The sequence below is a fragment of the Corynebacterium sp. CNJ-954 genome, from assembly GCF_001942345.1.
GTDB lineage: Bacteria > Actinomycetota > Actinomycetes > Mycobacteriales > Mycobacteriaceae > Corynebacterium.
This window is the reverse complement of the sequence record NZ_MKKI01000043.1, coordinates 1-230,686: the sequence shown is the minus strand read 5'-3', so window position 1 is coordinate 230,686 and position 230,686 is coordinate 1. Positions and strand designations below refer to the sequence as shown.

The window sequence follows — 230,686 nt, the reverse complement described above, 5'->3', positions numbered from 1 at the left end:
AAGATGTCCTTGGAGAACCGCCCAGCCCGGTTCTCCGCCTCACGCATCGCCTCGTCGTAGCGACGCAGACGGTCCTCGTACTCCGCCCACGTCGCCGGCACCGACAGCGCCAGGCCCTCAACACGGCCACGCGCAAGCGCCGTCACAGCCCGATCACCCGAAGCGAGCCGGAAGAAACGGTTCTTCACATCGATCTCCTGCATGATCTTTTGTGACGGACGGCCGGGAAGATCCTTTGACCACTTCTCCCACCCGCCGATGTAGAGCTCATGCCAATCCTTCGCGATCCGGTGCCGCTCCACATCCTGGTCGGTGAAGTCATTCTCCCGACCGATAATCTCACCCTTTGCCGACATGTTCAGCCGGTAGGTGAGAAACCCCTCGATGTTCGGGTCCGCGAACAGCGCGTACCCGTCGTCACGCTTTCCGATCAGCAGGTCAAGCGACAGCACCCGGAACAGCGCCTCACGAAACACGGGGATGACCTCGTTAGCGGCCTCCCTCTCTCGACGCTCTGTTTCAGTCCCGCCGTGAGCCGGGTCAGCGTCCGTCCGCGTCGTGTACGGCCCAAGGAACCGAGCCGTGCGGGTCAACGTCTCCACCGTCTCCGTGACAGGAAGGATAGACATGACGTGGTTGTACGTCAGTTGCTCAGATTCGTCTGCATCGATTACCCGGCGCGCCGCATTCAGGTTCTCTCGGATCGACGACCGGACCTGAGCGCGGGCCACGTTGTCGGTCTCTACGTCGCGCAACGCCTTTCGCCGCTGAGTGTCCGTCATCCCCCGCAGCTCCTCACCGGTGGGCAGGGGCAGGGCCGCGAACTCGTCCAGTTCCCCTTCTAGCGCCTCGTAGTACGCTACGGCATCCTTGTAGCCTTGGTGCAGCAGCGTGTTCAGCTCAACGCCCCAGGTGTCGGCCAGCAGTGCGAGACGCGCTTCGTATCCCGTGGGCGGAACGTAGCGTTCCCTGCGCGGTGCGCTGGTGGGTGCGTCTTTGAGGAGTCGGGGTTGGAGGGGAGTATTCCAATCAATGTTGTTCATAGTTGAAACCTTTCTTAGTTCTTCCAGTTCAAGGGATATTCGGTGTCGAACTCAGCGTCCGGAAACAGGTGGCTACGGCCCGTGCCGTTGTCGCGGTCCTTCCACGAGTCCGGGTAAGCGTCATCCTCGTAGTTCCAGTCAGGGCCGTTCTCAGCGAGGGGGAGACGCGCGCGGGGCATCTGCGACGGCGGCGGCGTGTTCATCTCAGTCATGCGGGCACCTGCCGAAACATCGCCGCCGTGGGTACCGGCACCAGTGCGGCTGAGATGTCCTCCAGTCTGATCAAGTATCCGCGCCCACCGCCACCGAAGCGGTAGGCGGGCAGGGTGCCGTCCTGAATGCGGCGCACGACAGTCTTCTCTGAGACACCGAGAGCACCGGCCGTCTCATCCACGGTGAGGGTCATGCGGTACTCCGGGGAATGGTCAAGGGGGAGATACTTAGTAGGTGCGTTCAAATTGGTTGTCCTGTCTGTAGGGGTCTGGGGTGTGTTCAGTTGGTGGCCATGCGTCGATCTAGCTCGTCTCGGTCTATGCGGACGACTCCGCCAATCTTGTAGCGGGTCAGCTCTCCGGTGTCGATCCAGCGGATGACGGTGCGCGGCGACACGTCTAGAAGCTCCGCTGTGCTCTTGATTGAGATGTAGTTTTTGGGGTCTGACATGCTGTTCCTCCTTCCGGGGGTAGCTAGTGGGGGTAGTTCCTTGGCGTACCTCGTTGTATCCGTCAGCCTGCTTTGATAACGTCCTACGGGGTAGGGGAAATTGCATGATCATGAAGTGCGAAGACAGGCGACAGGGCGAAGTGTATCATAGATCGTTCGCGATTGTCAATTCGTTACATGCCATTCCGTGACTTTGGGGCACAACTGGGCCCCATTATTGGCCCTGACCAGTGAGAACATTCCCCAAAAAAAGTTTCCAGAATGTCTGCCCCCGCGCGTGTCTCGCTGGTCCGCGCGAGACCTCATACCGCTGCTCGGGTACAAGGGAACCTCTGACTGGACTCGATTCCAGACCGCAATCGAGAAAGCTAAGGTGTCCGCTACAGCACAGAACATGCAGCTAGACACCCTTTTCTGCGATACCGCAGATAAGTCCACGGGCGGTCGACCAAAGACTGATGTCCTCCTCACCCGCTTCGCCGCGTACCTCGTGGCGATGAACGGCGACCCCGTGCGTCTAGTCCGCCAACCGGTCCAACACCGCCGCCGCAGACTCCCCATACCCCGACGCGGCACGCTGGTACTCCATCAACTGAGTAACGTTCTCGTGCCCCATGAGTAGGCGTGCCGACTCTAGATCAACACCGTTCGTCACCAGCTGTGTACCAAAGAACCGCCGACAGTCGTGCGGGGTCACATCCTTCCGTCCCGCCGCCAGCTTCCCCAACTTAAAACGCTCACGGAACGTCGTATCCAGCATCTGGCTCCCGGTACGCGTAGTGATCACCAGAGCGTCCGCACCGTCCCCCATGAACGTCTCAGCGTGCTCCCGCAACCGTTGAGCAACCTTCGCCGGTACCGTCACATCACGGTTCCCTGCCGCAGACTTCGGCGTGTCGAACGGAACCATACGAGACTTACGAGTTACCGGGTCCTGCACCCGCTGAGCAGTACGACGCACACGCACCGTCACCGCACCGTCACCATCCAGCCCCACAAGGTCCTTACGCCGCAGCTCCAACAGCTCACCCAACCGCAGACCACACCACAACAGCAAGGCAACCCCGGCGCGCACGTTCGCCGGACTGTTCTCAATCATCACCCCGGCCTCTTCGACACTAATCACCGGCTTATCCCGATTCGCGGACCTCGGAATCTTCCCCGCGCCCTTGATCTGCACGGGATTCAACGGCACCAGGTCAGTCTCGTCCATACCCCACTGAAACGCCGTGTGCAGTCTGCGGTACGCAAAAGCGTTACTGTTTCCCGTCTCCGGCCACCGCTCCTGTACCTCCGCCCACCACGCCTTTATCGTGTCTCTGTCCACGTCCACAACACGCACCGACGCTAGCGACGTGCTGTACACCCGATACTCAAGCTTATTGCGAGTACTGGACACGCTGGACGCCTTCAACGTGCTCTCGGTCAGCCACCGCTCACACAGTTCCCTCACCGTCGTAGCGTCACGCTCAGACCGCCGGAACGTCGCCTGTAACCGCTGCTTCGGCGGCACCCACTCCGACTGTGTACCAGCGGCCACATGCGACTCCCACAGACGCTGTTCCGCTAGTAGCCACTGCTCTGCAGCTTCCCTCGTCTCAAACCCCGTGCCCGGGGTATAGCGCGCCTTAAACTCCCCAGACCCCGGAAGGGTGTAACGCGGGTAATACCGCCGCTTCTTCGTCTTCGGATGCGGGCGCTCCTGAACTTCCCCAAACTTACGGTTGCCGCGCTTAGCCATGTCCAGAAGCTCCGTCCGTATCCCAACCGTGTTGGGACTCTGTTGGGACACTGTTGGGAATAGTCGGGCCATATTTGGGAAACAGTGTCCTACCGTGGCTTCCCCTGTCCGTCCCGCATGGTGTACGCTAGCCACGTGACCTGCTGAAACGAAAGGAAAGCGCCGGTCATCTTGACCGACGCTTTCCAGTGTAGTGCCCCCGGCAGGATTCGAACCCGCGACCGACCGGGTAGAAACCGGTTGCTCTCATCCACTGAGCTACGGAGGCTTGCGGTAGTCATCGTAATGCACACCGGCGCTGGGACGTGGAATCGGGGTACAGGGGCTCCAGCTAGTAACGTTCAGGGCATGTCCGACGCGGCCGTAGCCACCGAATCAGCCACCGACTCTCCAGACAAGAAGTCCCAGTCCTCCGCCCGAGCAACCGGGAGGATCGGTTCCCCGGTCGCCCTGTACGTCATCGCGGCAGTGATGGCCGGCCTCGTCGCCGCCGTCATCAGCGACGCTTTCCTCGGGCAGTCGCTCGCCGCCCTCGGCATCCCGGATCCCGGACCAGTCACGTCCTGGGGTGTCCCGCTGGTCCGGGGGACGGGAACGGTGCTGGCCTGCCTCGGCGTCGGCTCATTCCTGATGAGCGCTTTCGGCGCGCAACCACGGAAGGACGGCTACCTGGACCTCGACGGTTTCCGGGCGTCCCGCACCGGCACGTGGGCGATGGCGGGGTGGGCCGTGTGCGCACTGCTGCTGGTGCCGCTCTACCTCTCCGACGCCTCGAGTCAGCCGCTGCAGGACACGTTGCAGCCCGACATGTGGGGCGTCGCGATCGCCCAGGTGTCGACGGCGAAGGCGATGCTGTGGATCGCAGTGATCGCTGCCGCAGCCGCCGTCCTGTCTCTGCTGACACGACGGTGGATCTGGCAGCCCGTCTTCTTCGTCATCGCGGTCGCGTCCCTGATCCCGGTCGCGCTGGAGGGGCACTCCGCCTCCGGCGGAAACCATGACTACGGGGTGAACTCACTGCTGTGGCACATCATCCTGGCGGCGGTGTGGATCGGTGGGCTCATGGCCCTGGTCGCCCACGCCGCCCGTCGTGGCCCGTTCCTGGCGGAGATCACCCACCGGTACAGTGTGGTTGCGCTGTTCTCCATCGTGGGGATCACATTGTCCGGGCTGATCAACGCGGGAATCAGGCTGTCCTTCTCCGAGTGGTTCACCACCGACTACGGTCGTGTGATCGTCGCCAAGGCAGTGCTGACCCTCATCCTCGCGGTGATCGGTTTCGCCCACCGGCGAAGGACGATCCCGCAGCTCGACGCGTCCGGTACCGGTACTGCGACAGCATGGTGGCGTCGCCCGTTCGTCCGTCTGGCGCTGGTGGAGATCTTCGTGATGGCGGCGACGGTGGGTGTGGCCCTGTCGTTGACCCGTATTCCGCCGCCGGCGGAGGTGGTCGCGGACATCACCCCGGCCGAGCTGATCATGGGGTTTGACGTCTCCGAGCCATTCAGCCTGGCTGCGGTGCTGACCAACTGGCGGTTCGACCTGGTCTTCGGCACGATCGCGGTGCTGCTCCAGGGGGTGTACATGTGGGCGTGGATCACCCTGCGCCGGCGCGGGGTGGAGTGGAAGACCAGCCGTCTGGTGTGGTGGACACTGGGGAACCTGGTGCTGATTTTCGTCACGTGCTCCGGGCTCGGCATGTACTCCATGGCGATGTTCGCCCCGCACATGCTGCAGCACATGGCGCTGACCATGCTCATCCCGGTGTTCTGGGTGTTGGGCGGGCCGATGACGCTGCTGCTGCGCGCCCTGCGCCCGGCCGGGCGGGACGGCCTGCAGGGACCTCGCGAGTGGCTGGTGGTCTTCATCAACAACCCGGTGTCCCGGTTCCTCACCAACCCGATCGTCGCGTCCTTCCAGTTCGTCGTCGGGTTCTACGCGCTGTACCTGTCGGACCTGTACAGCGACCTCGCGTCCGAGCACGCCGGGCACCTGTTCATGATGGTCCACTTCCTGATCTCCGGTTACCTCTTCTACTGGGTGGTCATCGGCGTGGACGCCGCACCGCGCCAGCTCAGCCCGTTCATGAAGCTGCTGATGACACTGGCGTCGATGGCGTTCCATGCCTGGTTCGGCATCGCGATGATGCAGATGGCGCAGCCGCTGGCGGAGTCGTACTACCTGTCGCTGCAGCTGCCGTTCGACGTCGACCTGATGGAGCAGCAGCACACCGGTGGTGCGATCGCCTGGGGGCTCAGCGAGCTGCCACTGCTGGTGGTCAGTACCGCCCACGCCGTCCAGTGGCTGCGGCAGGACAGGAAGGAGGCCGCCCGCTACGACCGCAAGGCCGAACGTGACAACGAGGCTGACCTGGACGCCTACAACGCCATGCTCGCTGGACTCGGGAAGGGACGGGACGACGCCGCCGAGGCCTACTATCGCACCGAGTACCGCGGGGACGAGGTGCAGGGGTACGTGCACTCCGAGAAGACCAAGCGGGACGCCCGTCGCAGGAACCCCGGTACCGACGACCAGTGAGGATAGAACCGCCCACGCTCCCGCTGTGGACAGTTTTCGTCGAGTTTCCGCGGTGTTGTCCACAGCGACGGTACGGTCGTTGACCTGAGTATGGCGTGGTGGGGAGGATGGACTGCGCCGGGGGAACGAGGTGGGGGACCGCTCCATCGACCGCCGGAAGGTGCCCCTCGACGGATCGGCAGGGGCGCCGTGAATCCCGGGGGACCGGGGGAGGAGTGTGCCGGTAATGGCGACACAACAGATGTCCGTGACAATGACGGGGTTCGCCGCGACCCATCCCTCACGACACCCGACGATCGCGAAGCTCGTGACGTTCCGGATGGCGTCGACCCCGAGTTGGAACGACAACGGGGAGTGGAAGGACTCCGGCACGCTGTTCATCGACGTCCAGTGCTGGGGACGGTTGGGGGACCATGTGATGCACAGCGTGGTCAAGGGTGCGCCGCTGGTCATCGTCGGCAGGATGAACTCCTACACCTACACTCCGGAGAATCCACGGATGACCAGGGATGGCAAGGAGATGCTCGAGACCGTCTGGCGGTTGACCGCCACCAACGTCGGTCTGGATCTGAGCCACTCGACGTCGACCTGGTCCCTGCGCGACAGGGTGAAGGAGTCGCAGGACGCGTCGGCACCGGCACCCGTGGGCGAGGGTGCGGAGGCGTCGTCCTTCGGCGGGTACAGCGCCGTCGCGGTCTCCGCCGGTGACGGCGAGGGGGACGAGGACACTCCGGCTGACAACCCGGACCCTGAACTCGCGACCGCGGGGGACACGACGCCGTTCTGACACGGAGACACCGTCCCGGTCGGGTGGAACACGGGTGCGGGCAAGGGGGTCGAACGCAGCTTCGGGTAACCACGGCACTGTGAGGTAGGCTCGTCAACCGTATACGACAGGGCTGGATGCATCAGGTGCACGCAGCCGCGCCAACCGGAGGGAACACATTGGCCGAGTTCATCTACACGATGAGGAACGTACGCAAGGCTCACGGTGAGAAGGTTGTCCTGGACAACGTCACCATGAGCTTCTACCCGGGTGCGAAGATCGGTGTCGTCGGGCCGAACGGTGCCGGCAAGTCCTCGCTCCTGAAGATCATGGCAGGCATCGATCAGCCGTCCAACGGCGATGCTTTCCTTGATCCGTGGGCGACAGTCGGCATTCTGCTGCAGGAGCCTCCGCTGAACGAGGAGAAGACCGTCCGCGGCAACGTGGAAGAGGGGCTCGGGGAGATCTTCCAGGTCAAGACCCGTTACGAGGCCATCGCCGAGGAGATGGCCACCAATTACACCGATGAACTCATGGAGGAGATGACCGAGCTCCAGGAGAAGATCGACGCCGCTGACGCCTGGGAGCTCGACTCCAAGATCGAGCAGGCGATGGACGCCCTGCGCTGCCCGCCGCCAGAGGAGATGGTGACCCACCTCTCCGGTGGTGAGCGCCGACGCGTGGCCATGGCGAAACTGCTGCTCAGCGAGCCGGATCTGCTGCTGCTCGACGAGCCGACCAACCACCTGGACGCCGAGAGCGTCCTGTGGCTGGAGAACCACCTCGCCAACTACAAGGGTGCCGTCCTCGCCGTCACCCACGACCGTTACTTCCTCGACCACGTCGCCGAGTGGATCTGTGAAGTCGACCGCGGCAAGCTCCACGGATACGAAGGAAACTACTCCAAGTACCTGGAGACCAAGGCGGAGCGCCTCGAGGTCGCCGGCAAGAAGGACCAGAAGCTGCAGAAGCGGCTCAAGGAGGAGCTCGCCTGGGTCCGTTCCGGCGCCAAGGCACGTCAGGCCAAGAACAAGGCACGCCTGCAGCGTTACGAGGAGATGGCCGCGGAAGCCGAGCAGTACAAGAAGCTCGACTTCGAGGAGATCCAGATCCCCACGCCGCCGCGCCTGGGCAACCAGGTCGTGGACGTCAAGAACCTCACCAAGGGCTTCGACGGACGCACCCTGATCAAGGACCTGTCCTTCACCCTGCCGCGTAACGGCATCGTCGGTGTGATCGGCCCCAACGGTGTGGGTAAGTCCACGCTGTTCAAGACCATCGTCGGCCTCGAGGAGCCGGACGACGGCGAGGTTGTCGTCGGTAAGACGGTGCAGCTCAGCTACGTGGACCAGAACCGTGAGAACATCGACCCGGAGAAGACGGTCTGGCAGATCGTCTCGGACGGGCTGGACTACATCATCGTCGGGCAGAACGAGATGCCCTCGCGTGCGTACCTCTCCGCCTTCGGATTCAAGGGCGGCGACCAGCAGAAGCCCGCGAAGGTCCTCTCCGGTGGCGAGCGCAACCGCCTGAACCTCGCGCTGACCCTGAAGCTCGGCGGCAACCTGATCCTCCTGGACGAGCCGACCAACGACCTGGACGTCGAGACCCTCAGCTCGCTGGAGAACGCCCTGCAGAAGTTCCCGGGGTGCGCCGTGGTCATCTCGCACGACCGCTGGTTCCTGGACCGTACCTGTACTCACATCCTCGCCTGGGAGGGCAACGTGGCTGAAGGGCAGTGGTTCTGGTTCGAGGGCAACTTCGAGGACTACGAGAAGAACAAGGTCGAGCGGCTCGGCGCGGACGCGGCACGTCCTACCCGGGTAACACATCGCCGGCTTTCCCGATAGAATCCTCTACGAGACAAAACAGGACTACTGCGGCGTAGCGTCCAGGCAGGGCCTCAGCGTCACACGCTGGGGTCCTTGGCCTGTGTAAGGAGAAACTTCGATGCCTTTTGTTGACCACGAGGCCACCGGTACCCGCTACCACAGCACACGGGTGAACCTCCGCTGGTCGGACTTCGACCAGTTCCAGCACGTCAACAATGCGGCGTACCTGGAGTTCTCCCAGGACGCACGGATCGACTTCGTCCGGGACGTGGTCACCGAGATCGACATGTCGGTTCCGGCGTTCGTGGTGCGGTGGGCGTCGGTCGACTACCAGAAGTCGGTGTCGTCCAGCGAGGTCGCGGTGGTCGTGGAGTCGTTCATCTTCCAGGTGGGGGTGAAGTCCTTCAAGATGCGGCAGTACATCAGGAATGGCCAGCACCGCCTGGTTGCTGTCGTGGACACGGTCAACGTCGGTGTCGATCCGATCTCGGGGAAGACCCGGGACTGGTCCGAGAGTGACCTCGAGGTCATCAACAAGTTCCTCATCCCTCTCGACGACGAGGAGGCCGCGGTCGACGGAACCTCCGGGGGCAGCACCGTCGTGGGTGGACGTAAGCGCTGACGGTTTACGGTCCGGGTACCCTGTGCTGCCCCGGGGGCGGCGGATACCCTGGGAGCCATGATGCTCAACCTGCCGGGGTCCGGCCCCGCCGACGAACTGTCACTGACGCTGACGCGTCCCGCGGAGGCCCAGGCCTCCGCCTTACGCCGGACGGCTGCGGTGGCGACCCGTGTACTGCGTATGGACACCGGCGCCATGGCTCGCGTCGTGCGGGTCGGGGACGACATGGCGGACATCATCTTCTCGACTCCGTTGGGGTGCATCGTGGCCGAACGCATTCACGCGGTGCCGTCGGTCGATGATGCGGTGGTCCTGGCGGAACCGCTGCCGCGACTCCTCGCCAGTGCGGCAGATGCGCCGGGGACGGGGACGGTGAGTCTCGGGGGAGTGGTGTCACTGTTGTGGACGGGGACGGCTCCGCCAGCGGGTGGCTACACACTGGTCGACACCGTCCCCGCCGGGGACGTGCGGACGTTGTTCACCGACATGCAGCGGGAGGCCGATGAGCACTCGGGACCTGCCGGGCTGCCTCCGTCACTGCTGGATCAGCCGCTGCTGCGGTTGACCGGTCCTGCCGGGGCAGGCACCGTCGAGATCACCGGGCGGGTGGTCGCCGCACTCGGCGCACTCGGGCTCGTGGTGGAACCCAAGCGGGAGGATCTGCGTGTCCACGATCTGATCCGGGTCAGCACCACCGGATCGTGGATCAGGATCGACGCGTTGTTCGGCACCGCCTACGTGCCCCGTCCCGGCGGCCTGGCGCGTATCCCCTCACCGAACTAGAACTTGTTGACCAGCATGTCCGCCACCCGGATCATGTGGTCCCACATCGCCTGACGGGGAGCCTCAGGGAGGTCGTCCTCGCTGACGGTCTTCAGGGCGTTGCCCATCAGCACGAGCCACCGGTCGCGGGCGGCAGGGTCAATGGGGAAGTGCATGTGGCGCATCCGCAGGCGTGGGTGCCCGCGTTGCTCACTGAAGGTCTGCGGGCCGCCCCAGTACTGCACCAGGAACCAGCGGAGACGGTCCTCGGCCCCGGCGAGGTCCTCGGCCGGGTACATCGGGCCGAGGATGTCGTCGTCGGGGATCTGGCGGTAGAACTCGTGGACGATGCGGCGGAAGATGTCCTCGCCGCCGACAGCGTCGTAGAAGCTCTGCGGTTGAGTCATCAGCGGGCGTCGAACTTCCTGGCCGTCGCAGCGCGGTCGGCACGCGACAGTCCCTCGGACAGCACGCGGCGCAGACCGGCGGGGGTCGACTCGTCCGCGGCGGTGGCCCGCAGGTCGTCGGCGACGTCCTCGTAGCCGGCCCAGGAGGGGAACAGGCCGTCCAGGGTGCGCAGTGCCATCTCGCTGGAGAGCTCCTCCCACATGTCCACCGCGCGCTGCACGTACTCCGGTCCGAACGGGGACAGCAGGTCGTCCTGGCCCACGTGGGTCAGACCGGCGATCATGTAGCGCAGCTCCAGGTTGCCGAGTTCCTTGCCCTTCAAGGTGATGGTGTTCCAGGCGGAACGCTTGACCTCGATGTCCGGACGGGCGGTGCGTGCCTTGACCGCGTTCATGCGGCCCGAGGACGACCGGTCGGCCTGCTCCTCGGCGGTGATCAGGCGTCCGCCTCCTCGTCCGAGAGCACGTCGACCGCGCCGACCAACGCAGTGAGCAGTCGCCAGCGCAGGTCCTGGTCCACGGTGAACCCGGGCAGGAGGTCCTCGGCGGAGGTGTCGCCGATGCCCAGCAGCCCGCGTACCCAGGCGGTGGAACCCGCATCCTGGGCGGCGTTGGCGTAGGCGCGGACGAACGCCAGCCGTGCCTGGCCGTCGGTACGCTCGGCACCTGCACGCAGACCGTCGAGCAGCAGGGCACGTCCCTCGGGACGCCAGGACGGAGCCGAGTAGTTTTCGACCGCACCGACGGCCTGGGCGAGGATCTGCTCGAGCACACCGAGCTGTGTCTCGGCCCAGGCACCGCGGACGACGAGGGACACGAAGTCACGGGCCCGCATCTGCGCATTGCGTGTCATCTGCCACGCCGCCGACCAGATCAGCGACCGGGCCATTGGGTCGGTGATGCCGGCGATATTGTTCACGGCGGTGGCGAGGGAGTCGTCGTCGAGGGCGATGAATCCGTAGGCGAGGTCGTCGTCGTTGACGAGGACGAGGTCGGCCTCCTTCTCCCCGACGAGTTCGGGGACCTCGGTGGACGGGCCCTCGACGTCGGTCTCGACACGACGGCGCAGGACGACCGAGCCGTCCTCACTGTCGTACAGGCCGACGGCGAGACGGTGTGTGCGCGTCTCGCCGGCACCGGGCGCGGCGCCGGACTGGGCCACCGCGAAGGAGGTGTAGGCACCGTCCTTCACCTGTGTCTCGGCGCTGAGAGTGTTGATACCGGTGGTCTTGAGCCACTGGTCGGCCCAGTCGGACAGGTCGCGTCCGGACGCCTTCTCCAGTGCACCGAGCAGGTCGTCGAAGGTCGCGTTGCCCCAGGCGTGGTTGACGAAGTGCGCGCGGATGCCGGCGAAGAACGGTTCCAGGCCGACGTAGGCGGCGAGCTGCTTGAGCAGTGAGGCCCCCTTGGCGTAGGTGATGCCGTCGAAGTTGGCGTCGACCTCCACCAGGTCATTGGCCCCGGAGAACACCGGGTGGGTGCTGGGCAGCTGGTCCTGTGCGTAGGCCCAGGACTTCTCCTTGTTGGCGAAGGTGACCCATGCGGTGTCGTACTCGGTGGCGTGGGTCTGGGCCATGGCGGAGGACCAGGTGGCGAAGGACTCGTTGAGCCAGAGATCGTCCCACCAACGCATGGTCACCAGGTCACCGAACCACATGTGGGCAAGCTCGTGCAGGATGGTGTCCGCGCGGCGCTCGTACTCGTAGTGACTGGCGGCGGAGCGGAAGACGTACTCGTCACGGATCGTCACACAGCCGGCATTCTCCATCGCGCCCATGTTGTACTCGGGGCAGAAGATCTGGTCGTACTTGTGGAAGGGGTAGGCGACCCCGAAGTTCTTGGCGTAGTAGTCGAAACCGGACTTCGTGACGTCGAAGAGCACGTCGGCGTCGAGGTACTCGGCCAGGGACTGTCGGACGTACAGACCCAGGGGAACCGTGATCTCGCCCTCCGGCACCAGGCGGGTGTCAGAGACCCCCTCGACCTCGGCGGTACGGGTCAGCGAACCGGTCCACGAGTCGGTGACGTGGTGCCACGGACCGACGCAGAATGCGATGAGGTAGGTGGAGAGCTGGTAGTCGACGACAGCGCGGTGGGTCGTCTCCCCGGTCTTCTCACCGCCGGTCGTCGTGGTGGAGACGGTGTTGTTGGTGACCACGGTCCACGTGGTGGGGGTGTGGACGGCGACGTCGTAGGTCGCCTTGATGTCCGGTTGGTCGAAGCAGGCGAAGACCCGCTTGGCGTCGGCGGCCTCGAACTGGGTGTACATGTACACCTCGTTGTCGGCCGGATCCTGGAATCGGTGCAGCCCCTCGCCGGTGGTGGAGTAGAGGGACTCCGCCACGATGGTCAGCTCATGGCGTCCCGGGGTCAGGTCGTCGAGCTGCAGGCCACGGGACTCGTCGTAGCGGCCTTCGCCGTCACCGGGCAGGGCCAGCGGCAGGATGTCCTCGCCATCCAGTTCGACCGTGGAGATCTCCTCGGCACGCAGGTCGATGAACGTGGACCCCGCCTTCGTGGCGGTGAAGGTCACGGTGGTCACTGACGAGAACGTCTTGTGGTCCAGGTTGCCGCCCTCGGTGAGGTCGAGGTCGATGGCGTAGTGGACGTCCGTGATCAGGTCCGACCGTGTGGCAGCCTCGGATCGGGTCAGGTTGGTTGAACTCATAGGTGACCACGATAGTCGGCATGGACCGCCCTGTCCGGATATGGGTCGGTCAGGAGCGGCTCACGCGTGGCTCAGGTGCGCGTACCCTCGGGTGTCGAGTCACTGAATACCGATGAACCGTACACCAGAAGGAGCATCACCATGAGCACCACTCCGGTCACCCTCTACTTCGACGCGACGTGCCCGTTCGCCTGGGTCACGAGCCGCTGGATCAAGGAGGTTGAGGCTGTCAGGGACATCGACGTGACCTTCGCGCCGATGAGCCTGGCGGTGCTGAACGAGGGCAAGGACATTCCCGACGAGTACGCCACGAAGATGGAGGCGGCCTGGGGGCCAGCGCTCGTCGCAGCAGCGGTCTACACCAAGGAACCGGAGAAGGTCGACGCACTCTACACCGCGCTGGGCACCCGGATCCACGACCATGGAGAGGGTGGACGTGAGGGGGAGGGCGCCTACGACGACCTCATTGCGGAGGTTCTGGAGGAGGTCGGGCTCTCCTCCGACTACGCCGCTGCAGCGCATTCGCGTGGCGACGATCCGGAGGCGTGGGAGCCGACGCTGCGTAGCTACCAGTCGACGGCGATTGCCAAGGTCGGAGACGACGTGGGGACCCCGGTGGTGGAGTTGGACGGCAGGGCCTTCTTCGGCCCGGTGCTGACCCGCGTCCCGCGCGGCGAGGAGGCCGGAAAGATCTTCGACGCCGCCGTCACGCTGGGCAGCTACGAGCACTTCTTCGAGCTCAAGAAGAGCCGGACCGAGGACCCTAGCGCCGAATAACGTTCTGACCTGCACCACTGTCGAGATTCAGGGAAGACATGGTCGCGTGCCTCATGCCACTTGCCCGCATTTTGCCCGCACCAGCTCCATCGTCTCTCCAGCGGCCTTCCGCAGCTTCTCGTCAGCGCGCGGCCACAGCTGGGTGTAGGTGTTCAGAGTCGTTGACGGCTTAGCGTGCCTCAGGGCCTCCTGAACCTCGGGCACCGTCGCCCCACCGGCGATAAGGGCGGAGGCATAGAAGTGCCGTAAATCGTGCATTGTCACCGGTCGCAGACCATGCGCCTTACAGACCACACGCATGTACTTCCCCATGTCCCCACGGTCATGCCACGAACGCTCGGCAACATCCCCGCGATAGGGGAACACCGCGCCTTTCCGATTAGCCTGCGGGTACTCTTTCAGCTGCAGGACGATCGTGTCCACCACGAACTGCGGAACGGGGATCACGCGCCGGGACTTCTCAGACTTGGGAACCGGAACCCACTTCCGGCCACCGGGCTTCACCTGCCCGTTGACCGTGATCGTCTGCCGCATCGTATCGACGTCACACACTCGCAGGCGGCTCACCAGCGACCGCCGGAGGTATGACCCGCGACGACCGCCAGCACGCGGGCGATTTCGGGTGGGCAGGTAATTCCTTCGTCCGCGGGATGCGCCGGATCATCCCGTCATTGTGCGCTCGATTCAGCGAGCGGCTTGTCGTTCTTCAACGGTCGCCCATCGACCAAGACGTTTCGCCAGGCGGTAATATTCGATGCGTTGATGTCCCCCGACGGGATTTAGCCCCAGATCTCCGAGGCTGTCTATCAGCGTCTTGCGATTCACTTTCGTGTTGTCTTTTGTTGCTTCCGCAAGCCATTTCTACGCAATGTCGATGAGTGGTGTCGCCATATCGTTCGGGTCGACCACGGTGCCGCGAACGACGGACAACTACTGGTCCCGCTCGTAATCCTCGGCCGCCTTCTTCGTGGGAAATTCCTTACCCTGCTCGGTACCTGCATCATCGGAATATCGAGCAATCCACCGGATCTTTTCGCCTTTGGACGGATCACCTTTGGGTGGTCGTCATTGTGCGATTGCTACATTGCTCCTGTCTGCTGCTTCAATGTGGATACTCCGGCCCTCACCGCCATACCCCTCGGTGGGGGCGGCTTCTTGCGAGCTAAGAAGCTGCGCCAATCGCGTTCGCGAGCGCCGTGGCATTCCCGGAGTCCTGGATAGGTCCGGAAGTAATGAGAGTCTGTCCGCCCTCGCCGGTGACGGTAATGTACAGCTCGCCAGTGTTCTTCTTTGCCGCAGCGCCGATCAGCGCACCGGCTGGGCCCGCGAGGACCGCGCCGCCGAGGACCCGGCCTACGCCGACCTTCGACTGTCCCGCTGCACCGGAGTCGATACTGGCCGAGGCTCCCGCCGCAGGGATCGCATAGCCGCCGTAGTAAACGGTGCCGTCGAGCAGCAGCATGCCGCCGAACGAAATGGCTATCGGGTGCTTCTTGCGCTGCAGGGCTGTGATCTCGGCGAGTCGCTTCGGCTTGGGGCGGGGAACGACGAAGGGCCGTGACAGTCCCGCAGCACTGGCCATCTGCGCTGTCTTGTTGAGATCGTCTGCCAGCGCGACCGCCTTCTTCTTCCCGACCGCGAGAGTCCAAAGATCGAGACCGGGAACTCCTGGAGTCGAACCGTGATTGACGAGATAGAGATAGACGACGCCGGAGACCTGCTCCGCCCGCTCGATCCACTCGGCGGGCAACGTCATCTCCTGGCCCTCGTTGTCGTAGCCCGTCCCGTTGGTGGCCCCGGTGGAGTAATGCAGGGTCATACCCTGGGGATCGACGGTGTACTTCGCCGCCATCGCCTTGTAGACGCGCGGCTCGGGAGCTGCAGCCGCGTTCTTCTTGTTCTTCTTCCCAAACATTATGCTTCTCTCCTATTGAGTGTCAGTGTGTGCCGGGTGTCGACGACGTCGCGGGTGACGCCGAGGGCCCACGCCAGCGCGCCGGGGTGGGGCCCGTAGTCCTGTTCGGCCTCGCGGTAGTCGGGCTCGCTGATGACCAGCTGCGCCGCCCACAGGTCCGCTCGTCGTTCCAGGCGCGGGTCATCCGAGTGCTCGTCCCCGTAGTTTGCATGCCCGAGCTCCTGCGCCAGGGCCGATCGTTTGGTGAAGGGGCGAGGTCGTCTCGTAGGAGGATGTCCCGGTCGTCGTGCATGTAGATCGCACTAAGGTCGTCGCGGAAGTGGTTGGTCTCATAGACCGTCACACCCATCTCCGCGGCCTTGGCTTCCAGCTTCCTCATTGATTAGGGATCTTCGAGCTCCTCGATTCGTCGGCTACGTCGTTGCGCGGCACCCTGCATTTGATTGGATTTGGGAGTCCTCATCTAGATCATGCCGTTCGCTATGGACACTGGGGGTGGTTTACTCATACTTCTGCTGCTCACCGGAAATACTATCGGGGGTATCGGTATGGGAAGGGACTGCGCCGAGGGTGGGGCGGGCCTGAAAACGCCGGGCTCTTGACGAACAGCGATGGTGGAGTCGGTTGTGCTCCGCCGTGTTCCTGCTGCGAGCAGTAAGAAGAGAACACTCTCTCAGCTGAAGACCAGTTAGGCCGGTGCCTCAGTGACGGTTCTATGTTTGACCTGGTGTTTCCGCTCGCCCGATCCTCTTATACCCCCGGGGGTGAGCGGGATTCAACAATGTCCGCCCAGTAGTGTTTCCCCGGGATAGTATCCCTTGTATCGGCAGGTCAGGTGATGCACTGGTGTCATCTGGTGCCGAACCTCTCTCCTCTTCCTGATCACCACACACGTACAAGGGGTATGTAAACCATGGGTTCACTTGAAGGAATCACCGGCATCGCAGACGTTCTCGGCGACCTGCTCAACATCGTCGTCGGACTGCTGAAGGGCAACCTGGCCGTGCTCAGCACCGAAGGGTCGCTGGAAGGCATCTTCGACGGCAGTAGCGAATGGGACCTGACCGGCTCCATCAACAACATCACCGGATCACTGTCTGACGGCGGAGCCGGGGAGTAGGGCATCAATGGGGACCATCATTGACCTGCTCCCGCTGCTGGGTGAGCTGAAGGAGATCCTCACGGGTGTCCTGGGTGGTGACTTCGATGTGCTGAGTACCGAAGGGTCTCTCGCAGGCGACGGCTCCGCCGCCGAGGCAGGTGGCAGCATCGTCGGCTCGGTCATCGGTTCACTCGGTGGGGAAGACCTGGTCGACTTGATTCCTGGGACCATTCCAGAGGCTCTCGGCTCGGTCGCTAACGCAGGGTAGCTGGAACCACCTGCACGACCGGAGGCAGAGGCGGGCCCACGTTATTTACACGTGGGCCCGCTTTCCTGTGCGAGGACGGAGAACACCGTCGTACGATTTCAGCCCCAAATCTTCACCTCCGGGCACTGCGGGCACGGCTGGTCGGATAAACTCGAGCGCATGCGTATCTACCTCGGTGCTGACCATGCCGGATTCGAGATGAAGAATGTCATCGCGGACCACCTCAAGGAGAAGGGGCACACCGTCGTCGACTGTGGCGCCCACACCTTCGATCCTGAGGACGACTACCCCGCCTTCTGTATCGAAGCCGCCCGCAAGACCGTCGACGACAAAGGGTCCCTCGGCATCGTGCTCGGGGGCTCGGGGAACGGCGAGCAGATCGCCGCGAACAAGGTCGTCGGTGCCCGCTGTGCCCTCGCCTGGTCCGTGGAGACCGCCAAGCTTGCCCGAGAGCACAACAACGCCCAGTTGATCGGCATCGGCGGCCGGATGCACTCCGAGTCGGAGATCCTCGACATCGTCGACGCGTTCATTGCGGAACCGTGGTCGGGTGTCGACCGTCACCAGCGCCGGATCGAGATTCTCGACACCTACGAGCAGACCGGCCAGACCCCGGAGATCCCCGAGGCGCAGTAGAAGCCCGTCTCCTCTCAGGAAGTGGGGGTCATTCTTCCTGAGGACGACGGTTCCGGGTGGCGTTCCAGTCCCTCACTTCCTCGGCGACCCAGAGGGTCAGGCCGTGGTGTTTGGTGGCAGGTTTAGGGGCCCGGTTCCGGCCCGCGTAGCTGGTGAACGTTCCTCGGGACGTTCCGGCGTAGTCGGCACATTCTGCGGCGGTCCACAGTTCGCGGCCACTGTCCGCGTCGATGATCGTGGGCTTCATGGAAACTTACGGTACTTTTCTCTCCCTCTGCAGGTGTGGTTCCCGCTTTGATGTGCCCGACAGTCTGACAAAGATGCAGTTGGGCCGATTCTTTCTGCCAGCCAGGAGACGAACGGGGGTAGTCAACAGGTAAGACTATAGATATTCTTACATTGTGTTGTCCTGTCCGTACGGGTGATGAAGCTCTCTGTGCAGCCGATCCGCTATCGGCATAGTGTCGGAGGGGTACTTAACCGATAATTCCTCTCACTCAGGAGCAGTCCACATGGCGCGTAATTATGCGGAACAACTTGTCGCGGCCCTGGAGAAGCAGGGCGTGCGACGGATCTTCGGTCTCGTCGGCGACAGCCTGAATCCTGTGGTCAATGCGGTGAAACGCAGCAGTATCGAGTGGTTCCATGTCCGCAACGAGGAAGCTGCGGCCTTCGCGGCCGGTGCGGAATCACAGGTCACCGGCAACCTCGCTGTCTGTGCCGGTTCCTGCGGCCCAGGAAACACACACCTCGTCCAAGGGCTCTACGACTCCCACCGCAACGGTGCGAAGGTGCTGGCGATCGCCAGCCACATCCCGTCCCAGTTCATCGGCTCCCACTACTTCCAGGAGACGCACCCTGAATCCCTGTTCGCCGAGTGCTCGGGCTACTGCGAGATGGTGAACTCGGCGACCCAGGGCGCGACGATCCTGCACCACGCCATCCAGTCGACGATGGCTGGTAACGGCGTGTCCGTCCTGGTCATCCCGGGTGACATCGCAGGGGACGAGGCAGTGGAGTCGCCGCAGCTCAACTCCGCCATTGCCGCGGAGCGTCCGGCCATGCACCCCGCGCAGAGCGAGCTCGATGCACTGGCTGACGCGATCAACGAGTCCAGGAAGGTCACCATCTTCGGTGGCGCAGGGTGCAAGGACGCCCGCGACGAGGTCTTCGCGCTGGCGGAGAAGATCAAGGCACCGGTCGGGCACGCCTACGGCGGCAAGGAGTTCCTGCACTACGACAACCCGTACGACGTCGGCATGTCGGGTCTGCTCGGTTACGGTGCATGCTCCGAAGCATTCGACGAAGCTGACCTGTTGATCCTGCTCGGCACGGACTTCCCGTACACCGAGTTCCTTCCGCGCGACACCGAGACCGCCCAGGTCGACATCAAGGGCGGCAATATCGGACGACGCACCACGGTTCGCTATCCGGTCACCGGCGATGTGGCAGCCACGATCACGGACCTGTTGCCTCTGATCGAGGAGAAGACCGATGCTTCGTTCCTCGAGTCGATGCTGAAGGTGCAGGAGAAGAACCTACGGCACGTCATCGACGCCTACACGAAGAACATCGAGCACCACACGCCGATCCACCCCGAGTACGTGTCCTACGTGCTCGACGATCTGGCGGACGACGACGCCGTGTTCACCGCCGACACTGGCATGTGCAATGTGTGGCACGCGCGCTACATCACTCCGACGGCGGACCGCACCCTGCTGGCGTCCTTCCGTCACGGCACCATGGCCAATGCGTTGCCGCAGGCGATCGGCGCGGCCGAAGCGGTCGAGGGACGTCGTCAGGTCATCGCCATGTGCGGTGACGGCGGACTCGGCATGCTGATGGGTGAGCTTCTCACCATGAAGCTGCACGAGGTGCCGGTGAAGGCAGTCGTCTACAACAACTCCACCCTGGGCATGGTCAAGCTCGAGATGCTCGTCGCCGGAATGCCCGACTTCGGCACCGACCACGCGAAGGTCAACTACGCCGACATCGCCGAAGCCTGCGGAATCAAGGCGTTCCGCATCGAGGACCCGAAGGACGTCGAGTCGACCCTCAAGGAGGCGCTCGCCTACGACGGTCCAGCAGTGATTGACGTCGTGACGGACCCGAACGCCCTGTCCATCCCGCCGGAGATCTCGCTGGAGCAGGTGGCCGGATTCGCCCGTGCCGCCACCCGTACCGTCCTGGAAGGCGGCGTGGGCAAGATGTTCACCATGGCGAAGTCGAATCTGCGCAACGTGCCCCGTCCTTCCGGGTTCAAGGGACTGTAACCCCTCCCGGTAGGTCGCTCAGTGGGGGCGTACCGGATCCGGTCCGCGACCGTCGTCGTTCCGCCGAAACCGGTACGCTCGCACGATTCACCACGAAAGGGCCCGCGCCGGAACACCGGTTCACGCAGGAAAGCCCCGACCATCATGGTCGGGGCTTTCCGGTGGAGGGAGTGACGGGAATCGAACCCGCGTCTTCAGCTTGGAAGGCTGAGGTATTAGCCACTATACGACACTCCCGTTGCTGCGAGGACGACGATACACCACGATTCGGAAGCATGAAAACCGGCAGGCAGTGCCACTCGTCGACGGGGCCGGGGCGGACACTGCACCGAAGAGACACGGTCCGTCATGCCGATCCTGCGGCACCACGGGTGGTTACGGGGCCCCGCTGTTGCCGTGGTTTTACGGCACCCCGTAACATCGTCGCCAGCAGAACTTCTGGAGACATCAGTTCTGCTGCCGGGATATGGCGCAGTTTGGTAGCGCACTCGCTTTGGGAGCGAGGGGTCGTGGGTTCAAATCCCGCTATCCCGACGGGTATCGACCGGATGTCGGTCAGACAGGGTGCTCGGCCAGGCGGCAGCCCCGGGGACGAGAGCGATTAAGTCCCCGGAGAGCCGACCCCCGTGTCTACCGTCGTCGGCAGCACGATAAAATCGACAGCGACCATTACCGGTGGCAGCCTCCGGCCGTCCTCGCCCGCCCTGTGTTTCACCGTCCGGTGGACCCGCAGTAGGTGGGGTAGTGAGACCCGGAGGTGACGCGGACGGACGATCCCGTGGCTCCACCGGCCGCAAGTACACAGACCAAGAACACACAGGAGTGTGCATCCGTGAAGAGCTCCGTTGAACAGCTGAGCGCCACCCGCGCCAAGCTCACCGTCGAGGTTCCCTTCGAGGAACTGAAGCCTGAGTTCGACAATGCCTACAAGTCCCTCGCCCAGCAGGTCAGCCTGCCCGGCTTCCGCAAGGGCAAGGTTCCGGCGAAGATCCTCGAGGCCCGTCTGGGTCGCGGATCGATCCTCAATGAAGTTCTCAACGAGATGCTGCCGAGCCGCTACAGCCAGGCTGTCGAGGAGAACGACGTCAAGGCTCTCGGCCAGCCTGAGATCGACATCGCCGAGCTCGAGGACAACGACCACGTCACCTTCACCGCAGAGGTGGACGTCCGCCCCGAGATCGAGGTGCCGGACTTCTCCGACCTCTCCGTCGAGGTGGACGCACTCGAGGCGGACGAGGAGTCCGTCGAGTCCGAGCTGACCAACCTGCGTGCCCGTTTCGGCACCCTGAAGCCGGTCGAGCGCGCTGTCCAGGACGGCGACTTCGTCTCCATCGACCTCACCGCCACCGTCGACGGCGAGACCGTCGACGAGGCGTCCTCCGAGGGACTGTCCTACGAGGTCGGTACCGCCTCCCTCGTCGAGGGGCTGGACGAGGCGCTCACCGGTCTGTCCGAGGGCGAGTCCAAGGAGTTCACCACCACGTTGGTCGCCGGCGAGCACGCCGACAGCGAGGCCCAGGCAACCGTGACCGTCAAGTCGGTCAAGGAGCGTGAACTGCCCGAGCTGGACGACGACTTCGCTCAGCTGGCCTCCGAGTTCGACACCCTCGATGAGCTGAAGGACTCCCTGAAGTCGCAGGTCGAGGAGCAGCTCAAGGGTCAGCAGGCCGCGGACATCCGTGACAAGGTTCTGGCCGCCGCCCTCGAGAAGACTGAGGTCGCCCTGCCGGAGTCCGTCGTCAAGGAGCAGGTCGACGGTCAGATCCAGCAGCTCGTCAGCCAGTTCGGTGGCGACGAGGCCGTGTTCGAGCAGATGCTCGCCGCCCAGGACATCACCCGCGAGAAGTTCGAGGAGGACGCCCGCGAGGGTGCCGAGGACTCCGTGCGCACCCAGCTGTTCCTGGATGCACTGGCTGACATCGAGAAGCCGGAGGTCTCCCAGCAGGAGCTCACCGACCACATCCTGTTCACCGCACAGCGCTACGGCATGGATCCGAACCAGTTCGTGATGCAGCTCCAGCAGTCCGGCCAGATCGCGAACCTGTTCGCCGACGTCCGCCGCGGCAAGGCTCTGGCCATCAACATCTGCAAGGTCACCGTGACCGACGACAAGGGCACCTCCATCGACCCGAAGGACTTCTTCGGCGAGGAAGCTGACCTCACCGAGGGTGACGCTGATGCGGCCGGCGAGTCCGCTGAGGCCTCTGACGAGGAGAAGGCAGACAACTAGGTCTGGCCCGACCAGTCTGGTCGTCACCGCCGCGGCCCCGGGAGCTTTCCGGGGGTTGCGGCGGTGTTTTTCGTTCGCACCGGTCCGGAGCCCACCGGAGAGTCGGCGGGACCGGTGACGGAGAGGGATAGGGATAGGTCCAGACCGGCCACCGTGCGCTGACAGCGAACATGGCCCCGGGGAGGGGCGTGGGCGCACGGGGTTGACTAGTCTGGTGCACAGTCCAACACGTGAACTTGAGCGAGGAGCATAAGTGAGCACTAACGACATGTCTGCCGGTCAGGCACTGCGCCAGGCGCAGATGGCCTCTACCGCGGGGATGAACCTCAACGACTCGGTGTTCGAGCGTCTGTTGCGCGAGCGCATCATCTTCCTGGGCACCCAGGTCGACGATGAGATCGCCAACAAGCTCTGCGCACAGATCCTGCTGCTCAGTGCGGAGGATCCCGAGAGGGACATTTCGCTGTACATCAATTCGCCGGGTGGGTCGGTGACCGCCGGCATGGCGATTTTCGACACGATGCAGTTCGCGCCCTGCGACGTCGCCACGTACGGCATGGGGCTGGCTGCCTCGATGGGGCAGTTCCTGCTGTCGGCGGGCGCAAAGGGCAAGCGGTTCGCCCTGCCGCACGCCCGCATTATGATGCACCAGCCGTCTGCGGGTGTCGGTGGTACCGCCGCCGACATCGCCATTCAGGCGGAGCAGTTCGCACAGACCAAGCGTGAGATGGCGGAGTTGATCGCCGAGCACACCGGTCAGTCGCTGGAGCAGATCCAGAAGGACTCCGACCGCGACCGCTGGTTCACCGCCCAGCAGGCGCTCGAGTACGGGTTCGTCGACCGCGTGATCAGCTCGGCGAAGGAGCAGTAAGTAGAGATGGAAAGCAACAACATGAACGGTTTCACCCACGCCAGCGAACTCACCGGCCAGGTGTCGGGCGCCCAGATGCCGACCTCGCGGTACATCCTGCCGTCGTTCGTCGAGCATTCCTCCTGGGGTGCCAAGGAATCCAACCCGTACAACAAGCTCTTCGAGGAGCGCATCATCTTCCTAGGCACCCAGGTTGACGACGCCTCCGCGAATGACATCATGGCCCAGCTGCTGGTGCTCGAGGGGCTCGACCCCGACCGGGACATCACGATGTACATCAACTCCCCAGGTGGTTCTTTCACCGCCCTGATGGCCATTTACGACACCATGCAGTACGTCCGTCCGGACATCGTCACCGTCTGCCTGGGCCAGGCCGCTTCCGCGGCGGCTGTGCTGCTGGCTGCCGGTACGAAGGGTAAGCGGGCAGCTCTGCCGAATTCCCGCGTGCTGATCCACCAGCCCGCCACACAAGGTACGCAGGGGCAGGTCTCGGACCTCCAGATCCAGGCTGACGAGATCGAGCGTATGCGTCGCCTGATGGAGACGACGCTGGCACGCCACACCGGCCAGACCGAGGAGCAGGTCCGGAAGGACACGGACCGTGACAAGTTCCTGACGGCCGAGGGTGCCAAGGAGTACGGGATCATCGACCAGGTCTTCGAGTACCGCAAGCTCTCCTCCCAGTAAGGGAGGCAGGTCCTCGACGACCGTCGGGCCGCATGGGAGAACGGATGTCATCCGCTCGCCCGTGCGGCTTTGTCGTGTCCGGCGGGGTAAAGACAGTGCTGTTGTCAATACGTGTTCTTGATAACCCTTAACTACCCCCCTGGGTGACCCCCGACATCGGGCTCGGTGCGGTGAAAGTGCAGTACACCGACATGTCGGCCACGAAAAGTAGTTCGCTGTGTGAACGACTTTGCGCATAGCGCACGGGCTATTACGGTGAGATCCACATCACGTTCCCGCAATCCCGCAGAAGGGGTCACCATCATGGTTCCCATCAGTAACGTCACCACCGACGGAAGCTTCGCTCCGCTGCATTTCCCGGAGTACCGGACGACCGTGCTCCGTAACCCGAACAACGACCTGCTGATGCTCCCCGAGCGACTCGGAGAGACCACCGGCCCCGTCTTCGGTGAAGGCGCGATCGGTGACGAAGACAACGACATGACCAAAGCCAACGGCGGCGAAGCCATCGGCCAGCGCATCTTCGTGCACGGCCGCGTACTCGGTGCCGACGGTAAGCCGGTCCCGGACACCCTCATCGAGGCATGGCAGGCCAACTCTGCCGGACGCTACCGGCACAAGAACGACTCCTGGCCCGCACCGCTGGACCCCCACTTCAACGGTGTGGCACGGACGTTGACCGACAAGAACGGCGTCTACAGCTTCTACACGGTCATGCCCGGTGCCTACCCGTGGGGGAACCACACCAACGCCTGGCGTCCGGCACACATCCACTTCTCACTGTTCGGCCGTCAGTTCGCCGAGCGCCTGGTCACCCAGATGTACTTCCCCGGTGACCCGATGTTCTTCCAGGACCCGATCTACAACTCGATACCCGAGGGCTCCCGTGAGCGCATGATCTCCGTCTTCGACTACGACGAGACCCGCGAGAACTTCGCCCTGGGCTACAAGTTCGACATCGTGCTGCGCGGACGCGACGCCACCCACTTCGAGTGACACCCGCCCCACAATCCCCGACAGGAGAAGACAGATGATCGACAGCGACCCCACAGGCCCGTTCCGCTACCCGGTGTCCGACATCAAGGACCAGGATGAAGCACCCCAGGGCATCATGCCGTCCCAGACCGTCGGCCCCTACGTCCATATCGGGTTGACGACCCCCGGCGCCGAGAACCTCATCGACGAGGACGCGATGTCCTTCGCCGCCGGTGACGTCATCGAGGTCACCTTCTCGGTCACCGACGGCGCCGGGCACCGTGTCAAGGACGCCATGATCGAGCTCTGGCAGGCCGACGGTGACGGGATCTACCCCTCACCTCTCGACGAGCGCTCGGACGAGGGCTCGTTGAAAGGCTGGAACCCGTTGCTCGGCGCCGGCATCGGTCGAGGGATGGTCGACGACGACGGGGAGGTCACCTTCCGTACCCGCCGTCCCGGCGCAACCCCGGCCACCGCCGACGGTGCGACCGACCATGCGACCGACCATGCGACCCAGGAGGCACCCCACCTGAAGGTCGGTGTCTTCGCCCGCGGCATCCTCGAACGGCTCTACACCCGTGCCTACTTCCCGGGCGCCGAGTTGGGGGAGAACCTGGACGAGGATCCTGTCCTCGCCGTGGTCCCTGAGGATCGCCGTGCCCGGCTCGTGCTCACCGAGGAAAGCACGAACGCCTACCGCATGGACATCGTCCTGCAGCATGACGACGCATCCGCCGAAACCCCGTTCTTCCAGGTCTGATCCGGTGAACGAATCAGAACGGTGCCCCGTGGACGGGCTGGCACGCACCTTCTACAGCGACATCGCCTCGGGCGACACCACCGCGATGGCCGCGGTGTCGGACGCAGCCTTCATCGCCCGGATGGTCGACGTCGAAGCCGCTCTCGCACTGGCAGTGGGGGACGCCGGCCTCGTCGACACTGGGACGGCGTCGGCCACCGCGCGACTCATCTCGGCAACAGCCGTCGACGGGACAGAGCTGGCGGCGCTGTGCGAGGCGTCCGTCGCCGGAGGAAACCCCGCGATTCCGCTCGCCCGACGGCTCAAGGCGGCGGCGACGGATGCCGGGATCGGCGTATCCGCGGTACACCGCGGTGCCACGAGCCAGGACATCATCGACAGCGCCCTGGTGCTGTGTCTCCGTGACGCCGGCGACGCGATCATCGCCACGACGGATCAGTTGACCCGGGATCTCGCCGATCTGGCACGGACCCACCGGACGACCCCGGTCATCGGACGCACGCTCGGTCAGCAGGCGGTACCGACGACATTCGGCGTCATCGCCGCAGGATGGCTGCGGCAGGTTGCTGCCGCGGCCGCCCGTCTCCGCGACGATCTTGACGCACTTCCGGTGCAGTACGGTGGCGCCGCCGGGAACCTGGCGGCCACCGCACCGTCGGGTCTGTCGGTGCATGCGGCACTGGCCCGGCGTCTGGGACTGGCGGATTCCCCGGTGGTGTGGCACACCGACCGGCTCCCGCTGATCCACGTCGCTACCGCACTGGCGGCGTTGGCGGGCTCCGTCCGCAAGGTCGCCGGAGACGTGATCGTGTTCTCCGCCACCGAGGTGGGGGAGTTGCGGGAGTCGACCCCGGGCGGATCCTCGGCGATGCCGCACAAGGCCAACCCGGCTGCGGCCATTGCCGCCGACGGCTACGCCCGACGGACCCCGGCGCTTGCCGCCACGATGCTGGACTGCATGGACCAGCGGATGCAGCGGGCGACCGGTGCCTGGCACGCCGAATGGCAGACGGTACGCGACCTCGCGGCCGCCACGGCCGGAGCAGTGAACCGTACGCGGGCCAGCATCGACGGCATCACCGTCGACACCGACGCGATGCACCGCAACCTCGCGCTGACGGGCGGGGCGGTCCTCGCCGAAGCTCTGGGCAGATACGTACCCCGTGGGGACATCGACCGGGCCGTCGCCGACGACACCCTCGGCGAACTGATCGAACGGGCCCACCGTGACCACGGTTTCAGCACCGACCCCGCCGACCACACCGGACACGCGGCCGACATCGTCGACGCCGTGCTGGACGACCTGAAAGGAACCCCTCATGAGTGATTCTGACGCCTACTCCGCCGGACGTGACGCCGCGCACGAGCGCGGAATGCGCAACCGGCGCGCCGTCCTCGGCGACGAGCACGTCGACCGGTCCATCGCGAAGAAGACCCCGGTCACCGAGAAGTTCCAGGACTTCATCACCCGCACCGCATGGGGGGACGTCTGGGAACGTCCGGGCCTCGACCACACCCAGCGGCGTCTGCTGACCATCGCGATCCTCACCGGCGTGGGCAACGACGGCGAACTCGACATGCACATCCGCGCCGCCCTGCGTGCCGGCATCGACGCGGACACCATCGGCGAGGTGCTGTTGCACACGGCCGTCTACGCCGGCGTCCCGAACTCGAACCACGGCTTCTCGTTGCTGAACGCCGCCGTCCGGGACCTGTCATGACCGGCCACACCCCGGTCGCCATCATCGGCGCCGGCCCTGCCGGACTCACCCTGTCACACCTGCTGCACCAGCACGGCGTGGAGTCGGTCGTGATCGAATCGCGGTCACGTCACGAGGTCGAGACCACCGTGCGCGCCGGGATCCTGGAACAGGGCACACTGGACCTCATGCGCCGCACGGGCGTGGGCGACCGCATGGAGCGCGAAGCCGACATCGACGAGGGAATCGAGATCTCGGTGCAGGGGGAGCGGACCCGCATCCCGTTGACTGACCTCACCGGGCACACCGTGGCGGTGTACCCGCAGCACGAGTACCTCATCGACCTGATCGCCCGGCGCCTGGCCGACGGTGGTGACCTCCTGTTCGACACCACCGTTGACGCGGTGACCGGTACGGAGGACGCTCCGGTCATCGACTACACGGATTCGTCGGGGCGGTCCGAGCGGCTGCGTGCCGACTACGTCGTCGCAGCGGACGGCTCGCGTTCGCCTCACCGCGGCACGGTCGATCCCACGGGCGCGGGACGTCACCGTCACGAGTACCCGTACGCCTGGTTCGGTGTGCTGGTCAATGCGCCGAAAACCCAGAAAGAACTGATCTACGCCACCCACCCCGAGGGCTTCGCGCTGATCTCCACCCGGTCGGACTCCGTGCAGCGCTACTACCTGCAGTGCGATCCGTCAGACACGGTGGACGACTGGTCGGACGACCGGATCTGGGAGGCACTGCACACCCGGGCCGACTCACCGGATCTGCGCATCTCCGAGGGAGAGATCTTCGACAAGGCGGTGCTGCGGTTCCGTTCCGCGGTGACCGAGCCCATGCAGCGGGGCAGGCTCTTCCTGGCCGGCGACGCCGCCCACACCGTCCCGCCGACGGGGGCGAAGGGCATGAACCTCGCGATCGCCGATGTCGCGGTGCTCGCTCCGGCCCTCGTGCGGGCGTTGCGGGGACGTCCGGAGCTGCTCGCCGACTACTCCGACATCGTCCTGCCTCGCATCTGGCGGGCCCAGCACTTCTCCTGGTGGATGTCATCCATGCTGCACCAGGCACCCGACGCGACGACGTTCGAGTCCCGGCGTCGTCTCGCAGAACTGTCCTCCGTCCTGTCGTCTGAGGCAGGACGCCGCTACCTGGCCGAGCAGTACGTCGGCCGTGATCTCCCGGAATTCGAGGTCTGAGCCATGCCCACCACGGCCACTAAATCGACCGCCTACGTCACCGTCCTGTGCTGGTGTGCGGTCCTGCTCGACGGGTTTGACCTGGTCGTGCTCGGCACGACGATCCCGTCGATGCTGGACGACCCGGCCTGGGACCTCACCGGTGCCCAGGCCACCCAGATCACCACCATCGGGTTGGTCGGCATGACCATCGGTGCCCTGGTGATCGGGTTCCTCACAGACAAGCTGGGGCGCCGACGGGTGCTGATCAGCGCAGTGTTCCTGTTCTCGGTGTTCACCCTGTTCCTGGCGTTCACGACGAACGTCACATGGTTCTCCCTGTGGCGTTTCCTTGCCGGTGCCGGGCTGGGTGGCGCCTTGCCGACCGCGATCTCGCTGGTCACCGAGTTCCGGTCCGGGCGCAAGGCGGGATCGGCGTCCACGACCCTGATGACCGGCTACCACGTCGGTGCGGTGCTCACCGCCCTGCTGGGCATGTTCCTCATCGACGCCGCCGGCTGGCACGCCATGTTCATCGCCGGAGCGATCCCGGGTCTCATCCTGGCTCCGGTCCTGTTCTTCATGCTGCCGGAATCCCCGGCCTTCCTGAGGATCAAGGGACGCGTCGAAGACGCGGAAGCCATCGAACAGGCCTACGGTCTGCAGGTCGACACCGAGATGGACACCCTGCAGGCGCAGGAGGAGGGAGAGAATGCCGAGGGAATCCGTGCCCTGCTGCAACCCACCTTCCGGGTCAACACCCTCGCGATCTGGGGCACGTCCTTCATGGGCCTGCTGCTCGTGTACGGACTGAACACCTGGCTACCGCAGATCATGCGTGAGGCGGACTACGACCTGGGTAATTCCCTGGCCTTCCTGATGGTCCTGAACGTCGGTGCCGTGGTCGGCCTGGTCATCGCCGGACGCGTGGCGGACATCCGTTCACCTCGGTCGACGGCCCTGATCTGGTTCCTGTTCTCAGCGGTCTTCCTCGCGTTGTTGGCGATCAGGCTGCCGTTGGTGGGCCTGTACATCATCGTCTTCCTCACCGGCGTCTTCGTCTTCAGTTCGCAGATCCTGATCTACGCGTTCACCGGCGAGAACCACCCCTCGTCCACCCGGGCGACCGCCATGGGATTCTCCGCCGGCATCGGGCGACTCGGTGCGATCTCCGGGCCTCTGCTCGGCGGTATTCTGGTCACGGCCGAGGCCGCCTACCCGTGGGGCTTCTTCGCGTTCGCGATCGTCGGCCTGCTGGGCTTCGCCATCTTCTCGTTCTCCCGGACGTTGCGTCCGTCGACGATTGCTGCAGTAGAAGGAAAGGACGTCCGGTCATGAGTACCTCACCAACCACGCCGACCACACCGAACTCACCCACCACGCCGCAGAAGACCCCGAAGCGGGCCGCACTGTCCAGCTGGGTCGGCTCCGCCCTGGAGTACTACGACTTCGCCGTCTACGGCACCGCCGCGGCGCTGGTCATCAACGTCCTGTTCTTCCCCGAGGGAACCTCGCCCGGCGTGGCGGTGCTCGCCTCCATGGCGACGGTCGGTATCGCCTACGTCGTCCGGCCCCTCGGCGCCTTGATCATGGGACCGTTGGCCGACCGCTTCGGACGCAAATTCGTCCTGATGCTGTCACTGTTCATGATCGGTGCGTCGACATTCGCCGTCGGTTGTCTGCCGACGTATGACCAGGTCGGGTTGCTGGCCCCGCTGCTGCTCGCCGTGTGCCGTATCGTCCAGGGCATCTCGGCCTCCGGCGAACAGGGCAGCGCGATCGCGGTGTCGCTGGAACACGCCGAAGAACAGCACCGTTCCTGGACCACGGCCTGGACACTGCACGGCACCCAGTTCGGAACACTGCTGGCCACCGCCGTCTTCATTCCTTTCACCGCCTTCCTGTCGGACGATGCCCTGATGAGCTGGGGATGGCGCGTGCCGTTCTGGCTCTCCGCCTTCGTCGTGCTCATCGCCTGGGTAATCCGCCGTCGACTGGAGGAGCCGCCGGCCTTCCAGGAGACCGCCGCCGAGGTCGAGGAGGCCAAGGAGGACGAGAAGGAGGTCGAACAGGGACAGGCCCGGCAGGACACCGCCGACATCGACCCGAAGACCGTGGAACGGGTGGCTGCCCGAGCCGCTGCCGCGCGACACAATCCACTCCAGCTGGTGCTGAAGTACCACCGCACCGCCGTGATCCGGGTCGCCTTCGCCGCCCTGATCAACACGGTCAACATCGTCTTCACCGTCTGGTCGCTGTCCTTCGCCACGTCCATCGTCGGTCTGGACCGCTCCACGATGCTGTGGGTCACCGTGACCGGCAACATCTGTGCCCTGGTGTCCATTCCGCTGTCCGGGTCGGCGGCCGACCGCTTCGGGCGGAAGAAGGTGTTCATCACCGGTGCCCTCGGTGCCGCGGTGGTGATGTACCCCTACCTGATGGCGGTCAATGCCGGGAACTGGCCGTTGATCTTCATCCTCGGTGCGGTCATGTTCGGCCTGTTCTACTCCATGTCCAACGCCACGTGGCCGGCCCTGTACGCGGAGATGTTCCCGACCTCGGTCCGGGTCACCGGCGTCGCCCTGGGAACGCAGATCGGCTTCGCACTGTCCGGCGGTTTCGCCCCGGTGCTGGCCTCCCTGGTCGCAGGATCGGACGGGGACAACTACCTCGGTGTCGCACTCTTCTCCTCGGTCGTCGCCGTCCTAGTCTCCGTCGCCGTCGCCACCACCCGGGAAACCGCCTTCATGACACTCGACGAGATCGACGCGGGTGACACATTCGTGCAGAAAGTGAAGCAGGAGCAATGAGAACTTCCGTAGCCACCGTGTGCCTGTCCGGCACACTCGCCGAGAAACTCCGTGCCGCGTCCGACGCAGGGTACGACGGTGTCGAGATCTTCGAGCAGGACCTGGTCGTCTCCCCGCACTCTCCGGAGCAGATCCGGGCCAGGGGAGAGCAGCTGGGACTGAGCTTCGATCTCTACCAGCCGTTCCGTGACCTGGACGGGGTGGACGAGGACCAGTTCCTCGACAACCTGCGGCGCCTGGAGTCGAAGTTCAGGATCATGCAGCGACTGAACATCGACATGATCCTGATCTGCTCGAACGTCGGTACCGCCACTGTCGACGATGACGAGGTGTGTGCCTCCCAGCTACGCCGGGCGGGTGAACTTGCCGCCGGCTACGGTATCCGGCTGGCCTATGAGGCGCTGGCCTGGGGAAAGTTCGTCAACACCTACCGGCGTGCGTACCGCATCGTCGAGTTGGCCGATCACCCCAATGTGGGTACGTGCCTGGACAGCTTCCACATCCTGTCCCGGGGTGACGACCCCTCGGGCATCACCGACATCCCGGCCGAGAAGATCTTCTTCGTCCAGCTCGCCGACGCGCCCCGTCGTGACATGGACCTGCTGTCCTGGTCCCGGCACCACCGGGTCTTCCCCGGCGAGGGTGACTTCGACCTGGTGGGGTTCCTCCGTCTGCTCACCGTCGCCGGCTATGACGGGCCGGTGTCGCTCGAGATCTTCAACGACTCGTTCCGCCAGGCCGACGTGACCCGTACCGCCGTCGACGGGTTGCGTTCACTGCGGTGGCTGGAGGACCAGGTCTACCGGGTTCTGGACGCCGATTCCGGTCCCGGTTCTGCCCCCGGCTCGTACCCGGTGGGGCTCGCCGCCCTGCCGGAGGCGACGACCCCGAGTGCCTACAGCTTCGTCGAACTGCACACCGGCCGTCTCGGTGAGATCACCAAACTCCTGCACCAGCTGGGATTCGTCCTGGGGGGATACCACCGCACCAAGGAGGACTTCCAGGTGTGGGTGCAGGGCGACGCACGCATCGTGGTCCGGGACCTGGGGCCGACCGGCAGCGACACCGTCATCGACAGCTTCGGCGTCGACGTCGAGGGTGCGGGACAGTCGGCGGCACGGGCGGAGAAACTCTCCGCACAGCCGATCGTGAGGCAGCGCCAGGACGATGAAGCCGAACTCCACGGTGTCTACACCCCCGACGGCACCGGCATCTTCTTCTGCGAGGCCACGGAGGACGGTGTCCCGGTGTGGGCGGAGGAGTTCGGCCTGATCGGGGAGGACGTCCGGACCATCGAGGCGGTCACCGACGCCCACTCCCGGATCACCGGGGTGGACCATGTGGGACTGGCACAGCGGTGGCACCGGCACGACGAGGCCGCCCTGTACTTCACCTCCGTGCTGGGCCTGCAGGCCCATGCCCCTGACGCGGTACCGAGCCCGGCCGGCTACGTGCACTCACGGGTGATGTCGGCGCCGCACGGGAGCTTCTCCCTCACCCTCAACGTCGCACCCGAGGGCAGTGAACAGGGCGACTTCCTCGCCGCGTCGTACCCCGAGCACGTGACACTGGAGGTCACGGGCATCATCGGGCTGGCCCGACGGGCCCGCCGCCGTGGCCTGGAGATGTTGCCGGTCCCGGAGAACTACTACGACGACCTCGTCTCCCGCTTCGACCTCGACGACGACACCGTCACCGAACTCCGCGAGTGCAATGTGCTCTACGACCGCGATGAACACGGGGAGTACCTGCGTTTCTACACCGGCACCCTGGGCACGATGTTCTTCGAACTCGTCGAACGTCGCGGCGGCTACGCCGGGCACGGCGTCGACAACACACCGGTGCGACTCGCAGCCCAGTACCGCGTCCTGCGCGACGCCACCCGCGGCATCCCCAGCTGACAAGCCACAGAGAGAAGGTATCGACCATGACCGCCACACCCGCCCGTAGTTTCCTGCTCGGACTGATCGGCACGGACCTGTCGCTGTCCCGCACCCCGCCGATGCACGAGGCAGAGGGACTGGCACAGGGGCACCCCACCGTGTACCGCCGTCTCGACGTCCTCACCGACCGACTGAAGGAGCGGTCCCTTGACGAGCTGTTGTCCAGCGCCCTGGACCTGGGGTTCGACGGGCTGAACATCACCCATCCCTTCAAGCGCGAGGTCCTGGGCCTGCTCGACGAGGTCGACCCGGTGGCCACTCGGCTGGGCTCAGTCAACACCGTGGCGATCCGTGACGGTCGCACGTTCGGCTACAACACGGACGTGACCGGCTACGCCCGTGGCCTGGCGGAGCAACTTCCCGACGTCTCCAAGCGCTCCGTGGTGCAGGTCGGTGCCGGAGGAGTGGGCAACGCGATCGCCTTCGCCCTGGCGGAGGCCGGTGTCGAGGAGCTCCAGATCCGTGACGTCGACGCCGCACGTGCCGCGGAGCTCGCCGGGAACCTCAACACCGCCACCGGCACATCGATCGCGACCGGCGGCGGCCCTGACGGAGTCGAGGACGCCATCGCCGCTGCGGACGGCGTGGTGAACGCGACTCCACTGGGGATGCTGAGCCATCCCGGGACGTCCTTCGACACGTCCTGCCTGACCCCGGACCACTGGGTCAGCGACGTGGTCTACATGCCGGTGTCCACTCAGTTGCTGCAGGAGGCGGAGGCTGCGGGATGCCGGACGCTCAACGGCACCCACATGGCGGTGTACCAGGCGGTGGACGCGTTCGAGCACTTCACCGGGCTTGCCGCGGACGCGGACCGGATGCGGGCGACGTTCTACTCATTGGGCTGACCACCCTCCGCGTTCAACGTCGCTGCAGTGCGCCGGACAATTCGGTGCGCCCCCGGATGCCGAGCTTGCGGTAGCAGCTGGTCAGGTGGTGCTCCACCGTCTTCGCCGACAGCGTCAGCTCCCGGGCGATGTCCCGGTTGGTCGAGCCGTCGGCGGCCATGACCGCGATCTGTTCCTCCTGGGTGGTGAGCGTGCCGGAGGTGGACCCCGACGCCGACGCGGTGGGGGACGATGCCGCACCCGAGATCCCCGCCGCGCGACGCTCCCGCCGGCACCGTTCGACCATCGCCGGTGCCCCCATCGACGCGAAGACCTCCTCGGCACGGCCGAAGATCTCGTCCGCACGTCGACGTCGACCGAGTCGACGGAGGACCTGACCGTATTCCAGCAGGACACGGGACTGGTAGGCCCGCATCGGGGTGTCGGTGATGATGTCCACGGCCTCGTCGAAACACCGCACGCCGGCATCGACGTCCCCGCGTCGCAGCAGGATGCTTCCGCGGGGGACGCGTAGCTTCGCGGCGACGGAGGCCAGTCCGCGCGCTCCCGCACGCTGTTCGGCTTCGGTGACGACGGCATCGGCCGCACGTATCTTCCCGGCGCGCACGAGACACTGTGCGTAGACGTCCTCCCACGGCCAGAACCCGGGCTGCTGGGTGTCTTTCTCGGTGCCGATCCTGGCGAGAGACTCACCCACGCGGAGCGCAGCCACCAGATCACTGCTGGTGGCGGTGGTGATCATGCGGCTCATGGCGGCGGGCAGCCGTTGAATGAGGAACGATTCCGGGTCGTCGGGCAGCCGGCTGGTGTACTGGCGTGACGCGGAGAAGTCACCTTGGAAGGCGGCGACCTGGGCACCGGTCCACAGCAGGAGGGGGTCGAGCAGCGTACTGCCGTGGGCGTCGCCGGTGGCCAGACCGCGTTCGACGGTACGGCGGGCGGTCTCGAAGTCGCCGAGGACGTAGTGGGTCCGGGCGAGCCAGGCATCCCGCCAGATCCGCAGGACGGGCGAGAGTGTCGGCAGTGGCGACGAGAGCATCTCGCGGGCGGAGAGAGGGTCGTCGTTGACGAGGGAGAGCCAGCCGTTGACGAGGCGGTGGGGGCCGTCCAGCTGGTCCGTCGGGGTGCCCGAGCCGTCGATGATGCTGGTGGCGACGCTGATGAGCAGGTCGTGGTCGGCGGAGGTGGCGTGTTCGAGCATGCTGTGGGGGTCCCAGTCCGCGAAGGCGAGGAGCGCCCGCTGACGTTCGACCCCGGGACCGGCGGCATCGTCGGATGCACTGTCGCCCAGCGCGGCATAGGCACGGCGGCGGTCCCCGGCATGCATCGCGAGGAAGGACACACTCGGCGCCGGTCCCAGGGAACCCTGTGACCAGAGCCGGGCGGCGGGCAGGTCACCTGACCGGGTCAGGGCCTCCACCGTCTCGGCGGTGGTGTTGTCGGTGCCGGCACCGTCCGGGAGGATGCACAGCAGGTCCGCCGCAGCCTGCCATTCACCCTGGTCGTGGTACCTGGTGGCGAGTGCGCGTATCTGCGGCACGACGTCGTCGCCCGTGCCCGGCCCGCCGGCCAGGGCGGCCTGCAGCCGGTGGTACAGGGCGCGCCCGGGGTCGGTGTGTGCGTGTCCGGCACGCTCGTGGAGGTCAGCGGATACCCGGGGCGGGGTCTGTTCCAGTACGGCCGCACGGTGGCGGGGGTCGCGGAACTCGACTGCCGGTCCGGCCACGGTGCGGAGCACCAGGGAGAACAGCTCGTCGTCGGCTGCGGTGGGCTCTCCGAGCAGGTTCTGCAGCAGGGGCAGCGGTACGGGATCTGCGGACGGCCCTCCACCGACCGCAGTGGCGCGGAGCAGGTCGACGAGCTGTCGTCGCGCCTGCGGTGGACCGGCACCGGCCGTGCCACCGTCCAGCGCATCCGACAGTGCTACCGACCAGCTGTCCGGCACCGCGGGCACCCGTCCGGCCCTGATATCGGCAGGGGCGCCGTCGAGCAGTTCGGTCAGCAGGTCGACACGCCCGCCGGTCATGGTGTGCAGAGCTGTCGCCAGGCGTGGCGAAGGGAGCACGCCGCTCGAGGACTCCACCGATGCGCCGACGTCCTCGGCGGACAGTGGTGGCAACACGACCTCGACGTCCCCGAGGCGGAATGGTGGCGTCGGTTCATGACCGGTGGCAGCCGTGGTGGCGACAACCACCGTGCGTGAGGCGTGGTCGCCGCCGTGGACATCCTCGTACAGGCGGCGCAGGGTCCCCGGGTCAGCCAGGTGGACGTCCTCGACGAGGACGAGAGTGTCGGTGGAGTCGTCGGGAAGCGACAGGACGCCGGGGCGATGCGGCCCGGGTAACAGTCGGGTACGGACCACATTCCACGTCGGCGACCCGGTGGCGACATCATGGAGCACTCCGGACGTTCCGCCACCGGAGAGGTCACGGACGACGATGACGAGTCCACTGCCTGGTGTGACGGTCTGTTGGTGGGCGAGGATCTCCCTGACCTGCGGATGGTGGAGGCGGGGCTGTCCTCCGCGGTGGAAGAGAGGCACGCCGGTAAGTCTACCGCCCGGGTACGGGTGTGGGGCCGGTGCAGCAGAGTCTCACACCAGGAACACCAGGCTGAGCGCTCCGCACAGCACGGTGGCAGACAGGACTGCCGGGACCATGACCTTCAGCAGACCGGACCGCGTCGGCACCGGCCACGCCACATCAGCCCTGCCGTCCCCGTCGGTCCGGCGGTCCCTGCCGGCGATCATCCGGTAGGCGAGTTCGATACGCGCCGGGCTGGCAGCCACGGCCCAGCCCGCCGCCACATTCTGCGCGGCCATCATCCAGAACGGTGAGACATCCAGGGCGTGGGCGGCGGCGATCTGCGTGGTACCGAACATGGCGTTGGCCCCGGTGCCTGACGCCGTGATGTAGCCGGACAGGGCCGCCAGGAGCGGAGACACGGCCAGGTAACCCATGCCCAGGCTCGTGAGTGCTCCGGCGAGTGCGTCCGCCAGACCACCGGCACCCATCACCGTGCCGAACACGACATACAGGGTGGTCGGTATGCCCACCTGGAGAAGCATGCTGCCAGCCTCGGTGGACAGCGTAACGCGGGTCCCCCTGTCCGGGGTGAACAACAGCACGCCCGTCGCTGCCCCGGCCAGAGCCCACAGCGCCGGGGACTCGAGCACCGCGGCGACGGGGGAGAGGTCAATGTGCGAGGCAGTCCACTGACCGGTGACCGTCCCCAGCACCAGGACCGCATAGGGCAGCAGTGAGGCGCCCGGGGCGGGGAGAAGACGGCCACGGCGGACGACGAGCAACCAGAACACGGCCACGACCGCTGCACCGGCTGCACCGGCGACGGGCGTCCCCAGCACCCAGTTCGCGGCGGAGATACTGGCCCAGAGCAGTAGCGCAGAGCCCGTCCCCGCAGCCACCCACCGCAGATGGTGCGTCATGCGCAGGTCTCCGGTATGTGTGTGCGTTGAGGAGTCGCGGCCGGCGATGACGGCGATGAATATCCCGGACACCACGAAGACCGGGAGCGACAACAGGGCTGAGGCCAACCCCATGTCCCGCAGCGACGACCCCGCGATGTCCGAGGCCAGCAGGGTGCCCGGGGCCATCGACCCCCACGGACTGACAGTGAGCCCCAGCAACACCATTGTTGCGGCGGGCATGGGGGTGAACCCGCAGGCCAGCATCAACGGCAACCCGATGAGGATGGTCACGCCGAAGCCGGTCACCGATTCGATGAAGGGGACCACGCCGTGGGTCATCAGCAGCGCAGCCGCGACCGACGTGCCGCCACTGGACAGCCACGTGGCGATGTTGTCCTGTGCCCCGGTGTGGTGCATCACCCGCGCCAACAGAGCGCCGGCACCGATGATGGCCGCCACCTTCAACAGTGTCTCCCAGGAGCCCCCGGCGGCACCGGCGAGGTCCCCGACGCTGCCGTCGAGCACGACGAGGCTCACCACCGACGCCGCGGCAATGCCCGCCACAGGAGGTGCCCAGGCGGGCAGTCGCGTGAAGAGGAGGATGATCGTCAGCGCGACAGGGGCGGCGGAGAGAGCGGCCTCGACCACCTAACGGCCCTCGGGCGATGCCGTTCCCTGGACCGTCCCCTGGACCGTCCCCTGGGCCATCTCCCGTCCGGCGACGTAGCCGAAGGTCAGTGCAGGGCCCAGGTTGATGCCTCCGGCAGGGTAGAACCCACCCATGACCGAGGCGCGGTCGTTCCCGGCGGTGTACAGGCCCATGACCGGAGACCCGTCCTCGCCGAGCACCCGGGCACGCCCGTCCGCGGCAATTCCCGCGAACGTGCCGAAGCTGCCGGGGCGGACCTTCACCGCGTAGAACGGACCATTCTCCACCGGCGCCAGCGACGGATTCGGCCCCACTTTCGGATCACCGCCGTACCTGTTGAACTCGGTCTCACCACGGTGGAAGTCCGGGTCTACGCCGCGTCGGGCGTTCTCGTTGAACTCTGCCACGGTGTCCTCCAGTCCGTCCGGGTCGATGCCGCACTTCTCCGCAAGCTCCCGCAACGTCCTGCCTTTGACCAGGTAGCCGTTGCGTACATACGGGAACAAGGGTACCGGGAACGGTTTGGCCATCCCCAGCGGGTAGTGACGGACGAACGTGGAGTCGGCGACCTGCCAGGACTGTACCGGTTCGCCGTCGGGCGCGGCGGAGAACATGGCGTCCACGTAGTCGTAGTAGCCGTTGGCTTCGTTGACGAACCTCCGGCCGGTGGACACCACACCGATGGAGCCGGGCTTGGCCCGGTCCATGATGTGGGGGAACGTGCCGACCTTCCCGTTGAGGTACGGGACCTCCGACACCGGACACCACGCCGCCGGGGACTTCAGGTCCGTACGGGACGCCGCACCGACGGCCCGTGCCATCCGTAGGCCGTCGCCGCTGGCCTCCGTCGGTGCCAGCGTCCAGTGCTCCTGGCCGGTAGGGGTCCGGGGGAACAGGTCACGCCGAAGCTCGACGTCAGCGGGGAAGCCGCCGGTGGCAAGCACGACACCCCGGGACGCGGTGAGCACCCGGGTACCGTCCGGGCCCTGGACTGTCACGCCGGTGACCCGTCCGGCAGAGTCGGGGACCAGTTCCCGGGCCGCGGTACCGGTCAGCAACTCGACACCGAGGTCATCGGCAGACGCGGCGAGACGTCCGACCAGCGCGGCACCGTTGACCATCTGCATATTGCGCCGGTGGACCATCATGTCCCACATGTGCACCAGCACGCGGCGGGCCGCATGGAACCATCCGCGCACGTCCCCGCGGGACGCGGAGAGGAACTTCTTCAGGTCGGGCCCCGCCATGATCCCCATCCCCAGGAACGACGTCTCGTAGAGCTGGTGGCGCAGTTTCGCCCGTACCTCCGGGCGGACCTTGCGACCGTTGAACGGTGCAGGCCCCACCGACCGGTGCCCCGTCCCCGCGCCGGGAAGGTCACCGTAGATGTCCTTGATCGCGGCACCCGGGGTGAACTGGAGTGCAGTCTGAGTGTGGAAGAAGTCGACCATCTCGGGCGCGGCGTCCAGAAAGGCGTCGATGTTGTCGTCCTGGTAGTGCTCACCGATCACGGCACGCAGGTAGGTACGGAAATCCTCGGTGTCCTCGACGACCCCGTCGCGCCGGGCGAAACTGGTGCCCGGTGTCCAGGCCCACCCTCCGGACCAGGTGGTCGCCCCGCCGAGAACATCGGCCTTCTCCACCACGGCCACGGACAGCCCGTGGTGGGCGGCGGTCACTGCGGCGGAGAGTCCACCGGCGCCGGAGCCGATCACGACCGTGTCGTAGGTGGTTGTCGGCGTTTCCGTCATGATGTCTGTCCTCCGGTCAGGGTGGTTGTGCTGTCGTACAGGTGGCGGATCCAGTCTGCGGCTCCGCGGCGGGTGATCTCACCGGTGTTCGGGACCTCCACACTGACCGGGAGGTCCTCGGGCAGTGGGCGGAGGTACCGCGTCAGGTCCTGGTCGCCGTCACCCGGCGCCAACCGCAGCGCCCGTGATTCCTCGACCAGACCGTCCACCGTGGAGGGCGCCTGCGCCGGACTGTCACACACCTGCACCATGTCCACGAGATCGCTGATCTGCGCCAACTCCTCCGGGGTCGCGCCGAACCGGACCAGATGCAGGGTGTCCGCCAGGACACGGGCACCGGTGTCCCGCGCGATCTGTGCCGCCACCGGCAGGGAACGCACACTGCGGTAGGAGATCGGTTCCAGCGCAGGGGTCACGCCGTATGGTGCGGCGTCCTGGACCAGGCGTCCGAGTGTGTCGGTCAGCCTGGCGAGATCCTCGTCTCCGGCGGCGACGGTGAACCGGGTGGCACCGAGTGCCTGGGACGCCTCGAGGGCCGGGAGCCATGTGTCGCGACCGGTGTCGGCGTCGATGCGCAGGAATTCGGTGTCGACCACCGACAGCCCGGTCTCGGCGAGCGCGGTCAGCGTGTCTGCCAGCAGTGGTGAGCCCGGTGACAGGTCGTAGGACGGTTCGTCGGCGGTGACGGCGAGGACGCGCAGACCGACGAAGTCGAAGCCGGCCTCGGCGGCCAGCCTGACCAGGCGGTCGGGTGGGACAGTCAACGCGGACAGTGGGGCGAGTCCGAGGGGCCTCATGCGGTCACCTCCGGTGCGGCGTCGGTTGCCGGGCGCACCGGCACACCGGTACGGGATGACTCGTAGACGGCGAGCAGTACCGCCAGTGACCGGGTGGCGTCGTGACCGGTCACCGCCGGTTCGCGTCCCTCCCGGACGGCGTCGACGAAGTCGGCGACCTGGGCGGTGTGGTGGGGGATCAGCGCGCCGTTGATGGTGCGGAGATCGGCATTGGCCTCCAGCCCGTCAGGGTAGTCGGCCGTGGTGGTCACCGCTCCGCCCTCCGCGCGCAGGACGGCCCGGCCGTCGGTGCCCTCGGGGTACTCCAGGATCGCCCGGGTGGTCCCGGAGGAGCCGGTGACCTGCACCCGGGCGCCGAGGGCGGTGTCGGCGGCGGTGGTCGCGGTGATCGTCGCCAGTGCCCCGGACGCGAAAGTGACCGTGGCGACCGCCGTGTCCTCGACCTCAATGTCGTGGGTGAACGTGGCGATCTTCCCCGAGACCTCGACCGGGTCGCCGAGCATCCAGACCAGCAGGTCGATGTAGTGGATGGCCTGGGTCATCAGTACGCCGCCTCCGTCGTTGTCCCAGGTGCCGCGCCACGGTGTCGCCGAATAGTACGTGGGGTCGCGGTGCAGCAGGACGGTGCACTGTCCCAGGATCGGCTCGCCGAGACGGCCCTGGACAAACTCGGCCTTCATCTCCTGTGCAGCAGGCCAGAAACGGCGCTGGAACAGGACGCCCAGGTGAACGCCGGCCGTGTGGCAGGCCGAGGTCATGCGTCGGGCGGAGTCGAGGTCGATCGCGACGGGTTTCTCACACAGGACATGGACACCGGCGGCTGCGGCGGCGAGGACGACCTCCTCGTGGGTGGGGTGCGGGGTGCACACCGAGATGATGTCGACACCGCTGGCGAGTACCTCGTCGACGGTGGTGACCGCCCGTGCGATGCCGTACTGTGTGGCGGTCCGGTGGGCGCGGTCGGGATCGATGTCGCAGACGACGGTGACCTCGGCGCCTGCCACGGCAGCGAATGCCTCGAGATGGTTACGGGAGATCGCGCCGCAACCGACGACGCCGACCTTCAGAACGGGGGTGGACATCTTCTTCTATTCTCCTTTGGTCGTGTGTGAGGTGGTACGTGACGCCTCCAGGTCCGCGGTCTCCGAGACCACGGAGGAATCCCGTGAGCCGGCCGCAGCGAACAACTCCAACTGGTCGGCACGGGTGAACTTCGGGGTGTCTTTCAGCCCCAACTGGTCGAGTGGGGTGAATGCGGTCTCGCGGGTGCCCATGATCACCAGCGAGGCGACCGCGACACAGACAGCGACATAGACGACGACGGCGTGCCAGCCGCCCCAGGATTCCAGGGCGGTTGCGATGGCGGGAGTGAACCCGACGATCACGAGGCCGATCTGGTTGCCCATCGCCATGCCTGTGTAGCGCACCGGGGCAGCGAACATCTCAGGGAAGAAGATCGTCCACACACCGTTCCAGCATGAGTAGAAGAAACCCTGGTTGAGGATGCAGAGTATGAAGATCAGGGTGAGGTTCGCGTCCGTGATCGCCTGGAAGTAGAGGTAGGTTGTGATGATGCTGCCGACGGCACCGACGATCAGGACGGGTTTGCGCCCGTAACGGTCGGACATCCAGGCAGCCAGGGGAATAATCGCGATGGATACTCCCAGGGCGATGGTGTTGACGGTAACCATCGTGGACCGTTCGATGCCGGAGTTCTGGGTGGCGTAGGTCAGCGCGTAGACATTGAAGGTCGTCTGGACGACGGAGTAGAGCGTGATCAGGACCACGCGGAGGACATCGATGCTCTGGCTCTTCAGCACGGCGAGAGCTGGGACGTGGTGGACGACCTCTTCCTCGTCTGTCTCGCTGAGTCGTTCCTCGGTCCGTGCCACCGCGTCGGGTTCTTCAAGGCGGGTTCTCACGAAGTAGGCGACCAGGAGCACGACGGCAGAGAGGAGGAAAGGAATCCGCCAACCCCAGCTCATCAGCTGGTCGTCGGGGAGCATGAGGAACGGAAGGAACACGACACCGGCGAGCACATTGCCGACCGAGCATCCGATCATCACCGAGCTGGTGAACAGTCCGCGTCTGCCTTCCGGCGAATGCTCCATGGTCATCGTCGATGCTCCGGCGGACTCGGCGCCGGCGGAGAACCCCTGGGCTATGCGGCAGGTGACGAGCAGGACCGTCGCCCAGATCCCGATGGAGTCGTAGGTGGGTAACAGTCCGATCGACACTGAGGCGCAGCCCATCACGACCAGGGTCACCAACAGTGCGGTTTTGCGGCTGATCCGGTCGCCGACGTGTCCCATCACCAGTCCGCCGATGGGACGGGCGATGTAGGCCACTCCAAAGGAGGCGAGGGACCCCATGGTGGCGACGACGGCATTGCCCTGTGGAAAGAAAAGCTGGTTGAACAACAGTGCCGATGCCGTCCCGTAGACGACGAAGTCGTAGTACTCGAGGGTGGAACCGAGCAGCGATGCTGCGGCGGCTTTCTTCGGCGCGTGGTGGACGTGCAGGAGGGCGGTGTCGTGCTCAGATGTGTCGGCGGTACCGACCACAGGGGATCGGTCCGGGGATGAGGTGCTAGGCGTCACAGTCACGGTCAACTCCAATCTGGATCATGTTTCCCGGAGCTGTGTCCGGGGTCACGTGAACTGGTTGCTGTGCAGCCTAGGGAGGGCGGAAGGGGGTTCCTGAGCCTTCCCGTTGAACGGGACAACGGGGGCACGGTTACGCCGACTTGTCTAGGAATATCGGGGGCACCTCGGGGGTGGACGCTTCGGTCAGTGCACGGGAAAGAGTTCTACCGGCAGAAATAAGTGTGGTGAGGACCTCATCGTGGTCGCACTGGTCGGTGCGGGCGACAAGGCCGAGGGAGCACTGCACCGAACCGTCGGTCAGGTCGAAACAGGGGACCGCGAACGACGTGTTCTCCGTGACCATGCCGCCGACGATGTGCCCGTAACCCTGCTGACGGATCTGGAGCAGATCTGCACGGACGCGCGACGGATCCATCGGCTCGCCGGTGACGCGGGCAGGCAGTGAGCCGTTCAGTACACGGTTGACGGCCTTCTCGCCACCGAAAGCGAGCATGGTCAACCCCGCCGAATTGTTGTGGATCGACAACCGGGAGGCGTGTCGACTCAGGATCCGGAGCGGGTACGTGGCATCGTAGTGTTCCAGGTAGAGCACACTGAGCGAATCGAAGTCCGGCACAGCCAGACATATGTGGTGGTTGAACCTGCGGTGGAGACCCTCGAGTACAGGTTTGGCCAGTTCACGGAGTTGTTCGAGGGGGCTGCACCGTACCGACGTCTCCCAGGAACGGACGCTGACAGTCAGATTCCCGTCGTCGAGGCGTTGCAGCATCCCCACCGAGGTCATCTCGGTGACGAGACGGTGGGTCGTCGACCGGGACAGCCCGGTGGACTCGGCGATCTGCGATGCCGTCAACCGGGGTGTGTCGGCGTCGAAACACTCCAGGATTCTCATCGCCCGTTGGAGGACGGACTCACCAGATCGCGAGTTTGCCACTGTTCCCTCACCTCAGTCCGTCGTCACGATGCCAGGAAACCGCAGATCAGTCCGTTGACGGTCTCCGGCTGCTCCAGGTTCGGCAGGTGCGCCGCCGGTGACAGGACCACGTAGGACGCCCCGTCGACACCGTCGGCGATCACCTTCACCGTCTCCGGTGCGGTGGACGGATCATGCTCACCGGCGATGACCAGTGTCGGAACGGTGATCTCGCCGAGACGGGAGGTGAAGTCCCACTGGGAGAGGGCGTCGCAGCAGGCGGCGTAGCCTTCGTCCGGGGTTGCGGCGATCATGTCGCGGAAGTGGTCCGTCGTCGCGGGGTTCTGCTCGCGGAAGCCGGGGGAGAACCACCGGGCGATGACTGCGTCGGCGAGGGCGGAGACACCCTCGGTCCGGGCGGTCCGGGCCCGGTCGACCCACCCCGAGGAGTCACCGAACTTCGCCGCGGTGCAGATGAACACCGCGCCCTCCACCCGGCCACTGGTGGCCGCGAGATATTGCGCGACCGCTCCGCCGAGGGAGAGTCCGACCACGGTGAACCGGTCGACCCCCAGACCGTCGAGGGTGTGCAGCACGTCCGCGGCGAGATCCGGCACGGTCGGGCTGGCGTCGTCGGCCGGTGTCATCGGTGACCGCCCGTGCCCGCGGTGGTCCAGTGCGATGACCCGCCGACTGTTGCTGAGGCCGTCGAGCTGGGGCAACCACATCTCGGTGGTCGAGCCGAGCGAGCCGAGCAACACCACGGTGTCGGCGTCGGTGGGACCGTAGGTGTCGGTGTGCAGGGTCAGGGGAGAGGTTCCAGGGTTCGCTGAGGTCATGAATCGGCTCCTTCGTGTGTGTGGCAGTGCGTACCGGGGGGACGCCCGTCAGGCTTACTCTGCTTCGAGGACGGCGGCCAACCCCTGTCCACCACCGATACACATGGTGGCCAGGCCGCGCAGGGACGCGGAACCGTCGCCACCGCGGCGGCGCAGTTCGTGGCAGAGAGTCACCAGCATCCGGGCGCCGGTGGCACCGACCGGATGCCCCAGCGAGATCCCGGAACCGTGCGGGTTCAGGCGGGGATCGTCGGCGGCCACGCCCCACTCCTGCAGCACCGACAGCGCCTGTGCAGCGAAGGCCTCGTTGAGTTCGATGACGTCGAGGTCGTCCAGGGACATTCCGAGCCGCCCGAGCACGCGGGCGGTGGCCGGCACCGGACCGATGCCCATGGTCTCCGGGGCGACACCGGCCACGGCCCAGCCGCTCAGCCGGGCGAACGGTTCCAGGCCGAGTTCCTCGGCACGGGCACGGGTGGTGACGACCATGGCGGCGGCGCCGTCGTTCTGGCCGGAGGCGTTGCCGGCGGTGACGGTGGCCTCGTCGTCCTGTCGGCCCATCACCGGGCGCAGTCCGGCGAGCTTGTCGGTGGTGGTGCCCGGGCGCGGGTGCTCGTCGCGGTCGACGACTGTCTCCGGGTCACGGCGCCGCTTACCCGGTACCGTCACCGGGACGATTTCGTCGGTGAACAGTCCCTCGTCGATGGCGGCGACGGCGCGGCGGTGAGATTCGGCGGCCAGTGCGTCCTGCGCCTCACGGGTGATGCCGTATTCGCGGCGCAGGTTCTCGGCGGTCTCGATCATGCCGCCTGGGATGGGGTGATTGCGTCCTCCGGCGGAGGCCCGTCCCTCGGCGAGGCGGTCGTGCAGCACAAGGTCGCCACCCTTGACACCCCAGCGGATCGAACCGTCGACGGAGTAGCCGGTGCGGCTCATGGACTCGGCGCCGCCGGCGATGATCAGGTCTGCCGCGCCGGTGGCAACGTGGGCGGCGGCGGTGACCACGGCCTGCAGACCGGAGCCGCAGCGTCGGTCGAGCTGCATGCCCGGCACGCTGTCGCCGAGTCCGGCGTCCAGGGCGACGACGCGTCCGAGGGCAGGGGCGGCACCGTCGGGGGAGGCCTGTCCGAGGATGATGTCGTCGATGGAGTCGGCGCTCAGTCCGGTGCGTTCGACGATGGCGCTGACGACAGCCGAGGCCAGGTCCTGGACGGGCACGTCGGTGAAGGCTCCGCCGTAGGCGCGACGGGGGTGCGCAGTGGTGAGCACAGTACGACGTCGGTCGGTGAGGGAGTGGTGGTGGACGGTGTGGTGTCGGTCATGGGGGTCCTAATCTGTCGTTGTCTGTGGGGGTCTGTCGGGGTTCAGAGCTGTTGTGCGGCGAGGTCGCCGCTGATTGCGCGTGCCGCCGCCAGGAGCTCGGGGATGATGTCGCGGTGCAGGTCGTCGATACCGTAGACCTCGGTGCGGGTCGAGACGTTGACTGCGGCGACCGTGCGCCCGTCCGGACCACGGACGGGGGCGGCGACCGACCGCAGGCCTATCTCAAGTTCCTGGTCGACCAGGGCCCACCCCTGGTCACGGACCGTCTGGAGTTCGGCACGGAGCTGGCCGGCAGCGGTGCAGGTGCGTGGGGTCAACGGTTCCAGAGCGACGCTGTCGAGATAGGAGTCGAGATCCACGGGGTTCAGGTCCGCGAGAAGCACCCGGCCCATCGACGTGGCGTAGGCGGGGAAACGGGTGCCGATGGTGATCGACACCGCCATGATCCGGCGGACCGGGACGCGGCTGACGTAGACCACGTCATGTCCTTCCAGGACCGACATGGAGCTTGATTCGTTGATGCGCCGCGAGAGTTCCTCCAGCCGTGGCTGGCCGATGTCCGGCAGCGACAACGACGAGAGGTAGCTGTGGCCGAGTTCCAGTACCCGGGAGGTCAACCAGAACTCGGTGCCGTCGGTGTTGGCGTAGTCCATGGAGACCAACGTGTGCAGGAACCGGCGTGCGGTGGCCCGGGCCAGCCCGGTCCGTTCGGCGACCTGCGCGAGCGTGAGGCGGGGGTGTTCGCCGTCGAAGCAACGGATCACCGCGAGGCCGCGCACGAAGGACTGGACCTGGCCCCCGGGGCCGTCCCCGGATGTTCTGTCGTCTGTCTGTGTCACCGGATTGCTCCTGTCATCCGTTCATGCAGCGAACATTTGTCCATTGCGCGAACACCAGTGTACAGTTTTCCATATGCTTGACAAAACATTCAGCACAGCAGACGAGGCGGTGGCGGACCTCTGCGACGGCGCGTCTGTCGCTGTCGGTGGATTCGGCCTGGTAGGCATCCCGTCCGTCCTCATCGACGCGGTCCGGAAGCGTGGCGTCCGGGACCTCACGATCATCTCCAACAACTGCGGAACCGACGGCTTCGGTCTGGGTACGCTCCTGGAGGATCATCGTGTGGCACGCACGATCGGGTCGTACATCGGGTCGAACCGGATCTACGCCCAGCAGTACCTCAGTGGTGAGCTTTCCGTGGAGTTCACCCCGCAGGGCACGCTCGCCGAGCGTATGCGTGCCGGCGGTGCGGGTATCCCGGCGTTCTACACCAAGGCCGGGGTCGGAACGGAACTGGCCACCGGGGGGCTACCGGTGCGCTACAACCCGGACGGGTCAGTCGCTGAATTCTCCGAGCCCAAGGAGACCCGCAGTTTCGACGGCGAGGACTACATCCTGGAGACGGCGATCAGGGCAGATGTCGGACTGGTCCACGCGCACAAGGCGGACCGCCAGGGCAATCTCGTGTTCCGTGAGACCGCGCAGAACTTCAACCCGGAGGCAGCCAAGTGTGCCCGGGTGGCGATCGCGCAGGTCGAGCATCTGGTCGATCACCTCGACCCGGACGAGGTCCACCTGCCCGGTATCTACGTCGACCGCGTGGTGCACATCGGCCCCCAGGAGACCGGCATCGAGAACCGTACGACCCGGCCCGACCAGACGAAGGAGTCCTGAAACCATGGCATGGAACCGTGAACAGATGGCAGCACGTGTGGCCGCCGAGCTGCAGGACGGCCAGTACGTCAACCTCGGCATCGGAATGCCCACGTTGGTCCCGGGTTTCCTCGACGAGGGCATCGACGTCATCCTGCATTCAGAGAACGGGGTCCTGGGCGTGGGGCCTTACCCGACCGAGGACGAGGTCGATCCCGAGCTGATCAACGCGGGGAAGGAGACCATCACCGTCAACGAGGGTGCGAGTTTCTTCAGTTCCTCGGAGTCTTTCGGGATGATCCGTTCCCGGTCGGTCGACGTCGCGGTGCTGGGCGCCATGGAGATCTCCCGCCACGGGGATCTCGCCAACTGGATGGTCCCCGGCAAGCTGGTGCGCGGTATGGGTGGGGCAATGGACCTGGTGCACGGTGCGCAGAAGATCATCGTGATGACCGACCACATCACGAAGAACGGTACCCCGAAGATCGTGGAGCAGTGCTCCCTGCCGCTGACCGGGGCGAAGTGCGTGGACCTGATCGTGTCGTCCCACGGTGTCTTCGAGGTTGACCCGGTGAAGGGTCTGACGTTGGTCGAGTGTGCCGACGGTGTCACCGTCGACGAGCTGCGGGAGATCACCGCCGCACCGTTCGAGGTTCGCTGACAGACACACTGGCGACCACACCTACTTCTGCGGACAGAACTCTTGTCCGGGAAACACGACCGGCCCTTTCCCACCGCCACCCCCGGACTCCGTAGAGTAGCCAGGCTCACCGTCCCCCCCGTCGTCCCGTTGAACGGGAATGGGCCAGCGTACCGGCACGTCCTTCCTAGGCTGCACACTGACCACCACGCATCACCATGAAGGGACAGTGACGTTGGCAGTGACGACAAAGTCAGCAGAAGCGAACGGGAAACAGCAGGGGGACAGGGACGTCGACCTGCTCATCGTCGGCTCGGGCGCAGGCGGGCTCAGCGCGGCGCTGACGGCGGCGGCCCGAGGACTCAGAGTCCTCGTCGTCGAGAAGAGTCAGTACGTGGGCGGAACCACCGCCTATTCGGCGGGCACATGCTGGGCTCCCGACAACGCTTTCCAACGCTCCGACAACAACGACGACGACCGCGCCCGTGCCGAGCGGTACCTGGACCGCCTGGTCGGTGACAAGTCCGATCCTGACCTCCGGAGTGCCTACCTGGACAGCGCGCCTCAGATGCTGAGAGAAATGGACGGACTCGGAGTCCGGTTTCTGCACTCACCGGCTGTCGTCGACTACCATTCGGAGCTTCCCGAAACGGGCCAGACAGGCCGTGCACTCGAGCCCGAACCTTTCGACGGGCGTGCCTTCGGCCGACGCGCATTCCGGGACATTCGCCCACCCGTACCGGAGTTCGCCCTGATGAGCGGGACACTGATGCTGCGGCGTCCTGAGGTCGCGACCCTGCTGGGGTTGTTCTCCAGGTCGGTCGTCCCCACCGCAAAGGCAGTGGGACTGGCGCTGAAACTCGGATTCCGGTGGGCTACTGACCGTGCCTCCGGGTACCGCCGTGGTACCCGCCTGGTGATGGGCAACGCGCTGATCGCATCGATGTACCGTGCCTTTCTCGACCGCGGCGGAGAGGTCTGGACGAATGCCCGGCCCGTGGAGTTGACCACGGATGAGGGAGCGGTCACCGGTGCTGTCGTGGCGAGCGGGGGCAGGACGCTCCGCGTCCGTGCGAGCGGAGGTGTCGTGCTTGCGGCAGGAGGTTTCTCACAGTCCGTAGAACTGCGCGAAAAGCTTCTCCCTCAGCCGACCCCGCAGTACAGTCGTGCCGCGGACAGCGTCACCGGCGACACATTCCCCCTGGCCGAGGCGGTCGGGGGCTCCCTCGGCTCCGACAATGGTGAGAATGCTCTCTGGTTCCCCAGTTCCGTCGCCACCCGGAAGGACGGCTCGCAAGCGGTGTTCCCCCATATCTGGGACCGCGCGAAGCCCGGAATCATCGCCGTCGACTCCACCGGTCGCCGGTTCGTCGACGAATCCTGTTCATACCACCGTTTTGTCCGGGCGATGTACGACCAGCCGGACCAACGGGCCGTCCCGGCGTGGCTGGTCGTCGATTCCCGGACCCTGTCCAGGTACGGACTCGGCGTGATCACCATGCCGCACCTCCCCGCATTCCTGTTACGCCGCCACATCAGGGAGGGGTACCTGCGCACCGGCGCGACCGTGGAAGAGCTCGCCCGCACCATCGGGGTTGATCCGGAGGGGCTCACGGAGACGGTACGTCGCTACAACGGCTTCGCCGAGACCGGCGTGGACGAGGACTTCGGCAAGGGGGAGAAGCTCTTCGGCAGGGTTGCCGGGGACCCGGATCACGAACCCAACCCGAATATCGGTCCGATCGAGAAAGCGCCGTTCCACGCCATCGCGGTACACCCCACGCCACTGGCGACGACCTACGGTATCCGGGTCGACACCTCCGCCCGGGTGGTGGACAACGACGGTGTGCCACTCACCGGTCTCTACGCCGCTGGCGTCGACGCGGCGGGTGCCATGGGGTCTGAGTACCCGGGTGCGGGTGTCCAGGTCGGTTCGGGTCTGACGTTCGGGTGGCTCGCGGGACGGCACGCAGCGGGCCGTGTACAGGACCGCATACAGAACCACCCCGTCCACCGTCGGTCGTCGAACCGAGAGTCCTGGGCAGGACCACGGCAGGCTCGCCACGTCCGGTGATGCGCAGGGGGCTAGAACACGATCGTGGTGTTCCCGGTCCGGATCACCTTGTCCTGGGCGTGCCAGAGCACGGCCCGGGACAGGACGGACCGCTCGACCTCTGCTCCCAGCCGCTTCAGGTCGGGAACGTGGTCCCTGTGACTGACGCGCACCACGTCCTGCTCGATGATGGGGCCCTCGTCCAGATTCTCGGTCACGTAGTGGGCCGTGGCACCGACGAGTTTCACTCCGCGCTCCTTCGCCTTGCGGTAGGGGGCGGCGCCGATGAAGGCGGGCAGGAAAGAGTGGTGGATGTTGATCACGGGCACGCCGACCTGCTCGAGGAAGTCACTGGAGATGATCTGCATGTAGCGGGCCAGGACGATGAAGTCCACGTTGCCCTTCAGCAGGCGCAGGATCTCCGCCTCGGATGCGGACTTGTCCGGCCCCGCCTGCGAGGGGACGTGGAAGAACGGTACCCCGAACGAGCGGACGTCCTCGACGGTCCCGGTGTGGTTGGAGATCACCATGGGGATCGTGACCGGCAGGTCACCGCGACGCTGGCGCCACAACAGGTCGAGGAGGCAGTGGTCGTCCTTGGACGCCAGTATCACCATCCGCTTGGGTTGGGAACGGTCGGACAGTGACCATGCCATGTCGTAGGGATCGAGGGTCTCCGCAAGGTCGGCCCTGATGTCGTCCATGACGGTGACGAGGTTCTGACGGTGAAAGACGATGCGCTGGAAGAACCCGCCGTCCTCAGGATCAGAGGAGTGCTGGTCAAGCGAGATGATGTTGCCCTTGTTCCGGGTTATCAGTGCGGCGATGACGGAGACCAGACCAGGCTGGTCAGGTCCGTGGACCACCAGACAGGCGTGGTCGGTCAGGGAGGTGATGGACGGGGGCAAGGGGTTCTTCCTGGTCGTTCGGTCGGGCTCGGTCGGACGTTCTTCAGCTGGTTGTTCGTCAGTGGCAGCTGCTCCGGAGGCAGTCTACCCCGACGGCCCCGCAGCACCTCCGCCACCCGATGTGCACCGGGCGGGACCACGGCGCATCCGCCGCGTCGGCTGGTTCGAGACACTGTGTCGGGACGCCGCGTCGCACGGCGCGAGGGTATGATGGGCCGGACGCGTTACCCACGAATTGCCGACACGTTTCACAGGAGAGTTCGTCTCACATGCCATCGATGCAGGAAAGCGCCGAACTGCTCAAGTGTTCGTTCTGCGGAAAGAGCCAGAAGCAGGTCCGCAAGCTGATCGCAGGCTCCGGTGTGTACATCTGCGATGAGTGCATCGAGCTCTGCAACGAGATCATCGAGGAGGAGCTCGCCGCTGGCGCGTCCCCGTCCGGTGACACCACCGACCTGCCACACCCCGCGGCGATCACCAGCTTCCTCGACGAGTACGTCATCGGGCAGGACGACGCCAAACGCACCCTGGCGGTCGCCGTCTACAACCACTACAAGCGCATCCGTGCCGAGACGGATGACGCCGGCGCCCGCCGGAACGACGATGCGGTCGAACTGACCAAATCCAACATCCTCATGCTCGGCCCCACCGGCTCCGGCAAGACCTATCTGGCGCAGTCCCTGGCCAGGATGCTGGACGTACCTTTCGCCATCGCCGACGCCACCAGTCTCACCGAGGCCGGCTACGTCGGTGAGGACGTCGAGAACATCCTGCTCAAGCTGTTGCAGGCCGCCGATTTCGACGTGGCGAAGGCACAGCAGGGCATCATCTACGTCGATGAGGTCGACAAGATCTCCCGCAAGTCGGAAAGCCCCTCGATCACCCGCGACGTCTCCGGTGAAGGTGTCCAGCAGGCGCTGCTGAAGATCCTCGAGGGCACCGTCGCCGCCGTCCCCCCGCAGGGCGGCCGCAAGCACCCGAACCAGGAGCTCATCCAGTTCGACACGAAGAACGTCCTGTTCATCGTCTCCGGCGCCTTCGCCGGGCTGGAGAAGGTCATCGCCGAACGGCGCGGGCGTAAGGGCGTCGGCTTCGGATCGGAGATCCGCGGGAAGTCGGACGAGGACCCGGATCCGTTCCGTTTCGTCGAGCCGGAGGACATGGTGAAGTTCGGTCTGATCCCCGAGCTCATCGGCCGTCTCCCCGTGATCACCCACGTCGGGCATCTCGACGAGGACGCCCTGGTGCGTATCCTCACCGAACCGAAGAACTCCCTGGTGCGCCAGTACCAGCGCCTCTTCGAGATGGACGGCGTCCAGCTGTCCTTCGAGGACGAGGCGCTGCGCGGTATCGCCAGGAAGGCTCTCGAACGGGAGACCGGTGCCCGTGGCCTGAGGTCGATCGTGGAGAACCTCCTGCTGCCCGTGATGTACGCCATCCCCGACGACAAGGACACCGGGGAGGTCATCATCACCGGTGCCAGTGTGGACGGAGAGGCGGAACCGCAGCTGCTCACGCACGAAGAGGTCGCCGAACGCGACCGCCGCAGTGCCTGACCCTGTGGCGCCCGCTCAGATCGTGCCAGGAGGGGGCGGTCAGTCGTCGTAGAGCGCGGCGATGTGGTCGTCGACGGATCCGTCGTCCTCGTCAGCGTCATCCCGGCCGCCCCGACTGTTCCGTTCCTGGATGTCGAGATCGTCGGCGTATGCGTCGTAGGACGGGAACGGTTCGGAGTCTGCGGGGTCCTGCAGTTCGGTGAAGTCGGGCAGATCCTCCGGGCGGTAGGTGACGACTTCCTCCACAGAACCACCGTCACCGGCGGTGTACAGCGATGCCGAGACGGACGACGGCGTGGTCGTGGTCGGTGCTGCGTGGGTGTAAGAACTGCCCTGTGTCGTGGGCATGGACGTCGTGAGGAACGCCAGCACGGTGTCACAGGCCAGCTTCTCGAGCCCGTCCACGGTCGCGGCATGGTCCATGTCGGTGCCGTAGAGCAACTGGAACATGGTGCCCTGTGAGGCGGGGAAACAGCACAGTGACGTGATGAGTACGTACACGTCCTCGGCCGAGATACCGGGCCGGAACGCGCCGTAGTCCTGACCCCGCATCAGCACCCGGTCGATCTGCAGGACGACCGGTGAGGACTCCAGTACATCGGAGCGTCCTTCCAGGTGGGTCCGAGACATCACGTTCTCGGCGATGATCAGCCGCACCGCGTCCGGGTTGGCCCGGTGTCGACGGTACGCCGTACGGACCAGCGAACGGACGGCCTCGGCGGGGACCAGGCGTTCGACGTCCAGATCCTCCGGACGAGGCCAGAGGCGCCGGAACGCGAAACGGATCGCCTCGTCGTACAACACGCGGGTGTCGCGCAGCAGAGGGTGGGACGGCGACACGCCAGCTCCCACCGCGATATCCCGGGTATCGGCCGACAGGCCGGAGCGCACCAGCTCAGGGATCGCAGTATCCAGGATCAGCTGGTACTCCTCCGGCGGGCAGTCGTAACGCCGGTGGCTGCCTGGCAGCTCGACGGGGTCGGTCATCACAAGGGCTCTCCTGGCCTGGTCTCTTGTTCCCTCCCTCAGGACGAATCCCGGGGGTAAAGGGGTCGGTACGAGTACACACCCGGTGGGGCTGCCCGAAGGCGCGGCAAGCCGATGTTCTCATCTGATGTTGCCATGGAGTACCCATGCTAAGCGCTACTAACGAACGAGTTGACCACAATGTTTGCACTCCCCACCAATGAGGGGGCACCGGAACAGGGGGAGGGGGCACGGAATGTGGAACACGTTTACATTGGGAGGGCACCGACCATATGCCGGACTATCACCGAAACCCAACCAGGAACGAGGTCGAGCACCATGTCGACAGCCACCACACCCGTCACAGTCACCGTCACCGGAGCCGCCGGTCAGATCGCCTATTCGCTGCTGTTCCGCGTCGCCGCCGGGGGTGCTTTCGGTGACCGACCGGTGGCACTGCGGCTGCTGGAGATTCCCGACGCACGCCGCGCGGCCGAGGGGGTGGCGATGGAGCTGTCGGATTCCGCGTTCCCTCTCGTTGAGAGCATCACCGTCACCGACGACCCGGAGGAGGGGTTCGCGGGAGCCGACGCCGTCTTCCTGGTCGGCGCGAAGCCGCGGGGCAAGGGTGAGGAGCGTTCCGACCTGCTCATCGGTAACGGGAAGATCTTCGGGCCACAGGGGCAGGCCATCGCACGGAACGCCTCGCCGGACGTGCGTGTGCTGGTCGTGGGGAACCCGGCCAACACCAATGCCGCGATCCTCGACGCCCACGCCGGGCTCTCGGCCGGCCAGGTCACCGCGATGACGCGGCTGGACCACAACCGCGCGCTCGCTCAGCTCGCCGAGAAGCTGGGGACCTCGACAACGCGTCTGACGAACATGACGGTGTGGGGTAACCACTCGTCGACCCAGTTCCCGGACATCGCCGAACTGCGGATGGACGGGGAACCCGTCGCGGAGTCCCTCGACCAGACCTGGGTGGACGAGGAGTTCATCCCGCGGGTCGCGCAGCGCGGCAGCGAGATCATCGACGTTCGTGGATCGTCCTCGGCAGCGTCCGCAGCATCCTCTGCCGTGGACCACATGCACGACTGGTTCCACGGGACCCCGCAGGGCGACTGGGTGTCCGTCGCCATGCGTTCCGACGGGTCCTACGGGATTCCTGAGGGACTGTTCGCCAGTTTCCCGTGCCGCTCCGTCAACGGGACGTGGGAGATCGTCCAGGGCCTGGAGCTTGGCGAGCGTCAGCAGGAGCGCATCCGTGCCACCGCTGACGAGCTGGCGTCCGAACTCAATACGGTGCGCGAGGCAGGGATGCTGTGACACAGTGGGTGGATGCCCCGACAAAATGACCTGAATCACAGTACAGGCGAGGCGAATCCCGGGAACGGTGAGTTCCGTCCCGGATTCGTTGACACGGTCACCGCCGCTGGCGCCCGCCTGCTGGGCGCCGTCACCGGAAGACTCCCCGGATCCGCCTGGCGGAAATGGGGCGGCCGCCGGAACCGGGACGGTGACGTACTGGACCCGGACGTGGCGGCGACCCTGCTGTCCCTCAAGGTCGTCAGCTCCCTCGACATCGTCGACGTCCCGCCGGTGCACTCCCGTCGGATCGTGGAGCGGGAGGCCTACCTGGCGGCGGGGAAGGTCCGGGTGGCGGAGGTGACCGACACCGACATCGCCGGTGTGCCGGTCAGGGTCTACCTCGACAAGCCGTCGGATACGGCGGTGGGGCAGCCCCGGCCGACGCTGCTCTACCTTCATGGCGGAGGGTGGGTGACTGGCTCTCTCGACAGTCACGACGCCGCGTGCCGCAGCCTGTGCGCGGAGGGCGGTGTCACCGTCGTATCTGTCGACTACCGCCTCGCTCCGGAGCATCCGTTCCCCGCGGCCCTGGAGGATGCCACGGCTGTTTTCACCGCGCTCCAGGACGGGGCGCGGGTCGCCGGGACGGTGGTGGACACCGACCGCCTCGTGATCTCCGGCGATTCCGCCGGCGGCAACCTCGCCGCGTCCTGCTGCCTGTGGTTGCGTGAGCACGGCCGGGCACAACCTGCGCTGCAGCAGTTGTTCGTCCCCGTCACGGACCTGTCATCCCGGACGGCAAGTTACGAGGAGTTCGGACGTGAGGGTCTCTACCTCACCGCGGCGCAGATGGACTGGTACGAACACCACTACCTCGGCCGCAGCAGTGACCTGACCGAGGCGGTGGATCCGACAGACCCCCTGGTGTCACCGTTGCTGGAGCCCGACCTCTCCGGACTGGCGCCCGCCTACGTCGCGGTGGCCGGTTTCGATCCGCTCCGGGACGAAGGAGAGGCCTACGCCAGGCGGCTCGAATCGGCGGGTACACCCGTGACTCTTCGACGACACCGCGGGCTGGTGCATCCCTTCATCAACTCGGTGGCGTTGTGGGCAGGGGCGCGACGGGCGATGCTCGACGCCACCGCACACATGAGGACTACCCTCGGGACGCATGGCTGAGAAGAACGGACAGCAGAACCAGAACGACCAGAAACACCCTGGCCCGTCGGTCAAGGACAAGGAGCTCTACGAACGTCTCCGCGGTGAGGGCGAGTCGAAGGAGAAATCCGCACGTATCGCCAATGCCGCAGCGAACACCTCGCGCTCCGAGATAGGCCGACGTGGCGGGGACTCGCCGAGCTACGACGAGTGGAGCAAAGACGAGCTCTACGAGCGGGCCCGGGAGCTCGACATCTCCGGCCGCTCGTCGATGACCAAGGACGAGTTGATCAAGGCACTGCGCGACGACTGAGTCGGCTGAGCTTATTGCTCCAGGTGGTCGAACTTGCTTTCCCAGGCGGCCGCCACCGGGTTGGCGTCGGCGATCATGTGGTTGAAGCGGTCGTTCGCGATCTCCACGACCTCCCCGAGCAGTTGCACGTGTTCCTGGGCCGGGGAGTTCTCCAACCGACGGATCCCCTCGCTGATGATCTGGGTGCGGGAATCCAGCCGGCCCAGGCAGGTGACGAACGGCATGCCGAAACGCTCGCGGTAACGCTCCGACAGCTCGACGAGCTGCTCCTGCTCCACATCGTCCATCGTGTCCAGGTTCTCCAGGGCGACAGAGCCGGCGAAACCGGAGATGCGCTTGGACGCCTCCGGGTCCAGAAGTAGTTCGGCCATGGACGGGTAGTCGCGGATGAGTGCCTTCTGATCACCGCGCTCGGCGGTGAGAACCGCCTCCTGGACGGCGTCCCGCAGATCCTGGACGGTGGTGAACGGTGCGGCGGCGTGGGCGTTCTCCAGCGGCCACAGTGTGTTGTTGAACAGCGGGGCGAAAGTCTCCACGAAGGTGCCACGGTCCATGGCGTTGACGTCCTCCAGGGTGATCGTGCGCCCGCCGGCGTCGCGCGTCACATCGGGGGAGGGGCGCCGTCCCACGTGGAAGAACAGCAGGTTCAGCAGGATCGCCGCAATCGAGCCGGTCGTGACACCGGAGGCGAAGAACACCTGGGCCCAGTCGGGGAACAGCAGCGCGATGTCCGGTTTGAAGGCCACCAGCATGCCCAGGCCGATGGAGATGGTCATCACCGCGGCATTACGGTTGTCGGCGAGGTCGACCTTGCCGAGCGTCTGGATGCCCACCAGGGCCACGTTGGCGAACAGCGCGAGGCTGGCAGCTCCGAGCACCGGCCCGGGGATCGCGCTGACCACGGCGCCGGCCTTGGGGATCAGGCCGATGACGATCATGATCACACCGGCGCCGGCGACGACCCAGCGTGAGCGCACGCGGGTCATCCGCACCAGCCCGACGTTCTGGGCGAAGCAGGTGTAGGGGAAGGAGTTCAGCACGCCGCCGAGCGTGGTGGACAGGCCGTCGGCACGCAGCGCGGCGGAGATGTGGTTCTTCTTGATGCGCTTGCCGACGATCTCGCCGGCGGCGAAGACGTCACCGGTGGTCTCGACCATGGTGATGAGCATGACGATGCACATCGAGATGATCCCGGTGAGCACGAACTCCGGCGCACCGAAGTAGAACGGGGTCGTGAAGCCGACCCAGTCGGACGATCCGACGTCGTTGAAGCCGGCGTCCCCGAGGATGACTGCCGCGCCCGTGCCGACCACCAGTCCGATGAGGATGGCCAGGGTGCCGAGGAATCCCTTGAAGAAACGCTGGGCAAGCAGGATGACGGCCAGCGTGACTCCCGCGTAGGCCATGTCGGATGCGTCGGGCGTGCCCTCGGCGAAGCTGGTGATGTCGTTGGCGGCCACCCCCAGCAGCGTGATGCCCATTGTGGTCAGCACGGTGCCGATGACCACCGGTGGGAAGAACCGGATGAACTTCGCGAAGTAGGGTGCGGCGAAGAACGTGAACAGGCCCGCGACGATGATCGAACCGTAGATGGCGGGGAGCGCTTCGACCCCGCCCTCCCCGCCGGTGGTCGCCAGGCCGATCGCGATGATCGGTGAAATCGCGGTGGTCGTCACACCCTGGATGATCGGCAGACGGACACCGACCTTCCAGAAACCGACGGACTGGATCAGCGTGGCGATGCCACAGGTGAACAGGTCGGCGTTGATGAGGTGGATCGTGGTCTCTGCGTCGAGGCCCAGACCGCTGGCGATCAGCAGCGGCACGACCACCGCACCGGCGTAGAACGCCAGGACATGCTGGGTCGACAGGACCGCCAACTTTCCTTTCGGCGGGACCTGGTCGACGGGGTGCTTGGGAGGCGCAGAGGGCGCGTCAGTTCTGGTGCTCATGTGGCGGCTTTCCGGAAACGTCGGTACAGCGCGGCAGGCCCGCGGCGGAGTTACCGGATCAGCATATGCGGTACAGCGGTCACAGCAGAACTGCCCCCGGTGGACGGGCCGCGGTGGGTGGCCCGTCGGTGCCCGTCGGTGCCCGTCGGTGCCCGTCGGTGCCCGTCGGTGCCCGTCGGTGAGGCACAGAGCAACCCCACAGGTCGGTCTCCCCGACCTGTGGGGTTGCTCTGTATCTCAGGGTAAAGACCCTGTGTCTACTGCTGGGCGACCCGCACCAGGTGGTCGTTGACGAATTCGCCGACCCCCCATTCGGCGAGCTCACGTCCGTAGCCGGAGCGTCCCACGCCACCGAACGGGAGTCCTGCGGCAGTCACGGAGGCCTCGTTGACGAAGGACATGCCGACCTCCAGGCGTGCCGCGGCGTCCTCGGCGACCTTCAGGTCAGTGCCCCACACGGACCCGGAGAGTCCGTAGTCGGAGTTGTTGGCGATCTCCACGGCCTCGTCGACGTCCTTGGCCTTGTAGACGATGGCCACCGGGCCGAAGACCTCGTTGCAGCCCACGTCGGCCGTGGGGTCCACATCGGTGAGCAGCGTCGGCTCCATGTAGGCGCCCGGACGGTCGATGCTGTCACCGCCGACACGCACGGTGGCGTCGCCGTTGGCCTTCGCGTCGGCGAGGCGCTGGACGATCTCGTCCCGGGCGTCGATGGAGGACAGCGGGCCGACGTCGGCGTTCTCGTCGTCCCACGCGCCGGCAGTGAGCGCGCTGATGCGCTTCTCGAGGCCCTCGACGACACGGTCGTAGAAGCTGTCCATCACAATCAACCGCTTGGGGGCGTTGCAGGCCTGGCCGGTGTTGTACATGCGGATGCCGACGTACTGGTCGAGGACGGAATCGAGGTTGTCGTCGTCGATGACGATGAACGGGTCATTGCCGCCCAGCTCAAGGAGCGACTTCTTGTAGTTCTCCCCGGCCGTCTTCGCGACCGCGGCACCCGCCCGCTCGGAACCGGTGAGGGACACGCCGGCGACGCGGGGATCGGCGACGAATGCGTCCATCTGGGAGCCGGAGGCGTAGATGTTCTGGAAGACGCCCTTCGGCAGACCCGCTTCCTCGAGGATGTCCTGGCACGCCTGGGAGGACAACGGGCAGATCGAGGCGTGCTTGAGTACCAGTGAATTCCCGAGCAGTAGGTTCGGTGCCGCCCAGCGGGCGACCTGGTAGTAGGGGAAGTTCCACGGCATGATGCCGAGCAACGGGCCGATCGGATCCTTGCGCACGTAGGTGTGCTGGGCGCCCTGGGCGGGCAGTTCCTTGTCGGCGAGCAGTTCATGGGCATGTTCGGCGTAGTAGCGGTAGATGTCGATGACGATGCCGAGCTCTGCCTTGGCCCACTTGTTCAGCTTGCCCATCTCGCGTCCAATGTAGGACGCGAGATCGTCCTTCCTCTCGTCGTAGATGTCGGCGGCACGGCGCAGGACGGCGGCGCGTTCGTCGATGGTGGTCGTACGCCAGGACCGGTAGGCGGCGGTGGAGCGCTCGAGGATGTCGTCTCGTTCAGAGTCCTCGATCCTCGTGAACGTGTCTTCGGTCTGGCCGGTGGACGGGTTGTTCACACTGAAATTGCTCATGACTCCCGTTGTACCCTTGGCGCACGTGACTGTCGACGCCCCTTGGGGTGGTCGTGAGACGGTGGAGCGTCGGTGGGTTGGCGACGATGGGCGGAATGCGAGTCTGTAGGTGTCGAGTCGCGCAACTCGGTGCCGTGATACTCACATTCCGCCCCGGGACGCGGCGACGCCCCCGTACTCCGTATGGATCTCAGCGAGGGCCGGGGTTAGTCCTCCCAGTAGATGGTGCCTTCCAGACCGAGGTCTTCAAGGGCGTAGTCGTACTCGAACTTTCCGCCGACGGCGTCGTTTCCGGCGCCCGTACCGGTTCCCGTGGTCACGAAGCTGACGTCGGCGTCCCGGTAGGCCTTGCCCTCTTCGACCTCGTCGAGTCGGAAGCCGAGGGCGTCGCCATCGGAAATGTCGCATTCTTCTGCACCGCCGCCGATGATGCTGTTCGCCATGCGGTCATCCTCGCCCAGGATCCCCATGTCAGGTTCGGAGGAAAGACCGGCGTAGTCGGTGTCGGAATCGTTCTCGGGATCGGGGGTGAAGTCCGGATTCTCCGCTGTGCCGAGCAAGGTCATCTCGTAGTTGACGCAGACGAAGTGGTCGACGTCGGTATCTTCATCCTGGAGCTCCACGGCATCGGCCGGAAGGTCCTTGAGTCCGGAGACTGTGACATCCCAGAACTGCAGGACGCCACCACGGTTCTGGGTGAGGACCTGTGCGGTGTCCCCGAAACTGAGCCTGGTGTCGGCAGGGGTGAGTTCGAAGCCGTCAGGTGCGCCGGCGAGGTCGATGTCGGTCTCAGCAGTTCCGTCGTCGGAATCGCCTGTGCCGCCGGTGTCGCCTGCTGACTGGGAGTCGGTGGAGCTGCTGTCCGAGTTTGAGTCGGAGTCGTCGGAGGAGCAGGCGGTGAGTGCGAGTGAAGGGACGGCAAGACCCGCGATGACGGCGAGCCTGAGCTTCTTGAAATCGGTCATGGCAAGACCATAAAACACCCTGAGTGCAGACGGACGGAAAATTACAGAACTTGCCGTCCGAACCTGAGGAACCTGCTGTCACCGTAAGATCGGGCACTGTGAACGCACCGAAGGAGAATTCCAGCGACAGTGTCTGGTTGGTTTCTGACCTGCATCTGGGGCACCGGAAAGTCTCGGAACTGCGCGGATTCGCAGACACGGACGAGCACGACCGGGTGATCCCCGACCGATGTTCGGCCTGGAGTCGGTGCTGGAGTGGACTCCGGCCTACCGCAAGGTGTTCGACGTCATCGAGCTGGAAATGCAGATCCGTGTCGGACGCTTCCTGGTGCTGCTGACGCACATCCCTGCACCGGACCGGGTTGAGGACCCGTACTTGACTCCGGCGCTGGCACGGTGGTCAGCCCGCGGTGGGACGACCACCCGCGACGGTTTCGACTGCACGGTGCACGGTCACACCCATTCCTCGATGCCGGTGCGGCCGAAGAACGTCAACGTCAGTCTCGAAGCGACTGACCTGAAGCCGGTGTCTCCGGAACAACTGCAGGAGCTGGTGACCCGCGCGGTGAAGTGGAAGCACTGAGGTCTCCGGGTGCCGTACGGTGCCCTCAAATCTTCGAATCCAGTGTCTCGGCTGCGTTCCAGCCCGTCGAAGAGGTGCCAGACGGCGAGCATGGAGTGGGTCTTGCCGCCACCGAAGTTGGTCTGCAGGTTGATCACCAGGGAGGCGGTGGTGTCCCCTGCGGTGCGGTGGGGCGGCTCTGTGCCTGGTCTTCCTTGCGTTCCTGGATGATGCGTACACCGTTGCGCCGGGCGCCGAGTTATCCGACGGCCTTCTTGTCCTTGATCGCGGTGGCGAGCCGTTGCATCGTGTCGATGGTGCGGTAGGTGTCGTCGGCGGCGGAGGCGGCGTTGTGGGCACAGAGGTTCCGGGTTTCGCGGAGTTCGGAGGCGAGAGCTTCTTCGAGGCGGTCGAGGTACCGGCGTAGAGGCCACCATCCGGTACGGAACCGGTTGGTGGTGCCTCCGGTGAGGAACCGCAGGCAGCACGGAGGGGTCGGTGGCGGAATACTCCTGGCGCACCGCCTCCGTCTGCTTCGCGTTGACGCGGACATGACCCAGGAAGAGCTCGGTCAGCGTGCGGGAATGAGCCGGAACCAGGTTCAGAACTTCGAACGCGGCCACGGCACAGGCAAGAACGGGCGGGTCCTCAATCCGACGATGGAGAAGATCTACCAGCTGGCTTACGCGCTGAACGTGCCGCCGGCCGTGCTACTGCCCGACGTCGGGCGGAAGGTCCAGCCGCGAAGCCGTTCGGCGGAGGATCCACCGACGTTGGAGGAGATTCAGAACGTCGACATCGTGTGGCCGCATGCCGTTGTCGTGGACGATGGTGTAGAGCACTGACACCGTCGAACACCTGCAGACACCGGCTGGCAATGTCCAGGGTGCTGTGTAGGCTCTATGACAACAACCCCGACGGTGCGGCTAACACCGACGAGGTTGCCCGAGCACCTTAGTGCCCGTGGTCCTCTACTGGTTGAACCAGCGGAGAATTTCGGTCACAAGTTCGGCGAAGCCGCTTGCCACACAGATCCAGGGTAGGACCGTGGCGGCGGCTTTCCTTTTCTTGTCACCGGGCTGATCATCCGGGTCTTCACCACAGGGTGGGGAAGTCACGGCAATCACCCCCTGTCTGACGTCGCAGGGTCCACGTTCACCGGCGTGAACCTCGCGCCCGAGCGCGCGAACCTCAGTACCGGTCCGAGGGGCCGGAGCAAGAGGTCTACGCAGAAGCGAGGAGGGCGACCGGAAGGTCGCACCGCCGTGAACCATAACGACGGGCTCGGACATGAAATCCGCGCCAACGGCTACCCCGCCGATCCGGTCTCAACCGTGTCCGAACTCTGCACTAGACTGTGCAACCGTGACTGATCAGACCAGCGCCAGCGCAGCCAGCAGCAATTCCGGGACCGGTAACCGGGCGGACCAGCTCCCGAAGCAGTGGACCCCCGCCGACGTCGAATCCGAGCTCTACCAGGGATGGGTTGACTCCGGATACTTCCGCGCGGACGCCACCAGTGACCGTCCGCCGTTCTCCATCGTCCTGCCGCCGCCGAACGTCACCGGCCAGCTGCACATGGGGCACGCCCTGGACCACACGCTGATGGACGCGATGGCACGACGTAAGCGCATGCAGGGCCATGAGGTGTTGTGGCTGCCCGGATCTGACCACGCGGGTATCGCCACCCAGACCAAGGTCGAGGGCCAGCTCAAGGAAACCGAGGGTAAGGACCGCTTCGACTACGGTCGTGACGAGTTCGTCGGCAAGGTCTGGGAGTGGAAAGAACAGTACGGCGGCGTCATCCAGTCGCAGATGCGCGCCATCGGCGACTCCGTCGACTGGGACCGTGAACGCTTCACCCTGGATGACGGCCTGTCCCGTGCGGTGCAGACCATCTTCAAAGAACTCTTCGACCGCGGTCTGATCTACCGCGCCAAGCGCATGGTCAACTGGTCGCCGGTGTTGCGCACGGCGATCTCGGACATCGAGGTCGTCTACTCCGACGACGAGGGTGAGCTGGTCACCCTGCGTTACGGTGACGCCTCCGGCCAGGGGCCGCACGTGGACGTCGCCACCACCCGTGTCGAGACGATGCTCGGCGATGTCGCCGTCGCCGTGCACCCGGAGGACGAGCGCTACAGGGACCTGGTCGGCTCGCGTCTGCCGCACCCCTTCATCGAGGGTCACAGCATGGTCGTCATCGCCGACGACTACGTCGACCCGGAGTTCGGTACCGGTGCAGTGAAGATCACCCCTGCACATGATCCGAATGACTTCGAGATGGGCCGCCGCCACGACCTCGACATGCCTGAGGTCATCGACGAGACCGGCCACATCGCGAACACCGGGACACGGTTCGACGGGATGGACCGGTTCGAGGCGCGCGAGGAGATCCGTCTGGCTCTGGAGGAGCAGAGCCGCGTGGTCAAGCGCATCAGCCCGTACGTCCACTCGGTCGGTCACTCGGAGCGCTCCAAGGAAGCCATCGAGCCGCGTCTCTCCGAGCAGTGGTGGGTCAAAGTCGAGGAACTGGCGAAGATGGCCGGCGACGCGGTTCGTGAGGGCGACACCGTCATTCACCCCTCCTCCCAGGAACCACGGTGGTTCGACTGGGTCGACGACATGCACGACTGGTGTATCTCCCGCCAGCTGTGGTGGGGTCACCGCATCCCTATCTGGTACGGACCCGACGGTGAGATCGTCTGCTGCGGCCCCGATGACGACGCCCCGGCCGGGGAGGGCTGGCACCGCGAGGAGGACGTGCTCGACACGTGGTTCAGTTCTGCGCTGTGGCCCTTCTCCACGATGGGGTGGCCGGAGCACACCGACGAGCTGGCGAAGTTCTACCCGACGTCCGTGCTCGTCACCGGCTACGACATCCTGTTCTTCTGGGTCGCCCGCATGATGATGTTCGCGACCTTCGCCGACACCGTCTCCGGTTCCACGCTGGGTGACGGTGAGTCCGGTACCGGCGCAGGCCAGCGCGGGGGACGTCCGCAGGTGCCTTTCACCGACGTCTTCCTCCACGGCCTGGTGCGCGACGAGCACGGTCGGAAGATGTCGAAGTCCCTGGGTAACGGCATCGACCCGATGGACTGGGTGCGCGACTACGGTGCGGACGCCCTGCGGTTCACCCTCGCCCGCGGTGCGAACCCCGGCACCGACCTGCCGATCGGTGAGGATTCCGCCCAGTCGTCCCGCAACTTCGCCACCAAGCTGTTCAACGCGACCAAGTTCGCGCTGATGAACGGTGCCCGCGTCCTGCCCGCTGCCGAGCAGGACGCATTCCCGGCCCGCGATCAGCTGACCGATCCTGACCGCTGGATCCTCGACAAGCTCGAGGAACTGCGCGTCCACGTCGACACCCACCTGGACCGCTACGAGTTTGCCGTCGCGAACGAGGCCCTGTACCGCTTCACCTGGGGTGAGTTCTGCGACTGGTACCTCGAGATCGCCAAGGTGCAGATCCCCCGCGACTGGGAGACAGCCACCGAAGAGGAGCGTACCCGCGGTGACAACACCCGGTTGGTGCTCGGGCGCGTCCTCGACACGGTCTTCCGTCTGCTGCATCCCTCGATGCCGTTTGTCACCGAGACGTTGTGGACGGTGCTCACCGACGGCGTGGACGGCTACGCTGACAGCCTCGTCGTCACCGACTGGCCGACCGCGGCCAACACCAACGGTGGCGCGGCCACCGACGTCGATGCGGTGCGTCGTCTCGACGACGTGGAGAAGCTCGTCACGGAGATCCGTCGCTTCCGGGCCGACCAGGGTGTCAAACCCTCGCAGAAGGTTCCGGGCCGCTTCGACGCCGCCACCGCCGACCTCGCCGGCCTCGAGGACGCTGTCCGGTCGATCGTGAAGCTCACCGCCCCGGAGGGGGATTTCACCCCGACAGCGTCGGTGGAGCTGCGCCTGTCGAACGCGACGATCACGGTGGAGGTGGACACCTCCGGCACCGTGGACGTCGCCGCCGAGCGCAAGCGTCTGGAGAAGGACCTCGCGGAGGCCAACAAGGAACTCGAGCGCGCGGACAAGAAGCTCGGCAACGACAACTTCCTGGCCAAGGCCCCGGAGAAGGTCGTCGCCGAGATCAAGGAGCGTCGCGGCATCGCCGTGGACGAGGTCGCACGCATCACGGCACGACTGGCCGACCTGACAGGGAAGTGATCCCCGACTGTGACTGACAAGAACGAGGACTTCGGCGAAGCGACGCTCAACGCCACCGGGTTGGATCTGCCGATCGATCTCACCGAGCCGGCGAACAGTGACGAGGACGCAGCGAAACTCGCCCGCCCGGTGACCGCCGACGACCTTGCCGCGCTGGCGGAGGTCGAGGCCGAACTCAACGAGCGGTGGCCAGAGACCAAGATCGACCCCACCCTGGACCGCATCCGCCAGCTCATGGACCTGCTCGGCAACCCGCAGCGGAACTACCAGGCCGTCCACGTCGCCGGAACCAACGGGAAGACGTCGGTCGTCCGCATGGTGGAGGCGCTTCTGCGCGCATTCCACCGGCGCACCGGGCGCACCACCAGCCCTCACCTGCAGCTGGCCACCGAACGTATCGCGATCGACGGTGTCCCACTGCACCCGGCGGATTACGTCCGTACCTGGCGCGAGATCGAACCCTTCGTGGACATGGTCGACACCCGGTCCGAGGCCGCCGGCGGGCCGCGGATGAGCAAGTTCGAGATCCTCGTGGCCATGGCCTACGCCGCGTTCGCCGACGCACCCGTCGATGTCGCTGTGGTCGAGGTCGGGATGGGAGGCCGGTGGGACGCCACCAACGTCATCGACGCCGATGTCGCTGTGGTCACTCCGGTCGGTCTTGACCACACCGATTACCTCGGCGACACTCTCGCCGAGATCGCCGGCGAGAAGGCCGGGATCATCAAGCAGCGCTGGGATGCCGACGACCTGCTCACTCCTCCAGACAACGTCGCGGTCATCGCCGAGCAGGAGCCTGAAGCTCTCGAGGTGCTCCTGCGCCAAGCGGTCGAGGCTGATGCGTCTGTGGCCCGGGCAGGCAGTGAGTTCGCCGTCGTGGAATCCACCGTCGCCGTCGGTGGCCAGACGCTCACGCTGAAAGGACTCGGCGGGGTCTACAGCGAAATCTTCCTGCCATTGTCAGGGGAGCACCAGGCGCGGAACGCAGCCACCGCTCTGGCTGCGGTGGAAGCCTTCTTCGGCGCCGGTGCCGGTCGGATGCTCGACGAAGAGACCGTCCGGCGCGGTTTTGCACAGGTGAGCTCACCTGGGCGTCTGGAACGGGTACGGGCCACCCCCAGCGTGTTCATCGACGCCTCCCACAACCCCCACGGTGCCCGCGCGCTGGCTCAGGCCGTCGACCGGGACTTCTCCTTCCGACGCCTGGTCGGCGTCGTCGGCGTACTCGGCGACAAGGACGCCCGTGGCATCCTCGCCGCGCTGGAACCCGTACTCGATGAAATCGTGGTTACCCAGAACACCTCGCCACGTGCCGTCGACGTCGAGGACCTCGCAGAGTACGCGCGGGACGCCTTCGGCGAGGAGCGTGTCCACGTCGCACCGAATCTGCCCGGTGCCGTCGAGCTTGCCGTGGAACTCGCTGAAGACGACGGTGGCTTCGGCGACAGCCAGGTCTCCGGGGCGGGCGTCCTGGTGACCGGTTCGGTCGTCACCGCCGGTGAGGCGAGGACCCTGTTCGGAAAGGACCCGGCATGACCACTGCAGCAACCGCGGCCCGGGTCGCCCCGAAACGGGTCGCCCTCTACCTCGGCTCCGCCCACGGGGACAGCCCCGCCTACCGGGACATGACCGTCGCCGTCGTCCGACACCTGGCGGCGAGCGGCCATTCACTGGTCTACGGCGGCGGTTCCGTCGGGTTGATGGGCATCGCCGCGAACACCGCTCTGGAGGAGGGAATGGACGTCCACGGCGTGATCACCCGGCACCTGTACGACGGGGAGACCGGACACACCGGTCTGACCAGCCTGGAGATCGTCGAGACCATGAACGAACGCAAGAACAGGATGGCCGAGACGGCGGACGCCATGGTCACCCTGCCCGGTGGTATCGGCACACTCGAGGAGTTCTTCGAGGTGTGGACCGCCCAGGTGCTCGGCATCCACCACAAGCCCGTGGCGTTGATGGATGTCGAGGGGTACTGGACCCCGCTCCTCGGCATGCTCGACCAGATGGTCTCCCGTGGTTTCTTCAACGCCGAGCACCGTGACGGGCTCATCCACCTCACCGAGGTCTCCGGGCTGAGTGCCGCGTTGGACTCCTGGACCCCGGCTGCGGCAAAGTGGTCGCAGAAGAAGGTTCACACGACCACCGGTGCGATGACCGGCGAAACGAGGATGCTGTGAGTGACAACACCACCCCTCTGGGGCCCGCGCACGAGATGCAGGTCGACCCGTTCAAGGGACTGAAGGGCATGATGGCCGGGATCATGCTCATGGAGGCGATCACCGTGCTGCTGGTGCTCGCGGTCGTCGGTGTCGTCGACGACGGGGCGCACGCCACCGTGTTCAACATGACCTACGTCGCCGTGCTCGGCGTGGCGATGGTGGTGGCGTCGTTCCTGCAGTTCCGTCCGTGGGCGGACAAGATGAACATCGCGTTGCAGGTCTTCGCGGTGCTCGGGGTGTTCGTGCACCCCACGATGCTCTTCGTTGCGATCCTGTTCATCCTCGCGTGGTGGTACACCTACCATCTCCGCGCGAACGTGAAGAGCCGGATGGACAGGGGGCTGCTGCCCGCCCAGCACTACTACGTCGAGGAAGACCGGGACTGACGGGGACTGGCCGGGGGACCGTCCCGGTCAGGATTCGCCAGCGTGCTCGAGTACGTACTCATCGGTCTCCGACGTGGGGGAGGAGACCGGGCCGTCATACCCGTTGCGCTCGATCCATGCGGCCACGAACTGGCAGGACGGCACGACCGTGAGGTCGTGGGACTTCGTGTCCGCCAGTGCTTCGCGTACCAGGATGCTGCCCAGGCCACGTCCGGCGAAGTCGTCTCCGACGATCGTGTGGTGGAAGATGCGCTCTGACCCGTGGTCGACGAAGTATGCTGCGCCAGCGCGGGTGTCGTCCGCGAGGTAGATCGCATAGGCGTTCCCCTTCGACGTCAACCGGACGGTGACGGAGTCGCCGTTCCTGTCGGTCAGTTCACCCATGATGTCTCTCCTTCTCCCGTGTGCACGCCGTGGCACCGTACTGTGGTCATGTCATTCCAGGGTCAAACCTATCAGGGAAATGCCGACGCTGCGGGTACGATTTTCTCCGATGAATACCTACCGCAGCGGGGAACGGGCCCTCGCCATGTGTCTCGTCGCCGTCGCCGGGTACGCCGACTCCATCGGATTCATGTTCTACGGTGGCGTCTTCCTGTCGTTCATGTCGGGGAACAGCACCCGTATGGCGGTGTCCATCGTGGAGGACGACAGAGAACTGATGTGGCTGGCGGGACGCTGCATCGTGTTGTTCATGGTCGGGGTGATGTGCGGTGCGCTGGTCCATCGCGTCGTGACCCGCCGGTGGGGGCGGTACCGCGCCAGGGAGGCCGTTCTCGTCGCCGTCTCGCTGGTCTTCCTCGCGTCGTCGGTGTCGCTGGCGTCAGGGGCCGAGGTGCTGGCGGTGATGCTGTTGTCCGTCGGCATCGGTGCGATGAACTCGGTCTTCGAGCGGGACGGAGAGGTCAGCATCGCGCTGACCTACGTGACCGGCACACTGGTGAAGGCGGGGCAACGATTCGTGGACTCCTTCTTCGGCGGACGGGCGTCGGCGTGGGTGTATCCACTGATCATGGCGCTGTGTCTGTCGCTCGGAGCGGTCGTCGGCGCCGTGGTCTTCTTCCATCTCGGTCTGCCGGCGGTGTACCCGTTGACGGGGTTCCTGGTGGTCGTGACGGTGACCAACCAGGTGGTGCGTGACCGGCGTCGGCACCGGGGGTTGCCTCTTTAACTTCTGTTCAACCGGGTTCTGTAGGCTGACACGCATGACTGAACGCACTCTCATCCTCATCAAGCCGGACGGTGTCTCCCGTGGCCTCGTCGGCGAGATCATCGCCCGCATCGAGCGTAAGGGCCTCACCCTCTCTGCCCTGGACCTGCGTGTCGCTGACCGCGAGACCGCCGAGAAGCACTACGCCGAGCACTCCGACAAGCCGTTCTTCGGTGACCTGGTCGACTTCGTCACCTCTGCACCGATGATCGCCGGCATCGTCGAAGGTGAGCGCGCGATCGACGCATGGCGTCAGCTCGCCGGCGGCACCGACCCGGTCTCGAAGGCCACCCCGGGTTCGATCCGTGGCGACTTCGCGACCTCGGTCGGCGAGAACGTCGTCCACGGCTCGGATTCGCCGGAGTCCGCCGAGCGCGAGATCGGCATCTGGTTCCCGAACCTCTGATCTCCGCACGAACTCCCCGCCACGGCCCCTCGACGGTCGGGGCGGGGAGTTTTGTCGTCGGCATCTGGGGGACGGTTCAGACCTCGGCTCAGATCGCGGCGCTGACCGAGCCACGCACCAACGCGTCGCGTCCTTCCCCGGTCAACGTGATCCACTCGACGACGGTGGTGGCGTCCTTTCTCTCGCGCAGGACGACGGCCAGGTGGCGCGCGGTCAGCGACCGTAGCGCTGCGTCCACCGTACGGTCCTGTATCAGCGGTGCGGCGAGGTCGGTGAGGACGTCGCGGCGTACCTGACGTCCCCCGGGGACGGCCTGCGCGGCATAGAGGGTGGAGGCGACGGCGTCGGCGTCGTCGGTCGGGGTCCAGTCAGGTTCAGTGGTGAAGACCCGCGACAGGGGGACGTAGTCGGTGGGGTGAGCACCCTCCAGCACGAAGGCACGCCAGAAACAGACCAGAACGATGACGCTGACCGAAGCGGCGTAGACCCACCCCGCGGTGGTGGAGTTGATCAACTGTCCGATCCACATCAGGCGTAGAGGCCCGGGACGGCGAACGACGCCAAGGTGCGCAGCTTCTTGTTCGGGCTGCGTGGCTCATCCACGGTGCCGCCGAGTTCGGAGGTGGTCCGGTCGTCGGCGCGCATCGGCGCGTACTCGTTCTTCCGCATCCCCTGTGCCCGTAGCGAGAACCCGAGGTGCACCGCGGCGATCAGCAGTACCGGGGTCGCGATGAACAGCGTCCACGGGCCGGCCGCCGGTGAGGAGGAGGCTCCCACGAAGGCGGAGACGAGGACAGCCACCAGGATGCGCCCGGGCAGTGCCGGGGTGACGGAAGCCTGGATCTGTTGGAGGACACGGAATTCCTGGGTCATATAAGACACCTCATATAAGACACATTAACCGGCGGAGGCGGCCGCCAACGGGCACGGGGCGTGGCGGGGCGAACACCACGGACCCGGTGTGCAACAATGAGGGGGGACACGTGCAGCACCCGCCTTCAGGAACCTGGACATCGTCGGTTCGCCGCGGTGTGCTCCGAATGTCCGAAAGTTTTTAAGGCACAACTTGTGCAGACAACATCGAATATATATGCCACGGCGAGAGTAACGCCGGGACACGGCGGACATTGAGTGGCTGCGACCTGATCGGATCGATCACAGCGCCCGTTGTCCTTCAGGGGAACTGCCACCGTGCCGACGACGGCGTCCGTGAGAGGGACGATCACATCCGTATCCTGCCCGTGGCACCGTTGAGGAGACAGTATGGCGAACACCAGCCAGGAACTTGCCGCGGCAGCGGCAGGAGTGAAGAGTGAAGAGCTGGGGGAGAAGGTCCGCGTCCATGCGCTCGCAAAGGCGTTGGGGATTCCCAGCGCACAGATGATCACCGTGCTGGGGGAGCATGGTGTGGAGAACAAGCGTGCCGCGTCGACTGTGACGAGGGCGGACGTGGAGCGTGTGCTCGGCGAGATCATCGCGGCCGGGAAGCCGGCGAAGAAGGCCCCGGCGAAGAAGCGAGCCCCGAGGAAGACGGCGGCGAAGAAGGCGGCCGGGACGTCGACGACGGGGCCTGCCGAGCCGGAGCCCGAGGCTGCGCCGGTGGCTGAGCCCCGGGCAGCCGGTGACGCCGAGACCGTCAGTCAACCCGAGGCCGCACAGCAGGCGGCCCCGACGCGTCGTCGTGGAGGCCGCTCCGGCAAGGTCACCCGCAAGGCAGCGGCCCCGGTTTCCCCTGTCGAGCCTGTCGAGCCCGAAGTGGAGCCGACACGGCAGCCCGCCCCTGCCACACCGGTGGCGGGGACCGTTGAGGCGGCTGAGTCGGCCGATACGCCCCAGGAGAAGAGTGCGGGGTCGGCGTCGCGTCGTCGTCGCCGTCGGCGCGTGAGCCGTCCGGCCACCCGGGAGACCCCGGCGGAGAACGTGGTGCAGGAGCCGGCACCGAAGAACCAGGCACCGAAGAACCAGGAGCTGGAGGTCCGGCAAGCGGAGCCGGAACCTGAGCAGAAGCCGGTGGCTGAGACGCCCCGTCCGGTGGTGCGACGCCGCATCGTCCGCCGTGTCGGATCCCGGAGTGCCGCGGCAGGTGCGGAGGAACTCCGCCGGGAACGTCAGCGGGAGGCGGCCGCCGAGTCGCGCTCAACAGGGGACGACCAGGGTGAGAGCCCTGCAGACGAGCACAACGAGACCAACGGTGACAGAACGGGATCCTCGCGGCGTCGTCGCGGGAGCCGCGGCCGGGGCCGTGGGCGTGGGGACCAGGGCGACCAGAATGACCAGAATGACGGTGACAACACCACCGTCACTGAGTCGGCACCGGTCCATGCAACGGAACACACGGCGAACGCGTCCCTCGAGCCTGACACGGCCACAGACGAGCAGACGCCCGTCGTCGATGAACCGGTGAAGCTCAAGGGGTCCACCCGGCTGGAGTCGAAGCGCCGGTGGCGTCAGGAGCAGGGAAACGAGAAGCACCGGGCGGTCACACGTGCCGAGTTCATCGCCCGACGCGAGAACATCTTCCGTTCCATGGTCGTCCGTGACGCACGGCGGCAGGACGGCGACGGGTGGACCACCCAGGTCGGGGTCGTCGAGGACGGTCTGCTCGTCGAGCATTTCGTCACCAGCGACGACCAGCAGTCCACGATCGGGAACATCTACCTCGGTCGCGTGCAGAATGTGCTGTCCAGCATGGAGGCCGCGTTCGTCGACATCGGGACAGGTCGTAATGCCGTCCTGTACGCCAGCGAAGTCGACTGGCGCTCCGAGCATGTGCGGGGTCGGTCCCGCCGGATTGAATCGGCGCTGAAACAGGGCGACCAGGTTCTGGTACAGGTCATCAAGGAGCCCCTGGGGCACAAGGGCGCACGGTTGACGAACCGCGTGAGCTTCGCGGGCCGCTACCTGGTTTACGTCCCGGGTGGCCGGACCCAGGGCATCTCCCGGAAGCTGCCGGAAGCTGAGCGTAAGCGGCTGAAGTCGATCCTGCAGCGTGTCGTCCCCGAGGACGGCGGCACGATCATCCGTACCGCCGCCGAGGGGGTCAGCGAGGAGAAGATCGCCGAGGATGTCGACCGACTCCACCGTCGCTGGCTCGACATCACCGAGAAGGAGAAGACTGAGCGCGCCAAGAAGGGCGCGACGCCGGTCACCATGTACGAGGAGCCGAACCTCCTGGTGAAGGTCGTCCGGGACATGTTCAACGAGGACTTCAACGAGCTGGTCGTCGACGGCCGCAGGTCCTGGCAGCGGGTCCGTGACTACGTGCACCGCATGGCACCCGACCTCGAGAGCCGAGTGGTCAAGTGGAATCCGGAGGAACACGGCGGGGACGACGCCTTCGCCGCCTACGAGCTCGACGCCCAGCTTGCCAATGCGCTGAGCCGGAAGATCTGGCTGCCCTCCGGTGGCTACCTGATCATCGACAAGACCGAGGCGATGACGGTCATCGACGTGAACACGGGAAGCTTCGTGGGGTCCGGCGGCAATCTCGAGGAGACGGTCACCAAGAACAACCTGGAGGCTGCCGAGGAGATCGTCCGGCAGATGCGGTTGCGCGACATCGGCGGAATGATCGTCGTCGATTTCGTGGACATGGTCCTCGAGGAAAACCGTGACCTGCTGCTGCGACGACTCACCGAGTTCCTTGCCGCTGACCGCACCCGTCACAAGGTCTCGGAGGTGACGAGCCTCGGGCTGGTGCAGATGACTCGGAAACGGCTCGGTGCCGGGCTGGTGGAGACCTATTCCACCGAGTGTGAAGCGTGCCAGGGGCGCGGCATCATCCTCCACGACGATCCGGTGCAGCACGACGAGGTCGACGACCACCAGGAGCGTCGCGACCACGGCGGACGTGAAGGGCTCAAACAGGCCCGGCACGAGCAGGAGATCCGTAAACGTTACGAGGACAGCGCGATCGAGGATGCCCCGGCACCGGCGCAGGAGGACGTGCAGTCCACTGCCACGGTGGCCGCGACGGTGCATGCCGCGGCACAGGAGCAGGCCGGACACCGTTCGGACGATGTCCATGACATCGTCGCCCATGCGCTGAGCCGTGCCGGTGAGGAAGATCCGGATGAACCGACGGGTGCTGACTACGTCGCGGACGACACCGACGATGCGACGGAGGCATTGCTGCGCGACATCGTCCAGCAGGAGCCTGCTGAGCCGACAGAGGTCGGCCCTGAGACCGGCTCCTCCGAGGCCGACGTCGAGACCACCAGGCGCAAGGACCGTCGTGGACGCCGTGTCGTCCGTCGTGTCACACCGGCAGCCGAGCGACAGGACGCAGAGGAGCAGGCGCAGGAGGTACCGCAGGAGGAACATGCTGCCGAGAACCCCGCCGTCGACTTTGAGTCGGCGAAGGCTGAGTTCGAGCGTTCGCCCCGTCGTCGGCGTCGGGTCCGCGGAAACTCCCGGTCAGACCGTGAGCCACGGCCCGAGGACTACGGCCTCGGTCACCAGGACTCACGGCGGCAGGACCTACCGCAGCAGGCAGAGCCGTCGGCCGACAGTTCCGCTCAGGCGGTGACGGCTCCGGTGCCGCAGGTGCGGTCTGACCGCCGCGGACGGCGGCGGGTCGTCCGCAGCGCACGGTGAATCACCGGCGTGTCGTTACCGCCCCGGGGAAGCTGTGGAGATTTTGTTTTCCCGGGGTAGGGCGGTAGCCTTGCATCGTCGCTGTTCGACCGTTGGTCGATCGTGTCCGTCGGTCTCTGTCTGAAACCGCGGTCGCGCCGCATGTCCGGCGCAGGGTCGTCTACGTCGAACGCAGTGAAATAAGCAATGAAGTCCAGTCAGATTGCCTTTTCAGGCCGCGCCCCGCACTTCGTCGGGGCAGACGGTGGAGGGGCGGCCTGAGCCGAGTAGAGAAACAAAGGGGTAGCCCTTCCATGTACGCGATCGTCAAGACCGGCGGAAAGCAGTACAAGGTTGCCGAAGGTGACCTCGTCAAGGTCGAGAAGATCGAGGGAGAGCCGGGTTCGTCCGTGGCTCTCACCCCGGTTCTCCTCGTCGATGGCGCTGACGTCACGTCCGGTGACAAGCTCGCCGACAAGACCGTTGCAGCCGAGATCGTCGACCAGACCAAGGGTAAGAAGATCAACGGCATGCACTACCGGAACAAGACCGGTTACAAGCGTCGTTACGGCCACCGCCAGCAGCTGACCGTCCTCAAGGTCACCGGCATCAAGTAAACCCAGCGACCGCTGCCACCTGTGCAGCGGTACGAGCTTTTCCGAGGAGGGAAAAGACCATGGCACACAAGAAGGGTGCTTCCAGCTCCAGCAACGGTCGCGATTCCGAGTCCAAGCGTCTCGGTGTCAAGCGTTTCGGTGGTCAGCAGGTCAAGGCCGGCGAGATCCTGATCCGTCAGCGCGGTACCTCGTTCCACCCCGGTGAGAACGTCGGACGCGGCGGCGACGACACCCTGTTCGCCCTCAAGGGCGGCGCCGTGCAGTTCAGCACCCGCCGTAACCGTCGACTGGTGAACATCGTCGAGAACGAGACCGTCGAGGCGTAGTACTCAGGCGCGCTCAGCGTTCTTTCGAGGCCGGCCCCGGGATGTCACGGACGTCCCGGGGCCTTCTCGTGCCCGGTCGACCACGCTGACCTGCAGCACTGCGGCCGGTGTCCGTCCCAGGTGATAGGATCGTCGGGATTCTTGAACCACCCCTTTTAACCGCCTGAACTGGAGGGCGTCCAATCATGTCACGCTTCGTGGACCGAGTCGTCCTGCACCTGCAGGCCGGCGACGGCGGCAACGGCTGTGCCTCGGTACGCCGTGAGAAATTCGTGCCGCTCGGCGGACCCGACGGCGGCAACGGCGGGCACGGCGGCGACGTCGTCCTGGAGGTCGACCCCCAGGTGCACACCCTGCTCGACTTCCACTTCCACCCGCACATCAAGGCCGAACGTGGTGCCGCCGGCGCCGGCGACCACCGCCACGGTGCGCGGGGCAAGGATCTGGTCGTCCAGGTTCCCGCCGGCACCGTCGTCCTGGACGATAAAGGCGAGGTCCTCGCCGACCTGACCACCAAGGGGCAGCGTTTTGTCGCGGCTGCGGGTGGCCATGGCGGACTGGGCAATGCGTCACTGATCTCCAAGGCGCGCAAGGCCCCGGGCTTCGCGTTGCTCGGTGAGCCCGGCGAGGCGACCGACATCACGCTCGAACTGAAGTCCATGGCGGACGTGGGGCTGGTCGGCTTCCCGTCGGCCGGTAAATCCTCCCTGGTCAGCGTGCTCAGCGCCGCGAAGCCGAAGATCGCGGACTATCCGTTCACCACGCTGCAGCCGAATCTCGGTGTGGTCAATGTCGCCCACGACGTATTCACCATCGCCGACGTCCCCGGGCTGATCCCTGGCGCCAGTCAGGGCAAGGGACTGGGCCTGGATTTCCTGCGTCACATCGAGCGCACCGCCGTGCTCGTCCACGTGGTGGACTGTGCCGCCCTGGAGTCTGACCGCAACCCTGTCGACGACATCCGGGCGTTGGAGAGCGAACTCAGTGATTACGAGTCCGAGCTCTCCGCCGACGCGGGGCTCGGGGACCTCAGTGACCGTCCGCGGGTGATCGTGCTGAACAAGATCGACGTCCCGGATGCCCGGGAAATGGCCGAACTGATGCGTCCCGAACTCGAGGAAGCGTTCGGGTGGCCGGTCTTCGAGATCTCCACCGCCAGCCATGAAGGCCTGGACGCCCTGCGGTACGCGCTGATGGAGATCGTCGGTGAGCACCGACGGCAGCATCCGGTGGAGGAGGTTGCGCCGCAGGTGGTCACGCCGAAGCACCTGCGTGGCAAAGGCCGTGGCAGGTTCGCCGACTTCGAGGTCTCCAAGGACCCGGAGTTCGACGGGGCGTTCATCGTCTCGGGTTCGAAGCTGGAACGGTGGATCATCCAGACGGACTTCGAGAATGACGAGGCCGTCGGCTACCTGGCCGACCGGCTTGCCAAAGCCGGTGTCGAGGAGGCGCTGTACAAGGCGGGGGCAGTGGCCGGTGACGAGGTCACCATCGGCGCGATCACCTTCGAATGGGAGCCGCAGACCGCCGCAGGTGTCGATCTGCTGCCGTCCGGCCGTGGCACCGACCGCCGCCTGGACCGCACCGGTCGCTCGACCTCTGAGGAGCGCAAGCGCGCCTCGCAGGCGCGGCGCGGTCTGATCGACGAGTACGACTTCGGCGACGGAGAAGAAGCCGACCGGGAGCGCTGGCAGGGCTGACCGGCCCCACATTCGGGGGAGTGGCACGGGGGTGGCCCACGAGGGACGATCCTGGGTACTTCTCCGCGTCGTGTCCGGTTGACGGGCCAGTAGGGCATCTCGTGGCGAGGACCGGTTCGGCTGGGACATAATGAAGGGCATGTCTGACACCACTGATGCCTCCGACATGTCCGATGAGCCGACGGTATTCGAGTACCCGGCGTCCCTGGAGTTCGGGACGGACGCTGTGCATCAGCCCGGCCCCGTCATTCCCGCCACCTCCAAGGAGTTCCCGGATCCCGAGGTCACTGAGGATTCTCCGGCGTACGGCCACCGCTCCGACGTGCGGCAGACCATCCGGAACGCCAAGCGCGTCGTGGTCAAGATCGGTTCGTCCAGCCTGACGGATGAGACGGGGCTGGTCAGCCCCGACCGGATCGATGTCATCGCCGACGCACTCGAAGCCAGGATGGACCGCGACACCGACGTGATCGTGGTGTCTTCCGGTGCTGTGGCTTGTGGCATGGGCCCGTTGGGGTTGGCGCAGAAACCGACGGACCTGGCCACCAAGCAGGCTGCCGCCGCGGCCGGGCAGGTGCTGCTGGCCCAGGAGTGGGCCCGCAGCTTCGCCCGCTACGGTCGCTCGATCGGCCAGGTGCTGTTGACGGCGTCGGACGCTGCCCGGCGTGACCGCGCGCGGAACGCCCAGCGCACCATCGACCGCCTGCGGCAGCTGCGCGCCGTGCCGATCGTCAACGAGAATGACACGGTGGCGACCTCCGAGATGCGTTTCGGCGACAACGACCGACTGGCCTCGCTGGTGTCCCACCTGACGTATGCGGATGCGCTCGTCCTGCTGTCGGACGTGGCAGGTCTCTACGACCGCAACCCGGCCGAGCCGGACGCCCGGTTCATCGCCGAGGTGAAGAGCAGCAAGGACCTGCGTGGTGTCGTCGCCGGCGACGGCGGGCGCCTGGGGACCGGAGGTATGGCGGCGAAGGTGTCCGCGGCCCGTCTGGCGTCCCGTGCGGGAATCCCGGTGCTGCTGACCTCCACGGAGAACATCGGTGCAGCTCTGGACCAGGCGATGGTCGGCACCTGTTTCTGGCCCCGGGAAGACCGCCTGTCCGCCTGGAAGTTCTGGGTCCTCTACGCCGCGGATTCGGCGGGCACCCTGCATCTGGACGCCGGGGCCGCTGCGGCGATGGAACGGCACAACTCGCTGCTCGCCGTCGGGCTCGTGCGGGTGGACGGGGCGTTCACCTCGGGTGAGGTGCTCGACATCGTCGGTCCGGACGGTGAGCTGATCGGCCGTGGTGAGGTCAACTATGACTCGGCCACGTTGGAGGGGATGGTGGGCAAGTCCACGACGGATCTCCCGGACTTCGCGCAGCGTCCGGTGATCCACGCCGACTACATGGCGACGTACTCCAACCGGCAGTCGCGGGTGTACGGCGCGACCAGCTGATATCGCCCAATCACCCAGATTGTTCAACAATCTGGGTGATTTTCGCGTCTGCCTCACGTACGCTGGGATGTCATGAACGACGTGAACACCGCCAAGAACTCGTCCGCCGCCCCCGCCACCTCGGGCGACACCGCCGGCCTGACCCCCGTCCGTGCTGCCGAGCGTGAGGAGGTCCTCGACAAGGCGCAGAAGGCCCGCGAGGTCTCACAGCGCCCCGCACTGACCACCACCCAGAAGAATGACCTGCTCACCGCTGCTGCGGACCGGCTCGTCGCCGAGACGGAGTCGATTCTCGAAGCCAATGAGCGCGACATCGCCGCCGGGCGTGAGCGGGGCATGTCCGAGTCGCTCATCGACCGGCTCAGCCTCGACGCCGCCCGCGTCGAAGGCATCGCCGGGGGCTTGCGTCAGGTCGCCGACCTTGCCGACCCGGTCGGTGACGTCGTCCGTGGCTCCCGTCGTCCCAACGGCCTGGAGATGCGCCAGGTCCGCGTCCCCCTGGGTGTGATGGGCATGGTGTACGAGGCCCGTCCGAACGTGACGGTGGACGCTTTCGGTCTCGCCGTGAAGTCCGGCAACGTCCCGCTGTTGCGTGGGTCGAAGTCGGCCCAGAACTCGAACACCCGGCTTGTGGAGATCCTGCAGGACGTCTGTGAAGAGCACGGCCTGCCCCGGGAAACCGTCCAGCTGCTTCCCTGCGAGACCCACGACTCGGTCCAGGACCTGATCACCGCCCGCGGTCTGGTCGACATCGTCATCCCGCGTGGCGGTGCCGGCCTGATCAACGCCGTGGTCACCGGCGCCACGGTGCCGGCCATCGAGACCGGCACCGGCAACTGCCACTTCTACGTCGACGGGTCCGCCGACGTCGACGAGGCGATTGAGCTGGTCATCAACGGTAAGACCCGGCGTTGCTCGGTGTGCAACGCCACCGAGGTCGTACTGCTCGACGCCGCCCTGTCCGACGAGGACAAGAAGCGCGTCCTGACCTCGTTGCAGGACGCCGGGGTCACCGTCCACGGTGAGGTGGACGAGCTGTCCGCTCTCGGTGTCGGCGACGTGGTCCAGGCCGAGCAGAAGGACTGGGAGGAGGAGTACGGCTCCTTCGACATCGCCGCTGCCGTGGTGGACGGTGTTGAGGCTGCGGTCGCCCACATCACCCGGTACTCCACCGGCCACACCGAGGCGATCAGTGCCACCGACTACAAGGCCACCAAGTTCTTCGAGCAGAATGTCGACGCCGCCGCGGTGATGATCAACACGTCCACCGCCTGGACAGACGGCGAGATGTACGGTTTCGGTGCCGAGATCGGCATCTCGACCCAGAAACTGCACGCCCGTGGCCCCATGGGGCTGCCGGAGCTGACGAGCACCAAGTGGATCGTCAACGGTGAGGGACAGGTCCGCCCCTGACTCTGCCTGACTCTGCCTGACTCTGCCGGGCATTGTCGCAGCCCGGGAGGGGACGGCGTTCTGGAAGTGTTACCACTTTCCGGGAAGCTGCTGCTGGAAAACACCAGGTCATTAGAAGTGTTACCACTGCTGAGTGGTAACACTTCGGACGGCGGTGGTCTACACCCCTGACATCGACCGCCGCCCTTATCGTTCTGAACGGGGGACCGCTCAGTAGAGTTGTATCCGTGAGGAAAATTCATGGAGTTGTCAGCTTCGCCGCGTCCGCCGTTGTCGCCGCGGCAGTCACGGTCGGCACGGCTGCCGCGGGAGTGGCCCGTGACGGGGAGACCGCAGAGAACTGTCCGTCCGTCGTAGCGCTCGCAGCCCGGGGCAGTGAAGAGAACGAGACCTACGGGCCTGCCGCGGCCAACGGGTACTCCAACGGCTACGAGGGGGAGACCCTCCACCGGTTCCTGAGCTACGCGTCCACCGTGCACCCGGGCCTCTTCGACCCGGACGAACGCACCGTGCTGGCCATCGACGCCGACCACTACCCGGCGCGTTTCCCTGTCGGAGAGGCTGGGGAAGACCCGGACCCGGCGACGGTGATCAACGGGGTGGGCCTATTCGTCGACTCCATGGCGAGAGGCCTGCCCGGAGGACTGGCCATGGTCGAGGACTATGAACAGTCCACCGGCTGCCGTCCGGACTACGTCGGTCTCGGGTACTCGCAGGGGGTCGCCGCCCTGACACCGGTGCAGCACACACTTGCCGCTGAGGGGCGGCTGCGCGGTGCGGTGCACTTCGGCAACCCCTTCCACCGTGCCCCGGGGCTCATCGGCGGGGGATCGATGAGCGGGGTCCCCGTCCACAGCTACTGCCTGGCCGACGACTTCGTCTGCGACACCGGCCCACGGTCCGTCGCCCTCGCCGTGCAGGACGATGAAGGTGCCGGGGCACACGAGACCTACTTCCGCAATGCGGTGGCTGATCCCTCGGACGCGAGCCCTGCGGAGCGTGCAGCGGCCGACGCCTTCGCCCGTCTTATCCGATGAACAGGATCAGTGGACCGTCGTAGAACAGGGCAGCCATGACGGCGGCGACGGCGACACCGGCGTGCAGCGGTATCTCGCGAATCCCGACCTTCTTCGGAGGCCACGGTGTGCCCTTCGCCGCTGACGCGGGTACCGCGCGGGACCGCCACAGGGCGACCGCGAACACGGCCACCGCCACGATCCAGGCCGCCCAGTGCACGTACCGCGCGCCGACGGTGGCCACCACGACGATCAGTGCAGCCAGGTGGAAGATCTGGGACGCGGCCAGCCAGCCGGGATCACCCTTCTTGCGGATCATGGTCTTGACGTAGAAGATCGTGCCGACCGTGTAGAGAAGCAACCACAGGAAGCTCACCCACACCGCGGTAGGCAGGGCCTCGACCACTTTCGGGGTGAACAGGTTCGACGTCCACGTGACCCCGCCGCTGACCGGATTACTCGCCCCCAGGCCGATCGTCGCGGCGACCGGGACGATGAACACGGACGCGGCCGTCGTCGCGACCCCGGATGCCAGTGACCGGGGCGTCCCCCGCCATGTCTCGTAGACCGCGATCGCGATCAGCGGCAGGAACACGAACGCCCACCACAACAGGTGCGGTTGCAGTATCAGCGCCAGTACCGCCGCCAGGCCGGCGACTGCGCCGTACAGCAGCGTCGGCGCGACAGCACGTCCGCGCATCGTGGCGTTGCGGGCGCGCATCAGGATCCCACCGGCGAAGAACGCCAGGTAGCCGACCACCCACGCCACGGTGACGGCGAAGAAGGTCAGCACCATGCCGGCGGTGCCGTGCACGCCGTCGCCCCGGTCCGCGGGAGAGACCGCGTCCCAGATCTTCAGGCACCAGAAGAGCCCGACGAGGGGCGGTATCGCGACCATCGGCCACGCGCCGTGCTGATTCGGTACCCACGGGTTCATTCTCATCGCCATAGTGCAAAGCGTATCGCGGGGAAACGTCGACTGTGGTTCCTTTCGGACGGTACTTACCCGTAGCATGGGCGGACGTGACCCAGAACCGCCGACCGGAACAGCGTGCCGCACGATTCCCGGACAAACCCCCGGAGCGTATCGGCGTGATGGGCGGCACCTTCGACCCGATCCACAACGGGCACCTCGTGGCGGGCAGTGAGGTCGCCGACCGGTTCGGGCTGGACGTGGTGATCTACGTACCGACCGGGCATCCCTGGCAGAAGAGGGACAAGGTCGTCACCGCGGCGGAGGACCGTTACCTGATGACGGTCATCGCCACGGCGGCGAACCCCCAGTTCCTGGTGTCACGCGTCGACATCGACCGTCCGGGGGACACCTACACCGTCGACACCCTCAAGGACATCCAGCGTCGGTATCCGGACGCGGAACTGTACTTCATCACCGGTGCGGATGCGCTGGAACGTATCGTCACCTGGCGGCACTGGGAGGACGTGTTCAACCTCGCGCACTGTGTCGGCGTCACCCGCCCCGGCTACGATCTCGCCGACGCCGGTGAGGCACTGCGCAGCCAGGTCGACTCGGACCGGTTGAGCCTGGTCAATATCCCGGCGATGGCGATCTCGTCGACCGACATCAGGGAACGCGCGGCCGACGGACGGTCGGTCTGGTACCTCGTGCCCGACGGAGTCGTCCAGTACATCGGGAAGACAGCCCTGTACCGTCGGCGCAACCAGGACAGTCACGGCGGGTTGCCGTGGGCGGTCTCGGACACCGAGGAGAGTGCCGGCCCCTACGGTGACGGTGCTGCGCAGGGCACGCTGGGGGAGGACGCTGACCCGTCCGTCTCGGCCGAGCCGGACGTGGACTGGAACCCCGATGAGGAGAGCGACCGCTTCCCCGACGGATGGTTCTGACGCAACGGCCCACCTGATGCTGCAATTCGACGTCCGGCTTGTAGAATCACTGGCGGAAAACATCTGTCCTCTACTTTCATGAAGGATCCGGCACCACGTGACCGCTAGTTCCGACGCCATCAACCATGCGGGGATCGCCGCCCGCGCCGCCTCAGAGCGTCTCGCCGAGGACATCGTCGTCCTCGACGTGACCTCCCGTCTGCCACTGGCGGACTGTTTCGTGCTGGCCACCGGCGACAACGAGCGCATGGTCAACTCCATCGTCGACGAGGTCGAGGAGAAGCTCGCCGAGGTCGGCGTGAAGGCACGCCTGCGCGAGGGGCACCGTGACAACCGGTGGGTCCTGCTGGACTACGGCACGATCGTCGTGCACGTCCAGCGACGCGACGAGCGCGAGTTCTACGCCCTGGACCGCCTGTACCGTGACTGCCCGACCGTGGAGGTCGAGGGTGTCGAGCAGGCCGACCGTGGCTTCTGGGCCAGCGACGTGAGCGCCGAGGACATCGACGCCGACGACCCCTTCGCGGCACAGAGTGCAGCCGACCTGCCGCTGGCGGGCCCGGCACCCGACGAGGACGAGCTCTAGGGGCTGGTGACGGTGCGCCCGGGAGAGCCCGGCTCGTCCGGCCCGTCTGAGGGGAGACGTCTGCCCGAACGGCGGTTGATCCTGATCCGGCACGGTCAGACGGAGTTCAACCTGGTCGGGCGCATGCAGGGGCAGCTCGACACCCCGCTCACGGAGGCAGGACGCGCTGAGGCGGAGGCCGCCGCTGCGGAGCTGGGGACCTGGCCGATCGGCACGGTCGTCAGTTCGGACCTGCAGCGTGCGCAGGACACGGCGGCTCTGCTCGCCGACGCCCTGAACCTGGAGTACACCACCGATTCGCGGTTGCGGGAGACCGACCTGGGGGACTGGTCGGGCAAGGCACACGAGGACGTGGACGCGGTGTTCCCCGGTCAGCGCTCCCACTGGCGGTTGAACCCGACCTGGGCCCCACCGAACGGGGAGACCCGCGTGGAGGTGTCCGACCGTGCGGTGGGACTCGTCGATGAACTGATGGACACCGACGCGTGGAACGCCGGCTCGGTGATGCTGGTCGCCCACGGCGGTACGATCGCGGCGCTGACGTCGCGGCTGCTGGGGATCCCGACCGAGCACTACCCGATGTTCGGCGGGCTGGGCAATGCCCGGTGGTCCCAGCTCGTCGCCCGCCCTACCGGTGACGTCTCCGGTGCCGGTCCCGCCGTCGGGTCGGATCTGTGGCGCGAACCCCGCTGGTTCCTGGAAGGATGGAATGTGGGAGTCGCGGCACCCACGCCGGTTGCCGTGGTGAACGCGGATGAAGGTGAGGTGACCGGACGATGAGTGTACTGGTGGTCACTGACTCCTCGGCATGCCTGCCTCCGGCCCTGGCCGCGGAGTACGGCATCACCGTCCTGGACTTCCACGCCGAAGGTGAGGGCGACGAGGAGACGACGGCCGGACTGGGGGCTCTCGAGCTCACCGCCTGCTATGCGCGACTGCTGGAACGTGGTGGCGACGACGGCGTGGTCGCACTGCACATCTCCAAGGAACTGTCGGGGACATGGTCGTCGGCGTCTCAGGCGGCGGCGGTTCTCGACGGGCGTGTCGAGGTCATCGACACCATGTCCGGGGGCATGGTCATCGGGCAGGCGGCCATCGCCGCGGCGCGCTGTGCCGATGAGGGCGGTTCGCTCGATGAGTGCCGTGGCGCGGCCCAGCACGCCATAGACACCGGTCAGCTCTGGCTGTTCGTCAACCGTCTGGACACGTTGGCACGTGGTGGACGTCTGACGGCCGGCCAGCGACTGCTGTCCACGGCGTTGGCGATCAAACCGATCATGCATCTGGCAGGCGGGCGGCTCGAACTCGCTGCGAAGACCAGGACCCGGTCGAAGGCGATGGAGCGGATGGTGACCCTCGCGACGAACGCATACCGTGATGTCGCTGAGGCGTTGGTGCCGACTGGATCGACAGAGCAGTCGGAGGCACCGGAGGCGCCGGAGCCGTCGGACGAGGCTGACACGGCCGCGGAGGATGCGGAGTTGGCTGTGGGGCCGACGGCGGGGCCGGCCGCCAGGGAAGCGGGGGCGGATACCGTCGTCCCTGCGGACGATGGCGTGCAGGCTGCCGACAGGCACGGTGGGCACGGCACTGACGATGAGGGTGGTACCGGTACAGCGGACGATGCTGACGGTGCCGATGACGCCGACCGTGCGGACCGCGACGTGTCTGATGACGAGGACGGTGAGGACACCTCCGAGACTCCGGACCGGCCGCGGATCTTCAACTTCGGTGGCCGTGACAGGTCGGAGAAGGGCGAGAAGCCGGAAAAGGCGGAAAAGGCGGACAAATCGGAGAAGTCCGAGAAGTCCGATAAATCGGAGCACGAGCGGCTGCGGTTGCGTCGCCGGGCAGAGGAGCAGGTCCCGTTGCGGGATCTGCCGAGGGTGCCGATGCATCTGGCCGTCCACCACCGCGAGGCGGAGGACGCCGCAGAAGAACTGCGTGCGAACCTCCGTGAGCAGCTGCCGGAGTGCGTGGTCATCTCGGTCGTGGATATCTCCCACGCCATGGCTGTGCACACCGGGCCGGGCGCGCTCGCGGTGTCGATGGTGCAGGACTGAGGTTCTCCACAGGGCGGTTGTTGTCCACAGCGTCCTGCGTCGACCGCGCCCGGGCCGGGTGCACCTGTCCGCCCATGCACTTACATGGTGACCCATGGGCGGAGACGCAGAAGACAGGACACCGGCACAGCGCCGGGGAAGCGGCACACGGCGGGCGGTGGCTGACAGGGTAGGGGCCCTGACCCAGCCGGTGCCGGGCCATGAGTTGGCGGATGTCCGGTTCGAGCGTCGGACCGTGATCGGTCCCCGGTCCGCCCGGATCATGACGGCAACGGTCGCGGCCCTGGTGGTCGTGGTGGGAGGGGTGATGCTTTTCACTGAAACAGGTGGTGACAGTGGCGGCGGCCAGGGGGAGGTCGTGGCCGGACTGTCACCGGTGGTGTCCGGGGACGCCGGGGTAGAGCTGGCGGGGGACCCCGGACAGGATGACCGCGGGAGCGGAGAGTCCGACCAGGCGGGCGGGGAAGACGACACTGCAGACGTGGGGCCTGTGGTGGTGTCGGTGCAGGGGATGGTGCACAACCCCGGCCTGGCCACCGTCGATGCGGGGACGCGGGCAGGTGAGGTGATCGACCGCTCGGGAGGGGTCCGGGGGGACGGTCGTGTGGAGGGGATCAACCTCGCCGAGCCCGTGGTGGACGGGATGCAGATCGTGGTCGATCCGGACGGGTCGCGGGTGCTCTACCCGGGGCAGGCCCGGGACAACGGTGTTCCTGCGGCACCGGACCCGGCGTCCACGCAACCGGGACAGGGAGCGGGTGACGGGGCGGACCCCGGTACGGCGGCGTCCGGCATGGTGAACATCAACTCCGCGGACGCTGCGTCACTGACGTCGCTGTCAGGGGTGGGACCGGCGACGGCAGAGGCGATCATCGCCTGGCGGGAGACAAACGGGGAGTTCGCTGCGGTGGAGCAGCTGATGGAGGTCAAGGGGATCGGCCCGGCGAAGTTCGAGGCTCTGCGTGACAATGTCACCGTCTGACCGGCCCGTGGATCCTGATGCACTGCGGTGGCGATCCAATCCTGATCTGACGCCGCCGCCGGGGGCGGGAACACCGTGGACGGTTCCGGACCGGGATCCGGGTAGTCCTGAGGTGATGCGGCGCCGACGCGGTCCGGATCTGCGGCTGGTGCCGGTGGCAGTGGTGGTGTGGCTGGCTGTGGTGCTGACGATCATGGTGCGCAGTCCCTGGGTGGCGGCAGGTCTGCTGGGTGTGGCGGCCCTTGCTGGTGCGGGCGTGTGCTTCCTCGGGCCGTTCCGTCCTGGCACGACGGTGGCGGAAGGTCCGCTACGTGTCATGGTGCGGACCAGCGCCCTCGTGGCTCTGGTGGGTGCGGCGTGGTCGGCGCGGGCAGCGTGGCTGGTGGCACGGGTGGATCGGCATCCGTTGAGGGAGACCACGACACGACTGGCGGAGACGGTGGAACTCGCCACGGCACCGAAACAGCTGGCCGGCGGGAGCGTCCTGTTGACGGTGCAGGTGGACGACCTGGGCACGGTGCCGCTGTTCCTTGACGCCTGGGATGTTGAGGCAGGAATGCTGGCGTGGCAGCCGGGGACGTCACTGGCGGTGGAGGCGACTGCGGCGGAGACAGACCGGCTGGCCATGGCCCCGTTGCAGTTGTCGGCGTCCACGGTCCGGACGTGGTGTCACCACCGGACGGGCTGGGTGGGGTGACCGCGCACCTGCGCGCCGGGTTGCGGGTTGCGGCACAGGACCTGCCGGGCGGGACGGGGGAACTGGTGCCGGGCATGGTGGTCGGGGATGTCAGCATGCAGGATCCGGTCGTGCGGGAACAGTTCCTGGCGACGGGCCTCACCCACCTGACGGCGGTGAGTGGGGCGAACCTGGCGATTGTCACGGGCAGTGTGCTGGTGCTGGTGACGGCATGGGGCTGGCCGTCGTGGTCGCGGTATCTGGCGGCCTTCCTGTGCCTGGTGGCGTTCGTGCTGCTGGTCGGCCCGGAACCGAGCGTGTTGCGGGCGGCGGTGATGGGCGTGGTGGGGTTGGTCGCGGCATTGTCGGCGCGACGGGCCCACGGGTACGCGGCCCTGTCTGCTGCCGTGATCGTGCTGCTGGCAGTGGACCCGGGGCTGGCGGTCGAGTACGCGTTCATCCTCTCGGTGGCGGCGACGGCGGGGATCGTCGCGCTCGCGCCACTGCTCACACGGCGGATCCTGCAGGGCTGGACGGACCGTAGGACGGCACGCCAGGGTCGGCATCATCCTCCCGTCCGGTGGCAGGCGATGGTGGTGGGGCTGGTGTCGGTGAGTCTGGCGGCTGACCTGGTGACCGCGCCGGTGATCGTGCAGATGACAGGTGTGGTCTCCCCGACGGCGGTGCTGGCGAATGTCCTGGTGGGCGCGGCGGTCCCGCCGGTGACGGTGATCGGTATGTTGGGTGCGCTGGTCGGTGGGGTGCACACCGGTGTCGCAACGGTGGTGCTGTGGGGCGCTGCTGCGCCGGCGTGGTGGATCCTCAGCGTCGCAGCGGGGCTGTCCCGCGTACCGGTGCTGCACACCCCGGGCGGTGCGCCGGCAGCAGGGGCGGTGGTCGTCGTCGCAGTGGGAGTGGTTCTGGTGGTGGTGTCGAGGCGGTGGCGTCGGAGTGCTCTCGTGGGGTTGTTGGTGGCAAGCGTGTGGACGGTGGTGGCTGTGCAGCGTGGGGTGCTGGTGACCGGTCCCTATGCCGTGGCGACCGGTCAGGATGCGGCGCTGGTGCGAGTGTGGGCCGACGACCTGGATGAGGTCGACTGGTATCTGGGCGTGCGTCCGACGACGTCGGGCGGACCGGAGATACTCCGTGGACCAGCAGGAGAGGACGCTGAGGTCATCGTCGTCGCTGATGAAGCGGCAGTCATGCTGCACGAGTACCGGTTGAATGCGTCGTCCGGGGAGGAATCGGCGCAATTGTCTGGGCGTACGGAGCATACAGAGCGTCCGGAGCTGTATGTGGTGACCGCGTGTGGTCGCAGCAGGGGGATGCCGAGCCGTACACCGGGCGGGGTTCCGGTGGCGTTTCCTTTCCGGGACGGCATGGTGGTGCTCGGTAGCGTGGGGGCGGTCGAGGGGTTGTACGCCGATGGAGCCGCTGGTGGTGTGTCGTGCGGATCGCGAAGGTGATCACCGCTGTTCAGGACGCCCGGGGCGTGTGCATGCCGATATTGATGACGGTGCCCTGCGAATCACGGTAGAAGAAACGGGTCACGCCCCACGGCTCCTCGGTGAGCGGGTGAACGATCTCGAGGCCGGCGGCCGTGACCCGCTCCAGTGCCACGGACACGTCGTCGACGAAGATCGAGACGGCCGGGCAGACCGGGGCCGTCGCGTCGGCGGTCATGAGACTGAGCTGGTGACCGGCGTCATCACCGAGGGTGACGATCCAGCCGTGGTCCATGAGGATCTCGAACCCCAGGACATCCCTGTGTTCGGCGACCGCCCGCGGCAGATCGGCGACCACGACATTCGGCACCACCCGTTCAACCTGCATGGAACCACTCTATACCGTGCACGTCCGGTCGTCGCGCCGGGAGAATCGCCGGGCGATAGACTGGCATCCATGGCAACCAGTTCCCGTCCACCGGCCCCGGTGAACCTCATCGTCGGTGCCGACAGCTTCCTGGCCGAACGGGCCCGTCACCGCATCGTCGCCGCGACCCGCGCCCACGCCGGGATCGACGATCTGCCGGTCGACATGCGCAAAACCTCTGAGCTCAACGCCGGTGAACTGGCCGAACTGCTCAGCCCGTCACTGTTCGCCGAGGACCGCATCGTGGTGGTCACCGGTGTCGAGGAGGCGGCGAAGGACTCCGTCGCCATGATCGAGATGGCCGTGTCCGACCCCGCCCCCGGCGTGGTGCTGATTCTGCAGCACACCGGTAAAGGGCGGCAGAAGTCACTGGTGACCAGTCTGCCGAAGAAAGGGCCGAAAGGTGCTGTCGAGGTGCATTCGGCTGCGGAGCTCAAAGGCAGGGAACGGCAGAGCTTCGTGGAACAGGAGTTCCGTGACCACAAGGTGCGGGTCACCCCGGACGTCACCGCTGCACTCCTCGATTCCGTCGGTACCGACCTGCGGGAGCTGGCCAGCGCGATCAGCCAGCTCGTCGCCGACACCGACGGCCACGTCACCGAGGAGACCGTGCACCGCTACTACCAGGGGTCCGCGGAAGTCTCGGGTTTCGACGTCGCTGACCTGGCCATCGCCGGGCGGGCGGACCAGGCGCTGGGGTCAGCGCGCCGGGCGCTGCAGCTCGGCGTGCATCCCGTGCTGCTGGCCTCGGCCCTGTCGGGCATGGTCGGTGACATCGCCCGAGTTCACGGTGCCCGTGTGAACCCTCGCCAGCAGGCGGGGGAGTACGGGATGCCGCCGTGGAAGCTGGAGAAGACGGTGCGTTCGGCACGTGCCTGGAAGGCGTCCTCGGTGGCGGCCGCGGTGCAGATCGTCGCCGAGTTGGATGCGGGGGTCAAGGGGCATGCCGCTGACGCCGAGTGGGCGGTGGAGGACGCCGTCCGACGGATCGCGGCCCTCGCACGGGGGTGAGATGCGGCCACCCCCGTGGGGATCCGTGGGGCGGGGGTGGCTGACGGCATGACGTGGGTCATGTGCGCGGAAGATCTTATGCCCGCACAATGATGTTTCCAGTGCAGTCGTCAGGGACTGTCGGTGCTCCTACCGTTGTCGGGGTCGGTCAGGTGTGATCCACCGCACACCGGGCCGACGCGTTTTCTCGCTCTCCAGACTCCGCGAACGAAAGGACAACGGTCCATGACCGAGACCGCCACCGCGAACGCCACCACCACAGACCTTGACCGGCAGGTCACGGACTGGCTCACCACCTTCGCCGACGCGCTCAACACCACTGACCCCGATGCCGCAGCGGACGCCGTCTCCGCACTGTTCGAACCCGACGGATTCTGGCGCGACCTCGTCGTCTTCACCTGGAACCTGCACACCGCCGAAGCGCCGACGCCATCGCCGAGCTGGTCCGGGAGAACAACGACCGGATCGGTGCCACCGACCTCAGCGTCGAAGACGCCACTGACGAGGGTGACGGAGTCACCCGCGGCACCGTCACCTTCACCACTCCGGTGTTCAAGGCCCGCGCCATTGTCCGTCTCCGCGAGGGGAAGATCTGGACGTTGCTGACCTCGGCCAGGGAACTCGTCGCACGCCCCGAGCCCAAGGGGCGCAACCGCCCCAAAGGTGTCGAGCACGGCCCGGACGCAGAGAAACTCAACTGGGCGGACAAGCGGGCACAACGGCAGGAACGTCTCGGCTACGAGGACCAGCCCTACGTCCTGATCATCGGTGGAGGACAGGGTGGCATCGCCCTGGCTGCACGCCTCAAGCACCAGGGTGTGCCCACCCTGGTCGTGGAGAAGTCCGACCGCCCCGGTGACCAGTGGCGCGGGCGTTACCACTCCCTGTGCCTGCATGACCCGGTCTGGTACGACCACCTGCCGTACCTGCCGTTCCCCTCGACCTGGCCGGTGTTCACCCCGAAGGACAAGATGGGGGACTGGCTGGAGCACTACACCGGGATCATGGACCTGGATTACTGGACGAAAACCACCTGTGAACGGGCGTCCTACGATGAGTCGACCGGCACCTGGGAGGTCGTCGTCTCCCGCGACGGCGAGCAGGTCGTCCTCAACCCGACCCAACTGGTTCTGGCCACCGGTATGTCCGGTGTGCCGAACAAACCGTCCTTCCCGGGGAGGAGGACTTCCGCGGCGAGATCCGGCACTCCTCCGAGCACCCCGGTGGCGAGACGGACAAGGGGCGACGGGTCGTCGTCCTCGGGGCGAACAACTCCGCCCACGACATCTGCAAGGACCTGCACGACAACGGCGCGCACCCGGTGATGATCCAGCGCTCGTCGACCCACATCGTGAACTCCAACGCATTCATCAAGCACGTCACCTCCCCGTTGTTCTCCGAGGAAGCGGTCGAATCCGGCATCGACACCGACACCGCCGACATGCTCTTCGCCTCCTGGCCGTACAAACTGCTGCCCATCGGGCAGAAACAGGCTTTCGACGCAGTGAGGGAGGAGGACGCCGACTTCTACCGCCAGCTCGAGGACGCCGGTTTCATGCTCGACTTCGGTGAGGACGAGTCGGGCCTGTTCCTGAAGTACCTGCGGCGCGGTTCCGGCTACTACATCAACGTCGGCGCGTCCGAACTCGTCGCCGACGGAACGATCGAACTGCACAGTGGCGTCGGCATCGACCACTACACCGCCGACGGTGTGGTGCTCACCGACGGCACCGAACTCCAGGCCGACGTGGTGGTGCTGGCCACCGGTTACGGGTCGATGAATGGCTGGGCCGAGATGCTGATCAGCCCGGAGGTCGCCGACAAGGTCGGCAAGTGCTGGGGTCTGGGCTCCGACACCGCCAAGGATCCGGGCCCGTGGGAGGGTGAACTGCGCAACATGTGGAAGCCGACCCAGCAGGAGAACCTCTGGTTCATGGGTGGCAACCTGCACCAGGGGCGTCACTATTCGCGCTACCTGGCCCTGCAGCTCGCCGCCCGGCATGAGGGGCTGGACACCCCGGTGTACAAGCTCGCGCCGGTGCACCACACCTCCTGAGGGTGCGGGCGCTTACCGGGCTTTCTCCTCGGCCAGTTCCGTGGTCCCGCCGTCGAGCCGGTTGCCGAGCTCCTCGTGGGACAGGGTGGTCACGCGGTGGATGATCTCCAGCACCTGGCTGTAATGCCTCGACGAGTTCTTCAGGAATGACGTGTGATCCTCGTCGCGCAGCATGACAAGCTTCGCATTGCCTCCGTCGCGGGTGACGGCGTCGACGTAGTGCTGCGAGTTCGCCGGTGGGACGAGGGTGTCCGCGGTCCCGTGCACCGCGACGACCGGGATGTGCCGGTTGATGTTCTGGATCGGGTCGATGCTGTCGTAGCGCTGCGGCAACTCGGCAGGCGTGCCCTTCATGGCTTTGACGATGTTGTCGTCACCGTGTTCGGCGGCCCACACCAGGTCCAGTGGGCCGGACAGTGACACCACGCGGTTCGGCGTGAACTTCGGGTCCGCCCCGAGCGTGCCGGTCTCCAGGTCACCGCGGGTTCCGGCCCAGGCAGCGAGCTGGGCGCCGGCGCTGTGCCCGACGACGGTCTCGTCGTCGATCGTGATCTCCGGGTGCCGCTCGTCGATGGAGGGGATGTAGTCCAGGGCGTCGGCGACATCGGTGAACGTCTGTGGCCAGCCGCCGCCTTCGCTGACGTCGCGGTACTCCACGTTGAGCACCGCCAACCCGCGTGAGGCCAGATCAGCGGCGATGTGCCGTGAACCGGGAGCGCCACCGTGCCATGCTCCGCCGTGGATGAACACGACCAGCGGGACGGTGTCCTCGTCGTGCTCACCGTCAGGCAGGTAGAAGTCGGCCCAGTTCTGCGTGGGATCCGGCGTGCCCTCACGGACCGGGTAGACGAAACGTTCCACGAAACCGTCGGCCACCTCGTCGCGGGGAACATCGGGGACGACCGTCGCACCGTCCAGTTCGATGGTGCCGGACGGTGGTGAGGAGTGCCCGCCGTCGGAGTTACCTCGGGAACTGCCGTCGTCGCCGCAGGACACCAGTGCACCGGTGAGTGCGACGGTGGCCAGGACAGATAGGACGCGGCACGGTGAGATACTCACGGCGGACGGTCTCCTCTCGGTGACGGGGGCAGATGGCTCTGAGCTTAGCGAGAGGTCAGTCGAACCGGTCGCCGTCCAGGGCGTCGTGGGGGAGCGTGGCGGTCTGCTGAATGATGTCCAGCACCTGCGCGTAGTGCGTCGAGTCCTGTTTCAGGAATGACAGGTGATCCTCGTCGTCGAGCAGGACGAGCTCGGCGCTACTGCCAGCGTCGAGGGCGGCCTCCACGTACCGTCTCGAGTTTCTCTGCGGTACGACCGTGTCATCGGTGCCGTGGACGGCGACCACGGCGACCTCGGGGTTGATGTTCCTGATCGGGTCGATGCTGTCGTACTCCTCGGGCAGTTCCTCCGGGGGTGCCTTCATCGCCTTGACGATATTGTCGTCGCCGGTGTTCGCGGCCCGGATAAGGTCCAACGGCCCGGCCAGGGACACCACCCGTGTCGGTGTGAACGCCGGATGCGCGCCGACCTCGTCGTCGCCCAGATCGTCGCGGGAGCCGGCCCATGCGGCGAGCTGCCCGCCGGCGCTGTGCCCGACGACGGTCGCGTCCCCGACACGGAGTTGCGGATAGTGCTCGCCGATGGTCGGGACGTGGTCCAGGGCCGCGGCGACGTCCTCGAACGTCTTCGGCCAGCCGGCGCCCTCCTTGACACCCCGGTACTCGATGTTGATCACCGCCACACCGCGGGACGCCAGGTCGGAGGGACATGGCTGGCGCCGTGGGCGCCACCGTTCCACCCGGTGCCCTGGATGTACACCACCAGCGGCACGCTGGCGTCAGCCAGCCCGGCGCCGGTCGGCAGGTAGAGATCCGCCCAGTTCTCCTCCGGATTCGGTTCGCCACTGCCGTCCGGGCCGACGGGATAGATGATCCGTTCGACGAAGTGCTCGTCGGTCTCGTCGTCCGGGGCGTCCTCGACAATCGTCAGGCCGTCTGCAGCGGTGACCGGTGTGCCCTCGCCCCGGCCGCCTCCGCTGGCTTCACCGTCACCGCAGCCTGAGAGCGCCGCGGTGCCGAGGACCGACGTAGCCAGGACGGCGACGGTTCTGATCGTGCACTGGATCCGCGGTGTCACCGGTGGCCCTCCCCTGTGGCTGTCTTGAGTGTCGGTCAGTTTCCACCGGAGTGTACTGATTCCGCCAGACGCCGGACGACTTCGGTGAGCACCTCCACCCCTGCCAGCATGTCGTCGTCCCGGGTGAGTTCCGCCTCGTTGTGGGAGATCCCCTCGACACTGGGTACGAACAGCATCACCGTCGGGACCTTCTCCTTCATATTCGTCGAATCGTGGCCGGCCACCGTGTAGATCTCGCGGTGACTGAAACCAAGGTCGTGGGCGACCTCACCTGCCAGGGCGACGCCCTCTGCGGGATAGGGGTTCAACGCCCACTGGTGCGTCAACTGCTGGTCCACCCGGACATGCGCCTCGTCTTCCGCCGCCGCGATCGCCTCGGCCACCCGGGTCTCCGCCCACTCCAGGACGTCAGTGTCGGGGGAGCGCAGGTCGAGGTTCATCGTCACCTCCCGGGCGATGGTGACCGGGGAATTGGGCTCCACCACCATCTGCGACACCGAGGCCTGCAACGAACCCGCAGGAACCTCATCGGTCATCCGGCGCACCGCGGCGATCACCAGGGAAGCGCCGAACAGTGCGTCCCGCCGGTCGGACATCAGGGTTGACCCGGTATGTCCCTGCTCACCGTGCACGGTGACCCGGAACTTCCTGGCTCCCCAGGTGGCGGACACCAACCCGACGGTGGTGCCGGTGTCCTCGAGGACACGTCCCTGTTCGACGTGGATCTCGGCGTACGCCGCGATCTCCGGGGGCGTGACGACCGGTGCCCAGTCGGCCTCCGCGAGCGCGTCCGCCACGGTGACTCCGGCATGGTCGGTGGAGGCCAGCGCCTCGGCGAGCTCCAACGACCCTGTGTACACGGAACTTCCCATCATCGACGGGGAGAACCGGGATCCTTCCTCGTTGAACCAGTTGACCACTGCGAGGTTGACGTCGCCGCTGCGTGAGGGGTGTGGTTCGTCGACGAGCGCCGACACCGCGTGCAGTCCGGCGAGGACTCCGTAGGAGCCGTCGAAACGACCGGCCAACGGCTGGGAGTCCATGTGCGAGCCGACCAGGACGTACGGTGCGCCGGAGGTGCGCTCGAAGAGCCCGAACTGGTTGCCGATCTCGTCGAACTGCACCCGTCCTCCGCGACGTGTCACCTGCCCGGTGAACCATGCGCGGACGGCGCGGTCGTCCGGCGTCGCCGCCTGCCGGTCGATGCCCCCGCCGGAGGTGGCGCCGAAGGTGGACATGGCGGCGAAGTCCTCGAGAAAACCGGCGGTGGCCGGTGTGGACGGGGAATCAGCGGTCTCACGTGTGCTCATCAGAGTGTCTCCTTCTGTGCTGGTGGCCGGGCGTCCCAGTGCTTGTCGCCGAAGACAGTTTCGCCACCCACCACCGTGGCGAGCACGGGAATGTCGGCGATCTGGGAAGGGTCGACACCGGGATCGGTCGGGTCCTGGTCCAGAACCACCAGGTCGGCGAGCTGGCCGGGGATGATCTGGCCTTTGCGTCCGGACCAGCCGGTGGTCTGCGCAGACCCCACGGTGTACGCGTGCACGGCCTGGGCGGCGGTGATCCGGTCGGCGGGGCCGTAGGCCTGACCGGATTCGGTGCAGCGTTCAACGAAAGCCTGGATCACCGACAGCGGCGCCCCGCCGGCGACCGGACGGTCCGAACTGCCCGGCAGGACGACACCGGCGTCGAGGACCCGCCGGGCAGGGTAGGACAGCAGGCTGCGGTCGGGCCCGAGCTTGTCGCTCATCGCGTCGCCGAACTCGGCGATGAACCGTGGTTGGGGGACCAGTACCGCGTCGACACCCGCGATGGCCGTCAGCTGGTCGTCGCGGACCACACCACCGTGTTCGATGCGGTGCGGCATGCGGGGTGGCCCGAAACGACGTCGCGCCTCGCCGATGACGTCCACGGCGTAGTCCACGGCGGCGTCCCCGATCGCGTGCATGGCCAGTGACCAGCCTCCGGCGGCTGCTTCGAGGGCATGGTCCCGCATCATCCCCGGGTCGCCCTGGAAGTATCCGCGGTGGTGGGTGCAGTGGTGGTAGTCCTCGGACATGGCGGCGGTGGAGCCGATCAAGGAGCCGTCGGTGAAGATCTTCGCCGGGCCGATCTGGAGCCACTCATCACCGACGCCGGTGCGCACCCCGGCAGACAGTGACCGTACCGTCGCGTCCTCCGGAGCGCCCGCCACGTCGTGCAGAGCGTCGATGGTGACCATCGTCTGCATCCGCGTGCTCAGCAGCCCCTTGTCGCGTGCTGCCTGGTAGGCGCCGAATTCCCGGGGACTGTGCCCGATCCACCCACCGGCGATGCCCGCGTCGGTCACCGAGGTCAACCCCTCTGACACGTACCGGGACGTGGCGAGGTCGAGGGCGCGGGTGATGAGGCCCTCGGACTCCGGCTGCAGCAGGGCCTGCACCGGCCGCATCGCGTTCTCGTCCAACAGGCCGGTGGGACGGCCGTGCTCGTCGACCCGGATCTCACCGCCGTCGGGCTGGTCCGGATGCTCCGGAGCGATACCCGCCCGACGCAGTGCCTCAGAGTTCACGGTGAGGGCGTGCCCGGAGTTGTGCTTGATGATGACCGGGCGTCCACCGCCGGTCTCGTCCAACCGGTCGATCCGCAACGGGCCGTCCTGCAATGCGAGGGGCCGGAAGTTAGATGCGATGATCCAGTCGTCGCTGTCGGAGGCGGCGGTGGTCGTCTCGACCCGGTCGGCGAGGGCGTGGTAGACGTCCGCTGCGGTCTCGCAGGACCCCAGGTCGACCTCCATCAGCGTCTGGCCGAACCACACGCTGTGGGCGTGGACGTCATTGAATCCGGGCAGGAGGGTCGCGCCACCGGCGTCGATCACGTGGACGGGGGAGGCGGCGCCGGTGAAGCGGTCGAGGTCGTCGTCGACGCCGAGGATCACCCCGTTCCACAGCCCGACACGACTGGCGTAGGGCCGGTCCGGATCGCCGGTGATGATGGTGGCGTTCTCGATGAGGGTGTCGGGACGCAGTGGCATAAAGGAAGTCACCTCGCGGTGTCGCGGGGCAGGAGCTGCTGCCCGGGGGATCGGTGTGTTCCACAGCACCGTAGGTCGCCGTCCCCGGCGCATGGGGCATCCCGGTGCTGTCAGTGTGATTCTGCCGGTGTCAGGCGGCGTAGGGTTGTGCACATGCACTCCGAATCGTCTCGACCGACTCGATCGTCTCAACCGTCTGAGTCGCCTGAGCCGTCCGGCGCAGTGGGCGCCCCGGCCGTTGCAGGGGACGACCGCGAGTGGCTTGCCCTTGTCGATGAACTGGACAAGGAGGTCCCGCTGCTCGTCGAGGAGTTCCTGTCTGAACTGCTGTCGTCCGGGCTCTACTCCGGGGACCTGGTGAACCGGGAGGACCTCGCGGAGTCTGCGGCGGAGACCTTCGTCTTTCTCATCGACCGTCTGCGGTCACCCCTGGGCGCACCCGACCGTCATCTCATCGCACGTCGCCTCGGACGCCTTCGTGCCCGGCAGGGCGTGGCGATGCAGGACCTGGTGGATGCCGTACAGCTGGATTTCCCGGTGCTCTGGCGTCGGCTCCGTCTGCATGCCGGCGAGGAACGCATGGGCGTGCTGATCAACCATGTCGAGCGTGTGCACGTGGTGGTCGACCGGTATTCGTTCTCGGTGCGTGAGGAGTTCATCCGTGAGACCGCCAGGATCGCCCAGAACGTCAGTATCGCCAACCAACGGCACCTGGCGCGGTTGTTCGCCGAGGGGCCCGTCAACGCCGATGTCCTCGGGGACGTCGCCACCGGGTTGGGGGTGGACGTCGATGCGACCTATGAGCTGGCGCTGATCCCGCCGGAACATGTGGGTGCCGTGCGGCGGACGATCGGAGACGAGCTCGCCGACGGCACGCTCTTCGGCCACGAGATCGGCCCGACGTTGGCCGTGCTGCGTCCTCCGGACAAGGCGCAGCCCCTGGACACCATGATCGGCGGATGTGCCGGTGTGCTGTTCAGCGGAGTGCAGGGGCTGGCGGCGGTACGGGTGACGGCGCGCGGAGCGGTGGAGATGCTGCGTTCCCACCCCGAACTCTCGCGGCTGCACCCGTACACCGACCTGCTTCCCGGTACCGTGCTGCGGCACATCCGTGGCCGCATGGTCCCCGGTTTCCTCAGGGAGCAGGGCGCAGCGATCGAGGAACTGGTGCAGGATGGATCGGATCAACTTGTTCCCACAGTGCGGACGTTCCTGGGCACCGGGACGGTGAAGGCCACGGCGTCTGCGATGTACTGCCACCGCAACACCGTGGTCAACCGACTGAACAGTTTCGCCAGGGTCACCGGCCTTGACGTCACCCGCCCGGCGGACGCGGGCATCGTCCAACTGCTCCTGCCCGTCGCCCCGTGACCGGTTCGTCGGTCACGGGGCACGTCTGTTGGGCATCTGCACAACGACGGCAGGGTGGTGTCCACCGCTTTGACAACGTTATGTGACAGCCCTCACTGGTGGTGCCGTGTGCTGTTTACGCTCGCACCCGTCCCCCGAGAAGAGGAGAAGTTCTGTGGCCCATGACGACACTCCCGGTTCAGCCGGGCCCACCACGGCGACCGCGCATGCACCCGGCAGCACCGGAAGTACCGACGCTACCGATGCTGTCGAAGTCAGCGCGAAAGACGTGTCACGTATCGCCCGCGCGGCGTTCGTCGGCACGGCCCTGGAGTGGTACGACTACTTCCTGTTCGGAACCGCCGCAGCACTGGTGTTCAACCACCTGTTCTTCACCGACCTCAATGCGCTCGCAGCCACCATGGCGTCCTTCGCGACGTTCGGTGTGGGTTTCGTCGCCCGGCCGATCGGTGCGTTCCTGTTCGGTCTGCTCGGTGACAGGGTGGGACGCCGACCTACGCTGATCATCAGCATCATCGCCATCGGCACCGCAACCGGAGTGATCGGTGTCCTGCCCACGTTCGCCGACGTAGGACTCGCCGCACCGATTCTGCTTGCCCTGCTGCGCCTGCTGCAGGGTGTCGCCGTCGGCGGCGAATGGGGTGGCGCGACCACGATCGCCATCGAGCACGCCCCGCCGGAGAAACGCGGACGTTATGCGGCGATGGTGCAGCTCGGTTCGCCGGTCGGCACCCTGTTGTCTTCTGCGGCGTTCACTCTGGTGCTGTTGCTGCCGTCCGACTCCGTCGACGCCTGGGGTTGGCGTCTGCCGTTCCTGGCCGCCTTCCCGCTGCTGGGCATCGCCCTGCTCATCCGCCTGCAGGTCGAGGAATCGCCGGTGTTCGCCCAGCTCATGGAGAACGATGACCAGCCGAAGACCTCCGCATTCGACGTCTTCCGTTCCGGCTGGCGACAGCTGTGCGTGGCCATCTGCGTCGCCCTCCTCGGTGTGGGCGGGTTCTACGTGATGAACACATTCGTCGTCAGTTACGCCACCGGAACACTGGGCGTCGAGCGCCAGCCGGTCGTCAACGCGACACTCGTCGCCGCAGTGGTGCAGATCGTCGTCGTCCTGATCTTCGGTCGCGTCGCCGAGAAGTTCGGTCCCGGCAAGGTCGTCGCCTTCGGCGGTATCGTCACCGCACTTGCCGCCTGGCCGTTGTTCATGCTGATCGACACCGGCAACATCGCCGCCATCACCATGGCGATCTCGCTGGGAATCGGTGTGCTGACCATCTCCTACTCCGTCACCGGGGCGTTGCTCAGTGAGCTGTTCCCCGCGCGGTTGCGGTACACCGGCGTCTCTCTGGGCTACAACCTTGCCGGGGCGATCACCGGCTTCCTGCCGTTCATCGCCACAGCGCTGATGGGGCTGCAGGACGAACCGTCCTCGACCCCCGCCATCGCCATCCTCGCCGTGATCTCGTTGATCACCGCAGCGGGCGGATTCATCGGTGAACGGTGGCGCGTCACGGACGACGTCGTCGTGACCTCGGCGCACGGACACTGACGTCACACCGCAGGACGGCCACCCCTGGGGACACCCCCGTCGCCGTCGACCCCGGCGGTTGAACGCAGGTAGGCGACTGTCCGGCCATGTGGTCCGTGGGTTCACCCGCAAGAAATGTGTGCTGGGTCATAACCCGTGGTCTAGGGTGGTTTCTCGATAAAGTCCCTACGACGACAGATCCGGCGGACCCCATGCGCGACACTGACGACCCAGGTACCGACCCAAGCATCCCGATCACCGACATCGACGCCACCACCGCAGATCCCGCGCTGTTCAACGCGGATCTCGCCCCGATCGCCAAGGAGCACCGCAAGTGGGGTGCCTTCGAGATCTTCAACGTCTGGACCAACGACGTCCAGTCACTCGCCGGCTACACCCTCGCCGCGTCCCTGTTCATCGGCGCCGGTATCAGCGGATGGTACGTCTTCGCCGCGATCATCCTCGCCGGAGCCATCGTCAACTGGCTGGTGAACCTGTCCGGTGCCCCGAGCGTGAAACTCGGCGTGCCGTACGCGGTCATGGCCAGAATGTCCATGGGGGTGCTCGGGGCACGGTTCCCCGCACTGGTCCGCGGGATCGTCGCGATCTTCTGGTACGGCGCACAGACCTATTTCGCCTCCACTGCGGTGGCCCTGGCGATCAACGCGGCATTCGATTCGCCGCAGTCCGGCGAGTTCCTGGGGATGAACGCGGTGTCCTGGATCTCCTACGTGATCGTCGCTGTCCTGCAGGTCGCCCTGTTCAGCAGGGGGATCGACGCCATCACCCGCTTCCTGAATTTCGCCGGTCCGGCGGTGTACGTGGTCATGGTCGTGCTGCTCGTGGTGATCTGGGTGCGTGCGGGTTCCGAGATGCTCCCCGCGGTCGGGTCGATCTTCAACAGTGACGACGTCACCGGCTGGGCAACGGTGTCCGCCTTCGTCGGGGTCGTCGGCACCATGGTGGCGTACTTCTCCGCGGTGATTATCAACTTCGGTGACTTCTCCAGGTTCTCGACGTCTGAGAGGTCGATGAAGCTGGGCAACTTCACCGGACTGCCCCTCTCACTGGCGTTCTTCACGTTCCTGGCGTTGTTCATCACCGCCGGCGCGTACGTGGTGTTCCAGGACGGCCAGGGCACCCCGATGGACAACCCGTCGGACATCGTGGGTCAGGCGGACTCGGTGGTCCTGTCGATCATCGCGGCGGTGACGTTCCTGGTGGCGACGGTGGGCGTCAACCTGGTGGCGAACTTCATCCCGCCGGCCTACGACATGGCGAACATGGCGCCGTCGAAGATCAGTTTCCGGATGGGCGGAGTCATCACCGCCGCGCTCGGATTCGTCATCGGCGCACTGTGGGTGGCGGTCATCGACGACATCGGGCTGCCCACGTTCGTGGACACCCTGGGTGCCGTGCTCGCCCCGCTGTACGGCGTGCTGGTGGTGGACTACTACCTGATCCGACGTAAGCGGGTGAACCTGCGCGACACATTCACCCTCGACGAGGACGGCCCGTACTACTACCGCAAGGGCTGGAACCTGAAGGGGCTGGCGGCGGTGGGCGTCGCGGCGGTGTTCGCGGTGCTCACGGTGTGGGTACCGGCTCTGCAGGATCTGTCCGGGTTCGCCTGGATCATCGGGGCAGCGCTGGGTGGTCTGCTGTACTACCTGGTGATGCTGGGTGAGGCCTCCCGGGCACGGGCGGCGGCTGCGTCGGTCAACTCCGGTTCCTGAACGCCTGCTCGCCGGTGAGGGCCTGGCCGATGGTCAGCTGGTGCATCTCCGCGGTGCCCTCGTAGGTCAGCACCGACTCGAGGTTGTTGGCGTGGCGTAGTGGGGAGTACTCCAGGGTGATGCCCGAGGCACCCAGCAGGGTGCGGCATTCGCGGGTGATCTCCAGGGCGATGCGCGTGGAGTTCAGCTTGCCGACGCTGATCTGGTGGGGTTTGAGCTCGCCGGCGTCCTTCAGTCGCCCGAGCTGCAGGGCCAGCAGGAAGGACTTGTCGAGTTCGACGGCCATGTCCGCCAGTTTCGCCTGGGTCAGCTGGAACGAGCTCAGCGGGCTGTCGAAGACCTGGCGGGTGGACACGTAGTCCAGTGCCGTGGACAGCGCATCGCGGGCGGAGCCGAGGGCACCGAAGATGATGCCGTACCGGGCCTCGTTGAGGCACGTCAGGGGCCCGCGGAGTGAGTGGACGTGGGGGAGTCGCTGCGAGTCGGGGACACGGCAGTCGTCGAGCACGATCTCACCGGTGACCGAGGCGCGCAGCGACAGTTTGCGCGTGATCTCCGGGGCACTGAACCCCTCGGTGTCGGTGTCGACGATGAAGCCGGCGTAGCCGTCCTCGGTCCGGGCCCAGACGACGGCCACGTCGGCGACGGGGGCGTTGGTGATCCACATCTTGGTGCCGTTGAGGACCCAGTCGTCGCCGTCCCGGGTGGCGCGGGTGCGCATGTTGGCGGGGTCGGAGCCTGCGTCGGGTTCGGTCAACCCGAAACACCCGACGGTGGTGCCTGCGGCCATGCCGGGCAGGTAATGCTCCTTCTGCTCCGCGGAGCCCCAGTGGTGGATGGCGAACATGGCCAGAGAGCCCTGCACCGACACCAGAGACCGTAGGCTTGAGTCCACCGCCTCGATCTCCATGCAGGCCAGCCCGTATTCGGTGGCCGAGGCACCGGCGCACCCGTAACCGTCCAGATGCATACCGAGGACGCCCAGGTCACCGAGCTTCGGGGCGAGTTCGCCGACCGGGAGGGCGCCGTCCTCGTACCAGCCGGTGATGTTCGGGCTGAGCTCGCGGCTGGCGAAGTCGGCGACGGTGTCGCGTAGGAGCCGTTCGTCGTCGGTGAGCAGACTGTCGGCCTGGATCAGGCCGAGTGGTGTGGTGGTCATGCGAAGGTCACTTCCAGAATCGTGCCGAGCAGAGGCAGGTGGATGAGGATGGCCGCTGGTGGACGGCCGTCGATGTCGGTGAGAGCCTGCCGGTAGGTGTCCATCTGGCCGATGTAGGCCGTGCGGACATGACCGACAGGGTCCTTGCCAGGGTACGTCTTGTGGTCGACGATGACCCGCGTGCCGTCCTGCAGTGTCAGGAGCTGGTCCAGCCAACCCTGCGCCCGCTGATGGACGGGATTGGACCAGGCGAACGGCACTTCGGTGCTGCTGACGGCGCCGGGGTACGCGTCCTTCAGCCAGGCGGTCCAGCGCTCACCGGCGGTGGTGACCTGTTCGGCGGTGACGTGGTCGCCGACCCGCCAGGTGTCGACCAGACGGGACGCTGCGGCGTGCTTCTGTGACTCGGTGAGGTGCTCCAGCGGGGCGGCGAGGTAGGCGTGAATGCAGTCACCGACCTTGTTCCACTCCTCACCGCCACCGCTGACCAGGGCGTCACCGAGGTCGGCGATTTCACTGACGGAGGCCGAGGCGAGGAGGTGTTCCTCGGCCTGCACACCGCTGGGGGCGAACGTGGCGGGCAGATTCTCCTGCGGCTCGGCGGTCAGCGCCCGGCGACTATCGAGCACGGCTGCACGCGGCGCTGGTGACGCTGTGGTCGCTGATTCGGCAGCAGCGGCGTCCGTCGTGTCCGCCGTGTCAATGGCCCGGACGGGGCAGTCGAGCAGGTCGATGAGCTGTTCTTCCTGCAGACCGGTGTCGACGAGTGGCCTCCACTTCCCGACGCCCGAGTACGGGGCGAGGACCGTGCGCGTGCGCGACCGGGTGAGCGCGACATAGAGGACACGCTGCTCTTCGATCATGTCGGCATGGCGACGCTCGGCCTGGGCATCCACCTCGGCGAGCAGATCCTTCACTGAGCCGATGCCGGTGACCGTCGCCGGCCAGAACCGGATCTCACGCCCGGCCAGCGGTGCCTCCATGGTCAGTGGGGTCGTGGACTGGACCCAGACGCCGGCGGGGGTGAACCTGTCACGGACATCCGGCAACGCCACGACGACGGTGTCCCACTCCAGCCCCTTGGACTGGTGGATCGTGTCGACGAACACCGCGCTGGGAGATGCGGTCGGGGTGGAGACCGCGTCCTCGGAGGCGAGGTGGTCGAGGAACCCGGCCGGGGTGGAGGGTTGTCTGTTGGAGTCCGCTTCGGAGACGTAGTCCTCCACTGTTCGCAACAGGCCCAGCACAGCGCCGGTACGTTCGGTCGGGTCCGTCCACGTCGCGATGCGTCGGCGCAGGTCGAGTGCGTCGATCACCGCGCTGACGGTGTCGGAGACCGGGATCTCAGAGAGCACGGGCCGCAACTGCCGCAGGGGCGCTAGCGACTCGTCCTGCGACCACGTGCCGAGGACCTCCCACCGCTCCTCGCGGGTCGTGAGCGCGGTGAGGGTGTCGAACCAGGAGGTGTGGGCGGGATGTTCGCTGAGGAAGGTGATCAACTCGATGAGGGCCTGGGTGTCGCGGTCATCCAGCAGCCAGGCGATCGCGGCGCGGACGAGTTGGCCTTCCCGGGTCTGTGACAGTGGTGTCCCACCACCGCTGCAGGGGATGCCTCGTCGACGAAGTTCTGCGCGTAGTTCCGCGGCGTGGGTGTTGTTGCGCACCAGAACCGCCCGGCCCTTGTCGGGGACACCCTCGGACCGTTCAAGGGCGAGGAGTCCCGAGGCGATCCGTGCGTACCAGGTGTCCTTGTTCTTCCGTGCCCCCTCGGTGGGCGTCCACAGGACGGTGGCTCCCCCGGAACGTTCTTCTGCCAGGTGGTCGGGCACGGTGAGGGTCACGTTCTGGTCAGGGAACAGGTGACTGAACAGTCGGTTCGACAGCCCCAGCGGAGCGGCGTGGGTACGCCAGGAGTGTGACAGGGTTTCCGAGGTGCCGTTCACCCCGTCGGGGTCGGTGATCGTCTCCACCGCGGCGTCCATGAGGGCCGGGTCGGAGCCGCGGAACCCGTAGATGGACTGTTTGGGGTCGCCGACCCAGATGACCTCGTCGACGAGTCCGGCCAGTTCGGTGAACAGTGCGAGCTGCAGGGGGCTGGTGTCCTGGAACTCGTCGACGACCAGGATGCGGTAGCGGTCGGCGAGTGTGGTGCGCAAGGCGTCGGTGGTGGCGGGGTCGACGCCTTCGCCGCGGAGCAGCCGGAGGGTGAGCTGCTCCTGGTCGGTGAAGTCGATGAGCCCGAGGGCGTTCTTGTAGTCCGCATAAGCCTCCAGGCAGGCGGCGGCGGTGTCGAAGACGAGACGGATGAGGGCGTCCAGGTCCGACCGCAGATCCGGGTCGGCGGCGATGTCATCGGTGCTGACGATGCTGCCGTAGGCTTCCTTGATCGGCTTGGTCGGGCTGTCGACGCCGGGGACCTTGCCCTCGGCGGTGCGCAGCCAGTCCTTCCACGGGATGCTGTGCCGTTCGCGCCGGACGCGGCGGGCGAAACGGTCGAGATCGGCGAACCTGCTCTGCAGGCTGCCGGCCGATCGTTTCGCGATCAGACCGGCCTCGATGTCGGCGCGCAGCTGGTCCGGGATCCGTTGGGCGGCACCGGCCAGCAACGCCCGGGTGTCGACGGGGTTCTGGTCCTCCGCGGCACCAGAGCCATTGTCGGCGTTGACCGCACTGTCGAGTGCGACGTGAAGCTCCCGGATACTGGTGTCGGCGAATCCGGTGAGCTGGTCGGCGTCGATGTCGTTGGCGCGGGCCTGCTCGGTGACGGTGTGCACCGTCTTCGCCCAGTTGATGCCGGAACTGAAGTAGCTGCCGTCGCTGTCATCGTCGTAACCGGTCCGGGCGAGGAGGTCCCGGTGGGTGGTCTCCGCGTCGGCGATGATGCGGTCGGTGGCCAGACGGAAGGCGTCCTTCTGCGACTGCTCGGTGAGGACGGAGAGTTCGGGGGAGCGTCCGGCGTCCATCGCGAAATCGGTGAGGATCCGACCGGTCACCGAGTTCACGGTGCCGATCAGCGAGGTGGGCAGGGCGGCTGCCTGCTCGAGTAGCCCGTCCTCGACGAGGGTACCGCGGATGCGTTCCTTGAGCTCTGCGGCGGCGGCTCGCGTGAAGGTCGTGGCGATGATCTGCGAGGGACGGTAGGGGTGGTTGCCGTCGGCGTCGACCCGGCGGAGCCGCTCGGTGAGCAGTTCGGTGAGCCGGTAGGTTTTCCCGGAGCCGGCGGAGGCTTTGATGATCGTCCACGTCGTCATGAGAAGTCCCCCTGGGCGCCGGTGATCAGCGGGTAGTCGGTGTAGATGGCGTTCTTCTCCGGGAAGAATCCGGTGGTGCGCGCCTCACGGAGATCGTCGGTGTAGCGCGTCGTGGTGTCCTCGTCATAGGGGGAAGCTGGTGAGGTGCCCTTCTTCGGCTTCTCCCATGCCTGCCAGTCCTCCTGGATGACCAGGTTGCCGAGGTCGGTGACGCGCCCGGTACGGAGGTCGTCGAGGATGTGGTTGAGCCCGGTGACCGCGCGGTTCCAGAGCTCATCGGTGTCGGAGGCGCCGGTCTCGGAAGGGTCGACGGAGAGCGTCTCGGGTGCCCCGAAGCGTTCGTCGGTGGTGTCGAGCTGGTTGTCGCGCAGGTTGAAGTAGGCGACGGGGACATCGGCCAGATGGTGCAGGGAGTACTCGTCGGCGACGGAGGCGGCGTACACCGCGAGCTGGAGTGCGGTACCGTCCTGCACGGCGTCCCGGTACTTCTTCCTGGCGAAGGTGTATTTCAGGTCGATCACGCCGGGTGTTCCGTCCGCCATGATCACGTCCATGTCCCGCAGACCGCCGAGTTCGAGGTCGCCCCCGGCACCGTGACTTCCCGTGAGGGTGGTGGTGAAGGAGGCTTCGACGGCGCGGATGCGGATTCCGGCGTCGGCGAGGGTGGTGAACAGCCCGGCGATGGACTGTTCGGCCAGCGCGAGGGTCGTGCCGAGTTCACGACTGTGTCCCGGCATCTGCAGCTCGGCGGCGTACCAGGGGAGCAGTCGCCGGAGTTCGGCAGCGATCTCGCCGTGGTCGGCGGGGATCGTCACCGCACCGTCGGTGTCAGCGTCGGTGTCAGCATCGGCGTCGAGGTGCCGGTTGACGATGTTCTCGACGACGGTGTGCAGCCAGGTGCCGACCATCTGGTTACCGGACGGGATCGTGGCGAGACCGCCGGCCCGGATACCGAGACGACGTTCCAGCAACCATTCCAGCGGGTGCACCAGGAGCTTCTCCCACTGGGAGAAACTGATGCGGGTGGGCAGGAGGTGTTCTCCCGGGGTCAGGCTGCGGGAGACCGGGTCCGGGACGTCGATGCTGACTGGCACGGGGAGGCTCCGGTGTTCCTCGGGGAGGTCGCCGGAAAGAGTGACCGGCTCACGGCCCTGCCGGTGCAGGTCGTCGATGAGGAAGGTCAGGGCGGGGTGCTGCGAGGCGGATTCCCCGTTGATCGTGTCCACGGTCAGCGCGGTGACGTTCCGGCGACGGCGGAGAGCGCGGAGCTGGGAGTCCAGCGTGAGGCGGGCGTCGGCCTCGGGATCGGGCAGGTCGACGCCGTTGGCTGTCAACCATTCGAGTTCATCGGGGCGAACCGTGTCGCGGGGCGCGGCTGCATCGTCCACCTGAAGCCACCAGACGACTTGAGCACTGCCGGTACCCAGGTGCGCGGGATCGGTGACGACGTCGGCGAGGTCATCGGCGCCGGCCTGGACGCTGATGCCGCCGGTGCCGGTGAACTCGGCGATGACCTGGTCGAGTTCACGGGAGGAGATGCGTTCGCCGAGGAGGCTGATCAGTTCGCGCAGCGGGGCGATTCTGCTTCCGACATCGGAGGAGACCGACTGCCCACGCCCTGCGAGGTGAACTGGCGTTGCAGCCATTCCAGGTGGAAGGCGACGTCGGCGGTGTCGAACCCGTTGTCGTCGGAGAGGGGACGGTGCCGGATGAGGGTGTCGAAGTCGGTGATCTTCTGGGCCGTGCCGGGGTGGTCGGCGCTGGCAGCGAGAGCGTCGGACACCGCAGCGTCCCAGGCCGGGCCGCCGACGCCGGGCTGCTCGTTGAGGGCACCGATCAGGCGGCTGCGCAGGGGTCCGGGGACGAGCGGCGTGGTCTTCTCGTCGACGGTGATACTGGTGTTCAGTAGACCGACCAGGGCGTGGATGTCGTGCGGGGCGGTCATGGCCCGCAGGTACAGTGGGATCACCTGGGAGTAGGAGGACGCCTGCCGGCTGGCGACGCCGAGGGGCGGGTGGCCGATGCGCACGCGTTCCCGGTCCAGCAGGGACGTGGAGGTACCGGCGATAACGGTGTGCCGGGTGGACGTGTCGCGAAGGTCGGCGAGGTGGCCGGCCGCAACCGGTGCTGCATCCCACACTGTGTCTGAGGTGATCAGTGTGAGTGCATCCAGGGGCTTCGGAGCCGGGAGCTCGTGGAGCTCGACGCCGAGGCTTCGCAGGCTTCCCAGGATCCGCGTCCAGACGGGAGACAGGTCGGCAAGCTGGCCGTCGAGATCTATCCGGTCGATCCCCAGCGGCCAGGAGTCACCCGAGTCGACGAGATGAGCGAGGGTGAGATCGACCTGGCGCAGAACATCGGCAGGACCCGGTGACCAGCCGGGCTCGCCGTCCAGGTTCTTCTCGACAGTGCTGAGCACCCGTAGGCGGTGGGGCATGTCAGCCGTGGGGGCTGTCCCGCCCCAACCCGCACTGACCAGTCTGTCGCGCCAGGACAACAGCTCCCGCGCCACGGTCCACGGGTCGGCCCGGAAACTCGCCACTGGCCAGGCATGTTGGTCGCTGGTCTCCAGTACCCGGCCGAGCACGGACCGGTAGGCCGCGATACGCATCGGTGCGTCGCATTCCGGTGCGGAGAGCGCCAGCCGGGTGGCGAGGATGTCGGTGAGTTGGTGCGGGCCGGTCGTCACTGTTCCGAGACTGCCCGACGTGGTGGTGGCGGGGTCGACCCAGCGGGCGCCGTCGAAGCCCCAGCCGAAGGTGATGTGCATGTCCTACAGGGTAGCGGTCGGGTCGGACATGAAAACCCTGAGTGTTCGCTCAATCTACGTTGCAGTTCAAGGTCTCGCGGGCAGATCCCGTCTGAACACGGCCAGGACGAGAAGTGCGATAAAGGTCAATGCGGCCGCGACCCACACCGGAGAAGGGGGAGCCGCACTCAGGTTGAAGGCCACTGCGCCGAGGAAGGGTCCGACGGCGGCACCGACGTTCAGTGCCGCTGTCGCATAGGACCCGCCCATGGTCGGTGCCGACGAGGCAGCATGGAGCACACGGGTGATCAGTGTGCTCCCCACGCCAAAGGACAAGAACCCCTGGACGAACACCATGGGAAGCAGTACGACCGGAATCGGTGCAGCGAGAGCAGTCAAACCCCATCCGGCGAGCAGCAGTGGGCCTCCGACCACGACGACAAGACCAGGTTGTGCGTCTGCGATACGACCGGCAACTGTGACACCGAGGAACGACCCGAGACCGAACAGCGCCAACGCTACCGGCACCCAGCCGTCGCCTAAGCCAGCGGTGCGGGTCACCACTGGGGCGAGAAACGTGAAAGCAGCGAAGGTGCCGGCGTTGATCAGAGCGCCGAGTGTCATGGTCAGGAGAAGCGGCGGCGACGCCAACGTGGCGAGTTCCCCGCGCAGGTCAGGCAACGGGCCTCGGCTGAAACCTGCCGTAGCCCCGCTGCCAGTACTTCGGATGACGCCTATGACGGCAGGTATACACAGCAGGCTGACCGCCCAGAATGTGGAACGCCACCCCAGCTCAGCGCCGAGGACGGCGCCAGCAGGAACACCGACAACTGTGGCGATCGTTGAACCCGACAGGAGGATCGCCACGGCACGCCCCGTGCGGTCGGCTGGCACGAGTGCCGTTGCTGCGCTGAGCGCCACAGCGAGAAATCCGGCGTTGGCAAACGCGCTGAGGACGCGCGTGACGGTTAAGACCGGAAATGACGTGGTGACTGCACCGACAATGTGGCATACAGCAAATGCGAAGAGACAGGTCAGGAGAGTCTGTCGGGCTGGCCAGAGGCGGGAAAAGGCCGCCATTACCGGCGCACCGATGAGCATTCCTATGGCAAAGGCCGAGGTCAGTAACCCGGCTGTTCCGACAGTGACGTCGAGATCGGTTGCGATGTCCGGGATGAGCCCGGCAAGCATGAATTCTGAGGTGCCCATGACGAAAACTGCCAGGGCAAGCATGTAGAGAGCGAAAGGCATCGAGTACTCCGAAGTGAGAGATCAGCAGGTGATTTTCTCGTCACTACGGTCAGCAACCCTGGGCATACCTGGAATGCCCCGCGCCTGGTGGCGGGGTCGGAAAATCGTGGATTCAGGGGCTGACGGTGTGAACGGCAGCCCCTGACCTGTCTGATTCGGGACTCGACATGTCCGGGACTCTACAGCAGGAGCACACCCCTCGGCGAGGGAAGGTCCAATACAGCAGAAACCCCGCACCCGGTGTGAACCGGGAGCGGGGTCGTTCTCGCTGGAGAAGGCGGGATTAGCCCTCGAGCTTGTTCAGCTGGGCAGCGAGGCCGGACTTCTTGTTGGCCGCGTTGTTCTTGTGGATGACACCCTTGGTGGCAGCCTTGTCGTACAGGCGGTTGGTGATGCGCAGCTGTGCGGTAGCGGCATCCTTGTCGCCGGCGGCGACGGCAGCCTCGAACTTGCGGGTCTCGGTGCGCAGGCGGGAGCGGACAGCCTGGTTGCGCTTGCGTGCGGCCTCGTTGGTGAGGACGCGCTTCTTCTGCTGCTTGATGTTAGCCATGGGGCTTACCTCTTTCTGAACGGTGAATCGGTGATCGTTCGCCACTTCCACCCGGGTGAGCCGTGCGCACGGTCTCTGACAACCGGCCCAAGGTCCTGCCGGTTGCGGTGCACACGCCGCGAGTGGTCGCGGGTCAACCTGACGAACACTACCAGTTCGGCGGGGAGGGTAGAAATTCAGGCGTATCAGGGCGGTCGCTGTGGTGGTGGCAGACCTGCGGGCGCACTGGCAGAGGCAACGGGCGGTTTAGCGGCAGAATCCGACCAGGTGCTCTGCCAGTGGGCCGTTACCTCTGCCAGGTGCCCGGAGTCCTCCCGAACAGTTACGGCTCATTCAGGTCGCGGGTCCGCCGGTCGTCCGCCGGCGGGTACACCATGCGCTGCGGCATGGCTCCGGTGAGCATCGCCTCGATCTCCGCGGCGGCGTCCATCACCGCACGCCACCGGAACTCCTTCGGCAACCGGTCCACCGCGCCCAGGGCGCCCGAATCCGGGAGGTGGGGAATCAGGCCGGCCCGAGCGAACGCCACCATGCCCGCCGTCATCGCCTCCTGCGCCTGCACTTCGGTGAAGTGACGGCTGGTCAGCAGGTCCGGGTCCACCAGGCGGGACGGCAGCCACCAGTGACTCGTGGTGGGCATGTCTGGCGGCCATGGCATCGCGCTGTCCGACCACGTACGGGGATCCGACCAGACCTGGGGGGCGTGCGCCAGGAAGATGTGGCCCAGCACCTCCGCAATCACCGCGAGGGCCTCGGCGGCGCCCGGGCCGCCGAGCTCCGGGGCGATACGCAGCACGTACCACGCCGAGGACGTGTCCACGTCCACCGGCGGGACGGTGCCCGGCAGTGCGGTGTGCACGTTGAGGGTGAAGGGGCCGGTGCGCTCGACCTGTGCCGGATCGTCCTGCATCTCCACGACCATGCCGATGCTGTGCAGACGGTGGACGAGGGTGGGCCAGACGTCCTCCGTGGCGAGCATCGGAGTCTCGTTCTGCCGGTAGCCGGAGTCCTCGATATCGGCGATGAGGTCGATGTCGAGCACGTAGGTTTCCGACAGTGAGACACGCGCGGCACCGTCGGCGGCGCGGTAACCGTTGGAGTAGGCCTCGATCTCCGGCACGAGACGGGCGGTGCGCGCGGTGGTGGGGGCGTTGTGACGGTAGCGTGCCCGGTACCGGCGGAAGATCTGCATCGTCGCCTCGACGGCGTCGGCCAACGGCAGCTCGCGCTGGCGCACAGCGAAGTCGAGCAGGACGGGGACGGTGGCGTTGCGCTCCCGGGCGTTGCGGAGGCTCCACATCTCGATCTCGAGGGCCTCGAAGGGGGTCATGCTTTTCGTCATCGTGTCTTCGCCTGCCTTCCTGTTTTGCAGACGATAGTACACGTGTCTACCAGGGATCTCCGGTACTTTTCCCGTCGGCGTCCCACAGCCCGGAGCATCCGCGCCGGTGTGAGCCGGTCAGGTGGGTGTCGACCAGCCCAGCGGCCTCCATCAGGGCGAACATGGTCGTCGGGCCGACGAACACGAACCCCTCCTTCTTCAGCGCCTTCGACAGTGCGACAGACTCCGGTGAGGTGGTCGGGACGTCCTCAATACGCTCGGGGAGTGGCGTGCGTTCCGGGCGGAACGACCACACGAACTCGGCCAACCCGGTGTCCGCGCCGTAACGTCCCCGCAGGGCGACGGTGGCTCGCGCATTGGTGATCGTCGCCCGGATCTTGCGGGCGTTGCGCACGATCCCGGCGTCCTGCATCAGGCGTCGTACTCCGCCTCACCAAAGCCGGCGACCACGTCCGGGTTGAAGCCGGCGAAGGCGGCGCGGAAGGCGGGACGTTTACGCAGGATCGTCGCCCAACTCAACCCGGACTGGAACGCCTCCAGGCTGATGCGTTCAAACAGTCCACGTTCATCGGTGACCGGTACACCCCACTCGGTGTCGTAGTAGTCGCGCAGCAGGTCGGACGACTCCGCCCATGCGGGGCGTGCCAACCCGTCCGGCCCGGTCACCAGGGCGCTCATCCCTTCAGCCCCGTCTGACGCAGCGTGATGTTCAACCGGCCGTGGATCTCCAGCTCGTAGGGGGCGGTATTGGGGTACACCTTGGTCACGCCGTGGTAGTTCTGTCGGGCGGGTCCGCCGAAGACGAACAGGTCACCGGAGGTCAACCACAGGTCGGTGTAGGGGCGGTTGCGGGTTTCGGCGTTGCCGAAGCGGAACCGGCAGGTGTCACCAATGGACAGGGAGACCACTGGAGCATCCGAGCGTTCGTCGGCGTCACGGTGCATCCCCATCTTCGCCGCATCAAGGTAGTGGTTCACCAGGGCGACGTCCGGGGTGTAGGACGCGGCGAGCGCGGCGTCACCGGTGGTCTCCGCCACCGCACGACGCCCCAGCTCGACCAGCCAGTCCGGTACGGGCAGGACGGGGGCGTTGTTCACGTCGACGGCGCGCCGGGTGTAGCGGCCGGGCGTCCAGTGCCAGCCGAGGCAGAGCATGGAGACGCTCATCGGGTGCCCGTGGATCACCGGGGAGTGCGGCGGGACGGGGCCTTTGGCCCAGGCGGCGTACTGGGCGAGGATCCAGCGTTGTTGGGCGCTGTCGAGCCAGGCGGAGCGGTGGTGGGCCCCGTCGGGCAGGTCGGAGGCGGGAGCGTGAAGGTCGAACAGTGTGGGTTGGTCAGTCATTCTGTCTCTGGTTGTAGCTGGAGGGGGAGGGGTGCGGGGTCAGGACCAGCCGTAGTTGCGGCGCAGGGCGTTGGCGAGGCGGTCGTAACGGCGCTCCGGCATGGACACACCGCGGCGTTGGATGGAGGCCTCGGGGATCTCGATGATGCGGTCGGCGCGGGCCCAGCACTCGTTGCCCCGCGGGTCCCACAGGCCGGCGCCGATGGCGACCCAGTTGTCGTCCTCGGCGTGCTCCGGGTTAGAACTGATGAGCATCCCGAGCAGCGTGTGGCGGTTACGGCCCACGACCACGCAGGCGCGCAGCTCGGGGGTGGACTCGCGGTTGGGCAGGACGTGGTACCAGACGACTTCGCCGGGGTCGGCCTGCCCGTCCATGTCGGGGGCGTAGATGACCGGGCGGGCATGGTCTTCGGTGGGGGTGGTGACGGTGACGGCGCGGACGGCGGTCTCGGTGTGGGAGGACTGGTCGAGGCCGAGATTGGCGTGGAGCTCGGCCAAGCCCTCGTCCATGCTGCCGCGGTGGTGGAAGTAGCGCTCGAGCATCCGGCGCAGGGGATTCCGTACGGAATTCATGGTGACCACTGTAGCGCGGGGGTCGGATTACTCCACGAGCTCCCAGGTCCCGCAGAACGATGAGTTGAAGGCGATGTCGGTCGGCGCGATGGTCACATAGCTCTGTCCCTCGGAGAATCCGTTGGTGATGATGTCCTCGAAGTCGCCGCTGGTGTCGGACAGTCGCTCCCAGTAACAGCCGTCTGTTGCCGTGTTCCGGTAGGTCCCCGGCTGGACGTCGCTGCCCACCAGCTGCGTCCCCGCCCCGAACGTTGTCGACGACGATCCTGATGCTCTGGTGTTCGTTGGAGCCGGTTCCGGAATCTCCCTCGATGCCTGGGTTGGTTCTGGCTCGTCTTCCGGGGTCTCCGTGACTGTCGTGGTGTGGTCGACCGTGGTGGTGACGGTGCGGGTGATTGTTGAGGGGGCCGCGACCTCCGCTTCGGTCTCTCCACCGCAGGCGGTGAGGGCCACGGCACCGCCGATAGCGACGCCGAAACAAGTTAGTTTCCGGAATGTCATGAGTTGAGAATAGGGCGTGGCTTCGGGCCGTGGTCGTCCTTTTACCCCCAGGGGTACGACCTGGAGTGTCGACGGGTTGTTGCCGCGGTGGTCGATCCTCATCTGCGCATCGGAATGAAGAGGGATTCGCGGCGGGATTGCGTATAGAACTATAGACAGGCTGGCCTTGCCCGTGTATTGATGGTCACGTCAACTACCTGCGCCCCTCACCGGAAGGCCGTCATGACCACTCCGAGTACCCCGAAATCTCCTGTCGTCCCGCGCATCGCCGGACTCCTCGTCGCTGTCATCGGGATCGTGTTCCTCATCGGTGGCATCTTCGGTTGGTTCACCGTCCGTGCCGAGCTCATCGACGAGAACATCACGGTCTCTGACGACGCTGACCGCTTCGCCGGCGACCGGGTGGACGGTCCGCTGAGCGCGTACTCGCAGGCTGAAACTGTGAAGAGGCACGTTCTCGAGGCCACCGACGGCAAGACCTACGCGCAGCTCGACATGGATGACCCCAACCGCGATCTCGCGCTCCAGGGGTCGACGGTTCGCTCCGCGTTGATGACCTCGACGTTGTCCTTCGGGGTGTCCGCACTGGCAGGGACGAGCGGTGTGGCGTTCACCCTTATTGGCGGGGTGCTGGCCGTCCGACGGCGGTGACGCGATGGGTTCTTACCGTGCGCTCATTGGGTAGTGGGACGAGTCGGATGAGTGGTGGCCCCTACAGGAAGACACCGATACGACACCAACGCACATACCACGGCACGGTAGACTCGGCCTGATATCTTCCTGCTGCGGCGATCCGTGGCGGGACCATGCACCACCAGGAGGACGACACCCATGGCCCCCAAGCAGAAGAACTACGCCCGCGAGACGTTCACTGACCCCTCGCGGATCCGGAACTTCTGCATCATCGCGCACATCGACCACGGAAAGTCCACCCTGGCTGACCGCATCCTGCAGATGTCCGGGGTCATCGAGGACCGTGACATGCGCGACCAATACCTCGACAACATGGACATCGAACGCGAGCGCGGCATCACCATCAAGGCACAGAACGTGCGTCTGCCGTGGGTGCCGAAGACCTGCGCCCACAAGGATGAGGAGCTGGTGCTCCACTTGATCGACACCCCCGGGCACGTGGACTTCACCTACGAGGTCTCTCGCGCGCTGGAGGCGTGTGAGGGTGCGATCCTGCTGGTGGACGCCGCCCAGGGCATCGAGGCGCAGACGCTGGCGAACCTGTACCTGGCGATGGAGAAGGACCTGGAGATCATCCCGGTCCTCAACAAGATCGACCTGCCTGCCGCGGACCCGGACAAGTACGCCCTGGAGATCGCGAACATCATTGGTTGCGAGCCGGAAGACGTCATGCGTATCTCGGCGAAGACCGGTGAAGGCATCCCCGACATGATCGACAAGGTCTGTGAGCTGGTTCCGCACCCCCAGGGCGATCAGAACGCCCCGGCCCGCGCGCTTATCTTCGACTCGGTCTACGACATCTTCCGCGGCGTGGTCACCTACATCCGCATGATGGACGGCACGCTGGAGCCGCGCCAGAAGATTGAGATGATGTCCACCGGCGCCACACACGAGGCGCAGGAGGTCGGCATCATCTCCCCGAAGCCGGAGAAGTCCAAGGGACTGGGTGTCGGCGAGGTCGGCTACATCATCACCGGCGCGAAGGACGTTCGCCAGTCGAAGGTGGGTGACACGGTCACCTGGGCCGTGAACGGGGCGGACGAGCCACTGACCGGCTACCGCGAGCCCACGCCGATGGTGTACTCGGGCCTCTTCCCGATCTCCGCGAACCAGTACCCGGAGCTGCGCGAGGCCATCGAGAAGCTGCAACTGAACGACGCGTCCCTGACGTTCGAGCCGGAGACGTCCACAGCGCTGGGCTTCGGCTTCCGCTGCGGCTTCCTGGGCCTGCTGCACATGGAGATCACCCGCGACCGTCTGGAGCGCGAATTCGACCTCGACCTGATCTCCACGGCACCGTCGGTGGTGTACCGCGTGGTGGGGGAGGACGGGACGGAGATGCACGTCCAGAACCCGTCCGACTGGCCCGAGGGCAAGCTGCGGGAGATCTACGAGCCGATGGTCGATCTGACGGTTATCGTGCCGGAGGAGTTCCTCGGCGGGACGATGGAACTCTGCCAGTCGAAGCGTGGGCAGATGAAGAACATGGACTTCCTGTCGACGGACCGGGTGGAGTTGCGCTACCGCATGCCGCTGGGGGAGATCGTCTTCGACTTCTTCGACATGCTGAAGTCCCGGACGAAGGGTTACGCCTCGCTGAACTACGAGGAGAACGGCGAGCAGGAGGCTGACCTGGTGAAGGTGGACATCCTGCTGCAGGGGGAGCCGGTGGACGCGTTCAGCGCGATCGTGCACCGGGATCATGCGCTGCACTACGGCAACAAGATGACGAAGAAGCTCAAGGAGCTGATCCCCCGCCAGCAGTTCGAGGTACCGGTGCAGGCTGCGATCGGCTCCAAGATTATTGCGCGTGAGAATATCCGTGCTTTGCGCAAAGATGTTCTCAGTAAGTGTTATGGTGGCGACATCTCCCGCAAGAAGAAGCTGCTGGAGAAGCAGAAGGAAGGCAAGAAGCGCATGAAGTCCATCGGGTCGGTTTCGGTCCCGCAGGAGGCGTTTGTTGCTGCGTTGTCGACTGATGAGGGATAGAAATCCGCATGATTAGCGTAAATCAGCTGAAAAACTTCAGAAACCTTCCACAGGATGTTCTGACGAACGTCAATTTTTCACGCTATAATGTCATATACGGAATAAACGACAGTGGAAAATCAACTATATGTGAAGTTCTTTCCGATAGGTCGCTATCTCAAATTAAAGAAAATAATACTGACATAGAGAATTTGTATGTATATTCATCGAGCTGGGCCGATAAAAACCTGGGCTCCTTTCTCCGGGGAGGAAAGGCGGAGGGGGTATTGCGAATTATCCTTGGCGAGGATGAAATATCAACTAAGGATGATATCGAAAAGAAGACGACAGAACTGAAAAAAAAAGAGAAGAAGAGAGAATTACTGTCGACGAGAATAAAAGATAATACCGCAGCCGGCGATAAGCAAATCTCTCTAGTTAAAGATGGCCTACCGAAAGAAACTCGGGAACTAACTCCTTTCAAAGGAAACAACTTCAATAAGAGAACCATACGAAACATATTTGAGAATGTCGCTATCGATAGCGCTCTCGGAGAGGAAACGCTTTCCGAACTCGTTGACACTGCAATAATGGACATCCCCACCCTCTCGGCTTTCCCTGAGAGTCCCCGGCTATGGGGAAGCATGAGTGCTGCACCAGACCTAAAGGCAACGCAGAGAAAACCCGGGGATCTAGAAAAAAATGAGGAACGTTGGCTTAGGGAAGGGCTTGATATTCACCGAGAGCGAACATCTTGCCTATTCTGTACTAATGGTCTAGTTGAGGGGCAGCAGCAAGATCTGCGGGATCGGTTGAACCTGCTCGCGGATTCCGCAGATGATGCTGTAGCCGGGGATTTGGAGCGGCTTAAAGTTGCGAAGGAGGAGCTCTCGAAATTTCGGACTTTAGTAGATAGTGTGCAAATTGAGTGCCCGTCGAAAATAGACCTGTGGAACAAGGCATATGCTCGTCTTCAAAAAGAATTAAACTCTCTAGAAAATATCTACAATGACTGGCAATCTGCGATAGATAAGTACATCAGTAATCCTTGGGGCAGTGTAGAAGTTCCGGAACTGCCATCGGGGAAGGAAGCGAGATTCCATTCCAGCATCGATTCCATTCACCTCGTCATTGACGAGATAAACGACTTGATAGAAAACTTCACGGCTAGGCGCGAGGAGGCCATAAAAAAAGGTGCGAGAGCACTATTGTTTACCATATGTCGACAAGTGGAAAGATTGTCAAGATTCCGTCCAGTCCGACACATCTGAGCTTAATGACTTGGTAGAAGAAATCGGCAGTCTTCGGGACGACATTAAGGATCTTGAGGCTAGCCTATCCGGAACGAGTGAGACGGCCGAATACATCAGCGAGTCGTTATCTAGGATACTGGGGGATGGTGTCCTTTCGATCGAGGTTTCCGAATCTGAAGGAGAGTACACCGTAGTCCGAAACGGGAGCCCTGCGGAAAATATGTCAGAGGGAGAAAAGAAGCTCGTCGGATTGTTGTACTTCTTTTCTATGCTTACCGGTAATGAAGGTGCGAAGAACTTAGCCACATCAATTGTTGTGCTAGACGATGTCGGGTCTGAGCTTGACGATTCACGACTATTTCTAATAGATCGTTTCATTGTCGAGTTTTTTGACACCTACGGCCTTCCGGCCAGTCAGTTCTATTTAACTCATAGCGGCGCTTACCTACGGTTACTCTCGGCGCGTCTTGGATCGAAAAAGCTTCGAGAGGGTAAGTCTAAGTTCTACGAAGTCTATAAGGCACCAACTCGCAGAAGTGGGAGTGAAGGCTCCACTAGACTAAGGGCCTGGAGTGACGAGGCTGCCGCCGCTCCAAACGACTATAGTCTAGCGTTCTACTTGACAATTGAGAACGCGAAATTAATGATAGATGGTCTGTCTGTGCCGCTCTCTGCGGGTAATTTCTCTCGAAAGCTCCTTGAGGGGTTTACTGAGTTCAAGGAACCTCAGCCGGACAAGGTGGGAGTCAGAGTGAATAATCTCGTCAAGAGTTCTGACTTTCCTCTGGGGGCTGCCATCCCGAAATTGGTCAATGAGTCGAGTCATTCAGGATTGGATAAGAATCCAATTTCCTGGTCGCAGGATCTTCTATCTCGATCTGTGATGGAAACGTTGGCTTTCGTAAAGCATGTTGATCCGGGACACTTCGCCAAGATGATCGCTATCTATGCGAATGAAAGCGAGCAGAATCAAATTGAATCAATGGTAATGGAATTCTTGGACAACTATAGCCCTAGTTAAATGGCTCTTCGCGATGCGTAGTGCGTAGCTGAGGGTGGGGCTGCTGCGGTGTGGCACAACATGTAGAGGCCCTGGCCGGTACAAGATGAGAGTTGCGAAGCCGTCATCCGAGCCGAACACGGACGCTAGAAGTGCACACTACTGGCAATCTCGTCGCCGACACCATGGCACTACACCGCTGAAATCGGACTCACGATCACCGGCGCCGCCGACGCCGGGACAGTCACCTACATCGACGCTGACCCGGTCATCGTCGATGACCAGTGCCCTTGCTGTAGCCAATCGGGCACCCGACGAGATCACGTCACCCGGCAGCTTGTAGACCTGCCCGTAGTCGGCTTCCCGACGCGACTTCATGTTCGTGTCCCGCGGCTCACCTGCGCCAACGACGCCTGCGGACGGAAGACCTTCCAGGCTCCACTGGCGTGCGCTGATGACGGGGCGACACTGACCCACCGGGTGACTCGCTGGATTCTGCAACGCCTCGCCATTGACCGCATGAGTGTCTCGGCGACTGCGAAAGCCCTGGGGATCGGGTGGCAGCTGGTCAACAAGATTGCGGTTCAGGCGTGCCGCAACCTTGTCTAGGACCCCGGAAAACACCTCGATGACGTGCGGATACTGGGAGTCGACGAGCACGTGTGGTAAGCACACCCGCCGTCCCGGCGAGCCCTCCTCGATGGTCACAGTGCTGGTGGATCTCACACCACTGGTCGACGGGCACGGGCCAGCGCCGCTGATCGACATGCGAGCAGGGCGTAGCGCCGAGGTTCTACGCACCTGGCTCAACGACCGTGACCCTGGTTTCCGTGAGCATCTGGAGGTCGTCACGATGGACGGCTTCGCCGCGTACGGCCACCCAGACAGGTCACGGGGCCGGAAGTTGATGGCCGGGTTGATGGACACGTTGCGCAAGGGACTACCGAAAGGGTTGGAGGATTTGGCGCAGTTCGGGCGTACCTTGTGGCGTCGTCGGGCCGAAATCCTGGCGCACTTCGACCTCGGAGCGTCGAACGGGCCCGTTGAAGCCGTCAACGGGAGGTCGGAGCACCTGCGCGGCACATTGCACTGGGGTTCCGAAATCTGAACCGCTACATCTTGAGGTCGCTGATCCATTCCGGGCAACTCCGCGACGGGATCACCACACTGTGAATCGCGAAGAGCCATGAAAGGGGCGGTGAGTCGGAGATCTCTTGAGTGACGGGAAGGGCGTCTTGTTCCCCGGACTCCGTAGCCGTCTGGCTGTATTTGTTGGTCGGCCTACGCCCTCTCAACCAGCCTGTCCACGTCGACCCCCTCATCCAGTGCCCCGTACTCCACACTCCGCGTCGCCGGATCCACTCGTCCAGCGAGGAACGCGTCGGCGACATGTGAGGGTGCCTGAGTCAACAGAACCTGTGCCTGCAGAGTCAGAGCCATCGACTCGACCAGCCGTCGCGCGTTCCTCTCTGCGCTTTCCGGGCGCGCCGTGACTTCCGACAGCAGGGCACGCATGCGGGCAACCTGCGCGTCGTAGCGTTCGTCCCGTCCCAGGGCGGTCGCCATCTCTGCGTCGAAAGCCTCCGCCGCGTCAGGCTGCTTGGCCAGCGCACGCAGAACGTCGAGAGCGATCACGTTCCCCGACCCCTCCCACACCGCAAGAACCGGCTGTTCGCGATACCGCCGTGCCAAGGGAAACAGTTCGGTGTACCCGTTGCCGCCGAGGCATTCCAGTCCTTCGTAGGCATGGTGCGGACCCCGTTTACACACCCAGTACTTCGCCACCGCCGTCGCCAACCGTCGGAAGTCCTCTTCTCCGGCACCGTCATCATGGGCCGTCGCCAGACGCATCGCCGTCCACGTCGCCGCCTCAGCCTCCAACTGGAGATCAGCGATCACGTTGGTCATCGCAGGTTGGTCGATCAAGGTCGCCCCGAACGCAGAACGGTGCCGGGCGTGCCACGCCGCTTCCGCAACCACCTGACGCATCCCGGCCGTGGTGCCGTAGATGCAGTCCAGCCGAGTGCGGTTGACCATCTCGATGATCGTCCGGACCCCTCGTCCCGTCTCGCCGACCAACCAGCCGACGGTGCCGTTGAGCTCAATTTCGGACGAGGCATTCGATTTATTGCCGAGTTTGTCCTTCAGCCGTTGGATCAGGAACACGTTCCGCTCGCCCCCTGGAAGGACCCGCGGCACCAGGAAACAGCTCAAGCCTCCAGGAACGCCCGTGGCCTGTGCGAGAACGAGGAATGCATCTGACTGCGGCGCTGAGCAGAACCACTTGTGCCCGCTCAACGACCATGTCCCGTCCGCGTTGGGTGTGGCGGTGGTCGTGTTCGTCCGGACGTCCGATCCACCCTGCTTCTCCGTCATCGCCATGCCGAAAATCACGCCGTCTTTGGTTGCAGGGTCGCGGAGCTCCGGATCGTAACTGGTGGACAGCAGCTTCGGTTCCCACTCCTTCGCCAGAGCGGGTGCCAGACGCAATGCCGGCACCACGGCATGGGTCATGGAGACCGGACAGCCGTGCCCCGGCTCCACCTGGCTGGCGAGCATGAACGCCGCAGCACGCTCCGCATTCGCCCCGGGGCGGGGATTCGCCCATGCCGAGGTATGGAGCCCCCACCCGATGGACTGCTCCATGATGCGGTGGTAGCCGGGGTGGAACTCGACCTCGTCAACGCGATGCCCCCAGCGGTCGTGGGACCGGTGTACGGGCGTGATGGTGTTCGCCAGTTCCGCGTCGTGCTGGTAGGAGGCGGAACCGACCTCCGCGCCGATACCGCCTAACCGGGCGGTGTCGGCGTCTGGCGCGAAGACTGTGACCGCATCCTGAAGTGCGGTGTTTGTGCTGAATTCGTTGATGTCGACGCGGGGCGCTGACTGGTTGAACACGGTATGGGTGGTCATGGTTGTGGTGCTCCTAACGCCCGGAGGCAGAACGTGGTGACGGAGGCGATCAGATAGTCGGGATCTGTGACGGAGGATTCGGGGCTGAGTCGTCCCATGAGAGCTTCAGCGTTGGCGCCGATGATGGAACGGGCGCTGAGCTCGGCGTCCTGGTCGGGGATCTCACTGGCCAGAATGCCGTCGCGAATGACGGTGACGACCAGGTCGTGGTAGCGACGGCGGAAGGTGAGTCGTTCCGATTCGACCAGCGGGTTGACCGGTTCGAAGAGGAGTGCCTCTGCCATTGTCGGGTTGCGCAGCGCACGGGTGGAGAATGTCGCCAGGAGCGACGACAGGCGGTCTGCGACCGTGGGACGTGCTGACATTGTCGCGTCCTCGACGGCGTCGAACTCTCGGTCGGCGATCGACCGGAAGACGCTTGCCAGCAGTTTCTCTCGGTTGTCGAAGTAGCGGTAGACCGAGCCGGCGGCGTTCCCGGACTCTTCGGCGATGGCGCGCACGGAAGCGGCCGCGAATCCGCCGGACGAAATGAGGGCGGTCGCGGCGTGGAGGATGCTGTCGCGCCGCCCCTGGGCGTGAGCTCGGGTTTTCTCGGTCTGCTGGTAGGGCATGCGTCCTGTCGTCTTCTCTGGTCGGTGGAAGTGACGGTTCTTTCGTGAAGGTGTGAACTATGGTTCACTGTGACTCAGGCTACATCACACCACCACCGAAAGGCAGCCTCCCCATGAACCTCCTCGATTCCCTCGACGCCACCGTCCGACGTCGCCCCGATCACCCCGCGTTGCAGTGGGGGAGCCGGTCGATGACCTACCGGGAACTGCGTGAGGCCGCGGACCGGGCTGCGACGGTCTTCGTCGACAATGGTGTCCGTCCTGGTGACAGGGTTCTGGTCATGACCTTGAACGACCCCGGCTTCGTCGTCGCGATGTACGGCATCTGGCGCGCGGGAGCGGTGCTCGTGCCGGTGAACCACAAACTCCAGCCCGAAGAGATCAGCCACATCGTCCGGCATTCCGGGGGAGTGTTCGGTGTCGCCTCGGATGCTGTCATTGACGCCGCACGACAGGGCGGACCGGAGATCACCTGGATGCAGACCGGATGGGAGGAAGGAGACTTCGACCGCGCCGTCGCGGCGGCTGCTCCCTTCAGCGGAGACGTCGCGCCGGACGAGGACTACGCCCAGGTGCTCTACACCTCGGGTACGACGAGCGCGCCGAAAGGGTGCGTGCACACTCACCGCGGGATCAGCGCCCTGGCACCCAATATTGCCAATACGCTGCATTTCACCCCGGATGAACGATTCCTGATGATCATGCCGATCTGGCATGCCTCACCACTGAACGACTGGCTGCTGACCACGATGTACATCGGCGGGACCCTGGTGCTGATGCGCGAGTTCGACGCCGTTGAGTTCCTACCGACTCTCGAGAAGGAGCGCATCACCTCCGTGTTCGGCGCTCCGATCGCGTATATCGCGCCGGTGCAGAAGGCTAAGGCAGAGGGGAAGGATCTCCGGGACTTCGATCTCAGCAGCGTGGAGAAGCTGATCTACGGTGCCGCACCGCTGGGGGAGGACCAGGCGAGGATGCTCATCGACGCCTACGGCACTGGGAACTTCTACCAGGTATACGGAATGACCGAAACGGGACCGGCCGGCTCCTGTCTCCAACCGTCAGAGCAGCTGACCAAGGCGGGTTCGATCGGCAAGGGCGGCATGTTCGGCGTGGACCTCAAGGTCGTCGACGATGAGGGTCGGGACGTCGATGCCGACGGACAGGGGGAGATCTGGATGCGCGCGGATTCGGTGATGAGTGTGTACATGTCTGACCCGGCCGCGACGGCCGAGGTGTTCATCGACGGGTGGTACCGCACCGGGGACGTTGCCAGGGTGGACGCCGACGGCTACGTCTACATTGTGGACCGGAAGAAGGACGTCATCATCACCGGTGGGGAGAACGTGTACTCCACCGAGGTCGAGGACGCGGTGATGGCAATTCCCGAGGTTCGGGACGTTGCTGTGGTGGGGCGTCAGCACCCCGAATGGGGTGAGACGGTGGTTGCTGTTGTCGTCACGTTGGACGGGCAGCACCTCAGTGTCGACGAGGTGCGGGAGCATCTTGCCGGGAGAATCGCGAAGTACAAGATCCCCCGCGAGGTCATCGTGGCGCGGGGACTACCTCGGAATCCGTCGGGGAAACTGCTGAAGCACGTGATCCGGGCCGAGGTGAACTCCTGAGGGCCGGGATAAGGTTGTCTCCGGGGCAGTTGTGGATAAGCGGTCAGGAGACCCCTGTTCTCCTAGCGGACGGTCCCCGCGCGGTCGACGAACCGAGCTGGTGGTAGGGGAGAGGAAACCTGTAGAGCATTCAAAAAGCTCAGGACGAGGTCACTCTGAGCGGCCCTGCCGGAAGGCACAGTGTCAAATACGGGAGCGTTGATTCTCACATCTGCGCCGGAGTCTGTCAGATTCCCGAGTATGGCTACTGCAGGGTTCTCGCGCATACCTTCATTAATCAGGTGGGTGATTGTCTTCCGGAACTCAATTACATCTTCAGTCCAATCACGGAGCCGCCGGCCGAGAAAGTGCTGGTGCCATTCGTAGTTGTCTCCCTTGGACTGGATGGTCCAACCTGGCCACAACGCTGCGAACGCTTCGAGACCGTGATCGTCATTCAGGAGTGACCACCACCGCAGAGTCTTGGTTTGGAAGTCGACACATACCCCGCTCACCGGATTTCTGGTAGGCGGCCGGTCGTCCCAGCGGAGTAGTCCATCGGTACTGGACCGTTCCAGGACCTTTTCTGCGATCCTGCGAATACTGTCGGGGCCGAGTTCAGCCAGGATGTCGAGGTACGTAATACCTCGCCACAAGATAAGTTGGCCGTCGTCAAGGGCAACGGAGAAAGCATCGTCCCCGGGGGAGTCGCCCCATGGGCCGAACCAGGTATGGTCTTTGAGTGCTCGGGTGTTGTAAGTGGTATCGGTGAAGATCGTCGTCGGGTCGACGCCGGCAGCGGCGAGGACACCACGGGTCCCCTCGGAGGACCAGACTGCATCCCACCCAGGCCAAGTGAGTTGGATCAGCGAGTTGATGATCCGGGGAAGATAGAGTCCTTCGCTCTCTTCGGCCCAGACGACCGTCTGCGTGGTCAGATCGATCAGCAGCGATCCTTCAATATCGACGGCGCCAAGCCAGAGGTGTGGGCTGTCGATACCCATTCGTCGCATTTTCCTGGCGCGCTTCAGCGTCGTCTCCACGCCATCAATGGCGATGTCAGCGCCGATAGTCTGAGCTGACCAGTGATCGTAGTACAACTCCCAACTCAACGTATCTTTGATCATCACTCCTAGTCGTGAACCCATGGGTGACGCTCCACCTACCTATTCTTGTTCTATCCCCGTGGATTCGGCAATGCCGGAACGAATCCACCAAGTTCGGGGTTCAGGCTATATAGAAGAACCAACAAGGATTCAGCCATCGGGAAGCAGCGGTCGGATGTCTGTTGCGGATACTGAGGTTTCGGTGACTGCGATGCTGTCGTGGGCGTCATCCAGTATGTCGACGCCAAACAGTGACTGAAGTGCCAATTGCTCGTTGGTGCTGACGTCGCGGAGGTATTCTGCTTCCTCCGCGGGGTCAATGAATCCCATCTCGCTGACATGAGACCGCGCAGCTTCGAAGAGTTCTCCGCGCGTGTACATGACTGTCATGCCGACAGCGATGTGGGCTTGGCGCGGTTGGTCCCCGCCGTCCCCGTGTTCGACAGCGACGGACAGCGGGGTGGTCGTGTCAGCGGCAGGGTCCCGAGGTTCTATGGCAAGCGTCCAGAGCGACTGATCTGAATCCTTCGCAGTGAACCCGGCGTCAATGAGTACACGCCGTGCTCCTTTCTGATCCTTCTCTTCGGCAAGGTGCGTCAAATCAGTGACCACCAGGCAGCCGTCGTACTCCAGTTGAAGGAGCTGGATGAGTTCGGATATCAGTCCTGTGAGCACCCTGCGCTCGGTTACAGCGGGGGTCAGGCTCTCTGGGGAAAGGAGTACGAGGTTATCGAGGTGCTCCAGCGCCCGTTCGGGCATCAGGAATTCTGCCACTTCGACGGCAAGCAGGGCCGGTCTCCTCTGCTCCTGCGGCATATTGAGGGGTGCCGGCGGTGGAAAGTCCGTCAGCCGCAGGGCTGTCCATCTTGCGAGTTCTCCGACCACAGTCGGAACCCCTTTCACCGCCCGTTCCATCGGAGCGGTGAAAGCACGGAGGGGAGCTGGTGTGGACCGTGTAGACAGCGTGATGCTGGTGAGGTGTGCCATGGGTGTCGACTCTAGGGGGCGTGCCGGACATCAAACGGTGAAGTGTTCGAGAACATGTCAGGGCCCCCTTGCCCTCGTTGTCGATGCGTCAGCGAACACTGGCTGTCTCGCTACTTCCGTATTACGATAGTGACCATGATGAGGAAGATGCATGGTGAAGAGGTCTCTGAGGCACAGGTTGATGCCTGGGTCGCCGAGGCAGAAGAGGGATACGATGTCGAGGAGCTTCAGAAGCGGATCATCGGACGTCCGGCGCGCGGCAGTGAGGCCTCCCGGGTCGTTCCCGTGCGACTCACTGACGCCGAGCTTGATGCAGTGATGAAGCGGGCGGACAAGGAACACCTCAACCGATCAGAAGCGATACGCGCCGCCTTGAGCGACTGGGCGCGTTCCGCATGATCGTCCGGCCGTCCGCGCTCAAACACGTTATTTCTGAGGCGGACGGTGTCGAGGCGGCTACCTGGCCGGTCCTTGTCATGAGACTGGACGACGAGAATCCGCAGAGGGTACTGCGTCTCGGTTTCGACAGCAGTGGCAGGCTGCTGGAAGTTGTCGTGCTCTTGTGGGACGACGGTACTGAGGAGCTCATTCATTGCATGCGGGCAAGGAAGAAGTACCTCCGACTTCTGTAATGGCAGGGAGGTTGCACTGTCGTTGTCGCGACAGTGTGGAACTCCCGGCCCGCCTCGCTACTGACGGCAGTGGCCCTGCCACAGATCGCACGTCAGTGGCAGGGGGACAGGCCTTGCCTGCAGATGCGGAAGGGAACTCTAGTTCGCAGGTTCCGAAGGCTCCGCCGACACCTCTTCGGCACCCTCCGCGACCTCGCTTTTCTTCTCCCGCCGTCCGATCATGAACGACGCCGCGTAGGTCACGAGCACCGCAGCAACGAGGCCGATGATGATCGTCGTCTGGCCACCACCCTGATTCAGGTAGCCGAGGAACAGACCTGCCACACCGAAGTCGGCATCGGAGAACGTCGAGTCCGATAGTCCCACGTCGCCGAGGACAGGCAGCAGCCACAGCGGCAGGAACGTGATGGCCAGTCCGTTGACGAATGCGCCGAGCACCGCGCCGCGCCGTCCACCGACGCCGTTGCCGATCACGCCGGACGCGCCACCGGTCATGAAGTGGGCGATCACGCCGGGCACCACGATCGTCGTCCCGGCCATCGCCATGATGCCCATGCCCAGCAGACCGCCGACGAAACTCGACAGGAAACCGATGAGCACCGCATTCGGCGCGAAGGTGAAGGTGATCGGCACGTCCAGCGCCGGCTTGGCGTCCTTCACCAGGCGCTCGCTGATGCCCTTGAACGCCGGGACGATCTCGCCCAGCACCACGCGCACGCCGGCGAGGATGATGAACACGCCCGCGGAGAACGTCGCGCCCTGCATCAGCGCGAAGACGATGTAGTTCGTGCCGTCGCTGAGGTTGTCCTCGATGTACCCGGACCCGGCGAACAGGGCCACGATCAGGTAGATCAGCCCCATCGACAATGCGGTGATCACCGTGGTGTCCCGCAGGAAACCCAGCCCGGAGGGCAGGTTCAGGTCCTCCGTCGATTTAGACGGGTGCTTCTTGCTGCGGGTGACGGTGGCGACCAGGCCACTCAGGGCGATGCCCGCGCCGCCGGTGTGCCCGAGGGCGACGTCGTCGGTGCCGGTGACCCGCTTCATGAACGGCTGCACCAGGGCAGGGGAGACCGTGACGATCAGCCCCTGGGCGATCGAACCCCACAGGACCGCCTCCCAGTCGGCGAAGCGGCGACCTTGAAGATCACGGCGATCATCGCGGCCATGTAGAACGCGACGTGGCCCGACAGGTAGATGTACTTGAATTTTGAGGTCATCGACAGCAGGACGTTGACGATCATGCCGAAGAAGAAGATCAGCGCGGCGATGGACCCGTAGGTCACCAGGACCGTGCCCACGATGGCCTCGTTGTTCGGGACAACACCCTGGACATTGAAGGCCTCCTGGAACATGTCGCCGAACGGTTCCAGGGAACCGCTGACCACCCCGGCGCCGGCGGCGAGGACGAGGAAGCCGACCAGCGTCCTGATCGTCCCCTTCATGATGTCGCTGCCCTTCTTGCGCTGCACGGACAGGCCGATCAGCGCGATGAGGGCGACGATGACGGACGGCTCCCGGAAGATGTCCAGGAGGAGTTCGAGCACTCCGTTCATGGCGGACTCACCCCTCGCCGGAGAAGCGCACGCCGTGACGCGTCAACGCCTCGGCGGTCTTGGTGCGGATCTCGTCCATGTCGATGAGACTGTCCAGGGAGACGACGTCGCCCAGACCGGACGCGGCCTCGTAGATGTCACGTCCGACGAAGATGACGTCGGCGGAGCCGGGGGAGACCGACCCGAGGTCGGCGTGCTCGACCTCGACGCCGTCCGCGCCGAGCTCCTTGACGGCCTTCTCGATGTTGAGCCTGGTCATGAAGCTGGAACCGAGGCCGGTGCTGCACACTGCGAGAATCTTCATGTCTGTCATTCCTTCGGTGAGAGTGCGGACACGATGTCCGCGGAGGTGGTTGCGTTGAGGAGCTTCTGTCGGAGGTCTTCGTCGGTGAGTACCCGCGCCAGGTTCTTCATGACGTCGAGGTGGCCGCGGGAGTCGACGGCGGCCAGTGCGATGAACACGGTGACCGGGTGCGTCGGGTCATCGGCGAGCAGGACGGGTTCGTCCAGGTGGAGCACGGCGAGCCCGGTGGACTGCACGCCGTTCTCCGGACGGGCATGCGCCAGCGCGATGCCGGCACCCAGGTCGATGTAGGTGCCGTTCGGCCCCGCGATCGAGGCGATCATGGCGTCAACGTAGTCGCGGGTGGCGTTGCCCTTGTCGACGAGGATGCCGCCGACGATCTCTATGGCGTCCCGCCACCCCTGGACGGCGTCGCGCAGGACGATGCGGTCCTCGGCGACGGCGGGCGGTGATGTGCTGGTCATGGTGGTCCTCATTTCCTCGATCGGGACATCGACTCGTCGGCGGCGGCAACGACGCGTTCGGCGGTCATGCCGCAGGCGCGTTGGACGTCCGCGGCGGGGCCGGATTCGCCGAAGTGGTCGATGCCCACGGCGACGCCGGTGTCGCCGATGATGTCGCCCCATCCGAAGGTGGTGGCGGCCTCGACGACGACCCGGGCCCGGATCCGGGGTGGCAGGACGGAGGCACGGTACTTATCGTCCTGCCGGTCGAACAGGTCCCGGGACGGCATGCTGACGACCCGGACGGAGACTCCGTTGCCGCGCAGGGTTGTCGCGGCGTCCATCGCCAGTTCCAGCTCACTGCCGGTACCGATGAGGATGACATCGGGGTCCTCGGTGGTGCTGTCGGACGAGACGATGTAGGCACCGCGCCGCACACCGTCGATGATGCCTTCTGGGGCGATGTCCAGTGTCTTCAACGGCTGGCGGCACAGCACCAGGCCCGTCGGCACGTCCTGCTCCAGGGCGACGGTCCATGCCGCGGCGGTCTCGTTGGCGTCCGCCGGACGGATCGAGGTGAACCCGGGCATGGCCCGCAGGCTCGCCAGGTGCTCGATCGGCTGGTGGGTGGGGCCGTCCTGGCCGAGCGCGATGGAGTCGTGCGACCAGACGAAGATCGACGGGAGTTTCATCAACGCGGCGAGCCGGAGCGCGGCACGTTCGTAGTCGGAGAACGTGAGGAACGTTCCGGCGAAGACCCGCGTACCGCCGGCCAGCACCATACCGTTGACCGCCGCTGCCATGGCGAACTCGCGCACGCCCCAGTGGACGTTGCGACCTGTCCGGCCGCCGTCCTCGGGCAGGAAGGAGCCGGAGGCGGCGATGGCGGTGCGGTTCGGGTCGGCGAGGTCCGCCGATCCGCCGACGAGTTCAGGCAGGTGCTCCGCCAGGACCTGGATGGTGTCGCGGGACGCGTCACGCGTGGAGACCATGGTCCCGGGTTCCCACCGGGGAAGGCTGCCGTTCAACTCGCCGGGTACCTCTCGGTCAACGGCACGACGGAGGTCGGCAGCACGGTCAGGGTTCCTCGCGGCCCACCGCTCCATCTGGCTGTCCCACTGACGGTGCAGCTCAGCGCCGACGGTGGCGGCCTTACGGGTGGCGTCGAGTACGGCGTCGGGGATGTCGAACGGGGCGGTGTCGACACCGAGCTCCCGCCGGAGACCGGCGACTTCCTCGGCGCCCAGCGGGGCACCGTGTGAACCGGCAGTGCCGCGTGCCGTGGGGGACGGCCAGGCGATCTCGGAATCGAGGACGACCAGGTGGGGCCGATGGTCTCCCTCACCGGAGAGGACGTCGTCGAGGAGGGTGATGTCGATGTCGCCGTCGGACGCGCGGGGCACGGTGGAGACCCGCCACCCCTGGGCCTCGAAACGGGCGACCACGTCCTCCGACCAGGCGAGGTCTGTGGCACCGTCGATCTGGATGCGGTTGCGGTCGTAGAGGACGGTGAGGTTGTTGAGTTGGTGCCGTCCCGCGAGCGACCCTGCCTCGTAGGAGATGCCTTCCTCCAGGTCACCGTCGGAGGCCAGCACCCAGACGCGGCGGTCGAAGGGGGAATCGCCTTCGGGAGTCTCGGCGTCGTAGACGGCCCGCTGGTGTGTGAAAGCCATGGCCATGCCCACACCCATGGCGAAGCCCTGGCCCAACGGGCCGGTGGTGGCGTCCACGCCGGGAGTGATGCCGTACTCGGGGTGTCCGGGGGTCTTCGACCCGAGGCGGCGGAAGTTCTTCAGGTCGTCGAGCGAGAGATCGTATCCGGTGAGGTGGAGCTGTGCGTAGAGCAGCATGCTCGCATGGCCGCAGGACAGGATGAACCTGTCCCGTCCGAACCAGGTCGGGTCCTGCGGATCGTGCCGGATGTACTTTCCGTAGAGCAGGGTCGCGACCGGTGCCAGGGAGATCGCCGCGCCGGGGTGACCGGACTGTGCTGCTTCGACAGCGTCCGCCGCGAGAAGTCGGGCTGCGGTGACCACCTCGTTCCCGGTGCGTGAGAGTCCCGGGGGAGCGGTTGTCGTCATTTATCCTCCTCGTGGTTAGGACGGCACGATCATTCATCAGGTCGTCATGATGAATGCTACTCTATCGCTGGGAAGCTTTTCGACGCAAGACCTTTTGTGGCCCGCGGGCGAGACCCGGAACGATGAGATGGCGATACCCTGACGGGGACGATGACTTGCTGGAGGTAGTGATGGCACGCGAGACGGTGAAGTACATTGCGGTGCGCGATCACCTGCAGCAACGCCTGGAGAGTATGGCGGTGGGGGAGCAGATCCCCACCGAGCCGACGTTGTGCGAGGAGTACAACGTCAGCAGGATCACGGTGCGCCGGGCGGTGGATGACCTGATCCAGTCGGGACTGCTGGAGCGGGTCCAGGGTAGGGGACATTCGTCACCGAGCCGCAGTACACCGAGGAGATCCACGAGACCTTCGCCGAACGTGTGACCGGTTTCCACCGCCAACAGGCTGAACTCGGACGTGACGTGGTTACCGAGGTCCTGGCCAACGAGGTCACCCGGGCGGCGCGCGCGGCCGAGGCGTTGGAGCTCAATCCTGCTGATGAGTTGATCCTGCTGGAGCGGCTCCGCTACATCAACGGCACCCTGCATCAGCACGTGGTGACGTACCTGCCGGCGGCGCGGTATCCCGCAGTGCTGGCGCACGACTTCTCCACCGGTTCACTGTTCGAGTTCCTGGAGACCACCTACGGGGTCGTCCTCACACGCAATGACCTGCTGGTGCGGCTGGATGAGGTCGATCAGGGACGGGCCGAGAGCCTCGGTATCGCTGTGGGCGACAGTGTGCTGGCCGTGGATTCCACAGTGTTCGCAGCCGATGGAACCCCGGTTGCCTTCGGGATCGCCACGCACACCCCGGCCTACAGTCAGCTGGCGTTCACGTTGCAGAACCGGTCGGCGGCACAGTAGCTGTCGAACAACCGTGTGAGCTGCCAGCGGCCGCGTCCGCCTGTATCCATACAGTCATGTTCCATGAAATACATCGGTACCGTCAGCGCTGAACCCGTGGAAACCCCGGGATGGACGGAGACGAGGATTCAGATCGAGGGATTGCCCCGAGGATGTAACCTCCTGGTGAAATGGGCTGACGGACGCGCAGCTGCGGCGTTGACGCAGTTGACAGTGGGGACCCAGATCATCTTCGCGGCACGTGAAGGTACATTCGCCCGGCGTTCGGCGACGGTGATCGAGGTCTGGGGTGTCTTCTTCGACCTCGTGTCCCCTCGGTTCCCCAGCGCGCGGAGGATCTACGGCAGTTTCACCAAGAGGCCGATGAGGCTCGAGGGAACGGTGGTCGATATTCCGGAACCCTGGGACCGTTCCGCGGGGCAGCGGATGGAACTCAGTGTGGTGGCTCGCGAAGGACTGGAGATCGTGTCGCGGTGGGACGGTGGTTGCGCCGACCAACTGGCCATGCTCGCGGATATTGGGGACACACTGATGTTCACGGCGCTGGAAGAGTCCCTTGAACTGGTTTGGACGTGGAACGAGGAGGGCACACAGAAGTTCCGGGTGCCGGCCGTCAAGGGGGTCGCCTGCAGGCTCCGAGGCGTCTGACAGGGCGCGTCCGGACGTGCTCGCGGGCTACCTGCCACGCTCGAACGATAGCGCGCCGTTTTGGCGTGGCCTGATGACACAGGGCCCGGTGACAAGTGACGGCAAGGTCGGTGGTCCTGACCGCAATGAGGGCCCCTCAGGTGGATGGATGCGATCCAGGCACGATTCTCGCATCACCCTCGAACAGTGCGCTCAACTCGTGGAGGGCGCTCCGGACATGCGGTGGAAGGCGCCTGCCGGCCATGCGTACCATGCCGATCTCACGCATCGCCGGTCTCCCGTCCATCCGATGGATGGGCACTGACGCCACACCAGTGGCGTCCGCCATGACCGCCGGGAGAATGCAGAGTCCCAGGCCGGCCTGCACGAAGGATCTCAGGGTGTGCGAATTGTCCGATTCCACGGTCACTTCTGGTGCAATCCCGGCTTCTGCGCACAGTTCATCGGCGAACTGCCTGGTCGTGTAGTGCGCGTCCATCGCGACGAAGCTTTCGTCGGCGACTTCCCGTAACCGTATCGAGGTCTGCCTTTCCAGGCTGTGCCCCTCGGGAACAACGAGGTGGAAAGGCTGATGTGCGAGAAATGCCCAGTTGTAGTTCTTGCCGGTGGGCCGAGGGCCCACGATCACCGCGTCCAGTTCAGCGGCTTCCAGCTGAGAGAGCAACGACGCCGCAGACCCCTCTGCCACACTCAGGTTCACTTGAGACTTTGCATCGGCGAGTAGCGGGGCGATGCGTCCGGACAGTGACCGGAGGGTGCCCAGTCGCACCGGTCTGGCGTCCCGTTCCTCCAGGACCTGCTCCAACGAGGATTCGAACACGCTGAGCGCGTCCGTCGCGGCGTTCGCGAGAGCTAATCCTTCCTCGGTCAGTGTCACACCACGACCCACCCGGCGCAGCAGGGGGATGGACAGCTCCGCTTCCCACCGCATCACCATGCGACTCAGCGCAGGCTGGGACATTCCCTGGAGATGAGCGGTCTGCGTCAACGTGGTTCCCCGCCCGAACTCACGCAGTACCGAAAGGGCGCCGGTCAAGGCTGTGAGCTGGGAAGAAGTGAGGGCCACGGGGGCTGTCACAGTAGAACCTCCTCAAAGAATGGCGTGAATCGATGCGCGGATGCATGAGTCCGTCAGTTTTCATATTGGACCAAAAAGCTACATCGGACGCAAAGTGGGATGTATCTCACATCATGAAGTGAAGGTGTGTGAGGTCACTACATCAACTGGAGGCGGAATGATCATTTACGGAACGGCGATCCTCGCCGTGTGCGTGCTGGTGGGAAAGGCGATCGGTACTTTGCTGGGGCAGTTGCTCGGAGTGGATGCCGACGTCGGAGGCGTCGGATTCGCGATGGTGGCGCTGCTACTCGTCACCGGCTGGCTCCGCAGCAGGAACTACCTGCCGAAGGTCACTGAACGTGGCGTCCTGTTCTGGTCGGGAATCTACATCCCCATCGTCGTGGCCATGGCCATGACCCAGAACGTCCGCAGTGCCGTTGACGGCGGCGTCATGGCGATCGTCGCAGGTGTGGTCGTCGTCATTGCTTCGGTCGCTCTGGTGCCCGCTGTCGCAAAGATCGGCCCGGCTTCGGCGCCTCTTCCTACACTGACCGAAACAGAAGACGAGGAAGCCTGACATGAGTGACATCATCGATACCATCACTGGCCTCATCGAGGACAACGCACTTCTGTTCGCGTTCGCACTTGTCGGCCTGGTCATGCTCGTAGGCGGATGGGTGGGACGCACTCTCACACGAGGCCACGTTGCCGGTTCGGCTGTGGCGATCCTCCTCGGACTCATCCTCGCCTATGTCGGCGGACTGCAGTCCGGCGGAGACAAGGGCCTGGCGGACATCAGCCTCTTCAGCGGTCTCGCGCTCATGGGCGGTGCAATGCTCAGAGATTTCGCTATCGTCGCCACCGCGTACGGCGTCGATGTCCGTGAACTGAAGAAGGCGGGACCCGCCGGTATCATCTCGCTCATCCTCGGCATGGTCGTCTCCTTTATCGTCGGCGCGGTCATCGCACTGGCCTTCGGCTATAACGACCCGGAGTCGCTTGCGACCATCGGTGCTGGCGCCGCGACGTACATCGTCGGGCCGGTCACCGGTACTGCCGTGGGAGCGTCCTCCGAAGTCATCGCACTGTCTGTGGCCGTGGGCCTCGTGAAATCCATGCTCGCCATGATCGCCGCACCGCTCGTCGCGCGGTGGATCGGACTGAACAACCCGAAGACGGCCATGGCTTTCGGCGGCCTGCTCGGCACAACCTCCGGGGTCACCGGCGGTCTCGCCGCCGTCGACAAACGGCTGGTTCCCTACGGCGCGGTGACCTCCAGCCTCTACACCGGCCTGGGCTGCCTCTTCGGCCCTTCGGTCTTCTACTTCCTCTTCCGCGCCCTGTTCGGCTGACCGGTCCGTCCGGCTCAGCGCCATCCCACACGACAAGGACTATCCATGACACAAATCACCACACGCTGGGACGCCGGCCGCAGAGATAAAGCGGACAGGCTGGAGCAGGCAGCGGGCCTGGCAACCGGGAAAACTGTCCCAACCAGTTCGATCGTCTCTCTCCTTCATGCTGTGACGAGACCGGGCGACCGTGTCGCCCTGGAAGGCAACAACCAGAAGCAGGCGGACTTCCTCTCCCGCGCGCTGGCACAGGTCGACCCCGAACGCATCCACGACCTGCACATGCTGTTCTCCTCGATCGCCAGGCCGGAGCACCTCGACATCTTTGAGGACGGGATCGCGCGTAAGGTCGACTTCGCGTTCTCCGGACCGCAGTCCGCTCGCGTCGCTCAACTCATCGATGACGGCACTCTCCAGGTGGGGGCAATCCACACCTACCTCGAGCTCTACTCGCGGATGTTCCTCGACCTTGCACCGAAGGTGGCCCTCGTCGCCGCCGTCTCCGCCGACCGCGACGGCAACCTGTACACCGGCCCGAACACCGAGGACACTCCGGCGATTACCGAGGCGACGGCCTTCCGTTCCGGCATCGTCATCGCCCAGGTCAACGAGATCGTCGACAAGGTTCCCCGGGTGGACGTGCCGGGCGACTGGGTGGATTTCATTGTCGAAGCCGACCGACCGTTCGAGGTGGAGCCCCTGTTCACCCGCGATCCACGGAACCTCACCGACGTCCATGTCCTTCTGGCGATGCTCACCATCAGAGGCGTCTATGAACGCCACCAGGTCACGTCACTGAACCACGGTGTGGGCCTGGACACCGCCGCCATCGAACTACTGCTACCGACCTACGGAGAACAGCTTGGGCTGAAAGGCAAGATCTGCACCCACTGGGCACTGAACCCGCATCCGAATCTGATTCCTGCGATCGAGACCGGTTGGGTCGAGCAGATCTCCGCCTTCGGAGGGGAAGTGGGGATGAGCCGGTACGTCGCCGCACGCCCCGACATCTTCGCCACAGGCCCCGACGGCAGTCTGCGGTCCAACCGGATGGCGGCCCAGTCCGCCGGCCTGTACGCCACCGACATGTTCGTCGGCTCCACCCTCCAGGTGGATCCTGAAGGAAACTCCTCGACGGTCACTCAGGGACGGCTCGCCGGATTCGGCGGTGCCCCGAACCTCGGGGCGGACTCGCGGGGCCGCCGTCATTCCTCGCCTGCCTGGTTCGACCTCTCTGAGGGACGCGGCCAGCTCGGTGTCGAGCGTGGACGCAAACTGGTCGTCCAGATCGCGGAGACCTTCAACGCCGGTTCAGAACCGAAGTTCGTGGAACGACTCGATGCCGTGGCCGTCGGGGACAACGCCGGGATGGATCTGGCACCGGTCATGGTCTATGGCGACGATCTCACCCACCTCGTCTCCGAGGTCGGTGTCGGCTATCTCTACAAGACACAGAGCCTCGATGAACGCCGACGGGTGGTCTCCGCCCTCGCCGGGGTGACTCCACTGGGCCGTCGGTCGACGCCCGAGGACGTCGACGCGCTGCGTCGCGACGGTCTCCTCGCGCTCCCCGCCGACATCGGTGTTCACCCGGCTGAGGCGAACCGGAGTCTTCTGGCGGCACACTCCATCGATGAACTCGTCGACTGGTCCGGTGGACTGTACGATCCGCCCGCGAAGTTCAGGAGTTGGTGACGCCATGACAACTGCTCTCACGACAACACTGATGCAGTCGCCGGCGGTGCGCAGCGACCTGTCTGCGCGCATCGCCTCCTCGGCAGTCGCCGCCCTGATGTCCGAAGTCCAGCTCCGCGGCAAACCTGGGCTTGTCGGTCCTGACGGGGCACGCGGACACGTCGACATGGACTGCGCCCTCATGCGGCTGTCCGCGAACACCCTGTACCCCACGTTCCAGGCACTCGCCGATCACGGGGCACGGACCCCGGTCGGGCAGGAGTTGCGTGACACCCTCGGGCGGGTGGGGCGCCGTGGCGAGGAGGAGATGATGGCGGCCACCGGCGGTGTGAACACACACCGGGGCGCCATCTGGAACCTGGGGCTGATGGCGACCGCCACGGCGGGACTGCGGGCATCCGGCTCCACGGTCACCGTCGGCACCGTGACCCGGCGGGCGGGCGAGATCGCCTCTCTGCAGGACAGCGCGGTGGACCTCGGTCAGCGGCCGGGGGCGCATGCCCGCCGGCGATACCGGGTCGGCGGTGCCGTCTCTGAGGCGGCCAGCGGGTTCCCCCACATCCGGGCCGTCGCGGAGGCCATCCGCACGGCGGGCGACGAAGGATTCACCCGGGATGATGCCCGTCTGATCGGCCTTCTCACATCCATGAGCACCCTGGACGACACCTGCATCCTCCACCGGGGCGGACGGGAGGCGCTGGGGATGGTCCACGACGCGTCCTACCGGATCCTGGAGGACACGTTCCGCACCGGAATCCTCGACCGACGCTCCCTCGTGGAGCTGGACGTCCGGATGACCGGACGTCGGCTCTCTCCCGGTGGTAGCGCTGACCTGCTTGCCTGTGCACTATTTCTGACGACGAAGGACAACTGACATGCAACTCATCACCGCTGACTACCCGGCGACGACTCCTGTGGACTTGGACGTCCACGTCGGGGTCGTCGGTTCCGGCGACCTGGAGATCCTGCTCTCGCCGCCGGCGTCGTCCGACGCCGTCACCGTGACGGTCAGGACCTCGGTGGACGGATTCGACACCACCTGGCGTGGCGTCCTCGACGCATTCTTCGGCCGGAACAACCTCGCCTGTGACGTGCGGATCAACGACTTCGGGGCAACACCCGGGATGGTCTCGCTCCGACTGTCCCAAGCCTTCGAGATCGCTGCCACGCCGGATGACGAGGCGACCAGGGGCACCACCGGAATGCCCTTCACCGAACTCAACGCACGGCAGCGTGCGGGCATGCTCCTCGACGAGGGGACGTACCGGGAGATCCTCGGTCCCACCGACCGCGTGGAATCCGGCCATCTGGAACGTCAGGGCATCGTCCCCGCCGCAGACGACGGAGCGGTCATCGCACGGGGAACCATCGACGGCACCCCCGCAGCCATCGTGGCTCTGGAGGGGAAGTTCCAGGGCGGCGGTATCGGAGAAGTCTCCGGTGCCAAGATCGCCGCCGTCCTCGAACGCGCGCTGGTCGACGCGGAAAACGGACACCCGACCCAGGTCGTACTACTTCTGGAGACCGGTGGGATCCGCCTGCAGGAAGCCAACCTCGGACTCCTGGCCATCGCGGACATCCATGCGGGCATCGTCGCCCTGCAACGCTACGTCCCGGTCACCGCGGTGGTCGCCGGCATGGTCGGCTGTTTCGGCGGAATGGGGATCGCCGCCGGTCTCTGTGACCGCATCATCATGACCCGGGCGGGGCGGCTGGCACTCAACGGGCCGGAGGTCATCGAGACCGAGGCCGGCATCGAGGAGTTCAACTCCGCTGACCGGAGCACGGTCTGGGCTGTCACGGGTGGAGAACACCGTGTCTCCACCGGCCGGGCCGACGCACTTGTCGCAGACAACCCCGGTGCAGTCCGGGAAGCAGTGGTCAGCGGGTGGAACGCGCCATCTGACATCCACCGTGCCGACCGGGTCGGAGAACTCACCCGCGAACTTGCCGACACCGACGCAGAGAGGACCAAGTGATGAACAACCACCCCCAGTACGGAACCGTCTGGTTCACCGCCCTGGACACCACAGGGGCAGACACCACCGGCTCATTGCTGACCGGGCGCACGGTGCTGGACGACGGCACCACCGCCGCGCTCGTCGCCGTCGTTCCGGATCCGGACAGCAGATTCCCACGTGCCCGAAACGGTGAGGTCGGACTGCGGGAGTCTCTGGAACTCGCAGAATGGGTGAGCGGTCTCGACGACCCCGACATGCCTCTCGTGATCGTGGTGGACGTCCCCAGTCAGGCCTACGGATTCATCGAGGAGAAGTTCGGCCTGAACACCACGATGGCCACCGCGGTCAACGCGCTGGCGCGTACCCGCCTCGCTGGTCGGCCCATCGTCAGTCTGGTCGTCGGCAAGGCCATTTCCGGCGCCTTCCTGTCCACCGGAATGCAGGCGAACCGGATCATCATGCTTGAGCACGACGATGTCCAGGTCCAGGTGATGGGAAAACAGGCGGCTGCTCGGATCACCCGACGATCGGTGGCGGAGATGGAGGCGGCAGCCGAATCCGTTCCGGCCATGGCCTTCGACGGAGCGTCCTTCACCTCGCTCGGGGGAGTGTTCGCGTCACTTGCCCCGGGGAACCCCGCAGCACCGGACGCCGCCGACGTCGCCAGTGCCCGGGAGGTCCTAGGTCGGGCGCTGGCCGACATCCGGGACAGCGGGACGACGGACCTGAGGTGTCGTCTCAACTCCGACCAGGCGCTCCAGTCCCGGGCATTGTCGAGAAAAGTCCGCCAGGTGGTGAATGACCAGTGGTGACCGCGGTCGTCCACGACATCGTGGAACTCTCCTCCGACGCCGTCAACGAACTCTGCCGGTGTGCCTCGGGTCAGGGGCAACCGTGGGTCGTGGACAGTCTCGCCGCATCACCGTGGGCTGTGGTCCGTCGTACCAGGGCGGCGGAGGACACACACCTGGCTGTCGGTGTGCGGGGAAGGTACCGGCACCAGCGGTGGGGTACCCAGGTACCGGCCTCGGCCTGCCTCAGGATGCTACGTCCGTCTGACCTTGTCGAACGAGTCTCCTCCCGGGACCTGCCGGTATTCCGGGCACTGGCGTTGCTGCGGTCGGCACCGATATCCGGAGACTGGGGGCCCGGGGGGAGCGTCGGCGCCGAACTCGCGTCCGGACACCCGGAAGCTACCCCGACGAGTGACCTCGACCTGGTGATTCGGGTCGACAGCATCCCTGACCCATTCACGGCCCGGACGATGCAGGGCACGCTGGACCGGGTGAGGGAGCAGACCGGGGTCGAGATCGATGCACTGGTCGAGACACCTGGAGGCGGAGTGAATCTGCAGGAACTGGCCACGGGATCTGACACTGCAGTTGCGCGGACCGCTGACGGCCCGGTCCCACTCGCTAATCTGCGGAGCCGGCGATGACGACGGTGATGCTGTTCGGTGGACAGGGGAGCCAGCGCGCCGGGATGCTGCATCGGTGGGCAGGCCTGTCCGAGGTCGTGGATCACGTGGCGGAGGCGTCGGACACACTCGGCGAGGACGTGTGGGAACTTGATTCGGAGGTGTCCCTCCGCGGGACCCGCGCCGTGCAGTTGACCTTGCTGGTCCTACACAGTGGGATCAACGTTGCATTGCGGAACAGGGGGTTTCGGCCGGACATCGGCGCAGGGCATTCTCTGGGGGCCTGGAGCGCCGCAGTTGCCGCAGGCGTCCTGAGCTTCGGTGACGCGCTGCGACTCGTTGATATCCGAGCTTCGCGGATGGCGGCTGCGGCTTCTACCGGCTACGGCATGTCTGCGGTTGTCGGGCTGTCAGCGGCGGCGGTACGACGGCTGGTGGCGGAGATCGGTGAGGAGGCCTGGGTGTCGAATCTGAATACGCCGCTGCAGTGCACGGTGTCTGGGGCTGACACTGCATTGGACCAGTTGCAGCGGAGGGCGGCTGACGCAGGCGCGCAGCGGGTCATACGGCTCGACGTGGCGGTCCCTGCGCACAGTCCGTTGATGACACCTGCAAGGAGAGCGTTGGACGACGCGACGGGAGACGCCCCCGTTGGCCGACCGGATTTTCCACTGGTGGCGAACTGTTCGGGGCGCCTGTTGCGCCGCGGCTCAGCGATTCTGTCCGACCTTGTCGCGTCGACGGATCAGCCGGTGCAGTGGTCCAGCGGGATGGCGGCTGTCGCAGAGCGAGGAGTGACCAGTTGGGTGCAGTGTGCTCCCGGAGAGTCACTGCTGGGAATGCTCCGCGACATCGAAGGCAGATTCCGGTGCTGGTCAGTCGACAGCGTGGGGCTTGACGAGGCCGTCGCCCGCTGGAGGGTGACAGAAGGTCATTGAGGTCTGCCCGTACCTTCTTGCCGGTGTCCTGTCCCTTACACGCCGGTGGGTGGTCATGTCTGGGGTCGGTGCTGCACGGTGCCCCGGCTCGCAGGACGGTCCACACCGGATCGGTGACCTCGCCGAGCCGTGAACCCGCGAACAACGTCCCAATAATTGGCATGTACACCGCGCACAACCTGACACGTCCGGTCCCCATCATTTGCGTCGCCGGCGCGTCCGCCACCCTCGTAGTTTTGAGGACAGACGGGGTGCGCACCGCGCCCCGGGAAGGACGGAGAACCACGATGACAGACACCGTCGATCCACCGCTGGCAGGCGTGAGGGTCCTCGACCTCGCTGAAGGTGAGTTCCAGATGGTCGGCCGGTATTTCGCCGACCTCGGCGCAGACGTCCTACGCGTCGAACCGCCCGGAGGGTCGGCCGACCGTCGTGACGGTGTGCTCTCCGGCGACACCAGCCTGACCTTCGAGATCGCCAACGCCACGAAACGCTTCACCACCGTCGACGCCACCGCCACCAGGGCGCAGGACACCCTCGGTGAGCTCATCGGTGGCGCGGACATCGTCCTGGTCAACCGGCTCTCCGACTACGTCACCGGCAACCTCGTCGACCCCGCGGCCCTCGCCGAGGACCACCCCGGCACGGTCATCACCCTGCTCAGCGATTTCGGTGAGCAGAGTTCGAAGAAGAACTGGACGTCCACCCCGGACGTGCAGTTCGCGCTGTCGACGATCCTGTCCCGCTCCGGACTGCCGGACCGGGAGGAACCGCTGTTGCCGCCGTCCTTCCTCGTCGCCGGGGCCGTCGCACCGCAGGCGGCGTGGATGACCATCACCGCGTACTACAACGCGCGGCGCACCGGCACCGGTGACCTCATCGACTTCTCCACACTGGACGCACTGGCCCACATCTTCGACCCACCGATGGGTATGCAGGGCTCGGGGCGCACCGGCGTCGACCCCTTCGACGTCCCGCCCGGGCGCCCCGACGCCCGCGCGCTCTACCCGATCTTTCCCACGTCCGACGGGATGGTACGCATCTGTGTGCTGGCCCCACGGCAGTGGCAGGCGATGCTGACGTGGCTCGGCAACCCGGAGGAGTTCAGCGCACCCGAGTACAACAGACCGACCCACCGCTTCCAGGAACAGGACCGGATCTTCGCCCGCTACCGCGCGCTGTTCGCCGGCATGACCACGCAGGAGGCCGTCCGCCGTGGTGAGGAACTCCGCGTGCCGACGACGTCCATCGACGAACTCTCCGACGTCATCGGTGAGCCTGCATTCTACGAGAGCGGCAGTCTCGGCGACCTCACCCTCGCCGACGGCCGTACCGCCACGGTGCCGACCGGGGTGTACACCATCGACGGTGCACGAACCGGGATCACCGGCACCGCACCAGGACGCACCGACGAGGGACCGCACGACGGCGCCTGGCTCGCCGCCCCGGTCACGGACCCCGTCGTCAAGGGGCACGCCGACGGAGACGACGGCGGCAGGGGCCTCCCGTTCAGCGGCCTGCGCGTCCTGGACTTCGGGGTGATCGTCATGGGCGCGGAAACCGGGCGCCTGCTCGCCGACTACGGTGCCGACGTCATCAAGATCGAGTCGACCAGCCATCCCGACGGGTGCCGCCAGATGCTTCCCGGGGTGCAGATGACCAAGAGCTTCGCCTGGGGTCACCGCAACAAGCGCAGTCTCGGGCTCGACCTCACCACCGGGGAGGGCAAGGACCTCCTCCGGCAGCTCATCGCCGAGGCGGACGTGGTTCTCACGAACTTCAAGCCCGGCACCCTCGACCGTCTCGGTTTCGGCCATGACGCCGTCCGGGCAATCAACCCGGGCGTCGTCCTGTCGGAGTCCTCCGCCTACGGGGCCACCGGGCCGTGGTCGACGAAGATGGGTTACGGTCCACTGGTCCGTGCCGCGTCGGGGTTGTCGGCGCTGTGGTGTTATCCAGGCGACGCCGACGGCTACAGCGACACCATCACCATCTACCCCGACCACGTGGTCGGCCGACTCAACGCCATCGCCGTGGTCGCACTGCTGCTCCGCCGTGCACGCACCGGCCGGGGCGGGATGGTCACCACCGCCCAGGTCGACGCCATCTTCGCCGCGATGGGCGGCCACCTCGCCGCCGAGTCCCTGGAACCGGGCTCCGGTGTCGCCGCGCTGACCACACCGCAGGACGCCCCGCGGGGTCTTTTTCCGGCTACCGGCGACGACGAGTGGATCGTCGTCGACGGGCACGGAGACCAACGCTTTGCCGCACTGGCCGACGCCATCGGCCACCCGGAATGGATCAGTGATGATCGTTTCGCCACGCCCAGCGGTCGGCTCGCCCACAATGAGGAACTGGAGGACGCACTCCGGGAATGGACGTCCTCCCGCACCGCGATCACCGCGGAACGCCAACTGCAGGACGCCGGCGTCCCCGCCGGACACATGATGCGGTTCGCCGACATCGGGCACGACCACGACTTCTCGGAGAGGGGACTGCTCACCACCATGACCCAGCCCCAGTTCACCGAGCCGTTCCCCACACTCGCCTCCGAAGGACGCAGTCTCCGCCTCGGGGACGCCCGGCTGCAGCCGGCACCCCTGCAGGGTGAACACACCCGCGAGGTCATCCGCGACGTCCTGGGACTCGACGAGGACATGATCGACGCCCTCGTCACCAGCGGCGCCCTCGAACCACACCCGTCTGACACACCCACCACCACAGGAGCACCACAGTGACTGATCCGACTGAACCCTCTGACCCCGTCCTCGTCGAGCAACGCGGACACACCCTGCTGATCACCCTCAACCGCCCCGGGGCACGCAACGCCGTGAACCGGGACCTCGCCCTCGCCCTCGGCGAGGCACTGGAACAGGCCGAGCACACCGACAGCGTGCGTACCGTCGTGGTCACCGGATCCGGTGACAAGGCGTTCTGCGCCGGCGCCGACCTTAAGGCCGCGGCGGCCGGCGACCTCGGCATGACCGAGGAACCACTGAAGAGCTGGGGCTTCGCCGGTTTCGTGAAGCACTGGATCTCCAAGCCGGTCATCGCCGCCGTCAACGGTTTCGCCCTCGGTGGCGGCACCGAGATCACGCTGGCCAGTGACCTCGCCGTCGCCGCCGACACCGCCACCTTCGGTCTGCCGGAAGTCACCCGCGGCATCATGGCCGCCGCCGGCGGTGCATTCCGCCTGCCCCGCCAGATCCCGGTGAAGGTGGCGATGGAGACCATGCTCACCGCCGAACCGATACCCGCTGCCCGCGCCTACGAACTCGGCATGGTCAACCGTGTCGTCCCGCAGGACGAGGTCCTCGACGCCGCCCTGGAGCTGGCGGAGAAGATCAACCGCAACGCCCCGCTGTCGGTCCAGGCCACCAAACGTGTGGCCCACGGCATCACCGACGGCGTCGTCGACGCCGAGAACGACGACTGGTTACGCAATGACACCGAGAGCGCGGCGCTGATACGCAGCGCCGACGCGATGGAGGGCATGACCGCCTTCGCCGAGAAGCGCGCCCCGGAATGGAAGGCGGAGTAGATGACCGACTCACTCGACCCCCGAACCCCCGTCCTCGTCGGAGTCGGGCAAGCCACCGACCCGGTGACCGCCGACGACTACCACCGCTGGTCGGCCGCAGACCTCGCCGGGGAGGCGGCCCGCCGCGCGGTGCAGGACGCCGGCCCCGACCCGGCAGCCGACATCGACACCATCGCTGCCGCCATCGACACCATCGCCGTCATCCGGCAGTTCGAGATCTCCACGCCCGGCGCGGTCGCACCGCTGGGTAAGTCGGACAACATCGCCCGCTCCATCGCCGCACGGATCGGTGCGGACCCCCGTCGCGCCGTGCTGGAGGTCGTCGGTGGGCAGGGACCGCAGCATCTCGTCACCGAGTTCAGCGGGGCCATCGCCGACGGAGACGCCGAGGTGGTGCTCCTGGCCGGCTCCGAGGCGATCTCCACCGCCCGTGCGCTGGCAGGACGTGACGACGCCCCCGATTTCACCGAGACCGTCGGCGGTCAGCTGGAGGACCGGGGCATGCAGGTCGACGACCTGCACGTGCCCTACGAGGTCCGCCACGGGCTGCTCGGCGCCCCGCCGGAGTACGCGGTCTTCGAGAACGCCCGGCGCCGTCGTCTCGGCCTGAGCCGCGAGGACTACGCGACGGCGATGGGGGAGTTGTTCGCACCGTTCACCCGCGTCGCCGCGTCCAACCCCTACGCTGCCGCGTTGACGGAGCGTACCGCCGGGGAACTCGTCGCCGTCACCGAACGTAACCGTCTCATCGCCGACCCCTACCCGCGGTTCCTGGTCGCCCGCGACCAGGTCAACCAGGGCGCGGCGGTGCTGCTGACCTCCGTCGGAAAAGCACGGGAGCTCGGTGTCCCGCAGGAGAAGTGGGTCTTCCTGCACGGCTACAGTGACCTGACCGAACGCACCGTGACCGAGCGCGCGGACCTGTCGGTCTCCCCGGCGTCGGTGCTCTCGGCGCGTACCGCGATCGAGCGCGCCGGGATCAGTGCCGATGACCTGGCATTCCTCGACCTGTACAGCTGCTTCCCGATCCCGGTGTTCAACATCTGCGATGCCCTGGGAATCGCACCGGACGACCCGCGCGGGCTCACCCTCACCGGTGGGCTGCCGTTTTTCGGCGGGGCCGGCAACAACTACTCGATGCACGCCATCGCCGAGATGGCCGACCGGCTGCGGAAGAATCCCGGCAGCTTCGGCTTCGTGGGCGCCAACGGCGGATGGATGACGAAGTACTCCTCCGGGGTGTACTCCACCACACCGGTGGAGTACACCGACTGGGACGACCGCCCACTGCAGGAGGCTCTGGACGCCATGGCTGCCCCCGAGATCGTGGAGCACTACTCCGGCCCGGCGACGGTCGAGTCCTACACGGTCACCACCGACCTCAACCGCGACTGGATCGGCATCGTCGTGGCCCGCACCCCGGACAACGCCCGGATCCTCGCGGTCAGCGAGCCCCGAAACCCCGGAGGTCCCGGCGGCCGCGGAGGCGCAGCATCCGACGAGGTCATCAGACTGCTGAGCTCGGACGCGGTCTTCGGTGCCACGCTGGTGATAGAGCAGGACGGCGACCGAAACATCATCCGCGGCATCGCACGCGAGACCACTGGGACCACAGAGGAGGCACAGGCATGAGCGGCATCTACGACGAGACGGCGTCCTGGATCCGGGAGAACTGGAACGGCACCGACTACCTCGGCTGGCGGAACACGATCGTCGACGCCGGATACGGGGTGCCGTCCTGGGCGCCGGAGAACTTCGGACGCGGCTACACCCGCGAGCAGGCCCGCGAGGTGCTCCGGGCGTTCGACGACGCCGGTGCCCCGGGTGGGGCACGGGACGTCGCCCCGTTCTCCGAGGTCTCCTGGCTGCTGCTGCCTGGAGCCGCACTGACCGACTACGGCACGGCTGAACAGAAGGAACGGCTGCTGCGTCCGATGATCACCCGCGAGTGGGACCTGGGCTGTCTGCTCTACTCCGAACCCGGGGCGGGCTCCGACCTCGCCAGTATCCAGACGAAGGCGGAGCTGTCCGACGACGGCGAGAACTACATCATCAACGGTCAGAAGGTGTGGACCACCAACGGCCACCGCGCCACCTTCGCGATCCTCATCGCCCGGACGAACTGGGACGTGCCGAAACATGCCGGGATCAGCCTGTTCATCTTCCCCATGCAGCAGGACGGTGTCGAGGTCGTTCCCATCCGTCAGATGACCGGTGGCTCCGAGTTCAACGAGGTCTTCCTCACCGACGCCGTCGTCCCGGCCGCGAACCTCATCGGTGGTGAAGGCAACGGTTGGAAGGTCCTGCAGTCCGCACTCGGCGCCGAGCGCAGGGGTATGGGGGAGATGGCCCAGGTCGGGCGGGACACCGCGGAGGCCGGTTCGCGCTCCGCGGTCTTCACGCGCAGCGACGACCTCGTCGATGCGGCCCGCACCGCAGACAGGTTGGACGATCCGGTGATCATCGACGAACTGATGAAGATCCACACCTGGCGGCTGACCAACGACTGGACCCAGGCCCGGGCGAAGATGGAGAACCGGTCACGAGGCGGGTCGCCGTTGGCGTCCCTCGGCAAGCTGGCGAACTCCCGGATTCTCCACGGGGCGTCCGACCTGGAGTTCCGGCTGCTCGGAACCCGCGGCCTGCAGTACGACAAGGACGCGACGACCGGGGACCCCGTCGCCTACCGGACGTCCTACGACCTCATGATGGGCTTCTTCAACTCCGTCGGGGGCGGCACCGACCAGATTCAACGCAACATCATCAGCGAACGGGTCCTCGGCCTGCCGCGTGGGGTGCAGCCCGACAAGGGCGTGCCGTTCCGCGACGTCCGCAAGGCAGTGAACCGCAGCCTCAGTGGTGACCAGACCGGCGACCAGACCGGCGAGAAGTAGAACGGGAGAACAACGACATGTTTGCACCACGTACTGAGGAGCAGGACGAGTTCCAGGCAGTGGTCCGGGACTTCTTCGCCACCGTCTCCTCGGAGACCCTGGTCCGCCAGGCCATGGACACCGACGCCGGCTACGACCCGCAGGTGTGGGACCGGATGGCCCGCGAACTTCAGTTGCAGGGCATAGCCGTCCCCGAGGAGTTCGGTGGGCAGGGCTTCGGCTGGACCGAACTTGGCATCGTCCTGGAGGAAGCCGGGGCGGCACTACTCTGCGCCCCCTACTTCGCCACCACCGTCCTCACCGGGATGACGGTCCTGGAGTCCGGGGATACTGCGGCACAGCAGGAAATCCTGCCGGGCATCGCGGACGGTTCCCTGATCGGCACGCTGGCGTTCCCCGGGGAGAACCGACGGTGGGACGTCGCCGGAGTCACTGCCACCGCCGAGGAAGACACGGACGGCTGGACCGTCTCAGGCACCAGCCCGGAGGTCATCGACGGTCAGAATGCCGGGGTGTTCATCGTCCTCGCCCGCACCGGTGCCGACGCTGACATCTCACTGTTCACAGTGCACCGGGCAACGGTGTGTCGACGCGGGGGCTCTCCACCCTCGACCCCACACGCCGGGTGGCCCATGTGCGCTTCGACCGGGCACCGGCCACCCCGCTCGGCGGCACAGACTCAGGGTGGGAGCAGGTGTCCAGGGTGCTGGATCTGGCAGCTGTGGGGCTGGCGGCCGAACAGGTCGGTGTCGCCCGCCGGGCGTTGGAGGACGCGGTCGCGTACATGAAGGAACGGGTGCAGTTCGGGCAGGCGATCGGGGAGTTCCAGGCGCTGAAACACATGGCGGCGGATGTGCTGGTCGACGTCGAATCGGCGGCGTCAGCGTCCCGGTACGCCCTGTGGGCCGCGCAGGATTCCCCGGAGGAGCTGGCGGCGACCGCCTCCCTCGCCGCCGGTATCTGCACCGACGTGGCGGTGACGGCGACCCACCAGAACATCCAGTTCCACGGCGGGATGGGTTTCACCTGGGAAGCGAGCCCGCACCTGTACCTGAAGCGGGCGCGGGCGGACCAGGTGTTGTTCGGCGACGCCCAGTTCCATCGGGCGAACCTCGCCCGACGGATCGGCGCCGTGTCAGCCGTCGAGGCGGTCCGCTAACCCCGGCGACTCCGTCAAAGCGGCCACCACCCGGTCGATCTCCTCGCGCCGGGTGGTGGCTCCGGAGCGCCAGACCACACCGATCTCGAAGCAGGGTTGTTCACCGGCGACCGGAAGCATGACCACTTTACTGTCGGCCCCACGGACGTGGCTGAGGGAATGGCCCCGGGCCCCGATACTGACCTCGTGGGTCCGCGGCAGACGGGAGGCGAGTACCGCATAGTCGCTGAAGCTGACTTCCGTGATGTCGGTGACTCCCGCCCGGTTGAACCATTCGCGCACGTTGTCTCCGGATGCCGGTTGCATCTGCGAGAAGGGGAGTGTGACGATCTTTCGGTCGTGCAGCGCGGACAGCGGGACCGCGGCGTTGGCTGCCACCTGGACCAGTGGGTCATCGGCGGCGACCATCAGGTCGAAGGTGTAGCGGCCGAGAACCAGTGAGCTGATGTCAGGCAGGGTGACGGGTAAATGGACTAGGGCCATGTCGATCTCACCGAACTGCAGTTTCTCCAGCAGTTCCACCGACACCCCGGATGCCGCGTCCTCGGGTGTGATGCCCGACAGTCCGACGGCGGTGCGGAACGTCTCGGCATAGGCGTCCGGGACCCAGGGGGTCACACCGTAGCGCAGCGTCCGTTCGGTACCGGCGGCCTTATCCTCGAAGACCTGGGACAGCTGCAGGATACTCACCGCGGTTCCCAGCAACGTCCGTCCGTGTTCGGTGAGCTGCATGTCATGGTGCGCGCGGTGGAACAACGGGCCGGTGCGGTGTTCGAGAGTACGCAGCGTGCGACTGACGGGGGAGGAGGTGAGCCCAAGGTTCTCTGCTGCCCGGGCGACATTGCGGGTGCGGGAGACTTCCACGAACACCTCGAGCTGGTGAAGGTCGATGTTCATCGGTGGATGGTGTACTCCGCGTCAGTGGGTCGGTGGATCAGGATGAGCGTTGTTGGCCAGCGTAGTCGCATGAGTCATCGGCCTGGGTATTACCTCTAGCGATCGCGTAGCTTTGGGTGCTCGCCCAAGAGTGGGTGTCTCTGAGGGGCCGCCTAGCGCAGGAGCGCGCGTCCCAAGGCATCAGCAGCTGCAACCACTGTGGTCGCGAGATACGCTTCATCTGCGGCTTCGAACACCGAGACGCCGACACTGAGCAGTCCGGGTTCGTTCCGATAGGGAACCGGTGCGGATATGCCCGTCACCGACGGGGTGACTTCTCCTTTCGTCACCGCGTAGCCGCGTTCTCGAACTGTGTCGACCTCTTCTCGTTCGCCAGGCTGCTTCTTCCGCATTGACATGATGGCCAGTCCAGCCGAACCGCGGTCTATTGGGTCGACCTGCCCTTCGCGGAAGCCCACGTGAATGCGGGAGCGTCGCGGGGGAATGACGATGAGCGCCCGGACAGAGTCCTCTGTCTCTTGGACCGCCAGGTGCGTAGTGACCTGGAGTTCTTCCGCCAGGTCCTCGAGGATGGGTCGTGCGGTACCACGGAGGTCCTGCTGTACCCGGTTGGCCAGGGCGACGAGTCCGTTGCCGAGCACGATCCTCTTCTCTTGTGTTCGTCGACAGAAACCGTGGTGCTCCAGCGTCCTCACCAGTCTGTCGGTGACAGTGCGGTGCAGACTGAGTCGCTCGGACAGTTCAGTCGTGGTCAGCCCATGTGGGGAATCCCCCAGAACTTCGAGGACCTGAAGCCCGTTGTCCAGGGTCTTTGAACCTCGTTTGAGGGGGTCATTGTCGGTCATGGAGTCTCCTTCGTGCACGCCACTGTCTCATGAATCTTGTCATGGAAATATTACATTCGACAAATGTAATGAAGATCACTTAATGTTGTTGATATTCGCACACCATGTGCGAATATAGCACGAATGCTCGTATCTGATACGGCTACCGAGCTGATCGACAATCTGGATTTCTGGAAGGAGCACGGGTGATTGACACGATCGACAGGATGTTTTCCACGGTCGGGCAGCTCTACGGCAGACAGAGTTTCGCCATCGACGAGGGCGATGCCGCGGCATGGGCCAGGACTTTTGCGCCAGACGGCCTCTTCGTCTCGCCTAGTTATCCCGATCCTGTGAGTGGGCGGGAGGCACTTGAGACCTTCGCTCGTCGGATATATGCGGATTCACGAGCAGTAGGGGTCCTTCAACGCCACGTCGTCACCAACCCAGTGGTGTTCCGGAAGGACGACGGGAGGTGGTGCGCCAGAGCGTATCTGAGCATCGTTGCCACGGGTCCCGACGGGATCCCCACCATCGTCAGGGTCACCACGGTGGAAGACGAACTCCGCGTAGTCGGGGAACAGGTCGATATCGCGAGACGGACAGTACGTGTCGATGCCGGGACAACGGCGGGGCGCGGGGACAGCAACGACAGGAATGGCAAACAATGAGGAGTGGCATGGATACCTACGGAGAATTCGCGATACCCACGGCAACACAGTCGGTGCCCGCGGTGGTCGACTATCCCGAGATGAAGGGCAAGATCGCGGTCGTGACAGGTGGAGCCCGGGGTATGGGGGCGGTGTTTGTTCGTCGTCTGGTCGCTCAAGGGGTGAACGTATTCGCAGCAGATCTCAACCGGGATCAGTTGGCTGAGACGGTCGACATGATTAACGCGGAATCCTCTGAGACGGGGCTTTCTGCCAGGGCCGTTGCTCATCCGGTGGACGTGACGGTCAGGGAACAGCTTGATGACCTGGCGGATGCAGCTGTGTCCTCGTTCGGTGGCCTTGACTACTGGGTGAATAACGCGGGTATTTTTCCTTTCGCAGAGTTGGAGAGTGTTGACGATGAGCAGATCTCCGCAGTCCTGGACGTCAACGTCAAAGGAGTGTTGTTCGGGGCGCAGGCGGCAGCCCGCCACATGGGGCAGGGGGCGGCGATCGTGAATATGTCCTCGGTCTCTGCACTTCGTGTGCGTCGTGGCAGGAGTTCATACTGCACGTCAAAGGCAGCGGTCGCGCACCTCACCGAGTCGATGGCGGTTGAATTAGGTGATAAAGGGATCCGGGTCAACTCGATTGCTCCGGGGTATATCGACACGGCTATGACCCTGTGGGTGAGGGAAGACCCCGAGGCATTGGCTAATGCGCTCACCAGTGTTCCTTTGCACCGCCTCGGATCAGCGGAGGAAGTCGCCAGCCCCTTGCTGTTCCTGCTGTCTGACAGTGCCCGGTACATCACGGGGCACTCGATCGCCGTGGACGGAGGGTCCCGTCATGTCTGACGACGCGACAACAGTACGCACAGTGCTCGTCACCGGGGCCGCCGGCGGTATGGGCGCTCATCATGCTGAGCGTCTCGCCGCCGACGGATGGCATGTTTGTGCCGCGGACATCACGGACACCGCGGAGGTCGTCGACTCCATCACCGGGTCCGGCGGCCGGGCGACCGGGTACGAACTTGACGTGGGCTCCCCCAGGGCATGGCGCTCGGTAATTGACGCCATACGTAGTGACCTGGGCAGGCTGGACGGATTGGTGAACAACGCGGGTGTCAGCCGCAGGCTCAGTTTCCTCGATACCCCGGACGATATCTGGGAGCAGACACTGCGTGTCAACCTGGCCGGACCTTTCTACGGGATGAAAGCAGCGCATGACCTGTTGTCGGAGACCGGCGGTGGATCAATTGTTAATGTGTCGTCCATCGCGGGTCTGGTCGGCTACTTCTCCCCGGCGTACGCGGCCAGCAAATGGGGCTTGAGAGGTCTGTCGAAGTCTGCGGCCGGCGAGTTCGCCGCTGGAGGAATCAGGGTGAACTCTATTCACCCTGGTCTGGTTGGTACACAGTTGTTGGCAGACTCGGGGGCCTTTGTCGACGCGTCACTCGGCAGCGTGCCCTGGGGGCGGATGGCCACTCTGGACGAGGTCAGTGACCTGGTCGCATACCTGTTGTCGGGGTCGTCCGGCTACATCACCGGTGCGGAGATCACCATTGACGGCGGTCTGACATCCAATGGCCTTTACCACCGGATCACCAATGAATCAGGAGGGGCGTTCTGATGGATGACCAGACATGGGATGTCATCATCATCGGCGGAGGCGGTGCAGGGTTGTCCGCAGCGGTCTCCGCAACCGAACGAGGTGCATCAGTTCTCCTTTTTGAATCGGAGGAGACTCTCGGAGGGTCAACGCAGCTCTCGGCAGGCCTGTTTACCGCCGCCGGTACAAGTGTGCAGGCTGGGCTCGGCGTTGAGGATTCGCCGGAGAAGTTCTTTCAGCACTATATGGACCTTAACCGGTGGTTGCTCAAGCCGGGGTTGATCCGAGCTTTTTGCGAGAGTGCAGGCCCAGCGCTGGAGTGGCTCATCTCTCTCGGTGTCGAGGTCCCGGCCCGTGAATCCACCAATGCCCACATGCCCGGGCTGTGCCAGGCGGGTGTCGAGGACCTGTGGCGGGGACACGTGCCGAAGGACCAGGGGTACGGCCTGGTCCAGGTGCTGGAACGGGCTGCGCGCTCGGCCGGGGCGGACATTGTGTTGAACACCCGGGTTCAGTCGCTGCTCTCTGACCCTCACGGCGTTAGAGGCGTGGTGGTCGATGACGAGGAAATCCATTGCTCTGCGGTTGTCATCGCCAGTGGAGGGTTTGCCCGTGATCGGGGGCTACTCGAAAAATACTATCCGTACGCTTTGCGAGCTGCAGAGTCACTGTTCGTGGTTGCTGGTCCGGGAAGCCGGGGTGACCATCTGTCTTTCGGTGAGCAGGTCGGTGCTGCGGTAGTGGGTGAGGGGTACGGGCTGATGCTCCCCACGGCCTATTTCCAGTCCCGGCACCATTGGGAGGCGGGATTCCCGCCTCGTTCACGGATCCACGTCAATAGTGCAGGGAGACGGTTCATGAACGAGGACGCCTCCTACGCTGTGTCACCAGGGCTCATCGACCGTCAGGGTGGTTCAACCTGGATGATATTCGACGAGACGGCGAGAGAATCACTGCCGGGTGGGTACGTCGACTGGAACGCCGACAACATCCTGGCAGAGGGTGCAGCGGGTCGCCTGCTGTGTGCCGACAGTCTCACCGAACTAGCCGAGAAGATGACCGTCCCGGCTGAAGCACTGGAATACACGGTCGCAGCCTGGAATGAGGAGCTTCCTGCCGGTGAGGACCCTGTCTTTCTTCGGACCGATTCTCTGGCTGCCAAAGGTGCGTCGGAGCCGATCGCTCCCCTGGACGCCCCTCCGTACTATGCCGCGAGGTATCTCCCGGCGGAACTGGTGTGCACGCACGCAGCTCCGGAGATCGATGCACGAGCCAGAGTGATCGACCGTTACGGGCGGCCCGTCCCCGGACTCTTCGCTGCCGGGGAAGCCGGTGGAGGGGTCCTCGGGTCGACGTATGTCGGCGGGGGGAACGCCGTGGCCAACGCGATCACTATGGGACGGATCGCAGGACACAATGCTGCCGAGCACCGGGGATCCGGTCGCGGAGCATCTACTGAGTCACTCACTGAGGAGACGACATGACTCTCAACAACAACGAATCTGTCCATGGCCCCCGGGGCGCGGATCCCGGGCGGGAGCACCATGCCCCTGCGCCGACTCAGTCCACAGCGAAAGTAGTTCGCGGTGCGATTGTCGGCACCGTCCTGGAGTACTACGACTTCGGAATCTACGGCTACATGGCAACGGCGATCGCCGCCCTGTTTTTCGTGTCCCACGATGACACCGCGGCGCTGCTGGGCACCTTTGCCGCCTTCGCGGTGGCCTTCTTCCTCCGGGTGCCGGGTGGAATTTACTTCGGCCATATCGGAGACAAATACGGACGGAAGAAGGCGCTGACGTGGACTATCTTCCTGATGGTGATCGCCACCTTCGTCATGGGGCTGATTCCGACCTACGTCACCATCGGTGTGTGGGCCACGATCATCCTGGTCCTCTGCCGGTGCCTCCAGGGCTTTGCTGCCGGGGGTGAGTTAGGCGGTGCGAACGCCTTTGTCTCTGAACAGGCACCACCTAAGCACCGAGCTCTGCAGACATCGTTGGTTAATTCCGGAACGTATTTGGGATCGTTGCTGGCCTCGCTCGTCGCTCTGGCCGTGAACTCGATGTTCGATCCGGAAACAGTGCTCTCGTGGGCCTGGCGTATCCCGTTCCTGTTGAGTGTGATTATGGGTGTTATAGGTATCTGGATCCGGAATCACCTCGATGAGACCCCACAGTTCAAGGAACTGAAGAAGGAGGGGGAGACAGAGGCGATCCCGATCGCCAAACTGCTGTCCACTTCATGGCGAGAAGTCATCGTCATCATCTTCCTCGGAGCGGTCATCACCGGCGGGTACTACATCGCATCGGTTTATGCCGCGACCTATCTGCAGACAGCTGGTGGTCATTCACCGACGGTCGCGTTCCTCTCGACCTCAGTGGCACTCATCGCCGGGGTGGCCACCTTGCCGATCTCGGGCCATCTCGGGGATCGGTACGGGCGTAAGCCGATCCTGTTCACCGGGACTATCGCGGCGGTCCTGCTTGGGTTCCCCTGCTTCATCATGATGTCCAACGGGAGCGTGTGGCAGGCATTTCTGGGGCAGACGGTGCTGTTCATCGCTGTGTCGGTCGTGAACGGCTGTTCCTATGTGACCTACGTGGAGATGCTCCGGGCATCGGTACGCTACAGCGGTCTTGCCTTGGGCAACAATGTCAGCAACACCCTCCTCGGCGGGACGGCGCCATTTATCGCGACATGGTTGATCGATGTCAGTGGGAGCACCCTGGCGCCCGCGGCCTACTTCGTCTTCACGGCGCTCCTGAGCCTGGGCGCTGTCTTCTTCGTGAAGGAAAGTCGAGGGATCGTTCTGCGAGCTGACTGATCAACGAAAAGTGATAAATAATAATATCATATTCCGTGTCTCTATGCGCGGTAACGCGGGGAAAATGGGTTTTCTAGGCGCTCGTATCCGGAAAATATAGTACAGCTGTTGACTATATTGTGTGATCTGGATTACCCTTTTCCTTACCTCGTGAAGACCCGACCGGAGGCGTCGGCGTCCCGGGGCAAGGATGAGAGGAGATCCACGTCATGGTTTCGAGTGCAACAGGCACCCACGACACCACCGCCCAGCCCAACCCTGATATCTCGAAGTGCCCGTACCACTCGGGCTCAGCGTCGAAAGACTTCGATCCCTTCGAGATGGACTACCAGCTGAACCCTGGCGACGCTTGCGCGTGGGCCAGAGAGAACGAACCGATCTTCTACTCGGAGAAGCTCGGGTACTGGGTGGTGACCCGGTTCGACGATGTTCAGGAGGTCTTCCGTGACCAGTCCACCTACTCGGCGTCCGTCGCCCTGGAGAAGTTGACCCCTGCCACTCCCGAGGCGCAGGAAATCCTGGAAGTCAAAGGCTACGGGATGCGTCGGACGCTGGTGAATGAAGATGAGCCCGCGCACACGGCACGACGTCGGGCTTTGGCCGGGCCTTTCGACGTCGCCCACCTCAAGGGCGAGGAGGAGATGGTCCGTGAACTCGTCACTGACTACATCGACAGATTCGCCGATGAGGGACGCGCCGACCTGGTCAATAATCTTCTGTGGGAGGTCCCGCTGACCGTTGCCTTTCACTTCCTCGGGGTGCCGGAACATGACATGGACATGTTGCGTCGGTACTCCGTGGCACACACGGTGAACACCTGGGGACGGCCGAGCCCTGAGCAGCAGAAGGACATCGCCGAGAATGTCGGGAACTTCTGGAATCTTGCTGGTGACATCCTGGCCGAATTGCGGGAGACCCCGGAGGCGCCAGGGTGGATGCCGTACAGTATCCGCGCTCAGAAGGAACAACCCGAGGTCGTGACGGACTCCTATCTTCACTCCATGATGATGGCGGGTATCGTCGCCGCCCACGAGACCACCGCTCACTCGGCGTCCAACGCGATCAAACTTCTACTGGAGAACCGCTCCGTGTGGGACGAGCTCGTCCGGAAACCAGAGCTGATCCCCAATGCGATCGAGGAGTGTCTCCGACTCAGTGGCGGCGTTGCTGCCTGGAGACGAATCACCACGAAACCGGCAGTGCTGGGTGGTCAGCGCCTGGATGAGGGGGAGCGGCTGCTGATCATCTCAGCCGCGGCAAATCGTGATCCCCGGCATTTCAATGATCCGGACGCCATCGACCTCTACCGGGATAATTCCACTGATCATCTCACGTTCGGGTTCGGCAGCCACCAGTGTCTCGGGAAGAATCTGGCACGTCTGGAGCTTCAGGTGATTCTCCAGGAACTTACCAGCAGATTCCCCTCTATGAGGTTGGTGGATCAGGAGTTCGAGTTCGTTCCGAACACCTCTTTCCGCGGACCTGAGCACCTCTGGGTCGAATGGGATGCTGACGCAGGGGCACCCAGGACGACAGGGGAGCATCAGGGGTTCCCGGACATCGTCTTCAACGGGCCCGGTAAGGAACTACGCACCCGGACCATGACGGTCAAGAAGATACGACAGCTCACGACACACATCATGGGCATCAGCCTGGTACCAGACGGTGGCACGCTTCCGAGCTGGCAGCCCGGAGCACATGTCGAGATCGATGCCGGAGATGTCAGCCGACGTTATTCGTTGTGCGGGAGTTCTCCTGACGCCTGGGAGATAGCGGTCGCCCGTGAACCGGACGGGCGTGGTGGTTCGCGATGGATCCACGAGAATGTCGCTGAAGGGTCCACCGTCCGTATCCGTGGCCCCCGGCAGAACTTTGCGGTCGACGTTGACGTGGACCGACGGATCCTGATTGCCGGTGGCATCGGTATCACCCCGATTCTTGCGCTCGCTGATGACGCGAAGTCCCGGGGGATCGACTACACCATCCACTACTGTGGACCGACCAGGGAGAAGCTTGCTTACCTCGATCGGCTCCAGACTGACCACGGGGAGCATCTTGTTCTCCATGTCTCCGATGAAGGAACCAGACTGCACCTTCCGGGGATCGTCGAGGAGTTCCGTGAGGGAACGCAGGTGTGCACCTGTGGCCCGGACCGCTTGACGGCCGCGGTGCTGGACGCCTTCTCCTCGTGGCCGGAGGGAACTGTTACCCGGGAGTCATTCCAGTCAACCTCCTCGGTGGATGTCTCGCTGAACGAACCGTTCGAGGTGACGATCAACTCCACCGCCAAGGTACTGAAAGTGCCGAAGGAACAGACGGTTCTTGAGGTACTCGAGACATCGGGTTTCGACGTCGACGCAGATTGTCGTGAAGGCCTCTGTGGGACATGCGTTCTGGGGGTGGTGGGAGCAGATCCGGACGACATCGACCACCGTGATGACGTTCTCTCCGCCCGGGAGAAGCAGTCGGGCGCGGTCATCATGCCGTGTGTGTCGCGGTCGTGTGCGGGAAAGCCGCTGACCCTTGACCTGTGACTACGGGATCGTGGTGTCACCGCTGGCCGGACAGGAGTTTCTCCAGAAGCAGGACGAGGATCTGTTGTTCGGTGGCCGTCAGAGGTGACGCCCACTGCGACAGTTTGTCCTGCTGTTCCCGGAGCACGTTTTCGATGAGTTCCGCGCCCTCTCCTGTGACAGCGAGTATCACTGAACGTCCGTCGGAATTCGACGGACGTTTTGTGATGAGCGATCTCTCCTCCAATGCATTCGCCAGCGAGGACACCGTAGCGCGCCGGAGGTAGGTTAGTTCCGCGGTACGGTGCGGTTCGAGTTCACCGGTCACCCAGAGTACGAAGAGAAACTTGAATCCCTGCCATGTCAATCCGTATCTCTTGTGCACCTGGGATTCCAGGGTGTTCTTGACGACCTCTGAGGACCTGTTGAGCGCGAGGAGCATCCGGGTTGACGGCATATCGCGTTCGTCGAGCTTCTCGCGTGCCTGGTCCATGAAAGACCAGTATTCGGGGCCGGTGGTGAAACTCTCTCGGGGCATAGGATGATTCTAACGGCGGAAACGACGAGAAACCCCACGCGGGTGAACTACGCAGGGTCTGACATCGGCGTGCGGAAGGAAGGATATCCCGCGGATCGGTCGGGGAGTCAGATAGTGGGGAACACTGCGCCGAGTCCCATCACCACGAGAACTCCGATCAGCGGAGGAATGATGGTGACCATGCCGACGTCCTTGTAGGACTGTCGGTGGGTGAGACCACAGACCAGCAGCAGGGTCACGATGGCCCCGTTGTGGGGGAGGGAGTCGAAACTGACCGAGGCCATGGCGATTACCCGGTGGAGGAGCTCCAGGCTGATGCCCTGGTCGGTCGCCATCTGCGCCAACTGGTCCCCGAACGTCTCGAGAGTGATGGTGAGCCCGCCGGACGATGAACCGGTCAGTCCTGAGATAATGGCAGTGGCGACAGCGCCGATGACCACCGGGTTGTTGCTGACATCGAAGATGGTGTTCTGTAGTGCCGCGAACACCGCCAGTGAGGCAACCACGGCCCCGAATCCCACTTCCGATGCTGTGGTGAAGGCCGGAACAACAGCATTCTTTGCCCCGTCAGAGAGGCTCTTGACGTAGGTGGAGAACATGCCGGGTTTCATCAGGAAGATCACCAGAATGGCCGTGGCCATGGCAATGACGACCGACCATGTGCCCATGACCGCACCGATGGTGGTATTGCCGAACTTGTCCTCTGCCAGGTAGGCGAAGTCCATCTTCTTGGAGAGCACGTAGACGAACAAGAGATTCATTCCGACGACGATGAGGATCGGAAGAAGTCCACGGAGACCGAGCAGCGTCGTCTTTCGGTCCGGCCACCGGGACGAGGGACCGGTGGACGTCCGCACGGACGTCGTGGTCGGTTCCTGATGCTCGGGTTCCTCGTAGACTTCTCCGGCTGCCACGAGTTTACGGGTGCGGTACTCCAGCCATGCCATGCCCAGTGCGAAGGTGATGACGGCACCGATGATGCCGAATACAGGTGCGGCGTAGGTCGTGGTTCCGAAGTATCTCGTTGGGATCGCGTTATGAATCTGCGGGCTGCCGGGGAGAGCTGCAGTGGCGAAGGTGAAGATACCGAGTGCGATCGCTGCCGGCATCAGCCGACGGGGGATGTTCGCTTCCCTGAACAAGGAATTGGCGACCGGGACAATTGTAAAGGCGATGACCCAGGCGGAGATTCCGCCGTAGGTGAGCAGTGCCGTGGCTATCGCCGTAGCGAGAATCGCTTGTTTCGCGCCGACCAACCTCGAGATCCACTGTGCCAGATGGTCGGCATAACCCGACGCGGACATCAGCGTCCCGAAAATCGCTCCGACGAGGAAGAGCGGGAAGAAGTTCACGATGAAGTTGCGCTGCCGGCATGAAGATCTGCGTGTAGGACGCCATCAGCGGCGCGCCGGAGAACAGTACTCCGATCAACGCCGCGATCGGCGCGGCGATGATGACGGAGTGGCCGCGGTAAGCCAACACGATGAGGACGAGCAACGCCAGAACGACGCCGATTGATGCAAGAACCATGGGAGTCCCTTCTGCAGGGGAGGAGGCGGGGCCCTCGCCCGAAAGTTGGGCAGGGGAACGTATCGCCGGATGTTATTCACCTCACACAAACAAGTCAAGCTGTGAACTAGTTTATCGTCGTGAGTGAATGGCTCCACGATGGTCGTCGTGATGGCGGCGGTGGCGTCAGCGGCGCTGGCGCGCTTCGCTTGCGGCGGTGCCGCTCAGCAGTTTGTCCATGAGGATCAGCAGGATCGACCGTTCCTCCCGGGTCAGTGCATCTGCCCAGCGGGTCTCCTGGACATTCTGTCGTTCGTAGAGGGTTCTGGCTTCCTCGACCCCGCGCTCGGTGAGGTGGAGCAGGTGGCTACGCCCGTCCTCGGGGGCCGGGATCTTCGTGAGGAGTCCTTCATCGGTCATCTTCGCCGTCAGGCCGGACACTGCGGCCCGGCTGGTTCCGGTGAGTGTGGCGGCTTCGGACGGATACATGTCACCGGCAAGCCACAGCGTGTAAAGGAGCTGGTAACCGGCCCAACTGCGTCCTGCCGGGCGATGGATCGTCGACTCCATGGTGTTGCTGAACGTTGTCGCCCCTCGGACCAGTGCGAGGATCACCGCCGTTGCGGCATGGTCCGAGTCCGGCGACTCGACCGCGAGTCGACTACGGACGTGCTCGACGAAGTTCCAGTAATCCAGTCCGCCGTCGTACCGCGGACGGTCGGACGGCTCTGTCGGGCTGACCGGGTGCGGCGGCCGCGGGGCGTCGGGTGCGTCATCTCGTGACCTGTCATTGTCGTGGTCGACCATGGTCACCACAGTATCGCGACTGGGGTCGCCCACTTCCGGTGAATTCCCCGCCATGACTGCAGCGGCGGGCGCCCCGCACTGTCGGCATTGCACATCTCAAGGAAAAAGTACTTCACAAGTTAACCACTATCGTGTACGTTTGGTGTCACAGTCATTTCCTAAGGAGGACAACATGGCCTACTACCGACAGCTCGGGAGCCTCCCGAAGCACCGCCACACCGCACTGCGGAATGACAAGGGCGACCTGGTCTACGAGGAGCTCATGGGGGAAGAGGGTTTCTCCTCCGACTCGTCGTTGCTCTATCACACTGGTATTCCCTCGGCGATGGTCGACGCACGTTCGTGGGATCTCCCCGACCACACCCTGACCCCCAATGACCCGTTGGTCCCGTTGCATCTGAAGTTGCACGACCTGGACGGTGCAGCGACCGGGACTACGTTGGACGCCGTTCGCGGCCGTCGACTGGTGATGGGAAACTCCGATGTCCGACTGAGCTATGCACACGTCAACACCACCTCACCGCTGTACAAGAGCGGCCTGGGGGATGAGCTCGTCTATGTCGAGCGTGGCTCCGCGCTGGTGGAGACCCAGTTCGGACCGTTGGAGGTTGCGGAAGGCGACTACATCAACATTCCCCGTGCCACGATCCACCGCTGGGTGCTGCGTGACGGTGAGGACGCGCGCCTGTACTTCATCGAGGCGAACAGTCACATCGGTCCGCCCCGGAACTTCCTGTCCCGGCATGGACAGCTCCTTGAACATGCGCCGTACTGTGAGCGTGATCTGCGCGGTCCCGAGGAACTTCAGCTGGCGGAGGAACCCGAGGGCGACGTGGAGCTCTACATCAAGCACCGCGGTAGTGGCCCGTCCGGTATCAGCGGTTCCATCCACGTCCTGCCGACGCATCCCTTTGACGTCATCGGGTGGGACGGTTGTCTGTACCCGTGGGTGTTCAATGTCAACGACTACATGCCTTTGACCGGTAAGGTCCACCAGCCGCCGCCCTCCCACCAGGTGTTCGAGGGGCACAACTTCGTGGTGTGCAACTTCGTCCCGCGCAAGGTCGATTACGCCGAGAACGCGATCCCGGTGCCGTACTACCACTCCAACGTCGACTCCGACGAGGTCATGTTCTACGTGGACGGTGATTATGAGGCACGGAAGGGGTCCGGGATCGCCAGTGGTTCAATCACCCTGCATCCCGGCGGGCACCCGCACGGGCCCCAGCCCGGTGCCACCGAGGCATCCATCGGCAAGGAGTACTTCGACGAACTCGCCGTCATGGTCGACACCTTCCAGCCACTGTCACTCGGCGAAGCCGGCGTCGCAGTCGACGACCACACGTATGCCTCGTCCTGGACCAGTGGACGTTGGCTCGGGGAGCGATGAGAGTGTTCGAGAATTTCATCGACGATGCCGCCGTCTTCCCGCCGGGGCTGGCGTCCCTGCCGGATGCGGTGTCCAAGCACCTGGAGAACCAGGGGTTGTCGGCGGCCCGTTTCACGGGACCGCTCGTCCTGCCTCTGAAGGACGTTGCTGAGGCGTCGCGGCTCGCCGACGGCGCGCCCTTCGATGTGTCGGTCGTTGCGCCCCCGAGTCGCCTCGCCGAGGTCACCGCACTTCTGGACACCATGCCCCGCACGACCCGTGTCGCCGCCGTGGAGCTCAAGGTGGACTCCGACGGCGAGATCACACTGGACGAGCAGCTCGCCGCCGCATCCGCTTTCGCCGCCGACCGTGACGGTCTTGCGGTCTGGATCGAGTTGCCGTTCACTCTGGTCGACAGCGACCGGCTGGGGCGGATACGGGACAACGGACTCGGCCTGAAGTTCCGGACCGGCGGAGTTACCCGGTCGCTGTATCCCACCCCGGCCGAACTGCTTGCCGTCCTGCACACCGCTGTGGATGCCGGACTTGAGTTCAAACTCACCGCTGGCCTTCACCGCGCGCTGCGGTACTCCGAGCCGGGAGACGGTGAGGTGCTCGATCATTTCGGTTTCCTGAACATTGCTGCCGCCGTGGTCGCCCTGCGTGCCGGGGAGCCGGACCGTGCTGAGGTCCTGCTCAGCAGCGACGACGGAGCGGATCTCCTCCGCACGGTCCAGGCCGACGGAGACTGGCGGTCGAGCTTTGTCAGCTTCGGCGCCTGCAGCGTCCTCGAACCTCTGACCACACTCAATGAACTCGGTGGTGTCGACGACGACGCCCTCACCGGCCTCGCTGAGCCGGCATCCTCCCACAGCTGAACGGCCGAGAAACCTCCTCTGAAAGGACCACAACCCATGACAACTGCAGCAGAGAAGTTCGCCACCGGCGGTTTCGGTACCGCGAATCTCCCGTACGCCTCGGTCACCGTTGACGGACGGGCGTACCTCGCGACACGTCTGGGCGACCGTGTTATCGACATCGCTGCGCTCGCGGACGCTGTCGGGGGAGTGGACCCCGACGTCGTTCGAGCGGTCTCCGCCCAGAACCTTGACGGCGTTCTCTCCGGCGGCCCTGACGTGTGGCGTCCCCTCCGGGCGTGGCTAATCGAGACGATGTCCGCCGAGGATAGCGACACCGTCGTGGAGGCGTCGAGTGTTGACGTTTCTCACGTGAGCTACAACCTGGCGTTCACCCCCGCCGACTACGTGGACTACTACGCCAGTGAGGACCACGCCACCAACATTGGCAAGATGTTCCGGCCCAATGAGGCGGCGCTGAAGCCGAACTGGAAGCACCTCCCTGTCGGCTACCATGGCCGCTCCGGCACCGTGGTGATCTCCGGGACGGACGTGGTGCGTCCTAAGGGGCTACGGCCTGTCCCCGACAGCGCACCTGATTTCGGTCCGTCGAGGCGCCTCGACATCGAGGCGGAGATGGGCTTCGTGTGCGCCGGAGCCCCCGCACGTACCGAAGTCTCGGTCGCGGACGCGGCCGACTACATCTTCGGTGCCTTCCTCTTCAATGACTGGTCGGCCCGCGACATCCAGAATTTCGAGTATGTTCCGCTGGGACCGAACCTCGGCAAGTCTTTCGCGTCGTCGGTGGGCACCTGGGTCGTGCCCTTCGATGCCCTGCAACGCGCCCGCGTCGACACACCGGAACGCGAGTTCGAGCTCGCCGACTACCTGAAGGACGGTGCCGACGCCGGCGGGCCCTGGGGCCTGGACATTCACCTCGAGGTGGAGGTCGACGGAGAGGTCGTGTCCCGTCCGGAGTACCGACGGATGTACTGGACTGCGCCCCAGATGCTCGCTCACATGACGATTAACGGCGGTTCACTACGCCTGGTGACATGTTCGGCTCTGGTACGGTCTCCGGTCCGGAGAAGAACAGCCGTGGATCGTTCATGGAGCTGTCCTGGGGAGGCAAGGAGCCGCTGAAGCTCCAGGACGGTACGGAAATGGTCTTCCTCCAGGACGGCCAGACCGTGACGATGCGCGCCACCGCCCCCGGTGTCGACGGTCAGACCGTCGACTTCGGGGAGTGCGTCGGAACGATCCGTCCTGCGACAGGGGTGTGACAGCGACGATGGCACGGAAGACAACTGAGGCAACGGCAGCGGAACTCGTCGCCAGGTACGCCCGTGACGGTATGACTGTCGCTGTGGGAGGGTTCGGCCTGTCCGGCAACCCTTTCGATCTGATCGACGGCCTGCGTGAATCCGGGGTGAAGAACCTCACCATCGTCTCCAACAACATGGGAGTCGACGGTCAGGGACTCGGCATTCTCCTGGAGAACAACCAGGTGGACAAGGTTATCGCGTCCTACGTCGGAGAGAATAGGCGTTTCGCCGAGCTCTACCTGTCCGGTGAACTCGAGGTCGAGTTCACCCCACAGGGGACGCTGGCCGAACGACTCCGGGCCGGAGGGGCCGGTATTCCTGCGTTCTATACCGCCACCGGCGTGGGAACGCTGGTGGCGGAAGGGAAACCGACCGCAGAGTTTGACGGCCGGACCTACGTCCAGGAACGCGGCATCGTCGCCGATCTCGCACTTGTCCATGCCGCTCACGGGGACGTCGACGGCAACCTCGTCTACCGGTTGACCGCTCAAAACTTCAACCCGTTGTGTGCTGCCTCCGGCGCAGTCACCCTCGCTGAAGTCGAGCATCTTGAGCAACGGGGCGCGATTCAGCCCGACAGGGTGATGACGCCGGGAGTGTTCATTCAGCAGGTCATCGAGGCAGTGCCCAGGGAGAAACCGATCGAGAAGCGCACCGTGCGCTCCTGTGAAGAAAGTGAGGCCACGGCATGAGCTGGACACGCGAGGAAATGGCGGCGATAGCCGCCCGTGAACTCACTGACGGCGACTACGTCAACCTCGGGATCGGGATGCCCACTCTGGTCGCTAACCACGTGCCCGACGGAGTTCACGTCACATTGCAGAGCGAGAACGGCATCCTCGGAATGGGGCCCTTCCCGGTGGAGGGCGAGGAGGACGCTGACCTGATCAACGCCGGCAAACAGACCGTGACCCTGGTCCCCGGCGCATCGGTGTTCGATTCGGCGACGAGTTTCGCCATGATCCGTGGCGGTCATGTGAAGGTCGCCGTCCTCGGGGCGATGGAGGTCACCGACACCGGTGACCTCGCCAACTGGATGGTGCCCGGACACATGGTCAAGGGGATGGGCGGGGCGATGGACCTGGTGGCCGGTACACCACGGGTCGTCGTGATGACCACCCACGTCACCCGGGACGCGGCGCCGAAGATCCGCCGGGAATGTTCGTTGCCGCTGACCGGCCTGGGGGTGGTGGACAGGATCATCACCGATCTCGCCTGCTTCGACATCACGCGGGACGGACTCGTGCTTACCGAGCTTGCACCGGGAGTGAGCGTGGATGAGATCCGGATGAAGACCGAGGCTGATTTCCGCGTGGAGGCAGGAGGGGAGTACCGGTGAACTCGACAAGAACACGTGGAACAGGTGACCACGCCGTCGTGTGCCTACACGGATGGTTCGGTCATGCAGGAGACTGGGGACCATGGGAGAACTACCTGGACGGTGACGAGTTCACCTGGGTATTCCCCGACTACAGAGGCTACGGGCGCCGGCAGGGTACGTCCGGCGAATTCACCGTGGACGAGGTCTCGTCGGACATCTGTGGGGTTCTTGAGGCTCTTCCGCACTCGAGAATCTCACTGCTTGGTCATTCGATGGGTGGTGTGTTTATGCAGCGGGTGCTCGTGGATACTTCTCGCGAGATCGAATCGATGGTGGGTATTTCACCGGTCGGCGCGGCAGGGACTCCGATGCCTCCAGAACAGCGGGCACTTTTTGAGTCCGCCGAGTTCGATATCGGTGCGCGGCAGACGATTATCGACATCACGACAGGCAATAGCCTGTCTCCACGCTTTACCGGAGGACTGGCGGAGGAGACCCGGAACACTTCGGCTGATGCGGCTGTCGGTGGGTACTTCCGAGCGTGGGCCGACGCTGATTTTCTTGAGGAACTCGGGAGCCGGGACCTCCCCGTGAAGGCTTTCGTGGGGGCTGCTGATCCGGCGGTTACCGTTGACACCGTCCGGTCGAGTTTCGGGAGGACCTACCCTCATCTCGAACTGGAGGTCCTTCCGAGTGTCGGACACTATTCCATGTACGAGATGCCGCTCTACCTCGGGGCGAGAGTAGAAGAGTTCCTGAGGCGGTCTGTGGCGTAGTGTGTCCGATTCTCCTACCACATGCCATGACGGCAGGGCTTCCGTTCCCGAAAAACCTGGGCTATAACTTAGCATCGTATGTCGGGAAGATATGCTTACTTAACCACGTCTGTCAGTGCTTTCTCGTCCGACAGCCCCTCCTCGCCATCAAGGATACCCCGTGCCCGTTGCGCAAGAGCCCGACCACTCATCCGTCCCGAACGCCGGTGACTCACCTCATCAGGAGGGCTGGGGACGTCCTTCGGCACCGTCTCCGACCCCGCGAGAGCGACGTTTCAGTGGTGCGCACCTGGCAATGACAGGCATCTCATCGCTAGTGGTCGGAGTACTCGCGACGAGCCTGGCTTTCACCCTCATCGGATCCGGTGACGGCGGCGGGGGTGACACGGATGTGGTATCGCAAGGCAGTTCCACGATTCCAACCGGCGTTCTCGATGAACCGGTGGTCGAGGACGACGAGGATGAGTCGCAGGACGACGTCATCGGGGTCGGTGACGGGTTCACGGTGACCACCTGGGACGGCATCGAGATCGAGACTTACGTCCATGACTTCTCCGTCGACGAGTCGTGCAAGTACGGTCAGCCGGTGTATGAACCGCAGAAAGCACCTGACAGCCGCATCGTGCAGCTCGCCATCGACGTGTCCAACCACGGGAACGATTCCTATCTCCTCGACTCGTTGACAGCGTTGAGCGCTGAGGGGTACACCCAGCCCGTCGACACTGCCTTCATGTACTGCGAAGAGCCGAATGACGGAGCGAACAGATGGATTGGGAGCGAGCGTATCGAGAAAAGCGAGAAGAAGCTGCTATACGGAGCTTTCGAGGTTCAACCCGATGCAGCGCAGCTCGTCCTGGTCACCACCGGTAACGGCAAGGTGCTGATCGACATTCCGGAACACTCGACCGCGTCAGACGCGGACGGAGGCTCACCGGAGCCGACCACCAGCGCCGGGTAGGCAGCCGCCCTCAGAACCCGAGCCCAGAGCCCCGACTCACCCCAGCAGGTCAGCGCTGGCCACCTTTACCGCGTCGGCGAAGGTGCCGTTCACATTCACTGACGGTACGGCCATCATCAGGTTCACCGCGTAACCGAAGTTCTCGACGAATGTGCCGTCCGGATCCGTCGGACGCTCACCGGCGACCTTGCTGACCGGGCCGTAGAACTCGCGCACCCGCTCAACGGCGGTTGCCCCGTCATCGGAGTAGATGTACAGCTTCTTGCCCAGGGCATGGGCGTAGCCCAGCTCGAAACAGGTCCCCGAGTCCGGCTCCGACCCCCGGAAGTGGTTCACGTTCGCGATGACCGCGTCCGAGGCACGGATACGCGAGACGTTCTTCTCGAAGATCCATCCAGGATCCGTCGCAGCATCGGCAGGTCCTGACGCGCCGGCCATGTCACCGTCGACCCCGGCATCCAGCGGTGCAATCGGCGTCAGGCCGTGCTCCCGACACAGCCGGCGCATCTCCTCGACAACTGGAGCGGCGTCCGGGAGGAACACCTCCGGGCCGGCCAGGTACACCTTGATTTCTGTCGCCATCACTCGGCTCATCTCCATTCGTCCTTCCGTCATCGTCATGTTCCCCACCGCTTCCGTGCGGCGTTCTCCAACAGCGCTGCCACCCCGTAGAGGATCAGTGCGGTCACTGTCACCACCGTCACTGACGCCCACACCACATCGGTGTCGGCACTGCCCACTGCGGTAATGACCACGGACCCGATGCCCTGACCGGTCGCCAACCACTCTGCCAGCAACGCCCCGGACAGGGCACCCGGAATGGCGATCCGGACCGCGGCGAAGATCGCCGGCAGACAGGCGGGGATCCGTATCTTCACCAACTCCCCGGCCCGTCCTGCGCCGTAGGTGCGCACCAGGTCGATCAGCGCCGGAGGCACGTTCTTCAGCGCCGAACCGATGTTCACCAGCGCAGGGAAGAACACGATGATCGCGCCCATCATCGCCACGGTGAACTGACCGCGTCCGAAAATGATGATCAGCACGGGGGCGATCGCGACCAGCGGAACCGACTGGAAGAACAGCGCCAGCGGCATCAGTGCCCGTTCGAGGGTCGGGAAGACCAGGAACAACGATGCCGCGACAACGGCGGCCGCCAGGCCGAGGGCGAAGCCCATGCCCGTGTCCAGCAGCGTGCGCCACAACTCGGGCAGCAGGGCGAGGAAGTGGTTCTGTCCGTCGGCACTGTCACTGTTGTCGGCGAGATAGCTCACGACCTCGGCCGGGGTACGTCCCACGAACGGGGAGATGCCGAGCAGACGCAGACCGAAGGTCCACACCGCGCCGATGACGACCAGGGACACGACAACATCGCCGGTGACGGCCCAGGGGGAGCGCGGGGTGCGTTTCGTCGCTGTGGTCGACACCTCGGTGACGCCCCAGCCGAGGCGGTTGACCACCTGCGACAGCAGCGCCATCAGCGCGAACCACGCGCCGGCCAGCAACGCCGCCGCCAACGCCAGGGCCCACGTGCGCGAGACGTCCGACGCCTGCTGTGCGTTCAACAACGCCGGCCCGAGTCCACGGTCCACGCCACCGACGTACTCACCGAGGATCGCGCCGAGCACGGAGATCGGTGCCGCGACCTTCAGCGCGGTGAGGATCGACGGCACGGCTGCGATGAGCTGTACCTTCATCAGCCGGGTCAGGCGCGACCCGCCGTAGACGTCCACGAGGTCGAGGGAGTGCTGGTCGGTGGCGTCCAGTCCCAGCAGCGTGCCGACGACGGTGGTGAAGAAGATCGCCAGGGCCGAGAGCAGGACCGCGGTGGCCGACGGGTCGCCGCTGGACGGTGCGCCGATCATCAGGTAGATGACCGGGCCCACGGCGATGATCGGCAGGGAGTAGGTGATCACCGCGACCTGCATAACGATCCCGCGTAGCCGGGGGAACAGCAGTGCCAGCACCGACGCTGCGACCGCCAGGCCGACGCCGAGCAGGTAGCCCTGACCTGCCTCCATGGCGGTGACCTTGAGGTTGACCCAGTAGAAGGTCAGCCCGTCGTCGGCGATACGCGAGACGATCTCGCCGGGGGTGGGGATGGTCTCCAGCGGCCGCAGGACGGTGGCCGCCAGGACCCACCACGCCGCGAGGACGCCGACCAGGACGAGCAGGACGTTGACGGCGCCGCGGGCTCCACGAACTCCGGTGGCTACGCGCGGCCGCGTCACGGTGCCTCCCGGGTTTCGGGCGTGTCCGGAGTGTTCTCGAAGGAGAACAGTAAGTCGGAGACGTGGTCGACGATGGCGTGGAACTCCGGGGTCCGCATCATCTCGGGGGTGCGGGGCCGGGGCAGGTCGACCTCGACGATCTCACGGACGGTGCCGGGCCGGGCACTCATCACGGCGATGGAGTCGGCGAGGAATACCGCCTCCGCGATCCCGTGGGTCACCAGCAGTGTGGTGGCCGGATACTCCGTCCAGATGCGCTGCAGTTCCAGGTTCATCCGCTGACGCGTCATGTCGTCCAGCGCGCCGAAAGGTTCGTCGAGCAGCAGGACGGACGGGTCGGCGGCCAGGGCGCGGGCGATGGAGACACGCTGGCGCATGCCGCCGGAGAGCTGGCTTGGTTTTGAGTCCTCGAAGCCCTCGAGTCGTACCAGTCTGATGAGGTCGGCGAGCACATCGTCCGGCAACGGGGCTTTGGCGATCTCGCGGGGCAGCCGGATGTTCGAGGCGACCGAGCGCCAGGGGAGCAGGGCGGCGTCCTGGAACGCGATGCCGAGTTCGTGGCGGCTGCGCAGCTCCTTCGGGGTGAGGTCATGCACGGTGGCGGAGCCTTCCGTGGGGTCCTCCAGTCCGGCGAGGATGCGCAGGACGGTGGACTTGCCGCAGCCGGACGGGCCGACGAGGGCCAGGAAGCTGCCGTGGGGGATGTCCAGACTTACCGAGTCCAGGGCGGTGACCCCGCCGGGGAACATCTTGGTGAGGTTGTCGAGTCGGATGCCGCTGGGCGCGGCGGCGCCTGTGGTGTCGGGAGTAGTCACGCTGCGTCCTTCGGGTCGGCGGGTACGGGGGCTCTGAGGTCGGGGTTCTCCTCGTAGACCTCGTCGAGCAGGCTCATGTCGAACAGTTCGTCTGTGCTGACGTCGATGCCGCTGAGACGCAGGGACTCGACGTTTTCGTCCATGGCGTCGTCGGTGAGTCGGAACAGTTCGCCGGGAGCCGTCTGGTCGTTGTCGATGAACTCGATCTGTGCCTCGGCCTGCAGGAGTTCCTTTTCAGGGTCCAGGCCCAGGTCGGCACCGTAGATGTCGGTGGCCAGTTCTGCCCCGCGTCGCGGGTCGGCAATGGCCTCCCTCCAGCCTCGGATCGATGCTTCGAGGAACTTCTTCAGGTTCTCGCGGTTGCCGTCGATGCTCTCCTGGGATACCGCGTAGGCTGCACCGGCGAAAGGCATGCCGTGGTCGGCCAGGTCCAGGGATACGACGTCGTGACCGGCGCGTTGCAGATCGATGAGCTGGTTGGCGGTAAGACCGTGGAAACCGTCGACCTCGCCACTGGTCAGTACGGCGGTTTCACCGGCGGGGACGAACGTGATGGTGGACGGGTCGATGTCGTTGGCGCGGGCGAGACCCTCCACCATCGACTGGGCGGTTCCTGGCGTCACGGCGATGCGTGCGCCCTCGAGGTCAGCTGGCGTGCGAATCGCGGAGGGCCCGTTCATGGAGATGATGGTGAAGGCGTTCCTCGCGTAGATCGCCCCGATGATCTTGATCGGCATTCCCTCGGAATCGATGGCATTGGCGGTGCCCAGTGCGGTTGATCCGGCGACGGTGGCGTGCCCAGTCGCCGCCGATTGCTCCACCGCGGTCGGCCCGGCGATCAGGTCGACTTTGGAAAACCCCGCGTCGCGGTAGTAGCCGTCATGGTCGGCGATGTATTCGCCGGCGTTCTGCGAGTTCTTCACGAACGCCAGCTGGATACGTAGGGCGTCATCGTCGAGACCCCGCAGAGCGCATCCGCTCAGAACGAGTGCGGTGACGGCCAGGACGGCGGTGAGGACGGTGCTGGTGCCGCGTCGGCGCATGGCGGGGCCGACTGCCAAGGTGGAGGCGTCGTCGGCTCCCGGGGGTCTCCGGGTGAACGTCATGGGGTCACTGTACGGGGCGGACGGGACACTGGCACGATGAGTCCGGACACGGAAACACGCTGAAGACATGGAGATGAGTGCTGTGGCTGAATCGACGGAACCCCGCATCCCGGTCTTCCTTGACTGCGACACCGGCATCGACGACGCTCTCGCCCTCGGGTATCTGCTGGCCACACCCGCAGCAACGCTCGTCGGCGTCGGTTCGGTGCACGGAAATGTGAGCGCCGCCGGTGGCGCGGAGAATACTCTGCGACTGTTGGGTATGGCGGGACATGACGACATCCCCGTTGCGGTGGGTGCAACCGACCCGCTGGTCGGCTCCTTCGCCGGAGGCGCGGTACGAGTGCACGGGGAGGACGGCGTCGGCGGCATCCGCGGGACGGTGCTTCCTGTGGCTCCTGCCACCGTGGAGGACATCGATGCCGTCGACCTGCTCCTGCAACTCTCCCACGAGTACGAGGGGCAGCTGCACGTCCTGGGCATCGGGCCACTGACGAATCTGGCGCTGGCACTACGGCGCGACCCCGGGATCGCTGACCGGGTTGCCGAGGTGATCGTGATGGGCGGAGCAGCGATGGTGCCGGGCAACATCACACCCGTGGCGGAGGCGAACATCGGTAACGACCCGGAGGCAGCGCAGGAGGTGCTCTCCGCATCCTGGCCGGTCACACTGGTTCCGCTGGACACCACGATGGTCAACACCTTCGAGACCGCCGACATCGAGGAGCTGCAGCGCTGCCTGACGCCCGTGGTGGCGGCGATCGGCCAGATGCTGGACTACTACGCCGATTTTTACCAGGGCGTTCTCGGACGACGGTGCTGCGCACTGCATGATCCGTTGGCTGCCGCCATCGCGGTAGGGGAGGTGGGGCTCGTCCTGGCGCCACGGATTCCGGTCGAGGTGGACACGACTGACGGCCTGGGGAGGGGACAGACCGTCTGCGACTTGCGCCACCAGCGTTCCGCAGGCCCGGAGGGGGTGGACGTCGAGGGCGCGAACGCCCGGGTCGTCCTGCAATCCGCTGAGGGATTCCCGCAGGCACTCAGGGAGCGTCTGCTGAGCCTGTAGCGGGGCACCGGCAACCTTCTCTCCGTCTCTTTCGCTTCCGTTCAACTCTCCTCTGCAGCAAGCGGTGGCGAGATTCCGTGTGCCTGCAGTACTGCCACATGCTGCGACCGCGTTCTTGTGAATGTATGCGTATGTATCCCTTCTTCCAGTCTCTATATTGGTTAGCCTATGGCAAACTCTGCCCTCCCTGAGGCTAGTGGGAGTCATGGTCGATGTGGTCGCTGGTGGGGAACTGATGCTTATGACCTGGAACTATGGGATTTCCAGGCGGAAGCATCCCTCGATTCGATGTGGCGTATGTCACAATCGGAAAATAATGTGACTCAGGTGGTGTTGTTCCGGAAAGGAATCGGTATGCTTCACGTATGCATTTGAACAGCAGCGACAAGAAGCGCATCCCCGGGGCGCTGACCATCATCAAAGAGCCGGCGGGGGATGACGTCGCCGAGCAGAACAATCCGAAAGTCGTCGAGACGGTGTCATCGATGCTGCTCGACATCGAACGTCACGGCATGGACGCCGTCCGTAGGTACGCCGAGGAGCTTGACGGCTTCACCGGGGATATCGAGGTGTCCACGCAGGAGATGCGCAAAGCCGCCGACGAGCTCCCCGACGACCTCCGTGCGGCCCTCGACACTGGTGCCGAGCGCACCAGGACATTCGCCAGAATGCAGCGCGAACGCCTCGTGGACTTCGAGGACGAGGTCATCCCAGGCGTGGTGTGCGGCCAGCGCTACGTCCCCGTCAACAACGTCGGCGCCTATCTGCCTGCCGGACGGTTCCCGCTGTTGGCCAGTGCATTCATGACTGTCGGGGTGGCAGGTGCTGCGGGCGTACCGAACGTCGTGGCCTGTACCCCGCCGAGCAGGAACGGTCGGCCCCACCCTGCCGTCCTCTACGCGGCCAACGTATCGGGCGGGGACCGGGTTTTCGCCCTCGGCGGTGTCCAGGCATTGGCGTCGATGGCCTTCGGCCTGTTAGACGGCAATCCCTCCGACATGGTCGTCGGAGCGGGGAACGCCTTTGTCGCCGAAGCGAAGCGGCAGCTCTACGGGAAAGTCGGTATCGACGTTCTCGCCGGGCCTTCCGAAGTCGCCGTCCTCGCGGATGCCACGGCTGACGCAGAGATGGTCGCGGCAGATCTTCTCGCCCAGGCCGAACACGGACCACAGTCCCCGGCCTGTCTGATCACCACAGACGAGGCGCTCGGGCGGGCCGTGGCATCCGAGGTCGACCGTCAGCTCGAAGGGTTGGCGACCCGGGAGATCGCGGGGGCAGCCTGGCGCGACTTCGGTTCCATCTACGTCGTCGAGGACCGTGAGGCAGCGGCGACGGCGATGGACCTGTTGGCACCCGAACACCTGGAGGTGCTCGCAGAGGATCTGGACTGGTGGCTCGACAGGCTCACCTGCTACGGATCACTGTTCCTCGGCCCCTGGTCGACAGTCGCCTACGCCGACAAAGGCATGTCGGGCACCAACCATGTGCTCCCGACCGCCCGCGGTGCCCGGTACACGGAGGGACTGTCCGTCCTCGGCTTCCTCAAGCAACTCACCTACCAGCGTGCAACCAAGGCCTCGACGCAAGCTCAGGCCTCACCTGTGGTCACCATCGCCGACTTCGAGCAGATGCCGGGCCACCGTGACAGTGCACAGCTGCGGCTCGACCGACTGTGACTCCGGCGTCCGGACCGGCGTGACTGCCGAACAGGATGCCTCCCTTTCCTTCCCAGAAAGCAGAGAACCATGAAAACGATGAAGTTCCTCCAGACAGGGGCGGCACTGACGATCACGTCCCTGGCCCTCGCCGCGTGCGGCGCCGGCAGCGACAGCCCCTCGAACAGTGCGGCGACCTCCGCCTGCGACTTCGACAACCCCTCCTCGCCGACGACGGTCAATGTCCTGGCCTACAACTCCTCGGCCATCGACCCGTACACCAACTCGATGGTCAACAGTTGTTCAAAGGACAACGTCACCGTCAAACACGAACCCATCGACTTCGCTGGTCAGGTGCAGCGCACTCAGGCGACACTGGGCACCGACAACGGAACGTACGACCTGATCGAGAGTTACGGCTTCGTCATTCCCGGCTACGCGGACCAGGACAAGCTCGTCCCGCTGGATGACCTGTACACGGAGTTCACCGATCAGTACAAGCTGGACGGGATCAGCCAGGACCTCAAGGACCGGCTGAGCTACGACGGTCACCTGTGGGCCGTCCCGATGCAGGCACAGGCGTTCACGTTCGTCTACCGGAAGGACGTCTTCGACGAACTCGGACTCGAAGTCCCCACCACCTTCCAGGAGATGGAGGAGACCGCCAAGAAGATCCAGGATTCCGGCAAAATGAAGAATCCGCTCGCCCTGCCGTGGCTGTCTTCCAGCGATCTGGGCACCGCCTACGTCGCGGCGCTCGGCTCGTTGGGTAAGCAGTATGTTGACGAGGACACCCGTCGTCCGAACTTCGACTCCGACGAGTCCCGGCAGGCGCTCGAAGCGATGAAGGCGTTGACGCCGTACATGGACCCGCAGGCGCTCACATTCGACCAGCCGAAGGTCCAGCAGCAGCTCTTCAATGACCAGGCAGCCATGGCGATCATGTTCTCCGGACGTATGGCCGATCTGCAGGACGAGAACCAGACGTCCTTCAGCGACCAGTTCGCTTTCGCGGCACCGCCCTCGGTGGAGGACGGCGGGAAACTGTACTCCCAGGTCTCCATTGACGGCTGGTCCATCCCGAAGAACACGAAGGTGGACAACAAACTGCTGTTCAACCTCATCGGAGCCTCGGTCTCCGAGGAAGCGTCCGAAGCTTCGATCCCCGACGCCTATCCGGCCAGGGAAGGCGTCGCCAACCAGGACAACATGGACTACGCAGATGCCGTGGAAACAGCGATCTCTGAGGCCCCGGACCCCCAGCTGGTCCCGTGGGCCGCGGACATGAACAACGAGACCATCAACGTCCTTGCCCAGATCATCTCCGGGCAGAAGGACATTGACGCCGGCATGCGCGAGATGCAGCAGATCGCCGAACGTGTCATGGAGAAGTACTGATCCGCGTCAGAGATCGCCTGCGTACCGAGAAGAAAGGAGGGATCCACCGTGAAGAGACGTGAATTCTGGGTATTTGTCGCCCCGAGCATCATCGTCATGTTCGGCCTGCTGGTCATCCCGTTGTACAAGACGATCCGGTGGAGCTTTGAAGAGGTGACCTACGGATCGCCAGGGTCCTGGGTCGGATTGCAGAACTACACCCACGCGCTCACAGATACTCGATTCCTCAAGGCGCTGGTGTTCACCACGGGGCTGACAATCACCACGACTGCGGTCATTGTTGTCCTCGCCTATGTCCTGGCAGTGATGGTCAACCGGTTGACCTGGCCCAAACCGATTGTCCTGGGCATCATGCTCATCCCGTACGTGATTCCGTCCGTCGTCGGTTCCGCCGCCTACTCGTGGCTGTTCGACTCCAACTTCGGCGGGATCGTCAATCTCATGATCTCCAAGGTCACCGGCCTCGACATCCTGTGGTTCACCGACGTGTGGCCCAACCGGCTCCTGCTGGTGTCCAACATCGTCTGGTCCATGCTGCCGTTCGCCATGCTGATGATCCTCGCCGGCCTTCAGGGCGTGTCGAAGGAAGTCGTCGAAGCAGGACGGATGGACGGCGCGAACCTTTTCCAGCGACACTGGCACATCATCATCCCGAGTATCCGCGGAATCATGGGGTTCGTCCTGCTGATTCTCACGATGGACATCTTCCGGGTCTTCGACCAGTTGATCCCGTTGTCGCCGTCCGCTGCGCAGATCGGCAACGAGTCGGTCATGCTCTACGTCTTCAACATCGCCTTCCGTGAGGGATCACCCCAACTCGGCCTCGGAAGTGCGGTCAATGTGCTGTCGATCATCGTGATCATGATCCTGCTGTACCCCTCAATCCGAGGCATCCTCAAGGAGGCGAGAGGTCGTGACTGACATCGTGACCCCAGACCCGAGACAGAACCCGACCATCACCGGTGCCGACTCCACCGGCCCCGTTCCGAAGAAGCGCCGAAAGTTCCTGGACAAGGGCGAGACCAGCGGTTGGCGCGTCGTCGTCATCGGCCTGGTGATGCTGGCGGTCTGCCTGGTCTGTCTGGCACCGTTCTTGTGGACACTCCTGTCGGTGACAAAACCGCTGAACATCGCGTTCGCCAACCCGCCGAAGTTCATCTACGAGCCGACGATGCAGGCGTTCCAGTCCCTCTGGCAAGGGACGGACTTCTACAAGTACCTCATCAACACCACCATCGTGGCGGTCATATCGACCGTCGTCGCACTGGTCATCGGCATCCCGGCGGCCTATGCTCTGTCCCGGTTCCCGGGATGGGTCTCGGTGGTGCTGCTGATCACTGCCTTGATCTTCCGCGCCCTTCCCCGGCCTGCTGTCGTTCTTCCGCTGTATGAACTCACCAAGAGCATCGGTATCTACGACTCGATCTGGGCGATCTCAGCTGCACTGATCGCAATCAACCAGCCGTTCAGTATCTGGCTGCTACGCAATTTCTTCGCCGAGATCCCGAAGGAACTCGACGAGGCGGCACTGATGGACGGGTGCAACAGGTTCCAGACCCTCAGACGGGTGCTCATCCCCATCATGGGGCCGGGCATCCTCACCGCCGGCATCTTCATGTTCCTCTTCGCTTTCCAGGAGTACTTCGCCGCGATCATTCTGACCGACGTCGACTCCAAGACCGTACCGGTGTTCATTGCCACCCAGCTCGGACAGACCCTGCCGATGCTGCAACAGGCGGGAGCGGCGACGATCCTGTTGACCCTACCTGTGGTTGCCATCGCTTTCCTCGCGCAGAAGTACCTGGTGGCAGGATTGTCGGCCGGGTCGGTGAAGGGGTGACGGCACCATGGACACCGATCCACCGGTCGTGCTCATCGCCGGAATGAACCTGTCTCCCCGGATGTGGTCCCGGTGCGATCTACCTGCGGGGACGATTCTGGTGACGCTACAGGACGACTCCATGGACGAGGCTGTGGGACGTCTGCTCGACGAGCTTCCCCCCAGGTTCATCCTCGGCGTCTCAGCCTCGGCGGCATTGTGGCGATGCACATGGCGGCCCGCGCCCCGGAGAGGGTATCCGGCCTGATGCTCATCGCCACGAATGCAAGATCTCCGACACAGGAACAACTCGATGCGTGGGAAACCACAATCGACAGGCTCACCGGCATGGGGCCGCGCGAGTACCAGGAGTCGATCCTGCCCCTGCTTCTCTCGGATCCCACTGTCGACGAGTGGTCGAGCATTGTGACCGACAGCGCAGGAGACCTCACGTCCGACACCTTTGTCAGCCAGCTGAAACTCCAGCAGAGCAGGACCGATGCGCGACCGGGGCTCCGCCGGTGTCACATACCGACGGTGGTCCTCGCCGGAGACAGGGACGCACTGTGCCCCGTGGCCAATCACGAGGAGATCCGGGACGCGTTCCCGGACGATGCTGAGGCGGAACTCACTGTTCTCACCGGAGTCGGTCACATGATCCCCATCGAGGCACCGGATGCCGTGACCTCGGCACTGGGCACGCTACTCCGACACACACAAGCAACCACAGAAAGGACATGCACCACACCATGACACTCAAGAAGATCGCCTACGAGCCCTACTCCAACCCTGATGAGTTCATCCGTGAAGTCACCGACCGTATCTGGGTACAGCGCGATATCGAGCACATCTACGACAACTACGAGGACGACTCCATTGTCCACGGTCCCGGTGGGACCGCCGTGGGGGTTGAGCAGGTCGTTCAAGGTACGACGATGCGTATCGCAGCCGTTCCCGACCACATCGGCCTGGCGGAAGACGTCGTCTGGGAAGAGCGGGGCGACAACGCATTCCTCAGCTCTCACCTCGTTCTCGGCATTGACCACGTCGCGTCCCCCGAGGGGCAGCGCATCGTCCGTAGCCGCACCATCGCCAACTGCCTCTACCGTGAAGGACGCATGGTGGAGGAGTGGGTCGTACGCGATTCACTGGCTCAGTGCCTCCAGCTGGGAACTGATCCCGCTGACGCCGCCGCGCGCCTGCCCTATGTGGGGTACTCCGGGTCCCTGACCGGACCCGCGCCCGAGAATCCTCTGGTGAAGGGGGATTCCGGACCCCGGGAAAACAACTACCCGGAAGAGTGCCAGATGGTCGTCGACATGATCCACCATGTGTGGTCACGAAGGAACCTCGCGAAGATGGACGAGTACTTCGACCGGGATGTCATCCTCAACACCGTCGGTGACACGACGGTGGTCCGTCCCAAGGCCTACCAGGAGAATCTTCTTGAGCTGGTCAGTGCTTTCCCGGACTGCACCGTGGAGATCAGGGACATCCAGACCAATGATGAGACCAGGTACGGCGGTCTCCGCGTCGCGGTGTCGTGGAAGCTCAGTGGGCACTACACCGGCGCACAACTCTTCGGCCCTTTGACCGGGGAGAAGGTCGATATTCTCGGCGCCTCCCAGTTCCAGATTCACGAGGGCCGGATCGTGCGCGAGGTTCGCATCTTCGACTGGGTCGGTGTGCTGGCCCAGATCAACGCCGGCCGGGGAGAGGAGGAATTCCGCTTCGACAACCTTTACTGACGACTCCTCACTGACGACAGCAGCCCCCACGACTGCGTTCCGACGACTGACTGACCACAGGAACCCCTGACCCGAAAGGACCGCACATGTCAACCCCGACCAGCACGATCACCTCCGCCACCATGACCCCGGAGGACCTCGATGCCCGTCTCATCCGCTTCACCCACTGGGTGCCCTGCAAGGCGGCGTTCATCGACTGCAAGACACCCGGCTCCGACCGTAAGGACAACTATTCGTTTGTCGGCCCGGGTGTCTCGCAGAGCTCCAACCAGTTCGTGAACCTCGCGACGCCGCACGGCTATCAGCTCGGGGCCGCCGGAATGCCCGCGGACGTATCGAATAACCTGCACCTTCACTTCACCGCGGAAGTTTTCCTGAATCTGGGTGGACGTTTCCGCCTACGGTGGGGACCGGATGGAGAGCAGGGCAACTACGTCTCCGAAGACGGAGACGTGATCTCCGTGCCCACCTGGATATTCCGTGGCTTCACCAATATCGGCCCCGATGACGGCATCCTGTTCACCGTCCTGGGACGCGATGACACCGGTGGCATCATCTGGGGGCCGAAAGTCCTGCAGGAGGCAGAGGGTTACGGTCTCTACCTGACGCGGGACAACCAGTTGGTGGACACCACCGTCGGCGAGACAGCTCCGGCAGAGGTTGAGCGGATCACCCCGCTCGACCAGGCCTACCTGGATGATCTCGATGTGTTCACACCGGAGGAGTTCCGGACACGGGTGGTCACCCGCGAGGACCGTCGCTACTCTGACCGTCCGTTCCTGTGCTCTGTGCTCCCCGGCGGACGCGGCAGGTTTGCCACGGTCATCGGTTACGGGCTCAGTGAGGACCGGCGTCAGGTTCCGTCACTGACGGAGCCGCACTCCTTCTGCGCTGCCTGGCTCAGTGCCCCGGTGGGGGAGGGGATGCTCCGTCACCGGGTCGCCGTCGCCGAAACGATCACCGTGAAGTCCGGGACGTGGGACGTCGTGCTGAACGACGGCGCTGACGAGACCGTCGTCAGCCTCGGTGAGCGGGACACGCTGTCGGTGCCGGCCGGTGTCTGGCGATCCTTCCGCTGCACCGCACTCCCGGACGGTGCGGGAGATTCCGCGGCGGCAGACGAGGCAGATCTCTTCGTGGTGACCGCAGGAGACCAGCGCGTCGAGATCGAATGGCACACTGAGGTCGAGCGAGCTGCCGCAGAGGCAGGAGCCGCCCTGGACCCCAACCACTATGTCGCTCCGGCGGCGGTACTCGCCAGTATCGGCCTGCGGTAACGGGGTGAGGTGATGGCGGTGGAAACGGCCCTTCGAGTGGCCTGCGCACAGGTTCCGGTGGATGTGGACTGCGTGCACACGGCGTACTCGGCGGTGCCTGACGCCGTCGGCGCTGCGGCGCAGGCGGGGGCAGCACTCGTGGTGTTGCCCGAGTTGGTCAATTCCGGGTATCACTTCGTCGATGCTGATGAAGCGTGGAACCTGGCTGAGCCCGTCCCCGGCCCGTGGACCACCATGCTCTGCAACCTCTCTGTTGTTCACGGTATTGTTATTGTCGCTGGTCTTGCAGAACGAGGAGACGACGGGAAGCTCTATTCCTCGTCGGTGATTGTTGATGCCGGGGACATTGTCGGGCGGTTCCGGAAAGCACACCTGTGGGACGCCGAACACAGGTGCTTCACCCCTGGGGACCAACCCACCCTCATCGTCAACACCTCGATCGGGCGCATAGCCACCGCCGTCTGCTACGACATCGAGTTCCCGGAGATGGTCAGGACAGCGGCAGAACACGATGCGATTGTGCTGACGGTACCCGTGAACTGGCCGCTGCGGTCGGGCCCGGACGGTGCACTTCCCGGTGGCTGGCCGATCGAGGCACACAAGGTGGTGGCGCACGCTGCCGACTACCGCATCCCCGTCGCAGTCGCAGACCGCTGCGGGGCTGAGAGAGGGATGGAATTTACCGGCGGCAGCATCATCGTCGGCCACGACGGTGTACCTCTCGCGGGACCACATATTGCTCGCCCAGCGCAACCTGCGCTTCTCATTGCCGACCTCGTCGCAGAGGGCCGGTCCGCGGCACGTTGGCTGAATGACCACAACCATGCACTTAACGACCGGCGACCGGACCTGTATCCGGGACAGACCGGCTCACACATCTAAGCGAGGAAACATCATGGCATCGATCACCTACGAGAATGCGACACTGGTCTACCCGGGTGCGAAGCAACCCAGCGTGAACAACATCAACCTGGAGATCCAGGACGGAGAGTTTCTGGTTCTTGTCGGGCCGTCGGGCTGTGGAAAGTCCACCACTCTGAGAATGCTCGCAGGACTCGAGGAAGTGACGTCCGGAAGAATCCTTATCGGTGGTAAAGACGTGACCACGATGGCGCCGAAAGACCGGGATGCCGCGATGGTCTTCCAGAATTACGCTCTCTATCCGCACATGACGGTCGCTGAGAACATGGGCTTCGCCTTGAAGATCGCAAAGGTCAATAAAGCGGAAATCCGGGAACGAGTCGAAGAGGCGGCCCGGATGCTGGATCTGACGAAGTTCCTCGACCGCAAACCCAAGGCCTTGTCAGGTGGCCAGCGCCAGCGTGTCGCTATGGGACGTGCGATCGTCCGTGCTCCCCAGGTATTCCTCATGGATGAGCCGTTGTCGAACCTCGACGCCAAACTACGCGTACAGACACGCACCGAGATTGCGCGGCTGCAGCGCAGGCTCGCTACGACGACGGTCTACGTCACGCACGATCAGGTCGAGGCGATGACCATGGGAGACCGCGTGGCGGTACTACGCGACGGTGTCCTGCAGCAGTGCGCACCTCCTTCGGAACTCTACGAGAACCCGGTGAACTCCTTCGTCGCCGGTTTTATCGGATCGCCGTCGATGAACCTGTTCACCCGGGATGTCGATGAGGAGGGGAAGGTTCTGCTGGGCGGGGAACCGATCGCGGTACCCCCGAGTGCGGGAAAGAGCGTCACGGTGGGAGTCCGCCCCGAACACCTGTCGATTGCGGATCACGGGATTGAGGCGACGGTGGACATGATCGAGGAACTCGGTGCGGATGATTACCTGTACTGTACGACGGCTCTCGGCTACCCTTTGGTCGCACGTGGGCAGAAGGGGAAAATCCCGCGTCGGGGTGATAAAGTCCACTTTTCTTTCGAACCGGAGAAGATGCTCTTCTTCGATGGTGAGAACGAGCAACGCCTTGCGTGACTCCGCGTGATGTCTGTGAGTACCTGACGGGTACGATGGCACCGTATTAGGTGCTGTCGATGCCTGACAGGTAATACCGGGTGGCTGCCCGAGCCCGTGTGATGACGAGATGATGAGGAACTGCAATGGTGACGAGTTTCGATGTGGCACGGCTCGCAGGGGTGTCGCAGCCCACTGTCTCCAGAGCGATGCGGGGCGACCCACGCGTATCCGGGAAAACGCGGGCCAAAGTCGAGGACGCTGCGCGGACATTGGGCTATGTTCCCAGTGCTGCGGGGCGAGCCCTCTCCTCCGGACGAACGAGCAGAATTGGTCTGCTGGTTACTGACCTGACTAATGAGTTTTATCACCGGATGATCGGTCCAGTCGTGGCCAGGGTCAGCGAAAGGCAGCATGAAGTTGTCCTGATCGCCGATGACGGGGATGTTGATGCGGTGATTACCCGGATCTCCTCACTTGGGCTCGACGGGGTGATTCTGGCTACCACGACGACGGATTCAATGGTCCCGTACAAACTCCGGGAACGTTCAGTACCATTCGTCTATTTCAACCGGGTCGCGCCGGCAGTGCCGGCTGATGCTGCTGTTGTTGACGTCACAGTTGGTCTTACGGCGATGGTGGAGAGGATCGTTGCCGTGGGTTATTCCAAGGTCGGAGTGATCCTCGGTCCGGGTAACGCCACGACCGGCACCCAACGCGCCGAACAGTTGTTCGCGCTTCTCGGTGAGCATGGAATTGTCGTTCCTTCGTCCTACCGGACACAGGGTGAGTTCGACGTCGTCAGCGGAGGTCGAGGGTTCCGAACTCTGATGGCACTGGAGGATCCGCCGGAGGTCATCGTCTGCGGTAATGATGTGGTGGCGATCGGGGCAGTGAACGAGGCAGTGCGGTCAGGGGTTTCGATTCCCGGTGACGTTGCTGTCGTGGGCTTCGACGACCTGCCCGAAGCTGCCTGGCCGGTGTTCTCGTTGTCAACGGTGGGGTTTGATCTCAACGAACTCGTCCGCTCGGCCGTCGACTTACTCTTCGACCGCATCACTGCACCCGAGGCGGAATACCGGACCCGGCATGTCACGAGCTATTTCGTCACGAGGTCCTCATTGCCGACAGAGGGAAGCTGAGGCAGCGTCCCCCTGACAGAATCTTGGACAGTGACAGTCACGGAAGTGCACGGAACAGGTCCACGAGTAGCGACGTGGTGTTGTAGACGATGACCTGCGCACCATCTGCTTTTGCTGTGACTGCCTGGTCTGCGGAGTTGACGATGTCCATACGGATCGACCGGTGTTGCCTGCCGGCCTCGGTGACCTGTTGAATTGACTCCTCTACCGTAGGATCGTGCGGCCCCGTAGATGCATTGAGATCCGAGGTGCCGATCATGTAACCGTCGATCCCCGGCACCTCAAAGATGTCGGTACTTCGGGCGGCAGCGACGGGAGACTCGATCATCGCGAAGAGCAGCATGGATTCATCGGTGCGTCGGATGTGCTCCGCCGCCGAGATTGTGCCGTAGTGTGCGGCCCTGCTGTAGAGTGCGAATCCGCGGTCACCGAGGGGGCGGTACCGCGCCCACTGAACGGCCTCCGCGGCCTGGGTCCGGTCGTCGACGTGGGGGATGACGATGCCGGACGCCCCGGCATCGGCGGCGCGCAGCACGAGGGAGCGGTCGCCTGATCCGATGCGGACGAGGGTTTCGACACCGAAGATCGCCGCGGCGGCGATGTGCTGACGCATGGCTACCGCGTCGTCCGCGCCGTGTTCGCAGTCGAGGAGGATGAAGTCCACGCCGCTGCATGCGGCGATTTCCACGAGTTCTTCATTAGGGATACGCAAGAGTGCGCCGGACACGGAATCACCGGCGGCAATGCGTTTTCTGAGGGTTTTTTCGAGGTTCATGCAATCATTCCTCCGGAGATATCGATGTCAGAGCCGGTCAAACCTGGGATGGACAGGGCTGCGACGGCTGCGCGGGCCACCTCCTCCATCGTCACCATCCTGTTCAGGGCGGACCGCGACACGAAGGCGTCGGCCACCTCGTCGATACTCCTGCCACTCAGGGCAGCTTCGCGTTCGAAGTTCTGGTCCATACGTTCGGAGTTCACCGGCCCAGGGGAGAGGCTGTTGACCATGACGCCGTGGCGCCCCAACTCGAATGAGAGCGTGGTCGTCAGCCCGATCACGGCCATTTTGCTGGCGGCGTAGGGGGTGCGGTTCTCAAGGGGGCGTTTTCCGGTCACGGAGGCGATGTTGAGGATGGAGCCGTTCCCGCGCTCCTGCATGGCGGGAGCGAACGCGCGGCACATGAGGAACACACCCCGGAGATTGATGTCGATGACCTCGTCCCATTCAGCGGGGTCGATATCCACCAGGGGTTTGACGGGCCCTCCGATACCGGCATTGTTGACCAGGACGGAGACAGGGGAGCCGGCGAGTGTCGTGGCGAGCGCAGAGACGTCCGCCGGGTCAGACACATCGCAGACGACGTAGCGCACCTCGGGGCCGGGGGCCGCCGACAGCGCTTCGGCGGCCGCCGACAGTTTCCCGGGATTGCGCCCCGTGATCACCACCGGATACCCCTCGGCGCGCAGGGCTGAGGCTATGTGGAATCCCAGCCCACTTCCACCTCCGGTCACCAGCGCAGTGCCAGGATAGAGACGGGTGTCCGGGTCTGCGACAGTGGTGGCGTCATGCGCGGGCATCGATGTTCTCCAGCCAGTCGAAGGAATCGCCGAGGGCCTTCGCAGCACGCAGGTCGCCGGAGCGCCCGTGCCCGTCGAAGTTCTCCACACGTGCGGCACGGCCACACAACCGTCCCAGTTCACCGGACGATTCGTTACTTCGAATCTCCTGGAAGGTACAGGTCTTGAGGAACTTCCCGACCCAGAGTCCGCCGGTGTAGCGTGCGGCACCGAGTGTAGGCAGTACGTGGTTGGTGCCGATCACCTTGTCGCCGTAGGCGACGCAGGTGCCTTCGCCGAGGAACAGGGCCCCGTAGTCATGCATGCGGTCGAGTGCGTCCCTGGGCTCAGCGGTGAAGATCTGGACATGCTCGGAGGCGAATCCGTTGGACACCTCCCACATCTCGTCCTCGTCGTCACAGACGATAACCTGACCGTATTCACGCCAGGCGTCCCCGGCGGTGTCCCCCGTCGGCATGCGGGGTAGAAGCTTCTCGATGTTCTCCACCGTCTCCCGGGCGACACGGTCGCTGGTGGTGACCAGGACGGCGGGCGATTCTGGACCGTGTTCAGCCTGGGACAGGAGGTCCACTGCAACGGTGAGTGGATCAGCGGTGTCGTCGGCGACGATCAGCACTTCCGTCGGTCCGGCGAAGAGGTCGATGCCGATCTCGCCGAACATCTGGCGTTTGGCTTCAGCGACGAAGGCATTCCCCGGTCCGGCGATCATGTTGACCGGGTCGATCGAAGGGGTGCCGATCGCCATGGCTGCGATGGCCTGGACCCCGCCGAGGACGTAAATCTCGTCCGCTCCGGCAAAGTGCGCGGCGGCAACGGTCGCGGCCGGAACCTCCCCGTGGATCGGTGGGGTGCAGGCGACGACACGGTGAACACCGGCTGTTTTCGCCGTGATGATCGTCATGTGGGCAGAAGCCATCATCGGGTACCGGCCGCCGGGGATGTATGCCCCTGTTGCTGCGATAGGGACGTGTCGATGTCCGAGGAAGACCCCCGGCTGGGTCTCGATCTCAAGGTCCTGCATCGTCGCAAGCTGGGCTTCGGCGAACCTGCGCACGTTGTTCTGCACCATGTGCAGATCCTCGAGCGTCTGGTCGTCCAGTTCAGCGATGTACCCGGCGATCTGCTCGTCGGTGAGGCGGAAGGACTCTGGTGTCCAGTTGTCGAACTTCTCGGAGAGTTCGCGGACCGCCGTGTCACCGTTGTCGCGGACGTTCTGGAGGGCGTCCGAGACGGCCTTCTCGACGTTCGCCTGGTTTGTGTCGGCGAACGTCTTCTGCTGTCCCTGCTTGATGATCTTCATGGGAGCCTTTCGATCGAATGCATACGCATGTACATGTGATTGCTGAAGTCTAACAAACTATATCGAATGCCGCTACGCCTCCGGCTGGTAATGTCACGTGCTGGCCGTTTCAGGTCGACATAGGACCAGCTAGTAGCATGTTTTACGCTGTTCTTCCTCTCGGTCTTACTGGATCTTCGGCGAGGTATCTTATGGACGTTGTTGTCGACTTCCGCGCGTGCGGGTGCAGGCCGTGCGCGGTCATATGACTACGCTCATCAGGAGTATGTGATGGTGGGCCCGAAAGGTCCGGTGGTCTCTTGTCGCTCCAGGCCAATTGAGCAGCACGCACGGACAACTCAGGGTCGTGACCACTGATTACTGTTCTCCAGACAAAGGTTGTGGTGTGAGTCACAGGGCATCGCCACATGTCGCGGAGAATATGGAAGTCGCAGGAAAACATGGACAGAACCGAATACATCGTCGTCGGCGCAGGATCCGCGGGCAGCGTTATTGCCCGCAGACTCATTGACGCCGGTAAGTCTGTGACCCTGGTGGAGGCTGGCGGGTACGACGATAACCCACTGATCGCGGATGTCTGGTCGTCTGTCAACCTGTGGCACGGGCCTGAGGACTGGGATTTCCAGACGGTTGCCCAGGAACACTGCGACGGGCGGCGAATACACCTGCCGCGCGGCAAAGTCACCGGAGGGTCACACGCGCTGAATGGGACGATTTGGTGCCGCGGAGCGAAGGCGGACTACGACACCTGGTCGTACCTGGGGTGTGCGGGCTGGAGCTGGGACGACGTCCTCCCCACTTTCCGGAGGATCGAGCGGTTCGATGGAGCAGGATCAGATCTACGGGGGAGGGAAGGGCTCCTGGATGTGGCCCAGGAGTACGACGTCAACCCGATCCAGGAGAGCATCCTCGATGCGGGACTGGAGATCGGCCTTCCGTTTGACGAGGACTACAACGACGGAGCCCCTGAGGGGATTTCGAGGATGCAGCTGAACGTCCGCCGGGGGAAACGGTTCACTACCTGGCACGCTTATCTTGAACCGGTCCTCGGACACGAGAACCTCACGGTCATCACCGGTGCAGAGGTGAAACGCCTGATCATCGAAGGTGGGGCGGTGACTGGCATCGAATATCTCCGTGAAGGCACGTCGGAGACTCTGTACGGCGTGGAGACCATCCTGGCCGCGGGTGCATTGGGATCACCCGCGATCCTGCTGCGGTCAGGAATCGGGCCATCCGGCGAGCTCACCGGAGTAGGTGTGGAGCCTCTGCTCGACCTGCCTGGCGTCGGACGGAACCTTCAGGACCACCTCCTGGTCCCGGTGGTCTTCACGACGTCGACTCCAGTTCCGGCACCGATGACAGGTGTTGCAGAGACCCACCATTTCTGGCGGAGTAGACCGGGTCTTGCGGAACCGGACACTCAGCCGATTCATTTCTCCATCCCGATGTATCTCGATGGCATGACTGGACCGGAGAACGGATTCTCTCTGGTGGCAGGCTTGGTTCGTCCACAGGCCAGGGGTTCAGTGCGGCTCTCGGGGCCGGGTCTGACCGATGAACTCCTGATTGATCTCTCAGCACTCGACAACAGTGCCGACGTCAGTGCGCTCATTGCGTCTGTGCGACAGTGCCGGCTGATGGGACGCACGGATGCTTTGGCGGCCTGGGGTGCGCATGAGGTCTATCCGGGTGAAAGCGTTCCGGATGAGGACTCAGCTCTCGAACAGTACGTGCGGTCACATGTCAGTACCTACCACCATCAGGTGGGGACATGCCGGATGGGGCTTGACCGGGGTTCTGTCGTTGATCCGAGCAGCCTCTCAGTACACGGTCTCGGAGGACTCCGGGTGGCAGATGCATCGGTCATGCCCCTGGTGACGACGGGCAATACCAATGCCGCCGCGATCCTCGTCGGAGAACGCGCAGCAGAGTTCATCATCCGCGATTCGACAACCAACGCGGAGCACACATCCACCACGATCGGAGAACCACTGTGATTACCTCACGAACAGGCACAACAGGCGTCAGGCAACCCTTGTCGAGTAAGGCGGTGATCCTGCTCTGCATGGTTGTGGTGGTGATGGAGGGCTACAACCTCATCACCTTCGGCGTGACCGTCCCGCTTCTCCTGGATGATCCAGGTCTTGCCATCGACCCGGCGACCACCGGGCTCATCGGCGGTGTCGTCTACGCCGGTGGCTTGACAGGTATTCTGATCAGCGGTCCGCTCGCGGACAGGTGGGGACGTCACCGACTGATGTCCGTGGCGGTAGGGGTGTTCGCCCTCGGCTCAGTTCTTGTCGCTGTCGCACCGAATGCCGCGGTTATCGGGATTGCCCGAGTGGTGACCGGTATCGGCATTGGGGCAGCTTTTACCTCGGCGATGACACTGGCGCGCAACCACGCGACAATGAACCGGGCGAGCCTGGTGATTACGTTGACAACGGCTGGCGTCCCCATCGGCGGTGTCTTTGCGTCGTTGTTCGGTATTTTCCTCATGCCCCACTGGGGTTGGCGGTCCAATTACTGGGCCGGAGCTGTCCTGACGCTGATCATCCTCGCGGTCTCGCTCGTCGGACAGATCCGGGAGCCGGACGAGGTGCAGAACAGTACGCTCGCGCCTTACCGACGCCTGACGGCACTTTTCCGCCCGGCCACCCGTGTTCTCGTCCTTTTCGTGGCGCTGGCCAGCGTGACCAACCTCGTGACGTGGCTGGGGCTCAATGCGTGGCTCGCGGAGGCGATGCGGAGCAGCGGATTCAGCCTGACCCAGGCGCTCACCCTGACATTTGTGCTCACGGGCGCCGCGGTCATCGGATCCTGGTTCACCGCGACTGCGGGCGACCGGGTCGGACCAGCCCGTATCGCTGTGGTCTGCGCCGCGTTGACCCTGGTCGGGCTACTCGGGTTGATGACAGGTCCGACGGCGATGGCAGCCGCGACCGTATTCGTTGCGCTGCTGGGGATCGGTGGTCATTCAACCCAGAACCTGATCAGCGCCGCAGCGACCAACCATGTAGCCGCACCGCTCCGTGGAACCGTCATCGCCATCACCAATGCCATGGCATACGTGGGCTCGTTCCTCGGCCCGGTCGTCGGTGGTGCTGTGTTCGGTGGGGGAGGAGCATCGAGGTTGTTCAGCGTGTACGCCGTGTTCGCGGCGGTCTGCCTCGCTACCTGTGTGGGTATCGTGGTCGGTGGACGTCGCGGTGGTGCCGTGGAGATGTAGTGGGGGAGCAGCCATGGACAGGGGCAAGGACGGAGTTGACGGGGCCGACGGGGGCGCCCTGGATAGGCTGCGCACCGACCTGGACATGTCCCTGCGCCTCCTCCGTCCCCTCATCCCGTACGATGCTGCGCAGATTCTGCGGATCGGTCATGGCCTGAAACCGGTGGAGCTCTGTAGGACGGGCTACTCGGCAAACACAGCGTGGGCATTGGTGCACATGTTTCCCGTGGAAGGCGCTCGTCGTTTCACATACGAGGTGAGCGATGATGCTCCACTTCCTCCGACGATCTCCACCTCCGGTGTGGGAGGGGACTTCACGTCGTCCCGACTGTTCCGGGAGCATCTTGCCAAGGAGGGGTTCGAAGAGGGGATGTCCCTGGTTCTTTACCACGGCGAGGGGCCTGTGGGGATGGCACATTTCTCCAGCAGGACGGCGCGAGCGTTTGAGGGGGCTCCCAGACAAGCGGCACTCGCGGTGTCCGGATTGCTCGGAAGTGTTGTCGCGATGTTTCCCGGAAGCGACGAGCCCTGGCGTCGAGGCGGCCGTCCGGCCACTGAGCAACGGTTATTGGCTGACCCGGACTTTGCGAGACACCTCCGCGACTTCTCTCAGAGTCCGCTCGCATTCATCGGGCACCTCTGGGAGGTCGATGGATCATTCGTCATCGTCGATGTGGCGCAGCCGGGAAGAATAGTGGCGAGGCCAGTCGATGCCGCGACGCTGCGTGGGCTCACTCGACAAGAGCTGCGGGTGCTCAGCGCATTGTGTTGTGGCGCTACCGACTCGGAGATAGCGTTACGACTTCATCTGAGCCGCCGGACTGTGCAGTCGTACCTGGGATCGCTCCGACAGAAACTGGGAGCGGCGAGCAGACTCGAAGCTGCGGTCATCGCACTCGGTGCAGGACTGTATGTGCCCCATCCAGACAGAGCACCCCTCGGACAGATCATCCGAGGGGGTCAGGGGAAGCGGTAGTCAGGGACGGGGAACGTTCTTCACGAGCTTCTGGGCCTCCACGATTTCGATGCGTTGGTGTTCGTACAGGTCGTCGACGCCTTGGGGATCCAGGACAGGGGAGTACGGGTCTCCGAATCCAGTATCGACTCCTGTGAGGATCTCGAGCACTCCGAGGCCGCAGACGGGGACGTAGTAGGGGCTGTAACCGCCTTCCTGGATGAATACGACGCGGCCCTGACACAGCGAGTCAGCCGCCTCGAGGACCAGGCGGGTCAGCGTTTTGAATCCTCGCTGAGTAACCATCTGCCGGGCGAGGGGATCCATGGCAGAGGCATCGAATCCGCTGGCAACAAGAATGAGTTCGGGCTGGAACACCTCGAGTGCGGGGATGACGACATTCTGCATGGCACGTTCGTAGACGGCGTTGCCGCTGCCCGGGGGGAGTGGGATGTTGAGAGCTGCCCCGGCTCCGGCGCCCGCTCCGTTGTCCTCCCGGAAGCCCGATTCCGGGGGGAAGCACCGGTCCTGGTGTAACGAGATGGTGAGGACGCTGGGATCCTCCCACCAGATGTCCTGTGTTCCATTGCCGTGGTGCACATCCCAGTCGACGACCGCCACGCGCGAGAGTCCGAGTACGTCCCGTGCGTATGCGGCGGCGACGGAGACGTTGTTGAACAGACAGAAGCCCATTCCCCGCGCCCGTTCGGCATGATGCCCCGGAGGGTTGATGAGTGCGTAGGCAGTGTCGACGTCACCGTTCACTACAGCGCGCACGGCGTCGATTGCCCCGCCTGAAGCTCGGCGTGCGATGTCGTACCCGCCTCGTCCGAGTGGACTGGCGCCGTCGCCGGCGTCGCCTCCCTTGGTGTTCTCCGACTGGGAGCGGATCCACTCGACGTGTTCAGCGGTATGGACCCGGAGGAGGTCGTCTTCCTGAGCCAGGCCGGCTTTCATCGGCGACAGGACGTCTGCCAGCGGTGAGACCTGGACGGCCTCATGGAATCGTCGTTTGGTGTCTGCGTGGGCGATGTGGTGGCTGATGGGCTGGAGACCGAGTGAAGGATCGGCCGGTGTGAACCCTCCGCTACCGCTGTCCACCCATCCGTAGAGGGTGTCCCAGAGGTAGCCGACTCGTCGCTGTGGTGCCATGGTGGTTCTCCTGGTCTGGTGGTGTGGTGGAGCTGGGGGATGATCCCACTGTATTTTGCTGGAAAACGAACTCTGTACCGGAAAAGTACGGTATTCCGGTCAGCCAGCCATGAGTTGGGGAAGGAAGGTCACCAGCCAGGGCAGCAGGCAGAGAATGAGGACGACGACGAGGTCTGAGATGATCCACGGGACCGCTGCGCGGTAGATCGTGAACAGTGGCAACCAGGGTGCCGTGGACTTCATGACGAAGAGTCCCATTCCGAACGGCGGCGAGATATTGCCGATTTGCAGGGTGACAAGAACGATGATCGAGAACCATACGGGATCCCAACCGAACTGTGACACGATCGGCATGAGCAGTGGCGCGGTGATCAGCATGATCGACGCCTGGTCGATGAAACACGAGAGAATTACCAGCAGAGCGACAATCAAGAAGATCATCAAGGCACCGTTGGCGATGCTGCTCGAGACCCACGCAACGAGGCCAGCAGTGGCGCCCATGTAGGCCATGATCTGGGCATACAGGGTGGATGCCATGACGAGGATGAAGATTGTTCCCGTGATACGGATGCTTCCGACGCCAGCCCCCAGGAGTTCCTTGACGGAGAACCGGCCGGTGGCGAAGGCGAGGATGATCGAGGCGAGGGCTCCGAAAGCAGCGGCTTCCGTGGGAGTTGCGATACCTGTGAAGATCACTACGAGCACGGTGACCGCAATGATTCCGGGTAACAGGAGATTGCTGAGGAAACCTCGGAGGATTTCGGCGCCGGTACGACGCGGGGGCAGATTCTGTGCGGCGTCCGGGGACGAGTCACCGACTGCGGCTTTCCTGCTCTTCCACAGGACGATGGTCACGTACCCGAGTGCCATGAGGATGCCGGGGACGATTCCTGCGATGAGGAGCGGGCCGATCGAGACATTGGCGACACCACCCCAGAGGATGGCAAGCGCACTCGGTGGAAACACCATCGCCAGACCACCTGCGGCGAGAATCGACCCCGCGGAGAGCCGGGTCTCGTATCCTGCCGACTTCATCTGCGGAAGCAGCGTACGGCTGAGGAGCGCTGTGTTCGCCAGGGAGGAACCGGAGAGAATACCGAAAGCGCTACCGCCGGCGACTGCCACCATGGGAAGGCGCCCGGGGACCCGTCGGAGAAGTTTGGCGATCTCAACGATGGCATCCTGCGCGATCCTTGCGCGGAACAGCACATCACCCATGAGAATGAACAGAGGGATCGCCGTGAACGTGAAACTGTTGACTGAGCTGATCACACTCAGGCTGAGGAGACGCGAGGTGACTTCGATGTCGCCGAAGATCAGGAGGGATGAGATGATCCCCACGGCGAAGATGCCGAAGGCCACGGGAATACGCAGGAACAGAACGAGGATCAGGGCGAGGATGTAGACGGGAAGAAAGATGTACCATTCCATGATCTAGGCTTCCTCTCGCTGCTGCGCGGCTGATGATGACGTCGGTCGTCGGGACGACACCCGCGCCGTTCTGATCGACCGGATGAGGTAGAAGACCGTGGCGTGGAGCATCACCGCGAACCCCACGAACACCGCCAGGGACAGCCAGTAGCGATGGATCGCCAGCTCTCCTGCCATGGTCGTTTTCGTCGTCCAGTCATTGACGAGGAGTTCCAGCGCGCTGAAGGTGAGGAACAGCGCCACGATGAGTTGTACGACCGCGCCGATGAGTTGGCCGACGACAACCAGAGCCGGGCGATTGAACATGTCGAGGATCTCGACCTTGAAGTTATCGTCGGCGGCGGTGGCGGCCGGGATGACGAGGACCGTAATCAGCACCATCGCCAACGCAGAGAGCTCGACTGCACCGAGGACCCCGTGGCCTGTGAAGCGCATCACAACGGTGACGGCGATGAACACGGTCAGGACCAGAATCACGATGGCGCCGAGATACTCGAGGAGCCGCTCCGGCAACCAGATACGCGCCGAGATATCAGTGGTGTCGTTGACGGTGTCGGGAAGGGCCTCAAGTGCTTCCTCAGCACTGTCGGCCGGGACGTTCCGGGCGTTGGGGCGGGGAGTGTCGGAGCTCATTGCATGTCCTCCTGAAGTTCCTCAGTGTCGGAGATGAACGCGCCACCGGGGACCCGGTCGTAGCCTCGGCCCTCGAGAGGAACGTCGTAGGCGTCCCGAAGATCTGCGGCCGCCGGAGACGTGGCGAGGATACGGTCCCAGTCGAGGTCCTCCCAGCCGTCGATGTAAGCGAGTTTGAGCAGGGCTTCGGAGTCCTCCTCGTTGAGTCGTGTCTCCTGGACACCGGCGTCATGCCATTGTTGGGTTTCTTCCACAGTCCGGTCGAGGTAGTGGGCGAAGATGTCAGGTTCGGTCTCTGCAAGCGTGTCAGTCAACGCGGCCTGGGTACGGGCATCGAGGCGGTCCCATGCGCCTTCATTCATCAGGAGGTTTGCCACTGACTCGTAGAACCGGGGTGCGAGGTCATGATTGACCACCCCTTCCAGTCCGAGGCTCGAGGGGCCTACCGATGCCCATGTGGCTCCCGAGACGACGTTGCGTTCCAACGCGGTGTAGACCTCTCCGCCCGGCAGGTCTACGGGAACACCGTGCATGCGACTGACCATGCCAGAGGTAGCCGAGGACGTGCGGTACGAGGCTCCGTGAAGATCGAGTCCGTCGATATTGTCTCTACTCAGGATTACCTGGGGCATTCCTGCGACTGCGCGTCCGAGATATGTGACGCCGAGCTGTTCTCGATGGATCTCGTCGTAGATATCCACGACTCCGTTGTCCCGCTCCTCCATCGGAGTGAAAGGAGTGAAACGGGCGAGTTCCATAGCGGGGACCTGATCGACGTAGTAGTCGCCGGGCATGATCCCCATGTCGAAGACACCGGCGGAAACCCCTTCGATGAGCAGGTTCGGAGCCATGACCTCAGGTCCGCCTTTAAAATCCACGGTGATCCAGGGGGCGGTTTCTTTCAACCGGTCAATGAACATGAAGACGCCTTCATTGTTCGAATGGTTCTTCGCGAATCCGCTGGCGAGGGTGATCGTCACGTCACCGTTGTTATCGTCGGCAGCGGATGAACAGCCGGCGACGAGAAAAGGAACGAGAAGAATCGCTGACAGTCGTTTTCTGAGTATGCCGAGCATCCTGCCTCCTGCAGTGGTGTCATCGGTGTCTGTGGTGCGGCTTATGCTACGTTCCTGTGGTCGCACCGAGATATAGGGTTTTTCCTTAGAGGAAAAGACGGAATGAACTGTTTCAGTCCGCTAGGTAGAGGTAGTGTGTGTCTATTTGAAGAGGACGGATTGTGAGGGGTAGCTCTCGGCGAAATTATCGGGAAGGTCCGAGATGAAGACATTCTCCGTTCGTGTCCGCGTTACTTTCCACTTCCCATCCTCTTTGCGGAAGGCATTGTTGAGCCGACTGGAGCGAAGGAGGGCATGACCGTCAGAGAACAGCCACGGTTGCATGTGTATCCAGGCACCTTCGGCTTCGTCGCCGTCGACGAATATCTGCTCCGAGGTCAGATAGTGCGCGTTGAGTATGAGCTTGGGGTCCTGGTTTTCCGGCCAGAACCGGTTGAAATGCGCCCTGATCGCATCCTTCCCCTCCGCTCGCCCGAACTGGCCTGTGTAGTATTCGCCGACCCCTTCCCAGACGGCATCGTCGGTGTAGAGATCGAGGACGAGCTCGATACGTTCCTGGTCGCTCACGGCGGGGTACACGGGACACGGGGTGTCGCACAGCATCATGTAGCGTGCCTGTACGCGGCGGATGTCGGCTTCGGCCTCCAGGAGGTCAATCCGGGCGGCGAGTTTTTCGATGATGGAATTGGTGTCTTGCTGCATGGGGACTCCTTGGGTGAGTTATTCGTGGGGGTCTTGTGAAAAGCCTGGTGTTCAGTCGTTCTCGATGCGATGGACAACCGCCTGTGCCAGGGCTATCCAGTCGGTGACGGTCGCTCCGTCGACGCCCTGGGGAAGCTGTGCCAGGCGAAGGGTCATCGTGTGTTCACCGCCCGGATCACGAACGGGAAAGACGATGGATCCGATGTTGTAGCTTTTCCCGGCGGTGATCTCTCTATGGGTGTAGTCCACGGTGGTGCTCCCGATCAGTTCGCGGATGGTTCTCTCCGCGAAGGGAGTCAGGGGGCCTTTCAGGTACTCTTTCGTTGCCTCGATCATCTGCTCGTATGCGGCACTGCCTTCCTCTGGCAGATGGGAGATGACGTACCCGTTGTCGTTCAGCATCTCGAGGCGGCGACAGTGATTCCTGCGTACCTCGTCAGGCGGATCGCCGAGCTTGGCGAGCCACCTGTCGCGGACCTCCTGGGGTTTGTCGAAAAGGTAGGTGTCGCCGATTGGCGGCACGATCGGTACCCGGCTCGCGAACCGGTGCTCCGGTGACACCCCGGGACCCAGTGCCGAATAGACCGTAGCGAACTCATCCTCGCTTAACGCGGCGTACACGATGACTTCACAACCGATCGATTCGGCGAGTTTCTCGAGGTCACTGTCCGCGCCGTGCGCAGCGTGAATAGCGGGAAGCGAGTCATGACGGAGGCGCCCCATCATCGTGGATCCGACGAAACTTCCGTATCCTCCCTGGAAAAAAAGTAGTGGCGCTACTGGATTGGTGACTTCCAGGTCATGCACGCGGCACAGGACGATCCAGTGATCTCCGGCCTCGATGGTCTCGGAGATCGTCGTGTCAATCCAGGCGATGGACTTCTTCAGAATGGGATCCCCGGCCGGTGAAGGGTACCAGTCGATGCCATCGAGTTTGTTCTGCCATCGCTGGGCGATGGACAACATTTCTGACTCCTGCTCCCCTCCGAATATGTTGATGCACAATGAGCGGCATTCCTGCATCTTCTTGAACGTCTTCGATGCTTTCATCGGCATGAATGAGACGAGTGGCGGGTCTAGGGATACCGATGAGAATGTCCCGACCACCATGGCGAGAAGTTCTCCGTCTTGAGCTCGCCCGGTGACAACAGCGACGCCTGTGGGGTAGTGACCCATGGCGTTCCTGAAAGTGCGGGGGTCGAATTGCGTGGAGACGGGGTGATCGCCCATGTCGGTTACTCCTTTTCCTCGGTACCCGGTTTTATGAGCGAGTCCCGGGAGAGTTGTTGTCCGGTTACGACCCAAAACTAGGGCAGGGGTGCCTACGGCACTACAGGGGAAACCTTTAGATAGTGAGGAGGGATGCGCCAGGCGTAATGAGGGTGTCGACGACCGCGGATCGTCATATACATAAGGAAAGGGTAGCCTTTGTTGGTTTGTGCGGGTTACCTTTACCTGCCAAAAGTAGGCAGACCGTGGCGACGTGTAATAATCTTGGATTCCACAAGATCCGTGAGTGATTGCCGTCACATGACGTTCCCGACGGGTGGCGCGGTCACGGAGGCAGGTCTTCGAAGGAAGGAAATCAGCATGACGCTCGCACACCGGACGCAGTCGGTGGAGCACCGTGTGGGAGACATCCACGACGGGAGTGTTTCCGCCCACGACAGTGCAGTTCAGCACCGCCGAGAGATCACGAGGTATGAGCCCCGCCTGAAAGCGTGGGTTGAACTCACAGACCTCGACGAGCGGGACGCCGTTCCCGTAGACGGGCCGTTGGCGGGACTGTCAATAGGCGTCAAAGACATCATTGACGTGCGGGGGCACCCCACGCGGTGTGGCTCGCCGACGTCTGACGCGGCACCGAAGGACCGGGACGCTGCGTGTGTCGCACGCCTGAGAGAACTGGGAGCGGTCGTCCAAGGCAAGACCGTGACCACCGAGTACGGCTACTTTTCACCGGGCCCAACGACCAATCCATTCAATGATCAGGCGACTCCCGGCGGATCGTCGAGTGGGTCCGCTGCCGCTGTCGGAGCCGGTACGATCCCGTTTGCCCTCGGAACGCAGACAGCAGGGTCCCTGACCCGCCCAGCCTCTTTCTGCGGAGTTGCAGGCATGGTCCTTACCCACGGGGCGACGTCCCTTGCCGGCGTCACCGGGTTGAGCGACACATTGGATTCTCTAGGATTCCTCGCCCGTTCCGTCGAAGATCTCGCCTTCGTCCACAGAGCGTTCTTCGACAGTTCAGCGGATGATGCAGTGGATCACGGCGACGTGCTCTCCGCCACCTCCGCTTTCCTCTGGGAAGGGTCCGGGATGCTGAACCTCGACAGCACCATGATGCAGCTTCTTCGGGTGCTGCCCCGGCTACTCGACGAACTCGGTGTCGACTCGTCTCCGCTGGACTGGGACGACCATATTCGAACACTGGTCGACGACCATCGAACGGTTATGGCCTATGAGGCCGCCGCTGGATTGGGCCGGCGGCTCGGCCCGGGGAGGGACGAGGTGAGTTCCCAGCTCCGGCAACTGTTCGACGACGGTGACATGGTCGAGGAACAGGATGTCAGTGACGCCCTGTTCCGTCGGGATGTGTCGCTGACGGCGCTAACTCGTTGTCTCGGGACCACGGGTCTGATTATCGGGCCAGCAGCGAAAGGACCGGCACCGTTGATGACCACCGGGACTGGCTCACCGGAGCTCAGCCGGCCCTGGCAGCTGCTCGGCCTCCCGGTGCTCACGGTGCCCGGTGCACGCACCACCACCGGAATGCCCCTCGGTATTCAGGTCATCGGCCCCAAGGGGAGCGAGGCACTGCTTCTGAGACTCGGGGAGTCTCTGGAGCCGCTACTTCGGGACCTTCCCTCGTTCGGCTCGGCCGACGGAACCCCCACTCTCAAGGAGATGAAATGGTAACCGCGTCAGATACTTTGATCCGCCCACGCCCGATCAACCACCACCGGATGTTCCTCACCTGTTACGGAGACAAGTTCATCTACGGCTGGCACCATGTCGACCTGTTCGTCCACGATGAACTCGGCCGTGAGGTCAACTGGGTTCACTGGACGGTGGAGGCAGACGGGCCGGAAGCTGCGGACGAGTCCGTCCGGCAGGAGGAGCCTGATCTCGTCCGCACCACGCCCTGGGAACACCACGTCAGTGACTTCGGCATGCATTACTGGACCGCAGAGGCCGCGTGGGACTGATGGAGACTGCGCCGGTCGTCTACATCGTCGACGATGATCCAGGTCTGTGCGACTCTGTTGCCTGGCTGTTGGACAGCGCGTGCATAGACAGTGTCGTGTGCCATAGTGCCGCGGAGTTCCTTGGACGGTTCGACAGGACCCGCCCAGCGTGTATCGTCCTCGATGTCCGGATGCCGGAAATGAGCGGTCCCCGTCTCCAGGAGAAGCTCGCCGATATCGCTCCCTATGTATCGATCATTTTTGTGTCCGCGCACGGCGATATCCGTATGTCGGTCGACACCATCAAAGCCGGAGCCCAGGATTTCCTGGAGAAGCCTTATGATCCGCAGAAACTCCTCGATGCCGTGCAACTGGGAGTGGAGAATGCACAGAGGAATTTCGACCGCTACAGGAGTAAGGCAGATGTCTCCAGAAAGGTCGAGATGCTCACTCCACGGGAACGTGAGGTTCTCGCTATGGTGGTGGAAGGGCTACCGAGCAAGTCGATCGGCAGACGCCTCGGCATGAGCGTCAAAACGGTTGATGTTCACCGGACCCGTATCAAGACGAAGACCGGTGCCGACAGCATCGGCACCTTCGTCCGGGACATTCTGCGTTACGACACTCCGCTCTGACCCTTTCACCACATGCGCGACAGCCCCGCGGTGGAACCACGGGGCTGTCTTCGTACCACCAGGCGAGTGCGATGGCATCAGAAGTAGTCGAGGACAAGCTTCGGCGACTTCGACCGGGATATACACACCGCCATGGTCTCATTAGCCTCCCGTTCCGCGGCCGTCAGGACGTTGTCCCGGTGATCAGGGATCCCTTCGAGCACTTCCATGATGCAGGTGCCGCAGATCCCCTCCCTGCAGGACGTGTCGATTTCTGCGCCACCCTCATTGAGTACGTCCACGATGCTCCGGTCCGTGGGGATATCGAATTCCTCGCCCTCGAGTTCCACGACGAATGCCGTGTTCTCTGACGCATCCACCTGCTCGCCGGCATGGAAGTTCTCGAAGTGAATCTCGTTGTCGCGGAACTTCTCGGAGACGATACCGGTGACCTTGTCCATGAATCCCTGGGGACCGCACAGATAGACGTGGCTCCCGGCAGGCGCCTCATCGCGCAGCCGTTCCAGGATTTCGGTCTGATCGTCCCTGCTGATTCCCAGGTGGGCGTGAAGCTTCTCAGGGCATTTCTCCTGGAGGATCGGGAGAAACGCCGCATCTTCCTCCGAGGATGCGAAGTAGTGGAGTTCGAAGCTGATGTCACGGACATCCATGTACCGCGCCAGGCTGTGCATGGGGGTGATACCGATTCCTCCGGCGATGAGAATGTGGTGGGTCGCCTCCTCAGCCATACCGATGAGGTTCCGGGGTTCAGATATCTTGAGTCGGTCGCCGACCTTCAGGGTGTGCAGGGCGGCTGATCCGCCCCGGGAGTCGTCCTCGCGTTTCACCGCGACTACGTAAGCGTCATCTCCGTCCGGACGACCGCACAGCGAGTACTGTCTCGTGATGGCGGTCGGCCCCTCGACATCGATGTGTGCTCCCGGGGTGTAGTGCCCTATCGGGGTGCCGTCTGGCATGCTCAGGTAGATGGAGATGATGGTCGGTGTCTCGTGGACGATGTCCGCCACGACGACTTCCTTGAGTCCCATGGTTCTTCCCTGTCGTGATTGTGCGGTGAAGCGGAAGCGCCTTACCGGAGGTACAGTCCCCCGTTGATGTCCCAGCAGGCACCCGTGACGAAGTAGGCGTTCGGCTGCGTCAGCAGTGACACGGTGTCCGCGATGAATTCGGGGCTGCCCAGCCGGTGGACAGGAATCCCCTCGACGATCTGATCCATCTTGTGGCCCACGGTGTCGTGCACGATAGAGACGTCGTGGGGGCCGGGGGAGATGGCGTTGACGGTCACCCCTGACGCAGCGAGTTCCTTGGCGAAGATCTTCGTCGTCGTCAGGATGGCGCCTTTGGAAGCCGCGTAATGTGCTCCGGTCGCGGTGCCGCCGTTCTGGCCGGCGAGGGATGCCTGATTGACGATGCGCCCGTAACCGTGTTCCGCCATGGCAGGGCCGAACACCTGACAGCCGAAGAAGATGCTGTTGGCATTCGTTGTGAGTACCTCGTCGAACTCGTCGGTGTCCAGCTCAAACACGTCGGCGGCGCGGGTGACCGCCGCATTGTTGACGAGGATCGTCGGAGTTCCCCAGACATCGGTGACTCGGTCGAGAGCGTTGGTGAACCCCTCCTTGCGGGAGACGTCGAGCTCGACCGCGAGCGCGGAGGAACCGTCGGGCGAGAGCTCGCTCGCGAGTGCCGTCGTCTTCTCCATATTGCGTCCGGTGACGACCACCTTGTGTCCGTCGGCGTGGAGACGACGCGTGATGAAGCTGCCGAGCCCGCCGGCCGCGCCGGTCACCAGTGCTACTCCGGGGCGGGTGCGTGGTGCGTTGTCGGTCATGTCTGTCAGGACCTTTCTAGATCAGGAAGCCGGCGGCGCCGATGGCGTCCTGGCTGTCGATGAGACGGGCGACCTTCTGGACAATGAGATCGGTGCCGTTGTGACCGTTGGCGGCCAGCCGGATCCGGTGGGTCATCTCGGCGCCCAGGTTCCGGGTTTCATTACGTTTGTGTGCGGTGATGATCTGTGCCGAACGGATCACGACATCACTGTCCGACACCTCCAGGACCTCGAACCGGGAAACCGTGCGGACGGTGGTCGCCGCTGCAACCGCGCTGGGTGAGAACCCTTGGATAAGCCGCTCGACGCGAAGGTGCCGCAGACGGGCGTCGTCGTAGATCATGTTCAGTGAGTTCTCGAAGTCCTCCGTCTCCGGATCGACGGGAACGATGTAGTATCCGTCGTCGCTGAACAGCTTCTCCCAGGTGGGGTAGTCCTTGCGGTCGAGAAGCGCCGCTTCATGCCAGATCAGCTCGATTGCGCTCTGGACACGGACATCAGAGAGAAAGGGGGACACCGGACGCACCACGGTGTCAGGCGTCTGGGTTGTCGTCTGAGTTGTCTGCGTCGTCATTGCTCATCATCCTCTTCCACATGTAGTACGCCTCACGCATGCCCGTTTCGTCGGTGACGTGTGAGGTCGGCCAGTTCTCGTTGTCGGTGGTGTACTCGCGACCGAGTCCACGATTGATCATGATCGGCATCGACGGATTGCCGCCTGCCCCGATCTGGACGCGGTCCCACCCCTCGGAGTCGTCCGGGCTGCCGAATCCGAAAGGCCCCTGGAAGTGCTCGTGGATTCGGAGACGTTCGCGGTTGACCGACTCCGGGCCTCCGTCCATCCCCAGGGCCATGTGCCAGATCTCCGTTTCGTTGACGGAGATGGGGATAAGCACCCGGAAGAATGCCGATGACATGGCGATGTTGGGGAACATGTTCAGGTTGAAACCGCAGCCGTGCATTGACCGCATATAGCGTCGGATTCTCTCGGGGCTTTCTCCGGCTTCCTCGAGTTCCTTGACGATGTGATTGAACCGCGGTTGGATCTCCTCGGTTCCGTCGTCCTCATCAAGATCCATGTGAGCGGTGGCCATGACGCTCACACTGTGCCCGTGGCCCAGGGCGTGGGTTTCTGCGGCCGGGTCATCCATGAAAGACATCATGTCGGCTGTCTCGGAGTCGACGGAGGCCATCCACGACTTGTGGACCATCGGGAAGTGGTAGCCGTCCGTCGTGTTCTCGAGCTGGATCTTCCAGTTGCCCTTGAACCGGAACTTGTGGGTACCGATGACCTTGCAGGGGAAACCGTTGGTCTGCTTGAAAAAACGGTCCATCCAGATCTTTGCGTCCCCGAGGTAGTCCTCGAGGGGTTCTACATCGTCGTTGAAGGTGGCGAAGATCATCCCGAGGTAACTCTCGGTGCGCAGTTTCTGCAGCCCGAAGTCCTTCTTGTCGATCAACCCCTCATATCCGTCAGGGTAGGGAATACCACGCAGTCGCCCGTCATGGGTGTACGACCAGTTGTGGTAGGGGCAGGTGAAGCCGTTGGCCTTGCCACTGCGCTGATCGCAGACGGTCGCACCCCGGTGCCTGCAACGGTTGAGCAAGGTGTTGAAGTTTCCCTTGCGGTCACGGTTGACGATGACCGGCTGGTCACCCACCCACGTGGTCTTGAATGAGCCGGACTCGGGGATCTCACTTTCGTGCGCCACCCACACCCAGGTGCGGTAGAAGATCCTCTTCATTTCCTCGCGGAAGATGTCTGGGTCGGTGTAAAGCTGGCCCGCCACCCGGTCATCTTCGACGAGGGCGGCGAAGTTGTTGCGCGAGCTGCTGGGGATCCGTGTGGGGATAGTCATTGGTAGGTCCTCTCTCAGGCGTCGTCAGAGTGTGACGTCATCGCGGATGGTCAGTTCCCTGCCCATGCGGGCCTCGATGGTGAAGTAGCGCCACAGAGCATGGTCCTCAACCATCACGGTCCGCAGGAGGTTGCATGCGTCCTTCACCGTCGGCTGGTCCCGGACATCGGCCAGGATGTAGAACGTCCAGGGCCAGCCGGTCGACGGCCCGACCATGTGGGCGTCGTCGTCGAAGGTCCCGATGATGTCGACCCCGTCAATGTCACGGAGCTGGGTCAGAAACGTCTGGGTAGCGATCCAGACCTTGCCGATGTCGTCCTTCGGCAGATCGAAGAAGTTCTGGTTGTTTCCGACGCAGAACAATGTGCGGAGCTGTGAATCCGTCATGATCTCTCTTCTCGGTAAAAATTCTGGTTGGTCAGGGGAAACTGGGGATCGTCGCTTCCAACCCCAGGAGCAGTGCTCCGCCGGCCTCGAAGGTGTTCTCCTGGAGCATCGCGTGCTGTGCGGGAACGAGCCCGTCCTGGAGGAAACGTTGCAAGGGATGTCCATTGAAGATGGCTCCGGTGCCGGCAAGGTCGAACGCGGTCATCGCTGCCTCGCGACCTACTTGGGCGGCATGCGATGCGGCAATCCGCAGCAGCGCCTGGTCCTCAACGGTGATGTCGTCACCTGTGACCGCCTTGTCCCAGACGGTTTCCGTGGTCTCGTAGAAGAATGCCCGGGCGGAACGCAGGTTCGCTTCGGCGTGTGCGAGCCCGAGCTTGTAGACAGGACGGTTCCCCTTGGCCGGGCCGCCGGTGACCGATGCGTTCGCAGAACCGGTGTCACGGACGAAGTCGAGTGCGCCCCGACCGGCTCCCAGTGCGGTCACCGCCAGAACCTGCGCGGCATAGGCGAGCGCCGGATACCGGGTCAGGGGCTCATCAACCGTCGGAGTTCCTCCTCGGATGAAGGTAAGTTCGTCGGGAATGAACAGGTCAGTAACCCGGACATTGTGCGAACCGGTCGACTTCATGCCGGCTACGTCCCAGTTCTCGACGATCTCGACGTCTTCGGGGTGGACGAGTGCAGTCAGCGGACGCCCCGCTGTCTCCGGGCCACCGCGCAGCCCGATTCCCAGAATGTCCGCCCCTTTGCACCCTGACGCGAAGAACCAGGTCCCGTTGGCGATCCAACCGCCGTCGACTTTCTCCGCCTCAATCATCGGGAACATGCCGCCGGCGAAAACGACGTCGACACTCTCTGCATAGAGGTTTTCCTGAGTTTCATAGGGTAGGGCGGAGAAATATGTCAGCGCCGAGCCGAAACTGGCGACCCAGCCGGTAGAGGGATCGATGGCGGAGATTTCTTCGATCTGGCGCATGAACTCGGCAGGAGGCTGGGGTTCACCGCCGAAGGTCGCAGGGGTCGAGGCCCTGTACAGGCCGGCCTTGACGAGGAGGTCGACATAGTCTTTGGGTACGTGTCCGAGCTGTGTGAACTCGTCTCTCCGCTCACGGAGCACGGACAGTGCGTGATCGAACGCAGCCTGGCGTTCCGGGCCTGCAGGAGCAGCCTGGGTGGTGAATCGAACTCGGTCGAGTAGCACTAGTCCTCCAGATGTCTCTGTGAATTATCCACCTCTGACGTTATGTTTTCGCCGAGCCGCCTGACTATCGGTAAATCCCGTGCCCCGGGTACAGGAATCTTTATTCGCGGTTGCTTCTTCGGGTCTTCCAGCAGTTTTCCCGCACACCTATAGTGGTCACCATGGAATTTGACGCAGAGAGCTTCCGCCTTCTGGCGGACAGCTCATCTAATGGATGGCTGGTCCACGACGCGAAGTCGAAGAGCATCCTCTGGGCGAACCGGACAGCGTGCATGGAGTTCGGCTACTCGGTCGAGGAACTGCGGTCACTGAAGGCGCATCACATGAGTTCACAGGATCCGCGCTACCGGCGGGCGATGGGCACGGCGTGGTTGCAGGCAGCAGTGGTTTACGGAAGCAACAAGAGGCTCTGGAAATACGCGAATCGTGACGGGGGCGAGTTCATGACGGACGCAGTCGCCACCTTGGTCACCCTCTCCGGAGCCGGGGAGACGGGCAAGGAGCCTGCAGAGTCAGGGGAGTCTGTGGATGTCATCCTCGTGGAGTTCCGTGTGATACGCGAGGCGGAGGTGGTACCGGATTCCAGCAAATGGGTGGAAGACTCCCTTGATCGGCTGATGCTTCACACGTCATCCGGGATGATGCTGCTCGACCGGGACTACCGGGTGGAGGACGTGTCGCCTTTCGCTGCGAAGCTCGTGGGGTCATCGGTGGAGGAGATGCTCGGAAAGCGGCTTGATGAACTTGCCGACATCGATACCCCGTTGGACGATATGTTCATTGTCGCGGAAATGAGCAAGCCCGACGGAGCTGTGACGATCCGTATGAGGGTCTCCAGCAACACCGGTGAAGTGCGCTGGTTGGCAGGAATCCTCGACAACGTCGTCCTTGACGGCAGCTGCATCCGCGTGCTGACTGTCAGGGACATCTCCAGCAAGGTCGAGTGGGAGCGGCGCAATGCGTACCAGGAGAAGAACCTGCAGTACATGAGTCGTTACAACGCCATGGGGGATATGGCGATGATTCTCGCGCATGATCTCGGGCAACCGATCGCCGCAGCGACGAACTATCTTGACGGCGTTCGTCGCAGGCTGAGCCGGCACCACAGTGAGGTTCAGGACCTTGACTACGGGTTGGATCAGGCACGGTCCCAGTTGGGGCGGGTGTCCGACATCGTGTCGTCAGTAAAAAAGTATGTTCGGCGTATCGAGAACGTCAGTACGGTCGTCGATCTCAACGAGGTTGTGGAGGAAAGCCTCTATTTCGTGCGACTGCGTGCGGAGGACAAGGGTGTGGAAGTGATCGCTGACCTGTGCGGTGACCGACCGACCATGGTCGGTGAAAGCGTGTTGATCGGGCAGGTCATCATCAACATCTGTGTCAATGCCATTGACGAGGTCAGCTTGCCCACGACCGACGAGAAGTACATGGTCGTCTCCACGGAGGTCACCGGTGGCACGGCGTCCGTCGTCGTCCGCGACCGGGGGAGAGGAATGTCCCGGGAACCAGCGGACATGCTTGCCGCCGGCGCGTTCTCGTCGAAGACCGACGGTTCAGGTATCGGACTGGTGATCTGTGAACATATCGTCCAACGTCACGGAGGGAACATCACATACGAACCCAATGAGCCGTGTGGGACTGCCGTACGTATCAGTTTCCCGTTGAGTGAGGTGCACATCCAGGGGTAGGGGATTCCCCGAATGCACTAAAGATGAGTCACTGAGCTGTTGTCACTCGAGGTGTCGGGAACCACAGTAGAGGCCACATACACAGGCACAAGGAGACCAGAATGCCGGACAACAACGAGAGCTCGATCGCGTTCAACCACGTGACGCTGGGGCAGCGGGTCCTGTTCGGTTACGGACGGGCCCGGTCGAATCTTGCTGACGAGGTCGCCCGTTTGAATGCCTCAAGAATTATGGTGATCGCCGCGGAGCGTGAACGTCATCTTGCACAGGAAGTGGCGGGGGACCTGGATGTGTCGGTATGGCACACCGAGGTGACCATGCATGTGCCGGTGGAGACTGCCGAAGCGGCACGTGACGCTGCCCGGGATGCCGACGTAGACGTGCTCGTATGCGTCGGTGGCGGATCCACCACGGGTCTGGCCAAAGCCGTGGCGTTGACCGAGGGGCATCCTGTGATCGCGGTTCCAACCACCTATGCAGGCTCCGAGGCCACGAATGTGTGGGGGCTGACTGAGAGCAGTCGTAAGACAACCGGGGTATCCGACTCCGTACTCCCGGTGACCGTGATCTACGATGCGCAGCTCACGATGTCACTTCCCGTGGAGATGTCGGTGGCATCCGGCCTCAACGGCCTCGCCCATTGTGTGGATTCACTCTGGGCGCCGCGGGCCGATCCGATCAACGCCGCCATGGCGACCGAAGGAATCCGTGTTCTCGGTGAAGGGCTTCCAATGATCGTCGAGGATCCTGCATCAGTCGCAGGGAGGGACCGGATGCTCTACGGTGCCTACCTGTCGGCAGTCGCTTTCGCGTCCGCGGGTTCCGGCCTCCACCACAAGATCTGTCACGTGCTCGGGGGCACGTTCAACCTGCCTCATGCACAGACCCACGCCGTTGTCCTGCCGTATGTCCTGGCATTCAATGCCCCGCATGCCCCCACCGCAGACGCGAGGATCGCGCGTGCACTGGGAGCCGACGAAGCGACGGCGGGACTTGCTGCCCTGAGACAACGAGTCTCCGCTCCACGGAGGTTGTCCGACTACGGATTCAGGGCCTCGGACATACCTTCCGCAGTCGAGGTCATCCAGCAGCAGATTCCGGAGGGCAATCCGCGTCCGGTCACGGAAGCCGCACTGACCACACTGCTACGCGCTGCCATGGACGGCAGTGATCCCAAGACCTTGATGTAGAGGAGTGAACGCTATGACCACAAGTGAACGTCACCCGGGACACGCCCCCGGCGAGCGTCAGGCAGCGGTCGAGGAAGATCTCCTTGATCGTGTCCTTGATTCGTTCTCCGACTGTTCCGATCCACGGTTGCGCGAGCTCATGGAGGGAGCTGTCCGTCACCTTCACGCATTTATCCGGGAAGTCCGGTTGAGAGAGGAGGAGTGGAAGTACGCCATTGACTTCCTCACTGCTGTCGGACACATCACGGATGACACCCGACAGGAGTTCATTCTGCTCTCCGACACGCTCGGGGTCTCCATGCAGACGATCGCTGTCAACAACGAGGCATACCGGAACGCGACGGAAGCCACGGTGTTCGGCCCCTTCTTCGTCGACGATGCTCCCGAGGTCGCCCTCGGCGGTGACATCTCCGCTGGTGCCGTCGGTGAGCCGGCCTGGATCGAAGGGACGGTAACGGACACTGACGGTAGGCCGGTGCCAGGGGCCAGGATAGAGGTATGGGAATGCGATGAGGACGGCTTGTACGACGTACAGTACGGCGACGGTCGGACGGCAGGACGGGCCTGCCTCTACAGCGATGACGACGGTGGTTTCAGGTTTTGGGGGCTCACCCCGGTACCGTATCCGATCCCGCACGACGGGCCGGTGGGAAAAATGCTCAGCGCCGTCGGTCGGTCTCCGGTGCGCGCTGCACACCTCCATTTCATGGTGACGGCACCGGGGCTCCGTACCCTCGTGACCCATATCTTCGTCGAGGGGGATCCGCAGTTGGATATCGGTGATTCGGTATTCGGCGTGAAAGAAAGCCTGGTTAAGACCTTCCGCAGGCAGTCTCCGGGAACTCCTGCCCCCGACGGGCGGCAGCTGGACGACAGAGAGTGGACCCGTGCACGTTTCGATATTGTTCTCGCGCCAGAAGAAATCACGACGTGACGTGTAGGGTAGGGAGTCGAAAACAGGGGTGGGGAAACCTTTACCTGCATGAGGGATCTGCGTAGGAGAAGGTTGTGCTTTGATCCTCGTCGGGGAATTTACGACCGGAACTATATGGCGTATGAACTGCTGTTTTCGTTATGACTGAAAGTATTGACGGGAAATGTCACGTCGCTGTGTAGAGGTTTCCTTTCATTGACTGGGGCTGTGTCGTGCACCACAGTGGAAAATGTTCCACCTGCAATAGCACCACCACTGAGGAGAGGCCATGACTACGGGAACAGACAACCCCACCGCCCACGGATCCGGAAATGCCGCGACGGACAAGTTCAAGAAAAATCGGGTGAGTTCCGACACCTCCCGGGAACGGGCGAATGCGATCTACAAGGATCTTCTTGGCGCGATCGGGGACGTCGCACGCAAGCACGAGGTGACCTACGACGAATATGCGGTCGTCAAACAGTGGATGATTGACGTCGGAGAGTACGGGGAGTGGCCACTGTGGCTTGACGTCTTCATCGAGCACGAAATTGAGGAAATCAACTACAACCGCCACGGGTACACCGGGACCAAGGGGTCCATTGAAGGGCCGTACTATGTTCCGGATGCGCCCGAGCTGCCGTCACACTGTGAGATGCCGATGCGGGACAAGGACAAGGCAGCCACACCGCTGATCTTCCGGGGACAAGTCAGTGACATCGACGGCAATGGTCTGGCGGGCGCGCATCTCGAACTCTGGCATGCTGACGAGGACGGCTACTATTCCCAGTTCGCTCCCGGTATCCCTGAGTGGAATCTCCGCGGCACAATCGTCGCTGATGACGAAGGCAAGTACGAGATCAAGACGCTCCAGCCTGCTCCGTACATGATTCCTCATGATGGTCCGACCGGGTGGTTCGTCGAGTCCTATGGTGGTCATCCGTGGCGCCCGGCGCATCTGCACCTGCGGGTCACCCACCCCGGTTACCGGGAGATCACCACGCAACTGTACTTCAAGGGCGGAAAATGGATTGAGAACGATGTCGCTACCGCCGTGAAGCCGGAGCTTCTCCTGGATCCGGCTACCGAGGGCGACATGAATGTCGTCGACTACAGCTTCGCGCTGGACAAGGAGGACTGAGGACGTGGCGAAGCCGGGCTTGACCATCGAACGGGTCGAGACGCGCATTCTTGACGTGCCGTTGATCCGACCGCACGGGTTCGCCACCACAACCGCCACTGAGCAGTCGATCCTGTTGGTGAGTGTCACCACCAGGGACGGGGTGACCGGGTTCGGCGAAGGCGTCGTGCCCGGTGGACCGTGGTGGGGCGGTGAGTGTGTCGAGACGATGAAACCTCTCGTCGACGCGTTCATTGCACCGGTGATGATCGGCCGACGGGTGGACGAACTCGTCGGGATCTTGTCCGACATCGAGAAGGTCGTCGCCAATGCACGGTTCGCCAAAGCGGCCTGTGATGTTGCTATGCATGATGCGTGGGCGAGGTCCCTAGAGGTTCCGGTCCGAGACCTGCTTGGTGGTCAGTGCCGTGATTCCGTCGATGTCACCTGGGCACTCGGAGTGCTTCCGGTGGAAACCGCCGTTGCTGAGATCGAGGAGCGCATCGCCTCCCACGGGCACCGTAGTTTCAAACTGAAGATGGGGGCGGGGGACCCCGCGCGAGACATTGACCGATTGGTCTCCCTGGCTTCAGAGGTCGGTGACCGGGTGTCGCTGCGTATCGACGTCAACGCCCGGTGGGACCGGATCACAGCGCTGACACACCTGCCACGGCTAGCGGAGGCAGGTTACGATCTTTTCGAGCAGCCGACTCCTGCACATGATCTGGCGACGCTCCGAGAAATCACCCGACGTACCGGTGTGCCCGTGATGGCGGACGAATCGGTGTGCAGCCCAGCTGACGCCCTCGCCGTCGTCAGAGCAGAAGCGGCAGATGTCATCGCCGTGAAGACGACAAAGCTGGGCGGACTGCGGGAGTCGTTGAAGACTGCGGCTGTTGCGGAGTCCGCGGGCCTGGCTTGTCACGGTGCCACCAGTCTGGAAGGGCCTTTTGGTACAGCGGCGTCCCTGCAGTTTGCCTGCGCGGTGCCGGCGGTGAGCTGGGGTAGTGAACTCTTCGGCCCTATGTTGTTGCGGGAATCGTATACGACGACCGACCTGGTCTACGCAGACGGGAAGGTCAGCCTGCCGGACGGTCCCGGCCTCGGCCTTAAACCGGACTGGTCGGCCATCAACCGCTTCACCCGTGAATGAGAAACACCACCGACTACACCAAGGAGGCCGACCATGGCCATGTTTCTCGTCCGTATGGACGTGTCAATCCCGTATGACCTGGATCCTGATACCGCTGCAGAGACGATTGCGCGGGAGAAGGAGTATTCCCAGGACCTGCAGCGCCAGGGGGTGTGGCACAGCATCTGGAGGATCGCCGGCGAGTACTCGAACTACTCGGTGTTCGAGGTGTCAGATGCTGATGAACTGCACGACATTCTCTGGAACCTGCCGCTGTTCCGGTTCATGTCCTGCACCGTGACCGCATTGGCGCACCATCCGTCGGACATTATGCCTCGTGAGTCTGGAAGGGCGGACGAATGACCGCCGGTGCACCACAACCCCTTTTCCCGTTCTCGGCAGTTGTCGGCCAGGATGATCTCCGGCTCTCCCTGATCCTCACCGCGATCTCACCACGTATCGGCGGTGTGGTCGTCAGAGGTGAGAAGGGGACGGCGAAGACCACGACGGTCCGTGCGTTCGCGTCACTGCTGGGTGATGCTCCGTTGGTGAACCTTCCTGTCGGCGCCACAAAGGACAGGGTCGTCGGCTCTCTCGACATGGAGACGATTCTCACCACCGGTAGAGCGGAGTACCGGCCCGGACTCCTCGCACAGGCGCACGGTGGAGTTCTCTACGTCGATGAGGTTAACCTGCTGGCGGATCATCTCGTGGATGCGTTGTTGGATGCTGCTGCCTCGGGGAGGGTGACTGTAGAGCGTGACGGAATCTCGCACAGCTCGCCGGCGAGTTTCGTTCTGGTCGGCACAATGAATCCCGAGGAGGGGGAATTACGCCCTCAGTTGTTGGATCGGTTCGGCCTGGCTGTGGATGTCGCCGCATCGACGCAGCCGGAGACGCGGGTGGAGATTATTCGTCGTCGACTCGCGTTCGAAGACGACCCCCACATGATGATGGCGCAGTGGGAGGGGGAGGATCTGCGGATCGCAGACAGGATCAGCCGGGCCCGCCGTCTCATCGGTGAGGTAGTCCTGCCGGACGCCGTCTTGAACCACATTGCCTGGCTATGCTCCAGGATCGATGTCGACGGGATGCGCGCAGATCTTGTGATCACCCGCACCGCAATCGCGCATGCGGCATGGGAGGGCCGGCGACGGGTGCTCGACATCGACATCGATGTTGCCGCGCGGCTTGCTTTGCCGCATCGCCGCCGCCGGCAACCGTTCGAGGCTCCGGAGATGGAGGAACGGGAGGTCCGTGAGACCCTCGAAGAAGCGCGGCGATTCTTCGAAGAGAATGATGATGGAGGACCGGCGAGCGAATCCACCGATGAGGAAACCGGTGCCGAGGTACTGGTCGACAGTGACATCCCGTCCGATGACCAAGCGACGCAGGGTGCTTCACAGGCACGCCCGCAGCCGACCGGGAAGGCAGGTACCGCCGGCACCGGCGAACCCTTTCGATCCGCGGGTGTTCCGCCTGGACCGCACCGGACGTGAGGACGCCCCTACGGGTCGTCGCTCGCTGGCACATACGCCTCACGGTGCCGATATCCGTGCCACATCCGGCGGGCACGGGATAAACCTGCTGGGTACACTGATGGCCGCGGCTGAGCGGGGCGCCGCGGTGAAAGATGACCTGGTGGAACTCCATGCTGATGACCTGAGAGGGTCGTTGCGACGAGGACGGGAGTCCAACCTCATCGTGTTCGTCGTGGATACGTCCGGGTCGATGTCCGCTCGGTCACGGGTCCGCGCTGTCACTGGTGCGGTGACTTCTATGCTCACCGACGCGTACCAACGACGGGACAAGGTTGCAGTCATCGCCGTCAACGGTGCGCAGCCGACATTGGTGCTTCCCCCGACCGGTTCAGTGGACGTTGCACGACGTAGGTTGGACACTATGCCGGTAGGAGGCCGTACTCCACTGGCCGAAGGTTTGTTGATGGCCCTGGACCTTCTGGAGCAGGAACACCGTCGCGAACCGGGGCGTCGTGCCCTACTGGTGGTGATGACAGATGGCGAGGACACCTCCGATGCCGGAACATCGGGGGTCGTCACTGCGTGTCGACGTATTGTCCGTGCCGGGCTGTCGGGAAATCTCGTCGTCGACTGCGAAGGAAGAATGAAAGTGAGAAAGAAACTGGCGTATCCCTTGGCGGAACAGCTCGATGCGCCATGTGTCCGTCTGTCGGAGATGAACTCCGACAACCTGAGGTCGGAAGTCAGGTTATGAACGGTGGCTGGTGCCGGGGAAAGGCCTGTCAGTCAGCCGTTGTAAACCTTAGGCACGGCGACCGCCTTCAGACCTTCGGCGCCGAACTCCAACCCGTAGCCGGACTGTTTGATGCCACCGAAGGGGATCCGCGGGTCGGGTTTCGCATGTCCGTTGATCCAGACGGTGCCGGCGCGGACCCGGCGGGCAACCGCCAGTGCCCGGTCGCGGTCGGCGGACCACACGGACGCTCCCAGTCCCACCTCGAGCGAATTCGCGAGGTCGACTGCCTCGTCGATGTCCTCGACGCGGACGATCGGCAGTGCAGGACCGAACTGCTCTTCGGTGACTAACGGATTATCTGCGGATATGTCCGCGACGATGGTCGCCGGATAGAAGTTTCCGGGTCCGTCCACTGGATCACCGCCAGTCAGAATCCGTGCGCCGCTCTCCCGCGCAGCATCGACCAGTTCAGACACGATGTGATACTGCGCCGGGTTCTGCAGCGGCCCGAGGACATTGTTTTCGTCGGTACCGGGGCCCATCGGGACAGCCGCAGCAATGTCTGCCAGGGCCGTGCAGAGTTCATCGTAGACAGGAGCTGCAGCGTACACCCTTTTAACCGCCGCGCAGGTCTGCCCGGTGTTGATGAACGCTCCCCAGAAGAGATCCTCAGCGATCGCTTTCGGATCGCAGTCGTCCAGGATGATCGCCGGGTCATTGCCACCGAGTTCCAGAGTGAGTCGCTTGAGAGTGGATGAGCCGGCCGCGGCGATCGCACGACCGGTGGCGATGGATCCGGTGAACATGATCTTTCCGATGTCGGGATGCTCACTCAGTCGCGCGCCGACCTCACGGTCGCCTGAGACCACCTGCAGTACACCCTCCGGGAGCACCTCATTGATGACATGAACCAGCGACAGAACGCTGAGGGGAGTGTATTCCGACGGTTTGACCACGGCGGTGTTGCCCATGCGCAGCGCGGCCGCGAACTGCCATACGGTGATCATCAGCGGCCAGTTCCAGGGGCCGATCGCCCCGACGACACCGATTGGTTCATATGACATGGTGGCGCGGGCATCGTCGTCATCGACAAGGGTGTCCTGGGGGGTATCAAAACCGGCGGTTGCGCGCAGCCAGTCACTGCACATTCCGACCTCCATACGGGCATTCGGGCCGTTGAGTGGTTTTCCCGATTCCCGCGTAAGAAGCTGGGCGAGGTCCTCTGCTCGCCCGTCGACGGCTGCGGCCGCGGCTACGAGAAGCCTTGAACGCTCATCATGCCCCACGACATGCCATGCAGGCTGGGCTGCTTTCGCTGCAGCAACAGCCGCATCCAGGTCATCTGATGATTGCTGGGGGGCGTAGCCGATGATTCTTCCGGTGGCGGGGTCGGGGACTCCCCGACCTTCGGTGGCGCCGGCTCCGACGGCGTCCAGTAGGTCTGTGTACATGTCCACTCCTTCTCAAGTCAGTGCGAAATTGTTCGGGACGGCCACTGTGGCTTTTCGCCTAACCGCGTGGTGGAGTCCATTGTGCCGGGTGGTGAGACTAAGGAATTGCTTTATTGTGCAGGCTTTTTGTTCTGTAGTGTACGCCAGTCGTTTTAGGCTTAAAGGTGTCCGGAACGACGTACCTGGACGCAGACGCCCCGCAGCAGGAGGAAGAGATGACGACCGGCGTGGAGACGACACGATCACACGATTTCATGCAGTGGACGGAATTGATCAGCCGCAACTTCAGTGGTATCCGGGTGAGTAGTCCGTCCCCAGGATTTACTGCTCAAGCACGACATCTGCACCTGGGAGATGTCGAACTTTTCGACATGCTCACCGATGCCCATACCGTCGGCCACCCGAACATCACGGCGGTGGGGCCCGTTCATCCGCCGGGCGGAGAAGGGCGGGGGACCCCGATGTGCAAGCTCAGCCTCCAGTTGGAGGGGCGCTGCGTACTGTCGCAGGACGGACGTACCTGCGAACTACGTCCTGGGGATCTCGCTCTCTACACCGGTGACCGCGAGTACAACCTGGAGTTTCCGGAACGGCAGCGTAGTCTCGTGGTGTTCTTCCCCCGGTCCTACATCCAACTGAGAGACGATGAGATTGAGACTGTAACGGCAACACCGATCTCCCATGATGAAGGGCTGGGGAAAGTTGCTGTCCCGTTGTTCCGGCAGCTGGCGGGAAATCTCGATGAACTCCGTGGAGCACACGGCCAGTCTCTTATCCGTTCATCACTCGACGTTCTCGTTACGGTGCTTGCTGATCATGCACAACGTGGTGGGAGTGATGCGACGGGAGAGGCCGCGCCCTCCGTTGTTTTTCATCGTGCCGTGAACTTCATCGACGCCAACTTGGCCGATCCGGAGCTGTCGCCGGGTACTGTAGCGCGTGAACTCTATGTCTCAGTCCGGAGCCTGCACACTCACTTTGCCGAACAGCAGCTCACCGTTGCCTCCTATATCCGGTCCCGGAGGTTGAGCGCGATCCATTCCGATCTTGCCGACCCGCAATTGCGGGGTGAGACGGTCCAGGCGATCAGTGCCCGCCACGGCCTCTTCGACGCCTCACATGTCTCCAAGGCATTCCGCTCCGAGTACGGTGAGTCACCGCGCGCCTACCGCACGCGGTTGCACCGGTGACGCTCGATCCCGGTAAGCGCTCAGCTGAGTTCGCGTATAACACTGCGGGCCGTCGACACACCCATCTCCAGTGCTCCGTCGACGCATACACCCCGCCATCCGTTCGCCCAGTCGGATCCCGCGAAGTGGAGACGGGTGCCTGTGTCCCGGAAGTGGTGCCAACTGTCGGTGAACTGGCCCTTGCGAGGTGTCGCCCACGCTTGTCCGCTCCACCGGTCGGACACCCAGTCATGGCCAGTACATTCCGTGACTTCCAGTTCGGGGAGCCAGTGGTCGATGATCTGCTGGCCACAGGCGGGGTCATTGAGATCGAGCTTGTCATGGTACGCACCGAATCCGACGATGATGGTGGAGTCATCGGTGAAGACCTCGGACCGCAGCATGTTGATCGGCGCCGGTTGCGGGGCCATGCCCATGACGTTGTGATGACCTTTAACCTTGATCCAGATCTTAGCTCCTGTGGAGTTCCATTTCTCGTCGACGACCTTGCTCATCTTTTCGGGGAGTGGAGGATTGAACTTCACGGTTCCCAGGGCCCCTACCGGAACTGTCATGATGACTGCGTCACATGCGATCTTCTCTCCATTGGAGAGCGTGACTGTTGCGCCAGTTGTTGTGTGGGCGACGTCCGAGACTGGTGTTGATAGCCGAACCGGGGACCTCAGGTCGCCGGCGATCCCCTCGTAGAGGCCTTTCATTCCATTGTTTAGTTTGTATCCGAGAGTCTGAGCATCGACTGCAGCCATATTATGGTCACACAGGGCAGCCCACTGCTTGGCCATCAGCGACGAGCCTTCCCGCGGTTCTCCGATGAATCCACCGGACCAGTATGCGTCCGTCAGATCAATCTCTTCTTGGGAGAAATCTCCGTCAGAGAGCTCGTCGAAGACACTCTTCCAGTCAGCTTCAATGAATTTTTCTCGGAGGTCCGGGTCGTCTAGGGCGGAGAGTTGTTCGTAGGGGTTCGGGAAGAACTCCCGCGAACCCTCGTATATCCGGTTCATTGCTCGGACACGTTTCTGGTCGACTTCTTCTTCGGTCCCGGAGTGAATCTCGCCGGCGCTGATCCAGTAGGCGGTGTCCACGTGCGGGCTGGGATAGATTTCCTGACCGTAGCGGGTGATCTCTGACCAGATGTGCGGTTGGTGCCAGTGAACCCATGTGGCACCGAGCTCCAGCTTGGCGCCCATGCGTTCATCGGTCCATGCACGTCCGCCAATACGGTCGCGGGCTTCAACGACGTCGACCTCGATTCCTGCGAGCTGCAATTCACGAGCAGCAACCAGACCAGCGAATCCTGCTCCTACAACGACTACTTTCTTGTTCATGGAGTTCTCCTTGTTTATAAGCTTCTACGTACTTTTTCAGGGGTGAGAGGCTGAGACGGATCACCTCACCGCCGTCGCCGTCTCCAGCGGTTCCGGTCGTGTCTCCGGATGGTGTGGAAGGGCATCCATGTCGACGGTCTCATTGGGGAATCGCAGGGACCAGAGTGCACCCATGATCCCCGCGCCGATGATGATGCCGGGCATGATGAAGACCAATGCGCGGGGAGATTCCTCACCGATCATGATGTCGAAGTTGACGAGGATGAGGATCGCGACGATCAGCATCGATACAGCTGACACCGCTGGTGCGATGACCCGAGTGAATACGCTGAAACCGTGGTCATCTCGGCGGAACCAGACCAGTACTGCACATGAAGTGACGGCGAGCAGGAAGACGAGACCGAATGCCGCAGCTGTCGAGAACCACGTGAAAAGCGTGATGACCGGGAAGAGCTCTCCCAGCTCGGATCCACGACCGGCAACAGCGAAAACGACGACGATGATGACGCCGATTGCGGATTGTGTGACGGAGCCGGCGATCGGCGCCCCGTTTCGGCCCGGTGTCCCTAAACGTCGGGGGAGGACACCGGAACGTCCGAGGGCGAAGAAGTAGCGGGCAGCTGCATTGTGGAATGCAACCAGCGCGGCGAGGATACTCGTGACGAAGAGTAGGTGGACAATGTCGGAGAGCAGCGGGGAGAATTCAGCGAGCCATACAAATACCAGGTCGGGACCATACTCTCGCGACTCGTCGACAACCGATGAAGGACCGACTCCCATAGTGAGCGCCCAGGTTGATAATGCGTAGAAGAGAGCGATGATGCTGACCGCGATATAGGTCGCACGCGGAACTGTCCTGCTCGGTTCTTTCGATTCTTCCGAGTATATTGCTCCGGATTCGAAACCCATAAACGCCGCGATGGAGAATGCAAGTAGTACGCCCACTCCTGGTGTGAGGAACTGTTCGGGAAGGACGGAGTCGGCGCTGATCCCTTCCTCCGAGTTCAGTAGTGCAAGGCCCATGACTACCAGGACGACCACGAACTCGAGTGACACAAGCACCCCGAGCACCTTGGCAGAAAGATCGACGTTGCTAATACCCATGAGTGCGACGATGAGCCATCCGACGGCTCCTGCCACCCACCATGGGACACTGAATCCTGTCCAGGTGGCGAGTGCGGCCGACAATGAGAAGCCGAACAGTCCGTAGAGTCCTACCTGCAGCATGTTGTAGACGACCAGTGCCAGGAGCGCGGCAGCGATACCGTGGCGCGGACCGAGGCCTTCAGAGATGTAGGCGTAGAACGCCCCGGCGTTGTGCACCCTGGAGCTCATTGCGCAGTAACCGACCGCGAAAACGATAAGCGCGCCCCCGAGCACCAGGTAGCCCACGGGTAGTCCGAGCAGACCCGAGACCGCGAATGTGGTCGGCGCTCCGCCAGCGAGGACGGTGAGCGGTGCTGAGGCCGCGATGATCATGAATACGAGCGCTGCTGTACCCAGGCGCCCTTTCTTCAACGTGTTTTTGTCACTCATGTGATGCTCTCCGCTCTACGGGTCCATGGTTTCCTCAGTATGACCTGGGACACATGTGTGCTCTTTGTCTGTAGCGCGGGATTGTTGGCCGTAGGCGAATGGAGGCAAGGTGAGACCAGAGACGGGCTGGCTCCGTTCGTCAGAGTCGGGCAATGCGGGTCTCTCCGCAGACGCAGGCTATTCCCCGGTCTCACCCAGAGCGGCGGTTCCCAGGATCCGGCACACGTGCAGTGCCATGGCGATGTCAGCCCTGCTGCGTCCGCCGGACTCGCCGGCGCGCTCGCCCAGGAGTTCCAACGCCTGCTCCACCCGGTACTTGACCGTGTTCCGGTGGAGGTTCATCTCTGCTCCGGTGCGGGTGAAGCTGCTGTCATTGTCCAGGAAGCACAGGTACGTTTCACGCAGTCGCTCGGCGGTCTCCGTGACGCATGCCAGTCCGCCGAGTTCCTCAGAGATCCACGTTCTCACCCCGGACATGTTTTCGGTGAGGATGGCTGTGGCAGCCACTCCGGGGTCATCGTAGGACACCGGGGTAGCAGGAGTCCTGGTGGAGATCCGCGCAATTCTGCCTGCAGCGAGAGCCTGGCGGTGGGTCCGCCGGAAGCCGTCGACCCCTGTCCCGCTCCCTCCGAATGCGATTCGTGCACCGGGCAGACGTGCCAGGGTTTCCGACAGTGACGCCCGCAGATCGTTGTCGGTACCTACGCCGAACCACACCCGTGCCGAGCCACGGTCCACCGCAGTGAACATCACCGGGCCGTTGCACACCGGGTCGCGTGCGATCCGGTTCACCATCTGCATCAGGGACGGGGTGTAGTCCACGGCGGGATTCGCCCGGTCGACCCAGACCACGGCTCCACGGTGCCGTTGGTCGATCCGGTACCGGGTGGTGCGTTCGAAGGCACTGGGGTTGACGTCAACGCCGTCGAGAACATCCCTGACCATTGTGGCCGTGGCTGATGCGCTGTACTCGGTGAGTCGGCGGGTCTCCTGGTCGTGGACGGCGAGTACCTCGGCACTCATCCAGTCGATGTAGGTGTGCAGGAATCCGTCGATATGGTGAAGCACGTGCAGTTTCTCGTCCGGCGAGCACCCCAGGCGCTGGACCTCTGCGAAAGACTCCCGCCGCATCGCCTCGGACCCGAGATGATACGCACGGCGCAGCGCGTCCGCCGGGATCCCGTGTTCGGCCAGACGGTAGGCGTATTCGATGGCCGCGGTACTGGGGCGGGCATGGTCGACGGGAATATCGTTGACGAGCAGGTGCAGCCCCGTATCCAGGTTGCCTTCCACACTGGCATCCAGCAGTGGCCGCAGTTCCGCCAGGTCCAGAGGCCCCGAAGCGTCGAGAATCAGGCCTGTCATCGCGGCGCTGACCTCGGGGAACCGGGACCGGAGTCGATCGACGACCTGCTGGACGAGGCGGTCGGTGGTGGTCGTGCCGGTGGGTATGTCCGCGGTCATTCGGTTACCCCGAGTTCTGCGAGTGCGGAACGGGCGGCGTTGTAGCCGCACATGCCGTGGGCTCCGGCACCCGGGGGAGTGGCGGCCGAACACAGGTAGATTCCGGCTGTGCCCGTGCGGTAGGGGTCGAGGGCGATCCTGGGTCGGAACAGCAGTTGCCGCAGTGAATTGGCCCCGGTGATGATGTCACCGTCGATGTAGTTGGCGTTGTGCTCTTCGACGTCGCGGACGCTGTGCACGGACTGCCCGACGATCCGGTCACGGAACCCGGGGGCGAACCGTTCGATCTGTGCGATGATCGCCTCGGTGGCGTCACCGGTGTACCCGGCGGGGACGTGGGCGTAGGCGTCGACGGGCTGAATGCCGTCACGGGTTCTGACGGTGTCCGCCACCGACTGCTGTGCCACCAGGATGAATGGCCGGTGCGGCATGACCCCGCGGTGGACCTGTGCCTCCGCGGTGGCGATCTCCCCGAAGGTCCCCCGACGTGGACGGTGCCGGCGTGCCGGGAGTCCGTGTGCTGCCACGGCACGCCGCCGTCGACGGCGAAGTGGGTGACGAAGGCGCCGGGGCCGTGCCGGTAGCGGGTCAGTGCCCGGGCGACTGACGGGTGCAGCGCCTCCCCGGCGATCTGGGCCGCGGCACGGGGCGATGTGTCGAGCATGACCACCTCTGAATCGGAGAGCTCAGCCAACGACCGCACCTGCACACCGGTCTCGACCCGTCCTCCGAGTGATTCGAGCACGCTGACCATGGCACTGGAGATCGCCGCGGACCCGCCGACGGCGGCTGGCCAACCGAAGGTGTGCGCGGCAGTCCCCAGTGCCACCCCCACCGCAGAGGACGCGAGGGTGTGGAACGGTCGGAAGGCGTGGGCGGCTATGCCGGAGAACAGTGCGCGGGCTTCGGGTGTGCGCCACAGGCGCCCGAGGACGCTGGCGGGCAGTCCGGCGAAGGCCCCGAAATGCGCCAGTTTCAGCGGGTGGACCGGAAGGTGCAGCATCGGGCGGAGGAAATCGTCGGTGACTTCCGGGAAGTTCCGGGACAGCGGACCGAAGACCGCACGCCAGGTGGCGGCGTCGGCTCCGAGTTCACCGGCGGTGGTGTCGACGTCCTGCCGGACGGCGGCCCCGCGACCGTCGTCGAGCGGGTGGGAGTATTGCACGTTCGGCCATGTCCACCGCAGGCCGTGGGCGGCCAGGTCAACCGACCGTGAGAATGCGGTGTCCACGGCGAGGGGGTGGATCCCTGAGCAGTGGTCGTGGATCAGTCCAGGGACGGTGAGTTCGCCTGAGCGGGTGCCGCCGCCAGGGTGGTCGGCGGCTTCGAGGACGGTGACGTCGACGCCGGCGCGTGCGAGGGTGACTGCGGCGGCGAGTCCGTTGGGGCCGCTTCCGACGACAGTTGCCTTGGTCATGGTTGCAGCGTCTCATTTCCTGACCGGGTACGGGCTGTTTCCGTCTCCTGTTCTGCAGCGGGCACGTCGGCAGCAGGCCTGACACCGGGGAAGTCGTAGCCGGGCATCCGCCAGGTCACCGTGTGCGGAATCTGTCCGTTGGGTAGCCACGGTTGCTCGGAGGTGGAGTCGACGACCTTGTAGGTACCCCGTTCCACGATGCCGAAGGCAGCGTCCATGACCCGGTATTCGATGTAGTTGCGGTTGACGGGTTGTGACTCAGTGTAGACGACGACCATCTCGCCGGGAGCGTAGTTGCACCGCTTCTGGACTGCGTCGACCAGCTGGTCATCGTGAAGGTGTCCGTCCCCGAAGTTCCACCCGATCAGACCGGAGACCACGGTTTCACCTTCGCGGATGCGGTAGGTGTCCATGTCCACGTAGTTGTCGAGGATTGAGTAGATCGCCCGGCCTGAGCTGTGCATCGCACGGAAGGCGACGGCCTTCTGGGTGAAGACCTCCCCGATGTCCTCGCCGAAGTAGTCGTTGATCTGGCGCGAATGCTGTTCGCCGGACTTCACGATATCCTCCTCGAGCTTGTCCTCGGCGGCCTTGTCCTTCCAGGCCCAGGTGGACGTCGCCCAGTTACCGGAGTACTGGCGGTAGGAGACCAGGAACGAGATCCAGTCCGGGCGGAGATTTCCAAGGACGGGCCAGATCAGCACGCACGCCGCGACGACAATGCCGACCCACGGGGAGCTGAAGTCGGTGACCCCGTAGCCGGCACCGGCGTCATAACCCCAGAACAGGAACACCGCGGCGAACATGAAGAAGATGTTCCATTCCAGCGGGACGGCAAGGGGGATGGTGGAGATGATGTAGGCGTGGAAAGCCAGGATGCCGATCAGTGCGATCAGGGTTACCGTCCGGTTGGTGGAGAACAGGAGGACCAGGGGAGCGCCGATCTCCAGGACGGTGCCGGGGACGTGGGCGATCAGGTGGGTGAGTGTGGACGGACGCATGTCGTCCGGGTACTTCCGGTACATAGCACGCTTGAGCGCCTTACTGGGGATCCAGGGTGTGTTGGCTGTCATGGCGGAGACGGTGGGGGAGAAGTGGTGGCCCAGTTTGGAGAACCCGGCACCGACCCAGACGACGACAATGACGATCTTCGCGGCGAGAATCATGTCGGTGAAGGACGTCAGTACCGCGAAAGCGAGCAGGATCAGCGGGTACTGGTCGCACCGGGCGGCGAGGAAGACGATCTTGTCGCGGAGCCCCAGGACGCAGATCATCACCAGGTAGGTCAGCAGGGCCCAGGAGGGCAGGAGGCCCGCCTCGGCATTCGGGACCAGGTCGTGGCGCTCGCCGGGGTGGACGAGCAGGAACACCAGGTTGGCGATGATCAGCAGGTAGAGGGCGACGTCGAACCAGGAACGCGAGTCACCCGAGGTGAACGGGACCTTCCCCGGCCACGGCGGCAGCCGGAGCGTTTTCGGCCGGGCCCAGTACAGGCACCCACCGAAGGGGGGATTGATGTTGAACGACATCGGGCCGGATGACGCGGACAACCCGACGATCTCGAAGAGGATCGTCCAGACCATCAGTTTGAGGTAGACGACGGGCTCGTTCCACCAGGCGGCGAAATTGCTGAATCCGCCGAGATCGGGTGTGGTCAGCCCGACGATCAGGATGCCGAGTCCCACATAAGCGGCCATCTTGACGATGTAGAACATCAGGATGACTTTCGGGACACCGAAGCCGTATTCGCCCCAGTGGTGGCACATCACCTTCATCCGGTCGCGGAACGGCATGGTGCCGACGGCTGCTGGGTCTCCGGGAGGGAGGTCCGGTGTGAGTAGTCCCATGATGCTTCTCCTTGTTCGGTGGGGTTACTGGGGTGCCGGTGTTGCGCTGAACCGTGCACGCAGCGTGGGTTTGTCGATCTTCCCCACCGGGTTCTTGGGTAGTTCGTCGATGATCTGCAGGTCGACGGGGACCTTGAACCTGGTGAGATGACGGCGGCAGTGCTCGAGGAGGCCCTCGGCGGAGAGTGTGCTTCCGGTGGAGAGTGAGACCAGAGCGACCGGGACTTCCCCGTAGACCGGGTGTTCCCGGGCGACGACCGCCGCTTCGAGGACGCCGTCGAGACTCAGGAGAGTGTCCTCGATCTCCTTGGGGTAGATGTTCTCGCCCGCGCGGATGATCATGTCCTTGATGCGGTCAACCACGGTGAGGTAGCCGTCGTCGTCGAGGATTCCGACGTCGCCGGTGTGCAACCAGCCGTCCACGACAGTCTCAGCGGTGGCGTCCGGACGGTTGAGGTATCCCTGCATCACCGTAGGACCGCTGACCAGGATTTCCCCGGGCGACCCGGGGGGCAGATCGTCGCCCCCTCCGTCGACGATCCTGAGGTGCTGGCCCGGCATCGCCGGCCCGACCATCCCGAGCTTGCGGCGCCCTTCCACCGGGTTGCAGGAGGAGGCACAGGTGCCCTCCGTCAATCCGTAGCCCTCGACGACGGGGTGCCGAACTGGCTCTCGAACCGGTGCAGCAGATCGACGGACGCCGGGGCGGCACCGCACACGGCGAACTGTAGGGAGTCAGTCGCCGGACGGTCGTCCGGCGGTACCTCGGTGAGGTGAGCGAGGATCGTGGGCACACTCGAGAAGAACGTCGCGCCGACCTCGGCGACTCTGTCGAGGAAGGCCTGCGGGACGAACCGTCCGACCACGGTGACACGGGCGCCCACCCGCAACGGGGCGAGGACACTGAGCAGGATGGCGTTCACGTGGAACAACGGCAGGACCAGGAGGCAGTGGTCGTCGGGGCGCAGGGAGGCCCGGTCCACCATCTGCGCGGACATGGCGTCCAGTTGCGCGTGCCCCAGCATGACTCCCTTCGGCCGCCCCGTGGAGCCGCTGGTGTAGACGAGCAGTGCGAGATCGTCGCCGGCGAGGCCCACCGGTGCGCCGGGGTCAGTGTCCGGAGCGGGCTCCATCACCTCGTCGACCCCGACTGTGGTGACGGTGTCGGCGAAACGTTCCGGCTCGGCGCAGACGAGGAGTGATGCCCCCGAATCCTCCAGCTGGTGACGGGCCTCGGAATCGGTGAAGGCGGGGTTGACCGGCGTCATTGCTGCGCCGACGTACCAGGCGCCCGTCATGGCGACGATCAGCTCCACACGGTTGGGGAGCATGACGGCGACGACGTCAGATCGTCCGATGCCGCGGGCAGTCAGCCGTGCGGCGAAGGTGCGCGCATGATCCGCCAGGTCCCCGACCGTGAGTGAGAGACGTTCGTCGGCGACAGCGGGCCGGAGCCGTGCGTCATCTCCGCTGGCCCAGGGTAGATACGTGAACACTGGTTCCTCCTTCGTTTTCATGTGCTAATCACAGTAGGGTGGCTGTGACTGCAGTCACATGTCTCCTCGGGACGAAGTTCTGCGGAGAAGTTGTGCACCGTGAACAACCAAGGAAGGAACCCGAATGGTGGCGAACGAGAGATCGTGGTGGGGATGGGGAAACGTCGCGGACGCCGTCTCCGGCAACGAACGTGACGAGCTTCTGCAACGCGTCAGTCTCCTGTTGCCGGACGCTGACCTGACCGAACACCACCCTCCGTCACCTACGGAACTCGGCGTCCCCGCACCACGCCTCGACGCTCCGACGCCGCTGCGTCACCTTGTGTCGGACGATGTCGTGGACAGGGTGGCGCATTCCCACGGCCAGGCCTTCCGGGATGTCGTGCGTATGTTGCACGGCGCGGTGGAGGACGTCCCCGACCTGGTCGTCCGACCTCGAACGGAGCAGGACGTGGTCGACGTCCTTCACTGGTGCGCCGGAAACGACATCGCACTGATCCCTTTCGGAGGCGGTAGCTCGGTCACCGGAGGAGTGGAGCCACGGGGTCTGCGGGAGGCGTACCGTGCCATCGTCTCCCTCGACATGACGTCCATGAACCGGATCCTGGAGGTGGATCCCGTCAGCAGGGCCGCGCGCATCCAGGCGGGTGCCTTCGGTCCTGCGATCGAGGACGGTTTGCGGCCTCATGGCCTGACCCTGCGCCATTTCCCGCAGTCGTTCGAGTTCTCCACTCTCGGTGGGTGGCTCGCCACACGCGCCGGGGGACACTTCGCCACGGTTTACACCCACATCGACGATCTCGTCGAGTCCATGCGGGTGATCACGCCTGTCGGCGCCGCGGAGTCCTGGCGTTTGCCGGGATCAGGTGCAGGTCCGTCGCAGGACAGGATGTTCCTCGGTTCGGAAGGGGCGTTCGGGGTGATCACGGAGGCCTGGGTGCGGTTGCAGGACCGTCCACGGTGGCGCACCGGGGCATCCGTCCATTTCGACGACTATTCTGCCGCCGTGAACGCCACCCGCCGGATCGCACAGGCGGGTCTCTACCCGGCGAACTGCCGTCTGCTCGACCCCGTCGAGGCTCTCCTCAATGCCGGGACGCCGACGTCCGGCGGCGTGCTCGTCCTCGGTTTCGAGTCCGCCGCGCGCCCGATGGACGAGGCTATGGCTGTGGCCCTGGAGATCTGCCGTGACCACGGTGGCACCGTGCCGGACGGCGTACGCAGCACCGACGCGACACAGCAGACAGACCGGGCGGGCGCGGCGGGGACGTGGCGGTCGTCGTTCATCCGCATGCCCTACCAGCGCGACGCTCTCGCGCGGTCCTCGATGATCGTCGAGACCTTCGAGACGTCCTGCACCTGGGACAAGGTGGAGGAACTGAGGGATGCCGTGACCGCCGCCGCGATGGCCGCCTTCGGGGATCTCGGCATCACCGGGGTGGTGAGCTGCCGTTTCACCCACGTCTACCCGGACGGGCCTGCTCCGTACTTCGGGATCTACGCCGGTGGGACGTGGGGGCGGACCGTGGAGCAGTGGGACCAGGTCAAGGCCGCGGTCTCGCAGGTTCTGCTCGAGCACCGGGCGACCATCACGCACCACCATTCGGTCGGACGCGACCACCGTCCGTGGTACGACCGGCAACGTTCCGAACCGTTCGGGAAAGCGCTGCAGGCGACCAAGTCGACGCTCGACCCGTCCGGTGTGTTGAATCCCTGTGTGCTGGTTGATCCGCTCAGTCGAAGAGGATGACCTGGCGGACAGCCCGCCCGTCGGCGAGTTCATCCATCGCTTCATTGATCTGGTCGAGACGGATGGTCCGGGAGATCAGCTTCTCCACCGGAAGTTTGCCGGAGCGCCACCAGTCCGCGAAGGTGGGGATGTCGCGCTGGGGCACCGCCGAGCCGAGGTAGCTGCCGATGATGGTGCGTGCCTCGCCGGTGACGACTGCCGTCGGGATCCCGGACTTTGCCTCGGGTGGGGGAGGCCGACGGTGACGGTGCGTCCGCCCGGCTTCGTCGCGGCGAAGGCGGTCTCGAAGGCCTTGGGGTGCCCGGCGCATTCCAGCGCATGGTCAGCCTTGATGCCCTGCTCCGCGACCTCGGCCGGGGTGTAGACCGATGTGGCACCGAGTTCCTTGGCGAGTTCCAGTTTCTCGGGCAGGGCGTCGACGGCGATGACGTCACCCTTGTCCTCAGCGACGGCGGAGATCAGGGCGGAGATGCCCACGCCACCCAGGCCGACGACCACGACGGACTCATTGTTCCCGCGTTGGACCGCGTTGAGCAGTGCACCTCCACCTGTCAAGACGGCGCACCCGAGGACCGCCGCGATCTCCGGGGGAACGTCATTGCCGATCTTCACCAGGGAGGCACGGTCGACGACGGCGTGGGTGGCGAACCCGGACACGCCCAGGTGGTGTTGGACGACCTCACCGTCACGGTGCAGGTGACGTGTGCCGTGCAGCAGAGTGCCTGCGGTGTTGGAGGCGGAGCCACGTTCACAGGGCAGACGTCCGTCTGTCCTGCAGCCGTCGCACTCCCCGCACCGGGGGAGGAAGGCCATGGTGACTCGTTCGCCCGGTTCCAGGTCATCGACCTTAGAACCGGTGTCGACGACGATTCCCGCGGCCTCGTGCCCGAGCAGCATGGGCACGGGCCGCGGCCGGTTGCCGTCAACGACGGAGAGGTCGGAATGACACAGTCCGGCAGCTTCGATTCTGACCAGGACCTCGGTGGGGCCGGGCGAATCGAGGTCGAGTTCGCTGATGGTGATCGGCCGGCTGTCCGTGTACGGACGTTGACGTCCGATGTCCTCGAGTACTGCTCCGGTGATTCTCATTCGTGCCGCCTTAGTGGTGGTGTGGTGGAATGTTTCCCTGATGAATCACACTAGAGTCCCGGTGCTTCGGCGGGAAGTCCGGGGTCTTAAACGTGTGGGGAGTGCTGGTGGTGGGGTAGCCAGCGGAATATCCACGGCGCGGCGAAGATCGCCGCAGCGAGCACCAGTGTGGCCGCGCCCAACCCCATCGTCCAGCCGGCGATGACCGCCATCGGTGCGATGATGGTCATACCGATTTCAAACGGGGCGAACCCGATGTAGGCGACGCCGTATTCGTTCATCGTCCCGGATTTCATCTTCGGATCCACGATCTTCAACAAGGCGATGCCGGTGGCCACCGCAGCGGTGGCCCAGCCCCATCCGAACAGGCCCCGTTCCACCCAGTGTTCGCCGAAGAAGCGCGGTGCAATGACACAGCAGAAGAACACGCAGTATGCGGTGCCGAGCACGAAGAGGATGACCAACGGGACCCAGTAGTCGGCGATCGCCGCCGGCGCGATCGAGGCGATGCCGAAGGCGATCAGGTAGTCCGTGGATGCACCGGAGATCGAGGAGACGGTGTCTTTGTCAAGGTAGGTGGGCTTGCGGACGGCACCGAGCAGCAGTTGGCCGATGATGCCGACGACGAATGACATCGCGAACAGCGGCACTGACACGTCGGGGAAGAGATGTGAGATCCCCTGGTTGATGTAGTGTGCTGCCATCACGGTGAGTACCAGCACACCGAGGTGCAGTGCCAACGGCTCGATTGACGAGGGGTTCGTCGTTGCTTTCCCGATGGAGGGGCGCTCACTGACCTTGTCGATGAAACCGGACCGGAGGTCCCACGGGAGCGCGGCCGGAAGTTCGGTTGTCTTCCCCTTGCGGATACCCCAGTTCGCGATGATGATGCCACCGACAATTGCGGCAAATGTCCCCACTGTCGCCGAGGTGAAGCCCAGCGAACTTGCTGCTGTCGCGCCGGCGGCTTCCAGCGACGAGCCTACCGCCGCCGCGGTCCCGAATCCTCCGACGAACCCGACGGGCAACATCATGCCGAACCAGTCCTCCGTCCCCCAGACCGGCTGGAAGAGGATGACTCCCAGGAGGATGAACACACCCCACTGCCCCAGGAACATCGCGGTCGAGAACGACCACATTGTCTTGGCTCCGCGACGTACCGACCGGTCGAAACGCATCGAGTAGGGCATCGCGGCGAAGACGAGCGCGATCAGCAACGTGGTGTAGTCGCCCATGGCGTCCGACAGTCCGATGAGACCGAGGACCTGTGGGCCGAACAGGAGGCCCAGCAGGCCGGCGATGATGGGACTGGGCAGCAGAAGTGACCGGAAGACCGGTACATGGCGGCGTAGCAGATTGCCTATGACCAGTAGCAGCGATATCCAACCGACATCTGTCAGCAGCGTGAACGGGGTGTACTCCACATGGCCTCCTGGAATGTTCGACTAGTCGTCCGACGTCAGAAAGCCTGCCCCCTGATAATGACGGGTGGCAGGCCGGAACTTGGTCATCCTAGCCGGACGGGGTTCCAGCGTTTTCAGCGCATCGTCCTGAGCGCAAGACCCAGTGCAAACTGCGTGTCTTCCTCGGCATCTGGTGGTGGGGGCGGCGCGTCGTACGGGGCTGTTCTAGATGATTGAGTTGGTGCTTGGGTTCATCCCCGCTGGCGCGGGGAGCAGCACCTCGAACTTCCTGACCCGGTTGAGCACGGTGGGCTCATCCCCGCTGGCGCGGGAAGCACCAGGGAACCACCCCGATCACCGTCGTCGGCAACGGCTCATCCCCGCTGGCGCGGGGAGCACCAGGGAACCACCCCGATCACCGTCGTCGGCAACGGCTCATCCCCGCTGGCGCGGGGAGCACACCGACGGCCCGAAGAAGGGCGAGACCCTGACCGGCTCAT

Annotated in this window: 204 protein-coding genes, 3 tRNA genes and 9 pseudogenes (1 of these 216 cut by a window edge); 122 read left to right on the top strand and 94 right to left on the bottom strand. The window is 64.5% G+C overall.

Features of this window, described 5'->3' with window-relative positions; translation table 11 throughout:
- From BJF89_RS15025 to BJF89_RS15000, 6 genes are all read right to left on the bottom strand, one after another.
- Nucleotides 1-1,043, bottom strand: partial view of a hypothetical protein gene (locus BJF89_RS15025; protein ID WP_075815883.1) — the 5' portion only. The gene continues 157 nt to the left of window position 1, outside the view; 1,043 of the gene's 1,200 nt are visible here — the first part of the coding sequence; its start codon is at nucleotides 1,041-1,043; the stop codon falls past the left edge of the window.
- Nucleotides 1,044-1,057: 14 nt separating this feature from the next.
- The gene (locus tag BJF89_RS15020; RefSeq protein WP_075815882.1) at nucleotides 1,058-1,255 is read right to left on the bottom strand and encodes a hypothetical protein; all 198 of its coding nucleotides are present in this window, start codon (nucleotides 1,253-1,255) and stop codon (nucleotides 1,058-1,060) included.
- Nucleotides 1,252-1,449, bottom strand: a complete 198-nt coding sequence (locus BJF89_RS15015; RefSeq protein WP_075815881.1) for a helix-turn-helix domain-containing protein — start codon at nucleotides 1,447-1,449, stop codon at nucleotides 1,252-1,254. The genes BJF89_RS15020 and BJF89_RS15015 overlap by 4 nt, the downstream gene beginning before the upstream one ends.
- Nucleotides 1,450-1,535: 86 nt before the next feature.
- Nucleotides 1,536-1,706: a helix-turn-helix domain-containing protein gene (locus BJF89_RS15010; protein ID WP_083650893.1), complete on the bottom strand. Its 171-nt coding sequence runs from the start codon at nucleotides 1,704-1,706 to the stop codon at nucleotides 1,536-1,538.
- Between the two features lie 517 nt (nucleotides 1,707-2,223).
- Complete coding sequence (locus BJF89_RS18930; protein WP_158026086.1) at nucleotides 2,224-2,919, bottom strand: site-specific integrase; 696 nt, start codon at nucleotides 2,917-2,919, stop codon at nucleotides 2,224-2,226.
- Nucleotides 2,920-3,641: 722 nt separating this feature from the next.
- A tRNA-Arg gene (locus BJF89_RS15000) sits at nucleotides 3,642-3,715 on the bottom strand.
- An 80-nt stretch (nucleotides 3,716-3,795) separates the two neighbouring features.
- Here BJF89_RS15000 and BJF89_RS14995 point away from each other — a divergent pair.
- The 5 genes from BJF89_RS14995 to BJF89_RS14975 all read left to right on the top strand — a co-directional run bounded on the left by BJF89_RS14995 (nucleotide 3,796) and on the right by BJF89_RS14975 (nucleotide 9,988).
- Complete coding sequence (locus BJF89_RS14995) at nucleotides 3,796-5,985, top strand: cytochrome c oxidase assembly protein (protein ID WP_075815879.1); 2,190 nt, start codon at nucleotides 3,796-3,798, stop codon at nucleotides 5,983-5,985.
- 226 nt (nucleotides 5,986-6,211) lie between these two features.
- Nucleotides 6,212-6,772 (top strand): single-stranded DNA-binding protein, encoded by a 561-nt coding sequence (locus tag BJF89_RS14990; protein WP_075815878.1) that lies wholly within the window; start codon nucleotides 6,212-6,214, stop codon nucleotides 6,770-6,772.
- Between the two features lie 158 nt (nucleotides 6,773-6,930).
- Nucleotides 6,931-8,601: an energy-dependent translational throttle protein EttA gene (gene ettA / locus BJF89_RS14985; RefSeq protein WP_075815877.1), complete on the top strand. Its 1,671-nt coding sequence runs from the start codon at nucleotides 6,931-6,933 to the stop codon at nucleotides 8,599-8,601.
- A 100-nt stretch (nucleotides 8,602-8,701) separates the two neighbouring features.
- Nucleotides 8,702-9,205 carry a thioesterase family protein gene (locus BJF89_RS14980; RefSeq protein ID WP_075815876.1) on the top strand — a complete coding sequence of 168 codons (504 nt, stop codon included), beginning with the start codon at nucleotides 8,702-8,704 and terminating at the stop codon, nucleotides 9,203-9,205.
- Between the two features lie 57 nt (nucleotides 9,206-9,262).
- Nucleotides 9,263-9,988, top strand: a complete 726-nt coding sequence (locus BJF89_RS14975) for a hypothetical protein (RefSeq protein WP_255372685.1) — start codon at nucleotides 9,263-9,265, stop codon at nucleotides 9,986-9,988.
- On the opposite strand, the gene BJF89_RS14970 is transcribed toward BJF89_RS14975, so the two are convergent.
- Both BJF89_RS14970 and pepN read right to left on the bottom strand, forming a co-directional pair.
- A complete protein-coding gene (locus BJF89_RS14970) occupies nucleotides 9,985-10,374 on the bottom strand; it encodes a globin (protein WP_075815875.1) in 390 nt (129 codons plus the stop codon). The two genes, BJF89_RS14975 and BJF89_RS14970, sit on opposite strands and share 4 nt — an antisense overlap.
- Nucleotides 10,374-13,042 (bottom strand): annotated as a pseudogene (gene pepN, locus BJF89_RS14965) (aminopeptidase N). The gene BJF89_RS14970 and the pseudogene pepN overlap by 1 nt, the downstream one beginning before the upstream one ends.
- 141 nt (nucleotides 13,043-13,183) lie before the next feature.
- Between pepN and BJF89_RS14960 the strand changes: the two are divergent.
- Nucleotides 13,184-13,819, top strand: a complete 636-nt coding sequence (locus tag BJF89_RS14960) for a disulfide bond formation protein DsbA (protein ID WP_075815921.1) — start codon at nucleotides 13,184-13,186, stop codon at nucleotides 13,817-13,819.
- A gap of 51 nt (nucleotides 13,820-13,870) precedes the next feature.
- On the opposite strand, the gene BJF89_RS14955 is transcribed toward BJF89_RS14960, so the two are convergent.
- The 3 genes from BJF89_RS14955 to BJF89_RS20070 all read right to left on the bottom strand — a co-directional run bounded on the left by BJF89_RS14955 (nucleotide 13,871) and on the right by BJF89_RS20070 (nucleotide 15,964).
- Nucleotides 13,871-14,389 carry a site-specific integrase gene (locus BJF89_RS14955; protein ID WP_255372690.1) on the bottom strand — a complete coding sequence of 173 codons (519 nt, stop codon included), beginning with the start codon at nucleotides 14,387-14,389 and terminating at the stop codon, nucleotides 13,871-13,873.
- Between the two features lie 592 nt (nucleotides 14,390-14,981).
- The gene (locus tag BJF89_RS14950) at nucleotides 14,982-15,734 is read right to left on the bottom strand and encodes a hypothetical protein (RefSeq protein ID WP_075815873.1); all 753 of its coding nucleotides are present in this window, start codon (nucleotides 15,732-15,734) and stop codon (nucleotides 14,982-14,984) included.
- A complete protein-coding gene (locus BJF89_RS20070; RefSeq protein WP_075815920.1) occupies nucleotides 15,734-15,964 on the bottom strand; it encodes an ImmA/IrrE family metallo-endopeptidase in 231 nt (76 codons plus the stop codon). Before BJF89_RS20070 ends, BJF89_RS14950 begins: the two co-directional genes overlap by 1 nt.
- Before the next feature lie 683 nt (nucleotides 15,965-16,647).
- On the opposite strand from BJF89_RS20070, the gene BJF89_RS14940 reads away from it, so the two are divergent.
- The 3 genes from BJF89_RS14940 to BJF89_RS14930 all read left to right on the top strand — a co-directional run bounded on the left by BJF89_RS14940 (nucleotide 16,648) and on the right by BJF89_RS14930 (nucleotide 17,740).
- Complete coding sequence (locus tag BJF89_RS14940; protein ID WP_075815872.1) at nucleotides 16,648-16,854, top strand: hypothetical protein; 207 nt, start codon at nucleotides 16,648-16,650, stop codon at nucleotides 16,852-16,854.
- Between the two features lie 7 nt (nucleotides 16,855-16,861).
- Complete coding sequence (locus tag BJF89_RS14935) at nucleotides 16,862-17,104, top strand: hypothetical protein (RefSeq protein WP_075815871.1); 243 nt, start codon at nucleotides 16,862-16,864, stop codon at nucleotides 17,102-17,104.
- A 159-nt stretch (nucleotides 17,105-17,263) separates the two neighbouring features.
- The gene (locus BJF89_RS14930) at nucleotides 17,264-17,740 is read left to right on the top strand and encodes a ribose-5-phosphate isomerase (RefSeq protein ID WP_075815870.1); all 477 of its coding nucleotides are present in this window, start codon (nucleotides 17,264-17,266) and stop codon (nucleotides 17,738-17,740) included.
- Between the two features lie 28 nt (nucleotides 17,741-17,768).
- Here the strand turns inward: BJF89_RS14930 and BJF89_RS14925 are convergent, their stop codons facing one another.
- Nucleotides 17,769-17,987 (bottom strand): hypothetical protein, encoded by a 219-nt coding sequence (locus BJF89_RS14925; RefSeq protein WP_075815869.1) that lies wholly within the window; start codon nucleotides 17,985-17,987, stop codon nucleotides 17,769-17,771.
- 265 nt (nucleotides 17,988-18,252) lie between these two features.
- On the opposite strand from BJF89_RS14925, the gene BJF89_RS14920 reads away from it, so the two are divergent.
- Nucleotides 18,253-20,013, top strand: a complete 1,761-nt coding sequence (locus tag BJF89_RS14920; RefSeq protein WP_075815868.1) for a pyruvate dehydrogenase — start codon at nucleotides 18,253-18,255, stop codon at nucleotides 20,011-20,013.
- 162 nt (nucleotides 20,014-20,175) lie between these two features.
- Here the strand turns inward: BJF89_RS14920 and BJF89_RS14915 are convergent.
- Nucleotides 20,176-20,250: transfer RNA gene (locus tag BJF89_RS14915), tRNA-Gly, on the bottom strand.
- A 223-nt stretch (nucleotides 20,251-20,473) separates the two neighbouring features.
- Here BJF89_RS14915 and BJF89_RS14910 point away from each other — a divergent pair.
- The 13 genes from BJF89_RS14910 (at nucleotide 20,474) to BJF89_RS14850 (ending at nucleotide 34,021) form a co-directional block, all read left to right on the top strand.
- Nucleotides 20,474-20,547: transfer RNA gene (locus BJF89_RS14910), tRNA-Pro, on the top strand.
- 298 nt (nucleotides 20,548-20,845) lie between these two features.
- Nucleotides 20,846-22,243 carry a trigger factor gene (tig, locus tag BJF89_RS14905; RefSeq protein ID WP_075815867.1) on the top strand — a complete coding sequence of 466 codons (1,398 nt, stop codon included), beginning with the start codon at nucleotides 20,846-20,848 and terminating at the stop codon, nucleotides 22,241-22,243.
- A gap of 268 nt (nucleotides 22,244-22,511) precedes the next feature.
- Entirely contained in the window at nucleotides 22,512-23,114 is a 603-nt protein-coding gene (locus tag BJF89_RS14900; RefSeq protein ID WP_075815866.1) for an ATP-dependent Clp protease proteolytic subunit, read from the top strand.
- 21 nt (nucleotides 23,115-23,135) lie between these two features.
- Nucleotides 23,136-23,801 carry an ATP-dependent Clp protease proteolytic subunit gene (locus BJF89_RS14895; RefSeq protein WP_052540903.1) on the top strand — a complete coding sequence of 222 codons (666 nt, stop codon included), beginning with the start codon at nucleotides 23,136-23,138 and terminating at the stop codon, nucleotides 23,799-23,801.
- Between the two features lie 303 nt (nucleotides 23,802-24,104).
- Nucleotides 24,105-24,797, top strand: coding sequence for a protocatechuate 3,4-dioxygenase subunit beta (pcaH, locus tag BJF89_RS14890; RefSeq protein ID WP_075815865.1), 693 nt, complete (start codon nucleotides 24,105-24,107; stop codon nucleotides 24,795-24,797).
- Nucleotides 24,798-24,831: 34 nt separating this feature from the next.
- Entirely contained in the window at nucleotides 24,832-25,539 is a 708-nt protein-coding gene (gene pcaG / locus BJF89_RS14885; RefSeq protein WP_075815864.1) for a protocatechuate 3,4-dioxygenase subunit alpha, read from the top strand.
- A 4-nt stretch (nucleotides 25,540-25,543) separates the two neighbouring features.
- Entirely contained in the window at nucleotides 25,544-26,866 is a 1,323-nt protein-coding gene (locus tag BJF89_RS14880; RefSeq protein WP_255372684.1) for a lyase family protein, read from the top strand.
- Nucleotides 26,859-27,260 carry a 4-carboxymuconolactone decarboxylase gene (gene pcaC / locus BJF89_RS14875; protein WP_075815862.1) on the top strand — a complete coding sequence of 134 codons (402 nt, stop codon included), beginning with the start codon at nucleotides 26,859-26,861 and terminating at the stop codon, nucleotides 27,258-27,260. The genes BJF89_RS14880 and pcaC overlap by 8 nt, the downstream gene beginning before the upstream one ends.
- Nucleotides 27,257-28,441, top strand: coding sequence for a 4-hydroxybenzoate 3-monooxygenase (locus BJF89_RS14870; RefSeq protein ID WP_075815861.1), 1,185 nt, complete (start codon nucleotides 27,257-27,259; stop codon nucleotides 28,439-28,441). Before pcaC ends, BJF89_RS14870 begins: the two co-directional genes overlap by 4 nt.
- A gap of 3 nt (nucleotides 28,442-28,444) precedes the next feature.
- A complete protein-coding gene (locus BJF89_RS14865; protein ID WP_075815860.1) occupies nucleotides 28,445-29,758 on the top strand; it encodes an aromatic acid/H+ symport family MFS transporter in 1,314 nt (437 codons plus the stop codon).
- On the top strand, nucleotides 29,755-31,230 hold the full coding sequence (locus BJF89_RS14860; protein ID WP_075815859.1) for an MFS transporter: 1,476 nt from the start codon (nucleotides 29,755-29,757) through the stop codon (nucleotides 31,228-31,230). The genes BJF89_RS14865 and BJF89_RS14860 overlap by 4 nt, the downstream gene beginning before the upstream one ends.
- Entirely contained in the window at nucleotides 31,227-33,131 is a 1,905-nt protein-coding gene (locus tag BJF89_RS14855) for a sugar phosphate isomerase/epimerase and 4-hydroxyphenylpyruvate domain-containing protein (protein ID WP_075815858.1), read from the top strand. Before BJF89_RS14860 ends, BJF89_RS14855 begins: the two co-directional genes overlap by 4 nt.
- 26 nt (nucleotides 33,132-33,157) lie before the next feature.
- Entirely contained in the window at nucleotides 33,158-34,021 is an 864-nt protein-coding gene (locus tag BJF89_RS14850; protein ID WP_075815857.1) for a shikimate dehydrogenase, read from the top strand.
- 13 nt (nucleotides 34,022-34,034) lie between these two features.
- Here BJF89_RS14850 and BJF89_RS14845 read toward each other — a convergent pair whose 3' ends face one another.
- The 10 genes and pseudogenes from BJF89_RS14845 to BJF89_RS14800 form a co-directional block, all read right to left on the bottom strand.
- Nucleotides 34,035-36,563 (bottom strand): LuxR C-terminal-related transcriptional regulator, encoded by a 2,529-nt coding sequence (locus BJF89_RS14845; RefSeq protein WP_075815856.1) that lies wholly within the window; start codon nucleotides 36,561-36,563, stop codon nucleotides 34,035-34,037.
- 51 nt (nucleotides 36,564-36,614) lie between these two features.
- Nucleotides 36,615-38,096 (bottom strand): L-lactate permease, encoded by a 1,482-nt coding sequence (locus tag BJF89_RS14840; protein ID WP_075815855.1) that lies wholly within the window; start codon nucleotides 38,094-38,096, stop codon nucleotides 36,615-36,617.
- Nucleotides 38,097-39,848: an FAD-dependent oxidoreductase gene (locus tag BJF89_RS14835; RefSeq protein WP_075815854.1), complete on the bottom strand. Its 1,752-nt coding sequence runs from the start codon at nucleotides 39,846-39,848 to the stop codon at nucleotides 38,097-38,099.
- Nucleotides 39,845-40,645, bottom strand: coding sequence for a sugar phosphate isomerase/epimerase (locus BJF89_RS14830; protein WP_075815853.1), 801 nt, complete (start codon nucleotides 40,643-40,645; stop codon nucleotides 39,845-39,847). Before BJF89_RS14830 ends, BJF89_RS14835 begins: the two co-directional genes overlap by 4 nt.
- Nucleotides 40,642-41,727 (bottom strand): Gfo/Idh/MocA family protein, encoded by a 1,086-nt coding sequence (locus tag BJF89_RS14825; protein WP_075815852.1) that lies wholly within the window; start codon nucleotides 41,725-41,727, stop codon nucleotides 40,642-40,644. The genes BJF89_RS14830 and BJF89_RS14825 overlap by 4 nt, the downstream gene beginning before the upstream one ends.
- 6 nt (nucleotides 41,728-41,733) lie before the next feature.
- On the bottom strand, nucleotides 41,734-43,209 hold the full coding sequence (locus BJF89_RS14820) for an MFS transporter (RefSeq protein ID WP_083650884.1): 1,476 nt from the start codon (nucleotides 43,207-43,209) through the stop codon (nucleotides 41,734-41,736).
- A gap of 172 nt (nucleotides 43,210-43,381) precedes the next feature.
- Nucleotides 43,382-44,185 carry an IclR family transcriptional regulator gene (locus BJF89_RS14815; RefSeq protein ID WP_139312102.1) on the bottom strand — a complete coding sequence of 268 codons (804 nt, stop codon included), beginning with the start codon at nucleotides 44,183-44,185 and terminating at the stop codon, nucleotides 43,382-43,384.
- A gap of 23 nt (nucleotides 44,186-44,208) precedes the next feature.
- Nucleotides 44,209-45,003, bottom strand: coding sequence for a 3-oxoadipate enol-lactonase (gene pcaD / locus BJF89_RS14810; protein ID WP_075815850.1), 795 nt, complete (start codon nucleotides 45,001-45,003; stop codon nucleotides 44,209-44,211).
- 54 nt (nucleotides 45,004-45,057) lie between these two features.
- A pseudogene (locus BJF89_RS14805) lies at nucleotides 45,058-46,325 on the bottom strand (acetyl-CoA C-acetyltransferase).
- 42 nt (nucleotides 46,326-46,367) lie between these two features.
- Nucleotides 46,368-47,165 carry an IclR family transcriptional regulator C-terminal domain-containing protein gene (locus BJF89_RS14800; protein WP_075815849.1) on the bottom strand — a complete coding sequence of 266 codons (798 nt, stop codon included), beginning with the start codon at nucleotides 47,163-47,165 and terminating at the stop codon, nucleotides 46,368-46,370.
- Between the two features lie 73 nt (nucleotides 47,166-47,238).
- On the opposite strand from BJF89_RS14800, the gene BJF89_RS14795 reads away from it, so the two are divergent.
- From BJF89_RS14795 to BJF89_RS14785, 3 genes are all read left to right on the top strand, one after another.
- Nucleotides 47,239-48,000 carry a CoA transferase subunit A gene (locus tag BJF89_RS14795; protein ID WP_075815848.1) on the top strand — a complete coding sequence of 254 codons (762 nt, stop codon included), beginning with the start codon at nucleotides 47,239-47,241 and terminating at the stop codon, nucleotides 47,998-48,000.
- A 4-nt stretch (nucleotides 48,001-48,004) separates the two neighbouring features.
- Complete coding sequence (locus tag BJF89_RS14790) at nucleotides 48,005-48,640, top strand: 3-oxoacid CoA-transferase subunit B (RefSeq protein WP_075815847.1); 636 nt, start codon at nucleotides 48,005-48,007, stop codon at nucleotides 48,638-48,640.
- A gap of 220 nt (nucleotides 48,641-48,860) precedes the next feature.
- A complete protein-coding gene (locus BJF89_RS14785; RefSeq protein ID WP_139312099.1) occupies nucleotides 48,861-50,693 on the top strand; it encodes an FAD-dependent oxidoreductase in 1,833 nt (610 codons plus the stop codon).
- 11 nt (nucleotides 50,694-50,704) lie between these two features.
- Here the strand turns inward: BJF89_RS14785 and purU are convergent, their stop codons facing one another.
- A complete protein-coding gene (gene purU / locus BJF89_RS14780; protein ID WP_075815845.1) occupies nucleotides 50,705-51,580 on the bottom strand; it encodes a formyltetrahydrofolate deformylase in 876 nt (291 codons plus the stop codon).
- Between the two features lie 278 nt (nucleotides 51,581-51,858).
- On the opposite strand from purU, the gene clpX reads away from it, so the two are divergent.
- A complete protein-coding gene (gene clpX / locus BJF89_RS14775; protein WP_075815844.1) occupies nucleotides 51,859-53,136 on the top strand; it encodes an ATP-dependent Clp protease ATP-binding subunit ClpX in 1,278 nt (425 codons plus the stop codon).
- A 39-nt stretch (nucleotides 53,137-53,175) separates the two neighbouring features.
- Here clpX and BJF89_RS14770 read toward each other — a convergent pair whose 3' ends face one another.
- Nucleotides 53,176-54,123, bottom strand: a complete 948-nt coding sequence (locus BJF89_RS14770) for a TetR family transcriptional regulator (protein WP_075815843.1) — start codon at nucleotides 54,121-54,123, stop codon at nucleotides 53,176-53,178.
- Nucleotides 54,124-54,441: 318 nt separating this feature from the next.
- Here BJF89_RS14770 and BJF89_RS14765 point away from each other — a divergent pair, with 318 nt between their 5' ends.
- The 3 genes from BJF89_RS14765 to BJF89_RS14755 are packed head-to-tail and all read left to right on the top strand — an operon-like array spanning nucleotide 54,442 to nucleotide 56,881.
- A complete protein-coding gene (locus tag BJF89_RS14765) occupies nucleotides 54,442-55,428 on the top strand; it encodes a malate dehydrogenase (RefSeq protein WP_075815842.1) in 987 nt (328 codons plus the stop codon).
- Between the two features lie 12 nt (nucleotides 55,429-55,440).
- Entirely contained in the window at nucleotides 55,441-56,589 is a 1,149-nt protein-coding gene (locus BJF89_RS14760) for an alpha/beta hydrolase (RefSeq protein WP_075815841.1), read from the top strand.
- Nucleotides 56,582-56,881, top strand: a complete 300-nt coding sequence (locus tag BJF89_RS14755) for a Rho termination factor N-terminal domain-containing protein (protein ID WP_075815840.1) — start codon at nucleotides 56,582-56,584, stop codon at nucleotides 56,879-56,881. Before BJF89_RS14760 ends, BJF89_RS14755 begins: the two co-directional genes overlap by 8 nt.
- 11 nt (nucleotides 56,882-56,892) lie before the next feature.
- On the opposite strand, the gene BJF89_RS14750 is transcribed toward BJF89_RS14755, so the two are convergent.
- The 3 genes from BJF89_RS14750 to BJF89_RS14740 form a co-directional block, all read right to left on the bottom strand.
- Nucleotides 56,893-58,833 carry a solute carrier family 23 protein gene (locus tag BJF89_RS14750; protein WP_075815839.1) on the bottom strand — a complete coding sequence of 647 codons (1,941 nt, stop codon included), beginning with the start codon at nucleotides 58,831-58,833 and terminating at the stop codon, nucleotides 56,893-56,895.
- Nucleotides 58,834-59,090: 257 nt separating this feature from the next.
- Nucleotides 59,091-60,470 carry an NAD-dependent succinate-semialdehyde dehydrogenase gene (locus tag BJF89_RS14745; RefSeq protein ID WP_075815838.1) on the bottom strand — a complete coding sequence of 460 codons (1,380 nt, stop codon included), beginning with the start codon at nucleotides 60,468-60,470 and terminating at the stop codon, nucleotides 59,091-59,093.
- Nucleotides 60,471-60,676: 206 nt separating this feature from the next.
- A complete protein-coding gene (locus BJF89_RS14740; protein ID WP_075815837.1) occupies nucleotides 60,677-61,435 on the bottom strand; it encodes a hypothetical protein in 759 nt (252 codons plus the stop codon).
- 229 nt (nucleotides 61,436-61,664) lie between these two features.
- Between BJF89_RS14740 and BJF89_RS18695 the strand changes: the two genes are divergently transcribed.
- The gene (locus tag BJF89_RS18695; RefSeq protein WP_158026085.1) at nucleotides 61,665-62,018 is read left to right on the top strand and encodes a hypothetical protein; all 354 of its coding nucleotides are present in this window, start codon (nucleotides 61,665-61,667) and stop codon (nucleotides 62,016-62,018) included.
- Nucleotides 62,019-62,256: 238 nt separating this feature from the next.
- Here the strand turns inward: BJF89_RS18695 and BJF89_RS18305 are convergent, their stop codons facing one another.
- Nucleotides 62,257-62,550: a Swt1 family HEPN domain-containing protein gene (locus BJF89_RS18305; RefSeq protein ID WP_083650876.1), complete on the bottom strand. Its 294-nt coding sequence runs from the start codon at nucleotides 62,548-62,550 to the stop codon at nucleotides 62,257-62,259.
- On the opposite strand from BJF89_RS18305, the gene BJF89_RS14725 reads away from it, so the two are divergent.
- From BJF89_RS14725 to BJF89_RS14705, 5 genes are all read left to right on the top strand, one after another.
- Nucleotides 62,549-62,842 (top strand): helix-turn-helix domain-containing protein, encoded by a 294-nt coding sequence (locus BJF89_RS14725; protein WP_083650874.1) that lies wholly within the window; start codon nucleotides 62,549-62,551, stop codon nucleotides 62,840-62,842. The genes BJF89_RS18305 and BJF89_RS14725 overlap by 2 nt on opposite strands.
- 445 nt (nucleotides 62,843-63,287) lie before the next feature.
- Nucleotides 63,288-66,170, top strand: coding sequence for a valine--tRNA ligase (locus BJF89_RS14720; RefSeq protein WP_083650871.1), 2,883 nt, complete (start codon nucleotides 63,288-63,290; stop codon nucleotides 66,168-66,170).
- 9 nt (nucleotides 66,171-66,179) lie between these two features.
- Nucleotides 66,180-67,706: a folylpolyglutamate synthase/dihydrofolate synthase family protein gene (locus tag BJF89_RS14715; protein ID WP_075815832.1), complete on the top strand. Its 1,527-nt coding sequence runs from the start codon at nucleotides 66,180-66,182 to the stop codon at nucleotides 67,704-67,706.
- Complete coding sequence (locus BJF89_RS14710; RefSeq protein WP_075815831.1) at nucleotides 67,703-68,353, top strand: TIGR00730 family Rossman fold protein; 651 nt, start codon at nucleotides 67,703-67,705, stop codon at nucleotides 68,351-68,353. Before BJF89_RS14715 ends, BJF89_RS14710 begins: the two co-directional genes overlap by 4 nt.
- Nucleotides 68,350-68,781: a DUF4233 domain-containing protein gene (locus BJF89_RS14705; RefSeq protein WP_075815830.1), complete on the top strand. Its 432-nt coding sequence runs from the start codon at nucleotides 68,350-68,352 to the stop codon at nucleotides 68,779-68,781. The genes BJF89_RS14710 and BJF89_RS14705 overlap by 4 nt, the downstream gene beginning before the upstream one ends.
- 27 nt (nucleotides 68,782-68,808) lie before the next feature.
- Here the strand turns inward: BJF89_RS14705 and BJF89_RS14700 are convergent, their stop codons facing one another.
- Entirely contained in the window at nucleotides 68,809-69,165 is a 357-nt protein-coding gene (locus BJF89_RS14700) for a GNAT family N-acetyltransferase (RefSeq protein WP_075815829.1), read from the bottom strand.
- A gap of 109 nt (nucleotides 69,166-69,274) precedes the next feature.
- Here BJF89_RS14700 and BJF89_RS14695 point away from each other — a divergent pair, with 109 nt between their 5' ends.
- Complete coding sequence (locus tag BJF89_RS14695) at nucleotides 69,275-69,952, top strand: YoaK family protein (protein ID WP_075815828.1); 678 nt, start codon at nucleotides 69,275-69,277, stop codon at nucleotides 69,950-69,952.
- A 34-nt stretch (nucleotides 69,953-69,986) separates the two neighbouring features.
- Nucleotides 69,987-70,397, top strand: a complete 411-nt coding sequence (gene ndk / locus BJF89_RS14690) for a nucleoside-diphosphate kinase (protein ID WP_038549540.1) — start codon at nucleotides 69,987-69,989, stop codon at nucleotides 70,395-70,397.
- 88 nt (nucleotides 70,398-70,485) lie between these two features.
- Here the strand turns inward: ndk and BJF89_RS14685 are convergent, their stop codons facing one another.
- Both BJF89_RS14685 and BJF89_RS14680 read right to left on the bottom strand, forming a co-directional pair.
- Nucleotides 70,486-70,911, bottom strand: a complete 426-nt coding sequence (locus BJF89_RS14685) for a hypothetical protein (protein WP_158026084.1) — start codon at nucleotides 70,909-70,911, stop codon at nucleotides 70,486-70,488.
- A gap of 14 nt (nucleotides 70,912-70,925) precedes the next feature.
- A complete protein-coding gene (locus BJF89_RS14680; RefSeq protein ID WP_075815826.1) occupies nucleotides 70,926-71,270 on the bottom strand; it encodes a hypothetical protein in 345 nt (114 codons plus the stop codon).
- Between the two features lie 390 nt (nucleotides 71,271-71,660).
- On the opposite strand from BJF89_RS14680, the gene BJF89_RS14675 reads away from it, so the two are divergent.
- The 7 genes from BJF89_RS14675 (at nucleotide 71,661) to BJF89_RS14645 (ending at nucleotide 81,512) form a co-directional block, all read left to right on the top strand.
- Nucleotides 71,661-74,993 (top strand): translation initiation factor IF-2 N-terminal domain-containing protein, encoded by a 3,333-nt coding sequence (locus tag BJF89_RS14675; RefSeq protein WP_075815825.1) that lies wholly within the window; start codon nucleotides 71,661-71,663, stop codon nucleotides 74,991-74,993.
- A 293-nt stretch (nucleotides 74,994-75,286) separates the two neighbouring features.
- Nucleotides 75,287-75,589, top strand: a complete 303-nt coding sequence (rplU, locus tag BJF89_RS14670) for a 50S ribosomal protein L21 (RefSeq protein ID WP_075815824.1) — start codon at nucleotides 75,287-75,289, stop codon at nucleotides 75,587-75,589.
- Between the two features lie 59 nt (nucleotides 75,590-75,648).
- A complete protein-coding gene (rpmA, locus tag BJF89_RS14665) occupies nucleotides 75,649-75,915 on the top strand; it encodes a 50S ribosomal protein L27 (protein ID WP_038549531.1) in 267 nt (88 codons plus the stop codon).
- Between the two features lie 185 nt (nucleotides 75,916-76,100).
- On the top strand, nucleotides 76,101-77,615 hold the full coding sequence (gene obgE / locus BJF89_RS14660) for a GTPase ObgE (RefSeq protein ID WP_075815823.1): 1,515 nt from the start codon (nucleotides 76,101-76,103) through the stop codon (nucleotides 77,613-77,615).
- 139 nt (nucleotides 77,616-77,754) lie between these two features.
- Nucleotides 77,755-79,062, top strand: coding sequence for a glutamate 5-kinase (gene proB / locus BJF89_RS14655; RefSeq protein WP_075815822.1), 1,308 nt, complete (start codon nucleotides 77,755-77,757; stop codon nucleotides 79,060-79,062).
- Between the two features lie 72 nt (nucleotides 79,063-79,134).
- Nucleotides 79,135-80,475: a glutamate-5-semialdehyde dehydrogenase gene (locus BJF89_RS14650; protein WP_075815821.1), complete on the top strand. Its 1,341-nt coding sequence runs from the start codon at nucleotides 79,135-79,137 to the stop codon at nucleotides 80,473-80,475.
- A gap of 227 nt (nucleotides 80,476-80,702) precedes the next feature.
- Nucleotides 80,703-81,512, top strand: a complete 810-nt coding sequence (locus BJF89_RS14645) for a cutinase family protein (protein WP_075815820.1) — start codon at nucleotides 80,703-80,705, stop codon at nucleotides 81,510-81,512.
- On the opposite strand, the gene BJF89_RS14640 is transcribed toward BJF89_RS14645, so the two are convergent.
- A complete protein-coding gene (locus BJF89_RS14640) occupies nucleotides 81,502-82,440 on the bottom strand; it encodes a YwiC-like family protein (RefSeq protein ID WP_255372682.1) in 939 nt (312 codons plus the stop codon). The genes BJF89_RS14645 and BJF89_RS14640 overlap by 11 nt on opposite strands.
- 74 nt (nucleotides 82,441-82,514) lie before the next feature.
- On the opposite strand from BJF89_RS14640, the gene nadD reads away from it, so the two are divergent.
- The 7 genes from nadD to BJF89_RS14610 all read left to right on the top strand — a co-directional run bounded on the left by nadD (nucleotide 82,515) and on the right by BJF89_RS14610 (nucleotide 89,127).
- A complete protein-coding gene (nadD, locus tag BJF89_RS14635; protein WP_369803739.1) occupies nucleotides 82,515-83,354 on the top strand; it encodes a nicotinate-nucleotide adenylyltransferase in 840 nt (279 codons plus the stop codon).
- 97 nt (nucleotides 83,355-83,451) lie between these two features.
- On the top strand, nucleotides 83,452-83,940 hold the full coding sequence (gene rsfS / locus BJF89_RS14630) for a ribosome silencing factor (RefSeq protein ID WP_038549521.1): 489 nt from the start codon (nucleotides 83,452-83,454) through the stop codon (nucleotides 83,938-83,940).
- A 12-nt stretch (nucleotides 83,941-83,952) separates the two neighbouring features.
- Entirely contained in the window at nucleotides 83,953-84,720 is a 768-nt protein-coding gene (locus BJF89_RS14625) for a histidine phosphatase family protein (RefSeq protein ID WP_369803744.1), read from the top strand.
- Entirely contained in the window at nucleotides 84,717-86,003 is a 1,287-nt protein-coding gene (locus BJF89_RS14620; protein WP_075815818.1) for a DegV family protein, read from the top strand. The genes BJF89_RS14625 and BJF89_RS14620 overlap by 4 nt, the downstream gene beginning before the upstream one ends.
- 94 nt (nucleotides 86,004-86,097) lie before the next feature.
- Nucleotides 86,098-86,985 (top strand): helix-hairpin-helix domain-containing protein, encoded by an 888-nt coding sequence (locus tag BJF89_RS14615; protein WP_075815817.1) that lies wholly within the window; start codon nucleotides 86,098-86,100, stop codon nucleotides 86,983-86,985.
- Nucleotides 86,972-87,682 carry a hypothetical protein gene (locus tag BJF89_RS19750; RefSeq protein ID WP_255372680.1) on the top strand — a complete coding sequence of 237 codons (711 nt, stop codon included), beginning with the start codon at nucleotides 86,972-86,974 and terminating at the stop codon, nucleotides 87,680-87,682. Before BJF89_RS14615 ends, BJF89_RS19750 begins: the two co-directional genes overlap by 14 nt.
- The gene (locus BJF89_RS14610) at nucleotides 87,649-89,127 is read left to right on the top strand and encodes a ComEC/Rec2 family competence protein (RefSeq protein WP_255372679.1); all 1,479 of its coding nucleotides are present in this window, start codon (nucleotides 87,649-87,651) and stop codon (nucleotides 89,125-89,127) included. The genes BJF89_RS19750 and BJF89_RS14610 overlap by 34 nt, the downstream gene beginning before the upstream one ends.
- A 10-nt stretch (nucleotides 89,128-89,137) precedes the next feature.
- Here the strand turns inward: BJF89_RS14610 and BJF89_RS14605 are convergent, their stop codons facing one another.
- Nucleotides 89,138-89,494: a VOC family protein gene (locus tag BJF89_RS14605; RefSeq protein WP_075815816.1), complete on the bottom strand. Its 357-nt coding sequence runs from the start codon at nucleotides 89,492-89,494 to the stop codon at nucleotides 89,138-89,140.
- 69 nt (nucleotides 89,495-89,563) lie between these two features.
- Here BJF89_RS14605 and holA point away from each other — a divergent pair, with 69 nt between their 5' ends.
- Nucleotides 89,564-90,544 carry a DNA polymerase III subunit delta gene (holA, locus tag BJF89_RS14600; RefSeq protein ID WP_075815815.1) on the top strand — a complete coding sequence of 327 codons (981 nt, stop codon included), beginning with the start codon at nucleotides 89,564-89,566 and terminating at the stop codon, nucleotides 90,542-90,544.
- Nucleotides 90,545-90,769: 225 nt separating this feature from the next.
- Nucleotides 90,770-92,600, top strand: a pseudogene (locus tag BJF89_RS14595) (NAD(P)/FAD-dependent oxidoreductase).
- A 12-nt stretch (nucleotides 92,601-92,612) separates the two neighbouring features.
- Here BJF89_RS14595 and BJF89_RS14590 read toward each other — a convergent pair.
- From BJF89_RS14590 to BJF89_RS14570, 5 genes are read right to left on the bottom strand one after another with little or no spacing between them, the layout of a single operon-like run.
- On the bottom strand, nucleotides 92,613-93,659 hold the full coding sequence (locus BJF89_RS14590) for a S9 family peptidase (RefSeq protein ID WP_075815814.1): 1,047 nt from the start codon (nucleotides 93,657-93,659) through the stop codon (nucleotides 92,613-92,615).
- Nucleotides 93,660-93,714: 55 nt separating this feature from the next.
- Nucleotides 93,715-94,398, bottom strand: a complete 684-nt coding sequence (locus BJF89_RS14585; protein ID WP_075815813.1) for an alpha/beta fold hydrolase — start codon at nucleotides 94,396-94,398, stop codon at nucleotides 93,715-93,717.
- Entirely contained in the window at nucleotides 94,332-94,736 is a 405-nt protein-coding gene (locus BJF89_RS14580) for a hypothetical protein (RefSeq protein ID WP_075815812.1), read from the bottom strand. Before BJF89_RS14580 ends, BJF89_RS14585 begins: the two co-directional genes overlap by 67 nt.
- A 35-nt stretch (nucleotides 94,737-94,771) precedes the next feature.
- Nucleotides 94,772-96,046 (bottom strand): M20 family metallo-hydrolase, encoded by a 1,275-nt coding sequence (locus tag BJF89_RS14575; protein WP_075815811.1) that lies wholly within the window; start codon nucleotides 96,044-96,046, stop codon nucleotides 94,772-94,774.
- Nucleotides 96,046-97,749: an amidohydrolase gene (locus tag BJF89_RS14570; protein ID WP_075815810.1), complete on the bottom strand. Its 1,704-nt coding sequence runs from the start codon at nucleotides 97,747-97,749 to the stop codon at nucleotides 96,046-96,048. Before BJF89_RS14570 ends, BJF89_RS14575 begins: the two co-directional genes overlap by 1 nt.
- Nucleotides 97,750-97,902: 153 nt before the next feature.
- Between BJF89_RS14570 and BJF89_RS14565 the strand changes: the two genes are divergently transcribed.
- The 3 genes from BJF89_RS14565 to BJF89_RS14555 all read left to right on the top strand — a co-directional run bounded on the left by BJF89_RS14565 (nucleotide 97,903) and on the right by BJF89_RS14555 (nucleotide 102,384).
- Nucleotides 97,903-99,120, top strand: coding sequence for a helix-turn-helix domain-containing protein (locus BJF89_RS14565; protein WP_083650868.1), 1,218 nt, complete (start codon nucleotides 97,903-97,905; stop codon nucleotides 99,118-99,120).
- A gap of 154 nt (nucleotides 99,121-99,274) precedes the next feature.
- A complete protein-coding gene (locus BJF89_RS14560; protein ID WP_083650864.1) occupies nucleotides 99,275-100,669 on the top strand; it encodes an MFS transporter in 1,395 nt (464 codons plus the stop codon).
- 191 nt (nucleotides 100,670-100,860) lie between these two features.
- Nucleotides 100,861-102,384: an NCS1 family nucleobase:cation symporter-1 gene (locus BJF89_RS14555; RefSeq protein WP_075815808.1), complete on the top strand. Its 1,524-nt coding sequence runs from the start codon at nucleotides 100,861-100,863 to the stop codon at nucleotides 102,382-102,384.
- Here the strand turns inward: BJF89_RS14555 and BJF89_RS14550 are convergent.
- From BJF89_RS14550 to BJF89_RS14505, 11 genes and pseudogenes are all read right to left on the bottom strand, one after another.
- On the bottom strand, nucleotides 102,368-103,543 hold the full coding sequence (locus BJF89_RS14550; protein ID WP_075815807.1) for an acyl-CoA dehydrogenase family protein: 1,176 nt from the start codon (nucleotides 103,541-103,543) through the stop codon (nucleotides 102,368-102,370). The two genes, BJF89_RS14555 and BJF89_RS14550, sit on opposite strands and share 17 nt — an antisense overlap.
- Nucleotides 103,540-106,794 (bottom strand): exodeoxyribonuclease V subunit beta, encoded by a 3,255-nt coding sequence (locus BJF89_RS14545; RefSeq protein ID WP_075815806.1) that lies wholly within the window; start codon nucleotides 106,792-106,794, stop codon nucleotides 103,540-103,542. The genes BJF89_RS14550 and BJF89_RS14545 overlap by 4 nt, the downstream gene beginning before the upstream one ends.
- Nucleotides 106,791-108,440, bottom strand: coding sequence for a PD-(D/E)XK nuclease family protein (locus BJF89_RS19745; protein WP_255372678.1), 1,650 nt, complete (start codon nucleotides 108,438-108,440; stop codon nucleotides 106,791-106,793). Before BJF89_RS19745 ends, BJF89_RS14545 begins: the two co-directional genes overlap by 4 nt.
- Nucleotides 108,353-109,564, bottom strand: a complete 1,212-nt coding sequence (locus tag BJF89_RS19740) for a hypothetical protein (protein ID WP_255372677.1) — start codon at nucleotides 109,562-109,564, stop codon at nucleotides 108,353-108,355. The genes BJF89_RS19745 and BJF89_RS19740 overlap by 88 nt, the downstream gene beginning before the upstream one ends.
- A 66-nt stretch (nucleotides 109,565-109,630) precedes the next feature.
- A complete protein-coding gene (locus tag BJF89_RS14535; protein WP_075815805.1) occupies nucleotides 109,631-110,794 on the bottom strand; it encodes a Cmx/CmrA family chloramphenicol efflux MFS transporter in 1,164 nt (387 codons plus the stop codon).
- A 283-nt stretch (nucleotides 110,795-111,077) separates the two neighbouring features.
- Nucleotides 111,078-111,344 (bottom strand): 30S ribosomal protein S20, encoded by a 267-nt coding sequence (gene rpsT, locus BJF89_RS14530; RefSeq protein WP_038549493.1) that lies wholly within the window; start codon nucleotides 111,342-111,344, stop codon nucleotides 111,078-111,080.
- 322 nt (nucleotides 111,345-111,666) lie between these two features.
- On the bottom strand, nucleotides 111,667-112,686 hold the full coding sequence (locus BJF89_RS14525) for a hypothetical protein (protein ID WP_075815804.1): 1,020 nt from the start codon (nucleotides 112,684-112,686) through the stop codon (nucleotides 111,667-111,669).
- Between the two features lie 46 nt (nucleotides 112,687-112,732).
- Nucleotides 112,733-113,364, bottom strand: a pseudogene (locus tag BJF89_RS14520) (DNA-3-methyladenine glycosylase I).
- Nucleotides 113,361-114,029: an alpha-ketoglutarate-dependent dioxygenase AlkB gene (locus tag BJF89_RS14515; RefSeq protein ID WP_075815803.1), complete on the bottom strand. Its 669-nt coding sequence runs from the start codon at nucleotides 114,027-114,029 to the stop codon at nucleotides 113,361-113,363. The pseudogene BJF89_RS14520 and the gene BJF89_RS14515 overlap by 4 nt, the downstream one beginning before the upstream one ends.
- Before the next feature lie 39 nt (nucleotides 114,030-114,068).
- Complete coding sequence (locus BJF89_RS14510) at nucleotides 114,069-114,602, bottom strand: type II toxin-antitoxin system PemK/MazF family toxin (RefSeq protein WP_075815916.1); 534 nt, start codon at nucleotides 114,600-114,602, stop codon at nucleotides 114,069-114,071.
- 27 nt (nucleotides 114,603-114,629) lie between these two features.
- Complete coding sequence (locus BJF89_RS14505; RefSeq protein ID WP_139312093.1) at nucleotides 114,630-115,103, bottom strand: hypothetical protein; 474 nt, start codon at nucleotides 115,101-115,103, stop codon at nucleotides 114,630-114,632.
- Between the two features lie 222 nt (nucleotides 115,104-115,325).
- Here BJF89_RS14505 and BJF89_RS14500 point away from each other — a divergent pair, with 222 nt between their 5' ends.
- The 5 genes and pseudogenes from BJF89_RS14500 to BJF89_RS14480 all read left to right on the top strand — a co-directional run bounded on the left by BJF89_RS14500 (nucleotide 115,326) and on the right by BJF89_RS14480 (nucleotide 121,190).
- Complete coding sequence (locus BJF89_RS14500) at nucleotides 115,326-115,754, top strand: hypothetical protein (protein ID WP_075815801.1); 429 nt, start codon at nucleotides 115,326-115,328, stop codon at nucleotides 115,752-115,754.
- A 180-nt stretch (nucleotides 115,755-115,934) separates the two neighbouring features.
- On the top strand, nucleotides 115,935-117,785 hold the full coding sequence (gene lepA / locus BJF89_RS14495; RefSeq protein WP_075815800.1) for a translation elongation factor 4: 1,851 nt from the start codon (nucleotides 115,935-115,937) through the stop codon (nucleotides 117,783-117,785).
- 8 nt (nucleotides 117,786-117,793) lie between these two features.
- A complete protein-coding gene (locus BJF89_RS14490; RefSeq protein WP_075815799.1) occupies nucleotides 117,794-119,035 on the top strand; it encodes an AAA family ATPase in 1,242 nt (413 codons plus the stop codon).
- Complete coding sequence (locus BJF89_RS14485; protein WP_075815798.1) at nucleotides 118,959-120,038, top strand: AAA family ATPase; 1,080 nt, start codon at nucleotides 118,959-118,961, stop codon at nucleotides 120,036-120,038. The genes BJF89_RS14490 and BJF89_RS14485 overlap by 77 nt, the downstream gene beginning before the upstream one ends.
- A gap of 131 nt (nucleotides 120,039-120,169) precedes the next feature.
- Nucleotides 120,170-121,190 (top strand): annotated as a pseudogene (locus tag BJF89_RS14480) (transposase).
- A gap of 108 nt (nucleotides 121,191-121,298) precedes the next feature.
- On the opposite strand, the gene BJF89_RS14475 reads toward BJF89_RS14480, so the two are convergent.
- On the bottom strand, nucleotides 121,299-122,930 hold the full coding sequence (locus BJF89_RS14475; protein WP_075815797.1) for an acyl-CoA dehydrogenase family protein: 1,632 nt from the start codon (nucleotides 122,928-122,930) through the stop codon (nucleotides 121,299-121,301).
- Nucleotides 122,927-123,541, bottom strand: coding sequence for a TetR/AcrR family transcriptional regulator (locus BJF89_RS14470; protein WP_075815796.1), 615 nt, complete (start codon nucleotides 123,539-123,541; stop codon nucleotides 122,927-122,929). Before BJF89_RS14470 ends, BJF89_RS14475 begins: the two co-directional genes overlap by 4 nt.
- A gap of 113 nt (nucleotides 123,542-123,654) precedes the next feature.
- Between BJF89_RS14470 and BJF89_RS14465 the strand changes: the two genes are divergently transcribed.
- Complete coding sequence (locus BJF89_RS14465; protein ID WP_075815915.1) at nucleotides 123,655-125,166, top strand: class I adenylate-forming enzyme family protein; 1,512 nt, start codon at nucleotides 123,655-123,657, stop codon at nucleotides 125,164-125,166.
- Between the two features lie 62 nt (nucleotides 125,167-125,228).
- Here BJF89_RS14465 and BJF89_RS14460 read toward each other — a convergent pair whose 3' ends face one another.
- Both BJF89_RS14460 and BJF89_RS14455 read right to left on the bottom strand, forming a co-directional pair.
- On the bottom strand, nucleotides 125,229-126,272 hold the full coding sequence (locus tag BJF89_RS14460; protein ID WP_083650861.1) for a hypothetical protein: 1,044 nt from the start codon (nucleotides 126,270-126,272) through the stop codon (nucleotides 125,229-125,231).
- Nucleotides 126,273-126,401: 129 nt separating this feature from the next.
- Nucleotides 126,402-127,238, bottom strand: a complete 837-nt coding sequence (locus BJF89_RS14455; protein WP_139312091.1) for a hypothetical protein — start codon at nucleotides 127,236-127,238, stop codon at nucleotides 126,402-126,404.
- A 135-nt stretch (nucleotides 127,239-127,373) separates the two neighbouring features.
- Between BJF89_RS14455 and BJF89_RS14450 the strand changes: the two genes are divergently transcribed.
- Nucleotides 127,374-127,637 carry a ribbon-helix-helix protein, CopG family gene (locus tag BJF89_RS14450; RefSeq protein ID WP_075815793.1) on the top strand — a complete coding sequence of 88 codons (264 nt, stop codon included), beginning with the start codon at nucleotides 127,374-127,376 and terminating at the stop codon, nucleotides 127,635-127,637.
- Between the two features lie 371 nt (nucleotides 127,638-128,008).
- On the opposite strand, the gene BJF89_RS14440 is transcribed toward BJF89_RS14450, so the two are convergent.
- Genes BJF89_RS14440 through tkt form a run of 5 tightly spaced genes read right to left on the bottom strand, consistent with a single transcriptional unit; the run spans nucleotide 128,009 to nucleotide 132,254 of the window.
- Nucleotides 128,009-128,953, bottom strand: a complete 945-nt coding sequence (locus BJF89_RS14440) for a PTS ascorbate transporter subunit IIC (RefSeq protein WP_255372689.1) — start codon at nucleotides 128,951-128,953, stop codon at nucleotides 128,009-128,011.
- A complete protein-coding gene (locus tag BJF89_RS19730) occupies nucleotides 128,953-129,426 on the bottom strand; it encodes a PTS transporter subunit IIC (RefSeq protein WP_255372676.1) in 474 nt (157 codons plus the stop codon). Before BJF89_RS19730 ends, BJF89_RS14440 begins: the two co-directional genes overlap by 1 nt.
- Nucleotides 129,427-129,433: 7 nt before the next feature.
- Nucleotides 129,434-129,730 (bottom strand): PTS sugar transporter subunit IIB, encoded by a 297-nt coding sequence (locus BJF89_RS14435; protein WP_038549452.1) that lies wholly within the window; start codon nucleotides 129,728-129,730, stop codon nucleotides 129,434-129,436.
- Between the two features lie 5 nt (nucleotides 129,731-129,735).
- On the bottom strand, nucleotides 129,736-130,194 hold the full coding sequence (locus BJF89_RS14430) for a PTS sugar transporter subunit IIA (RefSeq protein WP_075815791.1): 459 nt from the start codon (nucleotides 130,192-130,194) through the stop codon (nucleotides 129,736-129,738).
- Nucleotides 130,195-130,202: 8 nt separating this feature from the next.
- On the bottom strand, nucleotides 130,203-132,254 hold the full coding sequence (gene tkt, locus BJF89_RS14425) for a transketolase (protein WP_075815790.1): 2,052 nt from the start codon (nucleotides 132,252-132,254) through the stop codon (nucleotides 130,203-130,205).
- Nucleotides 132,255-132,424: 170 nt separating this feature from the next.
- On the opposite strand from tkt, the gene BJF89_RS18690 reads away from it, so the two are divergent.
- The 3 genes from BJF89_RS18690 (at nucleotide 132,425) to BJF89_RS14415 (ending at nucleotide 133,809) form a co-directional block, all read left to right on the top strand.
- Nucleotides 132,425-132,679: a GntR family transcriptional regulator gene (locus BJF89_RS18690; RefSeq protein WP_158026082.1), complete on the top strand. Its 255-nt coding sequence runs from the start codon at nucleotides 132,425-132,427 to the stop codon at nucleotides 132,677-132,679.
- Nucleotides 132,676-133,161, top strand: a complete 486-nt coding sequence (locus tag BJF89_RS14420; protein WP_158026081.1) for a GntR family transcriptional regulator — start codon at nucleotides 132,676-132,678, stop codon at nucleotides 133,159-133,161. Before BJF89_RS18690 ends, BJF89_RS14420 begins: the two co-directional genes overlap by 4 nt.
- Nucleotides 133,162-133,224: 63 nt before the next feature.
- Nucleotides 133,225-133,809 (top strand): hypothetical protein, encoded by a 585-nt coding sequence (locus tag BJF89_RS14415; RefSeq protein ID WP_075815789.1) that lies wholly within the window; start codon nucleotides 133,225-133,227, stop codon nucleotides 133,807-133,809.
- Nucleotides 133,810-133,945: 136 nt separating this feature from the next.
- Here BJF89_RS14415 and BJF89_RS14410 read toward each other — a convergent pair whose 3' ends face one another.
- The gene (locus tag BJF89_RS14410) at nucleotides 133,946-134,887 is read right to left on the bottom strand and encodes a LysR family transcriptional regulator (RefSeq protein WP_075815788.1); all 942 of its coding nucleotides are present in this window, start codon (nucleotides 134,885-134,887) and stop codon (nucleotides 133,946-133,948) included.
- 157 nt (nucleotides 134,888-135,044) lie between these two features.
- Between BJF89_RS14410 and madL the strand changes: the two genes are divergently transcribed.
- From madL to BJF89_RS19185, 14 genes are all read left to right on the top strand, one after another.
- Nucleotides 135,045-135,446 carry a malonate transporter subunit MadL gene (madL, locus tag BJF89_RS14405; RefSeq protein WP_075815787.1) on the top strand — a complete coding sequence of 134 codons (402 nt, stop codon included), beginning with the start codon at nucleotides 135,045-135,047 and terminating at the stop codon, nucleotides 135,444-135,446.
- Between the two features lies 1 nt (nucleotide 135,447).
- Nucleotides 135,448-136,221, top strand: a complete 774-nt coding sequence (madM, locus tag BJF89_RS14400) for a malonate transporter subunit MadM (protein ID WP_255372675.1) — start codon at nucleotides 135,448-135,450, stop codon at nucleotides 136,219-136,221.
- Between the two features lie 45 nt (nucleotides 136,222-136,266).
- Nucleotides 136,267-137,916, top strand: a complete 1,650-nt coding sequence (mdcA, locus tag BJF89_RS14395; protein ID WP_075815786.1) for a malonate decarboxylase subunit alpha — start codon at nucleotides 136,267-136,269, stop codon at nucleotides 137,914-137,916.
- Between the two features lie 4 nt (nucleotides 137,917-137,920).
- Entirely contained in the window at nucleotides 137,921-138,790 is an 870-nt protein-coding gene (locus tag BJF89_RS14390) for a triphosphoribosyl-dephospho-CoA synthase (RefSeq protein ID WP_255372674.1), read from the top strand.
- A gap of 1 nt (nucleotide 138,791) precedes the next feature.
- Nucleotides 138,792-139,895 (top strand): biotin-independent malonate decarboxylase subunit beta, encoded by a 1,104-nt coding sequence (locus tag BJF89_RS14385; RefSeq protein WP_075815785.1) that lies wholly within the window; start codon nucleotides 138,792-138,794, stop codon nucleotides 139,893-139,895.
- Nucleotides 139,895-140,689 (top strand): biotin-independent malonate decarboxylase subunit gamma, encoded by a 795-nt coding sequence (locus BJF89_RS14380; protein WP_075815784.1) that lies wholly within the window; start codon nucleotides 139,895-139,897, stop codon nucleotides 140,687-140,689. The genes BJF89_RS14385 and BJF89_RS14380 overlap by 1 nt, the downstream gene beginning before the upstream one ends.
- A complete protein-coding gene (locus BJF89_RS14375) occupies nucleotides 140,686-141,315 on the top strand; it encodes a malonate decarboxylase holo-ACP synthase (protein ID WP_158026080.1) in 630 nt (209 codons plus the stop codon). The genes BJF89_RS14380 and BJF89_RS14375 overlap by 4 nt, the downstream gene beginning before the upstream one ends.
- Nucleotides 141,312-142,232 carry an ACP S-malonyltransferase gene (locus BJF89_RS14370; protein ID WP_075815782.1) on the top strand — a complete coding sequence of 307 codons (921 nt, stop codon included), beginning with the start codon at nucleotides 141,312-141,314 and terminating at the stop codon, nucleotides 142,230-142,232. Before BJF89_RS14375 ends, BJF89_RS14370 begins: the two co-directional genes overlap by 4 nt.
- A gap of 287 nt (nucleotides 142,233-142,519) precedes the next feature.
- Nucleotides 142,520-144,970, top strand: coding sequence for a CoA transferase (locus BJF89_RS14365; protein ID WP_075815781.1), 2,451 nt, complete (start codon nucleotides 142,520-142,522; stop codon nucleotides 144,968-144,970).
- A complete protein-coding gene (locus BJF89_RS14360) occupies nucleotides 144,967-145,773 on the top strand; it encodes a crotonase/enoyl-CoA hydratase family protein (protein WP_075815780.1) in 807 nt (268 codons plus the stop codon). Before BJF89_RS14365 ends, BJF89_RS14360 begins: the two co-directional genes overlap by 4 nt.
- The gene (locus tag BJF89_RS14355) at nucleotides 145,774-147,405 is read left to right on the top strand and encodes an acetyl-CoA acetyltransferase (protein WP_075815779.1); all 1,632 of its coding nucleotides are present in this window, start codon (nucleotides 145,774-145,776) and stop codon (nucleotides 147,403-147,405) included.
- Nucleotides 147,402-148,667 carry an acyl-CoA dehydrogenase family protein gene (locus tag BJF89_RS14350; protein WP_075815778.1) on the top strand — a complete coding sequence of 422 codons (1,266 nt, stop codon included), beginning with the start codon at nucleotides 147,402-147,404 and terminating at the stop codon, nucleotides 148,665-148,667. The genes BJF89_RS14355 and BJF89_RS14350 overlap by 4 nt, the downstream gene beginning before the upstream one ends.
- 17 nt (nucleotides 148,668-148,684) lie before the next feature.
- On the top strand, nucleotides 148,685-149,455 hold the full coding sequence (locus tag BJF89_RS14345; protein ID WP_222843855.1) for an acyl-CoA dehydrogenase family protein: 771 nt from the start codon (nucleotides 148,685-148,687) through the stop codon (nucleotides 149,453-149,455).
- Nucleotides 149,371-149,826 (top strand): acyl-CoA dehydrogenase family protein, encoded by a 456-nt coding sequence (locus tag BJF89_RS19185; RefSeq protein WP_222843854.1) that lies wholly within the window; start codon nucleotides 149,371-149,373, stop codon nucleotides 149,824-149,826. Before BJF89_RS14345 ends, BJF89_RS19185 begins: the two co-directional genes overlap by 85 nt.
- Here BJF89_RS19185 and BJF89_RS14340 read toward each other — a convergent pair.
- On the bottom strand, nucleotides 149,803-150,723 hold the full coding sequence (locus BJF89_RS14340) for a LysR family transcriptional regulator (RefSeq protein ID WP_075815777.1): 921 nt from the start codon (nucleotides 150,721-150,723) through the stop codon (nucleotides 149,803-149,805). The genes BJF89_RS19185 and BJF89_RS14340 overlap by 24 nt on opposite strands.
- Nucleotides 150,724-150,875: 152 nt before the next feature.
- On the bottom strand, nucleotides 150,876-151,568 hold the full coding sequence (locus BJF89_RS14335; protein ID WP_075815776.1) for an IclR family transcriptional regulator: 693 nt from the start codon (nucleotides 151,566-151,568) through the stop codon (nucleotides 150,876-150,878).
- A gap of 185 nt (nucleotides 151,569-151,753) precedes the next feature.
- Between BJF89_RS14335 and BJF89_RS14330 the strand changes: the two genes are divergently transcribed.
- The 6 genes from BJF89_RS14330 to BJF89_RS14305 all read left to right on the top strand — a co-directional run bounded on the left by BJF89_RS14330 (nucleotide 151,754) and on the right by BJF89_RS14305 (nucleotide 159,169).
- Entirely contained in the window at nucleotides 151,754-152,218 is a 465-nt protein-coding gene (locus BJF89_RS14330; protein WP_255372673.1) for a nuclear transport factor 2 family protein, read from the top strand.
- Nucleotides 152,219-152,226: 8 nt separating this feature from the next.
- Complete coding sequence (locus BJF89_RS14325; RefSeq protein WP_083650896.1) at nucleotides 152,227-153,054, top strand: SDR family oxidoreductase; 828 nt, start codon at nucleotides 152,227-152,229, stop codon at nucleotides 153,052-153,054.
- Nucleotides 153,047-153,829 carry an SDR family NAD(P)-dependent oxidoreductase gene (locus tag BJF89_RS14320; protein ID WP_075815775.1) on the top strand — a complete coding sequence of 261 codons (783 nt, stop codon included), beginning with the start codon at nucleotides 153,047-153,049 and terminating at the stop codon, nucleotides 153,827-153,829. The genes BJF89_RS14325 and BJF89_RS14320 overlap by 8 nt, the downstream gene beginning before the upstream one ends.
- A complete protein-coding gene (locus BJF89_RS14315) occupies nucleotides 153,829-155,292 on the top strand; it encodes an FAD-dependent oxidoreductase (RefSeq protein ID WP_075815774.1) in 1,464 nt (487 codons plus the stop codon). Before BJF89_RS14320 ends, BJF89_RS14315 begins: the two co-directional genes overlap by 1 nt.
- On the top strand, nucleotides 155,289-156,635 hold the full coding sequence (locus tag BJF89_RS14310) for an MFS transporter (RefSeq protein ID WP_083650853.1): 1,347 nt from the start codon (nucleotides 155,289-155,291) through the stop codon (nucleotides 156,633-156,635). The genes BJF89_RS14315 and BJF89_RS14310 overlap by 4 nt, the downstream gene beginning before the upstream one ends.
- 209 nt (nucleotides 156,636-156,844) lie before the next feature.
- Nucleotides 156,845-159,169: a cytochrome P450/oxidoreductase gene (locus tag BJF89_RS14305; RefSeq protein WP_075815773.1), complete on the top strand. Its 2,325-nt coding sequence runs from the start codon at nucleotides 156,845-156,847 to the stop codon at nucleotides 159,167-159,169.
- 16 nt (nucleotides 159,170-159,185) lie between these two features.
- On the opposite strand, the gene BJF89_RS14300 is transcribed toward BJF89_RS14305, so the two are convergent.
- The 3 genes from BJF89_RS14300 to BJF89_RS14290 form a co-directional block, all read right to left on the bottom strand.
- Entirely contained in the window at nucleotides 159,186-159,686 is a 501-nt protein-coding gene (locus tag BJF89_RS14300; protein ID WP_075815772.1) for a MarR family winged helix-turn-helix transcriptional regulator, read from the bottom strand.
- A 107-nt stretch (nucleotides 159,687-159,793) separates the two neighbouring features.
- Entirely contained in the window at nucleotides 159,794-161,038 is a 1,245-nt protein-coding gene (locus BJF89_RS14295; RefSeq protein ID WP_369803736.1) for a GntP family permease, read from the bottom strand.
- A gap of 343 nt (nucleotides 161,039-161,381) precedes the next feature.
- A complete protein-coding gene (locus BJF89_RS14290) occupies nucleotides 161,382-162,002 on the bottom strand; it encodes a MarR family winged helix-turn-helix transcriptional regulator (protein ID WP_158026079.1) in 621 nt (206 codons plus the stop codon).
- A 172-nt stretch (nucleotides 162,003-162,174) separates the two neighbouring features.
- On the opposite strand from BJF89_RS14290, the gene BJF89_RS14285 reads away from it, so the two are divergent.
- The 7 genes and pseudogenes from BJF89_RS14285 to BJF89_RS14255 all read left to right on the top strand — a co-directional run bounded on the left by BJF89_RS14285 (nucleotide 162,175) and on the right by BJF89_RS14255 (nucleotide 168,608).
- The gene (locus tag BJF89_RS14285; protein WP_075815771.1) at nucleotides 162,175-163,392 is read left to right on the top strand and encodes a homogentisate 1,2-dioxygenase; all 1,218 of its coding nucleotides are present in this window, start codon (nucleotides 162,175-162,177) and stop codon (nucleotides 163,390-163,392) included.
- A 2-nt stretch (nucleotides 163,393-163,394) separates the two neighbouring features.
- Entirely contained in the window at nucleotides 163,395-164,249 is an 855-nt protein-coding gene (locus BJF89_RS14280; protein WP_083650851.1) for a hypothetical protein, read from the top strand.
- Nucleotides 164,250-164,285: 36 nt separating this feature from the next.
- Nucleotides 164,286-165,511: pseudogene (locus BJF89_RS14275) on the top strand (fumarylacetoacetate hydrolase family protein).
- An 8-nt stretch (nucleotides 165,512-165,519) separates the two neighbouring features.
- Nucleotides 165,520-166,245 carry a CoA transferase subunit A gene (locus BJF89_RS14270; protein ID WP_075815769.1) on the top strand — a complete coding sequence of 242 codons (726 nt, stop codon included), beginning with the start codon at nucleotides 165,520-165,522 and terminating at the stop codon, nucleotides 166,243-166,245.
- Nucleotides 166,242-166,892: a CoA transferase subunit B gene (locus BJF89_RS14265; protein WP_075815768.1), complete on the top strand. Its 651-nt coding sequence runs from the start codon at nucleotides 166,242-166,244 to the stop codon at nucleotides 166,890-166,892. The genes BJF89_RS14270 and BJF89_RS14265 overlap by 4 nt, the downstream gene beginning before the upstream one ends.
- Entirely contained in the window at nucleotides 166,889-167,650 is a 762-nt protein-coding gene (locus BJF89_RS14260) for an alpha/beta fold hydrolase (RefSeq protein WP_075815767.1), read from the top strand. Before BJF89_RS14265 ends, BJF89_RS14260 begins: the two co-directional genes overlap by 4 nt.
- A 295-nt stretch (nucleotides 167,651-167,945) precedes the next feature.
- Nucleotides 167,946-168,608: a hypothetical protein gene (locus tag BJF89_RS14255; RefSeq protein ID WP_139312085.1), complete on the top strand. Its 663-nt coding sequence runs from the start codon at nucleotides 167,946-167,948 to the stop codon at nucleotides 168,606-168,608.
- 36 nt (nucleotides 168,609-168,644) lie between these two features.
- On the opposite strand, the gene BJF89_RS14250 is transcribed toward BJF89_RS14255, so the two are convergent.
- The 4 genes from BJF89_RS14250 to BJF89_RS14235 all read right to left on the bottom strand — a co-directional run bounded on the left by BJF89_RS14250 (nucleotide 168,645) and on the right by BJF89_RS14235 (nucleotide 172,757).
- Entirely contained in the window at nucleotides 168,645-169,190 is a 546-nt protein-coding gene (locus BJF89_RS14250) for a nucleoside 2-deoxyribosyltransferase (protein ID WP_075815908.1), read from the bottom strand.
- Between the two features lie 35 nt (nucleotides 169,191-169,225).
- Nucleotides 169,226-170,836 (bottom strand): ABC transporter permease, encoded by a 1,611-nt coding sequence (locus BJF89_RS14245; RefSeq protein WP_075815765.1) that lies wholly within the window; start codon nucleotides 170,834-170,836, stop codon nucleotides 169,226-169,228.
- Nucleotides 170,833-171,585, bottom strand: coding sequence for an ABC transporter ATP-binding protein (locus BJF89_RS14240; RefSeq protein ID WP_083650894.1), 753 nt, complete (start codon nucleotides 171,583-171,585; stop codon nucleotides 170,833-170,835). Before BJF89_RS14240 ends, BJF89_RS14245 begins: the two co-directional genes overlap by 4 nt.
- Nucleotides 171,586-171,647: 62 nt before the next feature.
- On the bottom strand, nucleotides 171,648-172,757 hold the full coding sequence (locus BJF89_RS14235) for an ABC transporter substrate-binding protein (protein ID WP_158026078.1): 1,110 nt from the start codon (nucleotides 172,755-172,757) through the stop codon (nucleotides 171,648-171,650).
- Nucleotides 172,758-172,839: 82 nt separating this feature from the next.
- Between BJF89_RS14235 and BJF89_RS14230 the strand changes: the two genes are divergently transcribed.
- The 12 genes from BJF89_RS14230 to BJF89_RS14180 all read left to right on the top strand — a co-directional run bounded on the left by BJF89_RS14230 (nucleotide 172,840) and on the right by BJF89_RS14180 (nucleotide 184,792).
- The gene (locus tag BJF89_RS14230; protein ID WP_255372672.1) at nucleotides 172,840-173,826 is read left to right on the top strand and encodes a nucleoside hydrolase; all 987 of its coding nucleotides are present in this window, start codon (nucleotides 172,840-172,842) and stop codon (nucleotides 173,824-173,826) included.
- Nucleotides 173,827-174,191: 365 nt separating this feature from the next.
- Nucleotides 174,192-175,502, top strand: coding sequence for a histidinol dehydrogenase (gene hisD, locus BJF89_RS14225; protein ID WP_075815763.1), 1,311 nt, complete (start codon nucleotides 174,192-174,194; stop codon nucleotides 175,500-175,502).
- A gap of 78 nt (nucleotides 175,503-175,580) precedes the next feature.
- Entirely contained in the window at nucleotides 175,581-176,879 is a 1,299-nt protein-coding gene (locus BJF89_RS14220) for an ABC transporter substrate-binding protein (protein WP_075815762.1), read from the top strand.
- A 48-nt stretch (nucleotides 176,880-176,927) separates the two neighbouring features.
- Complete coding sequence (locus tag BJF89_RS14215) at nucleotides 176,928-177,800, top strand: carbohydrate ABC transporter permease (RefSeq protein ID WP_075815761.1); 873 nt, start codon at nucleotides 176,928-176,930, stop codon at nucleotides 177,798-177,800.
- On the top strand, nucleotides 177,793-178,719 hold the full coding sequence (locus BJF89_RS14210) for a carbohydrate ABC transporter permease (RefSeq protein WP_075815760.1): 927 nt from the start codon (nucleotides 177,793-177,795) through the stop codon (nucleotides 178,717-178,719). The genes BJF89_RS14215 and BJF89_RS14210 overlap by 8 nt, the downstream gene beginning before the upstream one ends.
- 7 nt (nucleotides 178,720-178,726) lie before the next feature.
- On the top strand, nucleotides 178,727-178,966 hold the full coding sequence (locus BJF89_RS18685) for a hypothetical protein (protein WP_139312083.1): 240 nt from the start codon (nucleotides 178,727-178,729) through the stop codon (nucleotides 178,964-178,966).
- Nucleotides 178,930-179,451, top strand: a complete 522-nt coding sequence (locus tag BJF89_RS14205) for an alpha/beta fold hydrolase (protein WP_158026077.1) — start codon at nucleotides 178,930-178,932, stop codon at nucleotides 179,449-179,451. The genes BJF89_RS18685 and BJF89_RS14205 overlap by 37 nt, the downstream gene beginning before the upstream one ends.
- Complete coding sequence (locus tag BJF89_RS14200; RefSeq protein WP_075815758.1) at nucleotides 179,448-180,446, top strand: ester cyclase; 999 nt, start codon at nucleotides 179,448-179,450, stop codon at nucleotides 180,444-180,446. The genes BJF89_RS14205 and BJF89_RS14200 overlap by 4 nt, the downstream gene beginning before the upstream one ends.
- Nucleotides 180,447-180,532: 86 nt before the next feature.
- Nucleotides 180,533-181,723: a hypothetical protein gene (locus tag BJF89_RS14195; protein ID WP_075815757.1), complete on the top strand. Its 1,191-nt coding sequence runs from the start codon at nucleotides 180,533-180,535 to the stop codon at nucleotides 181,721-181,723.
- Between the two features lie 18 nt (nucleotides 181,724-181,741).
- Complete coding sequence (locus tag BJF89_RS14190) at nucleotides 181,742-182,605, top strand: nitrilase-related carbon-nitrogen hydrolase (protein WP_158026076.1); 864 nt, start codon at nucleotides 181,742-181,744, stop codon at nucleotides 182,603-182,605.
- Between the two features lie 13 nt (nucleotides 182,606-182,618).
- Nucleotides 182,619-183,671 (top strand): ABC transporter ATP-binding protein, encoded by a 1,053-nt coding sequence (locus BJF89_RS14185; protein ID WP_075815755.1) that lies wholly within the window; start codon nucleotides 182,619-182,621, stop codon nucleotides 183,669-183,671.
- A 125-nt stretch (nucleotides 183,672-183,796) separates the two neighbouring features.
- Nucleotides 183,797-184,792: a LacI family DNA-binding transcriptional regulator gene (locus BJF89_RS14180; RefSeq protein ID WP_075815754.1), complete on the top strand. Its 996-nt coding sequence runs from the start codon at nucleotides 183,797-183,799 to the stop codon at nucleotides 184,790-184,792.
- A gap of 37 nt (nucleotides 184,793-184,829) precedes the next feature.
- Here the strand turns inward: BJF89_RS14180 and BJF89_RS14175 are convergent, their stop codons facing one another.
- Genes BJF89_RS14175 through hisD (BJF89_RS14165) form a run of 3 tightly spaced genes read right to left on the bottom strand, consistent with a single transcriptional unit; the run spans nucleotide 184,830 to nucleotide 187,670 of the window.
- Nucleotides 184,830-185,567, bottom strand: coding sequence for an HpcH/HpaI aldolase/citrate lyase family protein (locus BJF89_RS14175; RefSeq protein WP_075815753.1), 738 nt, complete (start codon nucleotides 185,565-185,567; stop codon nucleotides 184,830-184,832).
- Nucleotides 185,564-186,370, bottom strand: coding sequence for an SDR family NAD(P)-dependent oxidoreductase (locus tag BJF89_RS14170; protein WP_075815752.1), 807 nt, complete (start codon nucleotides 186,368-186,370; stop codon nucleotides 185,564-185,566). The genes BJF89_RS14175 and BJF89_RS14170 overlap by 4 nt, the downstream gene beginning before the upstream one ends.
- Nucleotides 186,357-187,670, bottom strand: a complete 1,314-nt coding sequence (gene hisD / locus BJF89_RS14165) for a histidinol dehydrogenase (protein WP_075815751.1) — start codon at nucleotides 187,668-187,670, stop codon at nucleotides 186,357-186,359. The genes BJF89_RS14170 and hisD (BJF89_RS14165) overlap by 14 nt, the downstream gene beginning before the upstream one ends.
- A 440-nt stretch (nucleotides 187,671-188,110) precedes the next feature.
- On the opposite strand from hisD (BJF89_RS14165), the gene BJF89_RS14160 reads away from it, so the two are divergent.
- Genes BJF89_RS14160 through BJF89_RS14150 form a run of 3 tightly spaced genes read left to right on the top strand, consistent with a single transcriptional unit; the run spans nucleotide 188,111 to nucleotide 191,878 of the window.
- Nucleotides 188,111-189,670, top strand: coding sequence for a GMC family oxidoreductase (locus BJF89_RS14160; protein ID WP_075815750.1), 1,560 nt, complete (start codon nucleotides 188,111-188,113; stop codon nucleotides 189,668-189,670).
- 38 nt (nucleotides 189,671-189,708) lie between these two features.
- The gene (locus BJF89_RS14155; RefSeq protein ID WP_139312081.1) at nucleotides 189,709-190,902 is read left to right on the top strand and encodes an MFS transporter; all 1,194 of its coding nucleotides are present in this window, start codon (nucleotides 189,709-189,711) and stop codon (nucleotides 190,900-190,902) included.
- A 13-nt stretch (nucleotides 190,903-190,915) separates the two neighbouring features.
- A complete protein-coding gene (locus BJF89_RS14150) occupies nucleotides 190,916-191,878 on the top strand; it encodes a helix-turn-helix transcriptional regulator (RefSeq protein WP_075815749.1) in 963 nt (320 codons plus the stop codon).
- On the opposite strand, the gene BJF89_RS14145 is transcribed toward BJF89_RS14150, so the two are convergent.
- The 6 genes from BJF89_RS14145 to BJF89_RS14120 all read right to left on the bottom strand — a co-directional run bounded on the left by BJF89_RS14145 (nucleotide 191,879) and on the right by BJF89_RS14120 (nucleotide 198,081).
- Nucleotides 191,879-193,009, bottom strand: coding sequence for a class II histone deacetylase (locus tag BJF89_RS14145; protein ID WP_075815748.1), 1,131 nt, complete (start codon nucleotides 193,007-193,009; stop codon nucleotides 191,879-191,881). It abuts the gene before it with no gap.
- Nucleotides 193,010-193,108: 99 nt separating this feature from the next.
- Nucleotides 193,109-194,440 (bottom strand): TRAP transporter large permease subunit, encoded by a 1,332-nt coding sequence (locus BJF89_RS14140; RefSeq protein ID WP_075815747.1) that lies wholly within the window; start codon nucleotides 194,438-194,440, stop codon nucleotides 193,109-193,111.
- 3 nt (nucleotides 194,441-194,443) lie between these two features.
- Nucleotides 194,444-195,073: a TRAP transporter small permease subunit gene (locus BJF89_RS14135; protein WP_075815746.1), complete on the bottom strand. Its 630-nt coding sequence runs from the start codon at nucleotides 195,071-195,073 to the stop codon at nucleotides 194,444-194,446.
- A complete protein-coding gene (dctP, locus tag BJF89_RS14130; protein ID WP_139312079.1) occupies nucleotides 195,070-196,149 on the bottom strand; it encodes a TRAP transporter substrate-binding protein DctP in 1,080 nt (359 codons plus the stop codon). Before dctP ends, BJF89_RS14135 begins: the two co-directional genes overlap by 4 nt.
- 141 nt (nucleotides 196,150-196,290) lie before the next feature.
- Nucleotides 196,291-196,851: a nuclear transport factor 2 family protein gene (locus BJF89_RS14125; protein ID WP_075815745.1), complete on the bottom strand. Its 561-nt coding sequence runs from the start codon at nucleotides 196,849-196,851 to the stop codon at nucleotides 196,291-196,293.
- 51 nt (nucleotides 196,852-196,902) lie between these two features.
- A complete protein-coding gene (locus BJF89_RS14120; protein ID WP_075815744.1) occupies nucleotides 196,903-198,081 on the bottom strand; it encodes a flavin reductase family protein in 1,179 nt (392 codons plus the stop codon).
- A 360-nt stretch (nucleotides 198,082-198,441) separates the two neighbouring features.
- Between BJF89_RS14120 and BJF89_RS14115 the strand changes: the two genes are divergently transcribed.
- Genes BJF89_RS14115 through BJF89_RS14105 form a run of 3 tightly spaced genes read left to right on the top strand, consistent with a single transcriptional unit; the run spans nucleotide 198,442 to nucleotide 200,674 of the window.
- A complete protein-coding gene (locus BJF89_RS14115) occupies nucleotides 198,442-199,770 on the top strand; it encodes an amidase (RefSeq protein ID WP_075815743.1) in 1,329 nt (442 codons plus the stop codon).
- On the top strand, nucleotides 199,764-200,060 hold the full coding sequence (locus BJF89_RS14110; protein ID WP_075815742.1) for a hypothetical protein: 297 nt from the start codon (nucleotides 199,764-199,766) through the stop codon (nucleotides 200,058-200,060). Before BJF89_RS14115 ends, BJF89_RS14110 begins: the two co-directional genes overlap by 7 nt.
- Complete coding sequence (locus tag BJF89_RS14105; protein WP_075815903.1) at nucleotides 200,060-200,674, top strand: response regulator transcription factor; 615 nt, start codon at nucleotides 200,060-200,062, stop codon at nucleotides 200,672-200,674. Before BJF89_RS14110 ends, BJF89_RS14105 begins: the two co-directional genes overlap by 1 nt.
- A 77-nt stretch (nucleotides 200,675-200,751) precedes the next feature.
- Here BJF89_RS14105 and BJF89_RS14100 read toward each other — a convergent pair whose 3' ends face one another.
- From BJF89_RS14100 to BJF89_RS14075, 6 genes are read right to left on the bottom strand one after another with little or no spacing between them, the layout of a single operon-like run.
- Nucleotides 200,752-201,702, bottom strand: coding sequence for a PDR/VanB family oxidoreductase (locus tag BJF89_RS14100; protein ID WP_075815741.1), 951 nt, complete (start codon nucleotides 201,700-201,702; stop codon nucleotides 200,752-200,754).
- Between the two features lie 41 nt (nucleotides 201,703-201,743).
- The gene (locus tag BJF89_RS14095) at nucleotides 201,744-202,505 is read right to left on the bottom strand and encodes an SDR family NAD(P)-dependent oxidoreductase (protein WP_075815740.1); all 762 of its coding nucleotides are present in this window, start codon (nucleotides 202,503-202,505) and stop codon (nucleotides 201,744-201,746) included.
- A 16-nt stretch (nucleotides 202,506-202,521) separates the two neighbouring features.
- Entirely contained in the window at nucleotides 202,522-203,079 is a 558-nt protein-coding gene (locus BJF89_RS14090) for an aromatic-ring-hydroxylating dioxygenase subunit beta (RefSeq protein WP_083650845.1), read from the bottom strand.
- A complete protein-coding gene (locus BJF89_RS14085; RefSeq protein WP_075815739.1) occupies nucleotides 203,039-204,364 on the bottom strand; it encodes a Rieske 2Fe-2S domain-containing protein in 1,326 nt (441 codons plus the stop codon). The genes BJF89_RS14090 and BJF89_RS14085 overlap by 41 nt, the downstream gene beginning before the upstream one ends.
- A gap of 24 nt (nucleotides 204,365-204,388) precedes the next feature.
- Complete coding sequence (locus tag BJF89_RS14080; protein ID WP_075815738.1) at nucleotides 204,389-204,751, bottom strand: hypothetical protein; 363 nt, start codon at nucleotides 204,749-204,751, stop codon at nucleotides 204,389-204,391.
- 31 nt (nucleotides 204,752-204,782) lie between these two features.
- The gene (locus tag BJF89_RS14075; protein ID WP_075815737.1) at nucleotides 204,783-205,955 is read right to left on the bottom strand and encodes an acyl-CoA dehydrogenase; all 1,173 of its coding nucleotides are present in this window, start codon (nucleotides 205,953-205,955) and stop codon (nucleotides 204,783-204,785) included.
- A 161-nt stretch (nucleotides 205,956-206,116) separates the two neighbouring features.
- Between BJF89_RS14075 and BJF89_RS14070 the strand changes: the two genes are divergently transcribed.
- The 8 genes from BJF89_RS14070 to BJF89_RS14035 all read left to right on the top strand — a co-directional run bounded on the left by BJF89_RS14070 (nucleotide 206,117) and on the right by BJF89_RS14035 (nucleotide 214,233).
- The gene (locus tag BJF89_RS14070) at nucleotides 206,117-207,643 is read left to right on the top strand and encodes an ATP-binding protein (RefSeq protein WP_075815901.1); all 1,527 of its coding nucleotides are present in this window, start codon (nucleotides 206,117-206,119) and stop codon (nucleotides 207,641-207,643) included.
- A gap of 101 nt (nucleotides 207,644-207,744) precedes the next feature.
- A complete protein-coding gene (locus BJF89_RS14065) occupies nucleotides 207,745-208,833 on the top strand; it encodes a maleylacetate reductase (RefSeq protein WP_075815736.1) in 1,089 nt (362 codons plus the stop codon).
- 13 nt (nucleotides 208,834-208,846) lie between these two features.
- The gene (locus BJF89_RS14060) at nucleotides 208,847-209,767 is read left to right on the top strand and encodes a dioxygenase (RefSeq protein WP_075815735.1); all 921 of its coding nucleotides are present in this window, start codon (nucleotides 208,847-208,849) and stop codon (nucleotides 209,765-209,767) included.
- Between the two features lie 268 nt (nucleotides 209,768-210,035).
- On the top strand, nucleotides 210,036-210,887 hold the full coding sequence (catA, locus tag BJF89_RS14055; RefSeq protein WP_075815734.1) for a catechol 1,2-dioxygenase: 852 nt from the start codon (nucleotides 210,036-210,038) through the stop codon (nucleotides 210,885-210,887).
- Nucleotides 210,847-212,019, top strand: a complete 1,173-nt coding sequence (locus BJF89_RS14050) for a muconate/chloromuconate family cycloisomerase (protein ID WP_075815733.1) — start codon at nucleotides 210,847-210,849, stop codon at nucleotides 212,017-212,019. Before catA ends, BJF89_RS14050 begins: the two co-directional genes overlap by 41 nt.
- Before the next feature lie 33 nt (nucleotides 212,020-212,052).
- The gene (gene catC, locus BJF89_RS14045) at nucleotides 212,053-212,361 is read left to right on the top strand and encodes a muconolactone Delta-isomerase (RefSeq protein ID WP_075815732.1); all 309 of its coding nucleotides are present in this window, start codon (nucleotides 212,053-212,055) and stop codon (nucleotides 212,359-212,361) included.
- A complete protein-coding gene (locus tag BJF89_RS14040; protein ID WP_075815731.1) occupies nucleotides 212,358-213,497 on the top strand; it encodes an ATP-binding protein in 1,140 nt (379 codons plus the stop codon). The genes catC and BJF89_RS14040 overlap by 4 nt, the downstream gene beginning before the upstream one ends.
- Nucleotides 213,469-214,233 carry a VWA domain-containing protein gene (locus tag BJF89_RS14035; protein WP_075815730.1) on the top strand — a complete coding sequence of 255 codons (765 nt, stop codon included), beginning with the start codon at nucleotides 213,469-213,471 and terminating at the stop codon, nucleotides 214,231-214,233. Before BJF89_RS14040 ends, BJF89_RS14035 begins: the two co-directional genes overlap by 29 nt.
- Before the next feature lie 32 nt (nucleotides 214,234-214,265).
- Here the strand turns inward: BJF89_RS14035 and BJF89_RS14030 are convergent, their stop codons facing one another.
- Nucleotides 214,266-215,666 (bottom strand): aldehyde dehydrogenase family protein, encoded by a 1,401-nt coding sequence (locus BJF89_RS14030; protein ID WP_083650844.1) that lies wholly within the window; start codon nucleotides 215,664-215,666, stop codon nucleotides 214,266-214,268.
- Between the two features lie 164 nt (nucleotides 215,667-215,830).
- Between BJF89_RS14030 and BJF89_RS14025 the strand changes: the two genes are divergently transcribed.
- Entirely contained in the window at nucleotides 215,831-216,856 is a 1,026-nt protein-coding gene (locus BJF89_RS14025; RefSeq protein ID WP_255372670.1) for a helix-turn-helix domain-containing protein, read from the top strand.
- 20 nt (nucleotides 216,857-216,876) lie between these two features.
- On the opposite strand, the gene BJF89_RS14020 is transcribed toward BJF89_RS14025, so the two are convergent.
- The 7 genes and pseudogenes from BJF89_RS14020 to BJF89_RS13995 all read right to left on the bottom strand — a co-directional run.
- Complete coding sequence (locus tag BJF89_RS14020) at nucleotides 216,877-218,184, bottom strand: NAD(P)/FAD-dependent oxidoreductase (protein ID WP_075815728.1); 1,308 nt, start codon at nucleotides 218,182-218,184, stop codon at nucleotides 216,877-216,879.
- 60 nt (nucleotides 218,185-218,244) lie between these two features.
- Nucleotides 218,245-219,720, bottom strand: a complete 1,476-nt coding sequence (locus BJF89_RS14015; RefSeq protein ID WP_075815727.1) for an APC family permease — start codon at nucleotides 219,718-219,720, stop codon at nucleotides 218,245-218,247.
- Between the two features lie 177 nt (nucleotides 219,721-219,897).
- Nucleotides 219,898-221,184, bottom strand: coding sequence for a CdaR family transcriptional regulator (locus tag BJF89_RS14010; RefSeq protein ID WP_075815726.1), 1,287 nt, complete (start codon nucleotides 221,182-221,184; stop codon nucleotides 219,898-219,900).
- Nucleotides 221,181-222,601, bottom strand: a pseudogene (locus tag BJF89_RS14005) (phytoene desaturase family protein). Before BJF89_RS14005 ends, BJF89_RS14010 begins: the two are co-directional and overlap by 4 nt.
- Complete coding sequence (locus BJF89_RS14000) at nucleotides 222,598-224,448, bottom strand: DUF3556 domain-containing protein (RefSeq protein ID WP_075815725.1); 1,851 nt, start codon at nucleotides 224,446-224,448, stop codon at nucleotides 222,598-222,600. The pseudogene BJF89_RS14005 and the gene BJF89_RS14000 overlap by 4 nt, the downstream one beginning before the upstream one ends.
- 24 nt (nucleotides 224,449-224,472) lie before the next feature.
- On the bottom strand, nucleotides 224,473-224,790 hold the full coding sequence (locus tag BJF89_RS19725; protein WP_255372687.1) for a hypothetical protein: 318 nt from the start codon (nucleotides 224,788-224,790) through the stop codon (nucleotides 224,473-224,475).
- 171 nt (nucleotides 224,791-224,961) lie between these two features.
- Nucleotides 224,962-225,965 (bottom strand): annotated as a pseudogene (locus BJF89_RS13995) (class I adenylate-forming enzyme family protein); the annotation flags it as partial.
- 103 nt (nucleotides 225,966-226,068) lie between these two features.
- On the opposite strand from BJF89_RS13995, the gene BJF89_RS13990 reads away from it, so the two are divergent.
- Nucleotides 226,069-227,694 (top strand): FAD-binding oxidoreductase, encoded by a 1,626-nt coding sequence (locus BJF89_RS13990; protein WP_075815724.1) that lies wholly within the window; start codon nucleotides 226,069-226,071, stop codon nucleotides 227,692-227,694.
- On the opposite strand, the pseudogene BJF89_RS13985 reads toward BJF89_RS13990, so the two are convergent.
- Together BJF89_RS13985 and BJF89_RS13980 are read right to left on the bottom strand one after the other, a co-directional pair.
- Nucleotides 227,678-228,783, bottom strand: a pseudogene (locus tag BJF89_RS13985) (alcohol dehydrogenase catalytic domain-containing protein). The gene BJF89_RS13990 and the pseudogene BJF89_RS13985 overlap by 17 nt on opposite strands.
- A gap of 86 nt (nucleotides 228,784-228,869) precedes the next feature.
- Entirely contained in the window at nucleotides 228,870-230,207 is a 1,338-nt protein-coding gene (locus BJF89_RS13980) for a sodium/glutamate symporter (protein ID WP_075815723.1), read from the bottom strand.
- Nucleotides 230,208-230,686 lie beyond the last annotated feature (479 nt).

Coding starts and splice junctions, on each gene's coding strand:
- BJF89_RS15020 (WP_075815882.1), bottom strand. CDS start 1,255: ATGACTGAGATGAACACGCCGCCGCCGTCGCAGATGCCCCGCGCGCGT.
- BJF89_RS15015 (WP_075815881.1), bottom strand. CDS start 1,449: ATGACCCTCACCGTGGATGAGACGGCCGGTGCTCTCGGTGTCTCAGAG.
- BJF89_RS15010 (WP_083650893.1), bottom strand. CDS start 1,706: ATGTCAGACCCCAAAAACTACATCTCAATCAAGAGCACAGCGGAGCTT.
- BJF89_RS18930 (WP_158026086.1), bottom strand. CDS start 2,919: ATGGACGAGACTGACCTGGTGCCGTTGAATCCCGTGCAGATCAAGGGC.
- BJF89_RS14995 (WP_075815879.1), top strand. CDS start 3,796: ATGTCCGACGCGGCCGTAGCCACCGAATCAGCCACCGACTCTCCAGAC.
- BJF89_RS14990 (WP_075815878.1), top strand. CDS start 6,212: ATGGCGACACAACAGATGTCCGTGACAATGACGGGGTTCGCCGCGACC.
- BJF89_RS14980 (WP_075815876.1), top strand. CDS start 8,702: ATGCCTTTTGTTGACCACGAGGCCACCGGTACCCGCTACCACAGCACA.
- BJF89_RS14975 (WP_255372685.1), top strand. CDS start 9,263: ATGATGCTCAACCTGCCGGGGTCCGGCCCCGCCGACGAACTGTCACTG.
- BJF89_RS14970 (WP_075815875.1), bottom strand. CDS start 10,374: ATGACTCAACCGCAGAGCTTCTACGACGCTGTCGGCGGCGAGGACATC.
- BJF89_RS14960 (WP_075815921.1), top strand. CDS start 13,184: ATGAGCACCACTCCGGTCACCCTCTACTTCGACGCGACGTGCCCGTTC.
- BJF89_RS14950 (WP_075815873.1), bottom strand. CDS start 15,734: ATGTTTGGGAAGAAGAACAAGAAGAACGCGGCTGCAGCTCCCGAGCCG.
- BJF89_RS14940 (WP_075815872.1), top strand. CDS start 16,648: ATGGGTTCACTTGAAGGAATCACCGGCATCGCAGACGTTCTCGGCGAC.
- BJF89_RS14935 (WP_075815871.1), top strand. CDS start 16,862: ATGGGGACCATCATTGACCTGCTCCCGCTGCTGGGTGAGCTGAAGGAG.
- BJF89_RS14930 (WP_075815870.1), top strand. CDS start 17,264: ATGCGTATCTACCTCGGTGCTGACCATGCCGGATTCGAGATGAAGAAT.
- BJF89_RS14925 (WP_075815869.1), bottom strand. CDS start 17,987: ATGAAGCCCACGATCATCGACGCGGACAGTGGCCGCGAACTGTGGACC.
- BJF89_RS14920 (WP_075815868.1), top strand. CDS start 18,253: ATGGCGCGTAATTATGCGGAACAACTTGTCGCGGCCCTGGAGAAGCAG.
- BJF89_RS14900 (WP_075815866.1), top strand. CDS start 22,512: ATGTCTGCCGGTCAGGCACTGCGCCAGGCGCAGATGGCCTCTACCGCG.
- BJF89_RS14895 (WP_052540903.1), top strand. CDS start 23,136: ATGAACGGTTTCACCCACGCCAGCGAACTCACCGGCCAGGTGTCGGGC.
- pcaH (WP_075815865.1), top strand. CDS start 24,105: ATGGTTCCCATCAGTAACGTCACCACCGACGGAAGCTTCGCTCCGCTG.
- pcaG (WP_075815864.1), top strand. CDS start 24,832: ATGATCGACAGCGACCCCACAGGCCCGTTCCGCTACCCGGTGTCCGAC.
- pcaC (WP_075815862.1), top strand. CDS start 26,859: ATGAGTGATTCTGACGCCTACTCCGCCGGACGTGACGCCGCGCACGAG.
- BJF89_RS14870 (WP_075815861.1), top strand. CDS start 27,257: ATGACCGGCCACACCCCGGTCGCCATCATCGGCGCCGGCCCTGCCGGA.
- BJF89_RS14865 (WP_075815860.1), top strand. CDS start 28,445: ATGCCCACCACGGCCACTAAATCGACCGCCTACGTCACCGTCCTGTGC.
- BJF89_RS14860 (WP_075815859.1), top strand. CDS start 29,755: ATGAGTACCTCACCAACCACGCCGACCACACCGAACTCACCCACCACG.
- BJF89_RS14855 (WP_075815858.1), top strand. CDS start 31,227: ATGAGAACTTCCGTAGCCACCGTGTGCCTGTCCGGCACACTCGCCGAG.
- BJF89_RS14850 (WP_075815857.1), top strand. CDS start 33,158: ATGACCGCCACACCCGCCCGTAGTTTCCTGCTCGGACTGATCGGCACG.
- BJF89_RS14835 (WP_075815854.1), bottom strand. CDS start 39,848: ATGACGGAAACGCCGACAACCACCTACGACACGGTCGTGATCGGCTCC.
- BJF89_RS14830 (WP_075815853.1), bottom strand. CDS start 40,645: ATGAGGCCCCTCGGACTCGCCCCACTGTCCGCGTTGACTGTCCCACCC.
- BJF89_RS14825 (WP_075815852.1), bottom strand. CDS start 41,727: ATGTCCACCCCCGTTCTGAAGGTCGGCGTCGTCGGTTGCGGCGCGATC.
- pcaD (WP_075815850.1), bottom strand. CDS start 45,003: ATGACCTCAGCGAACCCTGGAACCTCTCCCCTGACCCTGCACACCGAC.
- BJF89_RS14795 (WP_075815848.1), top strand. CDS start 47,239: ATGCTTGACAAAACATTCAGCACAGCAGACGAGGCGGTGGCGGACCTC.
- BJF89_RS14790 (WP_075815847.1), top strand. CDS start 48,005: ATGGCATGGAACCGTGAACAGATGGCAGCACGTGTGGCCGCCGAGCTG.
- clpX (WP_075815844.1), top strand. CDS start 51,859: ATGCAGGAAAGCGCCGAACTGCTCAAGTGTTCGTTCTGCGGAAAGAGC.
- BJF89_RS14770 (WP_075815843.1), bottom strand. CDS start 54,123: ATGACCGACCCCGTCGAGCTGCCAGGCAGCCACCGGCGTTACGACTGC.
- BJF89_RS14765 (WP_075815842.1), top strand. CDS start 54,442: ATGTCGACAGCCACCACACCCGTCACAGTCACCGTCACCGGAGCCGCC.
- BJF89_RS14760 (WP_075815841.1), top strand. CDS start 55,441: ATGCCCCGACAAAATGACCTGAATCACAGTACAGGCGAGGCGAATCCC.
- BJF89_RS14755 (WP_075815840.1), top strand. CDS start 56,582: ATGGCTGAGAAGAACGGACAGCAGAACCAGAACGACCAGAAACACCCT.
- BJF89_RS14750 (WP_075815839.1), bottom strand. CDS start 58,833: ATGAGCACCAGAACTGACGCGCCCTCTGCGCCTCCCAAGCACCCCGTC.
- BJF89_RS14745 (WP_075815838.1), bottom strand. CDS start 60,470: ATGAGCAATTTCAGTGTGAACAACCCGTCCACCGGCCAGACCGAAGAC.
- BJF89_RS14740 (WP_075815837.1), bottom strand. CDS start 61,435: ATGACCGATTTCAAGAAGCTCAGGCTCGCCGTCATCGCGGGTCTTGCC.
- BJF89_RS18695 (WP_158026085.1), top strand. CDS start 61,665: ATGTTCGGCCTGGAGTCGGTGCTGGAGTGGACTCCGGCCTACCGCAAG.
- BJF89_RS14725 (WP_083650874.1), top strand. CDS start 62,549: ATGACCCAGGAAGAGCTCGGTCAGCGTGCGGGAATGAGCCGGAACCAG.
- BJF89_RS18305 (WP_083650876.1), bottom strand. CDS start 62,550: ATGTCCGCGTCAACGCGAAGCAGACGGAGGCGGTGCGCCAGGAGTATT.
- BJF89_RS14720 (WP_083650871.1), top strand. CDS start 63,288: ATGAAATCCGCGCCAACGGCTACCCCGCCGATCCGGTCTCAACCGTGT.
- BJF89_RS14710 (WP_075815831.1), top strand. CDS start 67,703: ATGACCACTGCAGCAACCGCGGCCCGGGTCGCCCCGAAACGGGTCGCC.
- BJF89_RS14700 (WP_075815829.1), bottom strand. CDS start 69,165: ATGGGTGAACTGACCGACAGGAACGGCGACTCCGTCACCGTCCGGTTG.
- BJF89_RS14695 (WP_075815828.1), top strand. CDS start 69,275: ATGAATACCTACCGCAGCGGGGAACGGGCCCTCGCCATGTGTCTCGTC.
- ndk (WP_038549540.1), top strand. CDS start 69,987: ATGACTGAACGCACTCTCATCCTCATCAAGCCGGACGGTGTCTCCCGT.
- BJF89_RS14680 (WP_075815826.1), bottom strand. CDS start 71,270: ATGACCCAGGAATTCCGTGTCCTCCAACAGATCCAGGCTTCCGTCACC.
- BJF89_RS14675 (WP_075815825.1), top strand. CDS start 71,661: ATGGCGAACACCAGCCAGGAACTTGCCGCGGCAGCGGCAGGAGTGAAG.
- rplU (WP_075815824.1), top strand. CDS start 75,287: ATGTACGCGATCGTCAAGACCGGCGGAAAGCAGTACAAGGTTGCCGAA.
- rpmA (WP_038549531.1), top strand. CDS start 75,649: ATGGCACACAAGAAGGGTGCTTCCAGCTCCAGCAACGGTCGCGATTCC.
- obgE (WP_075815823.1), top strand. CDS start 76,101: ATGTCACGCTTCGTGGACCGAGTCGTCCTGCACCTGCAGGCCGGCGAC.
- proB (WP_075815822.1), top strand. CDS start 77,755: ATGTCTGACACCACTGATGCCTCCGACATGTCCGATGAGCCGACGGTA.
- BJF89_RS14650 (WP_075815821.1), top strand. CDS start 79,135: ATGAACGACGTGAACACCGCCAAGAACTCGTCCGCCGCCCCCGCCACC.
- BJF89_RS14640 (WP_255372682.1), bottom strand. CDS start 82,440: ATGGCGATGAGAATGAACCCGTGGGTACCGAATCAGCACGGCGCGTGG.
- BJF89_RS14620 (WP_075815818.1), top strand. CDS start 84,717: ATGAGTGTACTGGTGGTCACTGACTCCTCGGCATGCCTGCCTCCGGCC.
- BJF89_RS14615 (WP_075815817.1), top strand. CDS start 86,098: ATGGGCGGAGACGCAGAAGACAGGACACCGGCACAGCGCCGGGGAAGC.
- BJF89_RS19750 (WP_255372680.1), top strand. CDS start 86,972: ATGTCACCGTCTGACCGGCCCGTGGATCCTGATGCACTGCGGTGGCGA.
- BJF89_RS14605 (WP_075815816.1), bottom strand. CDS start 89,494: ATGCAGGTTGAACGGGTGGTGCCGAATGTCGTGGTCGCCGATCTGCCG.
- holA (WP_075815815.1), top strand. CDS start 89,564: ATGGCAACCAGTTCCCGTCCACCGGCCCCGGTGAACCTCATCGTCGGT.
- BJF89_RS14575 (WP_075815811.1), bottom strand. CDS start 96,046: ATGAGCACACGTGAGACCGCTGATTCCCCGTCCACACCGGCCACCGCC.
- BJF89_RS14570 (WP_075815810.1), bottom strand. CDS start 97,749: ATGCCACTGCGTCCCGACACCCTCATCGAGAACGCCACCATCATCACC.
- BJF89_RS14565 (WP_083650868.1), top strand. CDS start 97,903: ATGCACTCCGAATCGTCTCGACCGACTCGATCGTCTCAACCGTCTGAG.
- BJF89_RS14555 (WP_075815808.1), top strand. CDS start 100,861: ATGCGCGACACTGACGACCCAGGTACCGACCCAAGCATCCCGATCACC.
- BJF89_RS14550 (WP_075815807.1), bottom strand. CDS start 103,543: ATGACCACCACACCACTCGGCCTGATCCAGGCCGACAGTCTGCTCACC.
- BJF89_RS14545 (WP_075815806.1), bottom strand. CDS start 106,794: ATGACGACGTGGACGATCATCAAAGCCTCCGCCGGCTCCGGGAAAACC.
- BJF89_RS19745 (WP_255372678.1), bottom strand. CDS start 108,440: ATGGCTGCAACGCCAGTTCACCTCGCAGGGCGTGGGCAGTCGGTCTCC.
- BJF89_RS19740 (WP_255372677.1), bottom strand. CDS start 109,564: ATGCACATCACCTTCGGCTGGGGCTTCGACGGCGCCCGCTGGGTCGAC.
- BJF89_RS14535 (WP_075815805.1), bottom strand. CDS start 110,794: ATGCCTTTCGCTCTCTACATGCTTGCCCTGGCAGTTTTCGTCATGGGC.
- rpsT (WP_038549493.1), bottom strand. CDS start 111,344: ATGGCTAACATCAAGCAGCAGAAGAAGCGCGTCCTCACCAACGAGGCC.
- BJF89_RS14525 (WP_075815804.1), bottom strand. CDS start 112,686: ATGACGAAAAGCATGACCCCCTTCGAGGCCCTCGAGATCGAGATGTGG.
- BJF89_RS14515 (WP_075815803.1), bottom strand. CDS start 114,029: ATGACTGACCAACCCACACTGTTCGACCTTCACGCTCCCGCCTCCGAC.
- BJF89_RS14510 (WP_075815916.1), bottom strand. CDS start 114,602: ATGAATTCCGTACGGAATCCCCTGCGCCGGATGCTCGAGCGCTACTTC.
- BJF89_RS14505 (WP_139312093.1), bottom strand. CDS start 115,103: ATGACATTCCGGAAACTAACTTGTTTCGGCGTCGCTATCGGCGGTGCC.
- BJF89_RS14500 (WP_075815801.1), top strand. CDS start 115,326: ATGACCACTCCGAGTACCCCGAAATCTCCTGTCGTCCCGCGCATCGCC.
- lepA (WP_075815800.1), top strand. CDS start 115,935: ATGGCCCCCAAGCAGAAGAACTACGCCCGCGAGACGTTCACTGACCCC.
- BJF89_RS14490 (WP_075815799.1), top strand. CDS start 117,794: ATGATTAGCGTAAATCAGCTGAAAAACTTCAGAAACCTTCCACAGGAT.
- BJF89_RS14475 (WP_075815797.1), bottom strand. CDS start 122,930: ATGACCACCCATACCGTGTTCAACCAGTCAGCGCCCCGCGTCGACATC.
- BJF89_RS14470 (WP_075815796.1), bottom strand. CDS start 123,541: ATGCCCTACCAGCAGACCGAGAAAACCCGAGCTCACGCCCAGGGGCGG.
- BJF89_RS14465 (WP_075815915.1), top strand. CDS start 123,655: ATGAACCTCCTCGATTCCCTCGACGCCACCGTCCGACGTCGCCCCGAT.
- BJF89_RS14460 (WP_083650861.1), bottom strand. CDS start 126,272: ATGATCAAAGATACGTTGAGTTGGGAGTTGTACTACGATCACTGGTCA.
- BJF89_RS14455 (WP_139312091.1), bottom strand. CDS start 127,238: ATGGCACACCTCACCAGCATCACGCTGTCTACACGGTCCACACCAGCT.
- BJF89_RS14450 (WP_075815793.1), top strand. CDS start 127,374: ATGATGAGGAAGATGCATGGTGAAGAGGTCTCTGAGGCACAGGTTGAT.
- BJF89_RS19730 (WP_255372676.1), bottom strand. CDS start 129,426: ATGAACGGAGTGCTCGAACTCCTCCTGGACATCTTCCGGGAGCCGTCC.
- BJF89_RS14435 (WP_038549452.1), bottom strand. CDS start 129,730: ATGAAGATTCTCGCAGTGTGCAGCACCGGCCTCGGTTCCAGCTTCATG.
- BJF89_RS14430 (WP_075815791.1), bottom strand. CDS start 130,194: ATGACCAGCACATCACCGCCCGCCGTCGCCGAGGACCGCATCGTCCTG.
- tkt (WP_075815790.1), bottom strand. CDS start 132,254: ATGACGACAACCGCTCCCCCGGGACTCTCACGCACCGGGAACGAGGTG.
- BJF89_RS18690 (WP_158026082.1), top strand. CDS start 132,425: ATGGCACGCGAGACGGTGAAGTACATTGCGGTGCGCGATCACCTGCAG.
- BJF89_RS14415 (WP_075815789.1), top strand. CDS start 133,225: ATGAAATACATCGGTACCGTCAGCGCTGAACCCGTGGAAACCCCGGGA.
- madL (WP_075815787.1), top strand. CDS start 135,045: ATGATCATTTACGGAACGGCGATCCTCGCCGTGTGCGTGCTGGTGGGA.
- madM (WP_255372675.1), top strand. CDS start 135,448: ATGAGTGACATCATCGATACCATCACTGGCCTCATCGAGGACAACGCA.
- mdcA (WP_075815786.1), top strand. CDS start 136,267: ATGACACAAATCACCACACGCTGGGACGCCGGCCGCAGAGATAAAGCG.
- BJF89_RS14390 (WP_255372674.1), top strand. CDS start 137,921: ATGACAACTGCTCTCACGACAACACTGATGCAGTCGCCGGCGGTGCGC.
- BJF89_RS14385 (WP_075815785.1), top strand. CDS start 138,792: ATGCAACTCATCACCGCTGACTACCCGGCGACGACTCCTGTGGACTTG.
- BJF89_RS14380 (WP_075815784.1), top strand. CDS start 139,895: ATGAACAACCACCCCCAGTACGGAACCGTCTGGTTCACCGCCCTGGAC.
- BJF89_RS14370 (WP_075815782.1), top strand. CDS start 141,312: ATGACGACGGTGATGCTGTTCGGTGGACAGGGGAGCCAGCGCGCCGGG.
- BJF89_RS14365 (WP_075815781.1), top strand. CDS start 142,520: ATGACAGACACCGTCGATCCACCGCTGGCAGGCGTGAGGGTCCTCGAC.
- BJF89_RS14355 (WP_075815779.1), top strand. CDS start 145,774: ATGACCGACTCACTCGACCCCCGAACCCCCGTCCTCGTCGGAGTCGGG.
- BJF89_RS14350 (WP_075815778.1), top strand. CDS start 147,402: ATGAGCGGCATCTACGACGAGACGGCGTCCTGGATCCGGGAGAACTGG.
- BJF89_RS14345 (WP_222843855.1), top strand. CDS start 148,685: ATGTTTGCACCACGTACTGAGGAGCAGGACGAGTTCCAGGCAGTGGTC.
- BJF89_RS14340 (WP_075815777.1), bottom strand. CDS start 150,723: ATGAACATCGACCTTCACCAGCTCGAGGTGTTCGTGGAAGTCTCCCGC.
- BJF89_RS14335 (WP_075815776.1), bottom strand. CDS start 151,568: ATGACCGACAATGACCCCCTCAAACGAGGTTCAAAGACCCTGGACAAC.
- BJF89_RS14325 (WP_083650896.1), top strand. CDS start 152,227: ATGGATACCTACGGAGAATTCGCGATACCCACGGCAACACAGTCGGTG.
- BJF89_RS14320 (WP_075815775.1), top strand. CDS start 153,047: ATGTCTGACGACGCGACAACAGTACGCACAGTGCTCGTCACCGGGGCC.
- BJF89_RS14315 (WP_075815774.1), top strand. CDS start 153,829: ATGGATGACCAGACATGGGATGTCATCATCATCGGCGGAGGCGGTGCA.
- BJF89_RS14310 (WP_083650853.1), top strand. CDS start 155,289: ATGACTCTCAACAACAACGAATCTGTCCATGGCCCCCGGGGCGCGGAT.
- BJF89_RS14305 (WP_075815773.1), top strand. CDS start 156,845: ATGGTTTCGAGTGCAACAGGCACCCACGACACCACCGCCCAGCCCAAC.
- BJF89_RS14300 (WP_075815772.1), bottom strand. CDS start 159,686: ATGCCCCGAGAGAGTTTCACCACCGGCCCCGAATACTGGTCTTTCATG.
- BJF89_RS14290 (WP_158026079.1), bottom strand. CDS start 162,002: ATGGTCGACCACGACAATGACAGGTCACGAGATGACGCACCCGACGCC.
- BJF89_RS14285 (WP_075815771.1), top strand. CDS start 162,175: ATGGCCTACTACCGACAGCTCGGGAGCCTCCCGAAGCACCGCCACACC.
- BJF89_RS14270 (WP_075815769.1), top strand. CDS start 165,520: ATGGCACGGAAGACAACTGAGGCAACGGCAGCGGAACTCGTCGCCAGG.
- BJF89_RS14265 (WP_075815768.1), top strand. CDS start 166,242: ATGAGCTGGACACGCGAGGAAATGGCGGCGATAGCCGCCCGTGAACTC.
- BJF89_RS14255 (WP_139312085.1), top strand. CDS start 167,946: ATGACAGGCATCTCATCGCTAGTGGTCGGAGTACTCGCGACGAGCCTG.
- BJF89_RS14250 (WP_075815908.1), bottom strand. CDS start 169,190: ATGGCGACAGAAATCAAGGTGTACCTGGCCGGCCCGGAGGTGTTCCTC.
- BJF89_RS14240 (WP_083650894.1), bottom strand. CDS start 171,585: ATGTTCCCCGGCGGGGTCACCGCCCTGGACTCGGTAAGTCTGGACATC.
- BJF89_RS14235 (WP_158026078.1), bottom strand. CDS start 172,757: ATGACGTTCACCCGGAGACCCCCGGGAGCCGACGACGCCTCCACCTTG.
- hisD (WP_075815763.1), top strand. CDS start 174,192: ATGCATTTGAACAGCAGCGACAAGAAGCGCATCCCCGGGGCGCTGACC.
- BJF89_RS14220 (WP_075815762.1), top strand. CDS start 175,581: ATGAAGTTCCTCCAGACAGGGGCGGCACTGACGATCACGTCCCTGGCC.
- BJF89_RS18685 (WP_139312083.1), top strand. CDS start 178,727: ATGGACACCGATCCACCGGTCGTGCTCATCGCCGGAATGAACCTGTCT.
- BJF89_RS14205 (WP_158026077.1), top strand. CDS start 178,930: ATGGCGGCCCGCGCCCCGGAGAGGGTATCCGGCCTGATGCTCATCGCC.
- BJF89_RS14200 (WP_075815758.1), top strand. CDS start 179,448: ATGACACTCAAGAAGATCGCCTACGAGCCCTACTCCAACCCTGATGAG.
- BJF89_RS14195 (WP_075815757.1), top strand. CDS start 180,533: ATGTCAACCCCGACCAGCACGATCACCTCCGCCACCATGACCCCGGAG.
- BJF89_RS14185 (WP_075815755.1), top strand. CDS start 182,619: ATGGCATCGATCACCTACGAGAATGCGACACTGGTCTACCCGGGTGCG.
- BJF89_RS14180 (WP_075815754.1), top strand. CDS start 183,797: ATGGTGACGAGTTTCGATGTGGCACGGCTCGCAGGGGTGTCGCAGCCC.
- BJF89_RS14175 (WP_075815753.1), bottom strand. CDS start 185,567: ATGAACCTCGAAAAAACCCTCAGAAAACGCATTGCCGCCGGTGATTCC.
- BJF89_RS14170 (WP_075815752.1), bottom strand. CDS start 186,370: ATGCCCGCGCATGACGCCACCACTGTCGCAGACCCGGACACCCGTCTC.
- hisD (WP_075815751.1), bottom strand. CDS start 187,670: ATGAAGATCATCAAGCAGGGACAGCAGAAGACGTTCGCCGACACAAAC.
- BJF89_RS14160 (WP_075815750.1), top strand. CDS start 188,111: ATGGACAGAACCGAATACATCGTCGTCGGCGCAGGATCCGCGGGCAGC.
- BJF89_RS14150 (WP_075815749.1), top strand. CDS start 190,916: ATGGACAGGGGCAAGGACGGAGTTGACGGGGCCGACGGGGGCGCCCTG.
- BJF89_RS14145 (WP_075815748.1), bottom strand. CDS start 193,009: ATGGCACCACAGCGACGAGTCGGCTACCTCTGGGACACCCTCTACGGA.
- BJF89_RS14140 (WP_075815747.1), bottom strand. CDS start 194,440: ATGGAATGGTACATCTTTCTTCCCGTCTACATCCTCGCCCTGATCCTC.
- BJF89_RS14135 (WP_075815746.1), bottom strand. CDS start 195,073: ATGAGCTCCGACACTCCCCGCCCCAACGCCCGGAACGTCCCGGCCGAC.
- dctP (WP_139312079.1), bottom strand. CDS start 196,149: ATGCTCGGCATACTCAGAAAACGACTGTCAGCGATTCTTCTCGTTCCT.
- BJF89_RS14125 (WP_075815745.1), bottom strand. CDS start 196,851: ATGCAGCAAGACACCAATTCCATCATCGAAAAACTCGCCGCCCGGATT.
- BJF89_RS14120 (WP_075815744.1), bottom strand. CDS start 198,081: ATGGGCGATCACCCCGTCTCCACGCAATTCGACCCCCGCACTTTCAGG.
- BJF89_RS14115 (WP_075815743.1), top strand. CDS start 198,442: ATGACGCTCGCACACCGGACGCAGTCGGTGGAGCACCGTGTGGGAGAC.
- BJF89_RS14110 (WP_075815742.1), top strand. CDS start 199,764: ATGGTAACCGCGTCAGATACTTTGATCCGCCCACGCCCGATCAACCAC.
- BJF89_RS14105 (WP_075815903.1), top strand. CDS start 200,060: ATGGAGACTGCGCCGGTCGTCTACATCGTCGACGATGATCCAGGTCTG.
- BJF89_RS14100 (WP_075815741.1), bottom strand. CDS start 201,702: ATGGGACTCAAGGAAGTCGTCGTGGCGGACATCGTCCACGAGACACCG.
- BJF89_RS14095 (WP_075815740.1), bottom strand. CDS start 202,505: ATGACCGACAACGCACCACGCACCCGCCCCGGAGTAGCACTGGTGACC.
- BJF89_RS14090 (WP_083650845.1), bottom strand. CDS start 203,079: ATGACGACGCAGACAACTCAGACGACAACCCAGACGCCTGACACCGTG.
- BJF89_RS14085 (WP_075815739.1), bottom strand. CDS start 204,364: ATGACTATCCCCACACGGATCCCCAGCAGCTCGCGCAACAACTTCGCC.
- BJF89_RS14080 (WP_075815738.1), bottom strand. CDS start 204,751: ATGACGGATTCACAGCTCCGCACATTGTTCTGCGTCGGAAACAACCAG.
- BJF89_RS14070 (WP_075815901.1), top strand. CDS start 206,117: ATGGAATTTGACGCAGAGAGCTTCCGCCTTCTGGCGGACAGCTCATCT.
- BJF89_RS14065 (WP_075815736.1), top strand. CDS start 207,745: ATGCCGGACAACAACGAGAGCTCGATCGCGTTCAACCACGTGACGCTG.
- BJF89_RS14060 (WP_075815735.1), top strand. CDS start 208,847: ATGACCACAAGTGAACGTCACCCGGGACACGCCCCCGGCGAGCGTCAG.
- catA (WP_075815734.1), top strand. CDS start 210,036: ATGACTACGGGAACAGACAACCCCACCGCCCACGGATCCGGAAATGCC.
- BJF89_RS14050 (WP_075815733.1), top strand. CDS start 210,847: ATGTCGTCGACTACAGCTTCGCGCTGGACAAGGAGGACTGAGGACGTG.
- catC (WP_075815732.1), top strand. CDS start 212,053: ATGGCCATGTTTCTCGTCCGTATGGACGTGTCAATCCCGTATGACCTG.
- BJF89_RS14040 (WP_075815731.1), top strand. CDS start 212,358: ATGACCGCCGGTGCACCACAACCCCTTTTCCCGTTCTCGGCAGTTGTC.
- BJF89_RS14030 (WP_083650844.1), bottom strand. CDS start 215,666: ATGTACACAGACCTACTGGACGCCGTCGGAGCCGGCGCCACCGAAGGT.
- BJF89_RS14020 (WP_075815728.1), bottom strand. CDS start 218,184: ATGAACAAGAAAGTAGTCGTTGTAGGAGCAGGATTCGCTGGTCTGGTT.
- BJF89_RS14015 (WP_075815727.1), bottom strand. CDS start 219,720: ATGAGTGACAAAAACACGTTGAAGAAAGGGCGCCTGGGTACAGCAGCG.
- BJF89_RS14010 (WP_075815726.1), bottom strand. CDS start 221,184: ATGACCGCGGACATACCCACCGGCACGACCACCACCGACCGCCTCGTC.
- BJF89_RS14000 (WP_075815725.1), bottom strand. CDS start 224,448: ATGGGACTACTCACACCGGACCTCCCTCCCGGAGACCCAGCAGCCGTC.
- BJF89_RS19725 (WP_255372687.1), bottom strand. CDS start 224,790: ATGATCATCCGCGCGGGCGAGAACATCTACCCCAAGGAGATCGAGGAC.
- BJF89_RS13990 (WP_075815724.1), top strand. CDS start 226,069: ATGGTGGCGAACGAGAGATCGTGGTGGGGATGGGGAAACGTCGCGGAC.